Below are 230,686 nucleotides of genomic sequence, written 5' to 3'. Positions count from 1 at the left end.
ACGCGGCTCTTTGGGCCGCTTGGCGATTCGGATCATCGGCCACTTAGGTTAGGCTCACCTTCATGGAACAGGTGCTGCTTTCGACCGACCGGATCGCCTCTGTTCGGCGCCGTGCCGGTGAGTACCCGCAGCGGACGATCGCCGTCGCGAGTGCGGTGGCGCTGACGCACTGGGCGAACCCCGCACTCGAGGTCGACGGGCTCGATCTCACCCCTGCGACGCTGTTCGGGGATCTGCTCGTCTGGGCCGACAAGGGGCAGCGGTGGGACGTCGTCGAAGGAGCTGACGGCTGGCGGATTCCACTGCCTTCCGGCGTCGATCCGGTTGCGGCACAGCGCACTCTCGACGACCTCGCCGAGTTCCCGAACCGCGCCATCGGCACGCTGACGTCCCAGACGGCCGAGGAGCGCCTCGCGGACCTGGCCCGGTGGAACGACAACGAGTTCCCGCGCGAACGGCCGAGCATCGTCGAGCTGTTCCGTGAGCAGGCCCGCCTGCGGCCGGAGGCGGTCGCGATCAACGACGGCGACCGCGCGTTCACCTACGGCGAGGCGCTGGCCCGTTCCAACCAGCTCGCCCGCCACCTGCTCGAACGCGGTCTGGGGAGCGAGCAGGTCGTCGGCATCTCGCTGGACCGCTCGGCCGAGATGGTGATCAGCCTGCTCGCCGTGCTGCAGGCCGGGGCCGCGTTCGTGCCACTGGACCCGCAGTGGCCGGCCTCCCGCCGCGAGTCCGTGATCACCGACGCCCAGGTCGTCCTGCTCCTCGGCACCGGCGGGGAGGGCGAGCCCGAAGCGGTCGCGGTCGACCTCGACGCGTGGGGTTTCTCCGACTACTCCGTCGAACCCACCGACGTCACGATCCTCGGTCCACAGCTCGCGTACGTGATGTTCACGTCCGGTTCGACCGGCCGCCCCAAGGGCGCGATGATCCGGCACGAGGCGATCAGCGAACGCCTGCTGTGGCAGGTCAACCAGATCCTCCACTTCGGACACAGCGACGCTTCCCTGTTCAAGGCGCCGCTGTCGTTCGACATCTCGATCAACGAGATCTTCCTGCCGCTGGTTTGCGGCGGCAGGACCGTGGTCGTGCGGTCGGGCGGCGAACGCGACCCGCACCACCTGCTGCACACGATCGCCCGTCACCGCGTGACGTTCGTGTACCTGGTGTCGTCGATGCTGGACGTGCTGCTGAACATCTCGGGCGAGGGTGAGCTGGACAGCCTGCGGCACGTGTGGTGCGGCGGCGAGGTGCTCACTCCCGAGCTGTACGACAGGTTCCGCACGCAGCTCGACATCCCGATGTACCACGGGTACGGCCCGGCCGAGGCCACGATCGGCGTCTCGCACGTGATCTACCGCGGCGAGGCGGAGCGGCTGTCGACGTCGATCGGCAAGGCCAACCCGAACACCGACCTCTACGTGCTCGACGACCAGCTGCGCCCCTGTCCTCCCGGCGTCGGCGGTGAGCTGTACATCGGTGGTTTCCTGCTGGGCCGCGGCTACGTGAACGCGCCTGGCCTGACGGCGTCGCGGTTCGTCGCGAACCCGTTCGCCGCGGACGGCTCGCGCCTCTACCGGACCGGTGACCTGGCGCGGTTCGCGCCGGACGGGTCGCTCGACTTCCTCGGGCGCGTCGACAACCAGGTCAAGATCCGCGGCATGCGGCTGGAGCTGGAGGACGTCGAGGTCGCGCTCGCCGAGCACCCGCGGGTCCGCCACACCTGTGTCGTGGTCAGGAAGAACTCGGCGGGCGGCAACTACCTCGTCGGGTACGTCGTGCCGGCCGGCTCCTTGACCGCGGACGAGGTGAAGCAGTGGGCGACTGAGCACCTGGTCGAGTACATGGTGCCCGCGCACATCGTGGTGATGAGCGAGTTCCCGTTGACCCCCAACGGAAAGCTCGACCGCCGCGCCCTGCCGGAACCGACCGTCGAGACCGGGCCGGTCACCGCGGCCGCCAACGACGTCGAGGCCGCTGTCTGCGCCGCCGTCGCGTCGGTGCTGCGGGTCGAGCAGGTCGGCGCCGACCAGGACTTCTTCGAGCTGGGCGGCGACAGCATTCTCGCGATCTCGCTGCTGTCGGCGTTGCGGGCCGAGGGCATCTTCGTCACCGCCACCCAGATCTTCGTCAACCGCACTCCGCGCGCGCTGGCCGCCGTCGCGTCGCTCGACGGCGCCTCGACCGTCGACCACGACGACGTTCCCACGGGTCCGGTGGCGGGTCTGCCGATCGTGCAGTGGCTCGGGGAGACCACGGACGCCGTCGACGGGTTCGTGCAGTCGGTCGTGCTCAACACCCCTGCCGCTTTGACCGCGGATGCGCTCACCCGGATCCTCGACGCCGTGGTGGCGCGGCACGACATGTTGCGCGCCAGGCTGGTGCGGGGCGAGCGCTGGTCGTTCGACATCCCCGCGGACGGTCGTGCGTTGTGGGAGGAGAGCAACACGCCGTTGGAGGAGTGCGTCGCGGCGGCGACCGAGGGGCTGAACCCCGACGCGGGGATCATGCTGCGCGCGGTGTGGCGTTCCGAGGTTCGTCAGCTCGTGATCGTGATTCACCACGTGGTGATCGACGGTGTGTCGTGGCGCATCCTGTTCGACGACCTCGCATTGGCGTGGCAGCAGGTCTCTTCCGGTGCGGCCGTTGAGCTCCAGCCGGTCGGGACGTCGTTCCGCCGCTGGACACAGCTGCTGGAGCAGACGGACTACTCGGCGGACCGCTCGTACTACCAACGCGCGCTGCCGGGTGTGGACCAGCTGATCGGGCGGCGGGAGCTTTCCGAGTCCGATGTCGTGGCGGGCGAACAGGTTCGCACGGTCACCGTCGGTGCCGCCGCGACCGCCGCGCTGCTCGGTGACGTGCCCGCGTTGTTCCACGCCAAGGTCAACGACGTGCTGCTGACCGGTCTCGCGGTCGCGCTGGCCCGGTGGCGGCGGGACAACGGGCAGGACCAGACGTTCGCGCACGTCGAGCTGGAGGGTCACGGCCGGGAGGGCCGGTTCGTGCCGCTCGACCCGGACCTGTCGCGCACGGTCGGCTGGTTCACCACGTTGTTCCCGGTGACGGTGGATCCGGGGTCCGGCGACGATCTCGCGGTGGCGTTGAAGCGCGTCAAGGAAGACCTCGCACGGGTGCCGAGCAACGGTGTCTCGTACGGCGCGCTGAAGTACTTGGGGAACAACGCTTTCTCCTCGCCACTGCCTCAGGTGCTGTTCAACTACCTCGGCCGGTTCGGTGGTGGCACGACCGGCGACTGGCAGCTCGCGGAGAACGCGGGCCAGCTCGGCGAGAAGCGTGATCCCGCGATGAGGCTGCCACGGGCGCTGGAGTTCAACGCCTCCGCCGAACCGGGTGCGGACGGCGAGCTGGAGCTGGTCACCGTCATCTCGTGGCCGTCGGGCGTGTTCCTGGACGCCGACATCGCGAAGATCGGCTCGTACTTCGTCGAGGCGATGGAGGGCCTGGCCGCGTTGACCCGCGGTGGCCACTCCCCCAGCGACTTCGACCTGGTGTCGTTGACCCAGGCCGACGTCGACTCCCTCGACAGCCCTGCGCTGCGCGACGTCCTGCCGCTGACGCCGTTGCAGGAGGGCATGTACTTCCACTCGGTCTTCGACGACGAGTCCGCGCACCGGTACGTCGAGCAGCAGCTGCTGACGCTGTCCGGATCGGTGGACGCGCGCAGGCTCGAAACGGCCGCGACCCGGGTGCTGGAGTTGTTCCCGAATCTCGCCGCGCGGTTCGTCGCGCTGCCCGACGGCCGGGTCGTCTCGGTGCTGGAGTCGGGGGTCTGCCCCGAGTTCTCCACTGTGGACGGTCAGGGCATGACCGACGAGGAGGTCCAGGCGTTCGCCGAGCAGGACCGCGTCGCCGGGTTCGACCTCGCCCGCGGTCCGTTGATGCGCTACACGCTGATCCGCACGGCTCCGCAGCGGTACGTCCTGGTGCAGACCGTGCACCACATCATCGCGGACGGCTGGTCGGTGCCGCCGATGCTGCGCGCGTTGCTGGCCGAGTACGACGCGCCGGGTTCTGTGCACACACGCGGCAGTTACGCCGACTACGTGCGCTGGCTCGTCCGGGCCGACGCGGCGGAGAGCGACCGCGTCTGGGCGTCGGAGCTCGCCGGTTTGCCGGGTCCGTCACTGGTCGCCGAAGGTCACGAGCCTTCGGAACGCTTCGCTGACACCGCAATCGAGGCACCTTCGGGCTTCGACAAGATGTTGAAGGCGGCCGGAGTTCCCCTGAGCGTGGCCGTGCACAGCGCGTGGGGCGTGACGCTCGGCGGGATTCTGGAGAGCCAGGACGTCGTGTTCGGGTCGACGGTGTCGGGCCGTGACGCGGACGTGCCCGGGATCGACTCGATGGTCGGCCTGTTCATCAACACGATTCCGGTGCGTGCCAAGTGGTCCGGCGGTACGAGCGCGGGCGAGCTGCTGGCTTCCGTGCAGCGGCACCAGACCGCCGTCCTGCCGCACCAGCACGTCTCGCTCTCCCGGATCGGCCGGCAGGCGGCGTTCGACACCCTGGTCGTGTTCGACATCGCGCTGGACGTGTCCGAGTTCGGCTGCGACGGCTTCGAGATCACCGGTGTGGTGAACGAGGGCGCGCCGCACTACCCGTTGACCATCGAGGTCCAGCGCGACCACGACGGTTCGCTGCGGTTCAACCTGATCTACGACACGCTCGTGGTGCGGGAGTCGGGCGCGCAACGGATCGTGCGCGCGTTCGTCGACACGCTCACCGGGCTGTTGACGGGTGATTCCATTCCGGTTCCTGTCCTCGCGGACACGCGTGTCGGCGCGGACATCACGCCGGTGACTCTGGCGCAGCTCTTCGACCGGGCCGCTCTGCGCGACCCGGCCGCGACCGCCGTGACCTTCTGCCGCCTCGACGGCACGTCCGAGTCGATGACCTACGACGAGCTCGCGGAGGCCAAGACCCGGCTGGCGGCGACGTTGCAGGCGTGCGGCGTCGGCCCGCACACGAGGGTGGCCGTCGCTCTGCCGCGGTCGCTGGAGCAGGTCACCGCGCTGATCGCGATCGTGTCGGCCGGTGCCGCGTACGTGCCGCTCGACCTCGCCTACCCGGACGACCGCCTGGAGTTCGTGCTCGCGGACGCCGCTCCCCAGGTGGCGCTGGTGGAACCGGGTCAGCAGGACCGTTTCTCCGCGATGCTCGCGCGTGCGGGCGTCTCGGCTCGTGTGCTCTCGACCGACGACGTGGTGCCCGGCTCGTTCGTGGAACCTGTCTCGGACTGGCGCCACCCGGCGTACCTGATCTACACGTCCGGCTCGACCGGGCGCCCCAAGGGCGTCGTGGTGTCGCACGAGAACGTGGTCTCGCTGCTCGTGAACACCGCGCCGGAGATGGAGTTCGGCCCGTCCGACGTGTGGACGCAGTTCCACACCTACTCGTTCGACGTGGCGGTGTGGGAGCTGTGGGGCGCGCTGACCCACGGCGGTCAGCTGATCGTGCCCGAACACAGCCTCACCCGGTCGCCGGTGGACTTCCGGGCGCTGGTGCTCGACCGCGGAGTCACAGTCCTGTGCCAGACGCCGTCGGCGTTCTACCAGTTCATCGACGCGGATCTGCATGCTGCTTCTCCGCTTTCCGCGCTGCGACGGGTGATCTTCGCCGGCGAGGCCCTGGACCTGGGACGTCTGCGCGGCTGGGTCGAGCGCTACGGCGCCGACCGCCCCGAGCTGGTCAACATGTACGGCATCACCGAGACCACCGTCCACACCACGTACCGGCTGCTGGAAGACCGCGACTTCGGCCTCGAGGTCAGCCCGATCGGCGGCCCGATCGCGGGCCTGTGGTGCTACCTGCTCGACGAGTTCCTCCGCCCGGTGCCGCCGGGCGTGGTCGGCACGATCTACGTCGCAGGCCCGCAGGTCACGTTGGGCTACATCGGCCGACCGGGTCTGACGGCGTCGCGGTTCGTCGCGGACCCGTTCGCGGGCGACGGCTCCCGGATGTACCACTCGGGAGACCTGGCTCGCCGCAACCTGGACGGTGAGCTGGAGTTCCTCGGCCGCGCCGATCTCCAGGTGCAGCTCAAGGGTTTCCGCATCGAGCTGGGCGAGGTGGAGTCGGCGATCCTCTCAGTGCCTGGGGTCGTGGACGTCGCCGTGACGGTGGCGGACACCGCCGACCACCTGGTCGCGCACGTGGTGGGCAAGCCTTCTGTGGATGTTCTTGCCGCTGCGGGGAGCAAGCTGCCGGTGCACATGGTGCCGCAGCGGGTTCTTTTCCTGGATGCGCTGCCGCTGACCGTGAACGGCAAGCTCGACCGTCGGGCGCTGGTTGAAGGATCTCGGCTGTCGGACTACTCCCCGCCTGTTGCCGTTTCGGAAGCTCCGGCGCTTTCCTCGCTGGTGGAGATCTTCGCGGCGGCGCTGCCGGGGTCTTTGGTGAACGCGGACACCGACTTCTTCGCGGCCGGTGGGGACAGCATCATCGCGATCGGGGTGGTGAACCGTGCCCGCGCACACGGTCTGCGGTTCACTCCCCGCGACCTCTTCCTGCACAAGTCCCCCCGCGCTCTCGCCGCGCACGTGGGGGCCCTTCGTACTCTCGGTGAGTACGAAAGCTCCCCGCGTACTCTCGAAACAGCGGCGGACGGGCCGGTGGTGCCGACGCCGATCGTCTTGCGGCAGCGGGAGCTGGGGGGCGAGCTCCGGCTGTTCGCGCAGGCTCGGCAGCTGCCGTGTTCGAGTCTGGAGGAGGCGCAGCGGGCCGCGGAGGCCGTGGTCGCGGCCCATGCGGCGCTGCGGATGCGGTTGACGGTCGAGCACGGGGTCTGGTCGCTCGGAATCGATCCCGACTGGCAGGCCCCCTGGGGGGATCGGGTCCCCACTCCTATCGTCTCAAACGGGTCTGACAGTTCTGACGATCCGCAGGTGGCCGCCGCGGTCGGCGCTGGCTCGGCGACCGCAGGCACGGCGAGCACCGGCACGAGGGCCAACGCCCTGCCGGCCAGCCGGATTCCCGTCGTCCTCGCCACCACCGACGACCCCGAGGTCGCCGCCGACGAAGCCGCCGCCCGCCTCGCCCCCGAGTCCGGCGTCATGGCGGCCTTCACCTGGCTCGAACGCACCAAAACGCTCGTCGTCGCAGTCCACCACCTCGCCGTCGACTCGGTCTCCTGGCTGATCCTCCTAGACGACCTGACCACCGCCATGCGCGGCGAAGACCTCGCCCCGACCACCACCCCGTTCCAGGCCTACGCCGAGGCCCTCACGGTGGACGCCCAGTCCCGCGGCGCCGACCTGCACCGCTGGATCGAGGTCCTGGACACGCCGGCTCTCACTCCGCAGATCGGTGACCTGCGCGAGGTCACTGTCACCCTCGCCGCTGCCATCACCGAACGCGTCGTCCACACCGCGCCGGCCGCGCTCGGCATCGGCCTCACCGAGCTCCTGTGCGGCGCACTCCGCACGGCGTTGACCGAGATCCAAGGCACCCCGACCGATCTGGTCGTCGAGCTCGAACGGCACGGGCGCGTCCCCGTGCGCGAACACCACGACTACACCCGCACTGTCGGCTGGTTCACCTCCATCGCGCCGGTGAAGCTGAGCCCGCACACCGACCCCGTCGAGGCCGCCCGCGAACTCTCCGACAGGCAGCCGGACGAACTCGCCCACGTCGGCTACGGCCAGCTGCGGTACCTGAACCCGCAGACCGCACCCGTGCTGGCAGCGCTCCCGTGGCCGCAGGTGCTGTTCAACTACCTCGGCCGGGGCAGCGAGTCCCAGGCGCTCCACGTCGACGCCGGGAATCAGCCCAGCCCGTACGCGGTCGAGGTCAACTCCTGGCTCGACGCCGAGACCGGGAGCCTGCGGGCCACGTTCGCGTTGAGCGAGGACGTGTCCGACGAGATCGCGGCCAGGTGGTTGCTGGCGCTGGAACGGATCGCGGACGCGTCCACCACCGCTCGGCGGACCGCGCCCGTCTCGCCGTTGCAGCGTGGGCTGTACTTCCAGGCCCAGCTCGCCGGGGACGCCGGGCACTACGTGGCGCAGACCTGCTTCACGTTCGACCGGCGGCTCGACGCCGAAAAACTCGAGCGGGCGATGGCGCACGTCATCGCGAAGCACCCGGTCGTCGGCGCGGGGTTCGAGGACGAGGACGGGTCGCCCGTCCAGGTGCTCACGCCGAACGCCGCGGTGCCGGTCAGGGTCGTCGACGTGCTCAACCGCGAGGCCGTGGACGCGTTGCGGGACGAGGACCGGGCGACCGGGTTCGACCTGAGCGCGCCGCCGTTGGTGCGGCTGGCCGTGCTGCGGCTGCCGGACGGGCGGGACGCCTTGTTGTTCAGCCACCACCTGCTGCTGTGGGACGGCTGGTCGCGCGAGATCGTGCTGCGCGACTTCTTCGACGCCTACCGGGCGATCCTCAACGGCCAGCCGCTTGACGACGCACCTGCCACGCCGAGCTTCGAGGACTACACCCGAACACTGGCCGCGAAGGACGCTCAAACAGCCGAACGGTTCTGGGCCCGGTACCTGGCGGACCTGCCGGGACCGACGTTGCTGGCCGGGCAGTCCACTTCGGACTCGCTGCCCACCAAGATCGTGCGGTCGCTGTCGGAAGCGCAGTCGGACCGCGTGCGGAACGCGGCACGCCAGAACGGCGTCACGCTCAACTCGGTGGTCACCGGCGCGTTGGGACTCCTGCTGGGCAGCGAGACCGGGCGCGGTGACGCGGTGTTCGGCGTGACGGTTTCCGGCCGTGAGGAGGAAGGCACCGAGGGCATCGTCGGCGTGCTGCTCAACACCGTGCCGATGAGGGTGTCCGCGAAGCCGCACGACAGCGTGGCGACATTCCTCAACGGAGTGCAGGCCTCACGGGTCGACGCGATGGAGCACGAGCACATCGGGCTCGGCGAGATCCAGCGCGCGAGCGGCCAGGACCAGTTGTTCGACAGCCTGTTCGTGCTGCAGAACTTCCTCGACGACGACACCTTCACCGAGTTCAACGCGGTCAACGGCATCACGGCCCACGAGTTCGAGGACTCGACGCACTACCCGTTCACCTGGGTCGTGACGCCGGGCAGGCAGCTCACGGTCAAGCTCGAGTACCGGCCCGCGATCACCGAACCCGCCACGGCGCAACGGTTGTTCGACGAGTACCTGCGGATTCTCGACGACCTGGCCACGTCGGAAAGCCCCGTCGGCGCGATCGAGGCCACCGGTCCGCAGCCGGAGCTCAACGCGCCCAACGACTTCGGTGACCAGACCGTCGTCGACCTGTTCGACATCGCGGCCGACCGCGACCCGGACCGGATCGCCCTGGTCTCGCACGGCGACACGATGACCTTCGCGGAACTCAGGGACCGCAGCCGGCACCTCGCGGGAGTGTTGCACGACAAGGGCATCGGCGTGGAGACGTCGGTCGCCATCGCGGTGCCGCGGTCGTTGGACTGGGTGGTCGCGCTGTTCGGCATCCTCAGGTGTGGAGCGGCGTACGTGCCGTTGGAGCTGGACCACCCGGACGAGCGGATCGCCGCGATCGTCGAGGACGCGCGACCAGAGCTGATCATCACGACCAGCGCGGTGGCGCCGAGGATCCAGGGCACCACGTTCGAGCTCGACCTGCCGTGGCCGGACGCCGAACCGGTGATCACGTTCGAACCCGGCAACCCGAACAGGCTCAAGCACGCCGCCTACACCATCTACACGTCCGGTTCGACCGGCAAGCCCAAGGGCGTCGTGACCGAGTACGCGGGTCTGACCAACATGCTGGTCAACCACCAGCGGCGGATCTTCGAACCGGTCCTGGCCGAGCACGGGCACCGGACGTTCCGGATCGCGCACACCGTGTCGTTCGCGTTCGACATGTCGTGGGAGGAGCTTCTCTGGCTCGCCGACGGGCACGAGGTGCACATCTGCGACGAGGAGCTGCGGCGCGACGCGACCGGGCTCGTCGAGTACTGCCTCGAGCACGAGATCGACGTCATCAACGTGACGCCGACCTACGCGCAGCAGTTGGTGGCCGAGGGACTTCTCGACGCGGACCACAAGCCGGCGCTGGTGCTGCTGGGCGGCGAGGCCGTGACGCCGACGCTGTGGCAGCTGCTCTCCGACACCCCCGGCACGATCGGCTACAACCTCTACGGGCCAACGGAATACACGATCAACACGCTGGGCGTCGGCACGTTCGACTGCGTCGACCCGGTGGTCGGCGTGGCGATCGACAACACCGACGTGTACGTGCTCGACCCGTGGCTGCGGCCCGTTCCGGACGGTGTCGCGGGCGAGCTCTACGTGTCCGGTGTGGGCATCGCGCGGGGTTACCTCGGGCAACCGGGGCAGTCCGCCGAACGGTTCGTGGCGTGCCCGTGGGTGCCGGGTGAGCGCATGTACCGGACGGGCGACCTGGTGATCCGGCGCCCTGACGGCAACCTGCTCTACCTGGGCCGCACGGACAAGCAGGTCAAGATCCGCGGTCACCGCGTGGAGCTGGGCGAGGTCGAGGCGCGGTTCGCCGCGCACGAGGGCGTGCGGTTCGTCGCCGCCGTGGCGCAGGCCGACCCGCAGGTCGACGGCGCGTACCGGCTCGCGGCCTACCTCGTTCTCGCCGAGGGGGCGGACCTCGGGGCGATCGCGGCGGAGGTCGGTGCCGGGATGCCGGACTACCTGCGGCCCACGCACTACGCCGCGGTGGACGCGATCCCGTTGACGGTCAACGGAAAGGCCGACACGAGCGCCTTGCCCGAGGCCCGCCCGCTCGGCACCCTGGTCCAGCAGGAGGATCGGGAGCTGACCGAGACGGAGATCGTGGTCCGCGAGCTGTTCGCCGAGGCGCTCGACCTCGACGAGGACGAGGTGGGCGTGGCGAGCGGCTTCACCGACCTGGGCGGGCACTCGATGCTCGCGGTGCGGCTCGTCGGCCTGCTCCGCCGCGAGTTCGGCCCGGTCGTCACGATCCGCGACCTGCTGGCCCTGTCCACCCCCGAAGCGATTGCGCGCCACGTTGACGAACACTGAAGTCCGCACCGGCAAGGAGATCCTGCGGGTCGCCCTGTGCCGCAACGTCGGCGCGATGGCCTCCGGCACCCTGCTGATGGGGTCGTACCAGGCCGCGGAGACCGCCGTGCCGATCCTGCTCGGCGTGATCGTCGAGTACGCGCTGCGCGGCGGCCGGCTCAGCTCGCTGGGGCTCGCGCTGCTGGCGCTCGGGCTCGTCATGGCGACGGTGTCGTACTCGTGGCGGTTCGGCATGCGGATCCTGCAGAAGGCGAACACGACGGAGGCGCACCGGTGGCGGGTCGCGGTCGCGGACCACGGCCTGCGACCGGTGGCGCGCGGCGTCGACCTGAAGTCCGGCGAGGTGCTGACCATCGCCACGGAGGACGCCGACCAGACCGCGGACATCATCGAGGTGGTGCCGCTGCTGGTCAGCTCCCTGGTGTCGGTGGTGATCACCGGTGTCGTGCTGGCGGTGATCAGCGTGCCGCTCGGCGTGCTGGTGTTCGCCGGCACGGCCGCGATCCTGACCGTGCTGAGCGTGATGTCGCGCCGGATCGGCGCGAACACCCAGGTGCAACAGGCGAAAGTCGCGCGAGCCGGTGCGAAGGTGTCGGACCTGATCGCGGGGCTGCGGCCGCTGCACGGTTTCGGTGGCAGCTACGCGGCTTTCCAGGCCTACCGCAGGGTGAGCACCGAGGCGAAGAAGCAGTCGATCGTCGTGGCACGCGTCAACGGCGTCTACGCGGGCACGGCGCTGGCGCTGAACTCGTTGCTGGCGGCCGCAGTCACGTTGTGGGCGGGATATCTGACGTTCCAGGGCACGATCACGATCGGTCAGCTGGTGATGGCCGTCGGCCTGGCGCAGTTCCTGATCGAGCCGCTGAAGATGTTCTCGGAGATGCCCAAGTACGTGATGATGGCGCGCGCCTCCGCCGAACGGATGGCGCTCGTTCTGGCCGCACCGCCGGTGATGACGCCCGGTGTCGAGGAACCCGGCCCGGAAAGCGGCCTGGAGGTCTCCGGTGTCACGCACGGAACGTTGCGGGACCTGAGCTTCGCGGTGCGGCCCGGTGAGCTCGTGGCGATCGCGGCCTACCAGCCCCAGGCGGCGGCCGAGCTCGCGGCGCTGCTGTCCGTCGACGTGCCACCGGCTTCGTACGGGGGCGTCGTGAAGGTGGGCAAGCGCGAGATCGCGTCGCTGACGATCGAGAGCGTGCGTGAACACCTCCTGGTCAACCCGTCGCACCACGAGGTGTTCGCGGGAACGTTGCGGGAGAACGTCGACCCGTCAGGTTCCAGTGCGCTGGTGGAGGAAGCGGTGGCCGCCGCGATGCTGACCGACGTGGTCGCACTGCACTCCGAAGGCCTCGACTACGCCGTGCGCGACCGCGGCGCGAACCTCTCCGGCGGTCAGCGCCAGCGGTTGTCCCTGGCGCGCGCGTTGGCCGCGGACCCGGAGATCCTGGTGCTGCACGACCCGACCACGGCCGTGGACGCGGTGACCGAACAGCTCATCGCCCGCAACGTCACGGCGTTGCGCCGCGGCCGCACGACGATCGTGATCACCAGCAGCCCGGCGCTGCTCGACGTGGCCGACCGCGTGATCGTCCTGTCCGACGGCACCGTGGCGGGCGAGGGCACGCACCGCGACCTGCTCGGCCGCGACTCCTCCTACCAGCTGGCGGTGGCCCGATGACGGTGTTCGAGTGGCGCGGCGGCCCGGCGACCCTGCGGTTCGAGAGCGTGCTGGCACCGGTCGAGCTGCAGCAGCGCGGCGACGTCTGGTGCGCCGAGGTCGACCTGCCCGCACGACTCCGCGTCACGTACTACTTCCTGTGCGACGGCGAGGAGTTCGCCGATCCGCTCAACCCCTCGGGGGCCGGCCCGAACAGGTCGATCTTCTCGACCCCGGACCTGGAGCCGCAGCCGCACTGGCCGGTCGTCGGGCCGGACGAGGTGCTGGACGTGCCGTCGTTGCGCATCCGGTGGAACGGTGCGTTGGGGCGCAAGACAGTGCGCGTGCACAAGGGCGGTGACGCCGTAGTGCTGCTGCTCGATGGCGACGACTGGATGTACACGCATCCGGCCGTGGCCGCGTTCGAGTCGGCGATGGGCGATGCGATGCCCACCCTGGTTTTCCTGCCCACGCCACGGGACCGCGACGCCGAATACACGAATCCTGGGTTGTGGCAAGCGATCCAGGACGAGCTGCTGCCGCTGCTGGCGTCGAACGGCGTGACCGTCGACCCGGCGAAGTTCGTGGTCGCCGGGCAGAGTCTCGGCGGGCTGAGCGCGTTCCAGGCGGCACTGGACTTCCCGCGGCTGGTGTCGCGGGTGGCCTGCCAGTCCGGGTCGTTCTGGTGGGCGCGCGACCTGCCGGGCCACGGGATCTCGCTCGACGGACCTGCCGGCGGTGACACCGCGGAACGCCTGCGCGGCCGTGACCTGTCGGGCCTGCGCGTGGCGTTCGACGTCGGCGAGCACGAGCCGAAGATGCACCGGCACTGCGAGGCGGTGGAGGATCTGACGTCCCAGGCGGGCGCGACCGTGCGCGTGAACCGGTCCCCCGCCGGGCACGACCGTGTCGGCTGGCGGCACGCGCTGGTCAGGGACGTCGCCTGGTTGCTCAGCGAGCTGTGAGCTGATCCGGCAAGCTGTCCGGCATGTCCGTACCTCCGGTCATCTCCGTGATGCTGATCGTTCCCGACGCCGACGCCGCGGTCTCCTGGTACAGGACCGCGCTCGGCGCCGAGGAGCTGTGGAACCTGGGCGGCGTCGCCGGTCTCCAGATCGGCGGCGCGCCTTTCTTCCTCCACCAGGACAACCCCGCGAACCCGGCGGAGTCGAGCCCTGCCGGGGTCACGAGCGTCCGCGTCGAGGTGTTCACCGACGACCCCGACGGGTTCATCGCCCGCGCGGTGGGCGCCGGCGCCGTCGCGGGGTCCCCGGTCGTGGACCACCAGCTGCCGTGGGGAACGCACCGGCAGGGCGGCTTCACCGATCCGTTCGGGCACAAGTGGTCCGTGGGCGACAGGTCACCCCTGCGCTGACTGCCACGGCCACACCTCCACCACGCCGTAGCCGACCGCGCACGGCGTCTTCGACACCAGCTCGACGGCCTTCTCCAACGACTCCGCTTCGATGATCGCGAAACCCGCAACGGGCAGTGCCGAGGTCTGGTAGGCCCCGTTCTCCACGCTCACCCCGGCGTCGAGGTGGTTGCGCACCTGCACGGGGGTGCCCGCGACGCCCATCTCCGCACCTGCCGCACGCAGGCGGTCGTCGTGGGCGTGCGCCTCGGCGCGCACGGCTTCCGGGGTCCTGTCGTAGCCCGCGCGGTCTCCGTATCCGATCGTCATGAACTTCATGCCGGTACAGACTCGGGCCGAGCCCCGAACTCATCGGCTCGTTCACCGAGAGTTCATCTCACGATTGCGACCACTTGCCCCGCGAAGCCGTCGAAGTGACGAAGGATCCGTTCTCCGACAAGTGGTCCAGCAAGAGGTGGACAGTGAAAAGAACGCTCGGCATCGGTCTGGCGGTCGCGCTCCTGGTCGGCGTGGCGGCCGCGATCTACTTCGGCCAGGGCGGCGGTGAGGAACCGGCCCGGCTCCAGACGGTGCGCGGCGTCATCGGCTCGGAGAAGCTCGCCTTCTTCGCCGACCAGCGCGTCCAGGACGTGTTCGCGAAGCACGGGCTCAAGGTCGAGGTGGATCCCGCCGGGTCGCGGCAGATCGCGACGGCGACCGACCTCACCTCGTACGACTTCGCTTTTCCGTCGAGTGCGCCCGCGGCGGAGAAGATCCAGCGGGACCGCAAGGCGGCGCGCACGTACGCGCCGTTCTCCTCGCCGATGGTCATCGCCACGTTCGACCCGATCGTCGACCTGCTGACGAAGGCGGGCGTGGTCAATTCCGGGCCCGGCTACCAGACGTTCGACGTGCAGGCGTACCTGGACCTCGCGGCCAAGGGCACGCGGTGGGACCAGCTGCCGGGCAACAGCTCCTACGCCGCTCGCAAGAATCTCCTCGTCACCACGACCGACCCGCGTGACTCGAACTCGGCGGCGATGTACCTCGCGATCACGTCGTTCGTCGCGAACGGCGGGGTGGTGTCGTCGCAGGAGGCAGAGGCGAAGGTGTTGCCCGCTGTGTCCAAGTTGTTCCTGGACCAGGGTTACACGCAGAGCAGCACGGAAGGGCCGTTCGAGGACTACCTGTCCGCGGGGATGGGCAAGACCCCGCTGGTGCTGGCCTACGAGGCCCAGTTCGTCGACCGGGTGGTGCGGGGCGACTCCACGATCCGGCCGGACATGAAGCTGCTCTACCCGGCGCCGACGGTGCTGTCCAAGCACACGCTGGTGCCGTTGCGCGAGCCGGGTGATCGCGTCGGACAGCTGCTCACGAGCGACGCCGAGCTCGGCAGGCTGGCGGCGACGTTCGGGTTCCGCACCGCGGATCCCAGGCACTTCACCGACGTCGTCAAGGAGAAGAACCTGACCGTGCCGCAGACGATCGTGGACGTGGTCGAACCGCCGGCGCACGAGACGCTTGAACGGATGCTCGAAGCGATCGCGAAGCAGTACTGACATGTCCGACTTCGTGCTGACGCCACCGGATCCCGTCGAGCCCGTGCCGGTCGACCGGGCGGCAGGGCTCATCCCCGTCTCCGCCGAGGCCAGGGCCGAGCTGTCAGGGAAGGCCGAGGCGTTCGTCTCCGCACTGGCCGCCGTCGACCCGCGGTCGCCGGAGTTCGGCGGAATCGTCGACGAGGCACTGGTCCTCGGCGAGGCGGAGATGCGCGTGGCCGCCCAGATCGCCGGCCGGTTGCTCGACCGCACGCTCGCGTCCGTGTCCTCGCCGAGCACCGCCGCGGTGGCGACGAGCCTGACCGAACTGCGGCGTTCCGTGCGGGAGCTGGACCCGCAGGACCTCACCAAGCTCACCGGGCGCAAGATCCTCGGGTTCCTCCCCGGCGGCAACGCGGCCAAGGGGCTGCTCGCCCGGCTGCGGGCGGCCGACGAGCCCGTGAACCGGATCGTGCTGAAGCTGCGGTTCGGTCAGGACGCCCTGAAGCGCGACAACGCGGCGATCAAAGGTGAGCGGCAACGGTTGTGGGACCTCATGACCACGTTGTCGCGGCACGCCGCACTCGCCGGCGAGATGGACGAGGCCGTGCAGCGCCAGGTCGCGATCCTCGACCTGTCCGATCCGGGACGTGCGCAGGCGTTGCGCGCCGACGTGCTGTTCGGGCTGCGGCAACGGCACCAGGACCTGCTGACCCAGCTCGCGGTGTGCGCGCAGGGGTACCTGGCGCTGGACGTGGTGCGCCGCAACAACGACGAGCTGATCAAGGGTGTCGAACGGGCGGTCAGCACGACCGTCACGGCGTTGCGGATCGGCGTGGTGGTCGCGGCGGCGCTGGCCGGACAGCGCGAGGTGATCGACCAGATCGACGCCGTGCGCGGGCTCACCGACTCGGTCCTGCGCTCGAACGCGGCGCTGATGTCGTTGCAGGGGCAGGACGTCGAGCGCATCGCGTCGACTCCGGCCGTCGGCATCGACGCGGTGCGGACCTCGTTCGACCAGATCTACGCGGCGATCGACGCCGTCGACACGTTCAAGGCCCGCGCGGCCGACTCGATGGCCGGCACGGTGACCGCGCTGGACGCCGAGATCCGGCGCGCCCACGACCACCTGAGCCGCGTCCGCGGCGCCGAGGAGCAAGCATGATCCGCCGTCTCGTCCCCGCGCTCGCCGTCGTGGCGCTGCTCGCGGGATGTTCCGACGACCCCGACCCGTCCAGACCCGTCGGCGATGCCGCACCGGGCGTCCTGCGGGTTCTCGCCGGCAGTGAGCTCGCCGACCTCCAGCCCGTTCTCGACGAGGCCGCGCGCGCCACCGGTGTGTCCGTGAAGTTCAGCTTCACCGGCACGATCGAAGGCGCCGAGAAGGTGGCGAGCGGTAGTGCCGAGCAGGGCTTCGACGCGGTGTGGTTCTCCTCCAACCGCTATCTCGAGCTCGTGCCGGAGGCCCAGAAACGGCTCGGCACCCCGGCCAGGGTGATGTCCTCCCCCGTCGTCCTCGGCCTGCCCGCCGCGAAGGTGAAGGAGCTCGGCTGGGACGGCAGGCGCGTCGGCTGGGCCGAGATCGCCGAGGCGGCCGGAGCACGGAAGTTCACCTACGGCATGACCGACCCGTCCGTCTCCAACTCCGGGTTCTCCGCGCTGGTCGGCGTCGCGGCGGCGTTGTCCGGTTCGGGCGCTGCACTCGACACCGCACGGATCAACGCCGTGGCACCGCAGCTCAAGCAGTTCTTCTCGGCCCAGGCCCTCTCCGCGGGATCGTCCGGGTGGCTGTCCGAGGCCTACGCCAAACGCTCCAGGGGCGAGGGCGTCGCAGTGGACGGTCTGATCAACTACGAGTCCGTGTTGTTGTCCCTCAACGCGACCCTGCCCGAACCGTTGACGCTGATCTACCCGAACGACGGCGTGGTGACCGCCGACTACCCGCTCACCCTGCTCACCTCGGCCACCTCGGAAGCCCGCGAAGCACACCGCAAGCTGTCGGACCACCTGCGCAGCCCCGACGTCCAGCGCAGGATCATGGACATCACGCACCGCCGCCCCGCGGTGCCGCAGGTGCAGCCGGACGCGAAGTTCGCCGTGAAGGACCTCGTCGAACTGCCGTTCCCCGGCAGCCAGTCCGCTGTGGACGGTCTGATCACGACGTACTTCGACCAGCTGCGCCGCCCGTCGCGCACGCTCTACGTGCTCGACACGTCCGGCTCGATGCAGGGCGACCGCATCGAAGGGCTCCGGCAGGCACTGGTCGGGCTGACCGGCGCCGACCAGTCGCTCGCCGGCAAGTTCAACAGGTTCCACGGCCGCGAACAGGTGACCCTGCTGCCGTTCAACAACTCCGCGCTCCCGCCGTTGAAGTACGAGGTGCCCGCCGACGACCCGCGCCCGGTCCTCGACCAGATCCGCACCACGGCGACCTCGCTGGACGCGGGAGGCGGCACGGCGATCTACAGCAGCCTGCGCGGTGGTTACGACGTGCTGCGCGCGCAGATCGACGCCGACCCCGACCGGTTCACCTCGGTCGTGCTGATGACCGACGGCGAGAACACCGGCAGCGAGGACTTCGACGACTTCCAGCGCTTCCACGCCGGTCTGCCGCAGCACCTCAAGGACATCCCGATCTTCCCGGTGCTGTTCGGCGAGAGCGCCACGGCGGAGATGGACCAGGTGGCGAAGATGAGCGGTGGCAAGGTCTTCGACGCCCGCAGCCGCTCGCTCTCCGACGCCTTCAAGGAGATCCGTGGCTACCAGTAGTCCGGTGCTGCTGCGGTACCTCGCGTCCTGGAAGAACCTCGCGGGCTGCACCGGCGGGCTGATCGGCCTCGGCCTGCACCTCGCCGGTCTCGCGGGCTCCTACTGGGTCCTGGTCGTGATCGGCCTCTACGGCGTGGGCGCGCTCGCCGCACCGCCCGAGCGGATCATCCTGGTCACCGACCCGGAAGAAGAGGCGAGCGCGCTGCGAACAGAGCTGGACGCGCTGGTGGGACGGGTGCGGGGCCTGAACGTGCCCACCGAGGTCCCGCCGAAGCTGGCCGAGATCGCCGAGGTCCTGCGCGGCATGCTCGACCGCCCGCGCGAGCTGCGGGCCGACCCGGACGCGCTGCACGCCGTGACCCGGCTCGTCGGCACCGACCTGCCGTTGTCCGTGCAGACCTACCTGAACCTGCCGTGGTGGTACTCCACGGCGCGTGGCTCCGGAGCGGAACTGGTGCGGCAGCTCGACTTGCTGCACGCCGACGCCGTCAGGGTCGCGGAACGGTTCCACGCCGCCGATGCGCAACGGCAGGCCGACCACACCCGCTACCTGGAGGACCGCGAGTAGCCTCGCGATCATGCGTTACGTGCGGATCTTCGCCGACGGCAACGGCAAATCGGCCTTCGAGGACGTCGAGGTCGAAGGCACCCCAACGGTCACCGTCGAAGGCGTGCCTCCGCTGCTGGTCTCCGGCCCCTTCACCGCGACCTCCATGCTCGTCGTCGAGCAGCCGCCCGGCGGCACGCCCGAGTGGGAGCCGCACGTCGCGCCGCGCAGGCAGTGGCTGGTCGTGCTGAGCGGGCGGGCAGCCGTCACGGTGTCGGGTGGTGAGCGGCGGGAGTTCGGGCCCGGATCGCTGTTGTCGTTCGAGGACACCGAAGGCGAGGGGCACGTGTCCACGCCGTTGACGGACGACCTGTCGTTCGCGATGTTCCCGCACGAGCCTCACGTCACCGCCAGATAACCGAACGGTCACAGGCAGGTATACCGACCGACCACTCGGTCGGCCGTTCTGGTGTGCTCGCGGACATGGACATCGAGAAGGCGATCACCAGCCTGGACCTGCGCAGGAAGGTGCGGCTGCTGACGGGTTCCGCGCTCTTCGCCCTGTGGCCGGAGCCGGAGATCGGGCTGGCGTCGCTGAAGCTGTCCGACGGACCGACCGGGGTGCGCGGCGCGGAGCTGCGGGGCGGTGTGATCGCCTGCGTGCTGCCGAACGCCACGCTGCTCGCCCAGCACTGGGACGTCGCACTGGCCCACGAGGTCGGCGAGGTGCTCGCGGACGAGGCTGCCGCGCAACAGGTGCACGTCGTGCTCGGTCCGACGATCAACCTGCACCGCACGCCGCTCGGTGGCCGGTTGTTCGAGGCCTACAGCGAGGACCCGTTGCTCACCGGGGCGCTGGCCGCCGCGTACGTGCGGGGCTTGCAGGACAACGGCATCGCGGCGACGCCCAAGCACTACGTGGCCAACGAGTCCGAGACCGAACGGCGCACGGTGAGCTCGGTGCTGGACGAGAAGACGTTGCGCGAGGTGTACCTGCTGCCGTTCGAGATCGTCGTCGAGGACTCCTCACCGTGGGCGATCATGGCTGCCTACAACAAGGTCAACGGCATTCCGGCCACCGAGCACACCGAGCTGGTCGAGGGCGTGCTGAAGGGCGAGTGGGGTTTCGACGGCGTGGTCGTGTCCGACTGGTTCGCCACGTCGTCCACCGCCGAGAGCGCGAACGGCGGCCTGGACCTCGTCATGCCCGGCCCCGGCGGCCCCTGGGAGGACCAGCTGGTCGCGGCCGTCGAGGCGGGCGAGGTCGCCGAGTCGACGATCGACGACCACGTGCGGCGCCTGCTGCTCCTGGCGTCACGCACCGGCGCGTTCGGCGAGCGCACCTGGCCGGCGGACGTGCCGGCGCCGGACAGCGCGGTTCGCCGTGAGCAGCTGCGCAGGTTCGCCGCGGGCGGGATGACCGTGCTGAAGAACGACGAGGTGTTGCCGCTCAACGCCTCCCGGGTCGCGCTGATCGGCCGGCACGCGGTCGACACCGTCGCTCAGGGCGGTGGTTCGGCCGGGTTGCGGCCGCCGCACGTCGTCAGCATCGCCGACGGGCTGACGTCGTTGCTCGGCGCTGCCGTGTCCGTTGTGGACGGTGTGGAGGTGCGGCAACGGCACGCGGCTCCTGGCGCCGGGGTGCTGCGCGACATCCGTGCCACGACGTTCGACGCGTCCGGTGAGGTGCTGGCTTCACGCGAGATGGAGGTCGCCGAGCTCGCCGCGTTCGGCGGGTGGGCGCAGGGTGCCGCCTCGATCGAGGTGTCCGGCGAGGTCGTGCTGTCCGAGCCGGCGCGGATGCTCGTCGGGGTGCGCGGGTTCGGCCGCTGGACGCTGGAGGTGTCCGGCGAGCAGCACGACACCCATCTGGCCTGGGCCGACGGCATCGTGGAGGAGGCGCTGCTGAAGCCGCCGTCCTGGACGACCGAGGTCCTGGTGTCGCCGGGAGACCGCATCACGGCCCGCGTGCGCGAGGCCGCCGCACTGGTCGGCCTGATCACCCAGCCGGTCCCCCGCCCTCCCGCCGACGCGATCGGCGCGGCGGTGCGGGCCGCGCGCGAGGCGGACGTGGCGGTCGTGGTCGTCGGCCTCACCGACGAGCAGGAGACCGAGGGCTTCGACAAGACGACGCTCGCGTTGCCCGGCGAGCAGGACGCGCTGGTCGCGGCGGTGGCGGCGGCCGCTCAGCGCACCGTCGTCGTCGTGAACGCCGCGACACCGGTGCTGATGCCGTGGCTCGCGCAGGTCGACGCCGTGCTGTGGGCGGGCCTGCCCGGTCAGGAGGCCGGTGACGCCGTCGCGGCCGCGTTGACCGGCGCGATCGAACCGGCCGGGCGGCTGGTCACCACGTTCCCGCGCACTGACGCCGATGCGCTGACCCCGGTGCCGACCGACGGCTCGTTGCCCTACACCGAGGGCACGGCGATCGGCTACCGCGGCGCCTCCGACCCGTTGTTCTGGTTCGGCCACGGACTCGGCTACACGACGTGGGAGTACGGCACGGCTTCCACGTCCACTGTGGACGATGTGATCGACACGGTCTCGGTGCGGCTCACCAACACCGGCGAACGACCAGGACGCGAGGTCGTGCAGGTCTACCTGCGGCCGGAGGACGAACCGGTGCGGCTGATCGGGTGGACGGTCGCGGACGTCGGTGCCGGGGAGACCGTCGAGGTCGAGGTGCCGTGTTCTGCGCGCGTACAACGGGTGTGGGCAGAAGGCTGGCAGCCGTTGTCCGGCGGCGAGGTCCTGATCGCCCGCGGGCTCGGCGACGTCCGGGTCACCCTGCGCGCCGACCGGGGGTGAGCCGTGTCCTTCCCTCCCCGGTACCGGGCCAGGTCACGGGTGGACGTCTCCGGCGAGGAGTCCAGGGCGAAGGCCGTCGCCGCCGCCACCGAACTGTTCGCGCTGGCGGGCTTCAAGGGCACGTCGGTCGCCGCCGTCGCCGCGAAGACCGGCCTGTCGCAGTCCGGTCTGCTGCACCACTTCCCGAGCAAGGCGGCGTTGCTGGCGGCCGTGCTCGAGGAACGGGACCGCCAGGACGGCGACTTCCTGACCGGCACCACGTCGCCACCGCTGGGCTGGGCGGCGTTCGACGCCCTGACCGCGCTGGTGGCGCGCAACTCGACGCGGCCGCACCTGGTGGGACTGTTCGTGCGGCTCGCGGCGGAGGCCGTCGAACCGGCGCATCCCGCACACGCGTGGGTGCAGGAGCACTACGCGAGCATCCGGACGTGGCTGGCCGAGGCCGTGGAGGCGGGCAAGGAGCGCGGTGAGTTCGCTCCGGACGCGCCGGTCGGCACGATCGTGCGGACGACGGTCGCGGTGATCGACGGGTTGCAGCAGCAGTGGTTGCTGCAACCGGACGAGGTGTCGATGGCTGCGGAATTCGAGGCGTTCACCGGAATTCTGAGGGCTCGGTGGAGTACCGTCGGTTCCGGGTGAAGTCATGTGACAGTGGTGGTTCCGAACTTCCACGGCAAACAGGCGCTCGACGCGTGGCTCGTGGGCCACGACGCGGGTCTGCTCCTGCAAGGTCCTGATCCGGACGGTCCCCATCCCCTGATGAACGGCGTCGTCGTGGCGCAGCGTCCTGCTGCGGGCACGCGCGTCGGACGGTGGGACGTCGTGACCGTCTGGGTCGAGGGCGGTGGTGACGGCAGCGGGGTGCGCGAGCCTCGTCGCCCGCTGCCACAACGCCGTGAAGCGTTCAAGTACCTCGACGAGTGTGGTTGAACAGCAGGTTGAGCACGAAGGCGGTCAGCGCCGCGCTGGTGATGGCGCTGCCGCCGATCACCTGTGCCCAGGCGGGAAACGACTGGTAGATCTTCGGCGCGACGACGGGCAGCAGCCCGACCCCGATGGTGACCGCGACGATCAGCAGGTTCCCGGTGTTCTCGAAGTCGACCCCGCGCAGGATCGCGATGCCCAGCGCCGCGACGGTCGCGAACATGACCAGCCCCGCCGCACCGACCACGGGGCCGGGCAGGGCCGCGACGACCGCGCCGAGCTTCGGGATCAGGCCCAGCAGCACCAGAATCACGCCGGCGACCGCGGCGACGTACCGGCTGCGCGCCTTCGTGATGCCGACCAGGCCGACGTTCTGGCCGAAGACGGTGTCGAGGAACCCGTTCATCACGCCACCCAGCACGCCCGACACGCCCTCGGCGGCAAGTCCGCGGGCCAGGTCGCGGGACGTGACGGGACGACCGGTCATCTCGCCGACCGCGAGCATGGAGGCGGTCGACTCGGTGAACGTCACCAGCATCACCACGCACATCGACACGACCGCGGCGAGCGGGAACTGCGGCGGGCCGAAGTGGAACGGCTGCGCGATCCCCAGCCACGCGGCGCCACCGACGCCGGAGAAGTCCGTCAGGCCCAGCAAGATCGCCGCGATCGTGCCGCCGATCAGACCGATCAGCACGCCCAGCTGGCCGAGCAGGCCGCGGGCGAACCGGCCGACGAGCACGATCACCAGCACGATGCCGAACGCCAGCCCGAGCTCCCTGCCCGAACCGGTCCCGTCCTGGCCCGTGATCAACCCGGCCCCCACACCGATCAGCGACAGGCCGATCACCGTGATCACCGAACCTGTCACCACGGGCGGGAAGAACCGGACGGCGCGGGCGAACGGCACCGCGATCAGGATTCCGAACACACCCGCGGCGAGCATCGACCCGTAGACCGCCTGCACGCCGTACTGGCCCGCGATCAGGATCATCGGCGTCACGGCGGTGAACGTCGCGCCCGCCACGACCGGCAGGCGGATGCCCAGGACGGTGCCGATGCCGAGCGCCTGCAGCACCGTGATCAGGCCGGCGACCAGGAGGTCGGCGTTGACGAGCAGGCCGATCGTGCGGGTGTCGAGGCCCGCCGCGGCGCCGAAGACGAGCGGCACCGTGACGCAGCCGGTGTACATCGCGAGGACGTGCTGCAAACCGAGCAACCCCAGGCGCGCGGGTGGCAGCACCTGGTCGACCGGATGCTTCAGAGCGGTCTCCATGGACCCTTCGTAGCGCCTGATCGTTGCGGCGTCGTCACACCGGCGAGAAGTCCGCCCGCTCAGCGGCACTTTCGCACGTGTGAGCGGCACAAGGTGGTGGCCCGTTCCAGTCTGGGGGACCCGTCCGGGCCACCGGTCTTGTGAAGGTGGCCGACGCGCGCGGTGACTTTCACACGTCAGCCGGGTTCTTGGGGGAACCGGACCTGGCAACTGCGCCGACCCCCTGTCCCGGGTCTTCTCGGGCCCGGCGGCGCAACTCCCGGATCTGGGTACAAAGGTGCCAGGGGGCGCGCACAGATTTCGCCCAGGCCGTGCACAGACGGCCGGTGCGTGCGCGAGGATGGCCCGACCAGGACGTTCAAGATCGTTGAGGAGAGACACGCCTGTGGAGTTCCTGCTGCTCGGTTCGCTGGCGGTACGGCGGGAGGGCGCACTGCTCGAGCTGGGCGGACCCCGGCAGCGCGCGGTGCTCACGATGCTGTTGCTGCACGCGGGCGAGGCCGTCAGCGTCGCCCAGCTGACCGACGCGGTCTGGGACTCACCGCCCGTCTCGCCCGAGTCGAACCTGCGCACGTACGTGGCCGGGTTGCGCAAGGTGCTGGGAGACCGGCTGATCACCAGACCCGGTCACGGCTACCAGCTCCTCGTCGAGCCCGGCGAGCTCGACCTGGACGCGTTCGACGAGCTCGTGCGCGCCGGTGAGGAGGCGTTGGCGGACAACGACACCGAGGCCGCGGCGGAGGCGTTCGCCCAGGCGCTGGCCAAGTGGCACGGCATCCCGACCGGGGAGCTCAGCGGCGGACCGTTGCTGCGCGCCGAGCTCACCCGGATCCAGGAACGCAGGCTCACCGCCATCGAGCGGTACGCGAAGGCCGCGCTGGAGCTCGGCCGGTTCGACGACGTGATCGACCGGCTGCGGCGGGAGTCGGCGCTGCACCCGTTGCGGGAGGAGCTGTGGGCGTTGCTGATGCTCGCGCTCGACCGGTCCGGCCGTCGCGGCGAAGCGCTGGAGGCCTACGCGACCGCGCGCAAGCACGTGGTCGCGCAGGTCGGCGTCGAGCCCGGCGCGCGGTTGCGCCAGTTGCAGCAGGTGATCCTCGAGAGCCGGGTGCCCTCGCCCGCCGCGTTGAACGCGCACCGCCAGCTGCCGATGGACATCGCCGAGTTCACCGGCCGCGAGTCGGAGCTGCGGCGGCTGTGCGAGCCGGGGCCGCACTCCACGGTCGTGATCTCCGCGATCGAGGGCATGGCGGGCGTCGGCAAGACGAAGCTCGCCGTGCGGGCGGCACACCGGCTCGTGGAGCACTACCCGGACGTGCAGCTGTGGGCGGACCTGCACGGCTTCGACCCCGACGAGCTGCCCGCGGACCCGGCCGCCGTGCTGGAGAGCTTTCTGCGTCTGCTGGGAGTTCCCGGCGGGCAGATCCCCGGGCCGCTGGAGGAACGGGCCGCGCTCTACCGCGACCGGCTGGCGGGCAAACGCGCCTTGGTGCTGCTGGACAACGCCGCGGGCGAGGACCAGGTCCTGCCGTTGCTGCCGGGCAGCGCGACCTGCGTGGTGCTGATCACCAGCCGCCGCACGCTGCTGCGGCTCGACGGTGTGAAGTCGGTGCTGCTGGACGTCTTCACGTCCGGTGAGGCACTCGCGTTGCTCTCCCGGATCGCCGGGGAGGACCGGGTGCAGGCCGATCGCGAGGCAGCCGTTCGGGTCGCGGAGCTGTGCGGTCACCTGCCGATCGCCGTGGCGCTGGCCGCGAAACGACTCGCTCGCCGTCCACAGTGGACGATGCTGGATCTCGTGGCCCAGCTGGAAAGAGGGGGCGGTCTCGGCACACGGGGCGTGTTCGACCTCTCGTACCAGGCGTTGCCGGAGAACCAGAGGCGCCTGTTTCGCCTCCTCGGACTCCACCCCGGAGAGGACGTCACGGCCGAGTCCGCCGCCGCACTGGCCGGTCTGACCGCACACGAAGCCGCCGACCTGCTGGAAACGTTGCTCGACGAACACCTGCTCCAGCAGCACACACCCGGCCGTTACAGCCTGCACGACCTGTTGCGCGCCTACGCCGTGGAGCAGGTCACCGCCGCCGAACCACCGCCTGCGCGCGCGATGGCACGTCGCCGCGTGCTGGACTGGTACGTGCACACGTCGTGGCACAACGTGCAGCAGCTCAACCCCCAACGCAAGCTGGAGATCCCACCCGCGGACCCGGCCGTGCACCCGCGCACGTTCGCCGACCGCGACGCCGCGTTGCTGTGGTGCGACACCGAACGCGCCAACCTGGTCGCCGCGGTCCGCGACGCCGCCGAGCACGGTCTGCCGGAACACTCCTGGACCCTCGCCCAGTGCCTGTGGGACTTCTTCAACCTGCGCAAGCACTGGGCCGACTGGCTCGACACGCACGAGGTCGCGCTCGCGGCCGCCCGTTCCGCCGGCGACCGCAGCGCGGAGGGCCGGATGCTGATCACGCTCGGCATCGGCCTGCGCGAGGTCCGGCGCCACGACGAGTCGATCGAGTGCTATCAGCAGGCGTTGACGATCTTCCGGGCGACCGGCGACAAGGCGCGGCAGGAACCGACGCTGAACAACCTCGGCATCGCCTACATGGTGAAGGGCCGGGTCGACGAGGCGTTGTCGTGCTACGAGCAGGCCGCCGAAATCGCACGTGAACTCGGCAACCTGCACACGGAAGCCGTGACCCTGAACAACATCGGCCTGCTGCACGCCGACGCGGGCCGGTTCGACGTCGCACTGTCGCGGTACCTGCGGGCGCTGGAGATCCGGCGCGAGGTCAAGGACCCGTACAGCGAAGCCATCCTGCTCAACAACATCGGCGAGGTGTACCGCGGGCTGCTCGACCACCACCAGGCCGTGTCGTACGTCGAGCGGGCGCTGGAGACGTTCCGCGCGATCGGCGACCTGTACGGGCAGGCGGAGTCGCTCGACAACCTCGGGCTGGCGCTGGACGGCATCGGTGACCGCCGCGGCGCCGAGAAGTGCTGGCTGGAGTCGGTGACGCTGTTCGAGGAACTGGGTGAGCCGAGGGCCGACGAGGTCAGGGCTCGACTCTAGAACTCAGCACCTGTTCGCGCAGGATGTCGGCGTGCCCGCAGTGGTGGGCCAGCTCCCGCAGCACCTGGAGGTACACCCAGCGCAGCGTCCGCGGCCCCATGCGGTGGCCTGTCACGACCGTGTCCAGCGGCAGGTCCGCGACCAGCCTCCTGGCCGTGGCGCAGGCTTCCCGGCGGGCTCGCGTGACGGTGGCGATCGTGTCGTCGTCGGAGAGCTGGAAGGACTCGTCGGGAGTCTGCCCGAGCCCGAGTTCGCGGCGGGGTGTGCCGCCGACGCACTCCTCGAACCACACCCGCTGCATCCACGTGACGTGCTTGAGCAGCCCGAGCAACGTCGTCGCCGACGGGACGAGCCTTCGGCGGGCCTCTTCCTCGGTGAGGCCGTCGAGGGTGGCCTCGACGGCACGGCGGTAGTCCTCGACGAAGGCTTCGAGCTGGGTGCGTTCACCGTCGAGGGGTACGTCGAACGCTCCGGAGGCCATGATCGCGACCCTAGCCAACCTGATCGTCAGATCTCCAGTGCATCCAGCAACGCGTCCACGGTCGGCTCGATCGCCGCCGCCGCCCGCGCGTCCCGGAACCGGCGCTCGATGCCCAGGTCACGGCGGAAAGCCGCGTCCCCGCACACCTTCATCGCGAGGTCGGTGACCGCGACGGCGGCCTCGGTCGCGGTGACCGCGAGCAGCCGGACGCGGTCCTGCGACCGTTCCGGATGCCACGTCACGGCGGACAGCGTGTCGTTGTAGAGCACGCGGACCGAGTCGGTCCGCAGCCGCATCCTGGCGAGGTCGGCCCGTGTGCGCGGATCTCCGCCGCCGAGGTGTCCCAGCGCCGCCGCCAGCGCGCCTTCCATCAGCCCCAGCGACACCGCGGCCCCGAGCACCAGGAACCACGGGTACGCGAGCTCTTCCGACCACAACCTGTTCGACGCGGGCACGCGCACGGGATCCGCCTCCACGCACGTGGCGACGGTTCCGCGCAGTCCCATCCCGGCGTGCTCGGCCGGCACGAGCAATCCCGGTGCCTGAGCGGGGACCAGCCACAGCGCCGGGCCGCAGGACCAGACGTAGCTGTCCGCTTCGCCCGCCGCGATCACCCAGCTCTTGCGCGCCCGGACCTGCACCACGTCGCCGTGCGTCGAGGCCTCGCCGCCCGTGCCGAACGCCGCGAGCGTCGCCAGGTGCCGGCCCGCCGCGATCTCCGCTCGCAGCCAGTGCGGTCCCGAGCGGTCCAGCACGGCCGCTGCGGAGTAGTGCGAGCGCAGCACGGAAGCCGTTGCGCCACAGGCTTGTGCGACGTGTTCGACCACACGCCCGGCCGCACGGAGGTCCTGTCCCCCGCCGCCGACCGTGCGCGAGATCGTCATGCCCAGCAGTCCGCACGCGCCCAGTGCGTTCACGGCGGCGCGCGGGAATCTGGCGTGTTGGTCGATGTCGGCGGCGGACGGTGCCACCACGGTTTGCACGATGCGGAGCAGGTCCGCCCGGTACGTCACGTGGGTGGGTAGAGCGAGTAGGAGGGGAAGTTGCCGTACGGCCGTTCACCCGAAGGCCCTTCCGTGACGGCGTGGACGAGCAACTCCCCGCCCACGAAGGCACCGCGCCACGAAGCGCCGCGACCGCCGAACACCTCGTCCCGGTCGCCTCGCGAACGCGGCTTGTTGATGCCGACCTTGAACGCCTGGACGTCCTCGCTCAAGCGTCGCGCGGTCGCCTCGTCGTCACAGGCCAGCGACGCGACCAGAGCGCCGTTGGACGCGTTCATCGCGGCCAGCAGCTCCGCTTCGGTGTCCACCAGCACGATCGTGTCGACCGGGCCGAACGGCTCGGCGTGGTGCAGCACCGACGACCGCGGCGGGTCGAGGATCGCGACCGGTGCCAGGTAGGCGGCGGTCTGCTGGCCCGGCAGGAACCGGCCACCGTCCAGCGATCCCCGGTACAGCGGCACACCGCCCGCGCGCACCGCCTCGTCGACGACGTCACCCAGTTCCTTGGCCTTGGCGTCGTTGATCAGCGGCCCGAAGTCCAGTTCCGGCAGCTCGTCGCCGGGCGAAGCGACGGCGAGCGGGTGCCCGAACCGCACGTCCCGCACCGCGGGCAGGTAGACGTTGAGGAACTTGTCGAACAACGACCGTTGGACGACGTACCGCGGGTAGGCCGTGCAGCGCTGCTTGCCGTAGTCGAACGTCTTGCGGATCTGCGTGCCGAGCATCTCCCAGGAGTCGGTTTCCCAGACACCCCAGCAGTTCAGGCCCTCCTGCTCCAGCACGTGCCTGCGCTGCGAGTCGACCAGCCGCGCCGCGATGGCGCTGCCGGCGTCCCGACCGCCCACAAAGGACACGCAGCCCAGGAACGACGACCCGACCAGCACCGGTGCGAGCTCGGCACCGCTGCCGCTCACGAGCGTCAAAGGCAGCCCCGACCGCACGGCCAGTGCCGTCGCCAGGGTCAGGCAGCTGACGCCGCCGTCGGTCGGCGCCTTGGCGATGACCGCGTTGCCCGCCAACGCCTGCACGAGCATCGCGTGCATCAGCACGCTCATCGGGTAGTTCCACGACGCGATGTTGCTCACCGGCCCGGACAGCGGGGTCCGACCGGCCAGCATCCCGTCGATCTCCTCGACGTACCACCGCACACCCTCGATGCAGCGGTCGACGTCGGCCGTCGCGAGCCGCCACGGCTTGCCGATCTCCCACACCAGCAGCAACGACAGCAGGTCGCGGTGTTCGGTGAGGAAGTCCAGGGCCTCCGACACGCGCGCTTTGCGTTCCGCGAGCGGCACTTCACGCCACCGCACGTGCTGCTCGACGGCGGAGACCACCGCGCGGCCCGCGACGTCGAAGTCGAGGAACGGCGGCCCCGCGGTGGTGGAGCCGTCGACCGGGGTGGTCGCGGGCACCGGTTCGCCGGAACGACTCCACGCGCCGCCGAGGTGGTTGAGCAGCCGATCGTCGTGGAACGCTTCGGGTGCGACCCGGACGCACCGCGAGTACACGTCGTTCCAGGAAGTTCCAGGCTTGAGGATCAACGACATCTCCAGCGCCCTCCCGGTGCCTAGCGGTTCTGCACGTGCTGCCAGCCGAATCGGCCCTTGATGCACAGGTTTCCGTGCGTGACGGTGCTTTCGTGCGGTGACGTGACCTTGACGATCTCGTTGTCCTGCACGTGCAGGGTGAGGTTGCAGCCCACACCGCAGAACGTGCAGATCGTCGTCGTCTGGGACTGCTTCGACTCGTCCCACGTGCCGTCCTGACGCTTGTCGTGCTCGCGCTTGAAGCTCAACGCACCGGTCGGGCAGACCTCGATGCAGTTGCCGCAGTAGACGCAAGCGCTTTCGGGCAACGGTGTCGCGAACTCCGTGGAGATCCGCGCGTCGAACCCGCGCCCCGCCACGGAGATGGCGAAGCTGTTCTGCCACTGGTCGCCGCACGCGTCGACGCACTTGTAGCACATGATGCACTTGCCGTAGTCGCGGACGTACAGCGGATTGTCCACTGTGGTCGGTTGGAGTTTCGTTTCGGCGTCGGGACCGAAGCGGGACGGGTCGGCGCCGCACGCCGACATCCACTCGTCAACGTGCGGCGTGGTGGACAGGTCCGTGGCGGACCCCAGCAGCTCCAGCACCAGCTTGCGGCTGTGTCGCGTGCGCTCGGACTCGGTGCGCACCACCATGCCGGGCTCGACCTTGCGCGAGCACGACGGCACCAGCGTGCGCGAGCCCTCGACCTCGACCATGCAGACGCGGCAAGCGTTTGCGGGCTTGAGCGTGTCGCCGTAGCACAGCGTCGGGATCGACTTCCCGACCGCAGTGCACGCGTCGAGGATCGTCGCGCCCTCGGGCACGCGAACGCTTTCGCCGTCCAAGGTCAGCTCGACCAGCCGCTTCGGAAGCCCGATCTCGACGATCGTCATGACGTCGCCTCCTCCGCATAGCCGAGCCTGTCGAGCGCTGATTCGATGGCGTTCCAAGCAGTTTGACCCAGTCCGCAGATGGACGAGTCGCGCATGACCTGCCCTACCTCGCGCAGCAGCTGGAGGTCTTGAGCGCTCGTGCTCAACGGGCGCTTTCCGACGAGCCGGTGCATCGCTTCTTCCTGCCGCACCGTCCCGATCCGGCACGGCACGCACTGCCCGCACGACTCGTCGCGGAAGAAAGCTGCGATGCGCACCAGGAAGCTGCCGAGGTCGGCGGTGTCGTCCAGCACCAGCACGACCCCGGAGCCGAGCGTGGTGCCGGCGGCGCGGGCGTCCTCGAGGGTGAGCGGCAGGTCGAGCTCGTCCGGCCGGACGAACCCGCCTGCCGCTCCGCCGAGCAGTACCGCTCGCAGCTCCCGGCCTGGCGGCACGCCACCCGCCAGCTCGAGGAGTGCCCCGAGCGTGGTGCCGAACGGCACCTCGTACACGCCCGGACGACTCACGTTCCCCGACAGGCAGAAGAGCTTCGGACCCGTGGAACCGGAAGTGCCGATGCGCGTGTACGCCTCGCACCCCTCCGTGAGGATCACCGGCACGTTGACCAGCGTCTCCACGTTGTTGACCACTGTCGGTTTGCCGAAAAGCCCCTGCTCCACCGGGAAAGGAGGCTTCGACCGCGGCTCACCGCGGAAGCCCTCGATGGAGTTGAAGATCGCCGTTTCCTCGCCGCAGATGTAGGCGCCGGCGCCGCGCCGGATCTCGATGTCGAACGAGAAACCCTCGTGGCCCATGATGTTCTCGCCGAGGAAGTTCCGCTCGCGCGCCTTGGCGATCGCGTTGCGCAGCAGGTGCAGGGCACGCGGGTACTCGCCGCGCAAATACAGATAGCCTTTCGAACACCCTGCGGCGAACCCGGCGATCGTCATCGACTCGATCACCGCGAACGGGTCGCCCTCCATGAGCAGCCGGTCCTTGAACGTGCCGGGTTCGCTCTCATCGGCGTTACAGACCAGGTAGTGCGGCCGGACGGGCTGGCGGGCGGTCGCGTCCCACTTGCGTCCTGTCGGGAACGCCGCACCGCCGCGGCCCATCAGCTTCGCGTCGGTGACCTCGCGGATCACCCCGGACGGCCCGAGGAGCAGAGCCGTGCGCAACGCCGTGTAGCCGCCCGTCGCCCGGTAGTCGTCGAGCGACTCCGGATCGACGACACCGACCCGTTTGAGCAGCCGCAGGCCGGGAGAACCGGCCTGCGGCATCTCCGCGCGCCCGTCGTCAGAGCGGGAGGAACCGGCGGCCGCCACCGCGATCACCTCACCGGCGTGGGTGGGCGCGAGGAGCTGCTCCTTCGCGACCTCCCCCGCCTCGAACGCCAGCGCCGCCGGAGCCTTCTCGCACACCCCGAGACACGGGCTGCGCAACCAACCGCTCTTCGCCCCAGCGGGCCCGAGCTCGTCGGTCAGCCTGTCGCACAACGCTTTCGCGCCGTTGACCTGGCACGCAAGGTCGACGCAGACGTGCACGACCTTCGCCGGCCGTTCGGTCAGCGAGAACAACGAGTAGAAGCTCGCCACCCCGTACGCCTCGGCCGGCGGGATGTGCAGCACGCGGCAGATGTGGTTCAGCGCGCCCTGGCTGATCCAGCCCACCCTGTCGTTGACCGCGTGCAGAGCCGGCAGCAGTTGGTCCCGTCCCATGCCGGTGAACAGGTCGACGACCACGCGTTCGGCCTCGGTGGGCTCGACGTCGAGCAGCTTGAGGTCCACTCAGCCCACCTTCACGGGGAGTTTGTCGATGCGGATGGCGGCGGCTTTGTACTCGGCCGTGCCCGCGATCGGGCACGTCGCCTCGATCGTGATGACGTTGACGTCGATCTCGTCCGGGAAGTGGAACGTCATGAAGACCAGACCTGGCGTGAGACCGTCGTCGATCCGCACGGGTGCCTGGATCTGCCCGCGCCGGGACGTGATCTTGACTTCCTCGCCGTCGACGACCCCGAGCACCGCCGCGTCCTGCGGGCACAGGTCGAGCGTCTCTCCCTTGCGCAGTGGCGACTCGAACCCCGCCGACTGCACGCCGGTGTTGTAGGAGTCGAGCCGGCGTCCGGTGGTGAGCCGGAACGGGAACTCCTCGGTCAGCTCGTCGACAGGAGGACTGTGCGGCACCGGCGAGAACGTGGCGGGCATGCCGCGCTTGACCGGGTCGTTCTCCCACAACCGCGCGTGCAGGAAGCTGGGTTCGAGGGAGTCCTCGCGCGGGCACGGCCACTGGATGCCGCCGAGCTCCTCCAGCCGCCGGTAGGACATGCCGGTGTGCAACGGGGACAGGCTGCGCAGCTCGTCCCACACGTCCTCGCCGGTCTTGTGCTCCCAGCCGGCGCCGAGCCGTACGGCGATCTCGCTCATGATCTCGATGTCGTCGCGCGCACCCTCCGGTGGGGTGAGCGCCTTGCGCACCCGCTGGACGCGCCGCTCGCTGTTCGTGAACGTGCCGTCGGTCTCGCACCAGGCCGCCGCGGCGGGCAACACGACGTGCGCGAGCTGCGCGGTCTTGGTGAGGAAGATGTCCTGCACCACCACGTGGTCCAAGTTGGACAGTCGTTTGACCGTGTGTTCGCAGTCGGCCTCGGACTGCACGGGGTTCTCGCCGATGATGTAGACGGTGGTCAGGTCACCGCGTTCCATCGCCTCGAGCATCTGGGTGAGGTTCCAGCCCTTCTGCGCCCTGATGTTCGAGCCCCACGCGGCGTTGAACTTGGCCGTGACGGCGGGGTCCGTGACGTCCTGGAAGCCGGGCAGCCGGTCGGGGATGGCGCCCATGTCGCCGCCGCCCTGCACGTTGTTCTGCCCGCGCAACGGGTTCAGCCCCGCGCCGTAGCGGCCGACCTGGCCGGTGAGCAGCGACAGGTTGATGAGACTCAGCACGTTGTCCGTGCCGTTGTGGTGCTCGGTGATGCCGAGCGTCCAGCTGAGCTGCCCGCGGTCGGCCTTGGCGTAGGCGTGCGCGAGCTCGCGGATCAGCTCGGCGGGCACCCCGGTCTCCAGCTCGGCGACCGGCAGCGTCCACGGCTCGACGGCCTTGACGAACTCCTCGAACCCTTCGGTCGCCCGCTCGACGAACGACGTGTTGGTGAGACCGGACGCGATGATCTCGCGCGCGATGGCGTGGGCCAGCGGGATGTCCGTACCCACGTTGAGCCGCAACCACCGGTGCGCCCACTTGCCGGTGCTGGTGAGCCGCGGGTCGACCACGTACAGCTTCGCGCCCTTGTTGACCGCCTTGAGCACGTGCTGGAAGAAGATCGGGTGGGCCTCGCGCGCGTTCGAGCCCCACAGGATGATCAGGTCGGCGTCCTCGATCTCCTGGTAGGACGAGGTGCCACCACCACTGCCGAACACCTTGGCGAGACCGGCCACGCTCGGCGCGTGACACGTCCGGTTGCAGCTGTCGACGTTGTTCGTGCCGATCACGGCCCTGGTGAACTTCTGGGCCATGTAGTTCATCTCGTTGGTGGCCCGCGCACAGGAGAACATGCCGAACGCGTCCGGCCCGTGCTGCGCCACGTTGCGCCGGAACCCCTCGGCCGCGCGGTCCAGAGCCTCGTCCCAGGTGGCGGGGCGCAGGACGCCCGCGTCGCGCACCAGCGGCTGGGTGAGTCGCACGTAGGGCTCGGTCTTCTTCCGCCTGCTCATCACAGTACTCATTTCTGGCCTCCTCCCTCCATACTGTATGCAATCTGCGGTATGCGCTAGCCCTCGCCGAGAATCGGAGCCGAATTCCTCACCCGCGTCCGCGTGGCCATCTGGGAACCGCAGGGCACGTGGCCCGGCTCGCCACGCCGCAGTCACCTCGGAACACTCCTGTGCCGAGGTGCGCGGACGGCGGCCTCGGTCACGGCGTTGCGCTGCCCCGCGGCCCGCCTCAGCGCACGGCACGCGCATCGGCCGCGCGCCTCACTGGGGCGGCCCCCACCACGGCAACGGTGGCCTGCCCCAGTGATCATCGGTGTCGGTACCGGTTCACTGCGGGCATGACATCACCGATGCCCCGGCGTGCCGCCCTGCGAGGAGCCGTGTTCGCGGTCACCGCGGGCGCAGTCGTCACCCCGACGGCGACCGCGGCCCCCGAATCGCGAGGCGGCGAGGCTCGCCCGTCCTTCACCGTGCGGGACAACAGGGGACGCCAGCGCGTCCTCGCCGACACGCGCCGTCCGCCGGTGATCATCGGCGGCACCGTGATCCCGGCCGAGCAGCGTCAGGGACCCGAGCACGGCACCTATCTGATCTTCAACGACGAGAACGGTTCCGAGCGCGGCGGCATCGTCGCGGGAGCGTCGGAAGCGAGCTTCTCCCTCGACTACGTCAACGCCCAGGCCATCACCCTGGGCACCAGGTGGCAGGGCGAGCACGGCGCGACCGCGTTGTTCTTCAAGCAGATGCCCGACCCGCGCCTGCCCGTCGGGCAGACACCTCCGATGCCCACCAGGGTCGAGCTGGTGTGGTCGACGGCGGACGGCGCGGTGCTCGCGCTCAACGACTCGAAGGGCAGGCCCCGGATCGTGCTCTCGGTGGACGCCCAGGACGTGCCGAGCATCCGCGTGCTGGACGAGAACGGTGCCGTCGTCAAGAGCTTGGCCTAGGACACCACCGACGTGCGCGACAGCAGGTCGATCGCCGCGTAGACGTGCCGCAGCGTCGGGGCAGGCACGCGGGTCAGCTCGGCGATCTCCACCACCGCGCCGATGATCGCGTCGATCTCCAGCCGTTTGCCGGCTTCGAGGTCCTGCAGCATCGACGTCTTGTGGTGCCCGACGCGGCGGGCGCCGTCGATGCGCTGGTCGATGGAGATCCGCGGGTCACAGCCCGCGGCCCGCGCGATGGTCAGGGTCTCGGCCATCATCTGCGCCACCAGGTCGCGGCTGTCCGAGTGGTCGCAGATCTCCACCATCGTCGCGCGGGTCAGGGCGCTCAACGGGTTGAACGCCACGTTGCCCATGAGCTTGATCCAGATGTCCTCGCGGACGTCCTTCTCGACAGGACACTTCAGCCCACCGGCGACCATGGCCTCGCTCAACGCGGCACAGCGCGGGGAAATGCTGCGATCCGGCTCGCCGATCGAGAACCGCGTGCCCTCCAGGTGCCGGATCACGCCCGGCGCCTCGATCTCGGTCGAGCAGTAGACGACACAGCCGATCGCCCGTTCCATCGGCAGCACGGCCGTGACCGAGCCGCCGGGGTCCACGGCCTCGATCCGTTGCCCTTCGAGGGGATGGCCCGTCAGGCCGTGGAAGTACCACCACGGGATCCCGTTCTGCGCCGCGATCACGGCCGTGTCCGGACCCAGCAGCGGGGCCAGCAGGTCGCCCGACGACGCGTACGAGTACGCCTTCAGGCCGAGGAACACGTAGTCGGCCTCGCCCACCTCGCGCGGATCGTCGGTCGCGTGTGGACGTGCGGTGAAGTCACCGCGCGGACTCAGCACCCGCACGCCGTGCTGCCGCATGGCGGCGAGGTGGGCTCCGCGCGCGATCAGGTCGACTTCCACGCCCGCACGATGCAAGGCCGCACCGACGTAGGCACCGATCGCTCCAGCTCCGAGAACAGCGATCTTCATGTCACGCCCCGCTCGCTCAAGGGTTGCACCTAGCAGGATTGCATACAGTATACGGACAACACGACCAGATCCCTACAAGTGCTTTTTGCATACCAAAAGCTGTATTCTGTCGCGCATGACCTCTTTGCCCAGTGGCCGCCGAGCCGCCAAGGGTTCGCTCAGCGCCGCGGCGAGCCGCCGGGTCGAACGGCCGGCACCGCTGCGACAGGCCGTCTACGACGCCCTGCTCGAGCTCATCGTCAACCGGACGCTCGCCCCCGGCCAGCACCTGGTCGAGGCCGAGCTCGCCGAGTACCTGGGCGTGAGCAGGCAGCCGGTGCGCGAGGCCCTCCAGCGGCTGCAGACCGACGGCTGGGTCGACCTCCGTCCCGCCCAGGGCGCGTTCGTGCACACACCGACCGAAGAGGAGGCCGACCAGCTGCTCGCCGTGCGCAGCGTGCTGGAGACCTACTCCGCCAAGCTCGCCGCCGAGCACGCCACCGCGTCCGACGTGAAGATGCTCAAGAGGCTGCAGAAGTCGGGCGAGGAGGCTCTCGTCACCGCCAACGTCGAACGCCTGGTCAAGGCGAACGCCGACTTGCACGCGGCCATCGCGGCGATCGGCCGCAACAAGGTCCTGTCCGAGATGATCGGACTGGTCGACCGCCGAGTCCGCTGGTACTACACCCCGATCGCCCGTCCACGCAGCGGTGACTCGTGGAAGGAGCACGCCGAGCTCGTCGCCGCGATCGCCGACGGTGACGTCGAGCGAGCGGGCGAGGTCATGCACCGTCACGCGGAGCAGACCCGGCAGACCTACCACGAGCACAGGACCCCGGAGACTTCAACCGAGAGTAATTGAGGCGTTACGCGCGGATCACCCTAAAACGGTCATTTGGTGCCACACGGGTGATCCGCGACACGATGGCCGAGGATTGCATACAAAACGCAGTATGCTGAATGGTGTCAGGGACGGGATCAAGAGGTACCCGAACCGGGTACCCACTGACTGAGACCCCGGCCGCAGCCCTGCACCTCCCGTACGACAGTGCCTGTTGAACTCTGGCCTGTTGGGCTCTTGCGCGCCTCGGGAGCGACCATCGACAGGAGGAACACCATGTCCCGCTTGAAGAACTTCGCGCGCTCGCTCACCCAGCCGCGTGGGGGCGCCTCCGCCGACGGCCGCGCGATCGGTCTCGGCCTGTCCACCGCGCTGAACGAGCAGCGCAAGGACTCCGAGGCCGTCGCGGCCGTGGCGAAGACGCTGCGCCCAGGCTTTGAGGGTAAGGACACGGACTCCGAGGGCCACACGATTCACGGCTGAGCGCCCTCGACACGCTGGGAACGCTGCGCTTCAGCCTCCTCCACGGCGGCACGGGCGGCCCGCCGGGAGGTGCGCAGGCTCCACACCGTGGTGATCGCCAGGGTCGCGACGATCACGCCGAGAGACACCACGATCGGAATCTCCGGAGCCCACGACACACCGTGGTGGTGCATCGCCTCGAAGATCAGCTTGAGCCCGATGAACGCGAGCACCACCGCGAGGCCCTTGCTGAGGTGCACCAGGCGATCCAGCAGACCGCCCACCAGGAAGAAGAGCTGGCGCAGGCCCATCAACGCGAACGCGTTCGCGGTCAGCACGAGGTACGGCTCCTTGGTGAGCCCGAAGATCGCCGGGATCGAGTCGACCGCGAAGAGCAGGTCCGTGGTGCCGACCGCGACCATGACGATCAGCAGTGGGCCGGCGCGCGGAAACACCTTCCGCACTGCGCGCAACGCGGCGTTCTCGGAGAACTCGGCTTCTTCGCTCTCGTTGTGCGCCAACAGTTTCCACGCGGTGTAGATGAGGAACGCACCGAAGACGTAGAAGAGCCAGTCGAACCGGGAGATCGCCTCGGCACCGACGGCGATGAAGATCGCGCGCAGCACCAGCGCCAGGAGGATGCCGACGATCAGCACCTTCTGCCGTTGTTCCCGCGGCACCGCGAACCGGGCCATGATCAGCACGAACACGAACAGGTTGTCGACGCTGAGGGAGTACTCGGTGATCCAGCCGGCGAAGAACTCGCCACCGTGCTGCCCACCGGCGAACAGCGCCACCCCGAGTCCGAAGAGGACGGCCAGACCGACGTAGAACAGGACCCAGCAGACCGACTCGCGAAACGTCGGTTCGCGGGGCTTGCGCACCACCAGGAAGAGGTCGAACGCGATCACGACGGCGAGTCCGCCCAAGGTCGCGATCCACACCCAGACAGGAAGATCCAGCATTCTCGCTCCTTCGGCGGAAGGTCAGCGGGCAGCGGCGGCACCCGAACGCGATTGACGCAGGCGAAGCGCGACGCGTTCGTGCAGCCACAGGAAGCCGATGGCCCAACCGAGGCTCACGATCCCCTGGTAGGCGAGGAAACCCGCCAGATCCGAGGGCAGCCGAGCCTGACCGGTGAGCACCAGGCCCACGGTGACCTCGTGCACCAGGCGCGCCAACGGGAACGCGACCAGCCAGTAGAGCGCCACGGGAGCGAAACGTCCGGCTGGGAGCCGGCCTGCCGCCACCAGCAGGCCGAACGCACCGCCGAACGCCCCGAGTGTCAGGCCGAGCGCCACCGTCGTGACCAGAGCCCACCCGAGCGGCTGGCCGACGAGCGCGGCCAGCCCTCCCGCGATGAGCCCGGCGGCGAGACCGACGAACGCGCCGGGGATTCCTTCACGGAACTGCGTCATCAGCCCACCACCACACCGAACTTGAAGAGGCTGAAGAACAGCATGCCCAGGTAGAACACCGCGCCGAAGCCGATGATGACGTTCGTGATCAGCTTGGGCCTGATGGGTTTGGGCAGCATCCGGTTGTTCACCAGCAGCAGCACCACGCAGTACGCGCCCATCGCGAACGTCGACAGGAACGCGAGCACGTCGAGGATCGCCCCGGGCCCGTCGGCCGGTCCGAACAGCAGGATCAGGATGCCGAAGGTGATGACACCCCAGAGGAATCCCGCGTAGAGGTGCGACATCCGGAACTTCTTGGCGCCGGGCACGAAGTGGTACGTCATGTCCGCCTGGCCGCGCGAGAACGAGTCGAAGAGACCCAGCGTGGCGTTGAGGCCGATCAACGCGATGAACCCGAGGAAGACCGCTCCCAGCACCGGTCCACCGGCTGACGCGAAGGCGTCCGACATGGCGTTGAGCGCAGCTTCGCGTTCACCGGACTCGATGAGCGCCTTGACGTCCGGCGAGGTGCGCGAGGCCGACTGCGCGAGGACCGTGAAAGAAACCGTGACGAGCATGGTGATGCCCCAGAAGAGCAGCAGGGCGTCGAACGTGACCCAGCGCCGCCAGCCCTTCCACTTCGCGAGCTCGGCGGAGTCCTCGGTGTCGAACATGAAGCCCCGGCTGGGCATCTTCTCCTCGTCGCCCGCGTGCCGCAGCCCGCGGACCTTCGGGATGTGCGCGCCCATGCCGGCACCGCTGTCGCGCAGGTGCAGCGTGTACCACATCTGCTGCATGCCGGACGGTCCGGCGAACGCGATCGAGCCGACGATGATCGGGAACCACTCCGGCGACATGGCCTGCGCCGGGAAGTACCCGAACTGGAACATGCCGGTCACGGTGCTGGTCAGGTCGCTCCACGTGCCGACCATCGCCGCCACCACCGCCGTGCTGACGACGAGCAGTCCGATGAGGATGGACAGCAGGTTCTCGAGCAGGTTGTAGATGACCTTGGCGAGGCTGAACAGGATCCCGACCAGGACGAGGCCGACGCACGCCGACACCGTCCAGGGTATACCGGTGATCTTCTCCAAGGCCGCCGCTCCCGCGGAGAGGTGGCCTGGCCAGATGTAGACGAGTACCGCGACCACGAAGAAGAACCACATGATCGGTTTGAACACGCGCGCGGCGCCGAAGAAGATGCTCTCCCCCGTCGCCATCGCGTACCTCGCCATCTCGAGCATGACGACGGCCTGCAGCGTCACGCCGATCAGGAAGAGCCACCTGATGTCCGGCCCGAAGACCAGCACCAGGCGGGGCCACATGTAGGACTCGCCCATGCCCACGCCCAGAGCCACCAGGAAGACGGTGGGGCCCAGCAGGTGAATCGACGGTGGTGCGTCGGGCAGTTTCCTGATGGGCATCGCTTCCAGCCTACCCGCGGGCCAGACACGTTCCCGAGAGAATTCAACACTGTCGGGTGGTGCTGACACTTCCGTGCGGGCGACCAGATTTGGATCATCCACGGTTAACAACCTCCAGAGGACCGGCTGTCTTCGTTGACCTCCCTGGCGGGTTCGCGACCGTGGGCGTGTCACGGTCGCGGACGGGCCATCTGTTCCTTGCTACAGAAGAACCCTGTTGCTACCCAAGCAGACCAGCGGCACGTGCCCACCGGTACTTCGCACCCAGCACTGCGACAGGTTTCTCCGTTGTGTACGGATACGCAACCACTCCGTTCCGGTACAGGTACTCGCTGGCCTCCTCCACCTGCACGTCGCCGGCGAGCGAGGCGACGACCGGCTTGTGGATGCCGTTCGCCCGGTACTCCTCCACGACGTCGACCACGAGCTTCGCGAACACCATCGGTGGCGTGACGATGGTGTGCCAGTAGCCCAGGATCAACGAGTGGATGCGGTCGTCCGCGAGTCCGAGCGCGATCGTGTTCCGGTACGTCGACGGCGGTTCCCCGCCGGTGATGTCGACCGGGTTGCCCGCCGCGCCGAACGGCGGGATGAACTTCCGGAACGCCGCGTCGAGGTCGTCCGGAATCGTCATGAGCGACAACCCGTTGTCCACACAGGCGTCCGAGAGCAGCACACCCGAGCCGCCCGCGCCGGTGATGATGACGACGTTCTCGCCCTTCGGCGTGGCCAGCAGCGGGATGCCGCGCGCGTACTCCAGCAGGTCGTTCAGGCCGGGTGCGCGGATGACACCGCTCTGCCTGAGGATGTCGTCGTAGACGCGGTCGTTGCCGGCCAACGCGCCGGTGTGCGAGCTCGCGGCCTTGGCACCTTGGTCGGTTCGCCCCGCCTTCAGGACGACGACCGGTTTCTTCGTCGACACCCGCTTGGCGGTTTCCGCGAACGACCGGCCGTCCTTGAGGTCTTCCAGGTGCATCGCGACGAGCTGGGTGTTCGGGTCCTGCTCGAAGAACGTCAGCAGGTCGTCCTCGTCGATGTCGGCCTTGTTGCCCACGCCGACGATCGCGGAGACGCCCATGCCCGCGGAACGGCTGAACCCGAGGATCGCCATGCCGATTCCGCCGCTCTGCGACGACAGCGCGACGCCGCCCTTGACGTCGTACGGCGTGCAGAACGTCGCCGAGAGGTTCTCCGGGGTGTAGTAGTAGCCGTAGATGTTCGGGCCGAGAATGCGCACGCCGTGCTTGCGCGCGATCGTGACGATCTCTTCCTGCAGCTCGACGTTGCCCGTCTCGCCGAAGCCGGACGGGATCATGATCGCGCCGGCGACACCCTTCCTGCCCACTTCCTCCAGGGCGGCGGGCACGAACTTCGCCGGGATCGCGAACACCGCGACGTCGACGTCTCCCGGGACGTCGGCGATGCTCGCGAACGCTTTCCGGTCCAGGATCTCGTCGGCTTTGGGGTTGATCGGGTGGATCTCGCCCTGGAACCCGCCGTTGACGAGGTTCTTCATCACCGAGTTGCCGATCTTGCCCTCTTCGTTCGAGGCACCGATCACGGCGACGGCGGCGGGCTTCATGATCCGGTTCATCGAGGCGAGGATCTCGTCCTGCGTGAACCGGTGCGGCTGCACGGCGGCGTTCTCGTCGACCAGGATCCGCACGTCGACCGCGGTGGCGCCACCGGGAGTGGCGAGCACCGGGTTGAGGTCGACCTCCGCGAACTGCGGGAAGTCCGTGACCAGGTCCGACACGCGGTGGATCAGGTCGGCGAGCTTCACGGTGTCGACGCCCTGCGCACCTCGCACACCGCGCAGGATCTCGGCGGCCGCGATGCCGTCGACCATCGACAACGCCTCGGACGTGCTGGTGGGCGCCAGCCGGAACGTGACGTCCTTGAGCACCTCGACCAGGACACCGCCGAGGCCGAACGCGGCGATCTTGCCGAACGTCTCGTCCGTCACCGCGCCCACGATGACCTCGTGGACGTCGTGGCCGGTCGGCAGTTGCTGCTGGACCTGGACACCGGTGATCTCGGCGTCCGCCTTGTGGTTGCGGGCGTTGTCGATGATCGTGCGGTAGCCCTCCGCCACTTCGGCGGAGTTGCGCAGCCCCACGAGGACGCCGCCGGCCTCGGTCTTGTGCAGGATGTCCGGTGAGACGATCTTGAGCACGACCGGGTAGCCGATCTCCTCGGCGAACGCGACGGCGCCCTCCGACGACTTCGCCAGCGCCTCGGCCGGGGTCGCGATCCCGTAGGCGTCGCAGACCCGCTTGCCCTCCGGCGCGGTGAGCGACGACCGTCCCTCCGCCCGCACCTTCGCGAGCACGTTCTCGACCGCGGCGCGGTCGTAGCCGTTGTCCGGCATGAGATCTCGTCTCCCTAGAGGTGTCAGATGACGCCGGCGGTGCGGAGTTCGGCCAGTCGTTCGGTGCTGTAGCCCAGCGCGCCGAGGACCTCGTCGTTGTGCTCACCGAGCAGCGGCGGGCGCTGTACCGGAACTTCCGAGTCGGAGAGCTTGAGCGGGTTGCCGACCGTCTTGAACGTGCCGCGCTCGGGGTGGTCGACCTCGACGACGATGCCGAGCTCGGCCAGGGTCTCGTCCTCGATGATCTCCTTTGTGGACAGAATGGGTCCGCACGGGATGTTGTGGGCGTTGAGCTTGTCCATCACCTCCCACTTGGTGTGCTTCTCCGTCCACTCCTCGATCAGCGCGAACGCCTTGTCCAGCTTGGAGAGCCGCACCTCCGGCGTCGCCCAAGCGGGGTCGTCGGCGAGCTCCGGTTTGCCGATCAGCTCGGTCAGCGGCTTCCACCCGACCGGCTGGATGATCACGTAGATGTAGTCGTTGGGGCCGCCGGGGGCGCAGCGCACCGCCCAGCCGGGCTGGCCACCACCGGAGGCGTTGCCGGAGCGGGGGACCTCGTCGGAGAACTGCTCGTTCGGGTACTCCCCCAGCGGCCCGTGGGCGAGCCGCTGCTGGTCGCGCAGCTTCACCCGGCACAGGTTGAGCACGGCGTCCTGCATCGCCACCTGGACGCGTTGCCCACGGCCCGTGTTCGTGCGTTGGTACAACGCGGCGAGGATGCCCGCCACGAGGTGGATTCCGGTACCGGAGTCGCCGATCTGCGCGCCGGTGGCGAGCGGCGGGCCTTCCTCGAACCCGGTGGTGCTCATCGAGCCGCCCATGGCCTGCGCGATCACCTCGTACGCCTTGAAGTCGGCGTAGCGGCCGGGCCCGAAGCCCTTGATGGAGGCGTAGATCAGCTCGGGGTTGAGCTCCTGGAGCTTCTCCCACGGGTAGCCGAACCGTTCGACGACACCAGGTCCGAAGTTCTCGACCAGGACGTCGACGTCGGCGATCAGCTTCTCGAAGACCTCCTTGCCCTCAGGAGCCTTCATGTTGAGGGTGATGCTCCGCTTGTTGCAGTTGAGCATCGTGAAGTAGAGACTGTCCACATCGGGCAGATCGCGCAGCTGGCCGCGCGTGATGTCGCCGCGTCCCGGCGTCTCCAGCTTGATGACGTCCGCACCCAGCCAGGCGAGCAGCTGGGTCGACGACGGTCCGGACTGCACGTGCGTCATGTCGAGGACTTTGACGCCTTCCAGGGCCTTGGCCATCTCGCTCACCTACTTGTACATCGTCTGGTTCATGGTTCCGGGCGCGTACACGTCGGGGTCGATCCACACGTTGATCAGCGACGGCTTGCCGGACTCGCGGGCGCGTTGCAGCGCTGGACCGATGTCCTTGGGGTCGCGCACTTCCTCGCCGTAGCCGCCGAGCATCTTGGCGAACTGGTCGTAGCGGACGTCGCCGAGCGTGTTGCCGACGCGCTCGCGTTCCAGGCCGTACTTCGCTGCCTGGCCGTAGCGGATCTGGTTCATCGACGAGTTGTTGCCGACGATGCCGACGAACGGCAGGTTGTAGCGGACCAGCGTCTCGAAGTCCCAGCCGGTGAGGCTGAATGCGCCGTCGCCGAACAGGGCCACGACCTCCTTGTCCGGCCTGGCCAGTTTCGCGGCCAGCACGAACGGGACGCCGACGCCGAGCGTCCCGAGTGGACCGGGGTCCATCCAGTGGCCTGGCGACTTCGGCTGCACGACCTGACCGGAGAACGTGACGACGTCGCCGCCGTCGCCGATGTAGACGGAGTCCTCGGTGAGGAAGTCGTTGATCTCGCTCACCAACCGGTACGGGTGGATCGGCATGTCGTCGGAACGCAGGTGTTCCAGGCGCTTCTGCCGGGCCTTCTCCTCGACGGCCTGCAGCTCCTCCAGCCACACCTTGCGGCCCATCGCGCCGTTGTCCTCGCGGCCGGAGGCGGCCTGCGTGACGGTGGACAGGACCAGGTCCGCGTCGCCGACGATGCCGAGGTCGACGTCGCGGTTCTTGCCGACCGTGCGGTAGTCGAGGTCGATCTGCACGACCGTCGCGTTCTGCGAGAGCCTGCGGCCGTAGCCCATCCGGAAGTCGAAGGGGGTGCCGACGATGACGATGACGTCGGCGTTGTCGAAGGCGTAGCGGCGGGAGAGCTGGAAGTGGTGCGGGTCGCCGGGAGGCAGGGTGCCGCGGCCCGCGCCGTTCATGTAGGCGGGGATGTTCAACGTCCGCACGAGCTCGATCGCCGAGTCCGTGGCGCGCGTCGTCCACACCTGGCTGCCCAGCAGGATCGCGGGTTTCTTCGCGTGCACCAACAGGTCCGCGAGCTTCTCGACGTCCCTAGGGTCACCAGCGCTGCGCGTGGACGCGCGGTAGTGGCCTGCCTGCGGGATGCGGGCCGTGCTCAGCGGCACCTTCGCGTCGAGGACGTCGCGCGGGATCTCCAGGAACGACGGGCCGGGCGCACCGGCGTTGGCCTCGCGGAACGCCATCGACACCATGTCCGCGATCCGCGCGGTGTGCGGGACGTTGGCCGCGAACTTGGTGATCGGCGTCATCATGTCGACGTGCGGGAGGTCCTGCAGTGAGCCCATCTTGTGCTGGCTCAGCGCACCCTGGCCGCCGATCAGCAGCATCGGGCTCTCCGCGCGGAACGCGTTGGCGACGCCCGTGACGGCGTCGGTGGTACCGGGACCCGCCGTGACGACGGCGCAACCGGGCTTGCCGGTGATGCGGGCGTAGCCGTCGGCCGCGTGTGCCGCGACCTGTTCGTGTCGTACGTCGACGACGGCGATGCCCTCGTCCACGCAGCCGTCGTAGATGTCGATGATGTGGCCGCCGCACAGCGTGAAGATGGTGTCGACACCCTCGGCTTTGAGCGCCTTGGCGACCAGATGCCCACCCGAGATCTGTTCCGGCTCCGCGGAAGTCGTCATCAGTGACCAGCTCCTCCCCAGCGCCGGCTGCAGCGCTCGACTGTAGATTGCATACCGTATGAGGTAGGCATATCGTTACTCCGCTATCAACCGGATGTCCAGAGATGGCCGCAAGTTTTCGGCGGAAGGACGCACACGGTGGATCTTTTCGAACATGAAGCGCGGGACCTCTTCGAGCGCCACGGAGTGCCCGTTCCGCGTGGTTTTGTGGCGGACACTCCTGAATCCGCGCGCGAGGCAGCCGCGAAGCTGGGCGGCACGGTCGTCGTCAAGGCTCAGGTGAAGACCGGCGGACGCGGCAAGGCGGGCGGCATCAAGCTCGCTTCGTCGCCCGACGAAGCTTTCGCCGCGGCCGAGGCCGTTCTGGGCATGGACATCAAGGGCCACACCGTGCACAAGGTGCTGGTGACCGAGGCGAGCGAGATCGCCGAGGAGTACTACCTGTCGTTCCTGCTCGATCGTGCCAACAGGACGTTCATCGGCATGGCGTCGGCCACCGGCGGCGTGGAGATCGAGGAGATGGCGGACTCCATCACTCGAATGCCCGCTTCGTCCTTCGACGCAGCTGCGGTGTTTCCACCGGAAATCGCGACGGAAGTGAACGCAGTCGCTTCCGCGTTGTGGAAGGTCTTCGTTTCCGAGGACGCGACACTCGTCGAAGTGAACCCGTTGGCGCGCACGAAGGACGGCCGGATCGTGGCGCTCGACGGCAAGGTGACGCTGGACGACAACGCGTCCTTCCGGCACTCCCGCACCGATTCGGGCGCGGAGGGTGACCCGTTGGAGGTGCGGGCGGCCGAGAAGGGCCTGAACTACGTCAAGCTCGACGGCACGGTCGGCGTCATCGGAAACGGCGCCGGTCTCGTCATGTCCACTTTGGACGTCGTGGCGCTGGCCGGGTGCCGCGCCCGCGAACTTCCTCGACATCGGTGGCGGCGCCTCGGCCCAGGTGATGGCCGACGGCCTCGACGTCATCCTCTCCGACCCGTCGGTGCGCAGCGTGTTCGTGAACGTCTTCGGCGGCATCACCGCGTGCGACGCGGTGGCCAACGGAATCGTGCAGGCACTGGGTCTCCTCGGCGACCGCGCCGACAAGCCGCTGGTCGTGCGGCTGGACGGCAACAACGCCGAGGCCGGCCACCGCATCCTCGACGAGGCACGACACCCGCTGATCACCGTGGCGCACACGATGGACGACGCGGCGGGCTGGGCCGCCGCGCTCGCCGGCGCCGGACAGGAGTCCTGATGGCGATCTTCCTCGACGAGCACAGCCGCGTGGTCGTGCAGGGCATGACCGGCTCGGAGGGCTCCAAGCACACCCGCCGCATGCTCGCGGCGGGCACGCAGGTCGTCGGCGGCGTGAACGCGCGCAAGGCAGGCACCTCAATGGGGTTCGACGACGTCACGCTCCCTGTGTTCGGCACGGTGGCCGAGGCGATGCGGGAGACCGGCGCGAACGTGTCGGTGCTGTTCGTGCCGCCCGCGTTCACGAAGGACGCCGTCATCGAGGCGATCGACGCCGGGATCGGGCTCGCGGTGGTGATCACCGAGGGCGTCCCGGTGCACGACACGGCACAGTTCTGGGCCCACGCCGAAGACTCGGGCACGCGGATCATCGGGCCGAACTGCCCCGGCATCATCAGCCCCGGCAAGTCGAACGCGGGCATCATCCCTGCGGACATCACCAAGCCCGGTTCGATCGGCCTGGTGTCGAAGTCCGGCACGCTGACCTACCAGCTGATGCACGAGCTGAAGGACTTCGGCTTCTCCACGTGCGTCGGCATCGGCGGCGACCCGATCGTCGGCACGACGCACATCGACGCGATCGCGGCGTTCGAGGCCGATCCGGAGACCGAGCTGATCGTGATGATCGGCGAGATCGGCGGTGACGCGGAGGAACGGGCGGCGGAGTTCGTGCGGGACAACGTCTCGAAGCCGGTGGTCGGCTACGTCGCCGGCTTCACCGCGCCCGAGGGCAAGACGATGGGCCACGCGGGCGCCATCGTCTCGGGGTCCTCGGGCACGGCGCAAGCCAAGAAGCAGGCCATGGAGGCGGTGGGGATCGAGGTCGGCAGGACGCCGTCCGAAACCGCCGCCCTGGCACGTGCCGTCCTGACTAGCTAGTGCACAAAGCCTTGTCCGCCACCGCGATGGCGGACGGCTGTGAGCCGGGCTGGTTCGTGTTGGTCACGACCGACACGGACCGGCCGTCGTCGGTGGCCAGCGTCAGCGAGTAGTGGCCGGTGGGCAACGATCCGTTGTGACCCCACGCCACTCCCCCGCACGTCAGCGGCACCTCGGCCAGCGCGAGGCCGTAGGAGCTGACCGTGCGGCGCATTTCCGCCAGCGCCGCCGGTGAGACGACCTGGCCGCCCAGCAGTGCCCGGTAGAACCGCCGGATGTCGTCCAAAGTGGATGACATCGCGCCGGCGGTGCTCCAGAACGACAGCTCCTGGCTGGTGGTCGCCTCGGTCCAGAAGAAGAACGGGCCCAGGCGGCCACCGATGTACCCGTTGAGGAACGGGGTGCTCAGCGCGCGATCCCCTGGCGCGGGGAAGGCGGTCTGCGTGAGGCCGAGCGGGCTGATGATCCGCTCGGTGATCACGGTGCCCGCCGGCTTCGCGGTGATCTTCTCGATCAGCAGGCCCAGCACCAGGTAGCCGACGTTGGAGTAGTTCAGCGCGGCACCGGGCGCGGACTGCGCGGGCTCGTCCATCGCGGAGCGGACCAGCTCGGCGAGGGAGAACGTGCCGTCCGGGTTCGCCCGTGCGTCACGCACGTCGCGAACGAGGCCGCTGGTGTGCTGCAGGAGCTGGCGGACGGTGATCACGTCGCCGTTGTAGTTGCCGCTGACGACACCGGGCAGGTACCGCGAGATCGGTGCGTCCAGCTCGACGCGGTGCTCGTCGACGAGCTGGAGGACCACCGCCGCGGTGAACGTCTTGGTCTGGCTGCCGATCCGGAAGTGGTCGGACGCGGTGATCGCGCGTTGTTCGTTGATCTTCCCGGTGCCCGCGGAGAGCGTGTACCGCGCGGTGTGCACGGCGACGCCCGGTCCTGCCTGGGCTGCGTACTGGTCGAGCACGGTCCGCACGGCGTCGTCGGCCTTCGCGGGCGCGACGCCGAGGAGCACGAACGCGCAGACCACGGCGGTGAGTCGCTTCACGAGGCCGCCTCCGCCGAGGTGCTCTTGTCGCCGATCACCGAGAGCGCCTGCTTCACGATCTTCAGCACGGCCTGCGCGCCCTCGACCAGTTTGATCAGGTTCTCGCCGCTCGCGAGCAGCTCACCGAGCTTGACCGCGATCTGCGCCCCGCACTCGACGGCGATCTGCACGCACTGCGGGATCGCCACGGCGATGCTCTGCCCGAACGTCGCCGGTGCCGCCGCGATCGCCTCGGTCATGATCGGCACGATCTTGCCGATCGCCTCGGTGATCAGCCGGGTCACCTCGGCGACGACCTGGGCGACCACCTCGCCCGCCTTGATCAGCGCGGTGGCGTTGGTCAGCGCGGTCTCGGCGACGGACAACACGCCGTCGGCGATCTCCTTGCCGGTCTTGGCGTAGTCGGTCGCGCTCTGACCGGACCAGCCGCTCGTCTCGCTGCTCGCCTTGGAGCTGTACTCCTCGGCCAGTGAGGTGGCGGACCTGGCCGCGTTCTGGAACTCGCTCGCACCCTGCCCGACGCCGTCCGGGTTGCCGCGCAACTGGTTCAGCGGCTCTTCGAGGAACGAGATCATCGGCGTGAGGAAGCCGACGCCCGCGCTGTCCAGTGCCTGCAACGGTTTGTCGTTCGAGCCGAGCCGGCTGATGTCGGCCTTGGGGGTGCCCGCGAGGCCCGAGGAGAGCCACTGGTCACCGGCGATGGCGTTCGTGGTGGTGCGGAGTTCGTTCAGCAGCGCGGCGATCGTGCCCGCGTCCGTCGTGGTGGCGGTCATCGGGCGGCCCCGGTGAGGTTCACGACGTTGTCGTCGTCGGTGCGCTGGTAGGTGTCGGCGGTCTGCCGCAGACCGGCGCCCACCTTGTCCATTGTGGATGCGACATGGGCGCAGGCCGCGAGCGTCTCCCCCATCGCCGCGCCCAGGCCCGAGGTCAGGAACTGCGCGAACGAGCCCAGCGAGTCCTGGCCGAGCTGGTCGGGGAGCTGCTTTCCGGTGGCGGACAACCGGTCCGCGCACCCGGCGAGCGTCGCGGCGTGACCGCGCAGCTGCTCGTGGTCGACGGTGAAGCTCATCGCACGGCCTCCGGGAGGTGTTTCGTGACCTGGTGCAGCGCGTCGCTCTCACCGAGGTAGTCCGCCATGATCTCGGTCATGCGGGCGCTCGCCAGCCGTTGCGCCTCCCGCGCGGTGCTGACGATCAGCACCGCGAGCGTGTCGACGTCGAGCTTGCGCGCCGCCGGCGTCAACGCGACGTCGCCGAGCACGCCACCGGCGTTCACCGTCACGGTGACCTCACCGCGTGGCGAGGTCGCGCTCGCCCCGACCTCCGCGAGACTCGCGCTCGCCGACCGCGCGCTGTACGCGACGCGTTCCAGGCGTTCCTGGTAGTCCGCCAGCCACTGTGCTGGATCCACTTTCTCCCCCTCTTCTAGGCTCGCGCCACTGCGGCGAGCTCACCGATCGCTCGAACCAGGTCGTTGTGCCGCACGGGATTCACGCTGACCCAGCCGTCCTCGCCCACGTCGACCCTGACCCGGCCACCGGCACCGTCCAACCAGGACACTTCTGCGCGCTGACCGCCGCGGACCACTCCGGCCTGTCCCTGCGCGACGACCTCGAAGTCGAGCCCGGCGCCGGGCGGCAGGGTGATCGGCATCAGTTGTGCGGGTTTCGCGTGCGGCACCAGCGCCACGAGCTCGTCGCCCAGCGTCTCGGCCTCGACGTGCGTCACCCGGACCGTGCTGCCGGACTGCGTGCACACGAGCGCGTCGTCGCCGTAGACCATCGCGACCGCGCCCGTGCCCGGCACGACGAGGTCCACCACGGCGGTGTGCTCGTGCAGCGCCGTCACCAGTTCCGCGGCCACGCCGACCGGTCCGTGCGCCTCGGCCAGCCCACGCGCCTGCAACGCGTGGCCCGCCTCGGACAGCAGCGCGGCCCGTTCGTCCGCGAGCCTGCCGAACGACGGCACGCGCAACGGGAACGGCCACCGCACCCCGGCGTGGGTGGCGAGCAGGTCCATCTCCACGAGGTCGAAGGCGATCATCGCGCCACCTGCCCGGCGTCGGCCTCGAGGTACGAGGTCCTGATCTGGGCGAGCATGTCCTGGAACTCCCGCACCTCGCGCTCGGCGGCCTTCACCTCGCCGGCGAGCCCGGAGCCCGCCTCCTTGAGCCGGTGCGACAGGTCACGGGCGGGCGGAGCGGTGCCGAGCAACGGCTGCCGCTCGGCGAGCCTGCTCGCGGTCGCCACCAGGTCACCGGTCAGCGCCGCGAGCCTGGTCAGGGTCTTGATCCGGTCCTGCAGCCGGTCCGGTGCGACCTCGAAGCCGGTCACGACTCCTCCCCGATGACCGCCGGAGACACCCGCTCGTTCACCGCGAACAGGTCGTGGTCGAGCGTCGGCATCTGGTTCTCGTGCGTCTGGTCGTCGTCCTTGCGCGCGGCACCGGGCGGTGGTGACGCCATCGCGTTGTTCTGGGCGGTCGCGCGGGTGTCCGCGGTGAACGGACCGGTCGCGGTCAGGCCGGCGTGCGGGCCGGTGACACCGGTGCGCAGGCCGGGGCTGAGCGGCTGACCGACCTGCTGGCTGACCGGGGTGGCGGCGCCGATCACCGGGCCTCTGGTGCCGCTCACGAGGCGTTGCCACGGGACGCCGCCGGAGCTCGGGGTTTTCACGGCCGGTGCGGCAGGGCGCGGTGACGGAGCGGCCTGCGGGACGTTGGCGCGGGCGTCGTCGATGAGGCGGCCGCTGCCGTTCAGACTCGACTCGTAGGTCTGCATCGTGCGGACGGCCTGCTGTTTCTGCTGGTCGGCCGCGGCGGCGCCGAAGTAGAAGTAGAAGCCCGAGGTGCCGGCGGGCACGGTGGGGGCGCTCGGCAGGGACATCGGAGCCGGTGCGCTCGGCAGCGTGAACGGAGCGAACGTGGTGGGCGTGAACGCTGCGGGCGCGGTCGGCAAGGCGAACGGCGCGGCCGCGGGTGCCGTCGGCAAGGCGAACGGCGCAGGCGCGGTCGGCGAGCCCAACGGCGTCGGCGCAGTCGGCAAGGCCAACGCTGTCGGCGTCGTCGTCCCGTCCGGCGGCGGTGGCATCGCGGCCCGCGCCGCCGCCAGCGCGTCGGCGGAGTCCTGCGCGGCCCGCTGTCCCGCCGCGCACAGTGCGCTGATCTTCTCGATCCGCTCGGCCAGCGCGGCCAGCCGGGCTCCTGCCTCCTCCGCGGCCGCGCCGGTCCACCCGTCGAGCAACGCGGTCCGTTGCTCGCGCAGCACCTCGGCGTGCGTGTCCAGCGCGGCGCGGTGGCGCGTCCACTCGTCGGCGACCGTGCTCACGTCGGCGACGTCGGCGTCCTGCCACAGCATCCGGTGCAGCTCTTCGTGGCTGTACGCCTCCCAGTTGATCTGGCTCGGCGGTGACTCGTTGCCTGACACCCCTGTGTTCCCTCCCTCGTCCGGCCCGGCAAACGATCACAGCCGAACCGAACGAGGGACCAGGCCACCCGACCGGCCACCTGTGGCCGGTACCGGTGATCAGCGCAAACGTGCGAAGTGCTCCTGCAGCCGCGCGTGCCGGAACTGGTAGACCGCACCCGCGCGCCGCAGCACGCCACGCCGGTAGGCGTCGTCGAGGAACGCCGGCAACCGCCACGGCAGGCGCCCGGTCAGCGGTAACCAGAGGCGCGCGAACAGCACCCACTGGCCCCACGCGGTCAGGCTCAGCCCGTAGGCCAGGCCACCCCCGGCACCTCCGACGACCCCGATCAGCAACGCCGTCGCGGGACTCCAGGCGACCTCGAACCGCAGGACGACCAACCCGCTGATGACGACTCCGGTCGCAGCCACGACGAACAGCGCGAACAGGGGAACCGTCACCGCGCCCAGCACGAGCACGGCACGCCGGTTGACCGCCAGCAGTTCGTCCGGACCGCCCGCCGAACGCACGTCCAGCGGTGCCTCCAACGCGGCGATGACGGCGAAGACCAGTCCGGCTCCGAGCCCGAACACCAGGGCGAACACACCGACGTCGACCAGCACCCCTGCCGTCATCACGGAACCGGGGGTGGCCAGCCAGAACGCCATCGCCCGCACCAGGCCGTAGCCGGCACCGACCGTTGCGCCGAACGCCAGCCCGAGCAGGCCTCGCGACCACACCCGCGTGGTGGCACGGCCGCGCAGCCGCAGTCGTGTGCGCACGGGTTCCAGCGGCGCCGTCCGGGCCGCGTGCCAGTGCGCCACACCGAAGATCAGGCCGGTGACCAGTCCGATCATCGCCGCGAACAGCACTCCCCTGGTGGTCAGGGCACCGACCACGGGGGTTTCGAGCAGCAGGTCCGCCAGGCCGACGGCGAGCCCGACGCCCACTCCGGTGACCTTCGACGACGTGCCGAACCGCCACCACTCGACGTCGTGCGTCCCCAGCTCGGTCAGATGATCGGCGAGATGGCCGAGCCACGGCCGCACGCGTTCGGCGTCGGTCCCGTAGACCGCGGGCACGAAGCTGCTGAGCAGGTGCCGTTCGATCTCGTCGGCGTCGTGGAACCGCAGCAGCTCAGCCGGGTCGTGGTCAGGGGTGTCGCTGTAGATGCGCCGCGCGAGCGCCACCATCAACGGTGTGACCAGCACCTTCGCCAACGGCCCACCGTCGCGCACCTCGTCGAGCACCGGCTTCCACACCTTCTTGCGCGTGGTTCGTGGCAGGTAGTCAGCTAAATCGTCGGACGTCAGGTCGGCCACCACCACCGCGGCCGCCGAGGTCAGCACGTCCGTGCCCTCAACCGCGTCGCGGTACTCGTCCACACGACTGGTGAGCAGCAACGGCAGAGTGGTGGTGTTCAGCGCGTTGAGCGCCGGTCGGTGCAATCCGGCGGCGATCTCGTCGAACCCGTCCAGCACGGGCAGCACCCGTTGCGCGTCGACGAGCGCCGCGGCGACCGTCCCGCCGCTGGGCCCCGGCGCCTCGAGGAACGGGTGGTCGCGGATGAGCTGCTCGGCCATCCAGTCGCGCAGCCCGATCCGTTCCGGGTGCCACGACCCGAGGCTGAAGATCACCGGTACCGGGTCGGTCGTGTCCCGCGCCTTGAGCAGGTCGAGAACGAACCGCGTGGTCAGCACGGTCTTCCCGGCTCCCGCGCGTCCCAGGACCACGAGCCGCCGCGACCCGACCTTCCGGTAGACCTCGACGACCTGGTCCAACCGCCCGCCGAGGTCGGCCTCTCCGCCGATGTTGAGCCAGCTGTCCTGCAGCTCCGCAGGTGCCCCGTCCCACCGCACGGGCAGTGGCACCGGGTCGTGGATCTGCCGCTGCTCCTCTTCCCTCCGCCAGCGCGCCTCGACCGCGACCTTCAACGTCTCCGCGGCCTCGGCCAGCGGGTCGAACCGCACCGGCTCGGCCTGGACCGGCTCGTCACGTCCGGCGGCGGCGAAGAACTCGGCCCGCTCGGCCCCGGTCAGCCCGAGCGCGCCAGCCAGCGCCCGCATGGTCTCGACGTTCGGATTGGTCCGCTCGCCGGTCTCCAACCCGCGCACCGTTCGGATTCCTACGCGGGCACGATGGGCCAACGCTTCCTGGCTCAACCCCGCCTGCCGCCGCAACTGACGCAACAGCACGCCGAACTGGCTGGTCACGCCGCCCCCTTGGTCCCGAATGATCAACACCTTATCGACGGACCTGAGACCGCTGCACGGATTCCGCCGCAGGAGGAAGATCGATCACGTGCTGACCCAGTGGCTCCACACCATCCCACCGGTGCTGGTCTACGTCGTCGTAGGGCTGGTGGTCGGCATCGAGAGCATCGGCATCCCGCTGCCGGGCGAGATCGTCCTCGTCACGGCGGCGTTGATGGCCTCGCACCACGACGGCATCTCACCGGTCGTCGTCGGCGCGGTCGCGTCCGCGGGGGCGATCATCGGCGACAGCACCGGTTACGCGCTGGGCAAACGGTTCGGGCCGCGCGTGTTCGGATGGGCGGGCGAGAGGTTCCCCCGTCACTTCGACGCCGAGAAGGTCGATCGCGCCCAGGCGCTGTTCGAACGGCACGGCGCCTGGGCGGTCTTCTTCGGCCGGTTCGTGGCGTTGCTGCGGATCCTGTCCGGTCCGCTCGCCGCCACGATGGGCATGCACTACGGGAAGTTCCTGCTGGCCAACGCGGCTGGCGGCATCGCGTGGGCCGGCGGCACGACCGCTGTCGTCTACTTCGTCGGCGAGGCGGCCGAGCACTACCTCGCCGAGTTCTCGTGGATCGCGTTGCTGGTCGTGCTGCTCGCGGTGATCGCGTTCAGCGTCCGAGCCCGGCTCCGCCGTTCACCCCGATGACCTGCGCGGTGATGTGCCCGGCCTCCGGTGAGGTCACGAACGCCACCGCCGCGGCGATGTCCGCGGGCGTGCCCGCGCGGCCGTTCGCCGGGTTGCCGACGAGCTTCTTGCGCCGCTCCTCGCTGAGCGTTCCACCGAAGAACTCGGTGTCCTGGGTGACGCCGGGTGACACCACGTTGACCGTGATCCCCCGCGCTCCCACCGCGAACGCGAGGTCGGCCGTCCACGCCTCGACCGCCGCCTTCGCCGCGCCGTAGGCACCCGAACCGCGCCGGCCCGCGATCGAGCCGATGGTCACCACGCGCGCGTTGTCGGCGAGCCGCGGCTCCAGCGCGGTGGTCACGAGGACGGCGCTGACCACGTTGGACTCGTAGTTGGCGAGCCACAGGTTCCGCACGTCCGCCAGGTTCTCCGGCGCGGGCAGCCGCCGGGTCATGTTGCCGCCCGCGTTGTTCACCAGGACGTCCACCTGCGCCGGCAGATCGCTCAACGCCGCCTGGACCGCGTCCGGATCGGCCGCGTCGAACACCACCGCCCGCGCGCCGATCTCCTCGGCCGCCGCCTTCAGGACGTCCTCCCGCCTGCCCGTGATCACCACGTCCAGACCCTGCTCCACGAGCCGGGCCGCCACCGCTTTGCCGATGCCCGTGCCGCCGCCGGTCACCACTGCTGTTCGCGTCATGCGATCTTTGATAACAGCCGAATACACGCAGGTCGATCGGCCTGTTGGCCGACCGCGGTTCACGTCTGTGACTAGGCTGTTCAGACCCGATCCGACTGGGGAGAAAACATGGCTACACACGTTCTCGAAACAGACAAAGCGGCCATCACCTACGACGTGCACGGCGAGGGCGGCCGCCCGTTGATGATGATCGGCCAGCCCATGGACGCCAGCGGCTTCACCGCCCTGCGCGCTCAGTTCCCCGACCGCACCGTGATCACCTACGACCCGCGCGGCCTCGGCCGCAGCACGAGATCCGACGGCCGCACGGACAACACGCCCGAGACGCAAGCCGCGGACGTGCACGCGGTGATCGAGGCCGTCGGCGGTCCGGTCGACCTCTTCGCGTCCAGCGGTGGCGCGGTCACGGCGCTGGAGCTCGTGGCGTCCTACCCGAACGACGTCGTCACGCTCGTCGCGCACGAGCCGCCGATCATCGACGTGCTGCCGGACGCGCCGGCCGCCCGCCGTGCCCGCGACGGTTTCATCGAGGCCTACCAGGCCAAGGGATCGGGCTCGGGCATGGCCGCGTTCATGCAGATGAGCTCTTGGCAGGGCGAGTACACCGACGAGTACTTCGCCCTGCCCGCACCGGATCCCGCGCAGTTCGGCATGCCGGCCGAGGACGACGGCAAGCGCGACGACCCGTTGCTGAGCACCCGGTCGCTCGCGATCACCGACTACTACCCGCGGGTCGACGCGCTGAAGGCCGCGCCCACGCGCATCGTGATCGCGGTCGGCGAGGAGACGGGCAACGCGTTCACCGCGCGCACCGCCTTGTACACCGCGAAGCTGCTCGGCCAGGAGGCGGTCGTCTTCCCCAGCCACCACGGCGGGTTCATGGGCGGCGAGTTCGGCTGGGCGGGCAAGCCGGAGGAGTTCGGCGCGAAGCTGCGCGAAGTCCTCGGCTGAGTCACCGCAGGAACGCCTCGATCACCTCGGCCACGCGCAGACCGCTTTCGAAGTTCGCCAGGTCGTGCGGGTGCTCACCCCGCACGGCCTGGGCGAACAGCGTGAGCCGCGAGTAGTCCGAACCGGTCTGCTCCAACGGCACCGGCTCCCACGGTCCACCGTCCGAAGTGGACAGCAAAGCCCACTGGTCGAGCCGCAGCGACCGTTCCGTGCCCCACACCGTCCACTCGTAGATCTCGGGACCCGCCAGCCCGGAGAACGCGGACACGTGCACCGGCACCCCGTTGCCCCGCAGCACTCCGCGTGCCGCGACCTCCGCGGCACCCGGCTCGGGGAAGTCCGCCGACACCGACTCGACCGTCAGCGGTCCGAGCAGCCGGTCGGTCAGGTACACGAAGTGCGACAACACCTCGCGGACGAACCCGCCCTGCTCGTTGCGCGCGAGCCAGGCCGCCTCCGCCTGGAACGCTCGGGGCCAGCGCGGGAACTGCAGCCGGATCTCCACGCCCCGCAGCGTTCCCAGCTCCGGCAGCCGTCGTTCGATCTCCAGCGTCGCGACCATGTCCGACAACGCGAAGTTCACCGCGTTGGGGCGTCCCCGGGCGGCGGCGGCCAGCGCGCGGGCCTCGCCGAGGTCCACGGCGAGCGGCTTCTCGCAGAACACTGCCTTGTCCGCCTCGAACGCCTTGAGCACCAGGGAGGCGTGCGAGGCCGGTGGCGTCGAGACGTACACGGTGTCCACATCGGACAGGACCTCGTCCAGCGAGGTCACCACGGGGACGTCGAGCGATCGGGGTGCCACGTCGACGCCAGCCACCACCGTGTAGCCCGGATGTGCCTGCGCCGCCGCCAGCATCCGGGTGCCCATGGCACCCAGGCCGACGACGGCGAGGCGAATCGGATCAGCGATCATGGCCCTATTCTGCCGGTGCCCACGCCTTCGCGAGCTTCACCCGTGCACCGGTCTGCAGCAGCGAGCCGGTGTAGAGGCGCGAGGCGATCAGCAGGATCGCGACCACCGTGGCCGCGAGGAGGACGAGAGAGAGGATGGCCTCCCACGGCTGTGCCTGCTGGCCGAACAACCTCACCGGCATCGCGACGCCGGCGGTGAAGGGCACGAAGGACATCACCTTGAGCACAGTGGCGTTCTCGTAGAAGAACTGCACGCCGAAGTACGGTCCCATCACCGCGAGCATGACCAGGCCCATCGTCGAGCCGAGGTCCTCCTGACGGCTGACCAGCGCACCGGCGACCGCCCACATCGACGAGATCAGCACGAACCCGAGCATCAGGAACGGCACGAACCAGCCCAACGCGGGCGCCACCACTCCCAGCAGTTCGCCGAGACCGGCGACCCGCAGCGCGATCGGTGCCGCGAGCGCGAGCACCACGACCTGGGCGAGCGTCAGGATGGTGTGGCCGAGGATCTTGCCCGCGAGCAGTGCCCGCACCGGCACCGTCGACACCAGGATCTCCACGATCCGGGTCTGCTTCTCGGTCACGGTGCTCTGCGCGATCGCCGCGCCGCCCATGCCGAACATCAGGAACACCAGCCCGAACACGATCACGGTGACGGCCCGTTGCCCGGAGCTCACCGCCGACGCGTCCAGCAGCTCCACCGGCGGTGACTCGACGAGCTGCCGGATCACGTCGTTGGGCGGGTCGTTCAGCGCGAGGACCTTGATCCCGCCACCGTCCGGCACGATCGCCGCCTCGACCTCGTCCTCGCGCACGAGGTCGGCGGCTTCCTCGACGGTGGCCACCTCTCGGACGTCGAGTTGCTTGCCCTGCACGACCCGCACGGCGGATCCGACCGCGGCGACCTTGGGATCGTCACCGCCGAACACCGTCGGCAGCACGGTGAGCGCGAACAACCCGACGATCGTGAACAGGAAGCCGATCCAGAAACCCTTGCTGCCGACCAGGGTCTTGATCTCGCGTTCGGCGACGAGCCAGGTGGACTGGCTGAAGGAGGCCCTGGCCATGTCAGATCACTTCCTTGAAGATCTCGTCGAGCGTCGGCACGACCGGGGTGAACGAGCGGACCTCGCCGCGGTCCAGGGCGGCCCTGAGCACCTGCTGGGGTTCGGACTCGAACACCGCGCGCGGCCCGTCGAGCTCCAGGATGGTCGTGCCCGGCACGTCGCGGATCCAGCCCGCGTCCTCCTCCACGACGATCTCGTAGCGTTCACCGGCGTGCCGGCGGCGCAGCTCCTCGCGTGACCCGTTCGCGGCGATCCGCCCCTTGGAGATGATCACCACGTCGTCGCAGAGCCGTTCCACGATCGCGAGCTGGTGGCTGGAGAACAGCACGGGCACACCGTTCGCGGCTCGCTTGCGCAGCACGTCCAGCACGGTCTCGACGGCGATCGGGTCGAGGCCGGAGAACGGCTCGTCGAGGATCAGCACGTCCGGGTCGTGCACGAGCGCCGCGGCGATCTGCACGCGCTGCTGGTTGCCGAGCGACAGCGCCTCCAGCCGGTCGTCGGCGCGGTCGGTCAGCTCCAGGTCGGCGAGCAGCTCGTCGGTGTTGCGCTGCGCGGTCGCCCGGTCGACGCCGTGCAGGCGGCCGAGCCACGTGATCTGCTCGCGCACCTTCATCTTCGGGTAGAGCCCGCGTTCCTCCGGCATGTAGCCGAAGTCGGGCCGGTGCGCAGGAGTGACCGGCTTCCCGAGCCAGCTCACCGAACCCCCGTGCGCGGCGAGCACCCCCAGCACGATCCGCATCGTCGTCGTCTTGCCGGATCCGTTGGCCCCCAGGAAGCCGGTCATCCTGCCGGGCTTCACGTCGAAACTCACCTCGTCGAGGACGCGGTGGTCGCCGAAGCTCCGGCTGATCCCCCTCACAGTCAACATGGGAAGAACGTTATGCGGTTCGTACCAAGATCGCGTCCGCCGTGAGGCATCCTCCTCACGGAGGACGCCATGCGGACTAACGAACACTGGCCGTCACGCCGAGGCGGTGCCCTCCTGTGTAGACGTTCATCGACGTGCCGCGGAGGAACCCGACGAGCGTCACGCCCATCTCCCCGGCCAAGTCGGCGGCGAGCGATGAGGGCGCGGACACCGCCGTGAGCACCGGAATCCCCGCCATGACGGCCTTCTGCACCAGTTCGAACGACGCCCTGCCGCTCACCATCAGCACGGTGCTCGTCAGCGGCAGCCTGCCGTTGCGAATGGCCCAGCCGACGACCTTGTCGACCGCGTTGTGCCGGCCGACGTCCTCGCGCAGGCACAGCAGGGTGCCGCCGGCGTCGAACAGGCCGGCCGCGTGCAGACCGCCCGTCCGGTCGAAAACCCGTTGCGCGGCACGGAGTTTCGCCGGGAACTCGGTGATCACCCGCGAGTCGAGCCGGATCGGGTCGGACGCCACCTGCCAGGTCGCGGTGGTGCGCACGGCGTCCAGGCTCGCCTTGCCGCACAGGCCGCAGCTCGACGTCGTGTAGAAGTTGCGCTCGATCGACGGATCCGGTGGCGCGACGCCTTCTCCGAGGCCGACGTCGAGCACGTTGTAGGTGTTGCCGCCGTCGGCCGTCGCGCCCGCGCAGTAGCGGATGGAGGTGATGTCGGACGGGCTGCGCACCACGCCTTCGCTGACCAGGAAGCCCGCCGCGAGGTCGAAGTCGTCACCCGGCGTGCGCATGGTGACGGCGAGGGACTTGCCCCGCACGCGGATCTCCAGCGGTTCCTCGACCGCCAGGGTGTCCGGACGCGCGGTGACCGCGTCGTCCACCAGCCGGATCACGCGCCGCCTGCTCGTCACTCGCCCCACCGGTTGCCTCCCCGCAGATCGCGACGCACTCGTCGAGCAGACGCCGCAACACCTCGTCCCCGTTCATCGCCCGCACGGCCCTGGTGACCACCCAGCTGCGCGGCCACCACGTCGGCGCGGCAATGCCCGCCCTGCGCACGCAATGCGCGACCAGGCGTTGCGCGGACGCCTTCCGTGTGCCGATCACCTTGGTGGCGAAGGGCAACAGCTTCCTCCGACCGTCTTCTGTGGACTGGTCGTTGACGCACCGCGCCACGCACGCCAGCACCGGGTGCACGCAGGCGGGCCGGTCCGACCACACCTCGCCCGCGAGCACCGACGTCAGCTCCATCAGGCAACACCCGTCCGCGGGTGCCGGGTGCCGGCCTCTCGCGAGCCTCGGCACCCGGCTCACAGGCGGGGCCTTCCCGGCTGCGACAGGTGCCGCGTGAACAGCGCACCCGCCAGCCCCAGCACCCCCGCCGCGGTGAACGCGAACGCCGGCCCCTGCGAGGCGAGGACGATCGCGGCGATCAGCGCTCCCCCGGCCTTGGCGGTGTAGAGCACGCCGAAGTTCCGCGCGCCGTTCGTCTCGCCGAAGTACTCCCTGGTGACGCCCACGAGCAACGAGTAACAGCACCCCGTGCCGAGTCCGGCCAGCGTCGCACCGATGAGCAGGCCCACGACGTTGGACGAGTACAGCAGCACGAACTGCGCACAGCCGCCGGTCGCCAACGTCCACACGAGTGCCTTGCGGCGTCCGACGCGGTCCGAGATCCAGCCGACCAGCACGCGTCCTGTGCCCGTCGCCGCGGCGAGCGTCGCCAGAGCAACCGCGCCGAGTGTCTTGTCTCCCACGAACAACGGCAGGTACGCCAGGTCGTAGAGCGACACCGCCGCCGCGAACGCCACACCGCCGTAGAGCCACCAGAACGTGCCGCACCGCATGGCCTGCTCCGGCCGGAACTCCTTGAGCGCCGCCCGGTTCGGCACCCGCGCCCGGTCCAGCGCCCACTCGCGCGGCGACACGTGCGGCGGCCACCAGTGCTCGGGCGGGTCCTTCATCACCACGCCCGCGACGGCGACGACCACGGTGACCGCGATGGACGCCTGCAGGAGAAATCCGCCACCGAAGAACGCCCCGGCGGTCAGCACGAACGGCACCGACCCGTACGCGAACGCCCCGCTGACGAACGCGACCTTCCTGGTCACACGCTCGGGATACCAGCGAACGACCGTGCCCAGGCACGTCGCGTAGACCAGGCCCGCGCCGACACCGCCGAGCACGGCGTACCCGACGAGCTGGCCCTGGCCGAGCGTCAGCAGACCGGTGCCGCACAGGAGCGCGCCGATCCACATGGCACCGGTCGGCGTGAGTCTGTTCCGCTCCTTCAACCAGGCCGCGGGGAACGCCGTGCCCGCCTGGCCCACCGTCCACAACGCCAAGGCCCAGAACAGCTCCGGCACGCTCCACCGTTCCTGCAGCTGAGGGATCAACGCACCGAACCCGTACTGCCCGGTGCCGGCCGCGAGCATCGCCGCCCACGCCGCCCACAGCACCGCGCGGCGCGAGCGTCCCGACACCTCGACGTCGGTCTCCCCCACCCGGTAGAGCCTGCCGACGTGATCACGTACGTAAGTCGCGACTGGCATGCCCTTCACCCCGTCCCGAGGATTGCATACAGTATGAGGTAGGCTATACCACGGGAGCCCTCATGAACATGCCCCAGACATGCCCCAGAACATGCCCCAGAACATGCCGTGGCCTTCGGCCCGCCGGACGGCGCGGGAAGCCGCGAAGCCGCTGGAAGCCGTCGAGCTCGTCTTGTCCGACGCCGCCGGGTTCGCGCTCGCGTCGGGTGTGCGGGCGCTGGCCAGCCAGCCGACCTGCGACACCTCGGCGATGGACGGCTACGCGGTGGCCGGGCCGGGACCGTGGACGGTCGTGGGGCGGATCGCGGCTGGCGATCCCATGTCGGACACGGTGTTGAGGCCCGGTGAGGCGTTCGGGGTGGCGACGGGGGCTCCGGTGCCGGTCGGCTCAGACCTGGTGATCCCGGTGGAGCGCTGCACGGTCGACGGCGCACGGCTGGTCGAACAAGCACAATGTCAACATTCAGGTTGTAGACATGTGGGTGGTCAAACCGCAGGTTGTCAACATCCCGGATGTCAACATCAAGGATGTGAACATTCGGGATGTCAACATCCGGTACCTGCGCAGGTCGGCAAACACATCCGCCGCCGCGGCGAGGACTGGTCAGCCGGCGACGAGCTCGTCCCGGCCGGTTCCGCGGTCTCCCCCGCGGTCCTGGGCCTCGCCGCGGGCGCGGGTCACGACACCCTGCTGGTCCACCGCCGCCCGCGCGTGACCGTGATCGTGACGGGCGACGAGCTGCTCCGGTCCGGCTCACCACGCCCAGGCAGGGTCCGCGACGCCATCGGCCCGATGCTCCCCGGTCTGCTCGTCGGAGCCGACCTGGTCGGCACCACCCACGTGCGAGACGACCCGTCCGCCCTGGCCGACGCCCTCACCAACGCCCTCACATCCGACCAGGCCGACGTCCTCGTCACCTGTGGCGCCACCTCGGCCGGCCCAGCCGATCACCTGCGCCGAGTGCTCCACGACCTCGGCGCCGAGATCCTCGTCAGCGGAGTCGCCTGCCGCCCGGGCCACCCCATGCTGCTCGCCGTGCTGCCCGACGGCCGTTGCGTCGTCGGCCTGCCGGGCAACCCTTTCGCCGCGTTCGCCGCGGTCCTGACGCTGCTCCAGCCGTTGCTCGGCACCCTCGGCGGGCACGCGCCACGCCCACCGATCACCGCGCGCCTCACGCGAGTAGAAGCGCACCCCCGCGACACACGCCTGGTCCCGGTGACCAGGCGGGGCGACAACGCGATCCCCGCAGGCCACGACCGCCCCGGTTCGCTGTGGGGTGCCGCGCTCGCCGACGCCCTCGCCGTCGTCCCTCCTGGGCACCAGGGCGGCGAGGTCGAGCTGATCAGCGCTCAGGCGGGCCAGGTCCCGGTGTAGCCCTCGGCGAGGAACCTCGACCCCGCCTCCGACCCGACCACGGACCTCAGCTCACCGAGCTGACGCCGCACGTCGAAGTCCGTCGCGGCGGGCAGGGCGTGCAGCATGGTCGTCATCCAGTACGAGAAGTGCTGGGCCTTCCAGACCCGGTCCAACGCGCGCGGCCCGTACTCGTCGAGAGCGTCGCGGTCGTTCTTGAGCAGCGCGCGTTCGATCACCTCGGCGAGCACCCGGACGTCCGCCAGGGCGAGGTTGAGGCCCTTCGCGCCGGTCGGGGGCACGGTGTGGGCGGCGTCGCCCGCGAGGAGCAGGTTGCCGTGGCGCATGGGTTCCGCGACGAACGACCGGAAGCGCAGCACCGTCTTCTCGGTGATCGGGCCTTCCTTCAACGTGAAGCCGTCCGGTCCGGCCACGCGGGCCTGGAGCTCCTCCCAGATCCGGTCGTCCGACCACGCGGCGGGATCGGCCTCCGGGTCGCACTGGAAGTACATGCGCTGGTGGGTCTCGGTGCGCTGGCTGATCAACGCGAACCCGCGCGGCGAGTGCGTGTAGACGAGCTCCGGGGCGCTGCGCGGGGCCTGGGTGATGATGCCGAACCAGGCGAACGGGTACTCGCGGAAGCTGTGCGTGCGCACGGATTCCGGCACCTGCGCCCGGCAGATCGAGCGGGAGCCGTCCGCTCCCACGAGCAGGTCGCAGCGGATTTCCTGCCGCACGCCGTCGCTGTCGGTGAAACGGATGGCGGGCTCGGTGATGTCGACGGACGTGTCGCTCACGCCGAACCGCACGTCGCCGCCGTCGCGTTCGCGGGCGTTCGCCAGGTCGATGAACACGTCGGTCTGCGGGTAGAGCCAGACCGACTCGCCCACCAGGGCGCGGAAGTCGATGCGGTGGCTCTCGCCGCCGAACCTCAGGTCGATGCCCTCGTGGGGGTGTCCGTCGCGCAGCACGCGGTCGGACACGCCGGTGTCGACGAGCAGCCGGGCGCTGTCGGCCTCGAGGATGCCGGCGCGGATCGTGTTCTCGATCTCCAGCCGGGATCTGTTGTCGACGACGACGCTGTCGATCCCGTTGAGGGACAACAGGTGCGAGAGCATCAGCCCGGCCGGTCCCCCACCGACGATGCCGACCTGGGTGCGCGTGGTCACGCTTCCTCCTTCAGAACCTGGCGCGCGACCGCGAACGCGTGGTTCGCCGCGGGCACACCGCAGTAGATGGCGCTTTGCAAGATCACTTCACCGATCTCGTTCTCGCTCAACCCGTTGCGCCGCGCCGCCGCGACGTGGAGCTTCAGCTCTTCCCAGTGCCCGAGAGCGATCAACGCCGTGAGCGTCATCGCGCTGCGCATCCGCCGGTCGAGCCCCGGCCGCGTCCAGATCTCGCCCCACGCGTACCGGGTGATGAAGTCCTGGAAGTCCCGAGTGAAGTCGTCGGGGACCGCCCGGTCCACGTGGGCGTCCCCGAGCACCTCACGCCGAACCTTCATGCCGTCGTCGTAGGACACCGCAACTCCTCCACCAGCACCGATGCGACCGCCGCCGGGTTTTCTGCGGGCGGCAGATGCCCGCACCCGTCGAGCACCCGGCCGGAGTTCGAAGGCGGCACCACGACGTCGTGCTCTCCCACCAGCACCCGCGGGGGACGCACGGGTTCACCGGCCTCGAACAGCGCCAACGCCTCGCACGCCAGCGCGTAGGACTCCTTGTCGGTGTCCGCCAGCGCCCGCAGCAGCGCCCCGGCGATCCGCGGCGCGCGTTCGATGAAGCCCGGCGCGAACCACCGCTGCGCCGAACCCTCGACCATGACCGGTGTTCCCGCTCGCCGCACCAGTGCGGCCCGCTCGTGCCACGCCTCTGGCGACCCGATCCGCGGCGCCGCGCCGATGCACACCACGGTCTCGAACGGTCCGTCGTTCCGGCTCGCCAGCTCGAAACCGACCGCGCCGCCGAACGACACCCCGGCGTAGGCGGCGTGCCGTTCACCGGCCAATGCCGTGACGCGTTCGGTCAGCTCGTCCGCGATGTCCTGCACGGTGAACGGCGCGGTCGCCGGAGCGCCGTTGCCGTGGCCGGGCAGGTCCCAGCCGATCACCTCGAACTCGCTGGGCAGCACCATCGCGCAGTCCCGCCACAGCAGCGCGACGGACGTGCCGAGCGACGGCCCGACCACCAGCAGCCGCGACGAGAACTCCGATCCGGCGAGCCGGGTGAGGCTCAGCTCAACGGTCATCGCGCCACCTCTTCAGCACCTCGTCCACGAACAGCTCGGCCGCGCCGAGGTACGAGCCCGGATCGGAGCCGCCACCCCGTTCGGCCAGCAACTCCCCAGCGGCCTCGCCGGCCCGGCGTGCCATCACGTCCGCGTGCACCTCAAGTCCCTCAACGAGTTCAGCCGACTGGGACGCGGCCACGACCACGAGCTCCATCAAGGCCCTCAACGCGGGCCACTCCGCGTGCCACGCCCCGTCCGGCCGCTCGTCCACCGCTCGTGCCGCGCACAGGTGCAGCTGCGCCCCGAGCTGCGGTGCCTGCAGAGCCGCGCTGTGCACCAGCACCGACAGCACCGGGTTCCGCTTGTGCGGCATGGTCGACGACCCGCCGCGTCCCGCCACGGCGCCCTCGGAGACCTCACCGATCTCCGGCCGTCCCAGCGTCAGCAGGTCGGCCGCCATCACCCCGAGCGCGTCGCACGCGCGCACCAGCGCGTCGCTGAGACGCGTCACCGGAGCGCGGTAGGTGTGCCAGGGCATCCCCGGCCAGACCAGTCCCAGGTGACGAGCGAACTCCGCGGCGGCCGCGACCGGATCCACGACGGAAGACGCGCGGGACAGCGTTCCCGCCGCGCCCCCGCACTGCACCGGCAGAGCCCGCGCCACGGCGTCCAGCTCCGCCACCGCGTCCAGCACGCCCACGAGCCACCGCGCGGCCTTGAGCCCGAACGTGATCGGCACGGCGTACTGCGTCAACGTCCGTCCCGCCATCACGCTGGACCGGTGCTCGTCCGCCAGCCCGGCGAGCGCACGGGCGACCCGTTCGAGATCAGCCGACACGCGCTGCGAGACGTCGCGTGCCAGCAGCATCAACGCCGAGTCGAGCACGTCCTGGCTCGTCAGTCCGGTGTGGACGGTGCTGGAGACGTGCGCCCGCAACGCGGACACCAGCGGCAGCACCGGGTTGCCCGCGGCCTCCACCTCGGCCGGGTCCAGCACGGGCACCCACGAGCCGAGCGAGATCGGTGTGCCGAGCACACGTGCCCACGCGACCTCGACCTCCAGCATCGCCCGCACCAGCGCGGTGTCGTCGACCAGGCCGGAGGCGCGATGTGAACCAGGCAGCACGTCAGGTCCGCGGGAACTTGAAGAAGACCGTCTCGGACGGCCCTTGCAGGTGGATGTCGAACCGGAGACGACCGTCGTCCTCCCGCGCCGCCACCAGCCCGTCCACGGCACCGGACGCTCCCGGCAGGTAGATGCGCGTGAACAGCCGGTCGAGCAGCCCGCGCGCGAACACCGTCACCGCGAAGAACGGCAGCCCCGGCTCGACGGTGCTGAACCAGTAGTGCCCGGCGCCGTCGGTGCAGCACCGCCCCCAGCCTGTGAACCTCGCACCCCGCCGCCGCAACGAACCGCCGGTGCTCGGCACCACGCCCGCGGCGTCGGCCTGCCTGATCTCGATCAGCGCGTCCGGCACCGGGTCACCGGCGCCGTCGTAGACGTACCCGTGCAGCACCACGGATCCGGCCGAGCCGAACGGCACCAGCTCGGAGTCGCCGGGAAACGCCAGCGCGTGGTGGAAGAACGGGCCGACGGTCTGGCCGGGAGTCGCTTCAGTCATCGGACGGCTCCAGGTAGGTCGCGTGGCTTCCGGTCAGCACGATGTCCCAGCGGTAGCCGAGCAGCCACTCGTGCTCGGACCGCGAGTGGTCGTACGTGGCGATGAGCCGGGACAGCGCGGCGGGGTCGGTGATCGACTGGGCGATCGGGTCCAGCGCCAGCAGCTGGTCGCCGGGGAAGTACATCTGGGTGATCAGCCGCTGGGTGAAGTCGGTGCCGAACAACGAGAAGTGGATGTGCGCGGGCCGCCAGGCGTTGTGGTGGTTGCGCCACGGGTAGGGGCCGGGCTTGATCGACGTGAACGAGTACCAGCCGTCGTCGTCGGTCAGGCAGCGGCCGACGCCGGTGAAGTGCGGGTCCAGCGGTGCCGGGTGCTGGTCGCCCTGGTGCGAGTAACGCCCGGCCGCGTTGGCCTGCCAGATCTCGACGAGCTGGCGCCGCACCGGGCGGCCGTCGCCGTCGAGCACTCTGCCGTGCACGCGGATGCGCTCGCCGATGGGCTCGCCACCGCGCCCGATCGTGAGGTCGGACTCGGCGGCGGCGACGTCGGAGTGCCCGAAGACCGGCGCCAGCAGCTCGGCGCCCTCGGGGTCGACCTGCTGGAACTCCTTGGTCGGGTGGCGCAGCCGGGTGCTGCGGTACGGGGCGAAGTCCAGCAGCGGCGCACCGGTCGGTGTGTCCGCCTGGATCTTCGCGATCTCGTCGCTGATCTCGTGCTGGCTGGTCGTCACGGGATCAGACGCTAGGTAGCCGGACCCGCCGCCGTCGACCGAAGGCTTCCACTGAGTGGAAACCCTCGCACCTATCCCGCCGTGCAGGTCGTGCCGTTCAGCGTGAACGAGCCCGGCACGGAGTTCGGCCCGGTCACCGACCCGTTGAACCCGATCTCCACCGATCCGCCCGCCAGGATCAACGCGTTGTACCCGGCGTTCTTCACCGTCACGTCGCCACCGGCCTGGGACACCGTGCCGTTCCACATCTGCGCCACGGTCTGGCCGTCGGCGAACCGCCAGCGCAACGTCCACCCGTCGACCAGCGCACCGCTGACGTTGCGCACGGTCACCTGGGCCTGGAACGCACCGGTCCACTCGTTGGTGACCCGGTACACGACGACGCACGGCGGTGGAGGCGGAGGTGGCGGTGTGGTGGTGGTCGACGTCGACGTCGGGGCCGGTGACTGTGGTGCGGTCGACGTGGGGCAGTCCTGCGCCCACAGGCCGAGTTTCGCCTGTGCCGCCTTGGTTTCCGCCTCGATCAGCGGGCCGCCGTCCACGCCGGTGGTGCGCAGGACGCCGTTCTTCACCGCCAGCAGCGCGTAGTCGGCGCCGTCCTGGAGCACCAGGGAGACCTCGCCCGGCGTGATGCTGCTGACGCGAACCTCCTTGTCCAGCAACGTCTTCGTCGCGAACTCGAGCGCGGCGGGGGCGGCGCAGGAGGACGGTTCGGCGAGCAGCGAGATGCGGGCTCGGGTGCCGTCCGCCAGTTCGACGGTGCGGCCGTCCACGACGGCACGCACCTTTGTGGACGGTCCAAGGTCTGCGGAGGGAGGAGACGAGATCCTCGGGGCGGCGAAAGGCGTGCCGCCCTGCTCGGCCGTGCAGGCTGCGGTGAGCAGGGTCAACAGCACCAACAAGTGCTTCCGTGCTGTCATAGGGCAAATCTATCCTCCGAGGCAGCTCGATCAATCGGCTGTTCGGAGTTGATCAACTCGGGCGTTCAGAGGCTGCCACCGCGGTTGGTCCGGAAGGAGGCGCCGGACCCTCGTTCGTGGGAACGTGAACATGCCACCGCCGTTACACGGCGCTTCGCCCGCCGTTCACCGGCTCGTGGTGATCAACAGAAATGATCACGACATCCACGAAACCCTGCCGATGGAGGTCTGAAGTGCTCACCCTGCAGTCACACCGGGCACGCCGCCTGTTCGCCGCTCTCGCCGTCGTCGCGTCCGTTCTCGGCGTGACGACCGTCGTCACGCCCGCGGCCAACGCCGACGTCTACGACTCCTGCACCCAGTCGCGCTGTTCCGCGGCCCGCTCGGCCAACTCGACCTGGTCGTCGAAGGGCTACCCCAGCTCACGCGGCTGGTACAGCTGGCCGACCGGGCAGTGCAACTTCGCTGGCGGCACCTTCCAGAACCGCGAGGGCCAGCTGCCGTCGGACCACCGCTACCAGGAGTTCGACGTCTATCCGCGCACCTGCAACGCTTCCCGGGACGCGTACCGGATCGTCGTCGACCGCACCGACGGCGCCGTCTACTTCTCGCCGGACCACTACGCGAACTTCTACCGCCTCTGATCCACGCCGCGAACCGGTCGGGGCGCAACCGCGCCCCGACCCTAAACGTCGATGTGGGCTCCCATGATCACTGTTCGCTCCCGGGGCAGTCCGAAGTGCTCCGCGGCGTCGGCAGTGATGTAGGAGGTCGCGACGAACAGGCGTTTGCGCCAGGCCGCCATCGTCGGGGCCTTGCCGCGTCGCAGCTCGATCTTCGACAGGAAGTACCGCGCCTGGTCGAGGTTCAGCTCACCCTCGGTTTGCGAGGGCTCCAGCAACGCGAGCGCCGCCGGCACGTCCGGCGTCTCCATGTACCCGAAGCGCGCGCTCACGTGGATGATCCCGTCGTCGGCGTACCCGAGCTCGTCGACCTCGATCCGGCGGTCGGGCGGCACGCGCGGCACCGGTTCGGTCTCGATGGACACCACGACCACGCGTTCGTGCAGCACCTGGTTGTGCTCGACGTTCGCGCGCATGGCCAGCGGCGCGGTCTCCTTGCCGCGGTTGAGGAACACGGCCGTGCCCGGCACCCGCGTCGGCGACAGCTCGTGCAGTTCCTCGATGAACGCCTGCAAGGAGCCCTCGGCGTCCCCGCGGGCCTTCGTGACGATCGCCCGGCCGCGCTGCCACGTCGTCATGACCGTGAACGCCGTCAGCCCGATGAGCAGCGGCAGCCACGCGCCGTGCAGGAGCTTGGTCAGGTTCGCCGCGAGGAACAGCAGGTCCACGCCGAGCAGCACGACGCAGCCGAGGCCGATCGCCCACACCGGGGCCCGGAACTTCAGGCGTGAGATGAACAGGAACAGCGTCGTCGTGATGGTGATCGTGCCGGTGACCGCCATGCCGAACGCGAACGCGAGCGCCGCCGACGTGCGGAACGCGAACACCAGCGTGAGCACCGAGACCATCAGCACCCAGTTGATCCACGGCACGTAGATCTGCCCGATCGTCGACTCCGACGTGTGCGCGATGCGCAACCGCGGCAGGTACCCGAGCTGCGCGGCCTGCGACGCCACGGAGTACGCGCCGGTGATCACGGCCTGCGACGCGATCACGGTCGCCGCCGTCGCGAGCACGACCATCGGCCAGCGCCCCCACTCCGGCACGAGCAGGAAGAACGGCCCGCTGACGTTCGCCTCGTCGTCGAGGATCAGCGCGCCCTGCCCCAGGTAGCTGAGCACACACGCCGGGAACACCAGGAACAGCCACCCGCGCGCGATCGCGGGCCGCCCGAAGTGCCCCATGTCCGCGTACAGCGCCTCGGCGCCCGTCACCGCCAGCACGACCGCGGCCAGGGCGAAGAACGCGATGTCGAAGTGTCCGAAGAAGAACCCGAGCGCGTAGGTCGGCGACAACGCCTTGAGGATCTCCGGATGCCTCGTGATGCCTGCGATCCCGGCCGCGCCGATCGCACCGAACCACAGGATCATCACCGGCCCGAAGAACCGCCCGACCGCCGCGCTTCCCCTGCGCTGCACCAGGAACAGCCCGACGATGATCACCGCGGTGACCGGCACGACGAACTCCCCGAGCTCGGGTTCGACGACCTTCAGGCCCTCCACGGCGGACAGCACCGAGATCGCGGGCGTGATCATGCTGTCGCCGAAGAACAGGGCCGCGCCGAAGATCCCGAGCGCCGCGAGCGTCGCGGCCGCCTTGCGCCCCTGCTCGGCCTTCCACCGGCGCAGCAACGTGATGAGGGCCATGATGCCGCCCTCGCCGTCGTTGTTCACGCGCATCGCCAGCAGCACGTAGGTGACCGTCACGATGATCATGACCGACCAGAAGATCAGCGACACGACCCCGTAGACGTTGTCGACACTCACCGGGACCGGGTGCGGGTCGGCGGGGTTGAACACCGTCTGGATCGTGTAGATGGGACTCGTGCCGATGTCGCCGAACACGACGCCGAGCGCGCCGACGACCACCGCCAGTCGGACGGTGCCGTGCGCGAGTTCCTGCCGATCAGCCACGCCCGCAAGATAACCGCGGACCAGACGTGCCGCTGGGCAGCCGGCGCCGCTGACACGACCCTCACGGGCGGTTTCGTAGCCTCGGCACATCGGTTCCCGATCAAAAGGAGCAGGTGTGCCGAGGTTCGTCCTGGTCGTGGCCTTGCTGTCGGCGCTGGCCGCGTGCACCTCGACCTCGCCAGAGTCCAGGCCGGCGGTCCCCACCCCCAGCAGCGCGCCGCCGCCCGCCCAGCAGGTCTACGTGTCGATCGGCGACTCGTACGCCACGGGCTTCGGGCCGAGCGGCACCGGTGAGAGCTTCGCGCAGATCGTGGCGAAGCAGTCGGGTCTGAAGCTCGTCAACCTCGCGTGCAACGGCGCCACGTCCGCCGACCTCGCCACCAAGCCCGCGTGCGGGTCCGACGCCGGGGGCAGGACGCAGCTCGACGCCGCCGTCGAGGCGGTGCGCGGCAAGAAGGACGGCCTGGTCACCGTGGTGATCGGCGGCAACGACCTGGCACCGTGCGCGATCGCCCAGGACCCGTTGCAGTGCGCCACCAGGACCGTCGCCGGCATCAGGACCAACGTCGCCGCCACGCTCACGAAGCTGCGCGAGGCCGCGCCGGACGTGAAGATCGTCGGACTGACGTACCCGGACGTGTTCCTCGGCGCGTGGGTGAACCCGTCGTTCCCCAACGGCAAGAACATCGCCCAGCTGTCGGTCACGATGTTCCAGGACTTCAACGGCACGATCGCGGCCGAGTACGCGAAGTTCGGCGCGAAGTTCGCCGACGTCACCAACACGACCGGCGGCTACAGCGCGTTGACCGAGCTGACCCAGGACCCGAAGTACGGCCAGATCCCGGCCTCGGTCGCCAAGGTGTGCACGCTCACGTACTTCTGCGACCGCACCGACGTCCACCCCACGCCGGCGGGCCACCAGGCGATCGCCGACGCTGTCGCCGCCGCGGCCCGCTGACGCGGCCCTCACGGACAGTTGCGTAACCTCGGACCATCGGTTGCCGATACGAAGGAGCGCGTGTGCCGAGGTTCGCCCTGGTCGTGGCGTTGCTGACGGCGCTCACCGCGTGTTCGGCACCTCTGCCCGAGCCCGCCGTCGCCGCGCAGCCCGGGCTGCGGACGTACGTGTCGCTCGGCGACTCCTACGCGACGGGCCTGAGTCCTGAAGGGACCGGCGAGAGCTTCGCGCAGATCGTGGCCAGGCAGGAGGGCCTGAACCTGGTCAACTTCGCCTGCAACGGCGCCACCTCCGCCGACCTGCTCTCCCAGCCCGCGTGCGGGCCGGAGACCGAGGGCAGGACCCAGGTCGACGCGACCGTCGAGGCGTTGCGCACCGGTGACGTCGGCCTGATCACGATGGTCATCGGCAGCAACGACCTGCTGGAACCGTGTGCGGTGGCGGAGAACCCGGCCGAGTGCGCTGCCGGGGTCGCCGCGGACACCCGGACCAACATCGCGACCGCGCTCACCAGGTTCCGGGAGGCGGCGCCGGACGTGAAGATCGTCGGACTGTCCTATCCGGACGTGTTCCTCGGCGCGTGGGTGAATCCCGAGTTCCCGAACGGCGAGGACCTGGCCCGCACGTCGGTGACGTTGTACGAGGACTTCAACAACCAGGTCGCCGCCGAGTACGCGAAGTTCGGTGCGAAGTACGTCGACATCACCGGCAAGACCGGCGGTTACGGAGCGCTGACCGAGCTCACGCAGGACCCGAAGTACGGGCAGATCCCGTCCTCGGTCGCGGAGGTGTGCACGATCACGTACTTCTGCGACCACACCGACGTGCACCCCACTCCGGCCGGGCACCAGGCGATCGCGGACGCGGTCAGCGCCGCGAGTCGCTGAACTCACGCGAACGGCAGCGGGAACAGCAGCCGGATGTACCAGCTGCCCAGGGCCCGCGAGGCGAGCTCGTTGGGCCACTCCGTCATCGTCGAACTCCTTTCGAGTGACGTCCGGAGTTCGCTTTCTCACGCGGTGCGACCACGAGGCCCACCCCCGAACCGCGGCAGGGTTTTCCCCGTATTACCCGAAAGCCTCTGTCGGGCGGCGGCGTCGACTGACAGGCTCTGGAACCGTTGCCGCAGCGAGGGAAGTGCCCGATGACCGTGCTCCCGCAAAGCACCGACGCCCTGCACCGGCTCAGCGACGCCGTGGACGGCTTCCTGCGCGGTGAGAAGGAGTTCAACCTCGCCGACCCCTCGGCGCACATGCTGGTCGGCGGCCGCTTCCGCACCCTCGGCGCGCAGATCGGGTCCAGCGTGCTCGCGGGCGTGCCGGACGAGGACATCGCCGCGATCGTCCAGCCCGCGCGGTCGGCGTGCGCGCGGTCGCCCTTCATGCGCGACGAGCAGGAGTGGGCCCGCGGCTACCCCAGCGACTTCCGGCTCGTCGAGCACGTCCTGGCCCAGGCGGTGAACGCCCAGCCGGGCACGCTCGGCTGGCACGTCGAGACGAACCTGCAGCACTCGGCGATCACCCAGCAGCTGCGCAACCGGGTGATGCACCAGGCCCGGCTGATCAGCGACGCCCTCACGGCGCCGCGCTCCGGCCCGCGGTCGGTGCTGGTGATCGCCTCCGGTGCCGCCCCGGACCTGCGGCACATCCCGCCCGGCACGGTCCGGCCCGGCGACAGGTTCGTGCTCACCGACGTCGACCCGGACGCGCTCGAGCTGGCGCAGAAGCGGCTCGGCCTGCTCAACGACTTCACGACCGCGGTCCCCGGCAACGTCTTCCGCGCCCTCCCCCGCCTCGCCGAGCTCGGGCCGTTCGACCTGGTGCTCGCCAACGGCCTGTACGACTACTTGAACGACCGCGCGGCCGTCCGGCTGACGGAGGCCGTGCTGACCAGGCTGTGCCGTCCTGGCGGGACGTTCTACTTCTCCAGCACCAAGACCGGCAACCCGTTCCGGTGGTCGCTCGAGTACCTGATGGACTGGCAGGTGATCGAACGCGACGAACCCGCCGTGCGCGCGCTCCTGCCGGGGCGTCCCGTGTCGGTCGGCTACGACCCGACCGGACTGGCGCTGCTCACGCACGTCCGGGCTTGAAACCCCTCACCTCGGCGAGCTGTCAGCCCGACACGCGCAGCCGCGCCAGGTGGTGTTCCAGCAGCCGCCGGACGAGGGTGGGCGGCATCTGGTCCGGCACGGTCACCGCGTGCAGGGCGATGCCGTCGAACAACGCCTGCAACAGGCGGGTTTCGAGGTCGAGGTCGGCACTCGGGGCGATCTGCCCGGCGGCGGCCATCGCTTCGAGCAGCTCGCGGCACAGGTGGGTCAGCCGCGTGTGGGCCTCCGTGTTGAGCTCACCGGCCTGGGAGTCGATGCGCACCAGGGACAGGAACGCCACCCAGATCTCGGTCGCGACGTACGAGTCCGGTTCGGTCGGGAGCAGCAGTTCCAGCTGGGCCAGAGCGCGGTCGCGGGGATCGGACGGCAGATCCGGGGCGGCGAGGCGGAGATCGGCGGCTTCCGAGATCGCCTTTAGGGCGAACAACAGCAGCTCCGCCTGGGTGGAGAAGTAGTACTGGACCGAGCTCGGTGACCAGCCGGCCTGACGGGCGACGGCGCGGACGGACGCGCCCTGGACGCCTCGCTCGCGGATGACCGTCCACACCGCGCGGACCAGCTCCCAGCGGCGTTGCTCGTGGTCGACGATCTTCGGCACACGACCTTTCTACACTCCTGCCTCGTTTCTGTACAGTTGACCGAAATAAGGCTCCAGGGGGAAACGTGAACCAGTCCAGACTTCTGGCCGTCGGGCGAGCGGTGGCGGGTGGTGGCGCGATGGCCGTGGCGCTCGGCACCGCCGGAGCCGCAGCGCAGGCCGTGCACAGCCGCACCGGGTTGAGCGGTCTCGGGCGGCAGGCGTTGGCCGCCGCGATCTGTCTCGTGCTCGCGGTGTCGTTGATCGTGCTGCTGCGCCGGCGGGTCGACCGGCTGCCGCTGGCCGATCTCGGTTTCAGCGGGGGCGCACGGGCTTTCGGGCTCGGAGTGCTGGTCACCGGCGGCTCGGCGGTGGTCGTCCTCGGCGCCGGCACGTGGGCGGGCTGGCTGAGCTGGGGGCAGCTGGACCCGGCGAGACTCGTGCGGTTCCTCGTCGTCAACGCGCTGATCGCGGTCGCGCTGGAGGCGTTCCCGGAGGAGCTGGTCTTCCGCGGGTACGTGTACACCTCGCTCACCCGGGCGTTGCGCCGATGGACGGCGTTCCTCACCACGGTTGTGCTGTTCACCTTCGCCGGCGCCGCCTCGTCCGTCGTGCAGGCGGGGGTGGGCACGCTGCTGGGCGAGAACGTGCCGCCGCCCGGCTTCGCACCCGCGGGCGAGGACCCGATCGCCTACGCGGTGCTGTACCCGATCTTCGGCGCGGTCCTGCTGACCGCGAGGATCACCACTGGTTCGCTGTGGACGTCCATCGCCACGCACCTGACGTACCTGAGCGTTCTGCGGGTCACGATCGACGGCGCTGCGCGAGACAGCGGCTGGTCGGCCACCCCGGTCACTCCCGACGCGTTGCTGCTCGTGCCCGCGTTCCTGCTGCTCGCCGCTTCCGGGTTCCTCGTGATCGGCCGGCTGCGCGGGGGCGGGGCAGGCCGGCGCGACCGCATGGCGTTGCACAGCCGGGCAACCAGCCGATCAGCTGGGTGAGCCCCGCCATCAGGCTGCGCGACTCTACGACCAAAGAATGATTCACGATCACCTTGAGGATGAGGCGGCGTGGACCGGAATTGGTCAGAGTTGACGTGTGCATCGCTGTCGGCGTGAGGCCGGGTTGTGACCGTTCCTTCTGCCGAGGTCGTGACGGGCAGACGCTGGGTGGTGCTCGCGATCCTGTGCGCCAGTCTGCTGCTGGTCTCCGTGGACGCGACCGTGCTGCACATGGCCCTGCCCGCGCTGTCGCAGGACCTGCGGCCCACCGCCACCAGCCAGCTGTGGATCATCGCGGTCTACTCGCTCGTCGCGGCACCTCTGCTGCTCGCCTTCGGCACGCTCGGCGACCGGTACGGCCGCCGCCGGATCCTGGTGCTCGGCTACGTGGTGTTCGGCCTGGCCTCGCTCGCCTGCGCGTGGGCCCCGAGTGTCGCGGTGATGATCGCCGCGCGGGCGGGGCTCGGCGCGGGCGGCGCGATGATCATGCCGGCCACGCTGTCGTTGTTGCGTCAGGCGTTTCCTGACCGAGCCGAACGTCAGGTCGCGATCGGCATCTGGAGCGGGGTCGCCGGTTCCGGGGCGGTGCTCGGGCCGCTGCTCGGCGGTTTTCTGGTGGAGACGTTCTCCTGGCACGCCGCGTTCCTGATCAACGTGCCGGTGATGGTCGTGGCGATTCCGCTGACGTACTGGCTGATTCGAGAGTCCGCAGACCCTCCGGACGGGCCGTGGGACGTGCTCAGCGCGGTGCTGGCCGCACTGGGGGTCGTCGCGGTGGCCTTCGCGATCAAGCAGACCCCGCACGGCGGGACGATGTTCGTGCTCGGGCCGGTGGCGGGGCTGCTCGGGTGCCTGTTGCTCATCGCGTTCGTCCGGCGGCAACGAGAACTGCCCGTGCCGCTCCTCGACGTGACGCTGTTCCGCAACCGCGCGTTCAGCGTCGCGGTCGGCAGTGTCCTGCTCGTCATGACCTCGCTGGTCGGCCTCGGCCTGCTGTTCGCCCAGTACCTCCAGCTCGTGCTCGCACTGCAGCCGATGCAGGCGGCGCTGCGGCTGCTGTTCGTCATGGTCGCCGCGGTCATCGGCAGCGTCGTCGCCGGTCCGCTGTTGCAGCGGTGGGGGAACCGGCGGGCAACGGTCGCCGGATTCGTCGTCGGTGCGGCAGCTCTGGCCTCGGCCGCCGCGGGTCTGACGGTGACGGAGAACCTGTGGCTGCTCGGGCCCGTGCTGGCCGCGACCGGGTTCGGGGTCTCGGTTTCGCTCACCGCGGCCTCCGACGCCCTGCTCTCCGCGGCACCCGCCGAGCAGGCAGGTGCCGCGGCCGCTGTCGAGGAGACCGCCTACGAGCTCGGCGCCGGGCTCGGCGTCACGGTTCTGGGCAGCGTGGCCACCCTGATCTACACGGCCAGTCTTCCGGGCACGGCATCGCAAGCACGCGACGGCCTCACCGAAGCCACGGCCGCCGCTGCCGGACTGCCACCCGAAGCGAGCGCTCAGCTGCTCGAACTCGCCCGCGCCGCGTTCGTGACCGGCACGCGGGCCGCGCTGGTGGCCGGCGCCGTCCTGTTCGTCCTGGCCACGATCGCCGCCGCGCGTGCGCTACCGAAATCCGAGGAACCACGATGACCGATCTCGACGTCCACACCGGCACAACACCTCCCGCGCAGCCCGGTGTCGGCGGCGGCTGGCGCACACCCGCAGGCCTGTACCGGATGATCAGCAGCCCGGTGCTGCGCATGATCCTCGGCTGGGACCTGCCCCGGCACGACGTGCGCGTGATCAGCCGCCGCCCCGGGACGGTCTGCGTGGAAGTCGGCAGCGGAGGAGGTTTCTACACCACAGCGCTCAAGAACCACCTGGGCACCGGCAGCACCCTGGTCGCCCTCGATCCCTCGCCGTCGGCCATGAGGTCGCTGCAGCGCCGGCTGGACGGCTCCCCCGGCGCCCGGATGTCCTACGTGGCCGGTGACGGTTGCTTACTTCCGTTGGCCGACAACCACGCCGACACCCTGTTCTACGGCTACAGCCTCGAGGAGATGCCAGACCCCCTGGCAGCGATCCGCGAGGCGCACCGGGTGCTTCGACCAGGCGGCGAGCTCGTCCTGTTCCTCTGGCGGCCGGTGTTCACCCGGACTCGGCGTCGCCCTGTCGTGGCCGTGCTGGACGAGCTGTTCGAACGCCGTCACACCGCCGCCGGACCGCAGAACATCCGCCTGATCTACCGGAAGGCACGCTGAGCGCTCAGCGCAGGCCGTGCGCGATCCGGGTCACGAAGGCCACCAGACGGTCGGGCGTGAACTTCTCCGGGTCAGTGAGCACCAGGCGCCCGGACATCTCGGCCAGAGCGAGCATCGCGTGGCCCAGCAGGCCGGAGTCGAGGTCGTCCAGGCCACCCAGTTCCTTCAGGCCGAGTGCGGCCAGGTCCTCGATCTGGGCCAGCACGCCCGCGCGGACCAGTTCGACCTGGGCCCGGAACTCGCGGGGCGTGCCCTCGGGCGGGAGGAGCACCAGGCGCCACCGGGCGGGGGCCTCCACGACGGCGTTGACGAAGACGCGGACGGCGTCGGCGAACGCGTCGTCCGGGGAGCGGGTGGCGAAGTCGGTGGGCAGGGCGGCGATCACCTGCTCGGTGGCGCGGGCGGCTTCCCGTTCGAGCAGGGCGCTGATCAACTCGGCGCGGTTCGCGAAGAGGTCGTAGAGCACGGGCTTGGTGACCTGGGCTTCTTTGGCGACCGCCTCCATCGTCACGGTGTCGAAGCCCGCCGGGATCAAGGTCAGCGCGGCGTCCAGCAGCTGCTCGCGGCGCTGCTCCGGGGGCAGGCGGCGGGCGTACTTCCGGCGCGTTGTGTTCACGGGACCATATTGCTACGGTGGCGTAGCTTTCACAAAGCTACGGTGCCGTAGTAATTGGCGCCAAGGGTCGGCGGAGGTACGCGATGGAGCCGGACAACCTCGTTCTGCAGCCGCGTGACGTGCAGTTCGACTGGTCGACCCTGCCGATGCACTGGGTGCCGGACGAGCCGGTGACCACGCACGTCATGAACGTCCTGCACCTGCTGCTGCCGGAGGGCGAACGCTGGTTCGTGCGGACGTTCCAGCAGGCCGTGCCGCTGATCTCCGACGACACGTTGCGCGAGGACGTGCTCGGGTTCATCGGCCAGGAGGCGATGCACGCCGAGGCGCACAGCGAGGTGCTCGACCACCTGCTCGCCAACGGACTGGACCCGCGCCCGTTCACCCGGCAGATGGAGCACGTCTTCCAGCGGATCCTCGGACCCAACGCCGGCCTCACCGAAGCGCGGCAACGCGAGCAGCTGATCGAACGGGTCGCGATCGTCGCCGCCGTCGAGCACTTCACGGCGTACCTGGGCGACTGGATGCTGAACGCCGACGCGCTCGACCGGGCGGGCATCCACCCGGTGATGCTGGACCTGCTGCGCTGGCACGCGGCCGAGGAGGTCGAGCACCGCAGCGTCGCGTACGACCTGATGTGCCACCTCGACCGCCGGTACGTGCGTCGCGCGCGCACGATGTTGCTGGTGGCGCCGGTGCTCTTCTGGCTGTGGGTGCGTGGCGCGCGGTTCATGGTGCACGCGGACAAGAGCACGAAAGTCCGCTTGACCTGGCGTGAGGTCATGCGGGCCGGGCGACGCGGGTTGCTGCCCCGGTTGTCGGAGATCTTCCGGGCGTTCCTGCGGTACTTCCACCCGGCGTACCACCCGAAACAGGAAGGGTCGACGTCGCAGGCCGTCGCGTACCTGGCGTCCTCCCCCGCAGCCCGCGAGGCCCACTGATGCTGGGCGGCCTGACGAGGTTCGGCGACCTCTACGACGCCGCCGTCACGCGGTTCGGCGGCCGGGCGCGTCCCGGTGTGGCACGGGACGCTTTGCGGCTCGACGTCGTCGAACGCACGCAGGTCGCGGACGGCGTGGTGAGCCTCCGGTTCGGCGGAACGGCACTGCCCGCGTGGCAGCCTGGTTGTCACGTCGACCTGCACCTGCCGTCCGGGCTGCGACGGCAGTACTCGTTGTGCGGCGACCCCGCCGACGACACGTACCGGATCGCCGTGCGCGAGGTCGGCGCCGGCTCGCGCGAGGTGCAGGCGTTGCGGGTCGGCGACCGGATTCAGGTTCGCGGGCCGCGCAACGCTTTCCCGTTCGCCGGGATCGGGCCCGTGGTGTTCGTGGCGGGCGGCATCGGGATCACGCCGATCCTGCCGATGGTGCACGCGGCCGCGCGGCGAGGCCTCGACTGGCGGCTCGTGTACTGCGGGCGCTCGACGAAAGCCATGCCGTTCCTCGACGAGCTGCCGATCGGCCGGGTCGACATCAGGATCGGACGCGGCGGGCCGCTGCTCGACGACGCGCAGCCCCGGGGCGCGGTCTACTGCTGCGGTCCGGCGTCGATGCTGGACCAGGTGCGGGCGGAGTTCTCGTCGCGCTGGCTGCACTTCGAACGGTTCAGCCCGCCGCCGATCGTCGGCGGGCGTCCGTTCACGGTCGAACTGCGCCGCAGCGGGGTATCCCTCGACGTGCCCGCCGACCGTTCCGCGCTGGACGTGATCAGGGACTTCCGGCCGTCGGTCGCCTACTCGTGCCGGCAGGGGTTCTGCGGCACGTGCGACGTGGGCGGCGTGCGGATCTGCGTGGACAGGCCGACCGGTGACCGACTCGTGCTGGAGGAGCTGTGAAGGTGCGTTCCGGGGAAGTCGAACTCGCCGTGCAGGTGCGCGGCACGTCCGGGCCGACCGTGGTGCTCGTGCACGGGTATCCCGACACGCACGCGGTGTGGGATCGCGTGGCCGCGTTGCTGGAGAAGAACTTCCGCGTCGTCACGTACGACGTGCGCGGCGCGGGCGAGTCGACGCCACCGTCCACTGAGGACGGATATCGGCTCGAACACCTGGCGCGGGACCTGTTCGCGGTGATCGACGAGGTCAGCCCGGACGAGCCGGTGCACGTCGTCGGCCACGACTGGGGCTCGATCCAGTCGTGGGAGGCCGTGACGACGCCGGGTGCGCGGATCGCGACGTTCACGTCGATCTCCGGGCCGTGTCTCGACCACATGGGGCACTGGTCGCGGCGGGGTCTGTCGCTCGCTCACCTCAAGCAGTTCGTGAGGTCCTGGTACATTGGCGCGTTTCACCTGCCCGTGGTCGCGCCGCTGTTCTGGCGGCTCTACCTCGGCCCGCGCTGGGGAGGCGTGCTGAAGCGGCTCGAAGGTGTCCACGCGCGGCCGGCGAGCACGATCACCAGGGACGCCGTGCGCGGGATCTCGTTGTACCGGGCCAACATCCGCCAGGTCATGCGCTCGCCCCGGCAGCGTCTGGCGCCCGTGCCGGTGCAGGTGATCCAGCCGACGCGCGACCGCTACATCGACACGGGGCCGCTCGACCTCGAACGCTGGGTGCCCGCGCTCACCCGCCGCCGGATCGCCGCGGGACACTGGGCGCCGCTGAGCCACCCGGAACCGCTCGCCCGCATGATCAGCGAGTTCGTCCGGGACTCCACTCCCCCGCGTGAGCTCGTCGTGGTCACCGGCGGTGGCAGCGGGATCGGCAGGGCGACCGCGCTCGCGTTCGCCGAAACAGGCGCACGGGTCGTGGTGTCCGATGTGGACTTCGCTGCGGCCGAGGAGACCGCCGGCCTGGTCGACGGTCACGCCTACGAGGTCGACGTGCGGTCGGAGGAGGCGGTCAGGGCCTGGGCGCGGCAGGTCGCCGACGAGCACGGCGTGCCGGACGTCGTGGTGAACAACGCCGGCATCGGCCACTCGGGGTCGTTCCTGTCGACGTCGGCCGAGCAGTGGCAGCGGGTGCTGGACGTCAACCTGTGGGGCGTGGTGCACGGCTGCCGGGCGTTCGGCGAGCTGATGGTCGAACGCGGAGAGGGCGGCCACATCGTGAACCTGTCCTCGGCGGCGGCCTACCTGCCGTCGAAGATCCTCTCCGCGTACGCGACCAGCAAGGCCGCGGTGTTCATGCTGTCGGACTGCCTGCGCGCGGAGCTCGCGCCGCACGCCATCGGCGTCAGCGCGATCTGCCCCGGCGTGGTGAACACGAACATCACGGCGACCTCGACGTTCTCCGGCGTCAGCGCCGACGAACAGCGCCGCAAGCAGGACCGCGCGTCCCGCCTGTACGCCCGGCGCGGCTTCGGCCCCGAGGGCGTGGCCGCCGAGATCGTGCGCGCCGTCCGCCGCAACCGCCCGGTGGTGCCGGTGACGGTCGAGGCGAAGGCGGCACGGCTGGCGAGCCGGGTCGCGCCGGGCCTGCTGCGCCAGTTCGCCAAGCTGGACGTCGGCTAAACCTCTGCGAGTTCGCCGCCGAACGCCGCCGCGAGCCGAAGCCACGGCGCGGCCTCATCAGGCCTGCCCTGCCGCTCCAGCGTGCGGCCGAGCAGCAGGTGGGCGTAGTGCTCGACCGGGTCGCGCTCCACGATCACGCGGAGCTGCGCCTCGGCCTTGCCCAGCTGGGCTGAGTGGTAGTAGGCGCGTGCCAGCAGCAGCCGGAGGTCCGTCTGGAACGGCACTTCCTCCGCGACCTCAGCCAGCAGCTGCGCGGCCTTGGCGTAGTCCCTGACCTCGAACAGCAGCTGTGCGCGTTCCCACTTGTCGGCTGCGCTCTCCACGCGAACCGTCTCGAACAGGCGTGTCGCGGTGACCCAGCGGTCCGCCGCCACCTCCCCGTTCGGCTGGTAGTCGTTGAAGTTGTCGCTCATCGAACCTCCCTTCCGCAGGCGTACAACGTCACCCGGCGGCAGGTATTCCTCCGATCAGCGGCAGCGGCTCGAAGCGGTGCCCCGCCCAGATCCGCCGTGACGTCTCCTCCGGGTACGCGACGACGGCCGGCGGCACGTCGAAGACTCGGGTGAGTCGCGAATCGGTGTCGTAGGCGGGCCATCCGGGGTCGCCACCGCGCGCGAACCCGGTCCACGCGCTGCGCATCAGCGCGGAAACCTCCTCGGTGTCGGCGGTCACCTCGCCGAGCACCGCCGCCGCCTGGCCCCGGTCGAGGTTGCCGAACACCAGCGGCACGTCGAGCCCGTGGCACGCGCGGAACACGGGAGTCGGTTCCCACGCGACGACGTAGACGAACGCACGGCCGCCCGCCGCCACCTGGGCTTCCGCGAGGTGCAGGGACGGCATCCGGAACAGCCAGTCGGAGCAGACCAGCTCGAACAGCTCTTCGGGTTCCGCGGACGGGTACGTGAGACCGGGCGCGAACACCTCCAGCGCCGCCGACGCCTGCTCCGGCGTCACGCTGCCCACCAGGCCCTCCAGCACGGACAACAGCCGTTGCTCGTGACGCGTGTGGCCGACGATCAGCTCGACGTCCCGCGCCGCTCCGTCGGCCAACGCCTGCCAGGGCGTCACCGGGAGCACGTCCCCGTCGACGACCGGGGCGAACGGGATCTGCTTGTGCGCGGCCTGACCCCAGCGCCCGGCGAACTGGCCGATCTTGGCCATCACCTCGTCGCCGGCGATCGGCAGCACCGTTGGATCCACAGTGGACAGATCGGCGACCGTGGGGCGCAGGCCGAGTTCGGCGGCGCACACCCCGGCGATGTCGGCGGCCAGCTCCGGCGTGAAGAACGGGCCGGGCACGCTGCTCGCGATCGCGCGGTGGAACAACCCGAAAGCGCGCGGCATGGCCAGCAACGCGGCCACGGAGCCGCCACCCGCGGACTGGCCGAACATCGTCACGCGCGCCGGGTCGCCGCCGAACGCGCGGATGTTGTCGCGCACCCATTCCAGTGCCGCCACCTGGTCGAGCAGGCCGCGGTTGGCGGGCGCGCCCTCGATCGCGGCGAACCCCTCGATGCCGACGCGGTAGTTGAACGTCACCACGACGACGCCGTCGCGCGCCAGCCGTGTGCCGTCGTACTCGAGCAGGCCGGACATGCCGACCGTGTAGCCGCCGCCCTGGATCCACACCATGACCGGCAGGTCGCCGGACACGTCGGACGACCAGACGTTCACAGTCAGCCAGTCGTCACCGGCGACGCCCATGCCGTCCATGCCGAAGAACCCGGCCTGCGGTGGCGGCGGGCCGAACGCCACCGCCTCCCGCACGCCTTCCCACGCCGCAACGGGTTGAGGCGCCCCGAACCTCAGCGTGCCGACCGGTGGTGCGGCGAACGGGATGCCGCGGAAGACCGCCACGCCCGCTTCCACAGTGCCCCGAACAGTTCCAGCGGTGACCCGCACTTCGACCATGGGCGGGATCGTTGCCGCACCCGGCGGCGAAAAGCCAGGGATTTTCCACTCACGCCGTGACGACGACCTTCGCCCGCGCGGGCTCGGACTCGACGTGCCGGACCGTCACAGGGGCAGCTGCTCGCCCGTCTGCTCCTTCACGAGGTACTCGGCGTACCAGTCGGGCCAGTTCTCGTCGTACTCGCCGCCGTTGCGCTTCTCGTGCTCGCCGTGGGCCAGCGCGGCCCTGCGCAACGCCGAGGCCAGGTCGGAGATCGACGCGTAGGACGTGTCGTCGGCGTCGACGCGGCCGGGCAGGCGGGTCGTGACCTCCTGCAGGATCCACGTGTTGCCGTCCGGGTCGGCGAACTCGGCGCGGGTGAAGTAGCTGCGGCGTTCGGGGTCGGGGCCTTCGACCGGACCGTCGGGGCCGCCGTGGTAGAGCGGTCCGACCTCGATGCCGGCGGCCAGGAGCACCTCGTGCGTCTCGACGACGTCGGAGACGATCAGGAAGTGCCGTGCTGAACCGGGTTCCGCGGTCGTGACGCCCTCACCGAAGTGGATGGACGTGCTGGAACCGTGCGGGGTGAACTGCACGACCCACGGCGGGGTGACGTCCAGGCGCCAGCCGAGGCGGCGGTAGAACTCCTTGGCGCGCTCCACGTCCGTGACGGGAATGACGGTGACTTCGAGCTTCATGTCGATCTCCGCGAGGTTCATCACACACGCCCCGGGAGGCGCGTCGTGACCTCCTGGAGGACCCAGCCGTTGCCGTCGGGGTCGCTGAACGAGGCGTACGAGCCGTAGCTGGTGCGTTGGGGGTCGGTGCCCGAGACCCGCGCGGTGGTGCCCGCGTGGTGGAAGACGCCGGTCTTGTCGTGGAACACCTCGCTGACCTCGACGCCGCGGCTGACCAGGTCCTCGCGAGCGGCCACGACGTCGGAGACGATCAGGTGCAGACCCTCCGTGCTGCCCGGCTCCGCGTCCGTCACGCCGCTGCCGAAGATGATCGACGCGGGCGAGCCCGGCGGGGTGAACTGCACGAGGCGGTAGCCCTCGTCGTCGGCGAACTCGGCGTCGAAGCGCCAGCCCAGCGCCTGGTAGAAGTGGATCGCCCGGTCGATGTCGCTCACCGGGATGACGGCCACCTCGAACCTGTAGTCCATCGGGGTTCAACTCCTTCGGTTCGTGTACCGCAACAGTGGTCCTGCCAGGGGGTCCTTCGAACCCGTGGAACACCCTGGTCACCCACTGGCCACGTAGGCTCGGGCCCGTGTCGGACGACGGTCTGCTCGGCAGACGCACTGAGGGCGAGACGCTCGACAAGCTGCTCACGCAGGCGAAGGCGGGCAACGGCCAGGTGCTGGTCCTGCGCGGTGAGGCAGGCATCGGCAAGACCGCGCTGCTCGACCACGTGTCGTCGCGAGCCTCGGGGTTCCGGGTCGCGCGCGCCGCGGGCGTGGAGTCCGAGAGCGCGTTCCCGTACGCGGGCCTGCACCAGCTGTGCGTGCCGTTCCTCGACCGGCTGGACCGGTTGCCCGCACCCCAGCGCGAGGCCCTCGGCACCGCGTTCGGGATGGCGTCCGGGCCTCGGCCGACGCGGTTCATGGTGGGTCTGGCGGTGCTGACGCTGCTCGCCGAGGTCGCCGACGAGCAGCCGCTGGTGTGTCTGGTCGACGACGCGCAGTGGCTCGACTCGATGTCGTCCGCCGTGCTCGGGTTCGTCGCCCGCAGGTTGCTCGCCGAACGGATCGCGCTGGTCTTCGTCCTGCGCGAGGGCAACGACTACCTCGACGGGCTGCCCGAGCTGTTCGTCCGGGGTCTCGACGACGCCGACGCCCACGCGTTGCTCGAGTCGGTGATCAAGGGGCCGGTGGACGGGCGGGTGCGCGACCGGATCGTCGCCGAGGCCCGCGGCAACCCGCTGGCGTTGCTGGAACTGCCGCGCGAGGTGGCCGACGGGCTGGACGCGGGCCCGCTGACCAGCAGGATCGAGCAGAGCTTCGTCCGCCAGATCGAACCGCTGCCCGCCGACACCCGGCTGCTGATGCTGACCGCCGCCGCCGAACCGCTCGGTGACGCCACCCTGCTGTGGCGCGCGGCCGGGCTACTCGGGCTGGGTGCTGATCCCGCCGCCGCGGCACTGGGCACCGGGCTGATCGAGTTCGGGGCGCGGGTCCAGTTCCGGCACCCGCTGGTGCGCTCGGCCGTGTACCGCTCGGCGTCCGCTGTGGACCGGCTGCGCGTGCACCGGGCGCTGGCGGACGTGACGGACCCGGAGATCGACCCGGACCGCCGGGCCTGGCACCGCGCCCAGGGCACCGCCTCGCCGGACGAGGAGGTCGCCGCCGACCTGGAGAACACGGCGTCACGCGCGCAGGCCAGGGGTGGTCTGCTCGCCGCGGCCGCGTTCCTCGAACAGGCGGCGGTGCTGACGCCGGAACCGGGACGCCGTGCGTCGCGTGAGCTGGCGGCGGCACGGGCCAAGCGCGAGGCGGGAGCGTTGGACGCGTCGTTGCGGCTGTTGAGCGCCGTCGAGGCCGGTCCGCCCGACGAGCGCCGCAGCGCCGAGGTCGAGCACCTGCGCGGGCACATCGCGTTCGACCAGCGCCGGGTCGCCGACGCCGCACCGCTGCTGTTCAGCGCGGCTCGCCGGCTGGCCCCGTTCGACGCCGACCTGGCCCGCGAGACGCACCTCGAAGCCCTCTCCGCCGCGATCTGGGCCGGTGCGCCGCTGGCCGACGCCGCCCGCACCGCTCCCCCGCCGCGCACCCCGCCGTGCGCGATCGACCTGGTCCTGGCGGCGCTGACCACGCGCATCACAGCGGGCTACGCGGCCGCCGTGCCGCACATGGCGCGCGCGTTGGACGAGGTGCGCGCGTTGAAGGTGGGTGCGGAAGACGTGAGCCGTCTGCCGTGGCTCTTCGGCAACAGGGCGGGCGGCATCATCGCGAGCGAGCTGTGGGACTTCGCCACGCGGCGCGAGTTCGCCCAGCTCCAGGTCCGCCTGTCCCGGGACGCCGGCGCGCTCGTGCAGCTCCAGTTCGCGCTGAACTTCCTGGCGGACAACGAACTCCTCGCCGGGGAGCCCGCGGCCGCGCAGGCCCTGATCGAGGAGGACCGGCGGATCTCCGAGGTCACCGGCACGCCGGCGATCGGGTACGCCGTGCTGCTCCAGGCCGCCTACCGCGGTGAGGATCTCGCGTCACAAGCCGCCCGTGAGGCGCAGGAGGCCGGTCAGGGACGGCTGGCCGTGATCGCCGACTGGACCGCCGCGATCCTCCACAACGGACTGGGCCGCCACGACCTCGCCCGTGACGCCGCGCTGAGGGTGCTCGAGTCCGGCTCCCTGGTCTACAGCGGCATGATCGTCACGGAACTGGCGGAGGCCGCGTCCCGCACCGGCGACACCGCCCTGGTGGCCGAGGCTGGTGAACGTGCGGCGAGTTGGGTCGACACCGACTGGTCGTCGGGACTCAAGGCCCGCCTGCGCGCGTTGAACGGCGACTCGGCGGGCTTCGGCGAGTCGATCTCGTTCCTGTCCCGCACGGCGTTGAAAGGCGAACTGGCCCGCACGCACCTGCTGTTCGGCGAGTGGCTGCGCCGCGAAGGCCAGCGCGTCGAGGCCCGCGAGCACCTCCGCACGGCGCACGAAATGCTTGCGGCCGCAGGAATGACGGCGTTCGCGGACCGCGCGTGGCGTGAGTTGCAGGCCACCGGTGAGACGGCCCGCAAACGCACGGCCGAGCCCACCGACGAGCTGACCGCGCAGGAGTACCAGATCGCGCGGCTCGCCCGTGAGGGGTACTCGAACCCGGAGATCGGCACGCGGCTGTTCATCAGTCCACGGACCGTGGAATGGCATCTGCGCAAGGTGTTCGGCAAGCTCGGCGTGACTTCGCGCAGGCAGCTGAGGGACGCCACGTTCTGATCGCCATTCGGTAGTCCTATGCACCCGCACGATCTATCGACCGGATTGACGACGGTGTTCCTGCTGCTGAAGCAGGCCCGCGACGACGGCTACCGGATGATGCAGGTCCTCCGTGCGCCCAAGATTCCGGAGGACCTGCGACGAGAGCCGTGTGCGGTGTACCTGCGCCCGCACCCGGACGATCCCTGCCCGCCCGCCGCGGTGAAACTGGTGCTGCTGAACGGCGAAGATGCCGACGCGGACTACGCGCGCTTCCGCTCCGCCACCGCGGAGGTGTTCGCGGAGCGCGACGTCACGCTGCCCGACCTGCCACCGGCGGGCGAGGATACGTTGGTGCGCGGCCTGATCCTCTTCGGCGACGACTGGTCACCGCGCCTGTGCACCGGCGTGGACCTCGTGACGACCTAGAACGTCGTCCACTTCACCGCGACCGACCCCGCGGTGCCCACGATCACGCCGTCGCTGTTGACGTCCCGCGCGACGCCCTCGCTGACGCCGTCCGGCAGGCCGAGGTCGAGCTCGTCACCGGTGTAGGTCCAGCGGTACGGGCGATTCTTGCCATCGAGGTACTTGAAGCCGACGATCACGCCGCTGTCGTTGACGCTCTTCGGATAGACGTCGCGGGCCAGCATGATCACCGATCCGTCGGCCGTCCACCGCGCGCCGTAGGTGCCCTCGTTGTTGCTGCCGTTGGCGTTGCCGACCACCTCGCCGCGGTTGTTCACGGCCTGGGCGCTGGTCGCACCGTCCGTGACCCTGGCGAGCGTGGTCACCGTGCCGTCGGGGTTCCACCGCACCGCCAGGAACGCGACACCAGGACCGGAGACGTAGCCCGCGACGTACCCGTTCGCCGAGGCGCTCGACACGTACGCCCAGGTGGCGCCCTGCGGCAGCTTCATCGCGGTGAGCACGCCGTTCGGCCGCCAGCGCACCGGGATCTGCTGGTTGTTCTCGCGCATGGCGATGCCGTAGACCGTGCCGGAGTCGTCGATCGCCAACCCGAGAGAGGAGTAGTAACCGGCGGGCGTGATCAGCAGCTGGTACGTCCCGTCCGGGTTGAACCGGATGGCCCTGGTGCCGATGCCGTCGCCGCTGGTGGTGCCCGCCGCGGCGCCGCGGTTGTTGACCGCGTTCACCGTGGTGCTGGCGCCGGCCGGTCCGACGAGTTCGGACGACCCGCCCTTGCCGTCGTACTTGACCGCGCGGTCGTGGCTGCGGTCGGTGTAGGAGGTTCCCACCGCGATGTCGGAGTTGTTGATCGACCCGACCCAGTTGGACGTCGAGGACGGCAGTCCGCCGAGGTCGAGCAGCGTCAGTTCGGCGTGGGCCGGAGCCGCGCCGACGACCGTCGCCAGAAGTGCCGTGGCCAACGCAAAAGAGAGTCTTCGACTCATGTTCTTCCCCCAGGAGCTGTGAGTCAGCAAGCGCTGACCCTAACAGCGCGACGATCGTCGATGCAGGCGGATCCGGACATCACGCCGAAAGTTGCTCAGCGACGTCGCGTCAGCATTCGACGACGTTGACGGCCAGCCCTCCCCGCGCGGTCTCCTTGTACTTGTCGCTCATGTCGGCCCCGGTCTCGCGCAACGTGGCGATCGCGTCGTCCAGGTGCACGAAGTGGGCGCCGTCGCCGCGCAACGCCAGTCGTGCGGCGGTGATCGCGGTGACGGCGGCCACCGCGTTGCGTTCGATGCACGGGATCTGGACCAGGCCGCCGATCGGGTCGCAGGTCAGGCCCAGGTGGTGTTCGAGGCCGATCTCGGCGGCGTTCTCCACCTGCCGGACCGTCCCTCCCAGCACGGCGCACAGGCCTGCCGCCGCCATCGCGCACGCCGAACCCACCTCGCCCTGGCAGCCGACCTCGGCGCCCGAGATCGAGCCGGTCTCCTTCAGCACCACCCCGATCGCGCCCGCGGTCAGCAGGAACTCTTCGACACCACCGGAGCCGACGAACCGCGTGTAGTAGTGCAGCACGGCGGGCACGATCCCGGCGGCGCCGTTCGTCGGTGCCGTCACCACGCGGCCGCCGGAGGCGTTCTCCTCGTTGACCGCCAACGCGAACAGGCTCACCCAGTCCTGCGGCTCGGCGTCACCGCTCGACAGGGTCTCCAGCAACGCCTTGGCCCGGCGCGGCACGTTCAACCCGCCCGGCAGCACGCCCTCACGGGCGCAGCCCCAGCGCACGCACTCCTGCATCACCCGCCAGATCTCAGCCAGGCCGGAGTCCACTTCGGACTCAGGTCGCCACGCGCACTCGTTGCGGCGCATCAGCTCGGCGATCGACAGTCCGGCCGACTCGCAGGCCGCGACCAGATCCGCACCCGAGCGGAACGGGTGCGGAACCGGCGGCGGGTCGACGAACGAGTCCAAAGAGGACACGACGAAGCCGCCGCCGATCGAGTAGTACACCTGCGCACGGCCGCAGGCCTCGAACACCATGGCGTTCGGGTGCTCCGGCAACGGACGCGAGTCGAGCACCACGCAGGCGTTCACGAACCGGTCACCCAGCAGCCGCACCTCTCCGGTGGCGCGGATGCGCGCGATCCGCGCCGGGATCGAGGCGATGTCGACGTCCTCCGGCCTGCTGCCCTCCAGCCCGAGCAGCACGGCGGTGTCCGAGCCGTGCCCGAGCCCCGTCGCGCCGAGCGACCCGTGCAGCCGCACCGTCACCGACGACACGTCCGGGCCCAGGGTGAGCGCGAACGTCCTGGCGGCGCGCATCGGACCGACGGTGTGCGAGCTCGACGGGCCGATACCGATGCTGAACAGGTCGAACACACTGGTCTTCACAGTTCCCCCAGATCGATGACGTGCCAGGTGAGCGCGGTGTTGTCGCCGGTCGACCACCACACGGCACTCCCCCGCGCGACGACCGTGCCGAACGACGACGCGAGATCGGCGAGTTGCCCGCGGTCGACGTCGTACAGGCAGAGAACGCCGCGGGAGTCGTCCGCCAGCACGGCGAACCGGTCCAGCAGCAGGACGTCCGGCACCGCGGGCCGCAGTCCGGCGCCACCGATCCGGCGCCGTTCGGTGCCGTCCGGGCGCATCAGGTCGAGTCGCGCGCTGCCGCCCTGCCGCAGCACCTGCACGCGGCACCACGACGGCGTGCAGTCGACCAGCTCGAAGCTCTGCCCGTTCACCACCGTGCGAGCGGAGTTGCGCAGGTCCACCAATGTCGACGGACCGCCCTGCTCGATCTCGGCGCTGGTCGCGAACGGCCAGTCGGTCAGCGCCAGTTTTCCCGGCAGCACGAGCTTTTCCACTTCTCCCCCGGTCAGCGCGACCGTCCGGATCTCGGTGGTGCCCTCCGGTCCGGTCGCGGCCCAGCTGACGTGGTCGTCGTGCACGACGAGGTCGTGCTGCGACTCCAGGACCACCGCGTTGCCGATGTCGGCGGTGATCCGTTCCGCGACCGAGTCGGCCATCCTGAACAGACCTGTGCCGGGTTCGAGCCACACCAGCACCGCGTCGTCCACCACGTACCGCGTGGCGCCCGTGCGGATGACCGAACCGTCGACCACGAGCCGCCCACCGGACTCCCCCGCCCGCAGATCAGGCGTCAGCGGTGCGAAAACGGCGCCGTCGGGCAGGTTTCCCGGCGTGGTGGAGATCCGCGCACCTGGCCAGGCGTCGGTGACGACCGGCGCGGCCGCGGGACGACCAGGTGCGCGGACCGGCCCCGGCGCGGCGACGAGAACAGCCGCTGCCAGGGCAGCCACCACCAGCGGGACCCGGTGCGGGTTCACCGGGCCACCGCCGGCGACGCCGCGTCCGCGTGGACGAGTTCGGGGCTCCCGCCACCGGACGCGGGCACCTTCCAGACGGCCTTGTCACGGCCGTAGGCGACGAAGGAGTCGTCGAGCCACTGCGGCTGGTCGTCGACGTGCCGGGTCTCGGCCAACGCGACGTCCGCGCCGGAGTCGAGGTCCAGCACGTGCAACCGCCACAAGTCGCCACTGCGGAACTTGTAGGCGATGCGACGTCCGTCAGGAGACAACGAGGGGCATTCGACGTTCTCCCGCACCGAGGTCAGCACCTTCGTGTCGAGCGAACCCCGCACCAGCCACGTCTTCCCGCCGGACGCGGCGGTGGCGTAGAACGTGCGGTCGTCGCGCGCGAACGTGATCCCCCAGTAGTTGACGTCGTCCGCGTGGTTCTCGACGCCGTCCACCACCAGCGTGAAGTCCTCCAACGAGCCGTGGTGCTCCCCGCTGCGGAGGTTGTACATCCCGGCGGTCGTCGAGAACGTGCCGACGCCGCCCAGGTACGAGTCACCGGCGCGGAACACGGTCCACATCACGAGGTTGCCCGACGGCGACACCCGCGCCCGGCTCGGAGCGCCCCACTCGGACAGCCGGAGCCGTTCCCCGGCCGAGTCGAACACCACGATCTCGGACTGCGCGGGTATCGCCGTGGCCCGCAGGCACACCAGGGTGCCCGCGGCGACGTCGACCCGTTGGCACGCGGGGCCCGTGCGACCCGCCTGGCGCACCCGCCCCGCCGAGTCGACGTACACCAGCTCGCCGCTGTGCAGGTCCAGCGACTCCTCGGCGGGCCGTGCTCCCGTCGCCCTCAGGCCGACGAACACCGCACCCGCCACCAGCACGGCCGTCACCAGCACCGCCCCCAGCACCCTTCGCTTCACCAGCGCGCCCCCACCGTCACCGCGACCGCGAGCAACGCCGCGAACACCCCGAACGCCGGTGCCAGCGACAACCCGGTCGCCGCCACCCCGAACAACACGGCACCGAGAGCACGTGCCAACGCCTGTCCTGTTTGGACGAACGCGAGCCCGGTCGCCCGAACCTGTTCCGGCACCAGTGGTCCGACGTGCGCCATCAGCACGCCGTCCGTGCAGGCGTAGAAGACACCGTGTCCCAGCAACACGAGCGCCGCCGCGAGCCAGCCACCCCACGACACGGCGACCAGCACGTAGGCCGCGAACAGCACGACGTGGCCGGCGAGGAACACCCGCCACCGCCCGACCCGGTCGGCGAGCTTCCCGACAGGGGCCGCTGCCAGCATGAACGTCAGCGCGGTCACCAACGGCAGCAAGGGAAGCACACCGGCGGGCAGCCCCGCCGACTTCTGCACGCCGACGAACAGGAACATGTCGCCGACCGTGCAGACACCCAGCAGCGCGGTCAGCAGGATCGCCCGCCGCACCTGCCGGTCCCGCACCACGTTCCACGACAACCCCGGCCGCCGCACTGCGGTCCCGGCCGGCTGGCGCACGAACAACGCCAGGACCACCACCGCGATCACGGCGAAGCAGAAGCTCACGACGAACACCGACGTGTAGTCCATGACCAGCAGGCTCAGCAGCCCGAACGCCACCAGCGGCCCGAGCAGCGCGCCCGCCGTGTCCAACGCGCGGTGCACGCCGAACGCCCGCCCCAGCGCGTCCTGCGGTGTGGCCAGCGTGATCATCGCGTCGCGCGGGCCGGTGCGGATCCCCTTGCCCGCGCGGTCGACACCGATCACCAGCCCCACGCCCGCCACCGACGAACCGGCGAGCGGGAAGCCGAGCTTGGTCAGGGCGGAGAGGCCGTACCCGAAGAGCGCCACGGCTTTCGGGCGTTGCAACCGGTCGGCCAGGTGCCCGCCGGCGAGCCGCAGCAGTGCCGTGGCACCGGTGTAGAGGCCGTCGATCGCGCCGAGCTGCAGGTAGCCGACGCCCAGCCCGTAGACGAGGTACAGCGGCAGCACCGCGGTGACCATCTCGGCCGACACGTCCGTGATCAGGCTGACCACGCCGAGTCCGATGACCGTCGCGGAGATCTTGTGGTGGGACCGGCCGCCTTCTGGCGTGCCGGACCGAACGGAGGAGAGGTACATCGGGAGGTCCTTCCGAGGAGAACGCGCACACGGCCCCGAGTGCAGGGCGGGAACCGTGCGCGCGTCTTCCCTCAGCCAGTGACGCGAACGTCGTCCACAGCGGACTCCCACAGGGAGGCCGTGCTCGCGTCCGCCGCCTCGACGACGAGCTTCACGTTGTGCCCGGCGAACTGCGCGAGGTCGACGGTGGCGGTCTGCCACGCGCCCGCGACCTTCACTCCGGACGTGCCGAGCTTCTCGAACACCTTCACCTTGGTCGTCCCGTCCAGGACGTGGACCCGCAAGAAGTCCGCGGTGGACGAGTTGTCGCCGTGCGCGAAGGTGTAGGAGAACGTGAGCTTGCCGCCTGCCGGAACGGAGATCTGCGGCGAGGTCGTCGACGTCAGGCCTCCGTCCACGTCGTTGGCGCCGTCACTGGCGCCGGCGAGTCGTCCCGTCACCAAGCAGTTCGTGCCGCTCGTGGTGGTGCCGAGCTGCTTGACCGACCCGTCGGCCTCCCTGGTCTCCTCGGGATCACCGCGTTCCCACCTGCCTGTGGTCGCGGTGTCGGAGCCAGAGGCGTTGACGACCCAGCCCTTGTCGGACTCGAAGTCGTCAGTGAACCCCGCCGCGGTGTCGCCGACGCTCACGCTGAGCTGAGCCGTCTTGCTGACCCCGCCCGAGGTTCCGGTGATCGTCGCCGTCGCCGTGCCCGTGGCCGACGAGGACGCCGTGAGCGTCAGCGTCGAACTGCCGGGCGCGCTCACCGAAGACGGCGAGAACGAGCCGGTCACGCCGGAGGGCAGACCGGACACCGACAGCGCGACGCTGCCCGTGAAGCCACCGGTCGCGCCGACGTCGACGCTCACGGTCCTGGACGTGCCGGCGGGCACGGCGACCGAGGACGGCGAGGCGGCGACGGTGAACGCGGGCGATCCGGTGCCGGCCTTCTTGCACTTGCCCGACGTCGTGTCGGTGTAGGTGCGCCCGGCGACCGGCACGAAGTCGGCCCGGTAGTCGGTCGCGGTGAGCGTCAGCTTGCCGACGCCGAACGTGTTCGCGTTGCCGGCCTCCTGCACCGCGGCGGAGCTCTTGTCGTAGCTGTAGAACCCGCGCCCGCCGGTGCCGATCAGCAGCTCCCGCACGCCGTTGGCGTCGTCGCGCGTGCCGTCCGGCCGTGACGGCGCGAACCGCTGGTAGTTGTGGTCGTGCCCGGCGATGATCAGGTCCGCCTTCGCCGTGTACAGCGCGTTCCAGAACGGCGTCACCGACGTGTTGTCGCCGTGGTCGCCCTTGCTGAACCGCGGGTGGTGCCAGTAGGCCGCGGTGCACGGCTTCGTGTTCGCAGCCAGGTCGTTCTTCAGCCACGTCACCTGCGCCGAGCTCGCGTCGCGCGTGATGTTGGAGTTCAGCGCGACGAAGTGCCAGTCGCCGACGTCGTAGCTGTAGTAGCCCTTGCCACGTTCGCCGGCGCGCGCACCGAAGTAGTCGAAGTAGCCCGACGCGCCCGAGGTGTTGTACTCGTGGTTTCCCGGCGTCGGGTACGTGATCGACTTGAACTGGCCGTACTGCGGGTCGTAGTTGTTCCGGTAGTCCGAGGACGAACCGCTGTCGTAGGCGTTGTCCCCGGCCAGGGCCAGCGCCTGCGGGGCCATGTTCTTGACCACCGCGGCGGTCTGGTTGCACGACGAGCCGCACACGTCGCCGACCGCCGCCACGATCGACGTCGCCGCGGCGAGCGCCTGCGTGCCGAACTGGTAGGAGTCCACCGCGTAGTGGCTGCCGCTGTCCGCCAGGTTCGGCTGGATCCGCACGCAGTCGCCTTCGAAAGCCCTGGTGTGGAAGGCTTTCCCCGGCCAGTGCTGAGCAGTGAAGGTGTAGGAACCTGACTTCGTCCCGCTGACCGTCACGGAGTCGTTGCCGCGCAAGGTCAGATCGGTGAAGCGCACCCGCAGCCACTGCGCCCCGGACTGACAGACCTGGCCGCCGTCGCCCGAGTTCGCGAACACCACACCGGCCGACTGCGTGCCGGGCTCGGCGAGCTGCGGCACCTGGGGCACGTCGGGCACCGCGGCGGCGAGCGGCGTGACGTCGCCGCCGGACGGCAGCACGGCGACGGCCACAGCGCCCGCCACGACGGCTGCCGCCGCGTAAATCGTCGTTGCGCGCCTTCGTCGGCGCAGGGGAGATTTCATGGTGGTTCCTCTTGAATGCAGGGGGAATTCAGGAACTTCACTCGTGCGCCGGCCCGCCGAGGAGCGCCGGGCCGACGCACGATTATTCGGTTTGAGCTGACCCTAACGAGCGATCAACCCCAGTCAACGAAACGACTTCCGCGTTGCTGGATAACTCTGAACGCCAATTGGAACGATCTTTCAGACGCCGATCGCGACGTCGTCGACCGCCGCTTCCCACAGCGACGCACCGCTCGCGTCCGCGGTCTCGACGAGCAGCCTGACCTGCTTTCCCGCGTACTGCGCGAGATCGACAGACGCGGTCTGCCACGAACCCGCGCGTTCCGAGGCGGCACCGAGCCGTTCGAAGACGGTGGTGGACGCGCTCCCGTCGATCACCTTGATCCGCAGGTAGTCGGCGCTCGACGAGTTCGAGCCGTGGGCGTAGGTGTAGGCGAAGGTCAGCTTGCCGCCGGAGGGCACGGTGATCACCGGCGAGGCGGCCGACGTGACACCGCCGTCGACGTCGTTCGCACCGTCACCGCTGCCCGCGAGGCGACCCGTGACGAGGCAGTTGGTGCCGCTGGTGGTGGTGCCGAGCTGCTTCACCTGGCCGTTGCTCGCGGTCGTCTGCTCGGGGTCGCCGCGCTCGAACCGGCCGGTGGTCGCGGTGTCCGTGCCCGACGGGTTCATCGTCCAGCCCTGGTCGGACTCGAAGTCGTCGGCCCAGACCGGAGGTGTTGCGGGAGCACAAGGTGCGTAGAGCAGGCGGTTCGGCGAGTTCGAGCCGGGACTGCCGACGACACCGGTCGTGGCGCACGCGACGAGCGCGTCACGCACCTGCTTCGGCGTCGCGGCCGGGTTCTGCTGCAGGTACAGCGCGGCAGCGGAAGCGACGAGCGGTGCAGCCATGGACGTGCCGCTCTTCGTGGTGGTGGCGGTGTCGCTGGTGTAGGTCGCCGACACCACGTCCGTCCCCGGCGCGAAGATGTCCACACAGGACCCGTAGTCGGAGTTGCCGTTGCGCGCGTCGGTGCGGGTCGTGTTGCCGACGGTGATCGCCTCCGCCACGCGCGCGGGCGTGTAGTTGCACGCGTTGGCGCCGTAGTTGCCCGCCGCGACCACGTAGGTGATGCCGGTGGCGATCGAGTTGCGGACGGCGTCGTCGAGGACCTGGTCCGCCGGGCCGCTCAGGCTGAGGTTCGCGATCGCGGGCTTCACGGCGTTGCGCGTCACCCAGTCCACACCGGCGACGACGACCGAGTTCGGGCTGGTGCCATCGCATCCGAGGACGCGCACGGCGTGGATGGCCACGCTCTTGGCACCGCCGTACGTCGTGCCGCCGATCGTGCCCGCGACGTGCGTGCCGTGGCTGTTGCAGTCGCTCGCGTCGTTGTCCTTGTCGACCGCGTCCCAGCCGTGCACCGCCCTCCCGCCGAACTCGCGGTGAGTGATGCGCACGCCCGTGTCGACGACGTACGCGTGCACGCCCTGACCGGTCTGCGCGTAGTTGTAGGTGCCGTTCAACGGCAGATTGCGCTGGTCGACGCGGTCGAGGTTCCACGGCGCGTTGGTCTGCGTCTCGGCCGTGTGCACGTAGGTGTCCTGCACGACCTTGACGCCCGGTTCGGCCGCGAGCCTGCGGGCCTGGGCCTCGGACAGCTGGGCAGAGAAGCCCTTCAGCGCGGATGTGTAGACGTTCGTCGCGCCGTAGCGGCGGGCGAGGTCCGGCTGGTCGGTGAGGACGATGTAGCTGCCGGGCACGGCCTGCGCGCCCGGTGGCACGACGACTTCGCCCGCCAGCGCGGGCGTGGGGACCAGCACCGCGGCGACGAGCACCACGGCGAGAGAGAGTGTTCGCACGGAATTCTCCAGGAACTGAGGACGACAAAGGCGCTCCTCGGTACCGGCGATCCGGCTGGGTGCAGAGGATAGGAACTGCCCAGTTGAGCGGTCAATTAAATAAACCGGCAATCTGGAAATACTCTGAACGCGATCAGCGCAGTATTCTCCGCGCGTAGGATTCAGCGCGCCGCCCGAGAAGGGAGCCGCTTGTGACAGCAGATGCGACCGCACGAGCGGGGGCCGAGTTCGGTGCCGCGCTGCGTTGCGCGATCGAGCGCAGCGGCCTCAGCCTCAACGAGATCAGCCAGCGCCTGCGCGACCAGGACACCCCGGTGAGCGTGAGCGCGCTGAGCTACTGGCAGAACGGCGAGAACCGGCCGGAGAGGGCGAGCTCGCTCGCGGCCGTCGCGGCACTGGAGGCGATCCTCGGCCAGGCTCCGGCGACGCTCACGGCGTTGCTCGGCCCGCGCAGACCCAGGGGCCGCTGGACGAACCGGCAGGGCCTGGCGCTCACCTACGACCAGATCTGGCTGCGGCCGGACAGCGTCGCGAAGGCGCTGGCCAAGGTCGACGCGACGCCGGAGGACCTGGACACGCCGCACCGGCTCTCGCAGTACATCTCGTACCGCGTCAACGCGCAGGGCTTCGAGGAGTCGATGCGGGTCCGGCGCGTCATCAGGGCCGACCACGACGACACCACGCGGTTCGTGTTCGTGACGCGGTGCATCACGCTGCCGCAGCCGCCGGTGGTCACGTTCACGGAAGGCTGCCGGGTCGCCCGGTTCCGCGCGGACGTGCCGAGCTCGACGTGCGTGTTCGAGTTCGTGCTCGACCGCCCGTTGAAGGCGGGCGAGCTCGCGGCGGTCGAGTTCGCGCTGCGCTTCCCACCGGGCCAGGCCTCGCGGCACGCCCAGATCGCGATCTACCGGCCGGCCAGGGAGATGGTGCTGCACATCGCGTTCGACCCGGCCATGCTGCCGTCGGGCTGCTTCGGCTTCTTCCAGCCGCGCAGCGCCGCGCCCCGCGAGCACCGGGAACCGGTCACGTTCGACGAGCAGACGACGTCGTACCAGTTCATCACCCTGGACCCGATGCCCGGCCAGTACGGCATCCAGTGGACCTACTCGTAGGGTCGTTCGGGCTGGGCGATCCCGACCACGTCCTCCACGTCGATGGACGGGATCTTCTCGCCGTTCACGCCGTCGGTGACCGTGGCGTCCACATAGGACCCCGTGACCTCGACCCAGGTGTCGTCGGGGAACTGCGCGCCGTTGTTCATCACGATCTTCACCGGACGCCCGTCCGCGGCGCAGCAGGTGAGGATCATCCGCACCAGCAGCCGTTCGCCGTGAGGCCCGGTCGAAGTGAAGCCGACGAGCTTGACCCGGCGTCCGGCGAGCGTGCGGCCGCCGTCGAACACCGCGCGGCTCGCGTAGTCGAAGACCTTGACCTCCACCGGATCCCCGTCGGGCAGCGGCGGGTACTCGTCGGACTGCCTGAGCACCGTGCCGGCGTTGTTCGCCGCGTAGCTGCCGAGCGACTGCGGTGAGATCAGCAGCAACGCCAGTGCCGGAAGCACGAGCAGCCAGGCGACCTTCGGCTGGTGGCCTTTCGCCGCGGCGAACAGCGCCAGCAGCACCACCGAGACGACCAGCAACGGCCACAGCCCGGCCTTGACGTAGCTGACGTACTGCCCTGTCACCAGGGTCTTGGCGGTCGCGCCCGCCAGCAGCAGGAGGATCAGCACGGCCGCGGCCCGGTTCACAGCAGCGCCCCGACCGCCAGCGCCGACACGACCGCGACGACGAACGTGGCCGGCGCGAACCGGACCGCGAAGCGGCGGCCGAACATCCCCGCCTGCATGGCGAAGAGCTTCAGGTCGACCATCGGCCCCACGACCAGGAACGCGAGCTTCGCCGTCGTCGAGAACTGCGTGAAGCTCGCCGCCACGAACGCGTCGGCCTCCGAACAGATCGACAGCACCACCGCCAGCCCGGCCAGCGCGAGGACCGCGAGCCACGGCTCGTCGGCGACGAACTGCAGCCACCTGCCGGGCACCAGCACGTTGAGCGTCGCCGCCACGAGCGCACCGACGACGAGGAACCCGCCCGCGTGCAGGAAGTCGTGCCGCGCCTGGCTGAGGAACCCGTGGTCGTGCGAGTGCTCGGGCATCCTGATCCAGTCGGTCCTGCCCCGGCGCAGCCACAACCAGCCCATGACCGTCGCTGCCAGCAGACTCGCCGCCGCACGCCCGAGCACCATCCCCGGCTGTCCGGGAAACGCCACCGCCGTCGCCACCAGCACGATCGGGTTGACGGCGGGCGCGGCCAGCAGGAACGTCAACGCCACCGACGGCGCGATCCCCTTGCGCAGCAACGCTCCCGCCACCGGCACCGACCCGCACTCGCAGCCGGGCAGCACCACCCCGGCGGCCGCGGCGGCGGGAACGGCGAGCACGGGTCTGCGCGGCAGGACCTTCGTGAGGACGTCACGCGACACGTACACCGCGATGACGGCCGACAGCGCGACCCCCAGCGTGAGGAAAGGCAGCGCCTGCAACACGATAGAGACGAACACCGCCGCCCAGGTCTGGACGATCGGAGCCTGGAAGATCTCGTGGCCGCGCAGCAGGACTCCCGCGACCAGGAGTGCGGCCAGCACCTCCACCGGTCCGATCCGACGCTCGCCCATGACGAGCGACGGTAGGGCGGTTCCGGGGTGATGGCCGCAAATCCGTTCAGCGCACTGGAAACTCTCTGAACGTCAGTTGCCCGCGGCGAGCCAGTCCTGAAGGCTCGTCGGCTGCAACTGCGCCCCGGCGTTCGGCACGAGCTGCTTGCCGGTCAGCAACGTCCCGAAGTACTTGGCCCGCGGGTCGCTCACGACCTTCCGCTCGTCACCCCGCTGCTCCAGGACCGTGCGGATCCACCCGTCCATCGTGAGCTCCTCCGGCCCGCCGATCTCCAGCACGCCGCCGACCGGCTCGGTCGCGGCGGTGCGGGCGACCACCGCGGCCACGTCCGAGGCCGCGATCGGCTGCACGCCGCCGTGCGGGAGGTGCACCTCGCCGTCGACGGTCGCCGAGTTCGCGATGGCGCCCGCGAACTCGAAGAACTGGGTGGCGCGGATGATCGAGTACGTGAGGCCGGACTCCCTGATCAGCCTCTCCTGAGCCACCTTCGCCCGCAGGTAGCCGGAGTCGGGCAGCTCGTCCGTGCCGACGATCGACAGCGCGACGTAGTGGCCGACGCCCGCCTCCCTGGCGGCCTCGGTCAGGTTGGTCGTGGCGGCGGTGAAGAAGTTCATCACGTCGTCGTCCGCGAACGACGGCGAGTTCGACACGTCGACGAGCACGTCGGCGCCCTGCAGGACCTCCTTCACGCCCTCGCCCGTGACCGTGTTGACGCCGCTGTTCGGAGACGCGGGCACGGCGTCGTGGCCGTGCTCACCGAGCCGCTTCACGACCTGGCTGCCGATCAACCCGGTGCCGCCGATGACAACGATCCTCATGGGTCCCGTCCCTCTCGTGAGCCCGCCTCCTGCGGGTGTTCACGAGCTAGGACAGGACAGCCTTCCCGGTTGTGACAGACCTACCGGAACGCGGCGAGTTTTTCCGGGTTGACCAGCCACATCACCTGGTCGATGCCCTCTTCCGAAGCCGTCACGGTGATCACCGCGTACGTGTCGTCCTTGCGCAGCCGCACGGCGGACAGCCCGTTCGCCTCCACGTAGTCGGCCTGGGCACCGGCCCAGAAGCCGGGCGCCCACGCCGCGAAGATCTTCGCCAGCGACGCCGCACCGAACAGCGGGCGGCCCGCCGCGCGCACCGCGCCGTTGCTGTCGGAGTAGCTCACGACGTCCTGCGCGAACAGCTCCTCCAGGCCCGCGAGGTCGCCGGCCTGCGCGGCCGCCACGAACGCCTCCAGCAGTTTGCGCTGCTCAGCGGGCTCGACGGGGGCGCGCCGCTCGTCCGCGAGGTGCTTGCGCGCCCTGCTGACCAGCTGACGCGCCGCGACCTCGCTGGTCTGCACGATCTCGGCGATCTCCCGGTACGGGTAGTCGAACGCCTCGCGCAGCACGTACGCGGCGCGTTCCGTCGGCGTGAGCTTCTCCAGCAGCATCAGCACCGCGAGCTCCAGCACCGCGCCCCGCTCGGCCCCGACCTGCGGGTCGGCGGACGTGTCCACGGGCTCGGGCAGCCACGGCCCGACGTAGGTCTCGCGGCGCGCCCGCGCGGTCTGCGACTCGTTGATCGCGAGCCGCGTGATGGCCTTGGCCAGGTACGCCTCGGGGTGGAGCACGGCCTCGCGGTCCGCGTTCTGCCAGCGCAGCCAGACCTCCTGCACGAGGTCCTCGGCGTCGGCCACGCTGCCGGTCATGCGGTAGGCGATGCCGAACAGCCTCGGCCGGGCCGCTGCGAACACCGACTCGGCCTGGTCGAGTTCCGTCACACCGCCACGGTAGCGTTCACGACCCCCGTCGACGTTGTGGCGACCGGCACGTCCGGCAGACTCCGCGCATGACCACCGAACGACCCAGCCCGCCGTTGCAGGGCGACGAGCGCGAGACCCTGCGCGCGTTCCTCGACTTCCAGCGCGCCACCCTCGCGATGAAGTGCGAAGGCCTCTCCGACGACGACCTGCGCCGGCGCTCGATGCCGCCGTCCACGCTGACGTTGCTCGGACTCGTGCGGCACATGGCCGAGGTGGAACGCACCTGGTTCCGCAAGGTCATCAACGGCGAGGACATCCCGCTGGTGTGGTCGGAGGACAACGACTACCAGGTGGCCTACGACGCCTCGGGGTCGAGCAGGTCCGAGGCGTTCGCCGCGTGGGAGAACGAGGTCGAGCACGCGCGCAAGATCGAGCGCGAGGCCGAGTCGCTGGACGTGACGGGCTACCAGCCGCGCTGGCAGGAGCAGGTGTCACTGCGGCTCGTCATGCACCACCTGTGCCACGAGTACGCGCGGCACAACGGTCACGCGGACTTCCTGCGCGAGGGCATCGACGGCGTCACGGGGGCCTGAGGCTCACGGCTCGTGGTCCCACGGAGGGGTACCGCGCGACCGCAGGACGTCACCGCTTCGATCACGGCCGCGCCGGGTATTCCTGGTCACCGCATCTACCAGGAGGTGACCGTGCTCTTCCACGTGCGGATGGACGTTTCCCTTCCCCACGACCTCGACCCGAACCGCCGCGCCGAACTGGTCCAGGCCGAACGGGACAGGACGCTCAAGCTGCAGAAGATGGGCGTGTGGCAACACCTGTGGCGAGTCGTCGGGCTGCACAGCAACATCAGCATCTTCGACGTGCCGTCCAACGACGAGCTGCACGCGTTCCTCTCGTCGTTGCCGCTGTGGGACTTCATGCGGGTCCAGGTGACGCCGCTGGCCACGCACCCCTCGGACCTGGCGGCCCAGCCCTGAGGCCTCGCCGCGCCGTGGGAAACCGGACGTGCTCGAATGTCGAGTTCCAGAGGCCTCGTTCGTCCTCGGAACGACGACTGGAGGGCATCCATGCACTACATGTTCCTGATCTACAACTGCGGGGACCGGCCGAAGCCGGGTGATCCGGGGTTCGACGAGCTGCTGACGCGGGTCAACGCGTTCGCCGACGAGTGCCGGCGCCGCGGTGCCTTCGTGTCCGGCCACCCGCTCAAGCCCGTCACCACCGCCACGACCGTGCGGGTGCGGGAGGGCAAGGCGATGCTCACCGACGGGCCGTTCGCGGAGACCCACGAGCACCTCGGCGGGTACTACCTGCTCGACTGCCGCGACCTCGACGAGGCGCTGGAGCTGGCCGAGATGTGCCCGCAGGCGCAGTACGGCAGCACGGTCGAGGTGCGCCCGGTCGAACGCATCCCCGGCCTGAACCACGGGCTGGAATGAGCGACCTCGCGTCGGCCGCGGTCGAGCAGGTGTACCGCGAGCACCGGACCCGGATGCTCGCGGCGCTCGTGCGCGCTCTCGGCGACTTCGAGCTGGCCGAGGACGCGTTGCAGGAGGCGTGCTCGCAGGCGTTGCGGAAATGGCCGCGGTCGCGCGTGCCGGACGACCCGTTCGCGTGGCTGCTCGCGGTGGCGCGCAACCACGCGTTCGACCGGCTCCGGCACGCCAAGATGGCCCGCACCAAGCTCCCCGCGCCGCCGGAGCCGGTCACGATGAGCGAGAAGCAGCTCGCCGACCTCGGCGACGAACGGCTGAGCCTGATCTTCACCTGCTGCCACCCCGCGCTCGCCGAGGACGCGCGGGTGGCGCTCACCCTGCAGGCCGTCGCCGGGTTCACCGCGGCGCAGATCGCCCGGACGTTCCTCGTCGCCGAGCCCGCGCTGGCCCAGCGGCTGGTGCGGGCCAAGCGCAAGATCCGCGACGCCGGCATCACGTTCGAGGTGCCGGCCGACCACCTGCTGCCGGAACGCCTGCAGGGCGTGCTCGCGGTGATCTACCTGATCTTCACCCGCGGCTACACGACCGCCGACGCGTCGCTGCGGCTGGAGGCGTTGCGGCTCGGCAAGCTCGTCGCGGCGTTGATGCCCGACGAACCCGAGGCGCACGGCCTGGTCGCGTTGATGCTGCTGCACAACTCGCGCAGCGCCGCCCGGCTCTCCGCGGACGGTGACGTCGTGCTGTTCGAGGACCAGGACCGCACGCTGTGGAACGCCGACGAGATCTCCGAGGGCGTGGCGCTGCTCGCCCGCGCGCTGCGGTTCGGCTCGCCCGGCCCGTACGTGCTGCACGCCGCGATCGCCGCGCTGCACGTGCAGGACCCGGTCGACTGGCACCGCGTCGCCGCTCTCTACACCGAACTCCTCAGCGTGGCACCGACTCCGGTCGTCGAGCTGAACCACGCGGTCGCGGTCGCGATGGCCGACGGACCCGCGGCGGGCCTCGAGCTGATCGACGGGATCTCCGGCCTCGACTCGTACCACCTGCTGCACTCCGCCCGCGCCGACCTGCTGCGCCGCCTCGACCGGCGCGACGAAGCCGTTGCGGCGTACCGGGTCGCGCACGACCTGGCGACGAGTCCCGCGGATCGCCGGTTCCTGGCCGGGCGGCTGCGTTCCCTGGAGGTTCCCTGATGCGACTCACCGTGCTCGACCGCGGTCACCGGCTGCCGGCCCGGATGTTCTTCGGCTTCACCGAGCTGGTGTCGCGGGTACCGATGTCGGACGTGCCCAAGGCCCTGTTGTACCGCCCGGACTTCTTCGGCGCGGTGTTCCTCGACCTGACGGCGAAGGCGATGCGCGGGCCGTCGTTCTGGACGGCGGGCGAACGCGAGTACCTGGCGAGGGCCACCTCCGAACGGCTGCGGTGCCCGTTCTGCGCCGTCACGCACACCGAGCTGATCGAACTGGCCGGTGATCCCTCACCGCTGCGTCCCGAACTCGTGGCCGCGCTGGCGTTTCTCGACGACCTGACGCCCACGGACCTGCCCCGTGACGCGGCGGTGGGCGCGCTCGACGTCAGCTTCGTCTTCCAGGTGGTGAACCGGCTCGCCAACACGTTCGGCTTTCAGCTCCGGCCGGGTCAGCTGAAGTCGGGAACCCGCTCGTTGCACCGGTTCGGCTACCGCTTCCCGCGCTTCCTGACAGGTCCGGGCGAAGGCGCAGTCGCCGAAATCCGCCGCGCCGTCCTGGACGCTCCCGCGCACACACCGTCAGAGCTCCGGCGGGCCGCTGCGGCAGGGGACGCCTGGGGCACCTTCGCGGCGACGGTGCGCGAGGCCTCCCACCACATCACCGACGACGACATCGCCCGTCTCGGGCAGGACCACACCGAGGACGAGATCTTCGAGGTGACCGTCGCCGCCGCCGTTGGCGCTGCTCTGGACCACTACGACACCGGCCGGAAAATTCTCGGAGGTTGATGTCGAGTTCCGGGATGTTCGCTCGTCCTCCGGTCACAGCACCGACAACCGAAGGAGCGATCGAGATGTCCGGACAGGTCAACTGGTTCGAGCTGCCCGCCGAGGACACCGCGCGGGCACGGGCGTTCTACGCGGGTGTGTTCGGCTGGGAAACCAGCCCGATGGGCGAGGATTACCACGTGATCACCAACGGTGCGGCCGGCGCGATCGCCGCGAAGGACGGCCAGCTCACCCAGCCGCGCATCTACTTCCACACCACGGACATCGACGCGTCCGTGCGCAAGGTCGCCGAGCTCGGCGGCAAGAGCGACGACGTGCAGACCGTGCCCGACGTCGGCCGCATCGCCCACTGCTCGGACGACCAGGGCACGCCGTTCAGCCTCTACGAGCCGAAGGCCTGAGTTGCGCGAGTGGCCCGTCGCACGGCGGGCCACTCAACAAATCCGCGCCTGCCCGCGTCTTGCGGGCATGGAGCACTTCAGACCGGTGCGAGGCCTCGGTCTCGCCGCGTCCGTCCTCATCGGGCTGACCGCCCTCGGCAACGTCGCCGAGGCGGCGGTGGGCTGGTTCACCTGGTCGACCGCCGGCGACCTGTGGGCCGGCACCGCGACACCCGCCGACCTCAGGAACGCCGACACGGCCAACGTCCTCGTCGACTGGCCGCTGACGCTGCTCACACTCGTCACCATCGGCGTGTTCCTCGTGTGGGTGTACAACGCGCGCATCAACGCCGAGCGCCTCAGCCCCGAGACCGGACACCGCCACAGCCGCGTCTGGGTGTGGCTGGGCTGGTTGGTGCCGGTCGTGAACCTCTGGTACCCCAAGCAGGTCGTCGAGGACATCTGGCGCACCGTCGGTCCGCCGTCCAGGACGATCTCGAAGTGGTGGACGGCGTACCTGCTGATGTGGATCTTCGACTTCGCGTACGTCCGGTTCTACGTCAACGGCCGGCTGACGATGGACTCGTTCCTGATCGCCGCGACCTTCAGCACCATCTCGGCGGTCGTGGGCATCCTCGCCGCCGTCCTCGCCGTTCGAATCGTGCGCGAGATATCAGAACTCCAAAGCACTCCCGTTCACAGGTAGATGGCCAGGCCGACGGTGACCACCCAGGCGAGACCAAGGGACTGCAGGACGCGATCGGACCGGGCCAGATCATCCGGGGCACCGGCTTTGCCGCTGTCGACGTCGACGGCGTAACGGAGCACGGCGATCACGAACGGGACCATCGAGAGGGCGGCCCACGGGCTACCGGTGCGCTGCCCCAGCTCGAACGCCCACAGGCCGTAGGTCATGTTCATGACCGCGGCCGAGGTGGCCCAGACGAACCGCAGGTAGGTCTCGGAGTACTTGGTCAGCGAGTGGCGGATCGCCGCACCGGTGGCGTGGAAGAGCTTGATCTCGGCATACCGCTTGCCCGCCACGATGAACAGCGACCCGAACGCCGTCACGAGCAGAAACCACTGGCTGGGCACGATGCCGGCGCCCAGACCGCCCGCGATGCCGCGCAGCAGGAAACCTGAGGCGACCACGCACAGTTCGAGCACGGGCTGGTGCTTCAGACCGAAGCAGTAGCCCAGCTGCACCGCCAGGTAGACGACCATGAGCACGAGCAGCTTCCAGCCGGCTACCTCACCGATCGCCAGCGACGCGGCCATCAGCACACCAGCCGTGCCGAACGCGAGTGGCACGGGCACGATGCCCGCCGCGATCGGCCGGTCGCGCTTCTTCGGGTGGGCGCGGTCGGCCTCCGCGTCCTTCGCGTCGTTGATCAGGTACACCGCCGAGGCCGCGCAGCAGAACGCCGCGAACGCCAGCGCGGCCGAGCGCAACACGGCCGCTTCCGTGATCCTGCTCGACGCGAACGGGGCGGCCAGCACGAGGACGTTCTTCGCCCACTGGTGTGGCCGGGCGGTCCTGATCAGTCCGCGCACCACCGACTGCCGGGTCTCGATCGCCACGGTCATCGACGCCCCCACACGATGCGGCGCACACCACGTGCCACCACGGCACCCAGCACGGCGCCGGCCACCACGTCCGTCGGGTAGTGCACGCCCAGCACCAGCCTGCTGATCGCCATGGGAGGCACCAGAATCGGCACCAGCGGCTGGTTGGTGAGCGCGCCGTAGGCGATCGCGGCGGCCGTGGTGGAGGTCGCGTGTGACGACGGGAAGCTCAGCTTGCTCGGCGTTCCCGCCAGCACCTGGACGTCCGCGTGGTGCGGACGCCGGCGGCGAACCACGCGCTTCACCGCGATGGACGCCGCGTGCGCGGCCACCACGGAAGCAGCCGCGACCGTCCACTCCGGACGGCGCCGGCGGTCGAGGACGGCGCCCGCGACGCCCAGCGCCAGCCACCCTCCGCTGTGCTCACCGAAGAACGACAGCACGCGGGCCGCGCGCACCACAGGTCCTCTCGCGAGCGCCGTCTGCACGGCGACCAGTGCCACCGCTTCGCGATCGCTCATCTGATGCCCTCCCAACCCGTGCGGTTCTGGCTGTGGTGGGTGACGGTGTACTGACCGGCCTGGTAGAGCGGCTTCGTCTGGTACACCTGGATCGGGTAGTTGCCGGGGAAGTCCCGCAGTCGCGCCGGCAACGCGGTGACCTCCTGCGAGGACAGGACGTCACCGAACAGCGCGCCGCGCACGGGTTGCCAGGTCGGGTCGCTGAGGCCGAGCGCCGGCGTGTCACCCCACTGCACGGCGTAGGAGATCGGCTCGATCACGCCGTCCTGGATGCGAGGCTGGCGCTGGCAGGGGAACAGGAACGCGATCTGCCACGCCACGCCGACGGCCGACTCGCGCGGCAGGAACTCGCGCAGCGGCTGGTACTTCTGCGCGGCGGGCGGGGTGAACACTCCCTCGCCGGTGAGCCGCACCTGCGTCGCGCCGGCCGGTGCCGGTGGCAGCACGAGGGTGCGGCGCAGCGTGCTGTCCACGTTGTCGGTGAGCTGACCGGTGCTGAGCACCTGCGCGTTCGACGTCGCGTACTCGTAGGTGACCGGCGTGGGCTTGCCGGTGACGACGGTCGCGATCTCGTCGTTCTGGATCGCGAACCAGCGGTCCCGCAACGGGGTCAGCGGCCGCGGTGTCGCCACGTCGATCGCGTCCGCCGCGACGCAGCGCCGCGCGAGCGGGTCCTGGACGCTCGCGGCCCACGGCGACCAGGTGTCCAGCGTGCTGACGGTCGCAGCCGCGAAACCGCCCACCAGATAGGTGATGTTGGCCGCGAAGAACATCACGACCACGATCGGGATCGCGATGACCGGGGCGTAGGAACCCTTGCCCCGTCGGTACAGGACGAACGCCACGACCGCGAGCAGCAGGAGCCACCAGTACGGCTTGTCGAACTTGAGCACCGACAGGTGTGGTGGCACGCCCGCGGAGGGCAGCCCGAGGTGCCACGAGTACGGCCACTTGTTGGCGCCGTGCCCGGCCAGCCCGAGCATGGCGACGACGCTGACGATGCCGCCGAGCAGCACCGGCATCGGCACGCGGCGGTCCGCGGTCAGTTCACGGATCAACGGCACGGAACAGAGCAACATCAACGCGATGAACACCGAGCCGATGCCGGCGAGACTGCCGAAGTGGTGTGTCCACTTGCTGGGCGTGAACCACAGCAGGAAGAACGCGAACATCGTCGACCAGCCCGCCAGTGCGAGCCGCGGTGGCACTTCGATGCGGCGCGCCCGCGCGGCCGTGAGCAGCACGACGAACCAGACCAGCGCGACGACGCACACGAGCACCGGCGCCCGCTTGGCGTAGTTCGCCATCGCGTCGCCCTGGTTCAGCAGGAACATCCAGCGGGCGAACTCGGTGTACCAGGACTCCGAACCCGCCATCTTCCTGAAGATCTCCTGCGCGTACAGGAAGTCGCGCAGGGTGCCGTCGCTGAACGCCATGATCATCGCGACCGCGCCGGGTGAGAGCACCGCGAGCGTCCTCGCGGTGATGGTGCGCCAGCCCGCGTCCTTCGTCAGCAGCTTCCACGCGAACGGCAGGCCCGCCAGCAGTGGCGCCAGCGTCGTGAAACCGGTGGGGTGCGCGAAGAACCCGATGCCCGCGACACCCACGGCCGCGCCGAGCAACGCGAGTCGCTGCCGCTCGACCGCGATCGTCACGGCCAGCAGCGTGAGCATGCCGCACATGGTGACGACGCCCTCGGGCCGCACCCCCATGTCCAGCGGCAGCCACCACGCGAGGAACGCCGCGCCCAGCACGACTCCGCTGAACCTGCCGCTGAACTTGCCTGACACGTAACGACGTGCGGCGAACCACGTCACGAGTCCGAACAGCAGTGCCGGGATGCGCAGAACCACCGGGGCGAAGCCGAAGACCTGCCACTTGGCCAGGAAGTAGTAGAACCAGGAGAACGGCGTGAAGCCCTGGTTGAGGATCTGGTAGTAGTTGCCGACATACCCCTCGAACGGCACGTTCTTCGCCATCGCGCTGTAGTAGCCGTCGTCGTCGGACATCGGCGCCAGGAACACCCAGAGCACCATGATCGCGGGCACGACCAGGTCGACGAGGCTCAGGCGCAACCGGAACCGCCCCGGCTCGCGGTGCACTCGCCGATCCAGCAGCACGAGACAGGTGAACGCGGTCGCCGCGGCCAGTGCGAGCAGCACCATCAGCACGATCTTCAGCGGTGCCGGACTCGTGCTGAACTGGTCGTCCACCCGGATCCGCGCGGACAGGTCGGGAACGCTCAGGCTGGTGATCGAGGTCGCCAGCACGTGCACGTCCGGCATGGTCGCGGACCGGCCGATCTCCGTGCCGTTGCGCAGAATGCTCAGCCCGTCGCGATCGCCGCGGATCTGGTACCTGCAGTCGCCGGGAGGCACCGGCTCGTCCAGCGCGGCGATCCCGCTCACCCGAAGATGATCGTTCTCCGCCTTCACGACGAGGCCGCGTGCCGAGTCGGCAGGGTTGACCGTCGCGAACACCACGCCACCAGCGGCCTGCGCGGCACGCACCGTTCCGCAGCCGAAGCTCACGTCCATCTCGAATGGACGGTAGGCGCTGAGCGCGAGCATCGTGGAACGCGGCGCGGACGCGTCCGCCGGCCAGTTGACGGTCGGATCGTTGATCGTCACGGGCGCGAGCGGCATCAGCGCCGACAACAGCACGGTGAGCGCGCCGGACACGACGGCGACGGCCAGCAACCGTCTCCTCCTCGGCCCGGGCCGAATGGTCGTGGCAGGTGCTTCAGGGGCTAACGGAATCGTTTGGGTCGTCACGCGCCGTTGTCCTATGGTTTCGGAGGGCGAGGGGTCAGAAGCTAGCCACCGTCCGTTACACGGGAAGCCCACGCGAACCACGCTTTGCAACGTCTGCGTTGCCATAACCCGGATTTGTGTTTCCGATGGGAAAATCGCCAAGTCGTGGCCGATATCGTGCCGCCCATGGTCCGTGCGCTCAGCTTCGTCGGGGTGTGCGTCGTCCTGTCCGGACTTCTGGTCAACGCCTACCTCGCGGTTGTCGCGCGCAACGTCTCACCCGCGGAGTACAGCGACTTCGGCGCGTTCTGGTCGATCGCGCTGCTCGTCGGGTTCGGTGCTTTCCTTCCGGTGGAACAGGAACTGGCGCGCCTCGGTCCTCGCGCGCTGCGTTCGGCCGCCGTGGTCGCGCTCGCCATGGCGGTCGTCGAGTGCGCGCTGGCCGTGTTCGTGTCCCCGGCCGTGGTGGTGCTGTGTTTCCTGTCCGCGGGGCAGTTCCTGGTGCGGGGCGTGCTGATCGGCAGCGGGAAGCTGGCGTGGCACGGCGGCCTGCTGGTGGTCGACACCGCCTTGCGCGTGGTGTTCGCACTGCTCGCCGGCTGGCTCGGAGCCACCACGAGCGCACAGTTCGAGTGGACGCTCGTGGCAGCGGTCGCGGTCGCCCACCTGCCCGTGCTGGCCGGCCTCTGGTGGCAGGGAGAGAGTGAGGTGCCCGTGCGCGACGTCGCGCGCGCGGTAGCACCGCTGCTCGTCGGATCTGTGTGTGCGCAGCTGCTGCTCAACGGCATTCCGGTGCTGGTGACCGCGGTCGCCGCTCCGGACGAACGTGCCAGGGCCGGCGTGTTCCTCGCCGCCTTCCTCCTCGCCAGGGTTCCGCTCTTCGTCGCGGTCCCGCTGCAGACGGCGCTGTTGCCGGTGATCACCGGCAAGTCGGAGCGCGCTGTCGTGACACGTCTGGCCGCCGCGCTCGCGCTCATCGGTGCTGCCGGCGTCGCGCTGGCGTTCACGATCGGCCCGTGGCTGGTGCGACTCGTGTTCGGCCCTCTCTACGCCGTGTCCTCTGTGGACCTGGCGCTGGTCGCGCTCGGCGTCGTCGCCCACCTCGGGTTGATCGTCACCACGCAGGCGCTCGTGGCGGGCGCTCGGCACAGCCGGGTCGCGTGGAGCTGGCTCGCGGGCGTCGCGACGGCGGCGGTGACGTTCGCTCTCATCCCGGACCTGCTGCTGCGCGCGGAGATCGCGTTCCTCACCGGATCACTCGTCGGCTGGCTCGCCGGCGTCCTGCTGCTCACTTCCCCACGACAGGAGAGCGAACGGTGCTCGACGACCTCGTCATCGCCCTGACCTACTACACGCCCTACGTGTCGGGCCTGACCAACTTCGCGCGGGACGTCGCGGAGGGGCTCGCCGAGCGCGGGAAACGCGTCCGAATCGTCACCACCCGGCACGACCCGCTGCTGCCGCACGAGGAGACGATCAACGGCGTGCGAGTGAGCCGTGCGCCGGTGCTCGCCCGGTTCGGCAAGGGCGTGATCAGCCCGGCGTTCACCGCGATGGTGCGGGAGGCATCGGCGAACGCCCGCGTGCTCAACCTCCACCTGCCGATGCTCGAGGCCGGTCCCGTCGCGGCACTCGCGAAGTGCCCGGTCGTCGTGACCTACCACTGCGACGTCAGCCTCCCGCCCGGTCTGGTGAACTCGGTTCAGGGCAGGGCGATCGACGCGTCCAGCCGCCTCGCGATGCGGCGCGCGGCGGCTGTCGCGGTGACGAGCGAGGACTACGCGCGGGAGAGCAGGCTGTGGCCGTCGATCCAGCCGCACATGGCCGCCGTGCCGCCGCCCTGCCGCCCGGTTCCGGAAGGCGCACCGCGGTTCCGCGACGGCGACGGCCTGCACGTCGGGTTCCTCGGCCGGATCGTGGAGGAGAAGGGCGTCGAGCACCTGGTCGACGGCTTCCGCGCGTTGAACGACCCGTCCGCGCGGTTGCTGATCGGCGGCGACTTCGGCAACGTCGCGGGAGGCAGTGTCATCGCCCGCGTGCGGGAACACATCGACGGCGACCCGCGGATCAAGCTGCTCGGGTTCGTGCCCGACGAGGACCTGGGCGACTTCTACGCCTCGCTGGACGTGTTCGCGCTTCCGTCGGTGAACGCGTTCGAGGCGTTCGGCATCGTGCAGGTCGTCGCCATGCTCGCGGGGGTGCCGGTGCTGGCGAGCGACCTGCCCGGCGTGCGCATCCCTGTGCGGGAAACGGGTTTCGGGCTCATCGTGCCTCCTGGTGACGCGGCCGCCATCACCGCGGGGTTGCGGTCACTGCGCGACCAGCCACCGGTCTCCGACGGGACGGCGGCGGCGAAGTTCAGCGTTCCGGCCGTGCTCGACGCCTTCGAAGCGCTCTTCGAGAAACACAGCGTCCGCTGATCGGCCTAGCCCTCGAAGCGGCTGCGCGCCTCCTCGATCTCCCCCAAATACCGCTGCGTCCAGTCACACATCGCATCCACCGTCGCCCGCAACGCCTGCCCGGGCTCGGTCAACGTGTAGTCGACCCGCGGCGGCACGGTCGGATGCACCACCCGCACGACCAACCCGTTGCGCTCCAGCAGCCGCAGGTTCTGCGTCAGCATCTTGTGGCTGATCCCGTCGACCTCCACCTTCAGCTCGGTGAAGCGCTTGGTGGAGTCGCCGATCGTCTCGATGATCAGCAGCGCCCACTTGTTCGCGATGTCCGAGAAGATCTCGCGCGCCAACGAATCCGCCCGCGCCAGATCCCCGCTGAGCTGCTTGCTCACCTTTTGGTTCCCCACTCACGAAAAAGTGCGTTCTTCCAGGTCAGCGTTCACTCTCCTACGGTTTGCCAGTAACCACAAGAGAGCGAAGGACAGAGCAGTGATCACCTTCATCGACCCCGACGAGCTGCCGAAGATCGACGTCTACCACCAGGTGGCCGTCGCCAGCGGGTCCAGGACGGTCTACGTCGCAGGCCAGGTCGCTTGGGACGCCGCGCCGGACCTAGCCACCCAGACCGCGCAGGCCTACGAGAACGTCCACATCGCACTCAAGGCGGCCGGGGCGACACTTCACGACCTCGTCAAGGTGACCGTGTACGTCGTGGACTGGACGCCCGACAAGATGCCGCAGCTGCTCGACGGCATCGCCCGAGTGACGCAGGGGCAGGCGCCTCCTGCCACGTTGATCGGTGTGGCCGCGCTCGACGTGCCGGAGCACCTGGTCGAGATCGAAGCGGTCGCCGTGATCGACTGATTCACCGGCGGTTCAGCGGAACTCCGCCAGCCCGTCCACGACCTCGACGGTGACGGTGGTGCGCCCGTCCGGACTGTGCCGGGCGGGCCCGTACTCCGGCAGCAGGGTCTTGGTCGCGCTCAGGCTCGTGTCGTAGGCCCGGACGTGCTGGGCGCACTGGCACTCGTGGTTCAGCGGGGACGTGCAGGCGAACCCCGAACGCAGCCGGCCGACGTCTTCCGAGGCGAGGACCGCCGACCACACCATGACGTCGTCTTCCTCGCCGAACACCACGAAGTCGTCGTAGCTGAACGCCCGGAGCTCGCCGACGTCGCACGCCGCGCAGAACAGCACGCGCGTGTAGTCGTGCATCCGCTCGTACGGCCCGCGCTCCCGGATGCCGACGACGACCTCCTGCCGGCCGCGGCAGATCAGGCAGTTGTCGGACGGCTCGTGCCACTTGCTCATCGACGCAGGCCGATCAGCAGCGCGAGCCCGGCGGACAGCGCGATCACAGCCGCGACCACGAGCTGGTTGAGCCAAACGGCCCACACCCCGTCGTCTCCCAGCAGTGCCATGACGACGAGCCACAGCGCCAGCGCGATCGTAACCTGCTGGGCGAACGGCACGTCCAGCGGCGCCATCGCCCGCACCATGCCGAGGAGCATGAGCACGACGGCCAGACCCATCGACCACCAGTACGGCCGGAAGGCGTGCGCGGACGCGCTGAAGTGCAGGATCGGTGGCGCCGCGATCAGCCACACGCCGGCCAGAAACGCGGTGACACCGGCCCTGCTCTCGACCGTGCGTCGGTGTAGGTCCCCCACGCGAACAATTCTCACCTCTGGACGGTCGCCTGGGAACACCTCATTCGTTCCGGTAGGCCTTCATGTTCCGCAGCAGCAGGTAGGTGTCCTGGAGCTGGGCGGAGTCGCCGAGAGACCGGTAGATGCCCCACTTCGGATGCGCCTGGTCACCGCCGAGCCACGTGTCGAAACCGGAGCGCGACGCGTTGACGATCGTGGTGCCGCCGTCCCTCAGGGCGAACCGCAGGCTGCCGGAGTCGGCCACCTTGATCTCGATCTCGACGTCGATCCACCTGTTGCGCAGCGGTGCCAGCGGCGTGCTGCCGAGTTTCGCCTGGCCGGCACCGAAGAGCCGCATCTCGACCGACTCCGCCGAGCCGGAGCGGAACAGCGACACGGTGACCACGGGCGAGGCGACGCCGGTGTGCTTGACCTGGAAGATGTGCGTGAAGCTGGTGGTCCCCTTCAACGAGCTGGGGATGTACATCTGGTAGGTGTAGCGCCAGGTCTCGCCCTTCTTCATGTCGTGGCGGGTGCCGTTGGTCTGGATCGCGCGGACCTCCTGGCGCTGCCGGTCCGATCCGTCGCGGTCGGACCTGTGCATCACGAACCGGTACTGGTCGCTCTCGGCGAAGATGTGCGTGGCGGACGGGTGCGAGTTCGCGCGGTCGTCCTCGATGCCGACGAACGCCTTCAGTCCGGCCGAACCGGGGTTCGGCGCCCATTTCTGCACGAACGCCAGTGATCCCACGTCTGCGCTCGCTCCTGGGGACGCGGCACCGGCCGCGAACGGCGTCGCGGCGATGGCGAGCGCTCCTCGCATTGCCATGCGGCGGTTGAACAACTCCATCGATTCCTCCTCGAACCAGGGCGGCGGTCCGAGGCGGCGGTACGCTCCACGATCAGCGAAAGACCTCCGATGTGTCAAGGTTCTGACTGTGACCGAACTCGACACCAGGGCCGCCTACGACGCCGTCGCACCCCTCTACGCCGAACTGTTCAGCGACGTGTTGAGGACGTTGCCGCTGGAACGCGCGATGCTCGCCGCGTTCGCGGATCTCGTGCGCGACCAGGGCCCCGTCGCCGACATCGGGTGCGGGCCGGGCCACGTGACCGCCCACCTCACCGGGCTGGGCCTGAGCGCGTTCGGCATCGACCTGTCCCCCGAGATGATCGCCATCGCCCGCCGCGCGCATCCGGACCTGCGCTTCGAGATCGGGTCGATGACCGCGCTGGACCTCGCCGACGGGGTTCTCGGCGGCGTTCTCTCGTCGTTCTCCATCATTCACACGCCACCGGACGAGCTGCCGGTCGCGTTCGCCGAGTTCGAACGCGTGCTGGCACCGGGCGGTCATCTGATGCTCGGCTTCTTCGCCGGTGACGATCCGCGACCGGAGGCGTTCGACCACAAGGTCGCGCTCGCCTACCGGTGGTCGCCGGACAGTCTCGTGAACCTGTTGCGCCAGAACGGTTTCACCGAGGTCGGGAGGATGCGGCGCGAGCCCCACGAGGGCGAGCGACCGTTCCACCAGGTGTACCTGTTGGTGCGCAAGGGTTGTGGAGATGCTGTGCAGATCTCGTGAAGGTGCGGCCGGAGCACCGCGGGCCGGTTCTACCGTCGGGCATGGACACCGTGGACGTGCTCGTCGTCGGCGCCGGCCTGGCCGGTCTCAACACCGCGCGCCTGCTCGCGGAAGCAGGTCTCGACGTGGCCGTGTGCGAGCGCAGGACGAGCCTCGAGACAGGCATCCGCACGACCGGCATCTTCGTCCGGCGCACTCTCGACGACTACGCGCTGCCGCACCTCGGCCCCGCGGTCCGGCGCGTGCTGCTCTACCCGCCGTCGCACCGGGACCCGGTCGAGCTCACCAGCGCCCGCGACGAGTTCCGCGTCGGCGACATGGCCGGCATCTACGCCCAGGCCGTCGAGGACGCACGACGAGCAGGCGCGCAGGTCACGTTGAACGCGAGCTATCCCGCGAAGTCGACGAAGGCGCGCTTCACCATCGGCGCGGACGGCGCCCGCTCCACGGTCGCGAAGAAGCTCGGCCTCGACGTCAACCGGCAGCTGATCACCGGCATCGAGGAGGTCTACCCGGTCAGGACCGGCTCGACGCCCACGTTCCACTGCGTCGTTGACCCGCGCCTCGCCCCCGGCTACCTCGCGTGGGTGATCGACGACGGCGAACACGCCCACGTGGGCCTGGCCGGCCGCGCGGACAGGTTCCGCGCACCGCTCCCCCAGCTGCTGCAACGGTTCCGCGACAGCTTCCCCACCCCGGAACCGGCCGGTCCGGTCCAGCGCCGCGGCGGACCCATCCCGGTCGGCGGGCTGCTGCGCAGAATCGTGTCGCCGCAGGGGTTGCTGGTCGGTGACGCGGCGGGCGCGGTCTCCCCGCTCACCGCGGGCGGGCTCGATCCGTGCCTGCGGATGTCCGAGCTCGCGGCCTCGGTCACGTTCGACTACCTGCGCAGTGGCAACAGGTTCGTGCTGGAGCACTACGACGGCGCGGCGCTGCGGAGGCGCTACCGGGTTCGGTCGTTGATGCGGCGTGGGCTGTCGCTGGTGCGCGAGCCGGGCCTTGCCGAGCTGGCGTTCGCGGGGTTGCGGACGCCGGTGGGCAAGGCCTTGGCCAAACGGATCTTGTTCACCTAGAGGACCCTGAGACCATTCCTACGAACACCTTCCAGCCGACAGCACCAACCCACAGCATTGACTCGACGTGCTTGCTGTCACGAACGTGAACGCCGGTCGTCGACGGACGCACCTCGACACAGCTGCAGCTCGCGTTGCTGGTGCGCGACTTTCTCCATCGGGCCCCTCCTGTCGTCACAGCTCACCTTCCCGGCTTTCCAACGCGGTGGAGAGATGACGCGTCGCCGCATCCACTCCGGCGACATTCCCAGTGGACCGATGAAGCTCCACAGCCTGGCGGTGAAAGTGCATTGCGTCCGTCTGGCGGCCGAGCTTCCGATAGGCGGTCCCGGTGACGTCCAACGCCTCTGCTTCCACAGTCGCGGCGCCGAACTGCCGGGCGATGACAATCGCGCGTTGAGCAGAGACGAGTGCGTCCGCTGGCGACCCTTCGGCGATCTCGAGCCGCGCGAGCTCGAGGAAGACTTCACACTCCGCGACGAGGTTGCCCGCGCGGCGGACTGCCTCGACTGCCCTCTGGAGAGAGATCCGCGACTCCTCAAGCATCCCCAGTTCACGCTGGGCGGCACCCTGTAGCCGGGTCGCGACGCACTCCATGATCACGTCGTCGAGCTTCCTCAGCGTCGGCAACGCGTCGGCGGCGCAACGCAACGCGTTCTCCGGAGAACCGAGTCTCAGATGCGTGTCACCGAGGTTGACGGTGGAAAGGGCCCGCAACGACGTTTCACCCTCGTTCAACCAAGCGGCCTCGATCGCCCGCTCGAACGCGGTCCGGGCCTCCTGAAGCTGCCCTGCCTCCATGTAGACCACCCCCATACCGTTGATGACCCGCGCCTTGCCGATACCGATTCCCAGGGAATCGAACACCTCCGAAGCGTCGCGGAAGCAGTCGATCGCTTCGTCCACCCGCCGCAGCCTCCGGAACTTGATCCCCAGCCTGTCCAGAACAACACCCTGCCCGTACCGGTCGCCGACCCGCCGAGCCGCCTCCAACGCGAGCTGTTCGGTGGCCAGCCACACGTCTGCGGCATCGTGGTTGTCGTAGATGACCGCCAGCGCTCCCGGTATCTGCCAGGCGATGCGATCGAATCCCCACGCGGCAGCGGTTCGAGTCGCCATCATGAGATTGGCTCTCTCCCTCGAGTACCAGGTCAGCGCCTGCGCGCGATTCGCGAACGGCCCAGGTGCCGAGGGCAGCTCACAGGCCTCCACGTCGATCTTCAGATGGCGGCCACCACGCGCGACAACCAGGTAAGCCTCCTGCGCAGTGCTCAGGTACCAGCTCAGCATTCGGTGGACCGCAGCCCTTTGCCCCTCCGGTGGCTCGTCGTGGCGCACCTGGTCGATCGCGTAGGCACGCAACAGGTCGTGCAGCTGATACCGGTCAGGACCGACTTGTTCGAGCAGATGACCGGCGAGCAGCACGTCCAGCACGTGACGGGCAGCGCCCGTGGTCACTCCTGCCAACGCGGCGGCCACGCCCAAGCCGAACTCGGCGCCGGGGTGCAGTCCGAGCCGGCGGAAGAGTTGCGCCGCGGCATCCGGGAGCGCCCTGTACGACCAAGCGAACACGGTCCGGACGGCGTCGACCTCGTCGTCATCGGCACTCGACAGCGCTTCCCACAACGCGGACTCGTCCCGCAAATCGTGGATCAGTTCCGACAGCGCCATCCAGGGACGGGCTGCCGCTCTCTCCGCCGCGATCCTCAGTGCGAGCGGTAGGCGTGCACAGAGCTGGGATAGTTCGTTCAACTCTGCCAGGTCGTCCGCACCTCGGTGATCCTCGACGAGGTTTCGAAGCAACGTGACCGCCTCGTCATCGTCCAGCACGTCGACGGTGACGCGGACGGCACCGTCCCTCGACACGAGGCCTGGCATGCGGTTCCGGCTGGTCACGAGCACGAGGCAGCTCGCCGTGCCGGGAAGCAGCGGACGGACCTGGCTCACCGTCGCAGCGTTGTCCAGCACCACGAGTACACGTCGATCAGCCACAAGCGACCGGTACAACATCGCCTTGGCCTGCGGGTCCGCGGGAATGGCACTCGCTCGGACACCCAGTGCCTGCAGGAAGAGATTCAACGCCGACTCGGGTGTCACCGGCGCGCCGGGGTCGTAACCACGCAGGTTGATGTAGAGCTGACCGTCCGGGAACCGGTTCCGCACGCGCTGAGCCCAGTGCACTGCCAGCGACGTCTTGCCCACACCAGCCGTGCCCGCGATGAGCACGACAGCAGGAGCCGCGAGCCCGGGCGTGCCGTCGCGCAACAGGTGATCCAGACGGCCCAGCTCAGCGACCCGGTTCACGAAGCCCCTGACGTCGGCGGGCAACTGCCGGGGCGTACCGGCGTCAGCGGACTTGGCTTCATGCACGTGCAGCCCACCGTGCACATCTCCTGCTTGGACCACACTGCCCGCGACACCGGACATCTCCGAACGGAAGGTCGGTTGCGGGTCGTTCATCGGTCCAGGATCACCGCGAGCCGATCGCCTGACCACTCATGTGGGTCAGATGACCAGCTTCTGTCCATGACTCACGCGGCTACGACGATTCGGCGACACGCTTCAGGGCCGCGTTCTCCGCCTGCATGCCATCCCGCATCGCCTTGCCCATGAAGTGGTCCGCCCCACCGGACAGCACGCCGTCGATCAGCAGCTCGTTGGACACCAGCACGGTCCCGTCGGGCTGCGCGGTGAGCGTGCGGCAGCGCTGGCCGTAGACGAACCACGAGTTCCAGCCCGCGTCCTTCCAGCAGAAGCGCCGGCCTGGCACGCCGTTGAGCACGGTGTGCTTCGCGGCCATGGTCAGCGAGCCGAGGACGACGTCGACCTTCACCTCGTCGCCGGGCGAGGTGCCGCCCACGGCCCTGGTCACCCACGGGTTCCAGCTCGCGTAGCCCGGGAAGTCGGTGAGCAGGCCGTAGATGCGCTCGGCAGGTGCCGAGACGACTGTGTCGACCCGGTAGACCACCGAGTGCTCGCCGGGCTCTCTCGGATCCAGCGGAGAACCGCTCGCCAGCACTGCGAGCACCAGACCGGCTGCCAACACGTGACCACCTCGGATCCACCGGGACGCAGACGTGAAGAAAATACGCGTCTACGTCCCGGTGGGCATCGGCCGATCAGGCGGTCAGCAACGGAGTCACGGTGCCCAGGGTGAGCTCACTGCCCAGCTCACGTCCTGGTTGTACGAGGCAGGGTTGTCGTACGTGTGCGCGCCGCCGTTCGAGGCGACCCAGACCTCCTCCGCGTAGTGACGGATGTTGGTGCCGAGCTCGTTGACCGACTCCAGCCGCACGCCACCGGTGCCCGGCTGGGCGCAGAACGTGGCGTCACGACGGAACAGGTCGGTGTTGTCGTTGGCGTTCAGGCGGACGCGGAAGTCCGCGTGCCGCAGGAAGTCGCCGGGGAAGTTGCGCGACTCGAGCGAGTAGCAGGTCTGGTCGGCAAGACCGCGTCTGATCACGAACGTCGCGTCGGACTTCAGCAGGTCGTCACTCGTGCCGGAAACGACGTCCGTGCGCGCCAGGCCGTCGCGGTGCCGCAGGTAGCGGTCCGTGAAGCCCGGTGTGGTCACGCGGAACGACCTGGCCTGGTCCAGCGGCAGGTCGGCGCCGCTGCGCCACAGCGCGACGCCGACCGCCCACGTGGTGTCCGCGGCGAACGAGTTCGGTGTGTCCCAAGGGTTCGGGCCGCCGCTGCGCGCCAGGTAGACGCCCTCGACGTAGTGCCTGATGAACGAACCGCGCTGGTTGAACGACTCCAGCGCGGTGCCGCCGCTGCCCTCGCGCGCGCAGAACGTCGCATCGGCCGCGATCGTGCCGTCGTTGACGTCCTTGCGGATGCGGCCGTTGCTGTGCCTGAGGAACTGGCCGGGGAAGTTGCGCGACTCGAACGAGAGGCAGGCGGTGTCGGCAAGTCCGGGACGCACGTGGAACGTCGCGTCCAGTCTGCCGAGATCGGTGCTGATCTCGTCCGTGCGGACCAGCCCGTCCTGGTGGCGCAGGTACCGGTTGGTGAAGCCGCTCGTGGTGACGCGCAACGAGACCACGTCGTCCGGGCCGACCGCGGTGCCGCGCGCGATCGCGAGCACCTTCTGGTTGATGTCGCGCACCCGTGCTTCGGTCATCTTCAGCACGCGGCGGTCGTAGGTGTAGAAGCCGTTGATCTCGTTCTCCACGTCGTACGGCTCGGTGTAGACCGACGCGGAGAGCCCGCGCGTGTGCACCATCCGCGCGACCTGCTTGGTGATCTCCTCGTACCGCTTGGTCAGCGACTGCTCGTCCGGGTACAGCGCGCCGTAGGCGAACCCGTTGCCCGGCTCGTACTCGTGGCCGGCGACTCGACGCCCCAGGCCTCCGAACTCGCCCAGCACCGCGACGCGGTTGCCGTCGGGCTGCCGGGTGGCGGTCGTGATCTGGTAGGCGTGGTCGTCGATCACGTCGCCGTTGCCGGGATCGGGATCGGAGACGCAGCAGTTGGAACCCGAGTTGTGGTTGACCAGGCGGGTGTTGTCGATGCCGCGGACCAGGTCGACGATCCTGGCCGCGTCGTACTCGCCCCAGCCCTCGTTGAACGGCACCCACTGCACGATCGACGTGATGCCCTTGAGCTGGTCGATCATCCGGCGCAGCTCGGCCTCGTAGTCGGCGTGGGAGTTCGGCACCTCGTCCACCGCGTCGACGGCCGGCATGTCCTGCCACACCATCAGACCGAGCCGGTCGGCGTGGTAGAACCAGCGCGCGGGTTCGACCTTGATGTGCTTGCGGATCATGTTGAGCCCCAGTGCTTTCTGGCGTTCGAGGTCCCAGCGCAACGCCTCGTCGGTCGGCGCGGTGTAGATGCCGTCCGGCCAGTAGCCCTGGTCGAGCGTGCCGATCTGGAAGACGAACTTCCCGTTCAGCAACGGCCTCATCACGCCGCCGACCATCGCCTTGCCGAGCGAGCGCATGCCGAAGTAACCGGTCACGACGTCCCCGCCCGCCAGTGTCACGCGCAGGTCGTAGAGGAACGGGTCGTCCGGCGACCACAACCTGGCGTTCGGCACCGGAATCCGCAGAGAAGAACCGGTTGTGCCGGTCTGCCTGCCGACCACCTGGCCACCGCTGAGCACCTCGGCGGTGACGGACTGCCCGGCGGTGCTCCGCACGACCAGGTCGAGCGCGCTCGCGCCGACGTTCGGGGTCGTGTCCAGGCGCGTGATGTGCTCGGCTCGCACCGGTTCCAGCCACACGGTCTGCCAGATGCCGGACGCGGCGGTGTAGAAGATCCCGCCCGGCGTCTTCCGTTGCTTGCCGATCGGGTAGCGGCTGCCGTCGACCGGTGAGTGCACACCGACGACGATCTCGTTCACACCGAGCGTCAGCGCCGCCGAGATGTTGAACGAGAACGCGTCGAAGCCACCGGTGTGCGCGCCCACCTCCCTGCCGTTGATCCACACCCTGGTCTGCCAGGTGACGGCGCCGAAGTTGAGCTTCACGTGCCGTCCGTTCCAAGTGGACGGCACGGTGAACGTGCGACGGTAGAACATGTTGTCCTCGTGCCGTTTGATGCCCGACAGCGCGGACTCGATCGGGTACGGCACGAGAACGCCCTCAGCCAGCGGCCTGCCGATCGGCGGGTCGTTCAAGTTCGGTGCTCCGGTGAACTCCCAGACACCGTTGAGGTTCTGCCACTCGGTGCGCACGAGCTGCGGGCGCGGGTACTCGGGCAGGGCGTTGGAGGGCGACACCTGGGACGTCCAGGGTGTCGTGAGCGGAGGGGTTTTCGGCACCCACTCCGCCGCGTGCGCTGCCGGTACGACTGTTGTGGTTGCGATCAGGATTCCGACCAACACGCCCAGGACGCGTCTGGCCATGGGTTCCCCCTTTTCATCTCCGAAGAACTCGTTGCAGGACAACGACGACGAGCAGGAAGACGCCGCTGACCACCGACTGGTAGTTGCTGTCGAGGGTGCCGATCTGGTTGATCACGTTCTGGATGACCTTGATCAGGCCGACGCCGATGACGGTGCCGAGGACCATGCCCGTGCCGCCGGTCAGCAGGGTGCCGCCGATGACCACGACCGCGATGGCGTCGAGCTCGGTGCCGACGCCGATGACCGTGACGCCCGACTGCAGGTAGGCGGCGGTCAGAGCACCGGCGAGCCCGGCCAGCGTGCCGCTCGCGGTGTAGACGCCGATCTTGGTCCTGGCCACGGGAACGCCCATCAGGATCGCGGACTGCTCCGCGCCGCCGGTCGCGAACACGTTCTGGCCGGAGCTCGTGCGGTTGAGGACCACTCCGCCCAGGAGGCAGAGCGCGGCCGCGACGAAGATCGGGTAGCCGAAGCCGAACACGGTGCCGCGGCCGAGCTCGACGAACGCGCTGTCGGGCGGGATCTGGTACGTGGTGGCGCCCTCGTCGGTGATGGCGAGGAGGAGCCCGCGCGCGAACAGCAGCGACGCCAGCGTCACGATGAACGGCGCCATGTTCGTGCGGGCGATCAGCAGCCCGTTGACCAGGCCGATTCCCGCGCACACCACCAACGGCAGTGCGAGCGCCACCAGGAACCCGTACTGCGAGCCCCAGGCGGCGAGCACGCCTCCCAGCGCGTAGACCGAGCCGACGGACAGGTCGATCCCTCCGGTGATGATCACGAACGTCATGCCGAGCGCGATCACCGCGAGGAACGAGCCCTGCAGGGCGAGGTCGCGGAGGTTGTCGAGGCTGCCGAAGCGCGGGAAGACCAGCCAGGACACTGCGACCACCAGCACGAGCGCGACCGCGGAGCCCTGGCGTTGCAGGACCTTGGTTCTCGTTGCCGCCGTCAACGTCGTCATCGGCGCTCCCGTGCCACGTACACGGCGGCGACGATGATCGCGGCCTGGATCATCTGGGCGATCGAGTCCGGCAGATCGTGCTTGATCAGCGTGGCCCTGACCAGCTGCATCAGCACCACTCCCGTCACCGTGCCGAGAACGCGCACCTTGCCGCCGGTGAGCGGAGTTCCGCCCACGACGACAGCGGTGATCGCGGACAGCTCCATCAGCAGGCCCATGTCCGCGGGGTCGCCGGCGCCGAGCCTGGACGTGGCGAGGACGCCGGAGACGGCCGCGAGCACGCCGCAGATCGTGTAGACGCCGATCAGCACCCGGTTGACCGGCAGACCCGCCAGCGCGGCCGCCCTGCGGTTGCCGCCGACCGCGACGAGCTGCCGGCCGAACGTCGTGCGGTTCGTGAGCGCTGCGACCGCCACCGCCAGCACGACCGCGATCAGCACGCTGATCGGGATGCCGAGGACGTCGCCGGTGCCGAGCGCGAGGAACGCCGGGTCGTGGAGCTGGACCAGCTGGCCGTTCGCGATGACCAGTGCGAGGCCGCGGCCACCCACGAGCAGCGCGAGGGTGGCGACGATCGGCTGGATGCCCACCTTCGCGACGAGGAACCCGTTGAAGAGTCCCGCGACCAGGCCGGCCACGAGCGCCATCAGGACTGCGGGGACCGGGCCTGCGCCGAGGTAGAGCGGGATGATCGCGGCGGCCAGCGCCATGACCGCTCCCACGCTCAGATCGACGCCCTCGGTGCCGATCACCAGCGCCATGCCGAGCGCCACGATCAGCACCGGCGCCGCCTGGACGAGCTGGGTGCGGAAGTTGCCCAGCGTCAGGAAGTTGGCCGTGAACACGGCGTTGAACAGCAGCAGGGCCACCACGGCGACGTAGACACCGTTGTCCTGCAGCCAGCGCGTTCTAGTGGCTGTCAGCGTCATCCATCACCTCCGCCGCGATCGCCGCGAGCACGTGCTCGCGGGTGAGCCGGGCTCCCTCCAGCTCACCCGCGACCGCCCCGTCCCGCAGGACCACGAGCCGGTCCGCGCCGTCGAGCAGCTCGTCCAGCTCGGAGCTGATCAGCAGCACCGCCAGGCCTTCCCGCGCGAGCTCGTCGATCAACGCCTGGACCTCGGCCTTGGCACCGACGTCGATGCCGCGGGTCGGTTCGTCGAGCAGGAGGATCTTGGGCTCGGTGCACAACCACCTGGCCAGCAGCACCTTCTGCTGGTTGCCGCCGGACAGCTCGGAGACCTTCTGCTCCGGGCTGGACACCTTGATGCGCAAGCGTTTGACGAACGTGTCGACGATGCGGTCCTGCTTCGCCCTGCTGGTCACGCCGAACCGGCTCAGCTTGGGCAGCGCGGCCAGCACGATGTTCTCGCGCACGGACAGGTTCGGGATGATCCCCTCCGTCTTGCGGTCCTCCGCGAGCATGCTGATGCCCGCTCTGGTGGCTGCTTTCACGTTGCGCGGCACGGGTTTTCCCGCGACGAGCACCGTGCCGCGGTCGAGCGGGAGCGCCCCGATGATCGCTTTCGCGGTCTCGGTGCGGCCGGAGCCGAGCAGTCCGGCGAGGCCCACGACCTCGCCGGGCCGGATCGAGACGGTGACCCCGTTGATGCGCGGTGTGCTGGTCAGGTCGCGTGCTTCGAGCACGGGTTCGGTGTCGGCGTGGTGGTCCTCGCCGAACGCCGTGGTGCCGTGCTTGCGGATCTCGGTGACCGAGCGGCCCAGCATCAGCGAGACCAGCTCGATGCGCGGAAGTTCCGCCAGGGAGCCGGTGTGCACGCGTTTCCCGTCCCGCAGCACGGTGACGCGGTCGCAGATCCGGTACAGCTCGTCCATGCGGTGACTGACGTAGATGACCGCGATCCCCGCCTCGTGCAGCTTCGCGACGACGCCGAGCAACGTCTCGACCTCGCGTGGTTCCAGTGACGACGTCGGTTCGTCCATGATCACGACGTCCGCCTCCGCCTGGACCGCCCTGGCCAGCGCCACCATCTGCTGCTCGCCGACCGCGAGTGTCCCGAGTGGACTGCGCACGTCCGCCGTGATGCCGTAGCCACCGAGCAGCGCGGCGGCGTCGGCGTCGCGGCGGGCACGGTCGATCAGGCCGAGCCGGGTGCGCGGCTCGCGGCCGAGGAACAGGTTCGCGGCCACGCTCATCAGCGGGACGAGGTTGACCTCCTGGTAGATCGTGGAGATCCGGCCGTGCCGCTCGACGCGTCCGGCGTCCGGGGTGTGGATGCCGGTCAGCACCTTGATCAGCGTGGACTTGCCGGCGCCGTTCTCCCCGACCAGCGCGTGGATCTCGCCCTTCTCCAGGGTGAAGTCCACGTCGTCGAGCGCCCGCACGCCGGCGAAGGTCTTCGTGACGCCGGCGACCTCGATCACCGGATCAGTAGGCATTGTCGAGCTTCTGGGCGGCGTTGGACGTGTCGTACTCGTCGTCGGAGATCACGATGTTCTGCGCGATCTCGTCGCCCTTGCCGAACTTCTCCAGCGTGTCGAACGCGAGTGGCCCGAAGCGCGGGTTGGACTCGATCACCGCGGTGTAACTGCCGTCCGCGATCAGCTGCACGGCGTTGCGCGTGCCGTCGACGGACACGAGCTTGATGTCCTTGCCCGGTGTCTTGCCTGCGGCCTTGAGGGCGGTGACGGCGCCGACGCCCATTTCGTCGTTCTCCGCGTAGACAGCGGTGATGTCGGGGTTGCTCTGGATCAGCTGCTCCATCACGGCCTGCCCCTTGGACCTGTCGAACTCGCCCGTCTGCTCGGCCACCACCTGCAGGCCGGTGCCGGCGATGCCGTCCTTGAAGCCCTTGGTCCGGTCGACCGTCACGTTGTTGCCCGACGCGCCGAGCAGGATCGCGACATTGCCGCTGCCGCCGGTCGCCTTGACCATCTGCTTCGCGGCACGTTTGCCCTGCTCCACGAAGTCGGAGCCGATGAACGTGAGGTAGTCCGTGCAGGGCTGCGAGGTCACCTTGCGGTCGATCGTCACGACCGGCACCTGCTTGGCCTTCGCGGCGTCGAACGCGGGCTGCAGGCCGTCGGAGTTGAGCGGTGCCACGATCAGCAGCTTCGCGCCGCGGTCCAGCAACGACTTGATGTCGCTGATCTGCTTGTTGAGGTCGCTCTGCGCGTTCGTGACCAGCAGGTTCACCCCGCGCTTCGCCGCCTCGTCCCTGACCGACTGCGTCTCGGCGGTGCGGAACGGGTTCGCTTCCTTCTCCGACTGCGAGAACCCGACCGTCGCGCCCTTGAGGTCGACCTGCGGGTATCCGGTCCTGGCGCGCGCACAGCTGGGACCGGAGGCCTGTTGCTGCGCGGCGCTGGCGGCGGGCCCGCCACTGGCCGCGGTCCCCCCGCCTTCTCTGGCGGTGCACCCTGTCACGAGGAGGGCGGTGACGGCGATGAGCAGCATGCGAGACATCGTTGGCTCCTACCCGGACTGTTGTGGTCGCGCTCTCACCAGTTAGATTTCCATCGTTGTTCCAACGATGTAAAGACGAAACACTTCCCGGTACTTTTCCCGGTACCACTCTGGAGGCTGGCGTTGGCCACGCTCAAGGACGTCGCCCGTTTGGCGGGCGTCTCAGTGAAGACCGTGTCGAACGTGGTCAACGGCTACTCGTTCGTGAAACCGGACAACCGCCGCCGCGTCGAGGAGGCACTGGAGGCCACCGGCTACCGCCCGAACCTCGGCGCCCGCAACCTGCGCCGCGGCCGCACCGGCTCCATCGCCCTGGTCCTGCCGGAGCTCTCGATCCCCTACTTCGCGGAGCTCACGGGCCTGGTCATCGCCGCGGCCCAGGAACACGAGTGGAACGTGCTCATCGAGCAGACCTTCGGCACCCTCTCCGGCGAACGATCAGCGCTGGCCTCCCTGGGCCCGCACCTGGTCGACGCCGCGATCCTGAGCCCGGAAGCCCTGCACGTGGACGACTTCCAGCTCTCCGTCCCGTCCGTGCTGCTCGGCGAGCACGCGGTGGACGTCCCGATCTCCCGCGTGGGCATCGACAACGTGGCCGCGGCGCGGGTTGCGGTCCGCCACCTGATCTCGTTGGGCCGCAAGCGAATCGCCGCGATCGGCGCCCACCCGCACCGCGGCACCGCTGCCCTGCGCCTGGAGGGATACCGTTCGGCGTTGGAAGAGGCCGGTCTGCCGTTCCTGGACGAACTGGTGGTGCCGGCGTTGAACTACCACCGCGCCGACGGTGCCGCCGCCATGAAGTCGTTGCTGGACCTGCGAAACCCGCCGGACGCCGTGTTCTGCTTCAACGACCTCCTGGCCATCGGCGCGATGCGGGCAGCCGCCGAACGTTTCGTGCGGGTGCCCGCCGACCTCGCCGTCGTGGGCTTCGACAACAACGAGGAGAGCGTCTACAGCTCCCCGTCCCTGACCTCCGTCGCACCTGACAAGGGCTCCATCGCCCGCGCCGCCGTCGACCTGCTGCACCGCCAGACCGAGTCGCCGGCCCTGGAGCACGTGGAAACGCCGTTCTCGTTGCTGGTGCGGGAAAGCACTGTGGCTCGATGACCGCAGGTGCCCACGTGGTTGATTGGATCACGACAGCGGACAGGTCGCCACGTCCGCCGGCCGCCCCAACGTCGCCGACGCCGGCGGCTCCACCCCGTCCAACCACCTCTCCAGCGCCACGAACGCCGCACGGTGGCAAGGCGCCAACGGCCGCAACCGATCCGGGTACGCGTCCACGAGCCCGTCCACGTGCGTCCCTTGCTCCACCCGGTAGTACCGGTGCAACCGATCAGGTGTCATGGCCGCGTACACGTCCGAGTCCTGACTGATCGGCAGCAGCACGTCGTACGTCCCGTGCACCGTCAGCAACGGCCGCTTGACCACACCGGTCAGGTCGATCCGCGACACCAACGGCCCGGCGACGCGGCGCCGCTCGGCGTACGAGTAGTCCGCGTCGCACAACGGCGTTCCGGAAGCGCAGAACGGCACCCCGGCCTCCAATGCGCCGTCAAAAGACGGGTCGAACTCCTCGCGGTAGATCCGCTGCGTCAGATCCCAGTAGTAGCGGTAGTGGTAGTCCCACAGGAATTCCGTGCCGTCCGGAAAACCCGCCGCCACCATCGCCTCGTGCGCGCCTGGCGCACCGGCGACGTAGGAAGGGTAGGCGCGGAGCACCGGTGGCAGGAACGTCAGCGGGTTCGGGCCGTCGACCGTCCACAGTGTCCCCTCCCAGTCGACGCCGCCGTCGTAGAGGTGCGGGCGGTTCTCCAGCTGCCAGCGCACGAGGTAGCCGCCGTTCGAGATGCCGGTGGCGATCGTCCGGCGCGGCCCACGGCCGTAGCGTTGCGCCACAACGGAACGAGCCGCCACGGTCAGCTGGGTGAAGCGTTGGTTCCACTCCTCCACCGCGCGGCCGTCGCGGTAGAACTGCGCGCCGGTGTTGCCCTTGTCGGTCGAGGCGAAGGCGTAGCCGCGGGACAGGACCCAGTCGGAGATCGCGCGGTCGTTCGCGTACTGCTCGCGCACGCCAGGTGCGCCGGTGACCACCAGACCGCCGTTCCAGTGGTCGGGCAGGCGCACCACGAACTGGGAGTCATGGTTCCAGCCGTGGTTGGTGTTCGTGGACGACTTGTCCGGGAAGTAGCCGTCGATCTGGAGGCCGGGGACGGCGGCGGGCACCGGCAGCGCGGCGCTCGTCAGGCCCGCCCAGTCGGCCGGGTCGGTGTGGCCGGTGGCGGTGGTGCCGGTCGTGGTGAGGTCGGCCAAATGGGCGAGCTGCTGATGTTCGGCGCCCGGGACCTTCACCACCGCGGCCGGCGGGGTCAACGCGAGTACGAGTACCAGCGGAAGCAACATAGCTGGTCAAGCTAGTGACGGCGGACCTTCGGCGACATGGTCGCGTCCCACACAAGGCCCGCTTTGAAGGTGGTGAAGCCGAACAGGTCCAGCACTCGGCGCACCTGGGGCTGGGTTCGGTGCAGGTCGAACGACTTGCCGTTGTAGTGCGCGGCGCACAGCAGGAGCAGGAGGCTGCGCAGGCCGCTCGCGGACAGGAACGTCACCTCGGCCAGGTCGACCGACACGCGGTCGGTGGCCGGGTCCGTGATGCCGGGCAGCACCGCGACGAAGAACAGGTCGCAGGTCGTCACGTCCATCTCGCCCTGGCAGGTGGCCACGAAGCGGGTTCCCGAGCGCTGCGTCCGCACGGCGAACGGAGTCGTCTCACAGGCGGTCATAACCCCTCACATCGCCAGAAAGTGGACATCACTTCACCGCACTCCCGGAGCGCGGCGATAGCAGCGGAAGCGAACCCACCCACGGGAAAGCGAAGCGCGTCAGCGTGACCGGAGGATTTGCGACGGAGAAGCGCCGTAAGCGGCGCGGTAGTGGGCCGCGAAGACACTCGGACGGGCGTAACCCCAACGTGCAGCGATCGCGGTCACGGAACCGTTTCCCGCCTTCAGGTCGTCGTGTGCGCACGAGAGACGCACGCTTCGGAGGTAGGCCATCGGCGTCATGTCGAGGTGACGGCGGAACGCGAGCTGCATCGCACGAATGGACACACGGGCGGCGCACGCGATGTCGGCGGCGGTGATGTCCGACGCGGCGTTGTCCTCGATGAACGCCATGGCGCGCCGCAAAGCCTGGGGACGCGCGTCGCGCCGATCAGCGGCCGTGGGATCCACCAGCCCGGTGTTCGGGAAAGTGGCCAGTGTCGTGGCCACCAGCAGACGTGTCGCGTTCGCCACGACCAGGCGGTTGCTTCCGAACACCGGCAGCAGTTCGTTGTGCAGGAGGACGCAGGTGGACCGCCACGCCGCAGCGGCGCGAGCGGAGAGAGGGCGGCAGCCCACGAACCGGACGTCCTCGGCGACCTCGTCCACGACGGCCTGGCTGAGCACGACCATCGACGCCTGCGGGTCTTGGGCGGTCGCCGTGTAGGGGCTGCCCGGAGGAACCGCGAGGAACACGTCACCGGCGACGAGGCGGCGTTCCTCGCCGTCCGACTGGTAGCAGATCCGGCCGCCCGCCAGGTGCCCGAACAGGTACGCACCGGGCGGCTCGCTGTCGACCTCGAGACCGATGTGACCGTCGACCTCGTCGAACCGGACGTGCCCGAGTGCTCTCGAGGCCATTCGCAGCCTCGCACGCCGTACACCGCCGTTGAGCCGCATCCGGCCGTATGCCGCGCTCAGCAACTCATGCGCCGCGTCCAAGCCCGTCGCTTCGACGACTTGCTCCACCTGCTGCACGATCCTCGCCCGTCCTGACGATGTCCATCGCCAGGACGGGCGCATCCGCTGACACCTCCCGAAATTGTCCGATGTGGAATCAACAAACCCGTGCCACCCGGCGTTGGACGGATGACACGATCCACGGAACGTTTCGTCATAGGGGGAACATGAGAAGCTCAGGCAGACCCTGGCGCGGCGCCGGGGCACTCGTCGCCGCGCTCGTCGCAGGACTCGTCGTGGTGGTGCCCGGCACCGCGCACGCCGCCCAGCAACCCAACTGGGCCACGCTCTCACCGGCCAGGTGGGTCACCACGGACTCCAAGCAGCCGCACAAGTCGATCACCACGGGCGATGCGAGGGTGGGCGCCTGGCGTGACGACAGGCACCACATCGGCAAGTCCTACTTCACGTTCGACCTGTCGCGTTTCAAGGGGACGCAGCTGTTCACGGCATCGCTCAGGACGCCCGAGAAGGCCGCGAACGACTGCACCAAACCGCGTTCCACCCAGCTGTGGGTCGTGAAGCCGCAGGAACGGATCACCTGGGCGAACCAGCCCTGGGAGATCACGAACATCGCGCCGACCGCCAACCAGGACTGCGTCTCGCCGTGGGTCACCTGGAACGTCGCCGAGCCGATCAAGAAGGCGCTCGAGCGCGGCCGGACCGAGATCACGTTCGCGCTGAGGATCGCCGAGCCGGTGCAGGGCCAGGTCTCCTACGGCCGCACCTACGACCCCGCGGCGGTGCTCAGCACGACCTTCAACACGCCGCCCGGTGTCCCGACGGACCTCCAGGTCGGCAACGGAACATGTGACCCTGCAACGAACTTCTACTCCGACGCTCAGCCGGCCGTGTCGGCGATCGCGCACGACGCCGACGGCACCTACGGGCTGGAGGGCCGGCTGGCGTTCTGGCCGGTGGCCGCGCCCGAGCAACGGGTCGAGTCAGGCCTGGTGTGGGCGGGCAGCGGTTACCTGAACGGCTGGTTCCCGGCGGGCATGGTCAAGGACGGCGGCGTGTACGCGTTCGCCGCCCGCACCGAGGACGGGTTCGCGACCTCCGAGTGGTCCGCGCCGTGCCAGTTCACCGCCGACTTCACGCCGCCCGCCACCGCGCCGGCGATCTCGTCGACGACCTACCGCGAGAACGGTGGGCCGCCCGGTGACGGCGGCGAGGGCGTTCCCGGCGACTTCACCTTCGACGCCAAGGGCGACAAGGACGTCGTCGCGTTCGAGTACAGCGGCGTCGGGGTCGGCGGGGGCCGGGTGAACGCCGACGCTCCCGGCGGCAAGGCCACGGTCAGCATCACGCCGACGTCGGACGGTCCGTTGTCCGTCTCCGTCACGGGCATCGACAGGGCGGGTCACCGCTCGCCGACCACCAGCTACCGGTTCTGGGTGCGCACGACAGCACCGTTCGTCCAGGTCCCGCTGTTCGAGATCGGTGTGCCGCGCGACTTCGTGTTCACCGCCAACCAGGACGGCGCGACCCAGTTCGTCTACCAGCTCGACGGCGGCGCCGAGCAGACCGTGCCCGTCGCCGAGGACCGGACGGGCCGCAAGACCGTCACCTTCACCGAACCGGGTGCGGAGCGGCGCGAGATCAAGGTCTGGACCGTCAACGCCGCCGGCACCAGGTCCGGTGTCTCGGAACGGTCGTTCTCGGTGAACCAGCTCCGGCCGGAGGTCGACGTCGACCCGTGGGACGGCACGGTCGGCCAGACGCGCACGGTCACCGTGACGACGCGCCGCACCGGCGTGGTGTCGTACGTGTACAAGGTCGGTGACGAACCGGAGAAGCAGTTGCCCGCCAACGCGAACGGGTCGCTGACGTTCGAGTACACGCCCACCGCGAAGGGCGACTTCGCCATGCTGGTGGCGAGCCTCAACGCCGCGGGTGTGCGCTCGGGCTGGGGCACCGGTGAGTTCCTCGCCGAAGCTCCGGCACCGGACGTGACGAGCAACGACTACAGGTACGAGCCGGGTGGCGCGCCGGGCCAGACGGGCACGTTCACGTTCTCGTCGCCGCGGCTGCCTGTCGTGTCGTACAAGTACAAGTTCGACGACGAGCCGTGGCAGAGCACCACGGGCACGCAGGTCCAGTGGGCACCGAAGAAGCCCGGTTACCACTACCTGACCGTGATCGGTGTGACGGCGGGCGGCGTGGAGTCGGACGAGCGGTCCTACGCGTTCCAGGTGAAGGCGGCGCTGCCGGTCGTCACGAGCCCGCAGTACCCGGACGGCGGACCGGTGACGGCACGGCCGGGTGAGCCGATCGAGTTCGTGGTGACACCGGCGCTGGCCGGGTCGCGCGAGGTCCTGTGGAACATCGCGTTCAACCAGCCGCAGGTCGTTCCGGTCGGTGAGGACGGCAAGGCGCGGTTCACCGTGACGCTGTCGTCCAGCGGAACGTTCTCCCTGACCGTGTCGAGCCGGACGTCCGACGGTGTCGTCTCGGGCAACCTCGAACGGTCGTACTTCGTGCCACAGCAGTGAGTTCACGGTGACCCGCCGGTGTTTTCGCCGGCGGGTCACCGCCGGGTCAGGCCGCGGCGAGCACGTCCGCGTGCCCATGGCCCTCCAGCGGAATCCCCTTCACGGCAAGGTGTTCGAGCAGCACGGGATCTTCGGCGCAGCTCGTGCCGAATCCCAAGGCAGCAGCAAATCCGCGTGCGCCAAGTCCACCCGGATCACTACCGTGCCGAGGCGTGACCGGTGAGGACGTGCTCGAGATCCTGGCGGCGCTGGACGGCACCGACGTCCGGGTCGCCGGCGGCTGGGGCGTCGACGCGTTGGCGGGCAGGCAGACCCGCCCGCACGAGGACCTCGACCTCCTGCACCGCGAGGAGCAGGAACCCCAGGTCCTCGCGGCGCTGGCGAGGCTCGGGTTCGCGGAAACCCTGTCGTGGCGGCCGGTGCGGTTCGTGGTCACCGACCCGTCCGGCCGGGAGATCGACCTGCACCCGCTGCGGTTCGCCGCCGACGGCAGCGCCGAGCAGTCGTCGCTCACGCCGGGCGAACCGTTCCGCTATCCGGCGAGGTGCTTCGTCACCGGCACGATCCTCGGCGTCACCGTGCCGTGCCTGTCGGCCGAGCAGCAGCTCCACTTCCACCAGGGCTACGAGCCGCGCGAACGGGACCTGCACGACCTCGCACTGCTGCGGCACCTGACCTGATCAGGAGTTGTACGCCTCCATCGCCTCGGCCTTGATCTGCTCGAACTGCGCCGCCATCGCCTCCGACAGTGCCTGCGCGCCGGACAGCGGCCGCACCATCACGGTGAACTCGTCGATCAGCCCGTCGGCGTCGAGGTGCAGGAAGTCGCAGCCCTGGATCTCCTTGCCGCCGATCTCGGCGCGGAAGACGAGCGCGTGGTTGACGCCGTCGGCGATCTCGCGCTCGTAGCGGAAGTTCTCGAACACCCGCAGCACACCGCGCAGGATCGCCGCGGTGATCGGCTTGCCGGGGTACGGGGCGAACGCGACAGGGCTGGTGAACACCACGTTCTCGGCCAGGCAGGCCGCCATGGCGTCGGTGTCGCGTGCCTCGACTGCCTTGCGGAATGCGTTCACAGCAGACCCTCACATACTCAACTTGTTGACTAGGTCGAAGCACCGTAACCTGCTGATATGTCGCTGCGCAACGCCGTGATGGCCACCCTGCTCGACGGGGAGGCGTCCGGCTACGACCTGGCCAAGGCGTTCGACGCGTCCGTGGCGAACTTCTGGATGTGCACGCCGCAGCAGCTCTACCGCGAGCTGGACCGGATGGAGGCCGACGGGCTGGTCGCGGCGCGCACGGTCGAGCAGGAGCGCAGGCCGAACAAACGGCTGTTCTCCCTCACACCCAAGGGTCGCGAGGAGCTGACGAGGTTCACCGGCGAACCGCACAAGCCCACCGCGATCCGCGACGAGCTGCTGGTGGCGGTGCTGGCCGCGGACTCCGGTGACACCGAGGCGGTGAAGGCCTCGATCCGCGAGCGCAAGCAGTGGGCCGAGGCGAAGATCACGCGGTACGAACGCCTCAGGGCCAAACTGCTCGACGGCCGCACCGAGGAGGAGTTCCTGACCACCGCCGAACGGGTCGGGCCGTACCTGACGTTGTTGCGAGGCTTGTCGTTCGAGCGGGACAACGTGCGGTGGTGCGCGCGCTGCCTCGCGGTGCTGGAGCGGCGTGGTGCGCGGCTCGACGCGTCCCCGTGAGGTTGAATCGGGTCCATGAACGGCATTTCGGTGTTGCAGGAGGCACTCAGCGCGCCCGCGGAGGAGGCGCGCAACCGGTTCGCGGGACGGCTCAACGGATATCTCGACGGATCCGACGTCGTGCACGCCGTGCGGCTGCAGGGCTGGCTCGGGCTGGAGGTGCCCGGCCCCGGCTGTCACGTCGGCACGGGCAGCTGGGACTTCACCCGGTTCAAGCCGACGACCTCACCCGTGTCGTGCGGGCGGTGCCGGTCCGCCGGGCTGCTCACGAGCTCGTTCACCGGCGGCCCGCACCAGCAGACGCTGGACCTCGAAGGGATCTAGCCTTCACACGCGGCGCGGTTGCGCACGATCATCCCGGTCAGCGCGACCATGCCGAGGCGCTCGTAATACGGCCGCAGCTCCTCGTCGCACACGAGGTCCACGGAGTAGAGGTGCTCCGCCTCGCCGAGGACCCGGCGCATCAACTCGGTGCCGATGCCCTGTCCCTGGAACTCCGGCCGCACCTCCAGCCACGGGATGAACGCGGTGAGCACCCCGTCGCTGATCATGTTCACGAAGCCGACGACCTCGTCCTGCGAGCGCGCGACCACCACGCGGTAGCTCCCGCGCAGCACGGCGAGGTGCTGGGCGGGTGACGGCGGTGCAGGCCAGCCCACGAAGAACCCGGCGAGATCATCCTCACTGAGTTCGCTGACATCGGTGTTGTACGAGATCACCACCGCATTGAACCGTTTCTCCCGAACATTCGTACAGCTGGTTTCCGGCGATTTGCCAGCTAGGCTGCGGTGCATGACCCTGCCGACAGCTCCGCTGCGCCGTGCGCGCTGTGCTGCTGTCGGCGTCGTCACCGGGGCGCTCGCCGTGCTCGCGCACACGGACGCGGACGGTCACCTGCCGGACGCCGGTCTGGTCGTCTCGCTCGTGGCCTTGCTGACGTGGGCGACGACCGGGTTCGCTCGGCACGAGCTCACTCCGTCTCGGCTGCTCGTCGTGGTCGGCGGCGGACAGCTCGCGATGCACCTCATGCTGTCGCTCGCCGCGTCCCGGCACGTGCACGAACCCGACCCGTCGCGCATGGTCGCCTCGCACGTCGTGGCCACCGCGCTGACCGTCGCCGTGCTCGCTGTGGCCGAACGCACGGTGCTCGCGCTCGCTCGCGCCGTCGCGTCGGTGCTCCCCCGCAGGCACGTGCCGCTGCCCGCCTCGGCACCTCTCGTCGTCGCCACGCCCGCGCGTGTGCCGACCGCGATCGTCTTCCTGGACGTGCTGTCGTGGCGCGGTCCTCCGGCTGAACAGGTCTGAATCCCCTTCACAGGGCCGCCGACCAGCGGTCCTGCACCTGTTCACGCCCATTTGGAGTGTCCCGAGATGTCCGACACAGCCACCACAGCCACTCCGTCACGCACGTCTTTCGCGTGGCGGGGACTCTTCCTGCGCCTGCACTTCTACGCCGGAGTGCTCGTCGGCCCGTTCGTGCTCATCGCCGCGTTGACCGGCGTCCTCTACGCCCTCACTCCGCAGCTGGAGTCGTGGGTCTACTCCGACCAGCTCCGCGTTCCCGTTTCCTCCCAGCAACTCCCGCTCTCCGCCCAGATCGACGCCGCGCTCGCGACGTCGCCGCAGGGTTCACTCGTCGCGGTCCGGCCCGCACCCGAACCCGGTGCCACGACCCGTGTCCTGTTCTCCGAGAAGGGTCTCGGCGAGTCCGAACGCCGGGCGGTCTTCGTCGATCCCGGCACCGGCAGGGTCACCGGTGACCTCGTCGTCTACGGGTCGAGCGGCAGCCTGCCGTTGCGCATGACGCTGAGCCAGCTGCACCGCAACCTGCTGCTCGGCGAACCCGGCCGCCTCTACAGCGAGCTCGCCGCCTCCTGGCTGTGGATCGTCGCGCTGGGCGGCCTGGTGCTGTGGATCACCAGGCCGCGCAAGAGCAAGCGCGCCCGCACGCACGGACTGATCGGCGTGTGGGTGCTGGCCGGCGCGTTGTTCCTGTCCGCCACGGGCCTCACGTGGTCCGCGTACGCCGGGGAGAACGTCGCCTCGCTGCGCGAAACCCTCGGCTGGACCACGCCGTCGTTGAAGATGCCCGGCAGCGGCGGCGGTGATCACGGCGAACACGGCGAGCACACCTCGTCCGGGTCCGGGCACCGTGACATCGACACCGTGCTGTGGGCCGCACGCACCTCGGGCATCGACGCCAAGCCCGTCGAGATCAGCCTTCCCACCACCCCGGACGGCGCCTGGAAGGTCGCCGAGATCGACCGCAGCTGGCCCACACAGGTCGACGCGGTGGCGATCCAGGACGGCGCCGTGGTCAGCTCGGTGAGTTTCGCCGACTACCCGATCGCCGCGAAGCTGAGCAGGTGGGGCATCGACGCGCACATGGGCGTGCTGTTCGGGTGGCCCAACCAGTTGCTGTTGCTGCTCATCGGCGGCGGGCTCGTCACGCTGGTCCTGCTCGGCTACCGGATGTGGTGGAAGCGCAGGCCGACCAGCGGCTTCGGCCGTCCGACACCGCGCGGCCAGTGGCGCAAGGTCCCGCCGGCCGCGCTGGTGGGTCTCGGCCTCGGCACGCTGGTCGTCGGGTGGTTCGTACCGTTGCTGGGGATCAGCCTGGTGGCGTTCCTGGTGATCGACCTGCTGCTCGGACGACGGGCGAAAACGGCCTGACACAACGGACCGGTGGTGGCGACCTGACCATCGCCGCCACCGTCCACTGTGGACAAGGCTTGCTTGATCAGGACATTTACGGCATATTTGCGCCCAGGTGCGCCGGGAAGCCTGGTCGGCCCGCACGTCACATCGCGTGACGGCGGTGAGCTGACGAGGGGCGCGCCGATGACACTCATACCCCACGCCATCCCTCTGATCAACGATCCCGAGGTCGTGCGGGCTCTCGCCACTCGATGGCGGCGCACCAGGACGTTGCTCCTGCTGTCGACCGGCGTGCTGCCGGTCGCGATCGGCCTGGTCTGCGTCGTGCTCGCCGGCATGACCTCGGCCGGGCAGCGGATCATGCCGTGGTGGTCGGCGATTCCGGCCGTGGCGGCGGCAGCGTGCGCGTGGGCGTTGCTGTCCTGGTTGCGCCGCAACGGGTTGAGCGACCCGCACTCGTGGTTGCCCGCCACCACCCTGATGACCGGCACGCAGCTCGTGCTCGGCGTGCTGCCGGGCGCGGGCATAGCGTTGCGACTCAGCCCCGGCGCGGCCATCGCGGTGAAGGCGTTGTGCGCGGCCGGAGTTCTCGGCGCGGGCTCGGCCTGCTCACTGGCCCGGCTGGCCCACCGCTCACTGCTCTCGGCGCCCGTCCTCGAACTCGGCTCGACCGCGTTCCCGCTCGTCCTGGACGGGCACGGCTCGCGCGTGGTGATCGGCAGCGACCGCGTCGACTGGACCACGCGGCAGGGCGGACGCATCGACGCCGGAGTCACGTTCGCCAGGATCCAGCGCGTGACGGCGCAGGCGAACGCGATCGTGCTGCACACCACGTCCGGCGCGTGGACTGTCCCGGTGTCCGACCCGGCCACCGCCCAGGCGTTGCTGCGCCGCCGACTCGCTTGGTGGGAAGAGGGTCGCGACGCCACCGAGGAGCGCTACCACGAGCTCGTACGACTGCTCGCGGCCGTCAACGGCGAGGCGTCGCGCGGCGGCGTCACCGTCACCGTCGACTCGAACGGTGTCACGACAGGGGTTTCGTTCAGCCCGGCGGTGCGCGATCTCGAACCGGAGGTGCTCTCCACGCACCTGATGGCGTGCGTCGAGAAGGCCCGTTCGGACGCGCGCAGGCAGGTCGAGGACCTCGTGCTGGAACACGCCGCCGTGAACGCCGGCCACTGAGTTGGTTGCCAGGGCAGCACTTTCACTCGATCGTGAGGCCCTGAGCCCCCTTTGCGGTTTTTGATCACGAATAAGATTGGGGGCATGGAAGCGGTCGAGGTCCTCGATGCTCTCGATTATCACCACAAACAGATCGCCTATCACCAGGCGCAGTCGTTGCGTGTGCTCGCGGAGTACGCGATCGCGTGTGAGGGCGAGGAGTTCTTCGACGCCGAGATCGCGGCGGCGATGCGGTGGACGTCGCGCTGGACCACCGACCAGATCGCGCTGGCGCTGGACCTGGCGTCCAGGCTGCCGCAGACGCTCGATGCCCTGGAGAAGGGGGAGATCGACTTCTACAAGGCCCGCGTGCTGCACGACCAGACGATGCCGCTCTCAGCCGACCTCGCCGCGGAAGTGGAGGCCCGCGTGCTGGCCAAGGCCGCGGGCCAGACCGGCGCCCAGATGCGGCAGCTCACGCGCCGCGTGGTGATGAAGGTCGACCCCGCGGGCCACGAGGAACGGGCGCGGGAGCGCCGCAAGCAGCGTTGCACGGGCCTGGACTCGGTCGAGGACGACATGGCGCGGATCTGGGCGTTCCTGCCCGCGCAGCTGGCGGCGGCGTGCTCGGCGCGGGTCGACGCGATCGCGCGTCAGGCGCACACGCCGTCCGATCCGCGCACGCTGGACCAGGTCCGCGCGGACGTGTTCGCCGACCTGCTGCTCGCCACGCCGGACAAGACCAGCGCCGTGAAGGTGGAGCTGTACGTGACCGTCTCAGCCGCGACCCTGCTGGGCCTTTCTTCGCAGCCGGGCGAGTTGGCGGGCTACGGCCCGATCACCGCCGAGCTGGCGCGTGACCTGGCCGGGGACGCGACGTGGCGGCGGCTGCTGACTGACCCGGCTACCGGTGAGGCCCTGGAGTTCGGCACGAGCACGTATCGCCCGCCCGCGGCGTTGCGTCGCTTCGTGTGGACGCGGGATCGGACCTGCCGCTTCCCGGGGTGCATGCGCCCGTCACACGAGTCGGATCTGGATCACACGGTCCCGTTCCCACGTGGCTCCACCTCGGCGGCGAACCTGGGGGCGTTCTGCCGCAGACACCACCGCGTCAAACACCGCACGGCCTGGCAGGTGAGCCAACCGAAACCCGGCAGGTTCTGCTTCCGCAGCCCCGCAGGAAAAACCTACGAACGCCAACCCGAACCGGTACTGGGCGACCCACCACCATTCTGAAAATTCACAACCCACACCAAAGAACCACCACGCAACCTGCGGCCATCGCACGGCACTCGACCACGCCCCGCAACCCGCACCCAAGGACCACCACCGCAACCGGCAGCCACTGCACGGCACTGGACCACGCCCCGCAACCACCCCCGCAAGGCGACCACAGAAATTCGGTCCGGCACACGCCCGACGAAGGAGGGCATGTGCCGGGTCGGCGAAGCCGTGCCGTCAACCCCAGGGCCCGGAACCAACCACTAGTCGGTTGTCCCGCCCCACCAAGCCTGCCTACGTTCGAACGAGATCCGGAGATGGGGGACGAAATGCGCAGACGTCACTTCCTCGCCGCAGCGGCCGGAGTAGCCGCCGTGGTCGCCAACCCCGCGAGCGCACGAGCGGCCACCGGGCAGAAGCCGGGTGCCTCGCACGTGCCCGACCTGGGCCTCGGCGACTTCCCAGTCGTGGCACGGGTCCGCGCCCGCAAGGCGCTGGAACACCTCAAGGTGCTGAGCGACAGGATCGGCCCGCGGATCGGCGGCACCGAGTCCGAGCACCGGGCACGCGACTACCTCGTGCGCGAGCTCAAGGCGTTGCGGTACCAGGTGACGACCCAGCCGTTCACCGTGCCGGACAAGTACCTCGCCGAGATCAACGGCCAGTGGCAGGCAGGCGCCTCGCGGTTCGGGGCGCTCGGCGTCACGGTCAAGGCACCGTTCGTCGAGGTCACCGACGGTCAGCTGCCTGACCTCACCGGCAAGATCGCGTTCTACGTCAACGCTCCGGCCGGCCCCGCGCCGACGCACGCGGCGATCGAGCGCGGCGCCGTGGCCGTGATCCTCGGCCGCGTCTCCGCGACGGCTAGCAAGTCCAGCGCGTTCTCCCCCACCCTCGACCGGAACGTCGCCGTGCCGGTCATCGGACTCGCCCAGGTGCACACCGAAAAGCTGCGCGCGCAGGGGTCCGGCGAGCTGACGATCAGCACCACGCACCACCCGAACCTCACGTCCTACAACGTGATCGCGGAACGACCGGCGACCTTTCCGTGGCGGGACAACGGGGTTGTCATGGTGACCGCGCACTACGACAGCGTGCCCGGATCACCTGGCGCCAACGACGACGGCAGCGGCACGGTGCTGTGCCTGGAACTCGCGCGGGTGTTGCGCTACCTGCCGACGCACAAGGCGATCCGGTTCGCGTTGTGGGGATCGGAGGAGCAGGGTCTGCTCGGGTCGCGGCACTACGTCTCGCAGCTCGCGGCCGAGGAGATCGCCCGGATCAAGGGCGTCTTCCAGAACGACATGGTCGCCACGAGCCACGACCCGGCGACGGCGTACTGGCTGCTGTCGGTGGACGGCGCCGACAACGCCACGACCGCCGCCGTGCGCGCCGCGGCGCAACGGCTCGGGTACGACCCGCGGGTGCACGGACCGGTGGCGCGCGGGTCCAGCGATCACGTGCCGTTCCACGAGAAGGGTATGGCGTCGGCCAACTTCAGCTGGCGTGGTGAGGGCGGGCCGGCGCAGCTGGAACCGATCTACCACACGCCGGAGGACACGATCCGGGACAACATCAGTCCGGAACGCCTCCAGGTGTCGCTGGAGCTGATCGGCTCGGCCGCGTACCGGCTCGCCTGCCAGAGGTAGCCGAACCTCGTCTGCCAGAAGTAGCGGAACGTGGGAGGCGGGCCTGGGGTTTGGCCCGCCTCCCACGCCGGTGATCAGCTCGCGCTCAGCGGAACCGACCACCGTTGCTGCGGGGTGCCGACGCAGTCCCACAGCTGGATCTTCGTGCCGTCAGCCGTGTTCCCCGCCTCCACGTCCATGCATCGGCCGGACTCGACGTTGACGATGGTGGCATCCGAGCGGACCGACCACTGCTGGCTCAGGCCGCCGTGGCAGTTGGCGACGCCGACCGCGGTGCCGTTGGTGAGAGCACCGACGTCGGTGCACACACCCATGGTGCGGAGGTCGCCGTCGGGCATGCCCCCGTAGGTCTCGCCGGGCGGGCCGAAACACGTCCACAGCCAGATGATTCCGTTGGCCGGGTTCTCACCCTTGACGTCGGCGCACTTGCCGCCGATCCCTTCCAGGACTCCGATCCACAGGGCCGTGGCACTGAACCTCCAGAGTTGCAACGGGGTGCGCGTGCAGTCCTGCACGGTGTAGGCGGCGCCGTTGGTGGCGGACGCGGCCGTGAGGCAGCGGTTCGAAGCCTCGTTCAGCACGGTTCCGTCAGGCCGGGCGGTCCACTTCTGGTTGCGGGAGCCGTTGCAGTCCTGAAGCGACACCGCGCCGTTCGTCTGGTCCAGGCAGCGGCCCGACGACGCGATCCGGCCGTCGCCGACGATGCTCCACCACTGGGCAGCCCCGGCGTTGCAGTCCCACGGCTGGACCTTCTTGTTGTTCGCGTCGTTGTTGTGGATGTCCAGGCACTTGCCGGCGAGGCCGTAGAACGCGCCCCACTGACCGTGCTGGTCCGGAATCCGCCACACCTGGGTCGCGGCGCCCGTGCAGTCCTGGATCTTCAACGACGCGCCGGCGTTGGTGTTGGCGGGCGTGAGGCACTTGCCCGAGCGGACGCTGACGATCGCGCCGTCCGGGCGGGCCACCCACAGCATCAGGTTCTCCGCGCTGCAGCCCTGGAACGTCACCGCCGTGCCCGCCGCCGTGCCACCGTTCTCGAGCGCCAGGCAGCGGCCGAGGTTGGTGATGCGGCCGTCGCCGAGCATCGTCCAGCGCTGGTTCGGGAAGTCGTTGCAGTCCCACATCTGCAGCTGCACGGCGGACGTGCTGTACCCGGGAACGTCCAGGCACCGGTTGTTGACGCCGACGATCTCACCGTTGCGCGTGGCGGTGTTGCGCTTGACCCTGACGTTGCGGAACTTGACGGCCGGGGTGCTGCCCGAGTTCTGCAGGCCGATGAAGCCGTCGTTGTGCACGCGGTTCAGGTCGGTGACCGTGTGGCGGTTGACCTGCTGGCCGTTGAGCACCACGGTCACCGTGTTGAACGCGACGGTGATCTCGAAGGTGTTCCACTGTCCCACCGGCTTGGCGGCGTCGAAGTCCTGCTTCTTGCCGGGTTCGATCGCGCCCGTCGACAGCGACGAGATCGGCACCCGCACACCCCGGTCCACGGGCGCCGTGGCCACCGATCCCGGATCGTTGAACAGCACCACCACACCGGACTCCGCGGTCGAGCTGGTGACCATCCAGTCCAGTTTCACCGTGTAGTCCATGCCCATCGTGCGGGCGGCGTACCAGGTGACGTCACGGGACGAGTTCGTCATGAGCTCGCACCCGTTCGCCTGCACCGGGTTGGTGCCCGCCGTCCGCCACCCCGCCAGGTTCGACTCGAGCCTGCCGTCGAACGCGCTGGTGTAGCCGGGTTCGTTGACCGGCGCGGCGCAGTCGCCGCCACCGACCTGTGCCCCGCCGACGAAGTAGCCCTGGGCGTCGAGCGAGACGAACGAGCTGCCGCGTTCGTTGCGCACGGCCACCTTGCCGCTCGCGCCCAGCGGCGTGAACGCGGTGGTGGACAGGCGTTCCCGCTGCCTGGTCGTGATCGCGGAGGCCGGCGAGGTGCCGATCTCCGCCGGTGCCACCGACAGTTCGGTGCCGAGCAGGTCGTCCTGCACCGACGGCATGAGCACGGCCGAGGTGGCGTTCGCCGGGATGCCCGCGGCGCCGGTCACCTGGAACGTGGTGGTCTCGCCCTGGCCCAGCGGGGTGGTGCGGCCGCCGGTTCCCGTGGCGGTGTCGGCGATCCGGGTCGCCTCGGTCAGCGGCACGTACCGCGCTCCCCCTCCACCGGCGACGAACCAGCCGAGGATGTCGACCATCGCGTGCACCTGGCCGATGCCGTTGCGCAGCCGGAAGTTGCCGTCCGCGCCGATCGTGACGATGGCGGTGTTGGAACGGCGTTCGTTGCGGCCGACGTTGAGCGAGGTGCCCGAGTTGTCCTGGGCGTAGAGGCCGAACCCGGTGCCGGTCGTCGACTCGCTGCCGGTCAGGTTCACCACGACCGCGGTGGCGTTGTCCGGAATGCCGTTGGCACCACGGGCCTTGATGAGCTGCACCTCGCCGGAACCGAGCTTGGTCGCGCGCGGGCTGCCGTTGTAGCCGCGGGTGTCGAGCACGCGGACGGGCTGCGGGCTCGCCACGTACGTCGAGCCCGCCGTGGGGCTGAAGTAGCCGAGCATGTCGAGCTGGACGTTCACCGGACCCGCCCCCGCCCGCAACCGGATGGCGCGGTCAGGGCCGATCTTCGCGACGACCAGGGTCGACACGTACCCACCGCCCGGCCGCACGCGCACCGTCGCGGCCTTGGACGTGGACGACGCCGGGTCCGTGGGGAAGACGTCCATGCCGCTCTCCACCTCGGACGACCCGTCGGTCTTCGCCGCCAGGTTGAACACCACGGCGGTGGCGTCGTTGGTGATGTTCGGGACCGGCAACGTGAAAACCTCGTTGGCCGCGTACGTCCTGCCCTGGATCTGCACCGACGTCTGCAACGGGTTGTAGGCGGAGCCGGTGGTGGCCGGAGGGTTGCTCGGCGATCCCATGGCCAGCACGCCGCTGCCCCACGTGTTGTCGTTCTTGTGCGGGTTGGTCCGCGCCTGCAGCTCGGTCTGGATCTGCGAGGCGTCGAGCGCCGGGAACGCGCCCTTGAACAACGCCGCCGCGCCCGCCACGTGCGCCGCCGCCGCGGAGGTGCCGTAGAAGCCCTCCTGGCCGTACATCGTGGTGGTGACCTTGTCGAACCCGATGATGTCCGGCTTCGTCCTGCCGTCGATCGTCGGACCGCGGCCGGAGTAGGTCGGCACGACGCCGGTGCCGGGGTTGGTGGAGCCGGCCGCGATCACGTACGGCGAGGTCGCGGGTTCGGTGATGCTGCCGGCCGGGGTGTTGAACCCGAGCGGGTGATCGTTGTCAGGGACCGCGGCGAAGAGGTCGAGACGGGTGGTGAACTTCGCCGTGTTGTTCTTGAGGTAGATCCAGTACGGCTGCGAGCTGGTGGTCGGGTTGGTGAACGTCACCTCCTCGGTCGGCAGGGCGCCGCCCACGACGTCGCGCTGGTTGTTCAGCGACGACGCGATGATCTGCGGATCGGACGGCCCGGTCGGCGCCTGGGCGCTCTTCATGACGTAGAGGTCCAGGTCCTCCGTGGACTTCGGCCACGCGTCCCAGCGCAGGCCGATCGTGGCGGTCTTGCCGGCGCCGAGCGTGAACCCGTTGTTCTGCGCCGAACCGCTGAACTCGACGAACCCGTCACCGTTGGCGTCGGTGGCGTTGCCGCTGAAGTGGTTCTGGCCGAGGTTGCCGGCCGCGACCGACCACAGCACGCCGGCCTGACGCGCCTGCCGCACGACGTCGGCGGGGCTGCCGGGCTCACCGGTGCCGTCACCGCGCCCGGAGGTCAGGAACCCGATCGCGGCGGTGATGACCTGAACACCCTGCTGCCGCAACCAGTCCGTGGCAGGTCCGAAGTCCAGCGGCCCGTCGATGCACGCGAGGAAGAGCTTCGCGCCCGGCGCCATGTCGTGCACGACCTCGGCGACCGCCGTGCCGTGCTCCTCGTTCTTGGTGGCGTCGTGACAACCGGTGTTGTTGACCTGCACGTCGGCGGGGATGTCACCCTCGCCCTTCGCCTCGTCCAGACGCGAGAACCCGACGTCGATGACGCCGACCTTCACGTCCTGCCCGGTCTTGCCCGCCGTGACCCACTGCCGGGCACCGGAGGCGTCGAAACCCTCGGACAACGCCATGGGCACAGCGCGTTGCGGCCGGCGAACGTCCACAACGGACTTGTTCTTCACCAGGTCGGCCACGCGGTTCTCCGGCACGGCGATCTGCGCGCGGTCGTCCCGCTGCACGGTCACCTCGCCCCCGAGCACCGCCGCCGCTTCCTTGAGCCGGCTGCCCCGCACCTCCAGCAGGACGCGGCCGCGCTTGTCCTTCGCGACCTTCTCCCCCTGGTGCACGGGCAGCGCGGGTCTCGGCGCCGCGTTCACCGGCGCGACCGCACCGGACACCGCAAGCGCGACCCCAACGGTCAGAATGACCGCACGTCGCAGTGTTCTCATCATCGGGTCCATTTCCTAGATCGGGTTGAACTGCGGAATCAGACGGCCTGAGTACCTGGCGAAGATCTCGTGCGTGACGCGACCGGCCAGCAGGTCGAGCAGGAACGCCGCCGCACCACCGGGGTGCTCACCCCACTGCTGGAAGTCGGCGGTGCAGAACACGACGGGCCACCGGTCCGGGTCCGGGTCGGCCGTGAGCCAGCAGAGCTGGTCGCCCTCGATCGTCTCCGACCACGGCAGCAACCCGCCGGCCGCGGGATGCACCGGATGCGGGAGGTCCTCCCGGCACCGCATGATCTCCAGCGACTGCTCCCCCTGGAGGAGCAGCGCCGAGTGTCCTGACGATCCCGGCACCGGGCCGTACATCGCTACGTACGACGAGAAGTAGCCGTTGGGGAACCTCTCCGCGAGGTCCTTGAAATCGGTGGGCAGGCGCAGCCCGAGCTGGGCCTCGACGGAGGCCCAGTGGGCACCGGCGCTGGTCGCGCCGGTCCACCCGGTCATCTCGACGAGCTCGTCAACACTTGGGTTGGCCATTGGGTTTCCCGTTCGGATAGCCGCCCTTCGGGCGTGGGTTCAGGATCTCGGCGTCGCATCTGAACCCGTTGCTTCCTCGTGCGTGGATCTCGATCGAGGTCGGCACCGCCGGGTTGTCCCCGTCGTAGTGCGCCACCACGCGGTAGTACATGCGGGCGTGGAACGTGTTGATTTGCTTGGCGATTTCCATCTCGACGCCGCGCATGTCCGGTGTGTTGACCTCGGCGTCGATCGGCACGATGTTCTTGCGCTCGTGGGTGCCGTGGAACTGGTGACCGATCAGGTGTCCCTTGTGGTGCCGGGTCGGATCGAGGCCGACCGGAGGCTGCGGGTCCTTGCGAGTCTTCGACGGGACAGTGCTGCTGACGCAGGCGGTGCCACCGGTGGCACGCTGGGCGGGCCAACCCCAGGCCTTGCCGGGATACTCGCCCTTGTAGTTGATCGTCTCCATCTCGTCGTTCTCCGCTGTGTCCCCTGTGGACTCGAAGCAGTCCTCCGACTCGTCCTGGAACTGGTCGACCTCGCCCTTCGCATCCCCCGGATCGGGCAGCAGGTCCGAGAAGTCCTGGATCGTCGAGATGATCTCGTGGGCGATTCCGACGAGCACCCCGGTGACCTGGGTGGCGTTCTCGAGGAACTTGCCGGTGAGGTCGAAGATCCTGGTCAGCGGACCGGTCGGGTCGACGGTCGGAGGTGCCGGCACCAGCCCCACGCCCTGCGGCGGGCGCGGCAGCGGGCGGCCGATGAGGTCGACCCACGGCGGTGGCGGCGGGGGCTTCGGCTTGGCGCGTGGCGGAACCACCTTGTGGCCCTTGCCGCGACCGCCGGGTCCGGTGGTCGGCTTGCCGGGGCTCTTCGGGGCGCTCGTCGTGCAGCCGTGCACGAAGGTCCGGCAGTCACCGACGCGGAGGGGCTCCTCGTTGCCGCCCTTCCAGTAGTACGGGACCATCCACTCCTTGCCGGGGCAGACGCGGTGCATCGAGTCGTAGATGGTGGAGCGGCACTCCCCGGCCACCGACGGGGCGTTGCAGATCATCTGGTCGAGGACGGTGGTGACGACGCCGCCGATCTTCACGACCTTCTTCGCCACCTTCCCGGTGGCCTTCCCCGTCCGCTTCATGCCGAGGTCGCAGACGTTGTTGATCCAGTCGTGCCCGTCCGGGTCGCTGTTGGCGATCGGGTCGCCCGCGCCGTACGAGTAGCGGTTCGCCGCCGCGGACGGCGAAGGATCGACCGTCACGTCGTCGCGGCTGACGAACCCGCCCGTCCCCGGCTGGTACCAGCGCGCGGACATGTTGACCGCGCCCGACTCCGCGTCGGTCCAGTCCCCTTGGTAGCCAACGGAAGACGTGTCGCCGGACGAGGCCGTGACCGTGCCGAACGGGTCGAACGTGCGCGTCCCGTCGACGGTGTTGCTCAGGTACCGGCCCGTCACGTCACCGTGCTGGTCGGTGTAGAGCATCCGCGCGACCCCGGCACCCTTGTCCGAGAACGCACTTCCGTCCGGCAGCCGGCTGATGGAACGGCTGCCGTCGGTCACCACCTCGTTCGACTGGCCCGCGTACTGGAACTTCGTGCCGTTGCGGTCGCTGACCCGGTCGAGGCTGTCGTAGGTGTACGACACCCCGCCCATCGCGGTCATGCGGTCGAACGCGTCGTGCTTCGTCGTGGTGGTGGTGCCACCACGGGTCGTCGTCTGCAGCGTGCCGCGGGCCGAGTAGCCGTAGGTCGCGCCGTCGCCGGACGTCAGGCGGTTGCGCTCGTCGTAGACGAACGTCTTGTCCCCCACCGAAGTGCGGTTGCCCGCGTCGTCCCAGCCGTAGGCCGTGGTGGTGGTTCCGCTGGTCCACGACGCGAGCCGGCCGGCACCGTCGTAGGAGTAGGTGTTGCCGTTCTTCGACGTGATCTTGTTGTCGAGGTCGTAGCCGTAGTCGGTGCCGATCAGCGTGCGCGGCGGCACGCCGACGTCGATGGACTGCACGACCCTGTCTTTCGCCGTGCGGCCCAGTTCGTCGTAGGTGATGACGCGGGACGTCTTGGCCGCCACCACGCGGTCGGCGACGGAGGACAGCCTGCCGCCGAGGTCGTAGCCGTAGTCGGCGGTCCGGCCGGTCAGCGGGTCCTGCACCGTGGCGAGCCGGCCGGCCGCGTCGTAGGCGAACGTCGCGGTGCCGGTGACGTCGACGCGGCCGATCATCATGCCGTCGGCGTCGTAGGTGAAACTCGCCTCGCCGCCCGCGCCGTGGGTCTCCAGCAGGTTGCCGCGGTCGTCGTAGCGGTAGGTGCTGTCGCCGTTCGGGCCGCCGGCGGAGCTCAGCCGTCCCGCCGGGTCGTAGCCGAAGGTGCGGTTGTAGGTCGCCTCCGCGCCCGAACCCGTCTGGAGGGTCAGCCTTCCCTGCGCGTCGAAGGTGTTCGCGGTCGTGACACCGCCGGGTTTGCTGGTCGCGACCGCCTGACCGGCCGCGTCGTAGGACGTCGTGAAGGTCGCGCCGAGCGGGTCGATCACCGACTCCGGCATGCCCCACGGCGTGTAGGTGAACGTGGTGGCGTGGCTGTTGCCGTCGACGAACCGGCTGCGGTTGCCGAGCTTGTCGTAGCCGGTCGAGGTGGTGATCGAGTGGTTCGCGTCGACCTTCTCGATCTGCTGCACCACCCGGCTCAGCTCGTCGTAGCCGTAGGTCACGACCCGGCCCTGCGCGCTGGTGGTCTGCACGACGTTGCCCGCCGGGTCGAACACCGTGCTCGACGCCCGCTTCTCCTGCCCGCCGACGACGGTCGCCGCCCGTACGGGACGTCCGGCGAGGTCGTACGTCGTGGCCGCGGTGATGCCCGCCGGGTCGGTGACCGAGGCCTGGCGCCCGGCGATGTCGTAGCCGAATCTGGTCTCGCGGTTGGTGGCGTCCTTTGTGGACGTCACCTCGCGCGCGGCGTTGAACGTCGAGGACGTGACGTGGTTGAGCGGGCTGGTGACGGTGAGCGGGTTGCTCGCTTCGTCGTACCCGGTCGTCGTGGTGAAGAACGCGGTCCTGCCCGACGAGCGGTCGACCTGCGTGCTGGTCACCTGACGACCGAGGTCGTCGTAGGTGTACCTGCTCTCCACGCCGCCCGGCCGGGTCTGCGAGACGAGCTCGCCGACCTTGTCGTAGTGCATCGTGACGACGCTCGGGCTGTCCCCGACCTGCGGCAGCGTCACGGTCAGCACGCGCCCGTACGGGTCGTACGTCCGCTGCAGGACACGCTGCAACGGGTCGGTCGTCTTCACCGGGTTGCCCGCGCGGTCGTACTCGGTGCGGGTCGCGGCACCCTTGATCGTCGTGCCACCGGGCGGCGTGTAGTCGGGCAGCACACCCGCCGTGGCACGCCCGAGCACGTCGCGTTCGGTGGTGGTGACGTTGCCCGCCGCGTCACGGGAGTGCGTGACCTCGCCGAACACGTTGTAGCCCATGGTTTCCGTGCGCTTGAACCCGGCCGTGCGCACTCCGGCGACCCACGCGTCCGTGCCCGGTGAGGTGGTGCGGTACAGCGCACCTGACTGGTCGTACTCGAAGGTGGACTTGAGTCCGCGCCGGTCGTTGCTCTCGACCAGGAGCCCGCGTTCGTCGTAGGTGGCCGAGGTCGACAGCACGGTGGTGGCGTCGACGTAGGTGTCCACCCGCGTCTGGCGGTTCGAGAGGTCGTAGGTGTAGGCGGTCTTCTCGACGCGGTTCGGGTCGGCGGCACCACGGCGTTCGACCGTCAGCGCGTTGCCGTCGGCGTCGTAGCTCGCCGACACCGACCGCTTCAGCCCGGTCGGGTCGAACGTGGTCGTGACGAGGTTGCCCGCCGGGTCGTGAGCCGACGTCGTCTTCGCGCCACCGGCCGCGACCTGCTCGACGAGGTTGCCCGCCGGGTCGTAGGAACGCTGGTCCACCACCACGTTCGCGACCTGGGTCGTAGCCGGCAGATCGTCGTCGTAGTAGCCGTACTTCGTCAGCCTGCCCATGGCGTCGGTGACGAACGCGAGCCGCCCGGCCGGGTCGTAGGACCGCGACTCCAGCGTCAGCGAGGTGGCGTCCGGGTTCTCCGGGTTCACCCCCGGACCGTCGGCGATGCGGGTGAGCGGCTTGCTGAACTCGTTGAACCGCGTGGTCCACCTGGTGCCGCGGACGTCGGTGACCGACTCGGTGAGCCCGTTGTCGGTGTAGGAACGGGTTTCCACGCCCTGGTCCGCGTACTCGGTGCGCACCAGCCGGTCGCTGGCATCGTAGGCGAACTTCGTGGTGCGGGCGGTCTCACCGGGTGTGGTGTCCGCGTACGTCGTCTCGGTCGTGTTGCCGTTGGCGTCGTACTTGTGCGTGGTGACCAACGTGTGGCTCACGCCGGTGACCGCGTTGACGATCGTCGGCGAGGTGATCTTCGAGACCAGGCCGCGGGGCGTGTACTCGTAGGTCGACGTGCCGAGCGTCGCGCCACCCGAGTTGACCTGGCTGACGGTCTTCTGCCGGCCCAGCAGGTCGTAGGTGTAGCGCTGCGTCAGCCCGGCCGGGTCGACGAGCTCGACGAGGTCGCCCTTGGCGGTGTAGCGCCGGGACGTGACCTGGTTCCGCTTGCCGGTGCTGCGGATCAGCAGACCCGCGGGCACCTTTCCGCCGCCCACGGCGTCTTCCGCGCCGCTGGAGTAGGCCGTGCTCTCGGTCGGCGCCGCGGTGAGCCCGTCCGGGATCGGGTACTTCACGTCGGTCGGGCGGCCGAGTGCGTCGTAGCTGTAGGTGGTGCGGAAACGCGTGTCAGCAGGTCCGGACGAACGAGCGTCCGAAGTGGACTCCAGCCGGTCGGCGCGCGGGTCGAGCGGGCCGGTGGGCTTGAGGTAGGTGGCGTAGCTGGTGTTGCACGATCCGGCGGTGCGGCATCGCTTGGTGCTCAGGACGTTGCCGCGTTCGTCGGTGGTGAACTCGGTGCGGTGGTTGTTCTCGTCGACGGTCGCGGACGCGAAGCCGGAGGTGTTGTACTCGATCTTCGCGGTGGCGTTGTCGTGCGTGCGGCTGACGAGCCGGCCGCCGTTGTCCGCGTCGAACGTGTACGTCCACGCCCCGTAGCCCGCCGGTCCTCGCAACACGGCCGTGCGCACCGCGTCCTGCCGTGCGGGGGTGTCCAGCTGCCAGGTGCGGCCCTCGTGGTCGGTGAGGCTGCGGACTCGGTCGTTGACGTCGTCGTAGGTGAGGGTGACGTACTTGCGGTTGTCCTGCGGCAGCAGGTGTTCGGTCAGCTCGTCGGCCGACTTGGCCGCCTCGAAGTGCTGGCTGACGGCGTGCGCGCCCAGCGTGTGCTGGTAGACCGCGACCTCGTCGATGGCGCCGTTGAAGTAGAAGTCGGCGTTGTTGCCGGCGGGCCAGTCCTTGCCGCTGCCGCCACCGAGCGTCAGCCTGCCCTGCTTGGCGTGGTCGACGTACCCGGCGAGCGTTCCCGCCGCCGACCCGTCGAGGTACAGCGTCTGGGTGTTGATCGCGGCCGAGAGCACGACGTGGTGCCACTGGCCGTCGTCGACCTTCCTGGTGGTGACGATCTGCCTCGGCCCGGAGGCGTTCTGGCGCGCGAACCCGCCGTAGAGCAGGCCGTCCGTGCCGACGTAGAGGATCGGCGTGGACGTGCCCGCCGCCGTGGGGAAGCTCTGGTCGGCGTAGCTCAGCAACGTGCCCTCGGCGGTGGTCTTGAACCACAGCTCGGCCGCCAGCGACATCGTCTGGTTGGTGATGTTGTCCGGCAGCGTCACGTAGCTGCTGACGCCGTCGAACGTGCCGGACTTGTCGGAACTTCCCGCCAGCGCGCCGTCACCGCCGAGCACGACGCCGTGCCGCTGCCCCGCGTCCGTCCCCGGCCTGCGGGCCGCGACGCTCGCGAACGTGTCACCGCTGGTCTCGCCGAGCCGCCAGTAGCCGTACGGGCTGTCGTCGAGCACGGAGCTGCGGTAGTGCGATCCGGCGCGGTACTTCAGCGTCGTGCAGGCCTGGCCGGGAGCGCAGGACTGGGTGAGCTTGTCGCCGTCGTAGGTGTAGGTCCAGGTCAGCGGCTGGCCGCCGGTCTCGGGTGCCGCGGCCGACACCGACGAGACGTGGTTTCCCTGCCAGGTCAGCGCGAGGCTGCGGCCGCTGGTGTCGTTGGTGATCGTGGTGACGTGGTCGTCGGTGTCGTAGGTCAGGGTCTCGGTGAGCCCGGCCGGGTCGGTGATCGTGACGAGCCTGCCGAGGATGTCGAACGTCCACCTGCTCGCGCTGGCGTCACGCAGCACGTACTGCCCGGTCGCGGTGTTGAGGACCAGTTCGGCGTTCTGGCCGGACGGTGGCGCGAAGCTGCCGTCGGGGTTGCGCCCGAACCTGCCCTGCCGCCCGGTCGGGTAGGTGATGACGACGTTCTCGCTGCCGTCCTGGTCCTTGGTGAGCCGCATGTCCACTCTGGACGACCAGCCGACGCCGAACGCGGTGTCGCGGCGCGGGTCCAGGCTGTTGTAGGTGCGGCCGACGGTGAGGTCCGGGCCGACGGTGTCGACGTCGGCGTCGGCGACGACCGCCGAGTAGTTGCCGATCTGCGGGTCGAGGCCGGGCCCGATCGTGGTGCTGGGGCTGCCCGCGAGGTGCGAGGTGATCTCCGGCTGCTGGGTGCGCGGGGTGAACATGAGCCGCGCGTTGTCCTTGGCGCTCACCCAGAACGGCGTGGCGTCGACGGTGTCGTAGACCTTGACACCCCAGAAGTACGTGCGGTTCCAGAACAACCCGGACGGCGCCCACGACTGCCCGCCCCAGCCCGACTCCTGGCAGCCCTGGTTGAGGTCGGCGTTGGTGCAGACGATGAACTTGTAGGTCAGGCCCTTCCCGGGGTACCTGTCGTCGTCCACGCCTTCCGCGTAGAGCGTCGGGGTGGTCGTCGGGACGATCGCGCCACCGCCGGGTTGTTGCAGGTTCGACGTCGGCGGCGTGTTGCGGACGGTGATCTCGAAGCGGCCGTAGGGAACCCCGTAGGCGACGAAGAAGTCGTTGTTCTGCGGGTTGAACATGGTCAGGAAGACCGAGTAGTCACCGGGGTTGATCGGGTCGATCGGCACGTCGAACAGCGCCGTGGCGCCCGGTGCCACGTTCTGCGCCCAGCAGCAGGCGGTGCGGATCCTGGTGCTGCCCTGGTTGATGATGTAGCCGAACTTCCAGCCACCGCCGCTGGTCCACGTGGTGGAGCCGAAGTTCGTGACTTTGACCTTCATGTTCCCGGCGCGGCTGGCCGACGGGAGCGTCACGTCGGTCACCTCGAACGAGACGCCCTCGGGGACGTAGCTGATCTCCAGGTACGGCTTGTTCGGCGAGTTGACCGACCCGAAGCGCATGCCGTTGCGGTCGGTCTCGTCCGAGGCGCGCAACGCAAGACCGTGCTGCAGGGCCTGGCCGTGCGTCCAGCGGGTCATCGTGTCGTAGTCGAGCGGCAGCTTCTCCCACGCCGCGCCGGGGCACGACGGACCGCCGTGCACGAAGGCCTTGGTGGATAACGACTTCCCGACCGGCGCGCCGGGCCACCGCATGCCGCCGGCGTCCCACGGCTGCGTGACCTCGTAGACGGAGACCGACCGGGCCGCACACGTCGTGCTGTAGGCGGCTTCCACGACGAGCGCGGCGCCGAGCACGAACTGGTTGCGTACGCCGTTGAGCGCGTTGCGGTCGAAGTGCAGGTAGGAGCGGGAGAGCTGGCCGTCGACGTAGCCGGTGCGCAGGTCGATCGCCCCGCTGCCGTTGCCGCTCGGCGTGACGTAGGTGCTGTCGTCGGCGGCGAACGAGTTGATGGTCGGGTCGATCACGACCGGGAACGACCGGGCCGGGTCGCGCAACCACTTCGGGTCGAGCACGACCTTCAGCGCCCAGGTGCCGTCGGCGTTCTTGGCGAGCTCGTAGTTCGTGTCGACGCGCTGCTGTTTGGCGTCCAGCGCGAACCCGCGCGCGATCGATGCGATGACCTTGTCGCCGTCGACCAGTTCGATCGTGCCGTTGACCAGGCGCGGGGTCAGATCGCGCGCTCGCACGGTGAAGCCGAAGGAGGACCTGGCCTCGGCCGAGGCGAGGACCAGGTCCTCCTTCACCCCCCGTTCGGTGGCGGTGAGCTTGAGGTCGACGCCGGGGAACACGGCGGGATAGGTGACCGTGTGCTGGTCGGCGGTGCCGCGGGAGTCGGCGGCGTCGTCGAGGCGGTAGGAGATCCCGCCTTTCTCGAACGCGACGGTGGCGAGCTCGGCGTCACGGGAGGTGCGGCCGAAACTGGTGGCGTGCGGGGAGTTCTTCGGCTGCCACCGGTCGTCGCGCTCGCCGAGCGCGAGGTCGATCGGTGCCCACGAACCGTCGGGCCGGCGAACGTTCGACTGTCCTGAGTGGACGCGCAACGTCCGTGAGCCGTCGGGGTTGTCGAACGTCTCGGTGTTCTCGGTGCGGTCCTGCGGGCGTTCCTTCGCCTTCTCGTCGATCGAAGGCTTGTCCGGCTTCTGCACCACGGCGGGCTTCTCGTGCCTTTGCGCGGTGACGTCCGGCTGCGGCCCGGCGGGAGGTCTTTCCGCGGTGTCGGGCACCGCACCGGGCGGACGCGCCTGGTCGTGCGCGGGCGCCTGCAACGCCGTCGCCGTGTTAGCGGACTTGCTCCGCGGCTCGAGCCCGTCCGCCGACCCGCTGTTCTGCCGCGGCGCCGACGCGGTGGCGCCGAGCGGCAGCGGCGGCAGCACGGGCACCGCGGACGAGGCCAGGCCGAGCACCAGCAGCACCGCCACGAAGGCAGCGCAAACCCCACGCGTTCTCATCCTTCATCCCCCAGCCCCAGGTCGCGACACGCGACCCACCGCCCCCGGACGGCGGGTCGGGGAGATCTTGGGCTCAGGAGATTGGCGAAAGATTGGTTCGCAGGTCAGAGCAGTGTGGCGACGCGCTCCGCCTCGGTCGTGCGACCCTGGCTGACCAGCATCTCGTGTGCTTGCACGAGTGCGGCACGGCCGGCTTCGACGTCGCCCGCGGCGATGAGCGCCTCACCGAGGTGCAACGTCACGTCGGCGCCTCGTGCGGTGTCACCGGCTTCCCGGAGGATCCGCACCGCCTCCCGGCCGAGCTCCACCGCTCTGGCGTGGTCACCGGTCTTGTTGGCCACCAGTCCGAGCGTGTCGACCGCACACCCCAGGCTCTGCATCGCGTTGAGCTGGGTGAACATGTCGATCGCCCGTTCGGTGTGCTCACGGGCGTCCTCGTAGCGCTCCGCCAGCGCGCTGTGCCAGCCGACCGCCGCGTGCGCCTGTCCGATCGCCAGCTGGTTGGTGGTCGTCGAGTACAGCCGGAGCGCCTCGGCCGAGTGCTTGACCGCGGACTCGTAGTCCCCGCGTTGTTCGTACGCGGCACTGATGCCGTAGTGGACGTGCCCCTCCACGATCCGGTCGTCGGACGCCTCGGCGGCGGCCAGCGCGCGGTGGAGGTGGTGCATCGCCTCGTCGTGCCGGTCGAGGTGGGCGTAGGCGTCGGCCACCGAACGGTGCGAGAGGGTCAGGGTTCGCACGTCCATGTCGTCCGCGTGCGGGAGGGCGGCCAGCCACAGTTCCAGACGGTCGGTGTACTTGCTGGTGCGCGTGTGGAAGGTCGTGGTGCAGAAGGCGAGCTGCCACACGCGACTGCCCGCCGAAGGGGCGATCGCCAGCAGGTTCTCCTCCTCGGCGTGGAACCACGCCATGATCGCCGGGGTGTCCCGGAGGTCCTCGACGACGGTGCCGGGTGCGGCTTGCGGCATCTCGATGTCCCTGCGTTCCGGGAACAACCCGCGTTCGCCCGCATGGGCCGTGTGCACGTAGTGGTCGACGAGCCGGTCCAAGGCTTGTTCCGCCGCAACGGGCTGTTCGGCGGCGTAGAGTTTGACCAGGTCGTGCATCCGGTAGCGGCCCGGCACGTGCTGCGAGACCAGGTGCGCGTGCTCCAGTTCGTCGAGCAGGTCGCGGACCGGCGCGCCGAACAGCGACTCCGCGGCGGGCACCGCGATGTCGGCCCCCGGCACCTGACCGAGCAGTGCGAAGAGCTTCCGCGCGTTCGCCGACAACGCGCGCACCGACCACGACAGCACCGCGCGCAGGTTCACGTCGGTGTCGCCGGTGTCGACCGCGTCCAGCCTGGCCTGCTCGTCGCGCAGCTCGTCGGCCAGCGCGCCCAACGACAGTTCCGACTGCACCAGCGCCCGTGCCGCCACGACTCCGAGCGCCAGCGGCAGGCCGGCGCAGTAGTCGAGGACAGCGGCGACGGCGTCCGGTTCGGCCGCGACCCGGCGTTCACCGAGGTGCCCGACGAGCACGGCGCGCGCGTCCGCCCGGTCGAGCACGTCCAGCGTCAGCGGGTAGGCGCCGTGTCCGGAGACCAGCGCTGCCAAACGGTTGCGGCTCGTCACCACGACCCGGCTGGGGCCCGCACCGGGCAGCAGCGGCACGATCTGCCCGGCGTCACGGGCGTTGTCGAGCACGATCAGCATCCGGCGGCGCGCGAGCTCGCTGCGGAACAGCGAGGCCTGCGCGTCGGCGTCCACCGGGATCGCGTCCGGCTCCAGGCCGAGCGCCTCGAGGAACGCCCGCAGCACCACCTCCGGCCGCACCGGCTCGGTGCGCGGGTCGAAACCGCGCAGGTTGGCGTAGAGCTGGCCGTCGGGGAACGCGTCGAGCCGCTGGTGGGCCCAGTGCAGCGCGAGCCACGTCTTGCCGACGCCGCCGACGCCGCCGATCGCGGAGATGACCACCGTCGAGCGGCCGTCGAGGTGAGCGGCCAGCGCGTCGAGCTCGCGCAACCGTCCCGCGAACACCTGCGGCCGTGCGGGCAGCTGCCGCGGCACGGACGACACCGCCGTGGGCAACTCGGCCCGCAGGATCCGTTCGTGCAGCCTCGCCAGCTCCGGACCGGGGTCGGTGCCCAGCTCGTCGGCGAGACGCCTGCGGGTCCGGTCGAACTCGTCGAGCGCCTCGGCCTGCCGTCCGCTGTGGTAGAGCGCGAGCATGAGCTGACCGGCGACCCGTTCGTCGTGCGGGTGCTGACGCCCGAGCTCGAGGAGTTCGGGCAGCACCTCGGCGTGCGCGCCCCGCCTCAGCTGGATGTCGATGTGGTCGAGCACGGCCGTGTGCCGCGCGACGACCACCGCGTGCCGCCGTCCGGCGAACCACGGCGTCTCCAGCCCCGCGAACGGCTCACCGCGCCACAGCTGAAGAGCCGCCCGGTACGCCTGCGCCGCCGCGACGTCGTCCGCCGCCTGCCGCGCCTCGGTCAGCAGCGCCGTGAAGCGGTGCGCGTCCAACGCCCGCGGCTCGTAGTCCACCGTGTACGCCCCGGCCCGCCCGACGATGTCCACACCGCGCAGGATCGTCCGGAGCTTGGACACGTAACTGCGCACGCTCGTCAGCACCGTGCCCGGCACGTGGTCGCCCCAGACCCGGTCGACCAGCTGGTCCACCGTCACCGGACGTCCCGGCTCCAGGACCAGCGCCGCCAGCACCGCACGTTGCCGCGCCGCCCCCAGGTCCGCCACCACACCGTCGACGCGCGCCCTGATCTCGCCCAGGACCTCGAACTCAACCCCCACGGACGCATCATGGCATGCCGAGCGAATTCCATTGTGGACCGTCAAAATGAGACGAACGGGACGTAGAGGTCAGCCGACGTCGAGCACGGCGCGCGCGAACGCCTCCGGAGCCTCCTGCGGCACGTTGTGGCCGATGCCGTCGAGAACCCGGTGCTCGTAACGCCCGCTGAACTGCTTGCGGTAGGCGGCACCGCTCTTGTTGGGCCCGTCGAAGTCGCTGGCGATCGTGATCGTCGGCACGCTGATCACGGGCTTCTCGGCGAGCCTGCGCTCCAGCCCGTCGTAGCGGTGTTCGCCCTCCGCGAGCTGGAGGCGCCACCGGTAGTTGTGGACGACGATCGCGACGTGGTCGGGGTTCTGCCAGGCCGTGGCGCTGCGGGCATAGGTGGCGTCGTCGAAGTTCCACTGCGGCGAGGCGAGCTTCCAGATGAGCTTGTTGAACTCGTAGGTGTTCTGCGTGTAGCCCTTCACCCCGCGCTCGGTGGCGAAGTAGTACTGGTACCACCAGCCCAGCTCGGCCTGCGGGCTGAGCGGCTCCTGGTTCTGCTCCAGGTTGACGATCAGGTACCCGCTGACCGACACCAGCGCCCTGACCCGCTCCGGCCACAGCGCCGCAGTGATGCACGCGGTCCGCGCACCCCAGTCGAACCCGGCCACGGTCGCCTCGCGGATCTTGAGGGCGTCCATGAACGCGATGACGTCACTGCCCAACGCGGCCTGCTGCCCGTTGCGCACCGTGCGCGCGTGCAGGAACCGTGTCGGCCCGTAGCCCCGGAGGTACGGGATGAGCACCCGGCGGCCCCGGGCGGCGAGCGCGGGCGCCACGTCCTGGTAGCTGTGGATGTCGTACGGCCAGCCGTGCAGGAGGATCGTGACGGGGCCGTCCGCCGGGCCGAGCTCGGCGTAGCCGATGTTCAGCAGACCGGCCCTGACCTGCTTGATCTCGCCCCAGGAGGGCTTCGCCGTGGCGGTGGGGGTGAGGAGGGGTGCCGTCACGCCCGCGACCGCCAGTGCCCGGGAGAACTGTCGCCTGCTGATCATGAGATCGACGGTAGGAGTGCGGGTTTGAGGGTCGCGAGCGTCAGGTGACGGTGTCGGGGTACGTCATCAACGCTTTCCCCAACTCCGCGCGCACCGCCACCCCCAGCTTGGGGAAGATCCGGTGCAGGTGCGTGCTCACCGTCCGGTGCGACAGGTGCAGCCGCTCCCCGATCTCCTTGTTCGTCAGCCCCTCCGCCGCCATCCGCGCGATCGTCAGCTCGTGCTCGGTCAGCACGCCGGACCCGTTGCGCGACTCCCCCGACGCCCGCAGCTCCTCCCGCGCCCGTTCAGCCCAGTCGCGGAAACCGAAGGCCGCGAACGCCTCCACCGCCGCCTTGAGGTGCGGGCGGGCCTGCGCGGCACGACGTTGCCGGCGCAGCCACGCGCCGAACGCCAGCTGGGTTCGTGCGCGGTCCCACGGCGAGCTGCGGGCGTCCAGCGCGGCCTGGAAGTGCGCCTCGGCGTCGTCGTCGCCGGCCAGCAGGGCGCGGGCGTATCTCACACCGCTGGCGAGTGCGGGTGAACGGGTGGTGGCGTCCAGTTCCTCCACGATCTTGCGGGCCTCGTCGGTGTTGCCGCTGCGCATGGCGGCCTCGACCAGTTCCGGGAGCACGTACCTGCGCAAAGCGAGCTGATGGGCCGGGTCCGCCGGGTCGTGGACTCGGCGGATTGCGGCGTACGCGTCGGCGTAGCGGCCCTCGCCCAGTGCGGCGAGGCTACGGGCCAGCTGCACGGTCGCCAGCACCGGGCGGGCACCGGCGGCCAGGCCGATGCGTTCAGCCGACGCGGCCAGGGAAGCGGACTCCGCGTAGTCGCCGCGCAGGGCGGCGATCTCCGCCCGCACGGCTTCGGCCAGGCCGCGCATGTACGGCTGGTCCGTCTCCTCGGCCAGCCGCAGGGCTTCGCACGCGACCGGCTCGGCCGCGGCGATGTCGCCCAGGCGGGTTCGGCTCCACGCTTCGACGGCGAGGGCGCGGGCCAGCAGTCCGAACTGGCCCTGGGCGCGGAAATCCCGTTGTGGCGCAACGGAGAAGCGCACGGACTCCGCGAACGCGCCGACCTGGAGGGCCGCGCTGCCGAGCAGGCGCGACGTCACGACGTCGAACGAGCCGCGCAGGCCCGCCACCACCACGTCACCCTGCGACGCCGGGCACACGTAGGCCAGCATCGCGAGCATCCGCGGGTCCTGCGGGTCGATCGGCAACCGGCGCGCCACCGCGGCGATCCGTTCGCGGACGGCGGCGCCCGGCTCCACCCAGAAGCACCGCATGGCGACGCTCCAGAAGATCCGCAGGCCCAGCTCGACGTCACCGTCGGCCACCACGGCCTCGGCCAGCCGCACCAGTTCCCCCGGCCCGGCCGCGCCTTCGCCCACGCCGTCGTCGAACGCGCTGGGCAGCCACGTCACCAGAGCACGCTCCCGCGCCGTGAGGTCCAGCCCGCGCACACCGAGCAGGATCCGCTCGACGTCGGGACGCCGCCCCGCCTCCGCCGCGAGCTCTGCGGCCCGCAGCAGCCGCCGGGCCTGCTCAGACCTGTCGCCCAGCAACGCGGCCCGTTCCAGCGCACTCACCGCGGCCGCCGCACCCCCGCGCCGCAGTGCCCGGTCCGCGGTGTTCTCCAGCAGGCGAGCCACGTTCTCGTCCTTGCCGGTCACGGCGGCGGCCAGGTGCCACGCCCGGCGATCCGGCTCGTCGCTCGCGGCGGCCAGCCTCCGGTGAGCCTCCTGACGTTCCGTTTCGGAGGCCGCCCGCACGATCGCGGACCTGACCAACGGGTGGAGGAACTCCCCGTCCCGGTCGACCACTCCGGCAGCCCGCACTCCGACCCGCGGTCCACCCAGGGCCGCCACCAGCAACTCCGCCCGCACGTCGACAGGCAACGCGAGAACACGCGCCCCGAACGTCTCCTCCAGCGAGTCGCCGCCGAACGGGAGTTCGTTGAGCGCCAACGGGTTCCCGGCGGCCTGCGCGAGCACCCACGACCGGCGCTCGGCGTCCAGCTCCGGCGCGACCGCGTCGAGCAACGCCCGTGCGGCGTCAGAATCCAAGGGTTCCAAGGAAAGCACAGGCACACCCGCGAACACAGGCGCCGAAGCGGTCACGACGAGCACGGCGTCCGACAGCCGCCGCGCGACGAACCCGAGGACGTCCCTGCTCTCCCGGTCCAGCCACTGCGCGTCGTCGACCAGCACGACGGACTTGGCCGCGCTCAACAACTCCAGCGCCGCCAGCCCCACGAGGTGCACCGGTGGCACGGCGCCGTCGGACAGTCCGAACACGACCTCCAACGCACCGCGCCGCACGGTGGACAAAGTGGACAGATCGAGAAACGGGTGCAGCACCTGGTGCAGTCCGGCGTAAGGCAGGTCCTGTTCGGCCTCGACCCCGACGACCCGGTGACCGTTGAGGCAGGACAACAGCGCCGACTTGCCGACACCGGGCTCACCGACGATCTGCAGCGCCCCGCCCGACCCGACCAGCGCGGCCAGCCGCTCCCGTTCCCGCTCACGTCCGACCAGCGACATGACCCAACTGTGTCAGAACGTCCAGACGGCGCGCTTGCCCGGCCTCACGACCAGCGTCGGCCGTGTCAGAACGTCCAGACCGCGCGCTTACCCGGCCCCACGACCAGCGTCGACGCGCCGAGCCGTTCCACGTGCGGCGCCGGGGTGCGGTTCAGCTCGAACTCGACCAGCTTGAGCCCGGTCCGGCCCAGCGGCACCTCGTCGAACCGCATCGTCGTGCCGCCCCGCGTCGCCACGACCGCCCCCGGCTCGGTCCAGAGCACGAACCCTCCCGCCCGCAGCAACGGCAAGGCGACCGCCAGATCCCCGGCCGTGACGGCGACACCGATGAACGTGACGTTGCGCATGAGCCGATCCCGGTAGGTGTCCGGCAGGTAGCGCTCACGGCTGACGTCGCCGGGGAACCGCGGAGGCCCGACCTGGCTGCGCGGGTCGTTGAGGTACTCGTCGCGGTATTCCATGGCCCACGCGCCGAACCGGTCGTACTTCTCCGTCAGGAACACGGCGTCGTACCACGGCACCGGCTTGCCGTCACCGAAGTCGCGCGACTGCAGGGACTCCTCCGGCGTCGAGCCCGCGGCACGCAACCGGGCCTTCAGCACGCCGAGGTCGCCGTCGTGCTCGGTCGAGAGCCCGAGACCGGCCGAACCCGGCTGGCCGTCCTGTCCCGGCACGTCACCGCGGCCGAAGATCTCCAGGTAGGTCTCCTGGCCGCGCAGGTAGCGGGCCGTCCACACCTTGCCGTCCGCACCCCTCGTCGTGCGCACCTCGAAGTCCGCGAACTGCTTGAGGTAGGCGGAGTGCTCGACCGCGTCCGCGGTGGCGCGATCGAAGGTTCCCCAAACGTGGTTGTAGAACAACAACTGCCGGTCTCCTGCCCGGGCCGGCCCGGAAGCGACCAGCACCAGCGCGACGGCCAAGATCATGCACAACACCCGACGAGTCCCCATGGGCCGATCGTATGGCCGACGGCTCAAGCCGGACTCAAGTGAAACAGTGGCGGACTCTGCTTACCAAATGCCGGAGCCTGACCGCGCCAACGCGGCCATCCGGTCCCCCGCCGGTGACAGTCCCGGGATCCGCCTCACCTCGCCAGCGCAGCCATCCGATCCCACGCCGGCGACGACCCCCGCCGCCGACAGTGCCAGGACCCGCCTCACCGCGCCAGCACGGCCATCCGATCCCACGCCGGCGACGACACCCCAGCCGCCGACATCGCGAGCGAGGTGATCTCCGGATCCGCCACCGGCAGCGGCGGCCGCGACGCCAGCCACGCCGCCGCGCGCCTGGCCAGTGCGGGCAGCCGCGGGTCGTCGGGCGACCAGCCGAACGCCTCGTCGTAGGCCAGGTAGATCTGCCCGAACTCGGGATCGGCGAGCGCCTCGGCCTTGTCCGCGAGCCACATCGACGCCTCTTGCGGTGCGACGGTCTGCATGAGCACCCAGACGTCGCGTTCCATCCGCACGCCCCGCTCGCTCACCCCGAGCGCCCGCAACCGTTCCAGCATCGCCGCGGCCTCCTCGGTCAGGAACAACCCGTTGCCAGCCTTCAGCCGGACGACCCGTTCGCGCGCGAGCCGGATCTCCTCCTGCCGCAGCCGCAGCGCCTCGTCGATCTCGGTGATCGCCGAGGCGAACTCCTCCTCCCCCGCCGCGAGCAGCTCCTTCACGCGGGCGAGCGGCACACCGGCCTCGGCCAGCGTGCGGATCTTGACCAGGTCGATCGCGTCCTGCGCGCGGTAGCGGCGGTAACCGGAGTGGTCGCGCTCGGGTTCCGGCAGGAGCCCCACCTTGTGGTAGTGCCGCACCGCCTTGATCGTCACGCCCGCGTACCGGGCGAGCTGGCCGATCGTGATCATCCGCGCATCATCGCACCCGGCCGAACATCCGACCGGCGAGATCGACGCCGATCACCACGCCGTCCGAGTCCCGCGTGAAGAACCCGCGCTGGCCGGTGAACGCGCCGTCCGTGATCACGTACTCGTCGCGCGGCAGCAGCCCCATCGGGAACGGCGCGTGGTCGGCAGGCAGCTCCACCTCCGCGGACTCCCTGATCTCCGGCCGGATCAGCACCTCCAGCACCAGCCCCTCGCCGGTGTCGCCGATCGTCATCACCATCGCGTCGTTGTCGTAGTGGCCCGCGACCTCCTGCGCCGCAACGGGGTTGTACGGCAACGGCGCGGGATCGCGGTCCAGCACACCGATCCACTCCTCCAGCGCCCTGCGCACCACCGCCTGGTTGAACGGAATCCCGTCCGGGCCCTGGTTCGCGATCGACACCACGGCGAAGTTCCTCGACGGCACGATCAGCAGCTCCGCGAACTGGCCGTTGGACGAACCACCGTGCCCGATCGCCGGAACACCGTCGATCTCGCGCAGGAACCAGCCGACCCCGATGGCGTCACCGAGGTTGCTGCCGCGCAACGACGCCGTCGGCCGGCGCATCTCGGCGAGGTCGATCCCGTCCCCGTCGCCCAGGTGGAAACGGGCCCACGCGAGCAGATCCGCGACCGACGCCGCGATGCCACCACCGGGGTTGTTGGCGCGCCAGTGCCGCCACGGCCGCGCGACCTCGCCCTTCTCGTGCCCGACGGCGAACCTGCGGGTCATCACCGCGTCCCGGTCGAAGTGCGTGTTGCCCAGGCCGAGCGGTTCCAGCAGCAACGCGGTGATCGCCTGCTCGTAGGTCTGCCCGGTGACGTTCTCGATGATCCGCCCGGCCAGGTTGAAACCGGACTGGCTGTACGACGGCCGCTCGCCGACCGGCGCGACCAGCTTGAGCGTCGCCAGCTCGGCAACGTGCCTGGCCAGCGCGTCGTCGCCCTCACCGGTGTCGGCGAGCGTGCCCCAGTCGAGGCCGGACGTGTGGTTGAGCAGCTGCCGCACGGTGAACTCGCGGTCGTCGGCGAGCTCGAGCTCCGGCACGTACTCGCGCACCGGGGCGTCCAGCGAGATCCGGCCGGCCGCCACCAGGCGCATGATCGCGGTCGCGGTGTAGGTCTTGGTCACCGAGCCGAGCAGGAAGAGCGTGTTCTCGTTGACCGGCAACGGGTTCTCGACGCTGGTCACGCCGTGGCAGAAGAAGTGCTCCTGCCCGTCGTGGAAGACGCCGACGGCGGCGCCGGGGATGTCGAAGTGGCGGGCGGTCTCCGCGACGAAGTCGTTGTTCATGACGGAAATGCTCGAACCCTGCCCCTGGGTCAAGGTCAACCCCGGGGCAGGGCGGAGTGGCTCAGGTCACGGCACCCAGTGGTTGCCGGTCACCGTGATCATCACCTGGAGCTGGATGCTCGCGCCGAAGTACGTGTCCGTGGAGATCGGCGTGGCCACCATCTTGTTCCACAACGCGTCCAGCCAGGCCTGGCTGGACGCGTCCGTCGTCGCCGCGACCGCGAACGGCGCCACGAACGCCGCGTCGGAGCCGGCGTTGATCTGCGTGCCGTTGAGGTCGTACCCGATCGCGATCTTGCTCGGGTCGCCACCGGTCTTGCCCTTGATCCACGTGTTGAGCTTGCGGGCCGCCGCCAGCGACTTGGCGTCGCCGGTCACCGCCGCGTCCGCTCCGATGCGCCACGGGTCCCGGCACGCGTTGTACCAGTACTTGCCGTCGGTGGCGGCCTCCTCCAGCATCTCGCCGACCGCGGGCTTCGGCGTGGAGTTGGTGTCCTGCACGAAGTCCGGCAGCAGGCCGGTGCCCGAGGCGTACTTCGACTGCAGCGAGGCGATCAGGTCCTGGTGCTTGGTGCGGATCGTGTCCCACGCCGAGTCTCCGGTGGCCTTGCGGAACGCCCGGAAGTGGTCGGACATCCAGTCGGAGGACCGGGAGCCGTAGTACTTCCTGCTGTCGTCAGGGCCGGACCAGTCGCCCATCAGCAACAGGTTCGTGTTCGGGTTGACCAGGCTCTTCTTGATCGCGTTGATGTTCTTGAGCGCGATCTGCCTGTAGTTGTACGTGCCGGCGCTGCCCCACTGGCGATCGGCCAGCAGCAGCCCGTACGCCGTGTCCATGTCGCCGTCGGTCGCGCTGTCGCTGCCGTTGACGCTCTTGCAGGCGGTGTCCTGCTCGGCGGCCAGCAGGTCGGGGTTGTTGACCGACGGGTGCGCGAGCTTGTACTTCAGCAGGCCGTCGAAGATCTTCTTCGCGTCCGGGTCGGCGCCGGCCATCGTCGCGGTGATCACCATGCCGTAGCCCTGCGCCTCGGCCACGTACGGGAACTTCGCGTCCGGCGAGATGATCTGGTACCAGCCGTTGCCGCAGTTCTGCTTGACGAACGCGGACTTCCACCCCTGGTAGTAGTCGACGATCTTGGCGTCCAGCGTGGACGTGCTGCCCGACGGCCGCAAAATGCCTGCCGCGTACGGGGTCTGCCTGCTGCCGAACGGGTAGCCGAGGCCAGACGGTGGCGTCGTGGTCGTCGTCGGGGGTGTCGTGGTCGTCGTCGGCGGGGTCGTTCCGCCGTCCACGCCGTAGACCTCGAGCTCCCACAACGAGTAGCCGTAGGACGTGCCGCGCGCCGTGCCGTAGATCCGGACATAGCGACCCGAACCAGACAACGTCAGGTCGTCGACGCCGCCGTCACCTGTGGTGGTGGAGTAGATGTCGGTCCACGCCGACCCGTCCGGTGACGTCTGCACGCGGTAGGCCTTGGCGTACGCGGCCTCCCAGTTCAGCTTGACCCTGCTGATGGTGTGGGCGGTGCCGAGATCGACGCGCAGCCACTCGGGATCGTGCCCCTCCAGCGAGGCCCAGCGGGTCGAGGTGCTGCCGTCGACCGCCTTGCTCGCCTCGAACCCGGCCCCCTCGACCGAGGATGCCGTCACCGCCTTGCCGCGGGAGACCAGTGGATCCGCCGCCGATGCACTGATCGTCCCTGCCGCGAGGAGGCCGAGCACGAGCCCGAGCGCTCCCAACGCCAACCTTCTGCCGCCCACGACCGCCTCCAGCAATTGGTTAACAAAGCTGACAATGCGAGTCCGGCGACGGTAAGCAGGTCATCACCCCTGGACAAGAGATACCGACCAGTTGTTGCACGTTCGAACAGTGATCAGTTCCAGACCTGGCGAACCGCCTCGGCGACCGACGCGGCCTGCGCCAGGCCCGCCTCGGCGGCCGGTCGGCGGCGCGCGGGATCCAGCAGGTTCGGCCCGATCGCCGCCAGCGCGGCCTGGTCCGGGCTCACGACGATCGACGGCACGCCGAGCTTCGCGGCCTGCGCCTGCGGGGTCGCCGCCGGACTGGCCGACCGCGTCAACGGCGCCACGACCACGACCCGCGAGTACCCGGCGGCGAGGTCGACGTTGGCCACCGACCGCATGCCGCCGTCCATGTACCGGTGACCGTCGATCGTGACGGGCGGCCACACCAGTGGCACGGCACAGCTCGACGCCACCGCCTTCACCAGCGGCACCCCGCTGTCCCGGTCGAACGCGACGAACCTCCCGTCGGCGGTGTCGACGGCGGTGACCTTCAGGGCGCGCTCCGGCCAGTCCTGAATGGACAGCCGACTCTCGAAGACCTCCAGCCGCGACGCCTCCGACGGCGTGCGGGCCTTCAACGCCGCACGACCCAGCCGGGCGCGCTTGTCGGCCGCGGTTCCCGGCATCAGGTACGAGAGCACGTACCTGACGATCATCCACGGGGTCAGCCGTGCCGGGATCTCCCCGTCGGGCGGCAGGAGCTGGCTCGCGTAGAGGTCGGCGAGCGGGACACCGCCCGCGAGCTGCGTGGCCACCACGGACCCGGCGGACGTGCCGACGAACAGGTCGGCCCCGGCCAGGTCGACGCCCTCCTCGGCCAGCCCGTGCAGAACCCCTGTCTCCCAGGCGATTCCGGTGACACCACCGCCGCCGAGAACCAACGCCCGCTTCTCCGTCACGGTCGTCATCCTAGGGAGTGGGACGGGTTCCTGGGGAATGGTCGCTCTTGGTAACCTTCAACGGAGGCCGAGAAGCGCTGCAACAGGCCACCACGCCTGCCACGCTCGGTCTCGCACCACCACGAAACAAGGGCGCTTCCGACTTCTCGGGAGCGCACGTGGCTGGTCTCAAGTCCCTGCTGAACCAGCGGATCGCCGTGCTCGACGGCGCCTGGGGCACGATGTTCCAGCAGGTGAAGCTCACCCCAGCCGACTACCACGGCACCGAGTTCGGCGACCACCACACCGACGTCGTCGGCGACCCGGACCTGCTCAACCTCACGCGACCGGACCTGGTGCTCGACGTGCACCGGCAGTACCTCGCGGCGGGCGCGGACATCACGACCACCAACACGTTCACCGCCACGTCCATCGCCCAGGCCGACTACGGGCTGGAAGACCGCGTGCGCGACATGAACATCGCGGGCGCGCGGCTCGCCCGGCAGGCCGCGGACGAGTTCGGCGGCCGGTTCGTCGCCGGGTCCGTCGGCCCGCTCAACGTCACGCTCTCCCTCTCGCCCAAGGTCGAGGACCCCGCGTTCCGGACCGTCACGTTCGAGCAGGTCAAGGCCTCCTACGCCGAGCAGATCGCCGCGCTGCACGAAGGCGGCGTCGACCTCCTGCTGATCGAGACGATCTTCGACACCCTCAACGCCAAGGCCGCCATCGCCGCCGCCCGCGAGGTCGCGCCGGACCTGCCGCTGTGGATCTCGGTGACGATCGTCGACCTGTCCGGCCGCACGCTGTCCGGTCAGACCGTCGAGGCGTTCTGGAACTCGGTCGAGCACGCGAAGCCGCTGGTCGTCGGCGTGAACTGCTCGCTGGGCGCCGAGGAGATGCGCCCGCACGTCACCGATCTCGCTCGCCTCGCGGACACCTACGTCGCCTGCCACCCGAACGCCGGGCTGCCCAACGCGTTCGGCGGCTACGACCAGACCCCGGACGAGACCGCGGCCCTGCTGAAGGACTTCGCCGGCAAGGGCATCGTCAACGTGGTCGGCGGCTGCTGCGGCACCACTCCCCCGCACATCAGGGCGATCGCGGAAGCGGTCAGGACCGAGCAGCCGCGCGAGGTCGCCGAACCGCGCAACACCACCAGGTTCAGCGGGCTGGAGACGTTCGAGATCGGCCCCGACACCGGGTTCGTGATGATCGGTGAGCGCACCAACGTCACGGGTTCGGCGAAGTTCCGCAGGCTGATCGAGGCCGACGACCACCAGGCCGCGCTCGCGGTCGCGCTGGAACAGGTCCGCGGCGGCGCGAACCTGCTGGACGTCAACATGGACGCCGACCTGCTCGACGGCGAGCAGGCGATGACGACGTTCCTGAACCTGATCGCGACCGAGCCGGAGATCGCCCGCATCCCGGTGATGATCGACAGCTCGCGGTGGAGCGTGCTGCAGGCCGGTCTGCGCTGCGTGCAGGGCAAGGGCGTGGTCAACTCGATCAGCCTCAAGGAGGGCGAGCGCCCGTTCCTGGAGCAGGCCCGCACGATCCGCGACTACGGCGCCGGCGTCGTCGTCATGGCGTTCGACGAGCAGGGCCAGGCCGACACGACCGAACGCAAGGTCGAGATCTGCGCCCGCGCGTACGACCTGCTGACGCAGCAGGTCGGCTTCCCCGCCGAGGACATCATCTTCGACCCGAACGTACTCGCGGTCGCCACGGGCATCGAGGAGCACAACGGGTACGCCAAGGCGTTCATCGACGCGTTGCCGCTGATCAAGCAGCGCTGTCCGGGTGTGCGCACCAGCGGCGGCATCTCCAACCTGTCGTTCTCGTTCCGCGGCAACGACGTCGTCCGCGAGGCCATGCACTCCGCGTTCCTGTTCCACGCCGTGAAGGCGGGCCTGGACATGGGCATCGTCAACGCGGGCCAGCTCGTCGTCTACCAGGACATCCAGCCGGAGCTGCTGGAACTGGTCGAGGACGTCATCTTCAACCGCCGCGACGACGCCACGGACCGGCTCGTCGCGCACGCCGAGACCGTCAAGGGTCCCGGCCAGAAGCGGGTCGTGGACCTGTCGTGGCGCGAGGCGCCGGTCGGCAAGCGGCTGGAGCACGCGATCCTGCACGGTGTCGTCGACTTCATCGAAGAGGACACCGAGGAGGCACGCCAGCAGCTGCCGAGGCCGCTGGACGTGATCGAGGGTCCGCTGATGGACGGCATGAAGGTCGTCGGCGACCTGTTCGGCTCGGGCAAGATGTTCCTGCCCCAGGTCGTGAAGAGCGCCCGCGTCATGAAGCGCGCGGTCGCCTACCTCGAACCGTTCATGGACGCGGAACCCAAGTCGACGGCCGGCGGCAACGGCAAGGTCGTGCTCGCCACCGTCAAGGGCGACGTGCACGACATCGGCAAGAACATCGTCGGCGTCGTGCTGGGCTGCAACAACTACGAGGTGATCGACCTCGGCGTGATGGTCCCGGCCGCGAAGATCCTCGACACCGCGATCAAGGAGCACGCCGACGTCATCGGCCTGTCCGGGCTGATCACGCCGTCGCTGGACGAGATGGTCTCGGTCGCCGAGGAGATGCAGCGGCGCGGCATGAAGCTGCCGTTGCTGATCGGCGGCGCCACCACGTCCCGCCAGCACACCGCCGTGAAGATCGCCCCGGTCTACGACGAACCGGTCGTGCACGTGCTCGACGCGTCACGGGTCGTCGGCGTCGTCTCCGATCTGTTGGACGACCGGCGCGCGCACGAGCTGAACATCGCGAACCGCGCCGAGCAGGCCCGGTTGCGCCACCAGCACGAGAACCGCAAGCAGCTGCCGTTGCTCTCGTTGGAAGCGGCCCGCGCGAACGCGGAAAAGGTCGATTTCACCGAACTGCCGACCCCCGCGTTCACCGGCACTCGCACGATGACCCCGTCATTGGCGGAACTGCGCGAGTTCATCGACTGGACGTTCCTGTTCCTCGCCTGGGAGCTGAAAGGCAAGTTCCCGGCGATCCTCGAGCAGCCGGTCGCACGCGAACTCTTCGACGACGCGAACGCGTTGCTGGACGAAATCATCGCCAATGGTTCTTTCACCGCAAAGGGCGTCTACGGGTTCTGGCCCGCGCATTCGGCCGGTGACGACATCCAGCTCGGCAACGGCGTGCTGATCCCGATGCTGCGGCAGCAGACGCAGAAGCAGGTCTCGCGCCCGAACCGTTCGCTGTCGGACTACGTCGCCCCGGAAGGCGACCACGTCGGCGGCTTCGCGGTGACGATTCTCGGCGCGGACGAACTGGCCGCGAAGTACGAGGCGAAGAACGACGACTACCGCGCCATCATGGTGAAAGCGCTGGCAGACCGGCTCGCCGAGGCGTTCGCCGAGTGGATCCACCTGCGGGCCCGCCGCGACTGGTTCGAGCCGGACGCCGAGCCCGAGCTGGCCGACCTGCACGCCGAGAAGTTCCGCGGCATCCGGCCAGCGCTCGGTTACCCGGCCTGCCCCGACCACACCGTGAAGCGCCAGCTCTTCGATCTCCTCGGCGCCGAGGAGATCGGCGTCGGCCTCACCGAGTCGTTCGCGATGACGCCGGCGGCGAGCGTGAGCGGCCTGATCTTCCAGCACCCGGACGCGAAGTACTTCACCGTCGGACGGCTCGGGCGCGACCAGGTCGAGGACTACGCGCGGCGGTGCGGCAAAACGGTCGCGGAAGTCGAGCAGTGGTTGCGGCCGAACCTGGGTTACGACCCTTCCTGACGCATCCGTAACGTGAAAGCGCTTCCCGTTATTGGCAGGCGTTATCCCGATTTGGTGCCACGCGATGTAGCATCGGCCGCTCCGGAGTTCGATCACCGTCTTCCCTAGCGAGCCCGAGGTCACCCCATGCGAGCTGCGGTGCTGGTGCTGGGCCTGCTCCTGGTGGCCGGGTGCGGTGGCGCCGCCAGGTCCGAGGCGCTCCCGCACGTCGGTTTCGTGGTGAAGCGCACAGGCGGATCGTTCGCGCAGGAGATGACGAGCGGGTTTCATGAAGGCGTCGGCCGCATCGGTGGCGTCAGCGCGACCGTGACCGGGCCTCCTGGGCAGGACGGGCACAAGGAAGTCGAGTTGTTCCGCGATTTGACGCTAGCGGCGAAAGGCGGAATCGCCGTCGCCACGTCGGAACCCGCGCTGATGGCGCCGTCGATCGGTGACGCGCTGAGTCAGCACGTCGCCGTGGTCGGCGTGGACATGCGACTCACCGCGAGTTCCGGCGTGAAACTGCACATCGGTAACGACAACTACGAACTCGGCGAAAAGCTGGCTGACGAGTTGATGCGCCGATTGCCCTCGGACGCGACCGGAACAGTGGTGCTGGGAAACACCGCACCGGGGCTCGCCGGGTTCGACGACCGGGCAGAAGGCATTCGAGGGCGGTTCGCGGAAAAGCTACCGGGAGTACTGGTGCTGGGGCCGTTCGACACGCAGCGCGACGACGAAGCGAACCGGGACGCGTGGCGCCGCTTGGTCGCCGCGAACCCTGACGCCCTCGCGTTCGTTGGTACGGGCGACTGCGACGGCGTGAACCTCGCCGCGCTCAGGACCGAGAAGTCGGCGAGGTGGCTGGTGGGCGGTTTCGGGGTCGACCCGAGAACGTTGCAGGCGGTGCGGGACGGCGCGATGGTGGCGACGATCTCGCCGGAGCACTACCTCAAGGGTGCTGTGGCGGGCTGGCTGCTCGCCCGGCACGCGAAGGACGGGGCGGCGTTACCCGAGGGCTGGGTCGAGACACCCGGCCTGACGGTGACCACCGCGAACCTCGAGAGGATCCTGCACCGGCAGGAGTCCGAGAAGGCCCGCAAGGAGTTCTTCCAGCCGCAGATCGACAGCTTCGTCAACGACCCGGCGAGCTGGGTGCGACCGTTGGAGCAGGCACGGTGAGCTTCTGGGAAGGCCGCGCCACCGCACGGGTGGCGACGGCGGGACTGACGGCCGGGCTGCTGGTCCTGGCGGGACTGGCGCTGTGGAGCAGCGTGAGCGCGCAGGCCACGACCGCGCACGTGCGGCAGCTCAACGAGACCAGCGAGCGGTGGAGCCGCGTGCTGGAGCACATCAACGTCGCCGACAACGCGTTGCGCGACCTCCAGGCCAAGCGCACCGAACAGACCGTTCAGCCGTTGCAGAACTCGGTGGGCACCGCACGCGGTGAGCTCGAGTGGCTCAGCGCCAACGGCACACCGTCCGACGCCACGGCCGCCGCCAAGCTGCTGCCGTTCTACGACCAGACCACGGACATCCTGCGCAAGGTGATCGCTTCCGGCGACCCGTTGCAGGCCGACCAGGCGGAGCTGGCGCACTCGTCGTTGCGCCGCCAGATCTCCTCCACGATCGGCACGAAGAGGCTCGACACCACCGAGTACCTGCGGGCGGCCGACGAGCAGAACGCGCGGCTGCGGATCGCCCAGATCGTGGCGTTCGTGCTGGACGCGTTCCTGGTCGCGCTGTTCGGCATGGTCCTGCTCGGCCACCGCCGCAAGATCCTGCGTCAGGCCGCCAAGAACGAGCACGAGGCCCACCACGACGCCCTGACGGGGCTGGCCAACCGGACGCTGCTCGCGCGGCGGATGGACCAGGCGGTGCTGAAGGCGCGCAAGAAGGACGAGCCGCTGGCGTTGCTGATCGTGGACCTGGACAGGTTCAAGGAGGTCAACGACTCGCTCGGGCACCACTGCGGTGACCTGCTGCTGCGCCAGGTCGCGAACCGGCTCTCGTGGGCCGTGCGCGACACCGACCTGGTGGCGCGCCTGGGCGGTGACGAGTTCGCCGTGCTGCTGCCCGGCGTCGGCTCGGCCGAGAACGCCCGCATGGTCGCGGACAAGATCCTGTCCGCGCTCGCCATGCCGGTGACGCTGGAGGGCCTGGAGCTGGAGATCGCCGGCAGCGTCGGTGTGGCGCTGTGCCCGTCCGACTCGGGCGACGGCCACGAGTTGCTGCGGCACGCGGACATCGCGATGTACGCGGCCAAGCGCGAGAAGTCCGGCGTGGCCGTGTACGACGCCCGCCTGCACGAACGCGGCGCCGCCCACCTGACCGCCGTCACCGAGCTGCGGCACGCGATCGACCGCAACGAGCTGTTCCTGCACTACCAGCCCAAGGCACTGGCCGACACGGGCGCGGTGTGCGGTGTCGAGGCGCTGGCCCGCTGGCAGCACCCGACCCGCGGGCTGGTCCGGCCGGACGAGTTCATCCCGATCGCCGAGGAGAACGGCCTCATCGAGCCGCTCACGCGCTACGTCATCGACGCGGCGCTGCGCCAGTGCCGCGTCTGGCAGGACGCGGGCTGGGAGGTCCCGGTGTCGGTGAACGTGGGCGCGGCCTGCCTGCACCACACCGAGTTCCCCGGCGACGTCGCCGACCTGATCAAGCGGCACGGCCTGCCCGCGCGACTGCTGACGCTGGAGATCACCGAGTCCGCGATCATCTCGGACCCGGACCGCGCGGTGGAGGTCCTGCGCGGCCTGACCGAGCTCGGCGTGCGGCTGTCGATAGACGACTTCGGCACCGGGTACTCGTCGATCTCCTACCTGCGCAACATGCGGGTGCACGAGATGAAGCTGGACCGCTCGTTCGTCACGCACATGTGCACCGACGCGGGCGACAGCGCGATCGTGCACGCCCTGGTGGCGCTGGCCCGCAACTTCGGGTTGCAGGCCGTCGCGGAGGGCGTGGAGGACCAGGACACCTGGACCGCGCTGGCCGAGGCCGGGTGCGACGTCGTGCAGGGCTACTTCCTCAGCGAGCCGTTGCCCGCCGAGGAAGTCGTGTCCTGGCTAGGAGATCGGGCGGCGGCTCACGCGTAGGGTTCCGTGTCGCGCCACTGGTTGATGAACGGCTGCATGAACTCGACCATGGCGGGCAGCTGGTCCGCGCACGACAGGTAGGCGATGACCCGGATCGCGCCGACGGCGTTGACGAACCGGAGCACGTCCTTGTCTAGTGCCCGCAGCCCGTTCTTCGCGGCGCCGCGGTCGTAGGCGGCTTCGTGCTCAGGGCCGAGGCCGCCGAGGTCCCACTCGACCGGGCCCCGCGTGACGAGCTCGAAGTCGGAGAACAACGGACCGTTGGTGCTCGCGAAGATGTTGGCGGGCGGCGAGTCGCCGTGGACGGGCTGGAGTTCGACACCGGGGAACGCCTTGCGGAACTCGTTCTCGTCGGTGACGAGCGGTTCCAGCACCTCCCATTCCTGCTCGGCCCGTCGCAGGTCTTCGGGAGCGACGACCGGCGACGGCTTCAGGTGCACGACCACGGAGAACAGCTCGTAGAGGACCTCGCCCTCGGTGATCTCCAGGCCGAGGTCGCGACCTGCTGCCACGGCGGCGTTCCTGGCCGCCGCGGTGCGGTGGGCGATGTCTCCGGGGGTCGCGAAGCCGGTCATCGCACGATCGTGTCACAACCGTCGGAGGCCGCGCAGATCATTTCTCCTCCGGCGCTCGGACCTCCGCGCTATGGTCGGGGGATCGAGCTGATCTTGGGGGATCACGTGCCGCGAAAACATTCCTGGGCTGACGCGCATCCTGGCGACGAACCGTTCCTGGGTGAGATCTTCTCGCTCGCGTTCGTCCGCGACGTCGGTCCACTCGACGCGATGGGGCGCGTCGGTGGCCTGCCGGACACCCTGGCGGAACGCACGCCGAAAGAGATCAGCGCGTTGCACGACTACGACCACGGCTATCCGGAGGTCGTCTGCGCGCTGGCGTCCGGCGAGTGGACGGTGCTCGTCCAGCCGACGGGGTTCTGGCTGCAGCTCCTCGTGGACGCGCTCTCGCGGGGCACGGAGGCGATCGCGTTCGTGCGGCACGACTACGCGACGTCGAGGTTCACCCACGCCGTGGACGGGGAGATCGTCACGACCTTCCACCTGAACTACCCGGACCACCGCGACGGCACGGACCCGGACCGCCACCTGGACCTGATGCGCGACGCCGGGTTCGACCCGGACGACGACGAGGGCCAGTACGGGGAGGCCATCAGCCGGGCACTGCGGCTGGCCGAGCTGATCACCGGGGTCGCGCCGACGTTGGGGCAGCTCACCGGGCCGTTGCCGAGCATGCACTTCGACCACTGGTTCAGCCGGACCCGGCCGTCGGGCGGCGCCGAGTCCGTGGAGGAGATCGTCGCGGAACTGGGCGTCGGCGACACGCCGGGCCTGGCCGCGGCGATCGCGGCGGCCGCGCGGGGCGAGCCCGTCGTGGTCACCCCGGACAGCGAGCTGGGCCGGCACGTGCGCGAGTGGTCGGCGACGGCCCGGCGAGCGAGCTGGTCGCTCAACGACCCGTGGGCGCGGTCCCGGATGAGCGACGAGGAACGCCGGCACGGCTACCGCCTGGGTCACCTGACCCAGGCGCTCGCCACGAAGTTCCGGGCAGATCTCGCTCAGTGATCGCAGCAGACGTGCTCTGACCACTCCGGTTCGTGCCACCAGTGCTCGTTCTTCGCGGACGGCAACGGTTCCAGCGCGTCCACAGTGGACCTGAGCGCGGGCTGGTTCCGGTAGGGCGCGAGCAGGTCCTCGATCTCGTGCAGGCGCCCGCCGACCATGACCTTCCGCACGTCCGCCGCCGCCTTGATTTCCGCGAGCGGGTCGCCGGAGACGAACGAGATGTCCGCCGGCGCTCCCGGCTTGATCGCGCCGATCGGCAGGCCCAGCCAGCGAGCGGGGTTGCGGGTCGCGGTGATGAGCGCTTCCCGTGGTGTGAAGCCGTACTTCACCATCGCGCGCAGGTTCATGTGCGTGGCCGTGGCAGGGGCGTCCAGAGGTGCGTCCGTGCCGCAGATGACCAGGCCGCCGCCGCGGTGCACGGCCAGGGCGAACTCGACCCAGTTGCGCAGCACGTAGGCCGACGAGGTGCCGCCGCCGCTGTTGGCGTCGGCGAGGTAGCGCTCGTATTCCCACGGCGGGAACAGCACGCGGGTGCGTTCGTCCAGGGCCAGCGACTTGTCCTCGGCGAACAACGCCCGGTTGTGGAACAGGGTGGGCGTCATCGACATGCCGGAGCTCGTGAACAGCGACACGACGTCCTGGTACGCCTTGCCCTGACGGGTGACGGTGTGGGAGTAGCCGAGGCGGTTGGTCGCGCCGACGTGCTCCATGCCGTCCATGCCGAGGTTGGCCGCCGGGTAGAGGTAGTGCGACGACAGCGGGACGCGGGACCGTTGCACGGCGGCGCGTTGCAGCTCGACCGGCAGGCGCACGTAGGTCTTGATCATGTCGTAGCCGAGCTCGTGCGCGCGGCGCAGTTCGAGGTCGAGCTGGGCCTTGGAGAGCGTCGGGCGCATGAAGTTGTAGTAGACGCGGGAGCCGTCGACGGCCTCGCCGGTGGCGTAGAACCTCGGCCCTGTCAGGGTTCCGGCGGCGAGGGCCTCGCGGGTCTCGACCATCTGGTAGACCGGGTCGCCGGGTGAGCGGACCGTGGTGATGCCGTAGGCGAGCCAGACGTTGCCCTGCCGCGCGCCCCACTGGCGGCCGCGCAGGTGCCAGTGGTTGTGGGCGTCGATCAGGCCGGGAATGGCGGTCAGTCCGGACGCGTCGACGTCGGCACGGCCGTGCTGCGGCCGGATCTCCTTGACAGAGCCGTTCTCCACGACGATGTCGACGTTGCGCTTGAGCTCGTGCGCCTCGCCGTCCCAGTAAGCACCGACGCGGACGACCTTGCCTTCCGGTGCCTTGGGCTTGGCCCAGTTGAGGTTCACCCGGATCGTGGAGGTCCTCCCGTCCAGAGTGGACTTCCGCAGCCTGCCGTTGTTCAGGTACACCAACGCGTCGTCGCCGTGCCACGCCAGTGAGTCGGTGACCTCGCGGGTGACCTGGCGCGGCTCACCGGTGAAGGTGCCCTTCGCGTCGACGGGCACCACCCACGCGACGCTCTCCACGACGAACGCGATGTGCTTGCCGTCAGGCGACCACACCGGGCCGTCGTCGCCGCGTGTCGCGATCGAGCGGAGCGGCATGGGCTCGGTGTACTTGAGCTCACCCGAGTCCAGGTCGACGGAGAGGATCTGGCTGGTGCCCTCGCGGAAGCGGCGCGAGAACGGCTTGACCGCAGCCAGCGCCACGACCGTGCCGTCCGCCGACCACGTCGGGCGGCCCGGCTGGAACAGCGTCGGGGTGATCTGCCTGCGCCCGGCGGCGTCGGCGACCCAGACCTGGCCGTCCTGGTCCACGTAGGCGACCTTGGTGCCGTCCGGGGAGAACCGCGGCGTGGTCTGCGCACCGGGGGAAGGTGCGAACTGCTTGTCCTCGCCCGTTTTCAGGTCGCGGACCCACAGCTGCGCGACGCCCGTGCGGTCGCTGGCGTAGACGAGCTCGGTGCCGTCCGGCGAGAAGTCCGGGTCGGAGTCGAAGTACCTGCCGTCGGTCAGCTTGGTGACCTTGCCGTTGCTCAGCAGGTGGATCGCGTTGAGTGCCCGGAACGCGATCTTGCCGTCGCTGGAGACGACCGGTCCCGCGATGCCCTTGACCGGGCCACCGCTGAGGTTCCTCGTGCGGTGGCGCTCGACCTTGCGCACCGGAACCGACACCTCGAACGGTATGTCCTTCGTGGACCCGTTGGCGCGCAACCGAATCTTGCCGTCAGCGGTGTAGAGAACGCTGTCGCCGTCCCACACGGGCGCGAACCCGAAGACGTCCTGACCCGTCACCACCGCCGTCGACCCGAGCATCAGATCAGCCTGCCCAGGCCGCATCACCGTGTAGCTGGGCTGGTCGCCTGGCCCGAACGCGGCACCGAACAGCTGCGCCCCCGCGGGTGCCGTGACCAGCTTCTCGCGCTTGCCGTCCAGGGACACGACCTCGACCGCCGCGTTCCCGGTGATGAAGATGATCCGCTTGCCGTCCTTCGACCACTGCGGCGCCGCTGCCTCGTCCGGTGCCCCGGTGAGCTGCGTGATCGCGCCCGTGGCCAGCTCCAGCACGTGCACGCCGTAGCTGCCGCCCCGGTCGCTGACGAACGCGATCTTCGTGCCGTCCGGTGAGAACGCGGGCTCGCGGTGGTCGTACTTCCCCCGCGTGAGCTGCTGGAGGCCACCGCCGTCGAACCCGATCACGTACAGGTGGTAGTTGCCGTCCCGATAGGACTGGAACGCGATCCGGTTGCCCGGCCCGAACGACGGCAGCGTGGCGTCCTGCAACTCGTCGGTGAGCCTGCGCGCCTGCCCACCGGCCGCCGGCAGCACCCAGATCGCCGTGACCAGGTCGATCGCGAGCCACCTGCCGTCGGACGACCGCGACACCGAGATGTTGGTGCCCTGCGTCAGCTTCACGCCCGTGCCGGCTTGCGCGGTGCCGATGGTGAGCGTGGACGCGGCGGTGGCGACGGCAGCGGCCTGGCCGGTGCGGGTCAGCAGTTCACGACGCGACAGTTCCATAGTGGCGCTCCCCCGATGTCGATCCCCGTAGGAGATCCACCCTGCCACCGGCCCCGGCTCACGCTATCGGCCATTCGGCGCAGCGTCCACCCGGTGGAAACCTGTTCCTTTGAACTTGTCAGAGCGCCAGCGCGCTGTCGCGATCAGCTGAAGCACCAGCACACTGTCGCGATCGAGCCGGCGGCGCCTGTCGTTGCGCTGAGGCCGACAGCTACAGCGCGAGCGCACCTTCGATGCGGGCCACCATCGCGCCCTCGGAGTCGACCACCACACCGTCGGCCTCGGCCACCTCGCGGCAGATCGCGAGCACCGCGCGCGGGAAGTCCGCGGCGTCCTCCGGCGAGCGGGCCGTGAGCGTCTTCATCGACGAGCGCAGCGCCTCCAGGACCACCGGCTCGATCTCCTCGTCCGTGCCGGCGGGCACGGACGGGCGGGCCGCGCCGAGCACGCCGCGCAGGTCAGGCGACAGGTTCGTGAGAGCGCGCAGGCCGGCGAACCGCTCCTCCAGCACGGGGCCGGGGTCGGCGTGGGAGACCAGCAGCATCGCGCCGTACACGGCGGTGCGCAGCGTCCGGCTCTCCTCGTCGGTGTAGAAGATCATGTCGCCCACTCTAGGTCGTCGGAGTTCTTGATAGGAGGACTCCCCGCGGCCCCGGCGGTTGCGTCACGGGCGTGTGACGGACCTCAAGCGAACAAACGGGGGCCTCCGTGCGTTGAGAGGGTTTGAGCGACTCAGGAGGACACGCATGACGACCACGGTGACCCGGCCCCGCATCACGGTACGGCGGGTGGTCTTCACGCTCGTCCTGTTCACCGTCACGACGCTGCTGTTCTGGGTGCCGTTCGAGGGGCTGTTCGCGGCGAGCGCCGAGTGGCCCGCGCCGGTCCGGCCGATCGCCGCCGTCGTGTTCGTCGCGGCGGCCGTCACCATGATCGCCCTGTTCACCCAGCGCACCAGCGACCGGGCCGCGCGGATCTCGCAGTTCCTGCTCGGCTTCGTCTGGATCGCGTTCGTCTGGACGCTGATCACCGACGTGCTCAGGCTCGCCCTCGCGCTCGGCGGCGTCGAGAACCCGTTCCGCTCCCGCCTGATCGCGGTCCTGCTGGCCGGAATCATCGTCACCGTGACGGTCTACGGCGTCTACGAGGCCATGCGCGTGCCGCGGATCAAGCGCCAGGACGTCACCCTCCCGCGCCTCGACCCCGCGTTCGACGGTCTGACCGTCGCCGTCATCACCGACACCCACTACGGCGCCATCGACCGCGCGAAGTGGTCGCGGGGCATGGTCGACGCGGTCAACAGCCTGGGCGCCGACGTCGCCGTGCACGTCGGCGACATCGCGGACGGCACCGCCGAGCAGCGCCTGGAGCAGGCGAGCCCGCTCGGTGACGTGAACGCGAAGCACCGCTTCTACATCACCGGCAACCACGAGTACTACTCGAACGCGCAGGGCTGGATCGACCTGATGACCCGGCTGGGTTGGAAGGCGCTGCACAACGAGCACGAGACGCTCGAGCGCGGCGGTGCCCGGCTGGTGTTCGCGGGCATCGACGACATCACCGCCGACCACTCCGGCGAGCCCGGCCACACCGCCGACCTCGCCCTGGCCCTGCGCGGCGCCGACTCCGACGCCCCGGTCGTGCTGCTCGCGCACCAGCCGTCGGAGATCCGCAAGGCCGTCGACGCGGGCGTGGACCTGCAGCTCTCCGGGCACACGCACGGCGGCCAGATCTGGCCGTTCCACTACCTGGTGCGGTTGCAGCAGCCCGTCGTCGCCGGTCTGAGCAGGCACAGCGACCGCACCCAGCTCTACACCAGCCGCGGCGCCGGGTTCTGGGGTCCGCCGATGCGCGTGTTCGCACCGAGCGAGATCACGCTGCTGACGCTCAAATCCCGCTGAGGTGCCCGCTGTCGTTGAACCTGACGAGCCGCGGTGACCTGCCGGTCGTGTAGCGGATCACGGTCAGCGCGGCGTTGTCGTGGTTCAGCGTCAGCCGCAGCGCCGGATTCCGGGACCCGCCGATGCGCGTGTTCGCACCAAGCAAGATCACACTGCCGACGCTCAAATCCCGCTGAGGTGCCCGCTGTCGTTGAACCTGACCAGCCGCGGTGACCTGCCGGTCGTGTAGCGGATCACGGTCAGCGCGGCGTTGTCGTGGTTCAGCGTCAGCCACCGCTCCGGCGGTGCGTCGAGCGCCTCTCGGACCAGCCAGCTGATCAGGAACGAGTGCGTCACGACCAGCACCGGGCCGTCGCCGGGCCGCGCGAACCGCGTCTCCGCCTCGTGCGCCAGTGCCGGGCCGCGCGTGCGTTCCGACTCGGGGAACTGGTCGAAGAACTCGTCGTGGTCGGGCACGAAGTGCGGCACGTAGTCACCGGCGGCGGCCTCGACCCGGCAGGGCACGCGCAGCACGCCGGCGATGATCGTCGCCGTCTCCGCCGCACGGGGCAGCGGACCGTGGTGCACGGCCGCGAAACCCGTGCCCCGCAACCGTTCCGCTACCGCCTCGGCCTGCTTGCGACCGCGCGCGGTCAGCCGTGACTCGTCCTTCGTCGCCTCGCCGTGCCGGACCAGATGCAGATCTCTCGTCACGCCGTGCAGTCTGCCTTGACCGCGCTGGCGGCGTGATGGGCGTAGGTGGGTCCGGAGTTGTTCCAGTCCTGACCTCGGGTGAGCAGCTGCACGGTGAGGTTTCCGCTGGCCTTGAACTTCCCCGCGTTCACCCACTGGCCGCGCTTCTCGACCTGCTTGATCGCGAACGACGCCACCGGGGTGCCGCCGACGCCGTTGCGGTCGAAGACGTAGTACACGGTCGGGTTACCCCCGACCTCCTCCAGGTTGCCGTTCGGGACGAACACCGAGACGTCGCACGTGCCGGAGACCGAGAACGTCCACATGCCGTACGCGGAGCCGTCGTCGCGGCGCGCGTCGCCGGACATCGGGATCGACACGAACGTCGAGCCGCACTTGCCGTCTCCGTGGTCGACCCAGCCCTTCCTGCCGTCGCGGTACAGCCCGACGTTGGTGTAGCCGCCGCAACCGGGGCCGGTCGTGAAGGACTTGGCACCGCTGGGCGCACGGTTGCCGTCGGTGGCGGGCGGCGGTGCGGCCGCCGTCGTCGTCGTGGGGATCAGGCCGAGCGCGGACGAGGCGAGCGTCGGGTTCGCGCTGTTCGACGACGACTCCTCCGGCAGGTCTTCCGGTGGCGTGATCAGGCCCGGAATGTAGCTCTGCGAGGGCTGTGCGACGTCCGCGCCGCCGTCACCCGATCCGCCGCTGAACGTCAGGATGGCGACTCCCGCGAGGACGAGGAGTGCGGCGATGGCCGCGATCGCGGCGATGCGGGGCTTGAGCGGGTGGCCCGGCGGCTTCTCCTCCGGCACCGGCAGGTCACCGGCTGCGGCCCAGCGTTCGCGGCCCCTGGCGCGGGCGGCCTCCATCAACGCCGGGTCGGGCGCCAGGTGGCGCTCGGTCGGTGGTTCGTCGGGGAAGTGGGTGGGCACGGAGCGCAGTGTGCCAGGGACAGAGGGCCACCCGAACGCGTGGTTCTTTCACGAACGGGTCATTTGGATGCAATTAACCGCACGCTGTGTAGGCCGCTACGCCATTTCGTTGACGTTCCGTCACAACGATCAGGCGAACGGTGGCATGAAAACTGACTCGTGAGTCAGGCTAACGACCGTGCCGCACCTGCGCACACCGCTTCTGGGAACGTGAACAACCGGATCTTGGACCGCTCCGGCGGGTCACACTTGTGAAACACCTGCGAAACGCGTTGATCTCGTGGCAATTCGCGAGGTGCTTTGCCCGCTGTGGCAGGAGGTTTAGGGTGCCCGCCATGTCAGGTAGACAGGCAGTCGTGCTGCTCGCCGCCTTCGTGGCCGGCTGCGGCACGACGATCCAGGGTTCCCCGGTCCCCGGTCCGTCCTTACCCACGGCGTCGCCATCGCAGACCGTGTCCGTGGTGACGCCACCGCCGAGCAGCAGCAGCGCCGCTCCCCCGTCGTCCGCCGCTCCCCCACCTCCGCCGCCACCGGTCGCGAAGTTCGGCAACCCGAACGGCACCGCCGCCGTCCCACCGGAAGCCGCCGCGGAGGACACCTCGAAGCCCACCCGCGTGATCGGCACCGGTGCGCCCGCCACCTGTACGTCACAGGCCGTGATCGACGCGGTCGCCGCCGGTGGGGTCGTCACGTTCAACTGCGGGCCGAACCCGCTCACCATCCCGCTCGCCGCGACCGCGAAGGTCCGCGCGAAGACCGTCCTCGACGGCGGTGGCCGGATCACGTTGAGCGGCCAGGGCCAGCGCCGGGTGCTCGACCACAACGCACCGAGGCTGGTGCTCCAGAACATCACGCTCGCCGACGGCAACTCGACCGGTGACAGCTCCGACGGCGGGGGTGGTGGCGCGGTGATGGTGCGCGGCGGTCAGCTCAAGGTCGTGAACTCCCGGTTCGCCGGCAACAAGTGCGACACCAACGGTCCCGATCTCGGTGGTGCCGCGATCCGCGTGACCGACTGGGCCGACAAGGTGCCGATCTACATCACCAGCAGCACGTTCGAGGGTGGTGTGTGCTCCAACGGCGGTGCGTTGAGCAGCATCGGTGCGTCGTGGGTGGTGCTCAACAGCCTGATGAAGGGCAACAAGGCCATCGGCCGTGGCGCCAACCCCGCGCGCGCAGGCACGCCGGGAGGTGGCAGCGGTGGTGCGATCTACAACGACGGCAACACGTTCACGCTGCGGATCGCCGGGTCGTTGATCGAGGACAACCAGGCCAACGAGGGCGGTGGCGCGGTGTTCTTCGTCAGCAACGACCACTCGGGCTCGATGTCGGTCGAGGGCTCCACGCTGCGCCGCAACCCGAGCCTCGGGTTCGAGACCGTCAAGGGGATCTTCTACCTCGGCACCGGGGAGAAACCGAAGGTCACCGCCTCGACGATCCAGTGAGCCCGCCCGCGACGAGCAGCAGCACCAGCCCCAGCACGATCTCCGTGAGGGTGAACCCGTAGACCCAGCGGAAACCGAACTGCTGGGACACGCCGAGCAGCACGCCCGAGAGCATGCCGCCGACGATCTGGGTGTTGCTGAACATCGTCGAGGCGCGGCCGGGACGGAAGGGGTCGAGGCTCTGGAAGTACGTGAGGCCGACACCCATCACCAGTGAGATGACGGTGGCGTGCAGCAGCTGCAGGGCGAGCACCTGCCAGACGGAGTCCGTCAGCAGCATCAGGCCGTGGTAGGCCAACGCGATCACCGCGCCCGCGACGACGAGCTTGTGCTGGGACATCCGGTTCGCCAGCGACCCGAACCAGAGGATCATCGGGATCTCCAGCGCCGCGCACAGTCCCATCGCGAGTCCGGCGTCTCCCGCCGTGCCGTGCAGTTCGGTCGTGACGAACAACGGCAGACCGCTCACCGCGAGCCCGACCGAGCCCTGGAGGAACACGAAAGCCGCCGCGACGACGGACATGCCGGCGCGGGACGGCCCGGCTTCCTCCTCGGTCTTCTCCTCCTCCGGCACGGCAACGGGAACCGGAAGCGTGAAGGCGAGCACCGCGACGCCGAGCTGCAGCAGCGCCGTGGCGGTGAACAGGCCGACCCAGCCGGTCTTGGCGACCATCAGCGCGGCCAGCGGCGGCCCGGCCACCCACGCGACGGACAGCAGCGTGCGCAGGACGCTGACCATCATCGACGGACCCCGCGACACCGCACGGCCGTACGCGAAGATCTGCGGGAGCAGCGACGACGTGATCGCCACGAAGACCACGGACGTGCCGAGCAGGAACCAGTAGTCGCGCAGGACGGCGAACAGGCTGTAGCCGATCGCACCGGCGACACCGCCCGCGACGAGCAGGTAGCGGCGTTGCACCCGGCCGTCCGACAGCTTGCCCATGATCGTGCTGGCCACCACGGACGCGAGCGGGCTCGCCAGCAGGAAGACGCTGAGCTGGACCGGCGTGACCTTGACCTCGGTGGTCAGGAACAGCGAGTTGAACGGCATCGCGAACGCCATGGAGACGCCGGACACGACACTGATGACGGAGAGTTGGAGGAACGTGCGGGAAAGGAGCGGCGAGGATGTTCTCTCGCGAAGAGCCGTCACCGCTCCATCGTGCGTCCTGACTCGTGAATCAGGAAACCGGATATCCCATTATGCGGGCAAGATCTCACACGATGACGATCGACCCGTCCCTGCGGTGATCTGCACCACCCCTGAGCAGGCCGGATCCGGTCATCTCGACGACCTGGCAGCCACCGAAGAACATGCTCGGAGCACGGAATCTCGTCACCGGGAGTTCGCTTTCCGGTCGAATTCCCGGTTCGACGTGGAGGTGGTCTCCGCTCAGGTGCAGGCGTGGCGCGTCGACCGCTTCCTGGGCGGGCATGCCGCGGTCGAGGACGTTCACGAGCACCTGCAGGATCGCGCCGCAGATCCGGCTGGAACCGGCGCTGCCGAGCACGAGCTCGGCGCCGCCGTCGTTGGTCACCACGGTCGGCGCCATCATCGACGGCAGCCGGTCGCCGGGCGCGTGGCTGAAGAACCCGTCGGGTGACAGGTCCTCCTCGCCCATCATGTTGTTCAGGTGCACACCGGCGATGGAGATGCCCGAGCCCGCGCCGTTGGTCGTCGTGACCGAGCACGCCGTGCCGTCGGCGTCGAGGACCGAGATGTGCGTCGTGGAGCCGAGACGGTTCAGGTGGGTCTTCGGCGTGGCCATCGCGCGGATGAGGTCCTGCTGCGAAGGGTTGTCCGGCAACGCTTCCAGCATCTGCGTGAGCAACGCACCGCCGGCGGCCGGCGGTGGGTTCGTGTGGATGTCACGGCCGCGGTGCAGCGCGTGCAACGGTTCCCTGACGGCCACCTCGTAGGCCTCCAGGTCCGCTCGGGTGAGATCCCCGCCGTCCCCGCCGATCGTGCCGGCGATCGCGGCCGCGATGTCACCGGTGTAGAACGGCGCGGCGCCGTCCTTGCCGAGCCGTTCAAGAGCTTCGGCGAGCTCCGGCTGGACGAGCAGCTCGCCTTCCTCGAAGGCGTTGAGTCCCGCGCTGTGGGCGAGCGGCAGCAGCAACGTGGTGACGTAGGCCTGGTAGCGGTTGACCCGATGGCCTTCCCTGGCGTGCTTCACCGCGACGGTGACGAGCTCGTCGAGCGGCGCCCGGCCGTAGGTGGCGGCCTGCGCGGCACCGGCGGGCATGCCGTAGGCCGCGACGGATGACGGTCCCACGTGGAATTGCTGCTGCGCGTCACCGAAGTGGACGGTGATCGGGTCGAGCGGGGCCCTGTCGCCGGTGCGGCCGCGGCCGGGGGCCACGGCGGAGAAGTCCAGCAGCACGGGGGTTTCCCCGGCCGGCGCGATCATCATGTACCCGGCGGCGCCGAGCCCGGTCAGCAGCGGTTCGGTGACGCAGGACGTCAGCATCGCCGCGACGGCCGCGTCCACGGCGTTTCCCCCGGCGCGCAGCATCGCCGCGCCCGCCTGTGCGGTGAGCGGGTGGCCCGCAGCGATCGCGCCTCGCACCGTCTACCTCCAGAAAAGTGAGGCAGACAACGGTAGACCTGGTCGCGATCAGCGGGCCACCCGACCCGGCGTGTCTACTTCTTGGTGGCGGTGTAGTTCCGGAAGTTGATGTACGTGTCGAGGATGTCCGACGAGGCGCTCTCCACCGACCGGTAGATGCCCCACTTCGGCCGCACGTAGTCACCTTCGTCCGGGATCCGCACGCCGGAACGCTTGCCCTGCACCGCGATCGGTGCGTTGGCGCCCGTGCCGTTGCGCAGCACGAAACCGACCGTGCCGCTGGAACCGGGCGTGATCGTCCATTCGACCGTGACCCACTTGTCTCGCAGCGGGGCCAGGTTCGTGGAGGCGATGTCCGGTGCGCCGGACGTGCTGAACGCGCGCGCTCGGATCGTTTCGGTGCTACCGCTGCGGCTCAGCGACAAGGTCGTCCACGGGCCGCCGTTGGTGGAGGGTGTCTTGGTCTGGAAGATGTGCGTGAACTTGCTGGTGCCGTGCAACGACGACGGCATGTACATCTCGTACGAGATGACCCACGTCTCGCCGTTCTTCATCTTCAGCGCGTTGCCGCCGCTCACCATGCCCTTGGACTCGGTGCGCTGACGGTCACCACCGCCGGTGGTGTCGCGGTCGTTCTTCCAGATGTTGAACCGGTAGTGGTCGCCCTCGACGACGATGTAGCGGCCCTTGCGTTCGGGGAACTTGTTGCCGCGGTCGACCTCGATGCCCTCGAACGCCCTGAGGCCGTCGGTCGAGGGGTTGGGATGCCACGCGGGCGCTGCCTGCGCGGGGTTCACGGTGACGAGCATCAGGGCGGCAGCGGTGAGAGCCGCCCTGCGGGTGATGCGCGATTCCATCGTTCGGTGCGTCCTTCCTGGCGGCGTACGACAGGGGGAGCACATCGGGCGGCGGAGCGATGTCCTCCTCGAAGGTAGGAGGACTCGCACTGCATTGTCAACCAAAGTGACAGCGAATGACCGAATTTGACAAGATTCATCGGAGCTTGAGCGCGAGCCGGACGGCGTCGGCGCGTCGACCCAGAACCGCAGGCCGGGTGGAGATCCGTCTCCACCTCCGAGGTTGAGCGGCCGGGCGAAACGGGTAATTCGACAACCATGGAGTGGATCACCGAGCTGATGGAGGCGCTGGGATCACCCGGCGCGGGCCTCGCGGTCGCGCTGGAGAACGTGTTCCCGCCGGTGCCGAGCGAGGTGATCCTCCCGCTGGCCGGGTTCACCGCCGGTCAGGGCAAGATCTCACTGGTCGCCGCGATCCTGTGGACGACGGCGGGTTCCGTCGCGGGCGCGTTGGTGCTGTACGGCCTCGGCGCGTGGCTCGGGCTGGAGCGGCTGCGGCGGGTCGCGGACAAGCTGCCGTTCGTCACCGTGTCCGATGTGGACAAGGCCGACGAGTGGTTCGACCGGCACGGCAACGCGGCCGTGTTCCTCGGCCGGATGGTGCCGGTCGTGCGCAGCCTGATCTCCATCCCCGCCGGGGTGTCCGGGATGCCGATCGCGAAGTTCACGCTCTACACCGCGGCCGGCAGCCTGCTGTGGAACACCGCGCTGATCCTCGCCGGGTACGCGCTCGGCGAGAACTACGAGCTGATCGACCGCTACCTGGGCTGGGTCTCGACGGCGGTGGTCGCCGCGCTGGCCATCGCCATCGTCTGGTTCGTCGTGGCTCGGGCCAGGGCGCGCCGCTCGTAGAGCACCGACGCCACGGCGATCGCGAGACCGGCCAGCGAGAGCCCGACGCCGACCCACGCCGTCGAGGTGTACCCCCAGCCCGCCGCGATCGCGAGGCCACCGAGCCACGCGCCCGCGCCGTTGGCGACGTTGAGCGACGAGTGGTTCGACGAGGACGCGAGCGACGGCGCGTCCGGCGAGGCGTCCATGAGCCTGATCTGCAGGGCCGCCGCCAGGATCTGGATGACGAAGCCCAGCAGGAACAGGAGTCCGAACAGGAAGACCGGGTTGGTCGCGGTCAGCCCGAACAGAACCAGGATCACGCACACCGCGATCAGGCCGCCGAACACCGAACCCATCGCCGAGCGGTCCACGAACCGCCCGCCGAACGTCGCCCCGAGCGTCATGCCGAGCCCGAACACCGCGAGCATCCACGGCACCGCGCTCGCCGGCAGACCCGCGACCTCGGTCGTCAACGGCGCGACGTAGGAGTACACGGCGAACATGCCGCCGAAGCCGATCATGCCGGTGAAGATCGCGAACCACACCGTCGGGCGGCCGAACGCGCGAACCTCACCCTTCATCGACGCGTCCTCGGCCTCGGGCACCACCGGCACCCACGCCGCGATCGCCGCGGCCGTGACCAGGGCGATCACCGCGACCGCGAGGTAGGCGGTGCGCCAGCCGATCTGCTGCCCCGCGGCCGTCGCAAGCGGTACGCCCACAAGGTTCGCCACGGTCAGACCGACCATCACGCGCGCAACCGCCGTGCCGCGCCGTTCAGGAGCAACGAGCGTGGCGGCAACAACGGCGGCGATGCCGAAGAACGCGCCGTGCGGCAACCCGGCGACGAACCGGGCCACCAACAACAACGTCTTGTCCTGGGCGGCGGCCGACAACCCGTTGCCCAGCGCAACCGCGAGCATGAGGCTGATGAGCAGACCCTTGCGCGGCAACTTGGCGCCGAGCACCGCGATCAACGGCGCCCCGACGACAACCCCGGCCGCGTAGAGGCTGATCGCGTGCCCCGCCTCGTAGTCCGGGATCCCGAACGTCTCCGCGATCTGCGGCAGCAGGCCCATCGTGGCGAACTCGGTCGTCCCGATGCCGAACCCGCCGAGCGCGAGAGCGGTCATGGCGCGGGTGGTGTTCAAGGCATCCCCAGGGCTCGGGTTAGTTAGCTACCGGAACGATTTTACGGGCGTTCTGACGCGCTTCAGAAGCCTTCGGCCCGGTGCGCCTGCTCACACGGCACTCCAACAGCACGGACACCACCGCAACGCACCACCGGCGTTGCCCGGGCTGCACCTCTCGAAACGACCTTGCGGGCCGCTGTGCCTCATGTTGTGCTCAACGTGTTCGATGCGCCGTTCCGCAACGGCCGAGTGGCAAGAAGTGGCGGTGCCGTCGTGAATGCGCAATCCAGCCCGGCCCGCAGCGGGTGGGAGTGGCCCACCAACACCTTGACCGCCTTGCGGCTCGGACAGCGACTGGTCACCGAGGTGCCGGCTTCCCGATCAGGTCGTCGCGCGTTCGTCGACATCACGCCCTCGGCCACCCCGGAGGATGCCGAAGCCAGGAGCCAGGGCTGGAAACGAGCCGACCACGCCCGCGATTTCACATTGCAGCACTGGGACTACGAAGCTGACCGCCTCGACGGCTACGACTACGACATCGGAGCAGTCTTGGTCAAAGCCACAGCCGTCACCAGTGAACTGGAACTGACCGCGGCCCTCAGAGAGTGGGGCCTGCATCCGGAACGCTTCGTCTACCCGTGGCACTCCGACGACCCGAGGTGAGCACCTTCGCCGAAGCGGGGTGCAACGAGATCAGCGGCGACGACCGAGCCGACGCCGAAGAACGCGCCGCCGCGACAACCCGGCCGCTCATCAGCCCGCCGCAGGTCTCGGCGAGAGCGGAGACCCGGTCGCCCGATGAACAACCCCTCAGCGCCATGAGCATGTTCTTGCGAGGAAGGCGCCGCCGAGAACGGTGAGCAGCAGCGCGCCGATCACGACGCCGAGCACGAAGCCCATCACGCGCGGAAGGCCGGCCCCAGCACGCGGGACCGGCCTTCCGTCAGTGCGTCGCTCAGATCCGCGGGACCTCCACGAGGGTCCGGCCGTTGAGCGGCTGCGTCTCACGGGCGTTGCCCGCGGTGAACAGCCCCTGGAAGCGCGCGATGGTCGCGGCCGTCACGTGCTGCGGGCTGGTGAGGTACCACTCGACGCCCTCGGTGAACGGCGCCGTGGTGAGCGAGCCGGTGTAGTGCAGCGTGCCGTGGCCGGGCGGCAGCAACCGGTTGAGGTTGATCGGCTCGATCTCCACCGCGGCACCGCACTCGGGCGCGAGCTTCGCCAGCACGTCGTCCACGACCGAGTGCGAGCCGACGACCAGCGGAACGCCGACGACCAGCAGCTTGCCCTCGGCGCTGCGGTGCACCAGGTGCATCTCGAGCGGCGTGTTGCGGCCGCCGAACTTGTGCTCCGACGGCGTGTGGAAGTGGAACTGCACCAGGTCGTACCGGGTGCCGGCGACGGTGACGTGACCGGCGCCGGGCTGGACGTCGGCCTCCTCCGTCTCCTCGTGGTTGCGGACGGTGCACCCGTCGGCGGAGTCCGCGTCCTTGCGGATGTACTTCAACTCCAGCGCAGAAGACCCGTAGTCGACGTCGAGCTTGGGCGCGTGCGGATCGAACCGGATGGCGCCGGGCGTGACGTTGACGGGACTCTGCTTCGGTGTCCCCGACTCAGCCGTGCCGACCGCGAAGAACGTCGCGGTGAGCACGAGCGGAACGAGAGCCGGAAGGGACCGTCTTAGGTTCATTGCGCCACTTTTCACCCGATCGAGTGAAAAGGGAAACAGGAGTGTGGCAACGCTCTCATCGCAACGGGTTCCATTCGTCTCAATTGGCCTCCGAGACGCGATAACCGCAGGTCAAAGCACTTGCAAATGAATTGCAACAATGAATAGCACAACACTGCCGTTCTTGAACTTTTTGTCCGTTTCAGGCTGAATTAGTGGACCAAACGGCTCGCAAAGCGGAGGATTGCCCGATGGTCACCGTCGCCGACGTCCGCGCCGTGGCGTTGTCACTGCCGCGCACCACCGAACACCTCATCCGCGACCGCGTGAAGTTCCGCGTGGGGCAGATCGTCTACGCGGCCCTGTCCCGCGACGAGACGGTGCTGGGCTTCGGCTACCCGCGCGAGGAACGGGAGGCGCTGGTGGCGAGTGACCCGGTGAAGTTCGCGTTCCCGAGCCAGTCGGACATGCGGTTCCAGTGGGTGCACGCGTCGATGGCGGAGCTGGACGTGGAGGAGATGACCGAGCTCGTTATCGGCGCTTGGACGATGTGCGTGCCGAAGAAGGTGATCCGGGCCCACCTCGGAGAGGATTACCTTTAGTCAACACTGAAGCCATCACGACCATCAGCTTCAGCACAGAGGCACCCCACCCCGGGCTCGATCCACTCCTGCCCCGCCCACTCGGGATGCCGCTCCACCAGCACCGCCCGCACCTCCGCCACGAGGTCCTCGACCGCCGTCGCGGAGTCCCGCCGCCGCCACGTCTCGTCCCGCAGCTCGCACAGGTAGTCCCGCACCCCCTCCAGCACCTCAGGACCACCCGTCGTCCCGTGTCCGGGCACGACGACACGAGGCCCAGCAGCGATCAGCCGGTCCATCACCCCGATCCACCCGATCCCGGACACGTCGGTGTCGTGCGGCGGGAACCACGGGAAGATCGCGAACTGTCCCGTCTCGGCCAGGTCGCCGGTGAACAGCACGCCGGCGTCCGGCACCTCGACCACCTGGTCCCCCGCCGTGTGCCCGCGCCCGGTCGGCCGCAGCACCACCACGCGCCCGCCGAGGTCGAGCGTGCGCACGCCGTCGAACACCTCGTCCGGCACGGGCACCTCTGTCCCGTTGAGACGGTCGGCGACCGCGCCGCCGAAGCCGCGGAACATCTCCAGGTAGCCGGATCCCTTGTGCCGCAGGTCATCCGCCTGCGCACGGTTCACGAGGTACGAGGGGAAGGCCGAGGCGCCGAACGCGTGCTCCGGGTGGAAGTGGGTCGTGGTCAGGAGCAGCCGCCGCCCTCGCGCCACCTCCGACGCGAACGCGAGCACCTCGGCGGCGTTGTCCGCGCCGAGTCCGGTGTCCACGACGAGGACGGCCTCGGTGCCGCACACAACGCCGATGTTGGGCACGAGCCCCACGTGGTCGTTCGGGATCACCAGCACATCGGCGGCCACCTCGACGGCGCCGGAGACGCGGACAAGAGGATCTGGGAGGTTCATGCCCCCACTTCACCGCCGCCGCACGCGGTCCGTCCAAGACCGAGTGCGCAAGCCCGATACCGCACGAGTATCGTGCCTGATCATGGAGCTGCGGACGCTGCGCTATTTCGTCGCGGTCGCCGAGGAACTCCACTTCGGCCGGGCCGCTCGACGGCTCCACGTGAGCCAGCCGCCGCTGAGCCGGGCGATCAAGCACCTCGAGAGCGACCTGAAGACCACGCTGCTGCACCGCTCCCCCGCCGGCGTCACGCTCACCGACGCCGGACAGATCCTGCTGCACGAGGCGAAGGCGTTGCTGGACCACGCCGACCGAATCCGCACCAAGCTCGCGCGCAGGACGCTCACCGTCGGAATGCTCGCCGACCACGGCGCGGCGAGGGTGGCGGCCGCGTTCCGGGAACAGCACGCGGGCGTCGAGATCCGCATCCGCGAGACCGACCTGACCGACCCCACGTGCGGCCTGCGCACCGGGCAGGTGGACGTCGCACTGACGCGCGGCCCGTTCGACGAGACCGGGCTGAAGACCCGGATCCTGCGCCGGGACCCGGTCGGCGCGGTCCTGCGCGCGGACGACCCGCTCGCGCACCGCGAGCACCTCACCACCGCGGACCTCGCCGGCCGCGAGTGGTTCCAGTTCCCGGACGGCACCGACGAGATCTGGCGGAACTACTGGAACGGCGGCGAACCACGCCGCGGTCCGACCGTGCGCGGAGTGCAGGAGTGCGTGCAGTCGGTGCTGTGGAACGGATCCGTCGGTCTCGCGCCGCTCGGTCACGACCTGGGCGAACTGAAGGTCGTGCCGCTCACCGACCTGCCGCCGAGCCCCGTCGTCCTCGCGTGGCGCGAGGACGATCCGCTCACCAGGGCGTTCGTCGAGGCGGCGACGAAGGCCTACACCGCGTGGACCGACACGGCGTAGTCGCCGCCGCGGAACTCCTCTCGGTCCCAGGTCGCGAACCGCTCGACCAGCCGCAACCCGGCCCGCGCGCAGTGCTCGTCGTACTCCCGCACCGTGTACCCGCGGTTCAGGCTGAACCCGGCGACCAGCAGCTTCCCCACGTGCCTCGCGACGCCCGCGACCAGCGCGTCCTGCGTGCCGGGCGCGGTGAACAGCGGCACGTTGCCCGCCATGACGACGACGTCGAACGTGCGCCGCAGGTCGAGCTCGGCCAGATCGGACCGCACCCACGTGATGTCCGGCGCGTGCTGCCGCGCGTAGTCGAGCATCGACTCGTCGAGGTCCGCGCCGACGACCTCGATCCCGTGCCTGGCCAGCTCGATCGCCACGCGCCCGGTACCGCAGCCCGCGTCCAGCACGGTCTTCGGCTCGTACGCGCGCACGAACGTCGCCTCACCGTGCACGTCCATCCCGGACTCGGCGAGCGAGTCGAACCTGCGCTGGTACTCGTCTCCATCCCACACGCCGTGCAGCATAGATCCGAAGATCGGCGGATACCGTCCGTGTGAGAGCGCTGCCAAGGTCGAAGACATGAAACGCTTTCTGCTGGCAGTGGCGTTGCTCGTGGCGGCGGCCTCTCCCGCGCACGCCGCACCCGTCCGATGGGTCGGCACCTGGGCCGCGGCCCCCTCCTCGGGCGTGGGCACCGAGACCGGCTATCCGAACTACTCGATCCGCAACACCGTGCACGTCAGCGCCGGCGGCAGAGAGATCCGCGTCCGCCTGTCCAACGCCTTCGGCCGCACTCCCGTGGTGTTCGGCCAGGTCACCGTGGCCCGCGCGGCCGGCCCGGACACACCCCTCGCGCTGCCCGGCACCATGCGCACGCTGACGTTCGGCGGCGCGCAGTCGATCACCGCCCCGCCCGGCGCCGACGTGGTCAGCGACGGCGTGGCGCTGACCGTCCCCGCCGACTCCGACCTGCTGGTCAGCGTCTACACGCCAGAGCCAGGCGGCCCGGTCACCTTCCACAACCTGGCCATGCAGAACTCGTACTTCACCCGCGACGGCAACCACACGACCGAGGAGTCCGCCGCCGCCTTCCGCGAACGCACCACCAACTGGCACTTCGTCTCCGGCGTGGACGTCCGCTCCTCCGCCCTGAGCGGCAGCGTCGTGGCACTCGGCGACTCGATCACCGACGGCGCGAACTCGACGTGGGGCGCCAACCTCCGCTGGCCCGACCAGCTCGCCGACCGCATCAACACCCGCATGGGCGTGCTGAACGCGGGCATCAGCGGCAACCGCCTCCTGCGCGACGGCGAGTGGGCGGGCCCCAACGCCCTGGCCCGCCTGAACCGCGACGTGCTGACCCAGTCCGGCGTCCGCTCCGTCATCGTCTTCGAGGGCATCAACGACATCCAGCAGACCCCGCACGAGACCGACCCGGCGAAGATCATCGCGGCGCTGAAGCAGATCGCGTCCAGAGCACACGACCGCGGGCTGCGGGTGATCGGCGCGACGATCACGCCGTTCAAGGGCTGGAACAGCTACACCGAGGAGCTCGAGTCGGTGCGGCAGACCGTGAACGCGTTCATCCGCACCGGCAAGGACTTCGACGCCGTCGTCGACTTCGACGCGGTGATCCGTGATCCGGCGGATCCGCAGCGGATCCGGCCGGACTACGACCAGGGCGACCACCTGCACCCCGGCGACAAGGGGTTCGAGGCGATGGCGAACGCGGTGAAGATCGCGACCCTCTGACGGCTCAGAGGAAGATCGCGATCGGGTTCAGCTCGTCGTACGGCGTCGGTGAGGCGACCCTGCCCAGCCGCACCGGCACGTCGAACAACCGCCCCGGCGCGAACCGCGCCCAGAACCCGCGCAGCCCCGGCACGATCACCTTCACCACCGGCAACCCGATGTCCGGCCGCGTCTGGTCGAGCACGAACACCTCCAGACCCGCCTTCTCCAGCCGCGCCTGAACCTCCAGCAGGTCGGTCAGCAGGTCGTCGGAGGCCGTGTACGAGTGCTGCACCGGTGAACCCGACGGCAGCAGGTAGGGCTGGTTCGCCACCGTGGCGGTGGAGAGCCAGTGCCGCAGGTCCGGGTCGTCTGCCCAGCCGCCCGCCAGCACGGACGGCATCATCTGGTTCACCTCGGTCAGCGCGCGCCGCAACGCCAGCGCCGGGTCGAGGTGGGCGCCGAAGCCCATCATGATGTCCTCGCGCTCACCGGAGGTCTGCCGGGACAACGCCACCACGACGGGCACGCCGAGGTCGGACGTCAGGTCGAGCGCCCACACCTCGCGGCCGAGATCCGCGTGCACGGACCGGAACGAGTCGATCCACGGATCACCCGCCAGGTCTACCGGCGGCTGGGAAGTCCTGTTGTACCACCACAACGCGGCGGCATCGCGTTCGACGAGCTCCAGCATTCCTTGCAGGACCGCGTCCTCCAGCGACGACCCGGCCGCGTTGCCGTTCGAGTCCGCCATCAGCCGCTCGTCGGGATCGGCGTCGAAGTAGAGCAGACCCGTTGGCAGGAAACGGTGTTCGCCACGGGTCAGCGACCACACGGGCGTCCAGTCGATCTCGGCGCCCTCGTCGAACGGAGCGCAGACGTGCTGGAAGTCCGAGTGCGCGGCGTTCCACGAAGCGCGGTCGTCGAACTGGCGCGGGTCGTACAGCTGGACGTCGTCCGGGTGGATCGCCTGCGCGCCGAGCGAACGGTAGCTGCCGCGCACCCGTTCCTCGTCGCCGTCGGCGTGGGCGCTGTGCCGTTCCAGCGCCTCGCACAACGCGCCGACCTCCGCGTCCAGCGCCGTGACGCCCTTGCCGCCGTTCTGGGAGCGCAGGGCGGACCGCAGGTGCGCGGCGCCGCGGCTGCCGAGTGCGAGGTTCGGGCCGGACAGGAAGGCGTTGAAGAACGCCGGGCCGCGGTCGTCGCGGACGACGTCCCTCACCACTCCCGTCACCGGGCTGATGAGGTGGCGGTAGGCCGCCAGCACCTCTTCCGGCGTCGAGGAACGGTGCCCGCCGCCCGCGGTGTGCACCTTCGGCCGGGAGGTCAACGCCACGGGACGGCGGGCCTGCTCGCTCACCAGGGCCGGGTCACCGCAGGAACGGCACTGCGGACGGGCGGAGACGGCATGCCGCCTGCCCGTCAGGTCACGGCTGTCGAACGTCCACACGGCCCGCTGGCCGTCGTACCGGTGACCGGCGACCCACTTGGCCGCCTCCAGTGCCACCAGGTTGAGCGCGACGGCCTGCAACGGCTCGAAGACCAGGGGCGGGCGGGGTATCGCGCCCGGCAGGCCGAGAGCGGAGCTCACGTGGGCCTCGGCGGCCCGGTTCGCCCACAACCGGTGGGAGAGGCAGTGGTAGCACGGACCTGATCCCGGCGTGAAGAACGGGCCGATGAACACCTTGGCGCCCACGGGTTTGGCCAGCAGCCACGGACGGCCGGCGGCACGGAGCTTGTCGTCCACTTCGGACAGACCGTCGACCAGGTAGTCGGACACCAGCACGACGGTCAACGAGCCGTCGCCCTCGGCGATCGGCGGCAGTTCGGCGTCGATGCCCAGCGTGATCACGTCGACGTCCGGCGTTCCCACGGGTTCGACGCCCACCGCGTCCCAGTAGGCGGAGCCGGACGTGCGCACGCCGACGAGCCCGGCCTGCGCGAGCTGGGTCAGCAGACCCGCTGCGTGTTCGGGTGAGGCGTCGAGCTCGCGACGCACCGCGGCCAGGTCCCTGCTGCCGTCGAGCAGCGGGGCGAGCGCCTCGACGTGGGGGCCGCGCAACGCGGTGGTGTCCTCTTCTGAGAACACGTACACCGCGTCGCCCGGTACCACCTCGGCACGCAGGTGCCGCTTGAACCCGATGTGGTGCGACGTCACGCCACAACAGCGGCGCGAGTGCCGCAGATGGTGGCGCGGGTGGTGCAGAAGCGGGCGAGACAGATGCTCCCGGCGACCTCGGCGCGGGTCTGGGTCCACCGCACGTCTCCGCCGACGCCGGCACCGTCGAACGTGTCGATCAGCAGTCCGGTCTGCCCGCTCGGCGCGGCGCCGAAGACGTGCTCGAGCTCGGCCGTGAAGTCCTTCATGGCAAATCTCCCCTCGTAGACCCGTCTCATCCTGGGGTGGGCGCGATCGCCGCGAACAGGTCACGAACCGGCCACGTGTGAACGGTCGGGCCGCTAGCTTGGAACGGTGGCCGATCAATTCGCCGCCCTCGTCCGCCACCACCGCAGGCGCGCCGGGCTGACCCAGGAGGCCCTCGCCGCCCAGTCGGGGGTGTCGGTCAGCACGATCCGCGGCGTCGAGACCGGCCGGCGCACCAACCCGCAGCTCGCCTCGGTGCGACGGCTCGCGCAGGCACTCCGGCTGCAGGAGAGCGAACAGGAGGAACTGCTCGCCGCGGCGGGTGGCAGACCGTCGGCGGACCGGCCCGTGCCGCGCCAGCTGCCGTCCCCTCCCGCCGGGTTCACCGGCCGCGCCCGCGAGCTGGCCCTCCTCGACACGGCCGCACTCGTGGTGGTGTCGGCGCTCGGGGGCACCGGCAAGACGGCGCTGGCGTTGCACTGGGCCCACGGGCAGGCCGAACGGTTCCCGGACGGCCAGCTCCACGTGGATCTGCGCGGTTTCGGTCCCGGCGCCGACCCGATGCGGCCCGCGGACGTCCAGCGCGCGTTCCTCGCCGCGTTGGGCGTCGACGGTGACTCCGTGCCTGCCGACGACCAGGAACGGACCGCGCTCTACCGCAGCGTCACGGCGGACCGGCGGCTGTTGCTGGTGCTCGACAACGCCGCCGGATCGGACCAGCTGGTGCCACTGCTGCCCGGTGGCGGCTCCTGCACCGTGGTGGTGACCAGCCGGGTGGCGCTGACCGGGCTCGTCGCGACGCACGGCGCGGTGCCGGTCCCGCTCGGCGTGTTGTCCGGCGCCGAGGCCCGCGCCCTGCTCGCGACCCGGCTCGGCGAGACCCGCCTGGCCGCGGAACCGGACGCGGTGACCACGATCGTCGAACGCTGCGCCGGCCTGCCGCTGGCGCTGGCGATCATCGCCGGACGCGCCCGCGTGCGCCCGGACGTGCCGCTGAGGTGGATCGCGGACGAGCTGCGCGACCGGGCGGCGCGGCTGGACGCGCTCGACACCGACGAGGGCGGGATCAGCCTGCGGTCGGTCCTGTCCTGGTCGTACCAGGCGCTCAGTCCCGAGGCGAGCCTGCTGGCGGGCCTGCTCGCGCTCGCGCCCGGCGCCGACCTCAGCGCGGCGGCGGTCGAGTCGCTCAGCGCGGTGCCACCCCGGAAACCGTTGGCAGAGCTGGAAGCCGCGAGCCTCGTGGGCAGGTCCGCCGACGGCCGGTACCGGATGCACGACCTCGTCCGGCTGTACGCGCGGGAACAGGCGCTGGCGCTCGTCCCCGAACGGACGCGCTCCGACGCCCTGCGCCGGTTGGTCGACTTCTACCTGCACACGGCGTTGCCCCTGGCGACCTCACTGGCCCCGCACATCCCGCCGATCGAGCTGGCAACGCCCGCCGCGGGATGCCGTCCGCTGACCGGCGCCGACCCGCTGACCTGGTTCGGCGCGGAGCACGCCGGTCTGCTGGACGCCCAGCAGGCAGCCGAGCGGCACGGCTGGCACACCCGTGTCTGGCAGCTGGCCTGGGTGCTGAACACCTACCACTACCGGACCGACCGGATGGACAGCCAGCGCGAGACGTGGCAGCGCGGGCTGACGGCCGCGCGGCTGCTCGGCGACCCGGTCCTGCTGGGCAGGGCACACCGGCTGCTCGGCGACGCGTGCGCCCGGCTGCACCTGCCGGAGGCGTTCGACCACCTCCACGCGGCGCTCGCGATCGTCGAGCGAGGTGACGACCTCGACGAACGCGCGCACACCCACCGGTCGATCACGGTGGCGTGGGCAGAGCTCGGCGACCACGAACGCGCTCTGGAACACGCGACCACGGCACTGGAGCTCTTCCGGGCCTCCGGCTTCACCGCCCGCGAGGCCGAGGCGTTGAACGCCGTCGGCTGGCACACCGCCAAGCTCGGCCGCTTCACCGAGGCGCTCCCGCTCTGCCGGCGGGCGCTGGAGATGTGCCGCGGCCTGCACCACCAGAGCGCCGCGGAAGCGTCCACTTTGGAGGATCTGGCCTTCATCTACCAGCACACCGGGCGACTGGTCGAGGCCGCCGAGCACTACCGCGCGAGCGCCGCGGTGTGGGGCGGCCTCGGTGATCGCCACCACGAGGCGGAGTCGTTGCGCATGCTCGGCGAGGTCCACCGCGCGCTGGGCGAGGCCGACCAGGCCCGCACGGTCTGGCGGCGCGCGGCCGGCCTGTTGCGCACCACCCGTCACGCCGCGAAACTCGCGGAACTGGAAGACCTGATCACCGGAGTCGTGCGACGTCGCCGGTGAAGCCGCCCGAACGTTGTTCCTGCACTGTCCCCCCAGACACGTTGCTGACCAACAACTCCACGTTACCGCGTGAAGCGGTGCTGCGCCGCCACCTCCCACGGCCGCACAGCCCGGTCGAGGAACATCAAGCTGTCCATGCGGCAGTTGCACGCGTTGCCCTCACGGGTGTTCTGCGGATAGCTGCCACCGATCTTGATCCCGCGCGGGTCGGTGGCCGACGCCAGGTCCGGTTCCGGTTCGCCTTCGAGCTTCCACGGGTCACCGGCGACGACGTACCGGCCGGTCAACGGCTTCCCGTTGCGGTACAACGCCATCGAACCGGTGTCGAAGTCGAACGTCGCCGCGAGGAACACCCATTCACCGTCCGGCAACAGCTTCTTCCAGTCCTCCGCCGCCGCGAACGTCTGCGAGTCGCCGCCGTCGACACGCCGGGCCAGCGCGACGAGCTTCAGCTCGCCGTCGACCTGGATCAGCTCCAGCAACGCCCGCACCGCGTGGCCGTTCGAGTCACCGGACAGCACGCCGGCCAGACCGATCGCGCCGTACAGGTCGTCCGGGTTGGCCGAGTTCGAGTTCGGGGCCGGGTTCTGGCCCGTCATCTTCACCCAGCCCATGATCGACGCCTGGCGCGCGCCGTTGAACGGCCTCAGCGTCGGCACCCCGGTCTCGCTGTACAGGCCCGCCTTCCAGTCGTCGTTGCCCGCGGTCGCCGGGTTGATCTGCTTGAGCTGCAACGACGTGCGGCTGCGCCGGAACGCGCCGTCCCGCACGCGCATGGCGGCACCGCCGTTGATCAGCGACAGCGCGGTGCCGGAGCGGCCGCGGTCCTGTTCCAGGGCCGCGTTCCCGCGCACCGGGTGTTCGAAGTCGTAGTACGCCACCAGGTTGCGGTGCAGGGTCGGCAGCACCGTGCCGAACGTGGCCTGGGCGGGTGCGGCCAGTCCTGCGCAGAAGGCGAGGGCCACCCCGAGAACCAGCGGTCGTCTCATCACGCGACTCCCTTGCCGTGCACGCGCAGATCGCGCAGCCTGCCGATGTTGTCGAACGAGCCGAAACCCACGCGCCCCGAGGAGAAAGTCCTGTCCACGGCGGTCATCAACGGGTGCGGCGACCCGTCGAGGTACACCGCGATCTCGCCCGAGTCGGCGCAGTGCCTGACCCGCACGCGGTGCCACTCGGTGTCCGTCACCGCGGGGGCGGCGCCGACGGAACGTTCGGCGTCCCACTGGTGGTCGAGCCGCAGCCGGTCCGCGTTGTTGACGACGAAGATCCCGTTGTGCGGGTAGATCCTGTTGTCGGACGACAGATGCGCGTAGTAGAACTCCGTGTCCGAGCGGTAGCCGAACACGATGATCACGTCCCTGTTCGACTCCGCCACCGGCGTGTCCAGCCGCACCTGTGCGTCCAACTGCATCGAGCCGAACGCCGGCCCCTTCGAGAGAACGGCGTACTCGAACGGTCGACGAGGACCTGGGCGCGGAACTCCCGGCTGGGCCAGCACGACCTCGCGGCCGGGGAACTGCCAGAGCGCCGGGGTCACCGGTGCCCACGACCGCGCGGATCCGGTGCCGGTGACGAAGTCGTGGCCGGTGCGACAGGAGGCGAAGGTGCGAGCACCCGTCACCTTCCAGATCTTGCCGTTCGCCTTGGCCAGCACGTAGAGCTCACCGGCGGCGTCCCGCCCGAAGCGCAGGTCGACGCGGTTCGGGTCGTTCACGAGTGCCTTGAGCGTGGTCAGCTGGCCGTCGGCGTAGACCATCATCTCGCGCGTGACGGCCATCGGCCTGCCGGTGCGCATCTCGCGTTCTTCCGCGTAGTAGATGAGGCCCTTCACGCCCTCGCCGTAGATGTACTTGCCGCGCAACGACGGGATCTTCGCACCGCGGTAGACGAACCCGCCCATCAACGCGTTGCCGCTGTCGGCGCACGGCCGCGACGAGGCGAGCCGGTTGTGGTCGAACGCCGTGACGGGATAGGTGTAGCCGTACTTCGCGTCGTCGGCGGGCAGCGGGAACACCCCGCACGACGGGTCACCGCGGCGGAACTCCCAGAGCCCTTCCCGTTCGCTCCAACCGAGGTTGGCGCCCTTGCGGACCTCGTAGACCGAGTCGACGGCCTTCTCGCCGATGTGGCCGAGGAACATCCTGCCGTTGTCCCAGCTGAACCGGTACGGGTCGCGCATGCCGTACGCGTAGATCTCGCCGAGCGCGCCTGCCTTGCGCACGAACGGGTTCGAACGCGGGATCCCGTACTGGCCGTTCACGCCGTTGCGACCGGCGGGGTCGATGCGCAGGATCTTTCCCTGCGGCAGCGCGAGGTCCTGCGGCACGGTGGTCGAGACGCCGATGCCGCCGTCGCCCGACGCGAGGTAGAGCAGGCCGTGGTCCTCGTCCCACCACCGGGCGGTGGGGTTGAAGCCGATCTCCTGGAAGCCGTGGATGAACGACGCGTAGCCGACCCGCAGGATCTCGCGGCGGGTGCCGGAGAAGACGTCGGCGGCCGGATCCGACACGGTCCACTCGGTGATCACACCGTGGACCTGCGTGTCGGCCGGTGACGGCAGGTCCGGCTTCTTGGACGTGAGCGCGGAACCGGTCTCGGTGTGCACGGTGTAGAACTTGCCGTTGCGCCTGAAGTCCGGGTGGAACGCCGCGAACCCGAAGCCGCTGCCCAGCCCTCGGTGGGAGTGGAAGTCGGGGCCGACGGCCGCGCCGAGGTCGAGGAACACGTGCTGCACCCCGTGGTCCAGCAGGTACAGCTTGCCGTTCATGTCGGGCACGAACAGCCGTCCGGAGCCGTCGGGCACCTCGCCGAGGTAGTTGATCCGGTTGTAGCGCTTCAACCTGCTGTCGGTCGGCGGCGGCACCGGCTTGGACTCCGGCAGCCGCGCGACCTCGGTGAGCTCCAGGCCGATGCCGGAAGCGCCCGGCGTCGGCAACGGGTCGGCGATCGGCGCGTCCGGCTGGGCGGACGCGATGGGCACGAACAGCGCTGAGAGCACGAATGTTGTGACAGCGAGCCGGAAGAACCGTCTGGACATCCCCACCACCCCGTGGGTCAGGAAAGCGCTTACCAGGCGGCGGCTTGCCAGACTTTACCCACCGGGTGACAGGTGTCACAAGACTTCTGTCACGTCCTGTCATGATCAATCGTGTTCTGTCACCGCGCCCAGCAGATCACGGATGTGCGCGGTCGCCGCGGCGAACTCCTGGCGCGCCATCGTCTCGGAGTAGTCCCTGTTCGCCGGCAGGTCGACGTCGATGACCTCCTTGACCAGCGCGGGCCGCTGCGTCAGCACCACCACCCGGTTCGCCAGGTACACCGACTCCGCGATCGAGTGCGTCACGAGCAGCACCGTCGTGCCGGTCTCCCGCCACACCCGATGCAGCTCCACGTTCATCTGCTCGCGGGTCAACGCGTCGAGCGCGCCGAACGGTTCGTCCATCAGCAGGACGCGCGGCCGGTGCAGCAGCGCGCGGCACAACGCCACTCGCTGCTGCATGCCACCGGACAGCTCGTGCGGCAGGGCGTTCTCGAACCCCGAGAGCCCGGTCATCTCGATGAGCTCGTCGGCCCGCCTGCCCGCCTCCGCGGAGTTCATGCCCCGCATCTCGGCCTGCAGCAGGATGTTGCGCCGCGCCGAACGCCAGTCCAGCAACGCCGCCCGCTGGAACACGAACCCGATGTCGTGCCGCGGCCCGCGCACCGGCTCGCCGAGCAGCGTCACCGACCCGGACGACGGCTTCAGCAGGCCGGACACGAGCTTGAGCAGCGTCGACTTGCCGCAGCCGGACGGGCCCACGATGGACACGAACTCGCCGGGCGCGACGTCGAGCGAGACGTGCCCGATCGCGGTGGTCTCCGCGCGCTTCGACTGGAAGCGCACGGAGACGTCGGTGATCGCGACGGCGCTCATCCCTTCGGAGCCACGCTTTCCTCCCAGTACGCCGAGGGCTCGGACGCCTTGCCGATGATGCCGGTGCGCTGGAACGTGTCGATGGTCTTCTTCCAGTCCTCCGCGGTGTTGACGCCCGGCGCCTTGCCCTTGGTGGCGTCGGTGTGCAGCAGGGTCAACGTGGTCTTGAACTGCTCCAGCACGACCGTCGGCGACGGCAGCTGCTCGGCCGCGCCCTTCATCGACTCGGCCGCCGCCTCCGGCGCCTTCTCCGCCGCCGCCCACGCCTCCTGCGTCGCCGCGACCATCTTCCGCACCAGCTCGGGATCCTTCTGCAGCATCGTCTTGCTGGTGAGCAACCCGTTGCTGAAGTAGTTCAGCCCGAACTCGGAGAACCGCAGGTACCCCACGTCCTTGCCGGACTTCTCCTTGATCGTCGGCCCCTGGTCGGACGCGAAGCCCAGCAGCACGTCGGTGCGCCCGGAGATGACCGCGGCCATCTTGCCCGCGGGATCGATGTTCTGGATCGAGACGTCCGACTCCTGCATCCCGTTCTGCTTGAGGAACGCCGGGAAGGTCTTCGTCAGCGCGTCACCCGCGGTCGTGGCGACGGACTTCCCCTTGAGGTCCTCCGGCTTCTTGATGTTCTTCTCGGCGAAGAACTGCACCGAAGCGGGCGTGGTCTGCAGGAACACCCCGATGCTCCTGGCCGGTACACCCTGCTCGACGGCCGTGGCGAGCGCGGACGTGTCAGCCCACCCGAAGTCCGTCTGGCCGGCACCGGTCGCCGTCACGGTCTTGCCGGAGCCCTGTCCCGCCTGGATCTTGAGCTTGATGCCGTGCTTGTCGAAGATGCCCTGCTTGACCCCGTAGTAGAACGGCGCGTGCTCGCCGTACGGGTACCAGTTGAGAGTGAGCGTGACCTCCTTCGCCTCACCGCCGGACTCCGCCTGGCCACCACCACCGCAGGCGGCGACCACCAGCACCGCGGGAAGAAGGCCTGCGAGCAGTCTTTTCATGTTCCGCCTTTCGCCAGAAGGGTTGTGACGGCGGCGCCCCGCCTGCTGGCGTGCCACGGCAGCAGCAGCTGTTCGGCGAGGTCGAGCAGGAGGAAGAGGAGGATGCCGACGACCGAGATGACGATCAGGCCCGCGAACAGCATCGGCGTGTCCATGTTGCCGTTGGCCTGCAGGATCACGTACCCGAGACCCTCGTTGGACCCGACGAACTCCCCGACGACGGCACCCGTGACGGCCAGCGTGACGGCGACCTTCAGCCCCGCGAACAGGTGCGGCAGCGCGGCCGGGAAGCGGATCTTCACGAACGTCTTGACCGGCCCGCCGCCCATCGTGGCCGCGAGCTCGAGCATCTCGGTGTCGACCGACTTGAGCCCGGTGACCGTCGAGATCACCACGGGGAAGAACGCCATCAGCACGGCCACGACCACCTTGGGCTCGAAGCCGAAGCCGAGCCACACCACGAACAGCGGCGCGATGGCGATCTTCGGGATGACCTGCGCGAACAGCAGGATCGGGTACGCGGTGCTCTCGATCGTCCTGGAGTAGACCATGGCGACCGCGACCAGCACGCCGAGGACACCGGCGACGACGAACCCGAGAATCGTCTCGCAGGTCGTCACCCAGGTGTGGCCCCAGAGGTACGACCACTTGTCGACGAGCAGGTCGAAGGTCTTGGCCGGTGACGGCACGAGGTAGGCCTCGACCAGGCCGGTGACGGTGACGAGGTGCCAGATCACGAGACAGGCGACGAGCAACGCGGCAGGGCGCCACGTTCGCTCCACCAGTCCCCTCCAGCGGTCTCCCGAAACCGGTTCCACCGAGCCCCCCTAGGTCGGAAAGCGCTTTCCGCCTCACGCTATGGCGGGCTGACTGGCCGGTCAAGGTGGAGGATCGATCCAGTGGACTGGACAACTGAGCGGCCGAGGTCTGATCAAGGGTTCAGCGCTTCCAGGCCGGTCAGCCGCTCCCGAACTCCACGTGACACCTGCACTTCGCCCGACACGCGGACCTCGCTCGCCGATCACGGCACCGGCGCGTACGTGTTCCCCGCGTGGTCGCGCCCACGCGCCAGATAGATCCGGTGCGAGCCGCCCTTGAGGAACCGGACCGTCGTCGGCATGTACCTCATGGTGTAGCCGCAGCGCCGCAGGGAGCTCCGGTTCGGCGGGCTGCCGTGCACCAGCATGGCCGAGTGGACGCTGCACGCCCCGCGCTCCAGTTCCACGTCCACGGCGCGCGACTCGTCGACCAGCGTCTCCTGGTTGAAGAACGAGTCCTCGTTGCCCTGGTGCTCGACGGGTGCGAGGTGGCTGCCGGGGATCACGCGCAGGCAGCCGTTCTCGGTCGTCGACGGGTCGATGGCCAGCCAGACCGTGATCGCGTCGCCTGCCGGTGAGATGGTGTCGCGCCAGAAGTGCGCGTCCTGGTGCCACGGCACGGGTTTGCCGTCGCCCGCCGGTTTGCAGATGAAGTGGGACGAGAACAGTGCGATGTCCGGGCCGATCAGCGACTCGACGAGGTCCAGCACGCCGGGGTCGAGCAGCCACTCGAACAGCGCCGGGTCGGTCAGGTGCGGCACGTCCATGTGCTCGGGGCGCTCCCCCGCCGGCAACGCCGCCAGCTTGCGTTCGAAGAAGGACGCCAGCGCCTCGAACTTCGGCGAAGTCAGCAGGCGCTCGTGCGTCTCGTAGCCGTCGGTCTGGAACATCGGGTCACCTCACGAGTAGGCCGGTCTCCTTGTCGTAGCGCAGAACGCGGGCAGCGGGAGCGTCCACCGTCACCGTCGTGCCCACGGCGGGTTCGTCGTCCTCCGGCACGACGTAGCCGATCTGGTCCTCGCCGCAGTCGAGCGTCACCAGCGAGGTCACGCCCAGGTTCTCCACAATGGACACGACGCCGGTGAACAGGCCTTCGGACGCGGGCGACAGGTACTCCGGACGGACACCGACCACGACGTCCCCGCGCGGCACCAGGTTCATCGGGGTCGAGCCGATGAAGTTCGCCACGAACGTGTCGGCGGGCCGCTGGAAGACCTCGCGCGGTGTGCCGATCTGCCGGATGCGGCCCTCGTCCATCACCGCGATCCGGTCGGCCAGCGCCAGTGCCTCGGCCTGGTCGTGCGTGACGAAGACGGTCGTCAGCGCCAGTTCGCGTTGCAGCTTCTTGAGGAAAGTCCGGGCCTCCAGGCGCAACCGAGCGTCCAGATTGGACAGAGGTTCGTCCAGCAGCAGCACCTCGGCCGACGCGGCGACCGCGCGGGCCAGCGCCGCGCGTTGCTGCTGGCCGCCGGAGAGCTGGCCGGGCCGGCGGTCCAGCAAGCCGCCCAGGCTCAGGCCGCCTGCCGTGCGGACGGCGGTCTCCTGCTGCACGGACTTCGCGGCGCCGCGCACCCGCAACGGGTACGCGATGTTCTCGGCCACCGTCATGTGCGGGAACAACGCGTAGTCCTGGAACACCATCGCCACGCGGCGGTCACCGGGCTGGAGCCGGGTGACGTCGCGCGTGCCGATGCGGACAGAACCGTCGGAGGCGCCCTCCAGGCCCGCGATGGTGCGCAACAACGTGGTCTTGCCGCAGCCCGACGGGCCTAGCAGGGCGAACAGTTCGCCGTCGGAGATCTCGAGGTCCAGCGAGTCCACCGCCCGCACCCCGTTGGGGTAGACGGTGGAGAGACCGGCGATCGTGATGCCCGCCATCAGCTCTTGATGCCTCCGTGGAATCGGAACCCGTACCGCTTGCTCACGAACAGGTACAGCACGACGACCGGGATCGAGTACAGCAACGAGAACACCGGGATCACCGTCAGGTTGGCGCTGCCGCCCTCGTCGTACAGGGTGCGCAACAGCACCGCCGCCGGCTGCTGGCCGACGTCGCGCAGCAGCAGGAACGGCAGCAGGAAGTTGCCCCAGGCGTTGACGAACGCCCAGACGAAGATGGTCGCGACACCGGGCCGTGCGACCGGCAGCACGACGTGGCCGAGCACCTGTCGCGGTGAGGCGCCGAACACGCGCGCCGACTCCTCGTACGAGCGCGGCACGGCGTCCACGAAGTCCTTGAGGATGAAGATGGCCGCGGGCAGCATGCCGCCCGCGATCACCAGTGCCGTGCCGAACTGGGAGTTGATCAGGCCGAGCTGGAGCATCATCACGAAGATCGGCACCATCGCGGCCGTGCCGGTGACCACGGACGACAGCAGCAACAGCAGGTACAACAGCAGATCCCGGCCCGGAATGCGCACCCGTGACAACGCGTAGGCCGCCAACGCCGCGAACACCGTCGTCACCACGGTCGCGATCACACACAGCACCAACGAGTTCACCAGCGACGTCAGCGCGTACGGGTGGTCGAAGGTCGCCACGACGTTGGCAAGAGTCCAGTCCGGCCAGCGCAGACCGAGTCCGGGCTTCGAGTCGAACGGTGCCGAGGCCAGCCACAGCATCGGCACCGCGAAGAACGCCAGCACGACCGCGATCAGCACGTAGAAGCCGATCCGGCGCACCATCCACAGAGGACTCATGCCCGCCTCCGCAGCAACCTCAGGTACACCAGTGCGATCACGAGGTTGCCCACCAGCAAGAGCATCGACATCGCGGACGCGTACCCGAGCTGCCCGCTCTCCAGCGCCTGGCGGTAGATCAGCACGGGCAGCACTTCCGACCGGTGGTTCGGCCCGCCCGCGGTCAGCAGGAACGGCGTGAAGTCGTTGGCCGTCCACAGGCTGATCAGCAGGGTGTTGGTCAGCACGTGCCCGCGGATGTGCGGGAACACCACGTCCCGCACGGTCTGCCATCCCGACGCCCCGGCCAGCCGCGCGGTCTCCAGCTGCGACGGCGGCACCGCGGCCAGAGCCGAGGTGTAGAGCAGCATCGAGAAAGCCGTGCCGCGCCAGACGTTGAAGATGATCAGGCTGGTCATCGGGTACTGGACCAGCCAGGCCGTCCGCGGCGAGCCGAGCAGCATCCCCAGCGTGCCGGTGTCGCGGCTCAGCACGGCGAACCACAGGTACGCCACGACCGTGCCCGGCAGGATCCACGACAGCAGCACGAGACCCTCGACGGTCCGCCGCAGCACCGGCCGGACCGTGCGCAGCAACCACGCCAGCCCGAACCCCAGCACGTTCTGCCCGATCACCGCGGACCCCAGCACGAACAAAGCCGTCAGCCACACCGAGTTCGTGAACAACGGGTCGCGCACGGCGTTGACGACGTTGTCCAGTCCCACGACGCGCGGATTCGCCGCCGCGGGCCCGGTGAGCTGGTAGTTCGTGATGCCGATGTACAGCGTCCAGAGCGCCGGGAAGACCAGGAAGACCCCGATCAGCACCAACGCCGGCGCCACGAATCCCACCGCGCGCCGGACGCCCAAACCCGAACTGTCCAGCCCCGAACTATCCACGGCACCGCCTGTGGTCGTCCTCGATGAACGGCGCTTTCGTCGACCACAGGTGGACAAATGCGCCGTTCATCCCGAGCAGCTCGCGTTCGCCACTAGCCGACATTCGTCTCGCCAACGGCCTTCACCAGGGCGTCGCGGTAAGCGCGAGCGGCGTCGTCAGGACTCTTGCCCGCCACCACGTCCGCGGTCGCCTGCTGCAACGCCGCCGACACCTTGGGGTAGTCGGCGAGGCCGGGCCGGTACCGGGTGATCGGCAGAACCTTCTCCGCGATGAACGTGAGCATCGGGTCGCCCTTGAGCACCTGGTCGTTGACGTCCTGCCGCTGCGTGAGCTGCGCAGTGCCCGCCAGCGACTCCTTCACGGCCTCCGCGGAGTTGAGGAACTGCATGAACTCCCAGGCCTGCCTGGGGTACTTGGTGTTCGGGTTGATCACCCGCACCCCGCCACCCGACATGCTCACGAAGTCCTGCCCGCCCACGCCCGCGCCGGCCTGGCGAGCGGGCACCAGGGCCCAGCCCAGCGTGGTGTCGCGGTCGGCCATCTTCGCCACGCCGTTGCGCGGTTCCGTCACCGAGCGCCAGAAGTAGTCGCTCTCCAGCAGGATGCCGATCTTGTTGTCGCTGAACAGCTGGAACGACCGGTCGCGGCCCTTGGCCTCCTGCTGCAGCACGGGATCGCCGAGCCCACCGCCGTAGATCTTCTGGTACAGCCCCAGAACGTCCTTGAGCTGAGCCGAATCCCCTTGCCACTTGCCGTTCTCGTAGACGGGCTTGCCCGTACCGGCCAACGCGGGCAGCACTCCCTGCATGGTCGTGGCCTCGCCCATCGCCGTGCCGGCGTTGAGCTGGATCGGCGTGACGCCGGGCAACGCCTTCAGGCGAGCACCGGCGTCCAGCACGTCCTGCCACGACCGCGGCTGCCAGTCCGCGGGCAACCCGGCCTGCGAGAAGAGCTTCTTGTTGAAGAACAGCACCCGCCCGTCGGTGCCCATCGGCACGCCGTACCGCTTGCCGTCGAACTCGCCGAGCCCTTGCACCGCCTTGGGAATCTGGGTCCAGCCGTCCCAGTCGGTGTTGCCGACGACGTCACCGAGAGGCTTGATCTGGCCAGCCTGCGCGAACTCGCCGAGCCAGATGCCGTCGATCTCGATGATGTCGCCGCCACCGCCGGTCTTGAGGTCGAGCGCCACCTTGGTCTTGAAGTCCTCGTCGCCGGCGCCGTTCTGCTCGAACTTGATCGTCGCCGTGACGCCCTTTGCCTTCTGCTGCTCGGTGAACTTCGGGATCACCCAGTTCTGCAACCAGTTCGCGCCACGCGCGTTCTTCCCGCCCGCCGCCGCGTTGGCGACGATCGTCAGGGTGATCTCCTTGGCGTCGGCGTTTCTCGCCTGGTCGCCCTGCTGCGTCTGTCCCAGACATCCCGCCAGGAGGCCGCACACCGCCAACAGCCCGAACGTCGTCGTTCGCCGCATCCGTGATCTCCCCACCCAGAGGACCAGCCGGTACGTCAACGACCAACATGGCACTGGATCACCACGGCCACAAGCTCTCAGCACCCTCTCAGTGGGCGCCTGCGAGGCTGGCGCCCGAAGGGGGTAGATCAACAATGCAGCTCCTGCTCGCGGCCGCCCTGGCTGCGTCAGCCCTGGTGTCGCCGCAGCTCAGCGGACCATTTCCAGTCGGAACGTTCGACGCTCACCTCGTCGACTCCGCGCGCCCCGACCCGTTCGGGCCGGAGAAGAACCGGGAACTGATGGTCACCGTCAGCTACCCGGCCCAGCGCAGAGGCCGGCCGGCGCCGTGGCTGAGTCCCGGCCTGGCGGCGACCCTCGACCCGATCATTTCCAGCCCCGCGTACCTCGGCATCCCCGCGGGCACGGTCGACTGGTCCGGCACGCGCCGCCAGGCCCGCGTGGACGCCCCGGCCGTGCCTGGCAGGTGGCCCGTCGTGCTCTTCTCGCCAGGGCTCCAGACACCGCGCGAGTTCTACGCGGGCACCGCCGACGATCTGGCGAGCCGCGGGTACGTGGTGGTGACGGTGAGCCACACCCACGAAACGGTGGCCGTCGAGTTCCCCGGCAACCGCGTCGAGCGCGGCCTGATGCGGGACGCCGAGCAGGCGACGATGAAGAAGGCCATCGACGCGCGGGTCGCCGACATGCGGTTCGTGCTCGGCGAGATCCCGAGCCTGCACCGGTGGGCCGACACGAGCCGAGTCGGCATCGCGGGGCACTCCTACGGCGGCTACACCGCGGGCGAGACGATGGCGCACGACCGGCGGTTCGACGCGGGCATCAACATCGACGGCGCCATGGAACACACCGGCGAGGGCGGCACCTACGCGCCCGGTGAGGTCGTCACCAAGGGCCTCGACCGGCCGTTCCTGTTGTTCGGCGGTGATCTCGGCGAACGGGAGCTCTCCCACGTCGACACGAGCCTTACCAGGACGTGGGCCGACTTCTGGCCGAACCAGCGCGGCTGGAAGCGGGACGTGCACCTCGACGACGGCGCGCACCTCGGCTTCAGCGACCTGCAGTGGGCGGTGCCGCAGATCGGCCAGATCGCCCCGGAACGGCGAGCGGGACTCATCGGCACGATCGACCCGCGCGACGCGCTCAAGGCCCAGCACGACCACTTGGCCGCGTTCTTCGACCTCCACCTCAAGCACCGCGGCACCACGCTGTTCGACCGGCCACGCCATCCGGGGATCCGGCTGGTGGAGTGACGCACAGCCCGCTCACAGCTGGTGGCGGTATGGTCCGAACCAATGTCTGTCGAGTTCGGCGTCCTCGGCCCGCTGCGATCCCATAACGTGGAAGAGTGACCGACCGACGCACAGTTCTGAAAACCTTCGCCCTGTTGCCCCTCGCCGGCTGCGCCACGACCCAACCCACCGCTCCGGCACCCACCACCACGACCAGCGCCCCGCCGGTGCGGCACGACGCGTTGTTCGAGCTGGAGAAGAAGTTCGACGCACGCCTGGGCGTCTACGCGTTGAGCAACTCCGGCCGGACGATCGAGCACCGGGCGGACGAGCGGTTCGCGTTCTGTTCGACGTTCAAGGGCCTCGCCGCGGCCGCGATCCTGCACCGCAACCCGATGACGCACCTCGACACCGTCGTCACCTACACCGAGGCCGACCTGATGAAGAGCTCGGCGATCACCAAACAGCACGTCCAGACCGGCATGAAGCTGCGCGACCTGTGCGACGCGGCGGTCTGCTACAGCGACGGCACGGCGGGCAACCTGCTGCTGCGCGACGTCGGCGGCCCGGCCGAGCTCACGAGGTACCTGCGCGAGCTGGGCGACACCGAGACGCGCATGGACCGCGTCGAACCCGCCATCACCGAGGCCACGCCCGGCGACCCGCGCGACACCGCCACCCCGCGCTCGCTCGGCACCGACTACCAGCGGCTCGTGCTCGGCGACGCCCTCCCGCAGGACAAGCGCGACTTCCTCACCGATCTGCTGGAACGCTCGGTCACCGGAGCCAAGCGCGTCCGTGCGGGTGTGCCGCAGGGCAGCAGGGTCGCGAGCAAGACCGGCACGGGCGACTACGGCACGCTCAACGACATCGCCGTCGTCTGGCCACCCGGCCGCGAGCCGATCCTGGTCGCGCTCATGTCCAGCAGGTCCGCCGCGGACGCCAAATACGACGAGGCGCTCCTCGCGGAGGCCGCCGCCTACGTCGTGAAGACCCTCACCTGACCGTGGACACGTCCGCCCACACGGTCTTCAGCTCCGGGAACCGGTTGTGTCCCCAGACCTGAGCCAGACCGTTGACCAGCAACAAACCGCGCTGCCGCCGCCCCAGGAACCCCATCCGCCCCAACTGCGGGAACCGGCCGGGCGTGCCGTCGTCGACCTCGACCCGCACGACCTCACGTTCCGGAAGGCACAAAATGCGCGCACGGCGCGGCGGGGCAGCGTGGTGGTAGGCGTTGCTCACGAGTTCCGTGGCCACAACCATCACGTCGACCACGACGTTCTCGTGCATTCCTCGAAGAAGACGGCGCACCTCCGCTCGCACGTCCGCGAGCGGCATGACCCCCTCCGGTAGGACGAGGTCCAATCGCTCGCTGGACCGTCCTGCAATACCCATCAGCATCTCCCCGTGCCCTGGTGGTTCAAGGCAGCAGGATCCGTACCCACTGGAACGCAGATCGAAACCCACCGAACTGGAATCAGAGCTCCCGGGGAAGATCGGCCCACACCACGGTGCCGCCGTGCGCCCTGTCGACACCCCACCGGTCCGACAGTCGCGCGACCAGGACCAGGCCATATCCCCGCTGCGGGCGCGAGACCTTGCGCAACGGCGGGTGCGCGCGGGCGTCGTGCTCGATCTCGACACGAATTTTCGATCTCTCCACGACGACGCGCAGGAACGACGGTTCGGAGGTGTACCGGTAGGCGTTGCTGACGAGCTCGTTGACCACCAACAGCACGTCTGCGACGCAGTCGGTGTCCTCTCCCGTCAGTTCGAGCCGCACCCAGCGCCGGACGGTCGCCAGACTCGGCCGTTGCCTGCCCAGGGGCAGATGAGCCGGCTCACCCGTCCTCGCTGCCTGGTCGCGCGCCAAACCGCTCCTCGGTCAGTTGATCAGTTCGGGCGCGGGTTACCCAGGTGCATCGGCGGCCAAACCAACCAACGTTCGTACCGGTCACACGCGCCGGGGTTCGACCTGGAACGCACGCCGCAGCTCGCACAACGCGTAGTGCGTCCGCGACTTCACCGTCCCGGTCGGCACGCCCAGACACACAGCAGCCTCGGTGTACGTGCGCCCGTTGTAGTAGAGCTCGGTGAGCACCCGTCGGTGTTCATAGGACAGTGAGGCGAGCACGGCGTCCATGACCAACGCGTCGACCACCCGCTGCGCGTGGTCCGGCACCGGTTCCGGTTCGTGCTCACCGGTCTCGTGCGGCCGGACCGTCCGCGCCCGTGCCCTGTCGATGACGACGTTGCGGGCCACCGTGATGAGCCAGCCGCGGGCGGAGGTTCCGTCGCCGAACGACTCGGGGTGCCGCCACGCGCGCAGGAAGGTCTCCTGCACCACGTCCTCGGCCGCCGCCCGGTCTCCGGTCAGGCCCGTCGCGTAGTTCAGCAGGCTGTGCTGGTGGGTGTCGTAGAGCACGCGGAGGAAGTCGTGCATGCCGGTCAGTGAAGGCGCCGCCGTGCCGACAGGCAACGAACCTGTCTAATCCGACAGGGAACCCCGTACGCTGCGGCCACGTGAGGCGTTTCTTCAGCGCGCTCGTGCTGGCACTGTTCGCCGCGACGGCCATCGCCGTCCCCGCGCAGGCCCACGCCGAGCTCAAGAGCAGCAACCCGGCGTCCGGCGCTACCCTCGACGCACCGCCCAAGCAGGTCGAGCTGACGTTCAGCGACGTCGTCAGCCTGCCCGACGGCGACGCGATCACGATCACAGGACCCGACGGCGCCAAGTGGCCGGTCAGCCAGGCGCAGGCCGTCGACAGGACCATCACCGCGGTCGTCGACGGCGCGACCGTGCACGCCGGGGCGCACACGGTCGCGTGGAGGGCTCAGGCCGACGACGGTGACGTCGTCTCCGGCACCTTCACCTTCACCGTGGCCCTCACCGCGACCTCGTCCGCGACGGCGCCCCCGCCGGCCTCGGTCACGATGAGCGCGCCGGTGACGAACGCTGCACCGTCGACCACGCCGGCCTCATCCGGAGGCGTCCCGGCCTGGGTGTGGATCGTGCTGGTCCTGGTCGTGCTCGCCGGCGCGGTTCTGCTGGTCCGCCGCCGCAAGGCGTAGCCGTCGTCGCAGGAGGTCGCGTTCGGCCGGGTGCTCCGCCCGTTCGAGCGCGGCCTCCAACGCGGCGGTCGGATCTTCGCCGAGCCGGCTCAGCAGATCGGCGCGCACGGCGTGGAACAGGTGGTAGCGGTCGAGGTCGAGCGCGTCGACCTCCCGCAACGCCTGCGCCGGGCCGCGGGTCTCTGCTACGGCGACCGCCCGGTGCAGCGCCACGACCGGGCTCGGCGCGATCGCCATCAGCTGGTCGTAGAGCGCCACGACCTGGTGCCAGTCGGTGGGCGGGTCGCTGTGGACGGCGTTGATCGCCGCCTGGAGCTGGTACGGGCCGGGCCGGTTCCAGCGCAGGCAGCGGCGCACGACATCCTGTCCTTCCGCGACCATCTCCGCGTTCCACCGCGAGCGGTCCTGGTCCGCGAGCAGGACGATCTCGCCGTCGCGCAGACGCGCCTCCCGTCGTGACGCGACGAGCAGCATCAACGCGAGCAGGCCCCACACCTCCGGTTCGTCCGGCATGAGCTGCGCGAGGACCCTGCCGAGCCGGATCGCCTCCGCCTCCAGGGACTGTTTGCCGAGGTAGCCCTCGTTGAAGATCAGGTAGACGACGGCGAGCACCGCCTTCAGGCGGTCGGGCAGGTCGGCGTCGCGCGGCACGCGGTACGGGATGCGGGCGGCGCGGATCTTGCCCTTCGCCCGCACGATCCGTTGTGCCATCGTCGGTTCCGGCACGAGGAACGCCCTGGCGATCTCCGCGGTCGTCAACCCGCCCAGCAGCTTCAGCGTCAGCGCCACCTGGGCCTGCAACGCGAGCGACGGGTGGCAGCAGGTGAAGATCATGCGCAGCCTGTCGTCGGGCACGTCCTGCACCTCCTCCGCGTCCGGTCCGCGCTGGAGCAGCGCCGCCTCCGCGAGCTTCTCCCGGCCCCTGCTCTCCCGGCGCAGCCTGTCGATCGCGCGGTTGCGAGCGGTCGTGATGATCCAGCCGGCCGGCGCCGGTGGCACGCCTCTGACCGGCCACAGCTGCGCGGCCGTGGTGAAGGCGTCCTGCACCGCCTCCTCGGCGAGGTCGATGTCGCCGAGGAGGCGGGTCAGGACGGACACCGCGCGGCCGTACTCGGCGCGGAAGATCTCGTCGATCATCCGAACGCGATCGGCCTGACCTCGACCGACAGCGGATCGAGCACCTTCGCGAGCCGGCGCCCCCACTCCAGTGCCTCGTCGAGGTCGGCGGCCTGGATGATCGTGAAACCGCCGATGTGCTCCTTGCCCTCGGTGAACGGTCCGTCGGTCATCAGCACGTCGTCGTCCTTCGCCTTCAGCACGGTCGCGGTCGACGGCGGGTGCAGGCCGACGGCGAACACCCAGGCGCCCTTGGCCTGCATCTCCTCGTTCAACGCGGCCAGGTTCGCCATGATCGGGTCGAGCACCTCGGGCGGCGGGGCCTCACCGTCGGGCTGGTAGATGCTGAGCAGGTACTTCGGTGAGATCTGCTGGGTCATCGTGGACTCCTTTCGCCCTTTGTACGAACGCGGGTGGCCCGTTTCGACAACTATGGCGACATGGTCCCGTTGATCCTTCCGCTCGACGACTCGCGAGCCGACCTGGCGGCCGCCGGCGGCAAAGGCGCGTCGCTGGCCAGGCTCAAACAGGCCGGTCTGCCGGTGCCGGACGGGTTCCACCTCACGACCCGCGCCTACCGGGAGCGGTCGATGGAGAGCCTGCTGGAGGCGTTCCGGGCGCTGGGCGGACCGGTGGCGGTGCGGTCGTCGGCCACCGCGGAGGACCTGCCCGGCCTGTCGTTCGCCGGGCAGCACGACACGGTGCTCGACGTGACCGAGGACGGGCTGTTCGACGCGGTCCTGCGGTGCTGGGACTCCTTGCGGTCGTCACGAGCCGTGGCCTACCGCGCGCGCAACAACGTCCACGACGCCGAGATGGCTGTTGTAGTGCAACGGATGGTGCCCGCCGACGTGTCCGGCGTGCTGTTCACGGCCGATCCGCTGACCGGGCGCCCGCAACCGGTGATCAACGCGGTGCGTGGGCTGGGTGAGGCGCTGGTCAGCGGGGAGGCGGATGCTGCCGACCTGCTGGGCGAACGGCAGAAGGCCGAACTGATCGCGTTGGGTGAGCGGATCGAGGCTTTGTACGGGACGCCGATGGACGTCGAATGGGCGCTCGCGGGCGGTGAGTTCCACATTCTGCAGGCGAGGCCCATCACGTCGTTGCGGGTCGAGTGGAACGACACGCTCGACGGCGACTACCTGTGGTCCAACGGCAACGTCGGCGAGGCGATCCCCGAGGTGATGACGCCGCTGACGTGGTCGCTGGTGCGCGTGCTGTCGAGCATGAGGATCGGGCCCCACCGGATCTCCGGCAACATCGGCGGCCGGTTCTACCTCAACATCAGCACCTACACCGCGATCGGCACGGCCATCGGCAAGGCCGACGAGATGCTGCGCTCGGGCGAGGAGACGTTCGGCCGCATCCCGGACGGCGTGACCGTGCCGCCGTTGCCGATGTCGCGGTCCGCCATCATCGGCGCGGTGCTGCGGTCGGCGGGCGGACCGCTGAAACAGCAGTTCCTCTACCGGACGCGGCTCCCCCGGCTGGTTCGCGACAACCCCGGACGGTGCGACAGGGCGCACGAGAAGATCGCGGCCTGCACGACTCCTCAGGCGTTGCTCGAACTGTGGCGCTCGGACCTCGACCAACTGCTGCGGTTCGTGTGCCCCATCTTGGACGCCGGTGCGCGCATGATCGCGGGTGGCCCGGCCACGTTCCGGCGCGAGCTCGGGGCGCTGGTCGGTGAGGAGGACGCGGCCACGTTGCTCACCGGGTTCCACGACGGCGCGGGCCTCGCGAGCGTGGGGCCGGTGGTCGGGCTGGCGAAGCTGCGGTCCGGCGAGATCGACCGCGACACGTTCGCGCAGGCCTGGGGACACCGGTGCGCCAGCGAGTTCGAGGTGTCCGCGCCGCGTCCGGCGGAGGACCCGGAGTGGATCTCCCGGCAGCTGGAGACCCTGGCCGATCCGGAGGCGTTGCTGGCGCGGCAGGCTCGGCTGCGGGCCGAGGCCTGGGAACGGTTGGTGGCCCGGCATCCCGGGAAGGTCTCGAAGATCCGCAAGCAACTCGACCGGATTGGAGCGGGCGCGCGCGCACGAGAGCAAGCGCGTTCAGAGATGGTGCGCGCGTTCTGGGTGATGCGCACGTTCGTGCTGAGGGCCGGAGAGCTGACGTCGACGGGTGACGACCTGTTCTTCCTGCCGATCGACGACGTGTTGCGCGTGCTGGGTGGTGAAGCCGTGTTGTTGGATCGCGTGCACGCCCAACGGAAGGCCTACGAGCGTTATCGCGCGCTGCCGCCGTACCCGGCCGTGATCCGCGGACGGTTCGATCCGGAGTCGTGGGCCGCCTCGGCGAATCGCCGTGCCGATCTCTACGACGCGACCACCGACGTGCCGATGCCGTCGGACGTCACCGGCTTCCCGAGCTCCGCGGGCGTGGTCGAAGGCGTCGCGCGGGTGCTCGCACGGGTCGAGGACGGCGATTCGTTGCAGCAGGGGGAAATCCTGGTGACGACGGTGACGAACATCGGCTGGACGCCGCTCTTCACCCGTGCCGCCGCGGTGGTGACCGACGTCGGCGCACCGCTGTCGCACGCGGCGATCGTGGCGCGAGAACTCGGCATCCCGGCCGTGGTGGGCTGCGGGAACGCCACGACCCGCATCGCGTCCGGTGACGTGATCAAGGTCGACGGGGCGCGCGGGACGGTGAAACGGGTGCAGTGAACCCCCACCCGTCCTCCGCAGGTGGTGGGCTCAGTTCACCGAGGTCAGTTGTGCATGGAGACGAGCTGCCGGCGCATGCGTTCGCGCAGCAGATCGATCACCTCGGTCACGGTGCCGGCCTCCGCGTACGCCTGCACCTCGACCCACTTGAGGTCGAGCCGGGCGTGCGCGTGGATCATGGTCTTGTCCGAGGTCAGGTTGACCCAGGCGAAGTCGACGTGCGCGGGGGCGTACCGGTCGAGCGAGCCGATCCGCGCCGACGCGTAGTCCCTGGCCTGCTCGGGAATGGCCTCCGCGAGCGAAACCTGGATGTAGTCCATCGACACCTGCCTCCTCAACGCCGCGCGGCTTCGCCGCGCGGCGGGTCCGACGATACGAACTCGCGCGCGTCGGCGAACCGGGCATTGGTCCCTACAGCGCAGGGACTTTTTCGTGAAAGGGCGTGGTGTCTCAAGCCTTTGGCATCAAAGCTGACACGCGTTGGTCCAGTTGCTCCTCGGTGGGCGCGCCGGTGAGGAGCTCCACCGAACCGTCCTCGCGCACGAACGCGAAGGTGGGCTGCGCGGTCACCCCGAACCGCTTCCAGACGGAACCGTCGAGGTCGGCGAGGTGCGGGAAGCCGTTCATCTGGTGGTCGGCCACGAACTTCTTCATCGCGTCGAGCTGGTCCTCGGCCGCAACACCGACGAACTGGATCTTGTCGTACTTCTTCGCGATCTGGGCGACCTTGGACGCCTCGGCGTTGCAGGACGGGCACCAGGGCGTCCAGAACCACAGCACGGCGGGCTGCCCGACGAGCTTGTCGCCGCGGAACTCCGCGCCCTCCAGGGTCTTCGCGGTGAACTGGAACTTCTCCGGGGGAGGCGCCTTGTCGGCGCATCCCGTGAGCAGCAACACCATTCCCAGCAGCACTCCGAGGAAGCGCATGGGCTCCTCACCTCCTGTCTGGGCGTACGGCCTTGCGCCTCCTCCGGTTCAGCCACCACGCCCCCGCGATCGCCAGCACGACCACGAACGGCCACGGACCCACGGCGGCCACGATCTGGACGAGCGTGCTCTGGAACCGACCGGCAGCGCCCACGACCGGGTCGATCGCGCTGCCGTTGGCGAGGAACAACCGCAGCTCGTAGATGCCGTAGTACGTCACGTACGCACCCACCACCACGAGCACCACACCGCCAATGCGCCCGACGTGTGGCAGCAGCTTCCTGATGCGTGGCGCCAACGCCGAACCCGCCACAGCCAGTGCGGTGACAACGAGCCCCATGCCGAGCGCGTACGCGAAGAACGCGATGCCACCCGTCTGCAGCGATGTGCCGACAACGGCGAGAAACGGCCCGATCGCACACGAGAGAGAGGCGACGGCGAACGCGATGCCGTAGCCGTACATCGACCACAGACTCTTCGGTGCGGCACGCAGCTGCGGCAGCCGCAGGTAGATCGACCTGCCCGCCACGAGAAGCACGCCGAACACGACCATGCCGAGCCCGATCACCACCGTCACGAACGGCAGGTAGCGCTTCAAAGTCGTGGCGATCGGAGTGACCAGAAGACCGAACAGCCCGAAGAACGTGACAAATCCGGCGGTCATCACCAAACCGGACATGAACGCCCGGCTCGTGCTGTCCCGGGAGACCAGTGCCAAATAGGCGGGCAGCATCGCGAATCCGCACGGGTTGACCGTGGCGACCATTCCGGCGACGACCGCGAGTGCGAGCTCGTTCACACCGGCGACGGTAGTGTTGCCGCGTGCCGATCGAACAGTGGCTCGAAGCCATCCCACCCCTGCTCGTGTACGCGATCGTCGGCCTGGTGATCGGCTTCGAATCGCTCGGCATCCCGCTCCCGGGCGAGATCGTGCTGGTCACGGCCTCACTGCTGGCGTCGCAGCACGACAACCTCAGCCCGTTGTGGATCGGCGTGTGGGCGACCGCGGGCGCCATCATCGGCGACAACTTCGGCTACCTCATCGGACGGCGCGGCGGCCCGAGGCTGTTCGCCTGGATGGGCCGCAAATTCCCCAAGCACTTCGGCGAAACGCAGCTGGAACACGCCCGGCGCGTGTTCCAGAAACGTGGTGCGTGGGCCGTGTTCTTCGGCCGGTTCGTGGCACTGCTGCGCATTCTCGCGGGCCCGCTCGCGGGTTCGCTGCACATGAACTACGGCAAGTTCCTCGTGGCCAACGCACTGGGCGGCGTGGCGTGGGCAGGAGGCACGACCGCCGCCGTCTACTACCTCGGCGTGGTGGCCGAGAAGTGGTTGAAGGGCTTCTCCTACGCCGGCCTGGCGATCGCCGTGGTGGCGGGCGTGGTCGGCGTCCTCGTCGTGAAGCGTCGTCTGGCCAAGGCCGCGGAGAAGCTCGAGGGAGAGGAAGTCACGACCGCCTGAGGCGTTGGGCGAGGAAGGGCGCCGCGCCGCCGACCAGGTCCGAACACCACCGCCCTTGTCCGGACAGGGCGCTTCCTTTGTCCCGTCCGCTCGAACTTGTCGCGGCCGGGTCGTGGCGACCTGCGGTCCGCATCCAGTGGAATCGGCGTTGACCTGGACTGAGGGGAGCGCGCTGCCCAAGCGGGCGATTGGCGAGGGAGATGATCTCCTGGCACCCCTGATTGATCACTGGGCAGTATGGGAAACATGCCTGCCATTCCCGAGAGCTCCGCCGTCATCGCCGATGTGGCCCTGGAGAACGACTACGACGGCTTCGCCGAGGCGTACACGGCCGAGAACGAGACCAGCCTCCTCAACGCCTACTACGTCCGGCCCGCGATCGTGAACCTGGCCGGCGACGTGGCCGGTCGACGAATTCTCGACGCCGGCTGCGGTGCTGGTCCTGTGTCCGCGGCGCTACGTGATCGGGGAGCCGTCGTGAGCGGCTTCGACCGCAGCGCCAAGATGGTGGAGCTGGCCCGGCAGCGGCTCGGCGACGACGTGGACCTGCGGGTCGCCGACATGACGGACCCGCTGCCGTACCCCGACGGCGCGTTCGACGACGCCGTCGCCGCTTTGGTGCTGCACTACCTGGAGGACTGGACCGCACCTCTGGCTGAGCTGCGGCGGGTGCTGAAGCCCGGTGGCCGGCTGATCGTGGTCGTCAACCACCCCATCCTCCTCAAGATGGTGCATCGCGAGACTGACTACTTCGCGACCACCAAGTGGTCCGACGAGTACGACTTCAACGGCCAGAAGGCCGTGCTCACCTACTGGCACCGGCCGCTGCACGCGATGACCGATGCCTTCACCGCAGCAGGCTTCCGCACCGCCGTCATCAGCGAGCCGCCTCCGGCGCCGGAAGCCCACGAACTCTTTCCCGACGAGATGGCGAGTTTCCCCTCCGGGGCCTTCCTGAGCTTCATGTTCTTCGTCCTGGAGGCCGCCTGACCACGGCCTGGCACATGGGTGGCCTCGAGGTCGCGGCATGCTCGCCCTGACCTTGAGGCTGCGTACAGGCACTACAGGCCGTTGGCAAGGAACCAACGCGGTTGTTGAGAATGCGCCGACTTCAGGCAGAACGTGTGGCGGCTAGCTCGGACGCCGTAGCGAGCCGCCGCAAACTTGCCCTGGACACCGCAGTGTTCGGCTGGACAGGGCACTTCCTCGTCTGATCTGTCCGACACGTCTTGTGGCGCCCCGATTACGCGCGGTATGGTCTAGACCTTCAATCGCCGCCGCGATGTCCGGGAAGTACGCACATCAAGGCAAAGGAAGTCACATGAAGATTCGACGCAGGACCGCGGCCGCCATGGCCGGCGTGCTCGCTGCACCGTTGCTCGTCGTGGCTCTCCCCACCGGCACGGCGTTCGCGCACGGTTACGTGTCCTCGCCCGCGAGCCGTCAAGCGCAGTGCGCCCGCGGCACCGTCAAGGACTGCGGGGCCATCCAGTACGAACCGCAGTCGGTCGAAGGTCCCAAGGGTCTGCGCAGCTGCAACGCGAACCTTCAGCAGTTCGCCGTGCTCAACAACGACAACAAGGGGTGGAAGGTCGCGGGTGTCGGCCGCACGGTGACGTTCAACTGGACCTTCACCGCGCGCCACCGCACCCGCGACTACGAGTACTTCGTCGACGGGCGGAAGGTCGCGACGTTCAGCGGCAACAACCAGATCCCGCCCGCCACCGTCTCGCACAACGTCAACCTGGGATCGGCAGGGCGGCACAAGGTGCTCGCCATCTGGAACATCGGCGACACCTCGAACGCCTTCTACTCCTGCATCGACGTCAACGCGAGCTGATCACGGGGTGCGTGGGGTCCCCTTCCGCTCACGCACCAACTCGTCGACGTCGAACGGCATCAGGTTCAAAGGCGGGCCGGACAACGGTTTCCGCAACGCGTCGAGGATCTTCGCGTTCATCTCACCGATGATCGCACGCGCCTCGTCGTCGGTCCTGGCCGCCAGGGCACGGGCCTTGGCGGTCTCGGCCTCCTTGCGCAGGACCAGGGAAGGGGGCAACCCTGCAGTGCCCTCTTCCTCCCGCACCTTCCTCTTGATCCACCAGTCCTCTTCGAGCGCCTCGCCCGCGCCGGGCAACGGTTTGCCGGCGCTCGGCAGGTCGTCGAACTCGCCGCGTTCCTGGGCTTCGCGGATCTGCTTGTCGATCCACGACTCGAAGCCCATCCCTGGCGGTTTGCGTTGCGTCACGGGGAAAACCTCCTGACTGCGGCCTGGATCGCCTCGTTGAACGCGGTGCTGCCCTTGTGGCCGCTGTCGTCCACCAGGGTCAGTTCGGCGTCCGGCCACGCCTGAGCCAAGGCGTACGCGGTGTCGGCCGGGCAGCTCATGTCGCGCCGGCCGTGGATCAACGCGGCCGGGATGCCCGCGAGCTTGCCGGCGTCACCCAGCAGGTCGTCGACGAAACCGAGGTTCGCGTAGTAGTGCGCGCAGATCCGCACGAACGCGATGAGCTCGTCCGTCGGGCGGTCGCTGAACATGTGCGGCGTGCCGAAGTCCTCGAACGAGAGAACCGTGTCCTCCCAACGGGTCCACTCGACGGCGGCCTGGTCGCGCGTCGCGGGGTCTTCCATCAGGTCCGCGTAGGCGCGCACCACGTCCGGCGCGTCGGCGACGTGCGCGCTGTACCGGGCCCACGCCTCCGGGAAGAACCGGGAAACGCCTTTGTACAACCAGTCCAGCTCACGCTCGGACGCCGTGGTGACCGCGATCAGGATCATCTCGGTGACACGCTCGGGATGCCGTTGCGCGTAGGCGAGAGCGAGCGTGCTGCCCCACGAACCGCCGTACACCAACCACTTCTCGATGCCGAGGTGCTCGCGCAGCTTCTCGATGTCCGCGATCAGGTGGTCCGTGGTGTTCACGCTCATGTCCGCGGCCGGGTCACTCGCGTGCGGTGTGCTCTTGCCGCAGCCGCGCTGGTGGAACACGACCACCTTGAACTTCTCCAGGTCGAACGACCTGCCCGCGTACTTCGCCGGAGCGCCGGGCCCGCCGTGCAGGTGCACGGCGGGCTTGCCGTCCGGATTCCCGAGGACGTACCAGTGGATCCGGTTCCCGTCGCCGACGTCGAGCATCCCCAGGTCGTAAGGCTCCATGTGGCCCAGGGTATCCAGTGGTGTGGGCCGAACGTTCGAGCAACCACCGCGGCCGCGAGTTCCTCGGGCGAGTCGCCGGTAACTGAGACGTAACTCACAGCGGTGCCGTTGGAAATCAAGCAGTCGACAATCGTCGACTATGACCGCGCGGATAGGACCGGTTCAGGCAGATCCCTACCCCTGGCCCTACGACACGGTGGTTCCGGTCGACAGGGTCGCCCTGCTGTGCATCGACTGGCAGACCGACTTCTGCGGACCCGGTGGCTACGTCGAGCGGATGGGCTACGACCTCGAACTCACCAGGGCGGGCCTGCCCGGCACGCAGAAGCTCCTCGCCCACGCCCGCGACGTGGGCATGCTGGTGATCCACACCAGGGAAGGTCACCTGCCGGACCTGACCGACCTGCCGCCCAACAAGCGTTGGCGTTCGGCCAGGATCGGCGCGGAGATCGGCAGTGCGGGGCCGGCCGGGCGCATCCTGGTACGCGGCGAACCGGGCTGGGAGATCGTCGACGAGGTCTCGCCGGCGCCCGGCGAGGTCGTGATCGACAAGCCGGGCAAGGGCGCGTTCTACGCCACGAACCTGGATCTGGTGTTGCGCGCCAACGCGATCAGCCACCTGATCCTGACCGGCATCACGACCGACGTGTGTGTGCACACCACGATGCGCGAGGCCAACGACCGCGGTCTGGAATGCCTGATCCTGTCCGACTGCACCGGCGCGACCGATCCGGGCAACCACGCGGCCGCGCTGAAGATGGTGACCATGCAGGGCGGCGTGTTCGGGGCCGTGTCCACTTCCGATGCCGTGATCGGGGCGACCACAACCGACGACTGACCGAGAACGAAAGGGTCCGACAGCCGATGACCACTCCCCTCACGGTCGACGCCGATCCCACGTCGTTTCTTTTCGAGCCGACCACAACCGCGCTCCTCGTGATCGACATGCAGCGGGATTTCGTCGAACCGGGCGGGTTCGGCGAAACGCTCGGCAACGACGTGAGCCGGTTGCGCGGGGTCATCGCTCCGCTCCAGCGAACCCTCGCCGCGACGCGCGCGGCGGGCGTGATGGTGATCCACACCCGCGAGGGCCACCTGCCGGACCTGTCCGACTGCCCGCCGGCCAAACTCGAGCGCGGTCGTCCGTCGATGCGGATCGGCGACCTCGGTCCCAACGGTCGCATCCTCGTCCGCGGTGAACACGGCCACGGCATCATCGACGAGCTCGCGCCCGTCGACGGCGAACTGGTGATCGACAAGCCGGGCAAGGGCGCGTTCTACAACACCGAACTCGGCACGGTGCTGTCCACTGCAGGCATCACCTCTCTGGTGGTGACCGGCGTGACGACCGAGGTCTGCGTGCACACCACCGTTCGTGAGGCCAACGACCGCGGCTACGAATGCCTGGTGCTGTCGGACTGCGTCGGTTCGTACTTCCCCGAGTTCCAGGACGCCGGTCTGGCCATGATCTCCGCACAGGGCGGCATCTTCGGCTGGGTCGCTCCGTCGTCCGCCTACATCGCCGCGATTTCCGTTCTCGCCACCCCGGCCCGTTGAGACCCGCGGAAGGAACCGGTCATGTCCATCCTCGCGCGCGCCCGCAGTCGCTCCGACTCTGATCTCAAACTGCCGTTGTGGGTCAGCGGTGACCTCAACGCGTTCTTCGGGCTCGGCTTCAACGTTCTGGTGAACGTGCTGGTGCTCACCGGGTTGTGCCTGGGCGTCGCGAAGATCTCGTCGGGCGACGTGTACGGGGTGATCCTGCCGGCCCTGGGCATCCAGCTGCTGATCGGCAACGTCTACTACGCCTGGCTCGGCAGACGCCTGGCCTACAAGGAGAACCGCACCGACGTCACCGCCATGCCATACGGGCCCAGCGTGCCGCACATGTTCATCGTGACGTTCGTGATCATGCTGCCGGTGTACCTGAGCACGAACGACCCGGTCAAGGCGTGGCAGGCAGGCCTCGCGTGGTCGTTCATCATCGGGCTGATCGTGCTGGCCGGCGCGTTCGTCGGCCCCTACATCCGGAGGTTCACGCCGCAGGCGGCGATGCTGGGCACGCTCGCCGGCATCTCCATCGCGTTCATCTCGATGCGTCCGGCCGGCCAGATGTGGGCGGCCGCGTGGATCGCGCTGCCGGTGTTCGCGTTGCTGCTCATCGGTTTCTTCGCCGGTGTGAAGCTGCCGTTCGGCATCCCGATCGGCATGGCCGCGCTGGTGGTGGGCACCGCCATCGGCTGGATCGGCGGCTACATGCACCCCGCGGACGTGTCCGCGGCCGCCAGGGACATCGTGACCGGCCTGCCGTCTTTCCAGTTCGACCTGTTGTGGCGCGGCCTGTCCGAGATCGGCCCGCTGCTGGCCACCGCCATCCCGTTGGGCATCTACAACTTCACCGAGGGCATGACCAACGTGGAGAGTGCCGCTGCTGCGGGCGACAACTTCAACCTGCGCAGTGTGCTGCTGGCCGACGGCATCGGCGCGATCGTCGGTTCGGCGCTCGGCTCGCCGTTCCCACCCGCTGTCTACATCGGACACCCGGGGTGGAAGGAGGTCGGCGGCCGCACGGCGTACTCGATGCTGACCGGCGTCGTCATCGCGCTCCTGTGCTTCGGCGGCCTGTTCGGTCTGCTGAGCGCGCTGCTGCCGGTGCCGGCGATCGTGCCGATCCTGCTGTACATCGGCCTGCTGATCGGCGCGCAGGCGTTCCGGGTCGTACCGCGGCCGCACGCGGTGGCGGTGGTCATGGCCATCATCCCCAACGTCGCGGCGTGGGCGACCGGTCAGATGGACAACGTGCTGTCGGCGGCAGGCACCAGCGCGGCCGAGGTTGGTGAAACCGCCCTGGAAAGCGCGGGCGTGGTCTACCACGGCCTGCACCTGCTCGGCGACGGCGCCATCCTGGCCGGACTGGTACTCGGCGCGATCACCGCGTTCCTCATCGACAAGCAGTTCTGGTGGGCCGCCGGCTACGCGGCGGCCGGCGCGGTGCTGTCGTTCGTCGGGTTGATCCACGCCCCGCAGATCGGCTGGAACGCGGGTGGCGGTCAGGTCGCGTTGGGCTACCTGTTCTTCGCCGTGGTCTGTGCGGTGTTCGCCTTGTTCCACCGCGATTCGACGTCCGACGCCGAGCCGCAACCAGTCGCCACCGACATGATCGACGCGAAGCCCGCGGCATCCGCCTCATGAACACCACCGACAGGGTCGTCGACAACGGGACCACCGCCCCCGTTGTCGACGACCCAGCCGTGCACGCCGAGGTGTCGGCGGCCTTCGCACGCTATGAAGCCGCACTGCTGACGGGCGACCACGCCGTGCTGAACGAGTCGTTCTGGGCCAGCCCGGCCACCGTCCGGTTCGGCATCGCCGACCACCAGCAGGGCATCGACGAGCTCCGCGCCTGGCGTGCCACCCAGGGACCACTCGACGGCCGGGACGTCCAGAACACCCGGATCACCACCTTCGGCACCGACACCGCCGTGGTGACGACCCTGTTCCGCTACCCCGGCCGGCCGGTCGTGGGCCGGCAGAGCCAGACGTGGGTGCGGATGCCCGCCGGCTGGCGAATCGTCAGCGCCCACGTCTCGGAGATCAGCTCGAGCTAGACCTTGAGCGGTTTCCAGCTCAGTCCCGCGTCATCGGTCCGGTACACCTCGGCGAACTCCTGACCAGGCCCGCCGCGCACGAACGTGGCGTGCCGCGCGTCGGAGAACGCCAGGTCCTCGAACGGCGGCCCGCCGAGCGTGAGCGGCGTGCTCCACTTCTCGCCGGAACCGCGGTGCACGAACGACCAGTCGCGTCCGGTCGCGGCCACGAGCGGCGCCTCCGGTGAGACCGCGAAGCCCGTCGTGATCCCTTCGCGCGGCGGCACGCTCACGGTCTTGAACGGGCCACCGTCCGACTTGCGCACAGAAGCGATCACCCAGAGCCGGACTGGGTGTTTTGGATTGACGACAACGAGATTGAAATCATGGCGGGTCGTTGCTGGGCAGAACTGCGGCGCCCTCTTCGTGCCGTGACAACGCTTGACGCTGCATTGGCACGATTCGACGACACCCAAGCACGTGACAAAGCGCTCTACATGACGTCGCTGGCGCACGCGCTGATCGACGGCAAAGAGATCGAGCGCGCGGCACTGGTCACTCAGGAGTCGATACGGCTTGCACAGGGAGTCGGCTCGGTTCGCCCGCTTGAGCGCATCAACGGCGTTGTTGATCGGCTCCAAGAGTTCAAGGCGTCGGCCGGTGTCGCCCAGGTGCTAAGCACCTGGCCATAAGTCTTGTCCGAAACCTTCGGGTAGCCAGGGGCTGGTCCAGGGTGCGGCGGTGGTCAGGTTCTGTTCGGTGGTGCGGCCGCGGAAGTAGGCGTGTGCTTGGCGGACGCGGCCGGCCATCGTGGCGGGTGCGGTGTTGGCGATGTGGTGTTTGAGGCCGGCCCAGATGCGTTCGACGGGGTTGTCCTGCGGGCTGTATTTCGCGCCTTCGATCAGCATCAGGCGTGGGTGTTCGGTCAGCCAGCGGCGGGTGATTCCACTGTGGTGGGTGCCACCGTTGTCGCAGATGACGGCGACTACGGGTGCGTCGGGGTAGGCGTCGAGCAGGGTCTGCAGGAAGTAGCAGAACACGACCGAGACGTTCTTCACGGAGACGTGGTGGTGCCAGGTTCCGGTGGCGAGGTTGATCGCGCCGTGCAGGGTGCGGCGGATGTTGCTGCCGGGAGTGAGGATCTGGTGGCGCAGGCCGGTGGGCATCCAGCAGGACCGGACTCGTGGCAGCAGGTCGAGGTGGGTCTCGTCCTCGGCCAGCACGACCGATCCTGCCGGGAGTGCGGCGATACGGGCGGCGATGGCGGCGCAGGTGGTGTCGTGGTCGGGGTCGCCT

At 69.6% G+C, this 230,686-nt stretch carries 202 protein-coding genes, 2 pseudogenes and 1 riboswitch (1 of these 205 cut by a window edge); of the genes and pseudogenes, 82 read left to right on the top strand and 122 right to left on the bottom strand.

Annotation, left to right across the window (positions count from 1 at the left end; all coding sequences use genetic code 11):
* The 5 genes in view from AOM45_RS33010 to AOM45_RS32990 are tightly spaced (at most 23 nt apart) and all read left to right on the top strand, a layout consistent with a single transcriptional unit that may run on beyond the window.
* Window positions 1-47, top strand: partial view of an ABC transporter ATP-binding protein gene (locus AOM45_RS33010; protein WP_030469277.1) — the final stretch only. 1,750 nt of this gene lie to the left of the window's left edge; only the last 47 of its 1,797 coding nucleotides appear in the window; the start codon falls outside the window, past its left edge; it ends in the stop codon at window positions 45-47.
* Window positions 48-62: 15 nt separating this feature from the next.
* Window positions 63-10,997 (top strand): non-ribosomal peptide synthetase, encoded by a 10,935-nt coding sequence (locus tag AOM45_RS33005; RefSeq protein ID WP_035911279.1) that lies wholly within the window; start codon window positions 63-65, stop codon window positions 10,995-10,997.
* Complete coding sequence (locus AOM45_RS33000; protein WP_030469279.1) at window positions 10,984-12,675, top strand: ABC transporter ATP-binding protein; 1,692 nt, start codon at window positions 10,984-10,986, stop codon at window positions 12,673-12,675. The genes AOM45_RS33005 and AOM45_RS33000 overlap by 14 nt, the downstream gene beginning before the upstream one ends.
* Window positions 12,672-13,619 (top strand): alpha/beta hydrolase-fold protein, encoded by a 948-nt coding sequence (locus AOM45_RS32995; RefSeq protein ID WP_051783947.1) that lies wholly within the window; start codon window positions 12,672-12,674, stop codon window positions 13,617-13,619. Before AOM45_RS33000 ends, AOM45_RS32995 begins: the two co-directional genes overlap by 4 nt.
* A 23-nt stretch (window positions 13,620-13,642) precedes the next feature.
* A complete protein-coding gene (locus AOM45_RS32990) occupies window positions 13,643-14,029 on the top strand; it encodes a VOC family protein (RefSeq protein ID WP_051783948.1) in 387 nt (128 codons plus the stop codon).
* Here AOM45_RS32990 and AOM45_RS32985 read toward each other — a convergent pair.
* Window positions 14,015-14,347, bottom strand: coding sequence for a YciI family protein (locus tag AOM45_RS32985; protein WP_030469282.1), 333 nt, complete (start codon window positions 14,345-14,347; stop codon window positions 14,015-14,017). The two genes, AOM45_RS32990 and AOM45_RS32985, sit on opposite strands and share 15 nt — an antisense overlap.
* 143 nt (window positions 14,348-14,490) lie before the next feature.
* On the opposite strand from AOM45_RS32985, the gene AOM45_RS32980 reads away from it, so the two are divergent.
* From AOM45_RS32980 to AOM45_RS32945, 8 genes are all read left to right on the top strand, one after another.
* Window positions 14,491-15,567: a hypothetical protein gene (locus AOM45_RS32980; RefSeq protein WP_030469283.1), complete on the top strand. Its 1,077-nt coding sequence runs from the start codon at window positions 14,491-14,493 to the stop codon at window positions 15,565-15,567.
* 1 nt (window position 15,568) lies between these two features.
* Window positions 15,569-16,711 (top strand): toxic anion resistance protein, encoded by a 1,143-nt coding sequence (locus AOM45_RS32975; RefSeq protein ID WP_030469284.1) that lies wholly within the window; start codon window positions 15,569-15,571, stop codon window positions 16,709-16,711.
* On the top strand, window positions 16,708-18,315 hold the full coding sequence (locus tag AOM45_RS32970) for a substrate-binding domain-containing protein (protein WP_030469285.1): 1,608 nt from the start codon (window positions 16,708-16,710) through the stop codon (window positions 18,313-18,315). Before AOM45_RS32975 ends, AOM45_RS32970 begins: the two co-directional genes overlap by 4 nt.
* On the top strand, window positions 18,302-18,883 hold the full coding sequence (locus AOM45_RS32965) for a hypothetical protein (RefSeq protein WP_236703912.1): 582 nt from the start codon (window positions 18,302-18,304) through the stop codon (window positions 18,881-18,883). Before AOM45_RS32970 ends, AOM45_RS32965 begins: the two co-directional genes overlap by 14 nt.
* Before the next feature lie 10 nt (window positions 18,884-18,893).
* Window positions 18,894-19,280 carry a cupin domain-containing protein gene (locus tag AOM45_RS32960; protein ID WP_051783949.1) on the top strand — a complete coding sequence of 129 codons (387 nt, stop codon included), beginning with the start codon at window positions 18,894-18,896 and terminating at the stop codon, window positions 19,278-19,280.
* 65 nt (window positions 19,281-19,345) lie between these two features.
* Window positions 19,346-21,670: a glycoside hydrolase family 3 protein gene (locus AOM45_RS32955; RefSeq protein ID WP_035911316.1), complete on the top strand. Its 2,325-nt coding sequence runs from the start codon at window positions 19,346-19,348 to the stop codon at window positions 21,668-21,670.
* A 3-nt stretch (window positions 21,671-21,673) separates the two neighbouring features.
* On the top strand, window positions 21,674-22,309 hold the full coding sequence (locus AOM45_RS32950; RefSeq protein ID WP_030469289.1) for a TetR/AcrR family transcriptional regulator: 636 nt from the start codon (window positions 21,674-21,676) through the stop codon (window positions 22,307-22,309).
* Window positions 22,310-22,315: 6 nt separating this feature from the next.
* The gene (locus AOM45_RS32945; protein ID WP_156093994.1) at window positions 22,316-22,600 is read left to right on the top strand and encodes a PASTA domain-containing protein; all 285 of its coding nucleotides are present in this window, start codon (window positions 22,316-22,318) and stop codon (window positions 22,598-22,600) included.
* Here the strand turns inward: AOM45_RS32945 and AOM45_RS32940 are convergent.
* Window positions 22,575-23,870: a nucleobase:cation symporter-2 family protein gene (locus AOM45_RS32940; RefSeq protein WP_030469291.1), complete on the bottom strand. Its 1,296-nt coding sequence runs from the start codon at window positions 23,868-23,870 to the stop codon at window positions 22,575-22,577. The genes AOM45_RS32945 and AOM45_RS32940 overlap by 26 nt on opposite strands.
* Window positions 23,871-24,255: 385 nt before the next feature.
* On the opposite strand from AOM45_RS32940, the gene AOM45_RS32935 reads away from it, so the two are divergent.
* Complete coding sequence (locus AOM45_RS32935; RefSeq protein ID WP_051783951.1) at window positions 24,256-26,940, top strand: AfsR/SARP family transcriptional regulator; 2,685 nt, start codon at window positions 24,256-24,258, stop codon at window positions 26,938-26,940.
* Here AOM45_RS32935 and AOM45_RS32930 read toward each other — a convergent pair.
* From AOM45_RS32930 to AOM45_RS32905, 6 genes are read right to left on the bottom strand one after another with little or no spacing between them, the layout of a single operon-like run.
* Window positions 26,924-27,421 (bottom strand): DinB family protein, encoded by a 498-nt coding sequence (locus tag AOM45_RS32930; protein ID WP_030469293.1) that lies wholly within the window; start codon window positions 27,419-27,421, stop codon window positions 26,924-26,926. The two genes, AOM45_RS32935 and AOM45_RS32930, sit on opposite strands and share 17 nt — an antisense overlap.
* A gap of 26 nt (window positions 27,422-27,447) precedes the next feature.
* Window positions 27,448-28,434, bottom strand: a complete 987-nt coding sequence (locus tag AOM45_RS32925) for an acyl-CoA dehydrogenase family protein (protein ID WP_030469294.1) — start codon at window positions 28,432-28,434, stop codon at window positions 27,448-27,450.
* Window positions 28,431-29,972 carry an aldehyde dehydrogenase family protein gene (locus AOM45_RS32920; RefSeq protein ID WP_030469295.1) on the bottom strand — a complete coding sequence of 514 codons (1,542 nt, stop codon included), beginning with the start codon at window positions 29,970-29,972 and terminating at the stop codon, window positions 28,431-28,433. Before AOM45_RS32920 ends, AOM45_RS32925 begins: the two co-directional genes overlap by 4 nt.
* A 20-nt stretch (window positions 29,973-29,992) precedes the next feature.
* Window positions 29,993-30,850: a 2Fe-2S iron-sulfur cluster-binding protein gene (locus tag AOM45_RS32915; protein ID WP_030469296.1), complete on the bottom strand. Its 858-nt coding sequence runs from the start codon at window positions 30,848-30,850 to the stop codon at window positions 29,993-29,995.
* Window positions 30,847-32,616: an NAD(P)H-dependent oxidoreductase subunit E gene (locus AOM45_RS32910; protein ID WP_030469297.1), complete on the bottom strand. Its 1,770-nt coding sequence runs from the start codon at window positions 32,614-32,616 to the stop codon at window positions 30,847-30,849. The genes AOM45_RS32915 and AOM45_RS32910 overlap by 4 nt, the downstream gene beginning before the upstream one ends.
* Window positions 32,617-34,542, bottom strand: a complete 1,926-nt coding sequence (locus AOM45_RS32905; protein WP_030469298.1) for a molybdopterin oxidoreductase family protein — start codon at window positions 34,540-34,542, stop codon at window positions 32,617-32,619. It lies immediately after the preceding gene.
* A 338-nt stretch (window positions 34,543-34,880) separates the two neighbouring features.
* Between AOM45_RS32905 and AOM45_RS32900 the strand changes: the two genes are divergently transcribed.
* Complete coding sequence (locus AOM45_RS32900) at window positions 34,881-35,489, top strand: hypothetical protein (RefSeq protein ID WP_156093995.1); 609 nt, start codon at window positions 34,881-34,883, stop codon at window positions 35,487-35,489.
* Here AOM45_RS32900 and AOM45_RS32895 read toward each other — a convergent pair.
* Window positions 35,486-36,463: a 2-dehydropantoate 2-reductase gene (locus AOM45_RS32895; RefSeq protein ID WP_030469300.1), complete on the bottom strand. Its 978-nt coding sequence runs from the start codon at window positions 36,461-36,463 to the stop codon at window positions 35,486-35,488. The two genes, AOM45_RS32900 and AOM45_RS32895, sit on opposite strands and share 4 nt — an antisense overlap.
* Window positions 36,464-36,578: 115 nt before the next feature.
* Here AOM45_RS32895 and AOM45_RS32890 point away from each other — a divergent pair, with 115 nt between their 5' ends.
* Together AOM45_RS32890 and AOM45_RS32885 are read left to right on the top strand one after the other, a co-directional pair.
* Window positions 36,579-37,304 carry a GntR family transcriptional regulator gene (locus tag AOM45_RS32890; protein WP_030469301.1) on the top strand — a complete coding sequence of 242 codons (726 nt, stop codon included), beginning with the start codon at window positions 36,579-36,581 and terminating at the stop codon, window positions 37,302-37,304.
* 255 nt (window positions 37,305-37,559) lie between these two features.
* Window positions 37,560-37,766: a hypothetical protein gene (locus AOM45_RS32885; protein WP_030469302.1), complete on the top strand. Its 207-nt coding sequence runs from the start codon at window positions 37,560-37,562 to the stop codon at window positions 37,764-37,766.
* Here AOM45_RS32885 and AOM45_RS32880 read toward each other — a convergent pair.
* From AOM45_RS32880 to AOM45_RS32855, 6 genes are all read right to left on the bottom strand, one after another.
* Complete coding sequence (locus AOM45_RS32880; RefSeq protein ID WP_051783964.1) at window positions 37,757-38,707, bottom strand: TerC/Alx family metal homeostasis membrane protein; 951 nt, start codon at window positions 38,705-38,707, stop codon at window positions 37,757-37,759. The two genes, AOM45_RS32885 and AOM45_RS32880, sit on opposite strands and share 10 nt — an antisense overlap.
* A 24-nt stretch (window positions 38,708-38,731) precedes the next feature.
* Window positions 38,732-39,163, bottom strand: coding sequence for a hypothetical protein (locus AOM45_RS32875; RefSeq protein WP_051783952.1), 432 nt, complete (start codon window positions 39,161-39,163; stop codon window positions 38,732-38,734).
* A complete protein-coding gene (locus AOM45_RS32870; RefSeq protein ID WP_081902304.1) occupies window positions 39,163-40,569 on the bottom strand; it encodes an Nramp family divalent metal transporter in 1,407 nt (468 codons plus the stop codon). The genes AOM45_RS32875 and AOM45_RS32870 overlap by 1 nt, the downstream gene beginning before the upstream one ends.
* A gap of 220 nt (window positions 40,570-40,789) precedes the next feature.
* Window positions 40,790-42,940 carry an acetate--CoA ligase family protein gene (locus AOM45_RS32865; protein ID WP_030469306.1) on the bottom strand — a complete coding sequence of 717 codons (2,151 nt, stop codon included), beginning with the start codon at window positions 42,938-42,940 and terminating at the stop codon, window positions 40,790-40,792.
* Between the two features lie 23 nt (window positions 42,941-42,963).
* Window positions 42,964-44,193 (bottom strand): formyl-CoA transferase, encoded by a 1,230-nt coding sequence (gene frc / locus AOM45_RS32860; RefSeq protein ID WP_030469307.1) that lies wholly within the window; start codon window positions 44,191-44,193, stop codon window positions 42,964-42,966.
* A 9-nt stretch (window positions 44,194-44,202) separates the two neighbouring features.
* Window positions 44,203-45,888, bottom strand: coding sequence for a thiamine pyrophosphate-binding protein (locus tag AOM45_RS32855; protein WP_030469308.1), 1,686 nt, complete (start codon window positions 45,886-45,888; stop codon window positions 44,203-44,205).
* A gap of 138 nt (window positions 45,889-46,026) precedes the next feature.
* Here AOM45_RS32855 and sucC point away from each other — a divergent pair.
* Window positions 46,027-47,134, top strand: a pseudogene (gene sucC / locus AOM45_RS32850) (ADP-forming succinate--CoA ligase subunit beta).
* The gene (gene sucD / locus AOM45_RS32845; protein ID WP_030469309.1) at window positions 47,134-48,012 is read left to right on the top strand and encodes a succinate--CoA ligase subunit alpha; all 879 of its coding nucleotides are present in this window, start codon (window positions 47,134-47,136) and stop codon (window positions 48,010-48,012) included. Before sucC ends, sucD begins: the two are co-directional and overlap by 1 nt.
* Here the strand turns inward: sucD and AOM45_RS32840 are convergent.
* The 8 genes from AOM45_RS32840 to AOM45_RS32805 form a co-directional block, all read right to left on the bottom strand.
* Window positions 48,005-49,054 (bottom strand): serine hydrolase domain-containing protein, encoded by a 1,050-nt coding sequence (locus tag AOM45_RS32840; protein ID WP_035911286.1) that lies wholly within the window; start codon window positions 49,052-49,054, stop codon window positions 48,005-48,007. The genes sucD and AOM45_RS32840 overlap by 8 nt on opposite strands.
* Window positions 49,051-49,827, bottom strand: coding sequence for a hypothetical protein (locus AOM45_RS32835; RefSeq protein WP_030469311.1), 777 nt, complete (start codon window positions 49,825-49,827; stop codon window positions 49,051-49,053). The genes AOM45_RS32840 and AOM45_RS32835 overlap by 4 nt, the downstream gene beginning before the upstream one ends.
* The gene (locus AOM45_RS32830; RefSeq protein WP_030469312.1) at window positions 49,824-50,123 is read right to left on the bottom strand and encodes a type VII secretion target; all 300 of its coding nucleotides are present in this window, start codon (window positions 50,121-50,123) and stop codon (window positions 49,824-49,826) included. The genes AOM45_RS32835 and AOM45_RS32830 overlap by 4 nt, the downstream gene beginning before the upstream one ends.
* On the bottom strand, window positions 50,120-50,464 hold the full coding sequence (locus AOM45_RS32825; protein WP_030469313.1) for a YbaB/EbfC family nucleoid-associated protein: 345 nt from the start codon (window positions 50,462-50,464) through the stop codon (window positions 50,120-50,122). Before AOM45_RS32825 ends, AOM45_RS32830 begins: the two co-directional genes overlap by 4 nt.
* Before the next feature lie 14 nt (window positions 50,465-50,478).
* Window positions 50,479-51,096, bottom strand: a complete 618-nt coding sequence (locus AOM45_RS32820) for an ESX secretion-associated protein EspG (protein WP_030469314.1) — start codon at window positions 51,094-51,096, stop codon at window positions 50,479-50,481.
* On the bottom strand, window positions 51,093-51,386 hold the full coding sequence (locus AOM45_RS32815; RefSeq protein WP_051783953.1) for a hypothetical protein: 294 nt from the start codon (window positions 51,384-51,386) through the stop codon (window positions 51,093-51,095). Before AOM45_RS32815 ends, AOM45_RS32820 begins: the two co-directional genes overlap by 4 nt.
* Window positions 51,383-52,477, bottom strand: a complete 1,095-nt coding sequence (locus tag AOM45_RS32810; RefSeq protein WP_035911289.1) for a hypothetical protein — start codon at window positions 52,475-52,477, stop codon at window positions 51,383-51,385. The genes AOM45_RS32815 and AOM45_RS32810 overlap by 4 nt, the downstream gene beginning before the upstream one ends.
* Before the next feature lie 99 nt (window positions 52,478-52,576).
* Window positions 52,577-54,670: a helix-turn-helix domain-containing protein gene (locus AOM45_RS32805; RefSeq protein WP_030469317.1), complete on the bottom strand. Its 2,094-nt coding sequence runs from the start codon at window positions 54,668-54,670 to the stop codon at window positions 52,577-52,579.
* An 88-nt stretch (window positions 54,671-54,758) separates the two neighbouring features.
* Between AOM45_RS32805 and AOM45_RS32800 the strand changes: the two genes are divergently transcribed.
* On the top strand, window positions 54,759-55,358 hold the full coding sequence (locus AOM45_RS32800; protein ID WP_030469318.1) for a DedA family protein: 600 nt from the start codon (window positions 54,759-54,761) through the stop codon (window positions 55,356-55,358).
* On the opposite strand, the gene AOM45_RS32795 is transcribed toward AOM45_RS32800, so the two are convergent.
* Window positions 55,321-56,040: an SDR family NAD(P)-dependent oxidoreductase gene (locus AOM45_RS32795; protein WP_030469319.1), complete on the bottom strand. Its 720-nt coding sequence runs from the start codon at window positions 56,038-56,040 to the stop codon at window positions 55,321-55,323. The genes AOM45_RS32800 and AOM45_RS32795 overlap by 38 nt on opposite strands.
* Before the next feature lie 108 nt (window positions 56,041-56,148).
* Here AOM45_RS32795 and AOM45_RS32790 point away from each other — a divergent pair, with 108 nt between their 5' ends.
* Window positions 56,149-56,991: an alpha/beta fold hydrolase gene (locus AOM45_RS32790; RefSeq protein ID WP_030469320.1), complete on the top strand. Its 843-nt coding sequence runs from the start codon at window positions 56,149-56,151 to the stop codon at window positions 56,989-56,991.
* 1 nt (window position 56,992) lies between these two features.
* On the opposite strand, the gene AOM45_RS32785 is transcribed toward AOM45_RS32790, so the two are convergent.
* The 4 genes from AOM45_RS32785 to fdhD all read right to left on the bottom strand — a co-directional run bounded on the left by AOM45_RS32785 (window position 56,993) and on the right by fdhD (window position 60,763).
* On the bottom strand, window positions 56,993-57,904 hold the full coding sequence (locus AOM45_RS32785; RefSeq protein WP_030469321.1) for a Gfo/Idh/MocA family protein: 912 nt from the start codon (window positions 57,902-57,904) through the stop codon (window positions 56,993-56,995).
* Window positions 57,905-57,908: 4 nt separating this feature from the next.
* A complete protein-coding gene (locus AOM45_RS32780; RefSeq protein WP_030469322.1) occupies window positions 57,909-58,976 on the bottom strand; it encodes an ABC transporter permease in 1,068 nt (355 codons plus the stop codon).
* Between the two features lies 1 nt (window position 58,977).
* Window positions 58,978-59,847, bottom strand: coding sequence for an ABC transporter ATP-binding protein (locus AOM45_RS32775; protein WP_030469323.1), 870 nt, complete (start codon window positions 59,845-59,847; stop codon window positions 58,978-58,980).
* A 76-nt stretch (window positions 59,848-59,923) separates the two neighbouring features.
* Entirely contained in the window at window positions 59,924-60,763 is an 840-nt protein-coding gene (gene fdhD, locus AOM45_RS32770) for a formate dehydrogenase accessory sulfurtransferase FdhD (RefSeq protein WP_030469324.1), read from the bottom strand.
* 83 nt (window positions 60,764-60,846) lie between these two features.
* Here fdhD and AOM45_RS32765 point away from each other — a divergent pair, with 83 nt between their 5' ends.
* Window positions 60,847-61,194 carry a hypothetical protein gene (locus AOM45_RS32765; protein ID WP_030469325.1) on the top strand — a complete coding sequence of 116 codons (348 nt, stop codon included), beginning with the start codon at window positions 60,847-60,849 and terminating at the stop codon, window positions 61,192-61,194.
* Here AOM45_RS32765 and AOM45_RS32760 read toward each other — a convergent pair.
* Window positions 61,154-62,395, bottom strand: coding sequence for an MFS transporter (locus tag AOM45_RS32760; protein ID WP_030469326.1), 1,242 nt, complete (start codon window positions 62,393-62,395; stop codon window positions 61,154-61,156). The two genes, AOM45_RS32765 and AOM45_RS32760, sit on opposite strands and share 41 nt — an antisense overlap.
* Window positions 62,396-62,474: 79 nt before the next feature.
* Between AOM45_RS32760 and AOM45_RS32755 the strand changes: the two genes are divergently transcribed.
* The gene (locus AOM45_RS32755; protein ID WP_030469327.1) at window positions 62,475-63,770 is read left to right on the top strand and encodes a molybdopterin molybdotransferase MoeA; all 1,296 of its coding nucleotides are present in this window, start codon (window positions 62,475-62,477) and stop codon (window positions 63,768-63,770) included.
* Here the strand turns inward: AOM45_RS32755 and AOM45_RS32750 are convergent.
* The 7 genes from AOM45_RS32750 to AOM45_RS32720 form a co-directional block, all read right to left on the bottom strand.
* The gene (locus tag AOM45_RS32750) at window positions 63,746-64,918 is read right to left on the bottom strand and encodes a 4-hydroxybenzoate 3-monooxygenase (RefSeq protein ID WP_030469328.1); all 1,173 of its coding nucleotides are present in this window, start codon (window positions 64,916-64,918) and stop codon (window positions 63,746-63,748) included. The genes AOM45_RS32755 and AOM45_RS32750 overlap by 25 nt on opposite strands.
* Window positions 64,915-65,256, bottom strand: coding sequence for a 4-carboxymuconolactone decarboxylase (pcaC, locus tag AOM45_RS32745; protein ID WP_030469329.1), 342 nt, complete (start codon window positions 65,254-65,256; stop codon window positions 64,915-64,917). The genes AOM45_RS32750 and pcaC overlap by 4 nt, the downstream gene beginning before the upstream one ends.
* A complete protein-coding gene (locus tag AOM45_RS32740; RefSeq protein ID WP_030469330.1) occupies window positions 65,253-65,999 on the bottom strand; it encodes an alpha/beta fold hydrolase in 747 nt (248 codons plus the stop codon). Before AOM45_RS32740 ends, pcaC begins: the two co-directional genes overlap by 4 nt.
* Window positions 65,989-67,107: a lyase family protein gene (locus AOM45_RS32735; RefSeq protein ID WP_030469331.1), complete on the bottom strand. Its 1,119-nt coding sequence runs from the start codon at window positions 67,105-67,107 to the stop codon at window positions 65,989-65,991. The genes AOM45_RS32740 and AOM45_RS32735 overlap by 11 nt, the downstream gene beginning before the upstream one ends.
* 1 nt (window position 67,108) lies before the next feature.
* Window positions 67,109-67,603, bottom strand: coding sequence for a protocatechuate 3,4-dioxygenase subunit alpha (gene pcaG, locus AOM45_RS32730; RefSeq protein ID WP_030469332.1), 495 nt, complete (start codon window positions 67,601-67,603; stop codon window positions 67,109-67,111).
* Window positions 67,596-68,333 carry a protocatechuate 3,4-dioxygenase subunit beta gene (gene pcaH / locus AOM45_RS32725; RefSeq protein WP_030469333.1) on the bottom strand — a complete coding sequence of 246 codons (738 nt, stop codon included), beginning with the start codon at window positions 68,331-68,333 and terminating at the stop codon, window positions 67,596-67,598. Before pcaH ends, pcaG begins: the two co-directional genes overlap by 8 nt.
* Window positions 68,334-68,404: 71 nt before the next feature.
* Complete coding sequence (locus AOM45_RS32720; protein ID WP_030469334.1) at window positions 68,405-69,253, bottom strand: cellulose binding domain-containing protein; 849 nt, start codon at window positions 69,251-69,253, stop codon at window positions 68,405-68,407.
* A 233-nt stretch (window positions 69,254-69,486) separates the two neighbouring features.
* Between AOM45_RS32720 and AOM45_RS32715 the strand changes: the two genes are divergently transcribed.
* The gene (locus AOM45_RS32715; RefSeq protein ID WP_030469335.1) at window positions 69,487-69,897 is read left to right on the top strand and encodes a ribonuclease domain-containing protein; all 411 of its coding nucleotides are present in this window, start codon (window positions 69,487-69,489) and stop codon (window positions 69,895-69,897) included.
* A gap of 41 nt (window positions 69,898-69,938) precedes the next feature.
* On the opposite strand, the gene AOM45_RS32710 is transcribed toward AOM45_RS32715, so the two are convergent.
* Window positions 69,939-71,849, bottom strand: coding sequence for a potassium transporter Kup (locus tag AOM45_RS32710; RefSeq protein ID WP_030469336.1), 1,911 nt, complete (start codon window positions 71,847-71,849; stop codon window positions 69,939-69,941).
* Window positions 71,850-71,964: 115 nt separating this feature from the next.
* On the opposite strand from AOM45_RS32710, the gene AOM45_RS32705 reads away from it, so the two are divergent.
* From AOM45_RS32705 to AOM45_RS32695, 3 genes are all read left to right on the top strand, one after another.
* Window positions 71,965-72,807 carry an SGNH/GDSL hydrolase family protein gene (locus AOM45_RS32705; RefSeq protein ID WP_030469337.1) on the top strand — a complete coding sequence of 281 codons (843 nt, stop codon included), beginning with the start codon at window positions 71,965-71,967 and terminating at the stop codon, window positions 72,805-72,807.
* Between the two features lie 62 nt (window positions 72,808-72,869).
* A complete protein-coding gene (locus AOM45_RS32700) occupies window positions 72,870-73,694 on the top strand; it encodes an SGNH/GDSL hydrolase family protein (RefSeq protein WP_030469338.1) in 825 nt (274 codons plus the stop codon).
* A gap of 257 nt (window positions 73,695-73,951) precedes the next feature.
* Window positions 73,952-74,899: a class I SAM-dependent methyltransferase gene (locus AOM45_RS32695; RefSeq protein ID WP_030469339.1), complete on the top strand. Its 948-nt coding sequence runs from the start codon at window positions 73,952-73,954 to the stop codon at window positions 74,897-74,899.
* A gap of 22 nt (window positions 74,900-74,921) precedes the next feature.
* On the opposite strand, the gene AOM45_RS32690 is transcribed toward AOM45_RS32695, so the two are convergent.
* Window positions 74,922-75,518 carry a TetR/AcrR family transcriptional regulator gene (locus AOM45_RS32690; RefSeq protein WP_030469340.1) on the bottom strand — a complete coding sequence of 199 codons (597 nt, stop codon included), beginning with the start codon at window positions 75,516-75,518 and terminating at the stop codon, window positions 74,922-74,924.
* Between the two features lie 65 nt (window positions 75,519-75,583).
* Here AOM45_RS32690 and AOM45_RS32685 point away from each other — a divergent pair, with 65 nt between their 5' ends.
* The 3 genes from AOM45_RS32685 (at window position 75,584) to AOM45_RS32675 (ending at window position 78,735) form a co-directional block, all read left to right on the top strand.
* Complete coding sequence (locus tag AOM45_RS32685) at window positions 75,584-76,498, top strand: CPBP family intramembrane glutamic endopeptidase (protein WP_156093997.1); 915 nt, start codon at window positions 75,584-75,586, stop codon at window positions 76,496-76,498.
* 126 nt (window positions 76,499-76,624) lie between these two features.
* Complete coding sequence (locus AOM45_RS32680; RefSeq protein ID WP_035911295.1) at window positions 76,625-78,124, top strand: MFS transporter; 1,500 nt, start codon at window positions 76,625-76,627, stop codon at window positions 78,122-78,124.
* Entirely contained in the window at window positions 78,121-78,735 is a 615-nt protein-coding gene (locus AOM45_RS32675) for a class I SAM-dependent methyltransferase (protein ID WP_051783955.1), read from the top strand. The genes AOM45_RS32680 and AOM45_RS32675 overlap by 4 nt, the downstream gene beginning before the upstream one ends.
* Before the next feature lie 4 nt (window positions 78,736-78,739).
* Here the strand turns inward: AOM45_RS32675 and AOM45_RS32670 are convergent, their stop codons facing one another.
* Complete coding sequence (locus tag AOM45_RS32670; RefSeq protein WP_030469344.1) at window positions 78,740-79,351, bottom strand: TetR/AcrR family transcriptional regulator; 612 nt, start codon at window positions 79,349-79,351, stop codon at window positions 78,740-78,742.
* A gap of 83 nt (window positions 79,352-79,434) precedes the next feature.
* On the opposite strand from AOM45_RS32670, the gene AOM45_RS32665 reads away from it, so the two are divergent.
* From AOM45_RS32665 to AOM45_RS32655, 3 genes are read left to right on the top strand one after another with little or no spacing between them, the layout of a single operon-like run.
* A complete protein-coding gene (locus AOM45_RS32665) occupies window positions 79,435-80,292 on the top strand; it encodes a metal-dependent hydrolase (protein WP_030469345.1) in 858 nt (285 codons plus the stop codon).
* Window positions 80,292-81,188 carry a PDR/VanB family oxidoreductase gene (locus tag AOM45_RS32660; protein ID WP_051783956.1) on the top strand — a complete coding sequence of 299 codons (897 nt, stop codon included), beginning with the start codon at window positions 80,292-80,294 and terminating at the stop codon, window positions 81,186-81,188. The genes AOM45_RS32665 and AOM45_RS32660 overlap by 1 nt, the downstream gene beginning before the upstream one ends.
* A 2-nt stretch (window positions 81,189-81,190) precedes the next feature.
* Window positions 81,191-82,804, top strand: coding sequence for an SDR family oxidoreductase (locus AOM45_RS32655; protein ID WP_236703910.1), 1,614 nt, complete (start codon window positions 81,191-81,193; stop codon window positions 82,802-82,804).
* On the opposite strand, the gene AOM45_RS32650 is transcribed toward AOM45_RS32655, so the two are convergent.
* The 4 genes from AOM45_RS32650 to AOM45_RS32635 all read right to left on the bottom strand — a co-directional run bounded on the left by AOM45_RS32650 (window position 82,801) and on the right by AOM45_RS32635 (window position 85,860).
* Window positions 82,801-83,217, bottom strand: coding sequence for a tetratricopeptide repeat protein (locus AOM45_RS32650; RefSeq protein ID WP_030469348.1), 417 nt, complete (start codon window positions 83,215-83,217; stop codon window positions 82,801-82,803). The two genes, AOM45_RS32655 and AOM45_RS32650, sit on opposite strands and share 4 nt — an antisense overlap.
* Window positions 83,218-83,245: 28 nt before the next feature.
* Complete coding sequence (locus tag AOM45_RS32645) at window positions 83,246-84,715, bottom strand: carboxylesterase/lipase family protein (protein WP_035911298.1); 1,470 nt, start codon at window positions 84,713-84,715, stop codon at window positions 83,246-83,248.
* Window positions 84,716-84,820: 105 nt separating this feature from the next.
* Window positions 84,821-85,393, bottom strand: coding sequence for a VOC family protein (locus AOM45_RS32640; RefSeq protein WP_236703909.1), 573 nt, complete (start codon window positions 85,391-85,393; stop codon window positions 84,821-84,823).
* A gap of 20 nt (window positions 85,394-85,413) precedes the next feature.
* On the bottom strand, window positions 85,414-85,860 hold the full coding sequence (locus AOM45_RS32635) for a VOC family protein (RefSeq protein WP_030469351.1): 447 nt from the start codon (window positions 85,858-85,860) through the stop codon (window positions 85,414-85,416).
* A 107-nt stretch (window positions 85,861-85,967) separates the two neighbouring features.
* On the opposite strand from AOM45_RS32635, the gene AOM45_RS32630 reads away from it, so the two are divergent.
* A complete protein-coding gene (locus AOM45_RS32630) occupies window positions 85,968-88,625 on the top strand; it encodes a helix-turn-helix transcriptional regulator (protein WP_030469352.1) in 2,658 nt (885 codons plus the stop codon).
* A gap of 54 nt (window positions 88,626-88,679) precedes the next feature.
* Window positions 88,680-89,033, top strand: a complete 354-nt coding sequence (locus AOM45_RS32625; RefSeq protein ID WP_156093998.1) for a hypothetical protein — start codon at window positions 88,680-88,682, stop codon at window positions 89,031-89,033.
* Here the strand turns inward: AOM45_RS32625 and AOM45_RS32620 are convergent.
* The 7 genes from AOM45_RS32620 to AOM45_RS51235 form a co-directional block, all read right to left on the bottom strand.
* On the bottom strand, window positions 89,030-89,995 hold the full coding sequence (locus AOM45_RS32620) for a hypothetical protein (RefSeq protein ID WP_030469354.1): 966 nt from the start codon (window positions 89,993-89,995) through the stop codon (window positions 89,030-89,032). The two genes, AOM45_RS32625 and AOM45_RS32620, sit on opposite strands and share 4 nt — an antisense overlap.
* A gap of 133 nt (window positions 89,996-90,128) precedes the next feature.
* Window positions 90,129-91,415 (bottom strand): L-serine ammonia-lyase, encoded by a 1,287-nt coding sequence (locus tag AOM45_RS32615; RefSeq protein WP_030469355.1) that lies wholly within the window; start codon window positions 91,413-91,415, stop codon window positions 90,129-90,131.
* Window positions 91,412-92,374, bottom strand: a complete 963-nt coding sequence (locus AOM45_RS32610) for a hypothetical protein (RefSeq protein ID WP_030469356.1) — start codon at window positions 92,372-92,374, stop codon at window positions 91,412-91,414. Before AOM45_RS32610 ends, AOM45_RS32615 begins: the two co-directional genes overlap by 4 nt.
* Window positions 92,371-93,273, bottom strand: a complete 903-nt coding sequence (locus AOM45_RS32605) for a TolB family protein (RefSeq protein ID WP_051783957.1) — start codon at window positions 93,271-93,273, stop codon at window positions 92,371-92,373. Before AOM45_RS32605 ends, AOM45_RS32610 begins: the two co-directional genes overlap by 4 nt.
* Window positions 93,270-94,466 (bottom strand): MFS transporter, encoded by a 1,197-nt coding sequence (locus tag AOM45_RS32600; protein WP_030469358.1) that lies wholly within the window; start codon window positions 94,464-94,466, stop codon window positions 93,270-93,272. The genes AOM45_RS32605 and AOM45_RS32600 overlap by 4 nt, the downstream gene beginning before the upstream one ends.
* Window positions 94,467-94,537: 71 nt before the next feature.
* Window positions 94,538-96,640 carry a metallophosphoesterase gene (locus AOM45_RS32595; RefSeq protein WP_030469359.1) on the bottom strand — a complete coding sequence of 701 codons (2,103 nt, stop codon included), beginning with the start codon at window positions 96,638-96,640 and terminating at the stop codon, window positions 94,538-94,540.
* Between the two features lie 180 nt (window positions 96,641-96,820).
* Entirely contained in the window at window positions 96,821-98,482 is a 1,662-nt protein-coding gene (locus AOM45_RS51235) for a S8 family peptidase (protein ID WP_236703908.1), read from the bottom strand.
* Between the two features lie 191 nt (window positions 98,483-98,673).
* On the opposite strand from AOM45_RS51235, the gene AOM45_RS32585 reads away from it, so the two are divergent.
* Window positions 98,674-99,594 (top strand): transcriptional regulator, encoded by a 921-nt coding sequence (locus tag AOM45_RS32585; RefSeq protein ID WP_030469361.1) that lies wholly within the window; start codon window positions 98,674-98,676, stop codon window positions 99,592-99,594.
* Here AOM45_RS32585 and AOM45_RS32580 read toward each other — a convergent pair.
* From AOM45_RS32580 to AOM45_RS32565, 4 genes are all read right to left on the bottom strand, one after another.
* On the bottom strand, window positions 99,585-100,229 hold the full coding sequence (locus AOM45_RS32580) for a TIGR03943 family putative permease subunit (protein WP_030469362.1): 645 nt from the start codon (window positions 100,227-100,229) through the stop codon (window positions 99,585-99,587). The genes AOM45_RS32585 and AOM45_RS32580 overlap by 10 nt on opposite strands.
* Window positions 100,226-101,155 (bottom strand): permease, encoded by a 930-nt coding sequence (locus tag AOM45_RS32575; RefSeq protein WP_030469363.1) that lies wholly within the window; start codon window positions 101,153-101,155, stop codon window positions 100,226-100,228. The genes AOM45_RS32580 and AOM45_RS32575 overlap by 4 nt, the downstream gene beginning before the upstream one ends.
* Before the next feature lie 72 nt (window positions 101,156-101,227).
* Entirely contained in the window at window positions 101,228-101,974 is a 747-nt protein-coding gene (locus AOM45_RS32570) for an SDR family oxidoreductase (protein ID WP_030469364.1), read from the bottom strand.
* A gap of 80 nt (window positions 101,975-102,054) precedes the next feature.
* Entirely contained in the window at window positions 102,055-102,915 is an 861-nt protein-coding gene (locus AOM45_RS32565) for an RNA polymerase sigma-70 factor (RefSeq protein ID WP_030469365.1), read from the bottom strand.
* 68 nt (window positions 102,916-102,983) lie between these two features.
* On the opposite strand from AOM45_RS32565, the gene AOM45_RS32560 reads away from it, so the two are divergent.
* The 7 genes from AOM45_RS32560 (at window position 102,984) to AOM45_RS32530 (ending at window position 107,415) form a co-directional block, all read left to right on the top strand.
* Entirely contained in the window at window positions 102,984-103,490 is a 507-nt protein-coding gene (locus tag AOM45_RS32560; RefSeq protein WP_030469366.1) for a DinB family protein, read from the top strand.
* 111 nt (window positions 103,491-103,601) lie between these two features.
* Complete coding sequence (locus AOM45_RS32555; RefSeq protein ID WP_030469367.1) at window positions 103,602-103,889, top strand: muconolactone Delta-isomerase; 288 nt, start codon at window positions 103,602-103,604, stop codon at window positions 103,887-103,889.
* Window positions 103,890-103,979: 90 nt separating this feature from the next.
* On the top strand, window positions 103,980-104,351 hold the full coding sequence (locus AOM45_RS32550) for a YciI family protein (protein ID WP_030469368.1): 372 nt from the start codon (window positions 103,980-103,982) through the stop codon (window positions 104,349-104,351).
* Window positions 104,348-105,541 carry an RNA polymerase sigma factor gene (locus AOM45_RS32545; protein ID WP_030469369.1) on the top strand — a complete coding sequence of 398 codons (1,194 nt, stop codon included), beginning with the start codon at window positions 104,348-104,350 and terminating at the stop codon, window positions 105,539-105,541. Before AOM45_RS32550 ends, AOM45_RS32545 begins: the two co-directional genes overlap by 4 nt.
* Window positions 105,541-106,329: a carboxymuconolactone decarboxylase family protein gene (locus tag AOM45_RS32540; RefSeq protein ID WP_030469370.1), complete on the top strand. Its 789-nt coding sequence runs from the start codon at window positions 105,541-105,543 to the stop codon at window positions 106,327-106,329. Before AOM45_RS32545 ends, AOM45_RS32540 begins: the two co-directional genes overlap by 1 nt.
* A 65-nt stretch (window positions 106,330-106,394) precedes the next feature.
* Window positions 106,395-106,730, top strand: coding sequence for a VOC family protein (locus tag AOM45_RS32535; protein WP_030469371.1), 336 nt, complete (start codon window positions 106,395-106,397; stop codon window positions 106,728-106,730).
* A gap of 67 nt (window positions 106,731-106,797) precedes the next feature.
* Window positions 106,798-107,415: a DUF4328 domain-containing protein gene (locus AOM45_RS32530; RefSeq protein WP_081902310.1), complete on the top strand. Its 618-nt coding sequence runs from the start codon at window positions 106,798-106,800 to the stop codon at window positions 107,413-107,415.
* Here the strand turns inward: AOM45_RS32530 and AOM45_RS32525 are convergent.
* Genes AOM45_RS32525 through AOM45_RS32515 form a run of 3 tightly spaced genes read right to left on the bottom strand, consistent with a single transcriptional unit; the run spans window position 107,406 to window position 111,495 of the window.
* The gene (locus AOM45_RS32525) at window positions 107,406-108,296 is read right to left on the bottom strand and encodes a decaprenyl-phosphate phosphoribosyltransferase (protein WP_081902321.1); all 891 of its coding nucleotides are present in this window, start codon (window positions 108,294-108,296) and stop codon (window positions 107,406-107,408) included. The two genes, AOM45_RS32530 and AOM45_RS32525, sit on opposite strands and share 10 nt — an antisense overlap.
* Entirely contained in the window at window positions 108,293-108,796 is a 504-nt protein-coding gene (locus AOM45_RS32520) for a phosphatase PAP2 family protein (RefSeq protein ID WP_030469374.1), read from the bottom strand. The genes AOM45_RS32525 and AOM45_RS32520 overlap by 4 nt, the downstream gene beginning before the upstream one ends.
* Window positions 108,793-111,495 (bottom strand): arabinosyltransferase domain-containing protein, encoded by a 2,703-nt coding sequence (locus AOM45_RS32515; RefSeq protein WP_030469375.1) that lies wholly within the window; start codon window positions 111,493-111,495, stop codon window positions 108,793-108,795. The genes AOM45_RS32520 and AOM45_RS32515 overlap by 4 nt, the downstream gene beginning before the upstream one ends.
* 240 nt (window positions 111,496-111,735) lie before the next feature.
* Between AOM45_RS32515 and AOM45_RS32510 the strand changes: the two genes are divergently transcribed.
* Complete coding sequence (locus AOM45_RS32510) at window positions 111,736-112,893, top strand: lipopolysaccharide biosynthesis protein (protein WP_030469376.1); 1,158 nt, start codon at window positions 111,736-111,738, stop codon at window positions 112,891-112,893.
* A complete protein-coding gene (locus AOM45_RS32505; protein WP_030469377.1) occupies window positions 112,866-113,969 on the top strand; it encodes a glycosyltransferase family 4 protein in 1,104 nt (367 codons plus the stop codon). The genes AOM45_RS32510 and AOM45_RS32505 overlap by 28 nt, the downstream gene beginning before the upstream one ends.
* A 5-nt stretch (window positions 113,970-113,974) precedes the next feature.
* On the opposite strand, the gene AOM45_RS32500 is transcribed toward AOM45_RS32505, so the two are convergent.
* The gene (locus AOM45_RS32500; RefSeq protein ID WP_030469378.1) at window positions 113,975-114,337 is read right to left on the bottom strand and encodes a winged helix-turn-helix transcriptional regulator; all 363 of its coding nucleotides are present in this window, start codon (window positions 114,335-114,337) and stop codon (window positions 113,975-113,977) included.
* Window positions 114,338-114,434: 97 nt separating this feature from the next.
* On the opposite strand from AOM45_RS32500, the gene AOM45_RS32495 reads away from it, so the two are divergent.
* Window positions 114,435-114,809, top strand: coding sequence for a RidA family protein (locus AOM45_RS32495; RefSeq protein ID WP_030469379.1), 375 nt, complete (start codon window positions 114,435-114,437; stop codon window positions 114,807-114,809).
* Window positions 114,810-114,821: 12 nt separating this feature from the next.
* On the opposite strand, the gene AOM45_RS32490 is transcribed toward AOM45_RS32495, so the two are convergent.
* The 3 genes from AOM45_RS32490 to AOM45_RS32480 are packed head-to-tail and all read right to left on the bottom strand — an operon-like array spanning window position 114,822 to window position 116,444.
* On the bottom strand, window positions 114,822-115,256 hold the full coding sequence (locus AOM45_RS32490; RefSeq protein WP_030469380.1) for a hypothetical protein: 435 nt from the start codon (window positions 115,254-115,256) through the stop codon (window positions 114,822-114,824).
* Window positions 115,253-115,615 (bottom strand): SPW repeat domain-containing protein, encoded by a 363-nt coding sequence (locus AOM45_RS32485; RefSeq protein ID WP_030469381.1) that lies wholly within the window; start codon window positions 115,613-115,615, stop codon window positions 115,253-115,255. The genes AOM45_RS32490 and AOM45_RS32485 overlap by 4 nt, the downstream gene beginning before the upstream one ends.
* A 40-nt stretch (window positions 115,616-115,655) precedes the next feature.
* A complete protein-coding gene (locus tag AOM45_RS32480) occupies window positions 115,656-116,444 on the bottom strand; it encodes a heparin lyase I family protein (protein WP_051783959.1) in 789 nt (262 codons plus the stop codon).
* Window positions 116,445-116,532: 88 nt separating this feature from the next.
* Here AOM45_RS32480 and AOM45_RS32475 point away from each other — a divergent pair, with 88 nt between their 5' ends.
* Together AOM45_RS32475 and AOM45_RS32470 are read left to right on the top strand one after the other, a co-directional pair.
* A complete protein-coding gene (locus tag AOM45_RS32475) occupies window positions 116,533-117,177 on the top strand; it encodes a class I SAM-dependent methyltransferase (RefSeq protein WP_030469383.1) in 645 nt (214 codons plus the stop codon).
* A 41-nt stretch (window positions 117,178-117,218) separates the two neighbouring features.
* Window positions 117,219-118,250, top strand: a complete 1,032-nt coding sequence (locus tag AOM45_RS32470; RefSeq protein ID WP_030469384.1) for an FAD-dependent oxidoreductase — start codon at window positions 117,219-117,221, stop codon at window positions 118,248-118,250.
* Here AOM45_RS32470 and AOM45_RS53870 read toward each other — a convergent pair.
* The 8 genes from AOM45_RS53870 to AOM45_RS32435 form a co-directional block, all read right to left on the bottom strand.
* Window positions 118,243-118,428, bottom strand: coding sequence for a DUF397 domain-containing protein (locus AOM45_RS53870; RefSeq protein WP_081902313.1), 186 nt, complete (start codon window positions 118,426-118,428; stop codon window positions 118,243-118,245). The two genes, AOM45_RS32470 and AOM45_RS53870, sit on opposite strands and share 8 nt — an antisense overlap.
* Window positions 118,425-120,677: a tetratricopeptide repeat protein gene (locus AOM45_RS32465; protein ID WP_236703913.1), complete on the bottom strand. Its 2,253-nt coding sequence runs from the start codon at window positions 120,675-120,677 to the stop codon at window positions 118,425-118,427. The genes AOM45_RS53870 and AOM45_RS32465 overlap by 4 nt, the downstream gene beginning before the upstream one ends.
* A 112-nt stretch (window positions 120,678-120,789) precedes the next feature.
* Entirely contained in the window at window positions 120,790-121,296 is a 507-nt protein-coding gene (locus AOM45_RS32460; protein ID WP_030469386.1) for an SRPBCC domain-containing protein, read from the bottom strand.
* Between the two features lie 93 nt (window positions 121,297-121,389).
* Window positions 121,390-124,104: an AbfB domain-containing protein gene (locus AOM45_RS32455; RefSeq protein ID WP_030469387.1), complete on the bottom strand. Its 2,715-nt coding sequence runs from the start codon at window positions 124,102-124,104 to the stop codon at window positions 121,390-121,392.
* Between the two features lie 13 nt (window positions 124,105-124,117).
* Entirely contained in the window at window positions 124,118-125,068 is a 951-nt protein-coding gene (locus AOM45_RS32450; protein WP_030469388.1) for an ABC transporter permease, read from the bottom strand.
* Entirely contained in the window at window positions 125,065-125,997 is a 933-nt protein-coding gene (locus tag AOM45_RS32445; RefSeq protein ID WP_030469389.1) for an ABC transporter permease, read from the bottom strand. Before AOM45_RS32445 ends, AOM45_RS32450 begins: the two co-directional genes overlap by 4 nt.
* Window positions 125,978-127,468, bottom strand: a complete 1,491-nt coding sequence (locus AOM45_RS32440) for a sugar ABC transporter ATP-binding protein (protein ID WP_030469390.1) — start codon at window positions 127,466-127,468, stop codon at window positions 125,978-125,980. The genes AOM45_RS32445 and AOM45_RS32440 overlap by 20 nt, the downstream gene beginning before the upstream one ends.
* Window positions 127,458-128,495: an ABC transporter substrate-binding protein gene (locus tag AOM45_RS32435; RefSeq protein WP_030469391.1), complete on the bottom strand. Its 1,038-nt coding sequence runs from the start codon at window positions 128,493-128,495 to the stop codon at window positions 127,458-127,460. Before AOM45_RS32435 ends, AOM45_RS32440 begins: the two co-directional genes overlap by 11 nt.
* Before the next feature lie 123 nt (window positions 128,496-128,618).
* Between AOM45_RS32435 and AOM45_RS32430 the strand changes: the two genes are divergently transcribed.
* Window positions 128,619-129,602, top strand: coding sequence for a LacI family DNA-binding transcriptional regulator (locus AOM45_RS32430; protein WP_030469392.1), 984 nt, complete (start codon window positions 128,619-128,621; stop codon window positions 129,600-129,602).
* 27 nt (window positions 129,603-129,629) lie between these two features.
* On the opposite strand, the gene AOM45_RS32425 is transcribed toward AOM45_RS32430, so the two are convergent.
* The 3 genes from AOM45_RS32425 to AOM45_RS32415 all read right to left on the bottom strand — a co-directional run bounded on the left by AOM45_RS32425 (window position 129,630) and on the right by AOM45_RS32415 (window position 132,286).
* Complete coding sequence (locus AOM45_RS32425) at window positions 129,630-130,898, bottom strand: prolyl oligopeptidase family serine peptidase (RefSeq protein WP_030469393.1); 1,269 nt, start codon at window positions 130,896-130,898, stop codon at window positions 129,630-129,632.
* 11 nt (window positions 130,899-130,909) lie between these two features.
* Window positions 130,910-131,278 carry an STAS domain-containing protein gene (locus AOM45_RS32420; protein WP_030469394.1) on the bottom strand — a complete coding sequence of 123 codons (369 nt, stop codon included), beginning with the start codon at window positions 131,276-131,278 and terminating at the stop codon, window positions 130,910-130,912.
* A 99-nt stretch (window positions 131,279-131,377) separates the two neighbouring features.
* Window positions 131,378-132,286, bottom strand: a complete 909-nt coding sequence (locus AOM45_RS32415; RefSeq protein WP_030469395.1) for an AraC family transcriptional regulator — start codon at window positions 132,284-132,286, stop codon at window positions 131,378-131,380.
* Between the two features lie 158 nt (window positions 132,287-132,444).
* Here AOM45_RS32415 and AOM45_RS32410 point away from each other — a divergent pair, with 158 nt between their 5' ends.
* Together AOM45_RS32410 and AOM45_RS32405 are read left to right on the top strand one after the other, a co-directional pair.
* A complete protein-coding gene (locus tag AOM45_RS32410; RefSeq protein ID WP_059362814.1) occupies window positions 132,445-134,772 on the top strand; it encodes a CBM96 family carbohydrate-binding protein in 2,328 nt (775 codons plus the stop codon).
* A gap of 212 nt (window positions 134,773-134,984) precedes the next feature.
* Entirely contained in the window at window positions 134,985-135,452 is a 468-nt protein-coding gene (locus AOM45_RS32405) for a nucleotidyltransferase domain-containing protein (protein ID WP_030469397.1), read from the top strand.
* Here the strand turns inward: AOM45_RS32405 and AOM45_RS32400 are convergent, their stop codons facing one another.
* Window positions 135,453-135,848, bottom strand: coding sequence for a nuclear transport factor 2 family protein (locus tag AOM45_RS32400; protein ID WP_030469398.1), 396 nt, complete (start codon window positions 135,846-135,848; stop codon window positions 135,453-135,455). It abuts the gene before it with no gap.
* Window positions 135,849-135,905: 57 nt separating this feature from the next.
* Here AOM45_RS32400 and AOM45_RS32395 point away from each other — a divergent pair, with 57 nt between their 5' ends.
* Together AOM45_RS32395 and AOM45_RS32390 are read left to right on the top strand one after the other, a co-directional pair.
* A complete protein-coding gene (locus AOM45_RS32395) occupies window positions 135,906-136,478 on the top strand; it encodes a PadR family transcriptional regulator (RefSeq protein WP_030469399.1) in 573 nt (190 codons plus the stop codon).
* A 15-nt stretch (window positions 136,479-136,493) separates the two neighbouring features.
* Window positions 136,494-136,802, top strand: a complete 309-nt coding sequence (locus AOM45_RS32390) for a hypothetical protein (protein WP_051783962.1) — start codon at window positions 136,494-136,496, stop codon at window positions 136,800-136,802.
* Here the strand turns inward: AOM45_RS32390 and AOM45_RS32385 are convergent.
* Complete coding sequence (locus AOM45_RS32385; RefSeq protein ID WP_035911342.1) at window positions 136,799-137,197, bottom strand: GNAT family N-acetyltransferase; 399 nt, start codon at window positions 137,195-137,197, stop codon at window positions 136,799-136,801. The two genes, AOM45_RS32390 and AOM45_RS32385, sit on opposite strands and share 4 nt — an antisense overlap.
* A 73-nt stretch (window positions 137,198-137,270) precedes the next feature.
* On the opposite strand from AOM45_RS32385, the gene AOM45_RS32380 reads away from it, so the two are divergent.
* The 5 genes from AOM45_RS32380 to AOM45_RS32360 all read left to right on the top strand — a co-directional run bounded on the left by AOM45_RS32380 (window position 137,271) and on the right by AOM45_RS32360 (window position 143,167).
* A complete protein-coding gene (locus AOM45_RS32380) occupies window positions 137,271-137,783 on the top strand; it encodes a hypothetical protein (protein ID WP_051783963.1) in 513 nt (170 codons plus the stop codon).
* Between the two features lie 66 nt (window positions 137,784-137,849).
* Entirely contained in the window at window positions 137,850-139,151 is a 1,302-nt protein-coding gene (locus AOM45_RS32375; RefSeq protein ID WP_030469403.1) for a PepSY-associated TM helix domain-containing protein, read from the top strand.
* 168 nt (window positions 139,152-139,319) lie between these two features.
* A complete protein-coding gene (locus tag AOM45_RS32370; protein WP_030469404.1) occupies window positions 139,320-140,318 on the top strand; it encodes a YbaB/EbfC family nucleoid-associated protein in 999 nt (332 codons plus the stop codon).
* Window positions 140,319-140,402: 84 nt separating this feature from the next.
* Complete coding sequence (locus AOM45_RS32365) at window positions 140,403-141,533, top strand: HNH endonuclease signature motif containing protein (protein WP_059362812.1); 1,131 nt, start codon at window positions 140,403-140,405, stop codon at window positions 141,531-141,533.
* Between the two features lie 314 nt (window positions 141,534-141,847).
* Window positions 141,848-143,167, top strand: coding sequence for a M28 family peptidase (locus tag AOM45_RS32360; protein ID WP_030472322.1), 1,320 nt, complete (start codon window positions 141,848-141,850; stop codon window positions 143,165-143,167).
* A 74-nt stretch (window positions 143,168-143,241) separates the two neighbouring features.
* On the opposite strand, the gene AOM45_RS32355 is transcribed toward AOM45_RS32360, so the two are convergent.
* The 11 genes from AOM45_RS32355 to AOM45_RS32305 all read right to left on the bottom strand — a co-directional run bounded on the left by AOM45_RS32355 (window position 143,242) and on the right by AOM45_RS32305 (window position 169,172).
* Window positions 143,242-147,606, bottom strand: coding sequence for a ricin-type beta-trefoil lectin domain protein (locus AOM45_RS32355; protein WP_156094289.1), 4,365 nt, complete (start codon window positions 147,604-147,606; stop codon window positions 143,242-143,244).
* A 15-nt stretch (window positions 147,607-147,621) separates the two neighbouring features.
* A complete protein-coding gene (locus AOM45_RS32350; RefSeq protein ID WP_156094288.1) occupies window positions 147,622-148,143 on the bottom strand; it encodes an SMI1/KNR4 family protein in 522 nt (173 codons plus the stop codon).
* Window positions 148,124-156,910, bottom strand: a complete 8,787-nt coding sequence (locus tag AOM45_RS32345) for a LamG-like jellyroll fold domain-containing protein (protein ID WP_030472319.1) — start codon at window positions 156,908-156,910, stop codon at window positions 148,124-148,126. The genes AOM45_RS32350 and AOM45_RS32345 overlap by 20 nt, the downstream gene beginning before the upstream one ends.
* Window positions 156,911-157,044: 134 nt before the next feature.
* The gene (locus AOM45_RS32340) at window positions 157,045-159,729 is read right to left on the bottom strand and encodes an AfsR/SARP family transcriptional regulator (RefSeq protein WP_030472318.1); all 2,685 of its coding nucleotides are present in this window, start codon (window positions 159,727-159,729) and stop codon (window positions 157,045-157,047) included.
* 69 nt (window positions 159,730-159,798) lie between these two features.
* Window positions 159,799-160,770: an alpha/beta fold hydrolase gene (locus tag AOM45_RS32335; protein ID WP_030472317.1), complete on the bottom strand. Its 972-nt coding sequence runs from the start codon at window positions 160,768-160,770 to the stop codon at window positions 159,799-159,801.
* Between the two features lie 40 nt (window positions 160,771-160,810).
* Entirely contained in the window at window positions 160,811-163,297 is a 2,487-nt protein-coding gene (locus tag AOM45_RS32330; protein ID WP_030472316.1) for a helix-turn-helix transcriptional regulator, read from the bottom strand.
* Window positions 163,298-163,362: 65 nt separating this feature from the next.
* Window positions 163,363-164,247, bottom strand: coding sequence for a DUF5829 family protein (locus AOM45_RS32325; RefSeq protein WP_201780107.1), 885 nt, complete (start codon window positions 164,245-164,247; stop codon window positions 163,363-163,365).
* 206 nt (window positions 164,248-164,453) lie between these two features.
* Window positions 164,454-165,155: a MerR family transcriptional regulator gene (locus tag AOM45_RS32320; protein ID WP_030472314.1), complete on the bottom strand. Its 702-nt coding sequence runs from the start codon at window positions 165,153-165,155 to the stop codon at window positions 164,454-164,456.
* 7 nt (window positions 165,156-165,162) lie between these two features.
* Window positions 165,163-166,467 carry a serine hydrolase domain-containing protein gene (locus AOM45_RS32315; RefSeq protein ID WP_035913116.1) on the bottom strand — a complete coding sequence of 435 codons (1,305 nt, stop codon included), beginning with the start codon at window positions 166,465-166,467 and terminating at the stop codon, window positions 165,163-165,165.
* A 66-nt stretch (window positions 166,468-166,533) separates the two neighbouring features.
* A complete protein-coding gene (locus tag AOM45_RS32310; RefSeq protein WP_030472312.1) occupies window positions 166,534-168,228 on the bottom strand; it encodes a glycosyl hydrolase family 8 in 1,695 nt (564 codons plus the stop codon).
* A 113-nt stretch (window positions 168,229-168,341) separates the two neighbouring features.
* Window positions 168,342-169,172, bottom strand: coding sequence for a patatin-like phospholipase family protein (locus AOM45_RS32305; protein ID WP_236703907.1), 831 nt, complete (start codon window positions 169,170-169,172; stop codon window positions 168,342-168,344).
* A gap of 63 nt (window positions 169,173-169,235) precedes the next feature.
* Window positions 169,236-169,317, top strand: a riboswitch (S-adenosyl-L-homocysteine riboswitch).
* A 13-nt stretch (window positions 169,318-169,330) separates the two neighbouring features.
* On the opposite strand from AOM45_RS32305, the gene metH reads away from it, so the two are divergent.
* The 3 genes from metH to AOM45_RS32290 all read left to right on the top strand — a co-directional run bounded on the left by metH (window position 169,331) and on the right by AOM45_RS32290 (window position 175,983).
* Window positions 169,331-172,903: a methionine synthase gene (gene metH / locus AOM45_RS32300; protein WP_030472310.1), complete on the top strand. Its 3,573-nt coding sequence runs from the start codon at window positions 169,331-169,333 to the stop codon at window positions 172,901-172,903.
* Between the two features lie 126 nt (window positions 172,904-173,029).
* Window positions 173,030-174,064 (top strand): sugar ABC transporter substrate-binding protein, encoded by a 1,035-nt coding sequence (locus AOM45_RS32295; RefSeq protein ID WP_059362811.1) that lies wholly within the window; start codon window positions 173,030-173,032, stop codon window positions 174,062-174,064.
* Window positions 174,061-175,983: a putative bifunctional diguanylate cyclase/phosphodiesterase gene (locus AOM45_RS32290; protein WP_051784513.1), complete on the top strand. Its 1,923-nt coding sequence runs from the start codon at window positions 174,061-174,063 to the stop codon at window positions 175,981-175,983. The genes AOM45_RS32295 and AOM45_RS32290 overlap by 4 nt, the downstream gene beginning before the upstream one ends.
* Here the strand turns inward: AOM45_RS32290 and AOM45_RS32285 are convergent.
* Window positions 175,974-176,558: a phosphotransferase gene (locus AOM45_RS32285; protein WP_030472307.1), complete on the bottom strand. Its 585-nt coding sequence runs from the start codon at window positions 176,556-176,558 to the stop codon at window positions 175,974-175,976. The genes AOM45_RS32290 and AOM45_RS32285 overlap by 10 nt on opposite strands.
* Window positions 176,559-176,663: 105 nt before the next feature.
* Between AOM45_RS32285 and AOM45_RS32280 the strand changes: the two genes are divergently transcribed.
* A complete protein-coding gene (locus tag AOM45_RS32280) occupies window positions 176,664-177,563 on the top strand; it encodes a DUF6461 domain-containing protein (RefSeq protein ID WP_030472306.1) in 900 nt (299 codons plus the stop codon).
* On the opposite strand, the gene AOM45_RS32275 is transcribed toward AOM45_RS32280, so the two are convergent.
* Window positions 177,557-180,547, bottom strand: a complete 2,991-nt coding sequence (locus tag AOM45_RS32275; RefSeq protein WP_030472305.1) for a DPP IV N-terminal domain-containing protein — start codon at window positions 180,545-180,547, stop codon at window positions 177,557-177,559. The genes AOM45_RS32280 and AOM45_RS32275 overlap by 7 nt on opposite strands.
* 211 nt (window positions 180,548-180,758) lie before the next feature.
* A complete protein-coding gene (locus AOM45_RS32270; RefSeq protein WP_030472304.1) occupies window positions 180,759-181,148 on the bottom strand; it encodes a hypothetical protein in 390 nt (129 codons plus the stop codon).
* Between the two features lie 145 nt (window positions 181,149-181,293).
* Between AOM45_RS32270 and AOM45_RS32265 the strand changes: the two genes are divergently transcribed.
* Entirely contained in the window at window positions 181,294-182,448 is a 1,155-nt protein-coding gene (locus AOM45_RS32265) for a metallophosphoesterase (RefSeq protein ID WP_030472303.1), read from the top strand.
* Here the strand turns inward: AOM45_RS32265 and AOM45_RS32260 are convergent.
* Genes AOM45_RS32260 through AOM45_RS51230 form a run of 3 tightly spaced genes read right to left on the bottom strand, consistent with a single transcriptional unit; the run spans window position 182,435 to window position 184,052 of the window.
* The gene (locus tag AOM45_RS32260) at window positions 182,435-182,599 is read right to left on the bottom strand and encodes a hypothetical protein (RefSeq protein ID WP_156094287.1); all 165 of its coding nucleotides are present in this window, start codon (window positions 182,597-182,599) and stop codon (window positions 182,435-182,437) included. The two genes, AOM45_RS32265 and AOM45_RS32260, sit on opposite strands and share 14 nt — an antisense overlap.
* An 11-nt stretch (window positions 182,600-182,610) precedes the next feature.
* Window positions 182,611-183,141 (bottom strand): histidine phosphatase family protein, encoded by a 531-nt coding sequence (locus AOM45_RS32255; protein WP_201780106.1) that lies wholly within the window; start codon window positions 183,139-183,141, stop codon window positions 182,611-182,613.
* Window positions 183,138-184,052 carry a hypothetical protein gene (locus AOM45_RS51230; protein WP_156094286.1) on the bottom strand — a complete coding sequence of 305 codons (915 nt, stop codon included), beginning with the start codon at window positions 184,050-184,052 and terminating at the stop codon, window positions 183,138-183,140. Before AOM45_RS51230 ends, AOM45_RS32255 begins: the two co-directional genes overlap by 4 nt.
* Window positions 184,053-184,387: 335 nt before the next feature.
* On the opposite strand from AOM45_RS51230, the gene AOM45_RS32245 reads away from it, so the two are divergent.
* Window positions 184,388-185,497 carry a hypothetical protein gene (locus AOM45_RS32245; RefSeq protein WP_030472299.1) on the top strand — a complete coding sequence of 370 codons (1,110 nt, stop codon included), beginning with the start codon at window positions 184,388-184,390 and terminating at the stop codon, window positions 185,495-185,497.
* Here the strand turns inward: AOM45_RS32245 and AOM45_RS32240 are convergent.
* The 3 genes from AOM45_RS32240 to AOM45_RS32230 form a co-directional block, all read right to left on the bottom strand.
* Complete coding sequence (locus AOM45_RS32240; protein WP_030472298.1) at window positions 185,475-186,653, bottom strand: MFS transporter; 1,179 nt, start codon at window positions 186,651-186,653, stop codon at window positions 185,475-185,477. The genes AOM45_RS32245 and AOM45_RS32240 overlap by 23 nt on opposite strands.
* Before the next feature lie 64 nt (window positions 186,654-186,717).
* Window positions 186,718-188,070 (bottom strand): gamma-glutamyltransferase, encoded by a 1,353-nt coding sequence (locus tag AOM45_RS32235; protein ID WP_030472297.1) that lies wholly within the window; start codon window positions 188,068-188,070, stop codon window positions 186,718-186,720.
* Window positions 188,071-188,144: 74 nt separating this feature from the next.
* Complete coding sequence (locus tag AOM45_RS32230; RefSeq protein WP_051784512.1) at window positions 188,145-188,927, bottom strand: hypothetical protein; 783 nt, start codon at window positions 188,925-188,927, stop codon at window positions 188,145-188,147.
* Between the two features lie 258 nt (window positions 188,928-189,185).
* Here AOM45_RS32230 and AOM45_RS32225 point away from each other — a divergent pair, with 258 nt between their 5' ends.
* The gene (locus AOM45_RS32225) at window positions 189,186-189,779 is read left to right on the top strand and encodes a DedA family protein (protein WP_030472295.1); all 594 of its coding nucleotides are present in this window, start codon (window positions 189,186-189,188) and stop codon (window positions 189,777-189,779) included.
* On the opposite strand, the gene AOM45_RS32220 is transcribed toward AOM45_RS32225, so the two are convergent.
* Window positions 189,686-190,894, bottom strand: a complete 1,209-nt coding sequence (locus tag AOM45_RS32220) for an MFS transporter (protein ID WP_081902634.1) — start codon at window positions 190,892-190,894, stop codon at window positions 189,686-189,688. The genes AOM45_RS32225 and AOM45_RS32220 overlap by 94 nt on opposite strands.
* 210 nt (window positions 190,895-191,104) lie before the next feature.
* Between AOM45_RS32220 and AOM45_RS32215 the strand changes: the two genes are divergently transcribed.
* Window positions 191,105-191,557 (top strand): hypothetical protein, encoded by a 453-nt coding sequence (locus AOM45_RS32215; RefSeq protein ID WP_051784511.1) that lies wholly within the window; start codon window positions 191,105-191,107, stop codon window positions 191,555-191,557.
* 292 nt (window positions 191,558-191,849) lie between these two features.
* On the opposite strand, the gene AOM45_RS32205 is transcribed toward AOM45_RS32215, so the two are convergent.
* Window positions 191,850-192,584 (bottom strand): carbonic anhydrase family protein, encoded by a 735-nt coding sequence (locus AOM45_RS32205; RefSeq protein ID WP_081902633.1) that lies wholly within the window; start codon window positions 192,582-192,584, stop codon window positions 191,850-191,852.
* A gap of 230 nt (window positions 192,585-192,814) precedes the next feature.
* Between AOM45_RS32205 and AOM45_RS32200 the strand changes: the two genes are divergently transcribed.
* Complete coding sequence (locus AOM45_RS32200; RefSeq protein WP_030472290.1) at window positions 192,815-193,165, top strand: MmcQ/YjbR family DNA-binding protein; 351 nt, start codon at window positions 192,815-192,817, stop codon at window positions 193,163-193,165.
* Here AOM45_RS32200 and AOM45_RS32195 read toward each other — a convergent pair.
* Window positions 193,162-194,058 (bottom strand): MBL fold metallo-hydrolase, encoded by an 897-nt coding sequence (locus tag AOM45_RS32195; RefSeq protein ID WP_030472289.1) that lies wholly within the window; start codon window positions 194,056-194,058, stop codon window positions 193,162-193,164. The genes AOM45_RS32200 and AOM45_RS32195 overlap by 4 nt on opposite strands.
* An 82-nt stretch (window positions 194,059-194,140) precedes the next feature.
* Between AOM45_RS32195 and AOM45_RS32190 the strand changes: the two genes are divergently transcribed.
* Window positions 194,141-194,977: a LysR family transcriptional regulator gene (locus AOM45_RS32190; RefSeq protein WP_030472288.1), complete on the top strand. Its 837-nt coding sequence runs from the start codon at window positions 194,141-194,143 to the stop codon at window positions 194,975-194,977.
* On the opposite strand, the gene AOM45_RS32185 is transcribed toward AOM45_RS32190, so the two are convergent.
* A complete protein-coding gene (locus AOM45_RS32185; RefSeq protein ID WP_236703906.1) occupies window positions 194,950-195,480 on the bottom strand; it encodes a class I SAM-dependent methyltransferase in 531 nt (176 codons plus the stop codon). The genes AOM45_RS32190 and AOM45_RS32185 overlap by 28 nt on opposite strands.
* A 67-nt stretch (window positions 195,481-195,547) precedes the next feature.
* Between AOM45_RS32185 and AOM45_RS32180 the strand changes: the two genes are divergently transcribed.
* Window positions 195,548-196,720, top strand: coding sequence for an SGNH/GDSL hydrolase family protein (locus tag AOM45_RS32180; protein ID WP_030472286.1), 1,173 nt, complete (start codon window positions 195,548-195,550; stop codon window positions 196,718-196,720).
* A 4-nt stretch (window positions 196,721-196,724) separates the two neighbouring features.
* Here AOM45_RS32180 and AOM45_RS32175 read toward each other — a convergent pair whose 3' ends face one another.
* Both AOM45_RS32175 and AOM45_RS50000 read right to left on the bottom strand, forming a co-directional pair.
* Window positions 196,725-198,857 carry a TOMM precursor leader peptide-binding protein gene (locus AOM45_RS32175; protein ID WP_030472285.1) on the bottom strand — a complete coding sequence of 711 codons (2,133 nt, stop codon included), beginning with the start codon at window positions 198,855-198,857 and terminating at the stop codon, window positions 196,725-196,727.
* On the bottom strand, window positions 198,854-199,066 hold the full coding sequence (locus AOM45_RS50000) for a hypothetical protein (protein ID WP_030472284.1): 213 nt from the start codon (window positions 199,064-199,066) through the stop codon (window positions 198,854-198,856). Before AOM45_RS50000 ends, AOM45_RS32175 begins: the two co-directional genes overlap by 4 nt.
* A 106-nt stretch (window positions 199,067-199,172) precedes the next feature.
* Here AOM45_RS50000 and AOM45_RS32170 point away from each other — a divergent pair, with 106 nt between their 5' ends.
* Complete coding sequence (locus tag AOM45_RS32170) at window positions 199,173-201,386, top strand: ATP-binding protein (protein ID WP_051784509.1); 2,214 nt, start codon at window positions 199,173-199,175, stop codon at window positions 201,384-201,386.
* 62 nt (window positions 201,387-201,448) lie between these two features.
* Here the strand turns inward: AOM45_RS32170 and AOM45_RS32165 are convergent, their stop codons facing one another.
* The 10 genes from AOM45_RS32165 to AOM45_RS32120 form a co-directional block, all read right to left on the bottom strand.
* Window positions 201,449-202,375: a LamG-like jellyroll fold domain-containing protein gene (locus AOM45_RS32165; protein WP_030472282.1), complete on the bottom strand. Its 927-nt coding sequence runs from the start codon at window positions 202,373-202,375 to the stop codon at window positions 201,449-201,451.
* Entirely contained in the window at window positions 202,375-204,426 is a 2,052-nt protein-coding gene (locus AOM45_RS32160) for a PQQ-dependent sugar dehydrogenase (RefSeq protein ID WP_035913112.1), read from the bottom strand. Before AOM45_RS32160 ends, AOM45_RS32165 begins: the two co-directional genes overlap by 1 nt.
* A gap of 105 nt (window positions 204,427-204,531) precedes the next feature.
* Window positions 204,532-205,302 (bottom strand): ABC transporter ATP-binding protein, encoded by a 771-nt coding sequence (locus AOM45_RS32155; RefSeq protein ID WP_051784508.1) that lies wholly within the window; start codon window positions 205,300-205,302, stop codon window positions 204,532-204,534.
* A complete protein-coding gene (locus tag AOM45_RS32150) occupies window positions 205,299-206,300 on the bottom strand; it encodes an ABC transporter substrate-binding protein (protein ID WP_030472279.1) in 1,002 nt (333 codons plus the stop codon). The genes AOM45_RS32155 and AOM45_RS32150 overlap by 4 nt, the downstream gene beginning before the upstream one ends.
* Window positions 206,297-207,082: an ABC transporter permease gene (locus tag AOM45_RS32145; protein WP_236703905.1), complete on the bottom strand. Its 786-nt coding sequence runs from the start codon at window positions 207,080-207,082 to the stop codon at window positions 206,297-206,299. The genes AOM45_RS32150 and AOM45_RS32145 overlap by 4 nt, the downstream gene beginning before the upstream one ends.
* A 239-nt stretch (window positions 207,083-207,321) precedes the next feature.
* Window positions 207,322-208,008, bottom strand: a complete 687-nt coding sequence (locus AOM45_RS32140; RefSeq protein ID WP_030472277.1) for a phytanoyl-CoA dioxygenase family protein — start codon at window positions 208,006-208,008, stop codon at window positions 207,322-207,324.
* 4 nt (window positions 208,009-208,012) lie between these two features.
* Window positions 208,013-208,996 carry an ABC transporter ATP-binding protein gene (locus AOM45_RS32135; protein ID WP_030472276.1) on the bottom strand — a complete coding sequence of 328 codons (984 nt, stop codon included), beginning with the start codon at window positions 208,994-208,996 and terminating at the stop codon, window positions 208,013-208,015.
* Window positions 208,996-209,817: a carbohydrate ABC transporter permease gene (locus AOM45_RS32130; protein WP_030472275.1), complete on the bottom strand. Its 822-nt coding sequence runs from the start codon at window positions 209,815-209,817 to the stop codon at window positions 208,996-208,998. The genes AOM45_RS32135 and AOM45_RS32130 overlap by 1 nt, the downstream gene beginning before the upstream one ends.
* On the bottom strand, window positions 209,814-210,638 hold the full coding sequence (locus AOM45_RS32125) for a carbohydrate ABC transporter permease (RefSeq protein WP_201780105.1): 825 nt from the start codon (window positions 210,636-210,638) through the stop codon (window positions 209,814-209,816). The genes AOM45_RS32130 and AOM45_RS32125 overlap by 4 nt, the downstream gene beginning before the upstream one ends.
* A gap of 149 nt (window positions 210,639-210,787) precedes the next feature.
* Window positions 210,788-212,167, bottom strand: coding sequence for an extracellular solute-binding protein (locus AOM45_RS32120; RefSeq protein ID WP_030472273.1), 1,380 nt, complete (start codon window positions 212,165-212,167; stop codon window positions 210,788-210,790).
* Between the two features lie 134 nt (window positions 212,168-212,301).
* Here AOM45_RS32120 and AOM45_RS32115 point away from each other — a divergent pair, with 134 nt between their 5' ends.
* Both AOM45_RS32115 and bla read left to right on the top strand, forming a co-directional pair.
* Window positions 212,302-213,420 (top strand): alpha/beta hydrolase family protein, encoded by a 1,119-nt coding sequence (locus tag AOM45_RS32115; RefSeq protein WP_162185745.1) that lies wholly within the window; start codon window positions 212,302-212,304, stop codon window positions 213,418-213,420.
* 95 nt (window positions 213,421-213,515) lie between these two features.
* Complete coding sequence (gene bla / locus AOM45_RS32110) at window positions 213,516-214,403, top strand: class A beta-lactamase (RefSeq protein ID WP_030472271.1); 888 nt, start codon at window positions 213,516-213,518, stop codon at window positions 214,401-214,403.
* Here bla and AOM45_RS32105 read toward each other — a convergent pair.
* The 3 genes from AOM45_RS32105 to AOM45_RS32095 all read right to left on the bottom strand — a co-directional run bounded on the left by AOM45_RS32105 (window position 214,396) and on the right by AOM45_RS32095 (window position 215,845).
* Entirely contained in the window at window positions 214,396-214,740 is a 345-nt protein-coding gene (locus AOM45_RS32105) for an ATP-binding protein (RefSeq protein WP_156249751.1), read from the bottom strand. The genes bla and AOM45_RS32105 overlap by 8 nt on opposite strands.
* A gap of 139 nt (window positions 214,741-214,879) precedes the next feature.
* Entirely contained in the window at window positions 214,880-215,275 is a 396-nt protein-coding gene (locus tag AOM45_RS32100) for an ATP-binding protein (RefSeq protein ID WP_051784505.1), read from the bottom strand.
* 81 nt (window positions 215,276-215,356) lie between these two features.
* Window positions 215,357-215,845, bottom strand: a complete 489-nt coding sequence (locus AOM45_RS32095; RefSeq protein ID WP_051784504.1) for a sigma-70 family RNA polymerase sigma factor — start codon at window positions 215,843-215,845, stop codon at window positions 215,357-215,359.
* Between the two features lie 80 nt (window positions 215,846-215,925).
* On the opposite strand from AOM45_RS32095, the gene AOM45_RS32090 reads away from it, so the two are divergent.
* Window positions 215,926-216,474 carry a copper resistance CopC family protein gene (locus AOM45_RS32090; protein ID WP_030472267.1) on the top strand — a complete coding sequence of 183 codons (549 nt, stop codon included), beginning with the start codon at window positions 215,926-215,928 and terminating at the stop codon, window positions 216,472-216,474.
* On the opposite strand, the gene AOM45_RS32085 is transcribed toward AOM45_RS32090, so the two are convergent.
* Window positions 216,382-217,611: an RNA polymerase sigma factor gene (locus tag AOM45_RS32085; RefSeq protein WP_081902631.1), complete on the bottom strand. Its 1,230-nt coding sequence runs from the start codon at window positions 217,609-217,611 to the stop codon at window positions 216,382-216,384. The genes AOM45_RS32090 and AOM45_RS32085 overlap by 93 nt on opposite strands.
* Window positions 217,608-217,970: a YciI family protein gene (locus AOM45_RS32080; protein ID WP_030472265.1), complete on the bottom strand. Its 363-nt coding sequence runs from the start codon at window positions 217,968-217,970 to the stop codon at window positions 217,608-217,610. The genes AOM45_RS32085 and AOM45_RS32080 overlap by 4 nt, the downstream gene beginning before the upstream one ends.
* A gap of 60 nt (window positions 217,971-218,030) precedes the next feature.
* Between AOM45_RS32080 and AOM45_RS32075 the strand changes: the two genes are divergently transcribed.
* Entirely contained in the window at window positions 218,031-220,259 is a 2,229-nt protein-coding gene (locus tag AOM45_RS32075; protein ID WP_030472264.1) for a PEP/pyruvate-binding domain-containing protein, read from the top strand.
* A gap of 44 nt (window positions 220,260-220,303) precedes the next feature.
* On the opposite strand, the gene AOM45_RS32070 is transcribed toward AOM45_RS32075, so the two are convergent.
* The 3 genes from AOM45_RS32070 to AOM45_RS32060 all read right to left on the bottom strand — a co-directional run bounded on the left by AOM45_RS32070 (window position 220,304) and on the right by AOM45_RS32060 (window position 221,985).
* The gene (locus AOM45_RS32070; RefSeq protein WP_156094284.1) at window positions 220,304-220,579 is read right to left on the bottom strand and encodes an HPF/RaiA family ribosome-associated protein; all 276 of its coding nucleotides are present in this window, start codon (window positions 220,577-220,579) and stop codon (window positions 220,304-220,306) included.
* A gap of 130 nt (window positions 220,580-220,709) precedes the next feature.
* Window positions 220,710-221,186 (bottom strand): redoxin domain-containing protein, encoded by a 477-nt coding sequence (locus AOM45_RS32065; RefSeq protein ID WP_030472262.1) that lies wholly within the window; start codon window positions 221,184-221,186, stop codon window positions 220,710-220,712.
* A 7-nt stretch (window positions 221,187-221,193) separates the two neighbouring features.
* The gene (locus tag AOM45_RS32060; protein WP_030472261.1) at window positions 221,194-221,985 is read right to left on the bottom strand and encodes a cytochrome c biogenesis CcdA family protein; all 792 of its coding nucleotides are present in this window, start codon (window positions 221,983-221,985) and stop codon (window positions 221,194-221,196) included.
* A 23-nt stretch (window positions 221,986-222,008) separates the two neighbouring features.
* On the opposite strand from AOM45_RS32060, the gene AOM45_RS32055 reads away from it, so the two are divergent.
* From AOM45_RS32055 to AOM45_RS32045, 3 genes are all read left to right on the top strand, one after another.
* A complete protein-coding gene (locus tag AOM45_RS32055) occupies window positions 222,009-222,647 on the top strand; it encodes a DedA family protein (RefSeq protein ID WP_030472260.1) in 639 nt (212 codons plus the stop codon).
* A 246-nt stretch (window positions 222,648-222,893) separates the two neighbouring features.
* Window positions 222,894-223,637 (top strand): class I SAM-dependent methyltransferase, encoded by a 744-nt coding sequence (locus tag AOM45_RS32050; protein ID WP_030472259.1) that lies wholly within the window; start codon window positions 222,894-222,896, stop codon window positions 223,635-223,637.
* Between the two features lie 331 nt (window positions 223,638-223,968).
* A complete protein-coding gene (locus tag AOM45_RS32045) occupies window positions 223,969-224,487 on the top strand; it encodes a lytic polysaccharide monooxygenase auxiliary activity family 9 protein (protein ID WP_030472258.1) in 519 nt (172 codons plus the stop codon).
* Here the strand turns inward: AOM45_RS32045 and AOM45_RS32040 are convergent, their stop codons facing one another.
* Both AOM45_RS32040 and pip read right to left on the bottom strand, forming a co-directional pair.
* Complete coding sequence (locus AOM45_RS32040) at window positions 224,488-224,895, bottom strand: DnaJ family domain-containing protein (protein ID WP_030472257.1); 408 nt, start codon at window positions 224,893-224,895, stop codon at window positions 224,488-224,490.
* On the bottom strand, window positions 224,892-225,803 hold the full coding sequence (gene pip / locus AOM45_RS32035) for a prolyl aminopeptidase (protein WP_030472256.1): 912 nt from the start codon (window positions 225,801-225,803) through the stop codon (window positions 224,892-224,894). Before pip ends, AOM45_RS32040 begins: the two co-directional genes overlap by 4 nt.
* A 139-nt stretch (window positions 225,804-225,942) precedes the next feature.
* On the opposite strand from pip, the gene biuH reads away from it, so the two are divergent.
* Genes biuH through hpxZ form a run of 4 tightly spaced genes read left to right on the top strand, consistent with a single transcriptional unit; the run spans window position 225,943 to window position 229,411 of the window.
* Entirely contained in the window at window positions 225,943-226,641 is a 699-nt protein-coding gene (gene biuH / locus AOM45_RS32030) for a biuret amidohydrolase (protein ID WP_030472255.1), read from the top strand.
* Window positions 226,642-226,667: 26 nt separating this feature from the next.
* Window positions 226,668-227,360, top strand: coding sequence for a cysteine hydrolase family protein (locus AOM45_RS32025; RefSeq protein ID WP_030472254.1), 693 nt, complete (start codon window positions 226,668-226,670; stop codon window positions 227,358-227,360).
* Between the two features lie 21 nt (window positions 227,361-227,381).
* The gene (locus AOM45_RS32020; protein ID WP_030472253.1) at window positions 227,382-228,995 is read left to right on the top strand and encodes a hypothetical protein; all 1,614 of its coding nucleotides are present in this window, start codon (window positions 227,382-227,384) and stop codon (window positions 228,993-228,995) included.
* Window positions 228,992-229,411 carry an oxalurate catabolism protein HpxZ gene (gene hpxZ / locus AOM45_RS32015; protein WP_051784503.1) on the top strand — a complete coding sequence of 140 codons (420 nt, stop codon included), beginning with the start codon at window positions 228,992-228,994 and terminating at the stop codon, window positions 229,409-229,411. Before AOM45_RS32020 ends, hpxZ begins: the two co-directional genes overlap by 4 nt.
* Here the strand turns inward: hpxZ and AOM45_RS32010 are convergent.
* Window positions 229,408-229,716, bottom strand: coding sequence for a beta propeller repeat protein (locus AOM45_RS32010; protein ID WP_030472251.1), 309 nt, complete (start codon window positions 229,714-229,716; stop codon window positions 229,408-229,410). The two genes, hpxZ and AOM45_RS32010, sit on opposite strands and share 4 nt — an antisense overlap.
* A 21-nt stretch (window positions 229,717-229,737) precedes the next feature.
* On the opposite strand from AOM45_RS32010, the pseudogene AOM45_RS51225 reads away from it, so the two are divergent.
* Window positions 229,738-230,082, top strand: a pseudogene (locus AOM45_RS51225) (hypothetical protein); the annotation flags it as partial.
* On the opposite strand, the gene AOM45_RS32000 reads toward AOM45_RS51225, so the two are convergent.
* The coding region (locus AOM45_RS32000; RefSeq protein WP_174517941.1) for a transposase at window positions 230,065-230,686 on the bottom strand (622 nt) is incomplete at its 5' end. The pseudogene AOM45_RS51225 and the gene AOM45_RS32000 overlap by 18 nt on opposite strands.

It is taken from the genome of Lentzea aerocolonigenes (assembly GCF_000974445.1).
In the GTDB taxonomy this organism is placed as follows: domain Bacteria; phylum Actinomycetota; class Actinomycetes; order Mycobacteriales; family Pseudonocardiaceae; genus Lentzea; species Lentzea aerocolonigenes.
Note: the sequence above shows the minus strand (reverse complement) of the source record. Positions and strands in the feature narration are given on the sequence as shown.

Excerpts from the sequence above, each read along its gene's own strand:
- AOM45_RS33005 (WP_035911279.1), top strand. The coding sequence starts at position 63 with ATGGAACAGGTGCTGCTTTCGACCGACCGGATCGCCTCTGTTCGGCGC.
- AOM45_RS32995 (WP_051783947.1), top strand. The coding sequence starts at position 12,672 with ATGACGGTGTTCGAGTGGCGCGGCGGCCCGGCGACCCTGCGGTTCGAG.
- AOM45_RS32990 (WP_051783948.1), top strand. The coding sequence starts at position 13,643 with ATGTCCGTACCTCCGGTCATCTCCGTGATGCTGATCGTTCCCGACGCC.
- AOM45_RS32985 (WP_030469282.1), bottom strand. The coding sequence starts at position 14,347 with ATGAAGTTCATGACGATCGGATACGGAGACCGCGCGGGCTACGACAGG.
- AOM45_RS32975 (WP_030469284.1), top strand. The coding sequence starts at position 15,569 with ATGTCCGACTTCGTGCTGACGCCACCGGATCCCGTCGAGCCCGTGCCG.
- AOM45_RS32970 (WP_030469285.1), top strand. The coding sequence starts at position 16,708 with ATGATCCGCCGTCTCGTCCCCGCGCTCGCCGTCGTGGCGCTGCTCGCG.
- AOM45_RS32960 (WP_051783949.1), top strand. The coding sequence starts at position 18,894 with ATGCGTTACGTGCGGATCTTCGCCGACGGCAACGGCAAATCGGCCTTC.
- AOM45_RS32955 (WP_035911316.1), top strand. The coding sequence starts at position 19,346 with ATGGACATCGAGAAGGCGATCACCAGCCTGGACCTGCGCAGGAAGGTG.
- AOM45_RS32940 (WP_030469291.1), bottom strand. The coding sequence starts at position 23,870 with ATGGAGACCGCTCTGAAGCATCCGGTCGACCAGGTGCTGCCACCCGCG.
- AOM45_RS32930 (WP_030469293.1), bottom strand. The coding sequence starts at position 27,421 with ATGGCCTCCGGAGCGTTCGACGTACCCCTCGACGGTGAACGCACCCAG.
- AOM45_RS32920 (WP_030469295.1), bottom strand. The coding sequence starts at position 29,972 with ATGTCGTTGATCCTCAAGCCTGGAACTTCCTGGAACGACGTGTACTCG.
- AOM45_RS32915 (WP_030469296.1), bottom strand. The coding sequence starts at position 30,850 with ATGACGATCGTCGAGATCGGGCTTCCGAAGCGGCTGGTCGAGCTGACC.
- AOM45_RS32905 (WP_030469298.1), bottom strand. The coding sequence starts at position 34,542 with ATGAGCAGGCGGAAGAAGACCGAGCCCTACGTGCGACTCACCCAGCCG.
- AOM45_RS32900 (WP_156093995.1), top strand. The coding sequence starts at position 34,881 with ATGACATCACCGATGCCCCGGCGTGCCGCCCTGCGAGGAGCCGTGTTC.
- AOM45_RS32895 (WP_030469300.1), bottom strand. The coding sequence starts at position 36,463 with ATGAAGATCGCTGTTCTCGGAGCTGGAGCGATCGGTGCCTACGTCGGT.
- AOM45_RS32890 (WP_030469301.1), top strand. The coding sequence starts at position 36,579 with ATGACCTCTTTGCCCAGTGGCCGCCGAGCCGCCAAGGGTTCGCTCAGC.
- AOM45_RS32885 (WP_030469302.1), top strand. The coding sequence starts at position 37,560 with ATGTCCCGCTTGAAGAACTTCGCGCGCTCGCTCACCCAGCCGCGTGGG.
- AOM45_RS32875 (WP_051783952.1), bottom strand. The coding sequence starts at position 39,163 with ATGACGCAGTTCCGTGAAGGAATCCCCGGCGCGTTCGTCGGTCTCGCC.
- AOM45_RS32870 (WP_081902304.1), bottom strand. The coding sequence starts at position 40,569 with ATGCCCATCAGGAAACTGCCCGACGCACCACCGTCGATTCACCTGCTG.
- AOM45_RS32865 (WP_030469306.1), bottom strand. The coding sequence starts at position 42,940 with ATGCCGGACAACGGCTACGACCGCGCCGCGGTCGAGAACGTGCTCGCG.
- frc (WP_030469307.1), bottom strand. The coding sequence starts at position 44,193 with ATGGCCAAGGCCCTGGAAGGCGTCAAAGTCCTCGACATGACGCACGTG.
- AOM45_RS32855 (WP_030469308.1), bottom strand. The coding sequence starts at position 45,888 with ATGACGACTTCCGCGGAGCCGGAACAGATCTCGGGTGGGCATCTGGTC.
- sucD (WP_030469309.1), top strand. The coding sequence starts at position 47,134 with ATGGCGATCTTCCTCGACGAGCACAGCCGCGTGGTCGTGCAGGGCATG.
- AOM45_RS32835 (WP_030469311.1), bottom strand. The coding sequence starts at position 49,827 with ATGACCGCCACCACGACGGACGCGGGCACGATCGCCGCGCTGCTGAAC.
- AOM45_RS32830 (WP_030469312.1), bottom strand. The coding sequence starts at position 50,123 with ATGAGCTTCACCGTCGACCACGAGCAGCTGCGCGGTCACGCCGCGACG.
- AOM45_RS32820 (WP_030469314.1), bottom strand. The coding sequence starts at position 51,096 with ATGATCGCCTTCGACCTCGTGGAGATGGACCTGCTCGCCACCCACGCC.
- AOM45_RS32795 (WP_030469319.1), bottom strand. The coding sequence starts at position 56,040 with ATGACGCGAACAGCAGTGGTGACCGGCGGCGGCACGGGCATCGGCAAA.
- AOM45_RS32790 (WP_030469320.1), top strand. The coding sequence starts at position 56,149 with ATGGCTACACACGTTCTCGAAACAGACAAAGCGGCCATCACCTACGAC.
- AOM45_RS32785 (WP_030469321.1), bottom strand. The coding sequence starts at position 57,904 with ATGATCGCTGATCCGATTCGCCTCGCCGTCGTCGGCCTGGGTGCCATG.
- AOM45_RS32780 (WP_030469322.1), bottom strand. The coding sequence starts at position 58,976 with ATGGCCAGGGCCTCCTTCAGCCAGTCCACCTGGCTCGTCGCCGAACGC.
- AOM45_RS32775 (WP_030469323.1), bottom strand. The coding sequence starts at position 59,847 with ATGTTGACTGTGAGGGGGATCAGCCGGAGCTTCGGCGACCACCGCGTC.
- AOM45_RS32760 (WP_030469326.1), bottom strand. The coding sequence starts at position 62,395 with ATGCCAGTCGCGACTTACGTACGTGATCACGTCGGCAGGCTCTACCGG.
- AOM45_RS32755 (WP_030469327.1), top strand. The coding sequence starts at position 62,475 with ATGCCCCAGAACATGCCCCAGAACATGCCGTGGCCTTCGGCCCGCCGG.
- pcaC (WP_030469329.1), bottom strand. The coding sequence starts at position 65,256 with ATGAAGGTTCGGCGTGAGGTGCTCGGGGACGCCCACGTGGACCGGGCG.
- AOM45_RS32740 (WP_030469330.1), bottom strand. The coding sequence starts at position 65,999 with ATGACCGTTGAGCTGAGCCTCACCCGGCTCGCCGGATCGGAGTTCTCG.
- pcaG (WP_030469332.1), bottom strand. The coding sequence starts at position 67,603 with ATGACTGAAGCGACTCCCGGCCAGACCGTCGGCCCGTTCTTCCACCAC.
- AOM45_RS32720 (WP_030469334.1), bottom strand. The coding sequence starts at position 69,253 with ATGACAGCACGGAAGCACTTGTTGGTGCTGTTGACCCTGCTCACCGCA.
- AOM45_RS32695 (WP_030469339.1), top strand. The coding sequence starts at position 73,952 with ATGACCGTGCTCCCGCAAAGCACCGACGCCCTGCACCGGCTCAGCGAC.
- AOM45_RS32675 (WP_051783955.1), top strand. The coding sequence starts at position 78,121 with ATGACCGATCTCGACGTCCACACCGGCACAACACCTCCCGCGCAGCCC.
- AOM45_RS32665 (WP_030469345.1), top strand. The coding sequence starts at position 79,435 with ATGGAGCCGGACAACCTCGTTCTGCAGCCGCGTGACGTGCAGTTCGAC.
- AOM45_RS32660 (WP_051783956.1), top strand. The coding sequence starts at position 80,292 with ATGCTGGGCGGCCTGACGAGGTTCGGCGACCTCTACGACGCCGCCGTC.
- AOM45_RS32650 (WP_030469348.1), bottom strand. The coding sequence starts at position 83,217 with ATGAGCGACAACTTCAACGACTACCAGCCGAACGGGGAGGTGGCGGCG.
- AOM45_RS32645 (WP_035911298.1), bottom strand. The coding sequence starts at position 84,715 with ATGGTCGAAGTGCGGGTCACCGCTGGAACTGTTCGGGGCACTGTGGAA.
- AOM45_RS32640 (WP_236703909.1), bottom strand. The coding sequence starts at position 85,393 with ATGAAGCTCGAAGTCACCGTCATTCCCGTCACGGACGTGGAGCGCGCC.
- AOM45_RS32635 (WP_030469351.1), bottom strand. The coding sequence starts at position 85,860 with ATGGACTACAGGTTCGAGGTGGCCGTCATCCCGGTGAGCGACATCGAC.
- AOM45_RS32600 (WP_030469358.1), bottom strand. The coding sequence starts at position 94,466 with ATGTACCTCTCCTCCGTTCGGTCCGGCACGCCAGAAGGCGGCCGGTCC.
- AOM45_RS32595 (WP_030469359.1), bottom strand. The coding sequence starts at position 96,640 with ATGAAATCTCCCCTGCGCCGACGAAGGCGCGCAACGACGATTTACGCG.
- AOM45_RS32575 (WP_030469363.1), bottom strand. The coding sequence starts at position 101,155 with ATGGGCGAGCGTCGGATCGGACCGGTGGAGGTGCTGGCCGCACTCCTG.
- AOM45_RS32570 (WP_030469364.1), bottom strand. The coding sequence starts at position 101,974 with ATGAGGATCGTTGTCATCGGCGGCACCGGGTTGATCGGCAGCCAGGTC.
- AOM45_RS32560 (WP_030469366.1), top strand. The coding sequence starts at position 102,984 with ATGACCACCGAACGACCCAGCCCGCCGTTGCAGGGCGACGAGCGCGAG.
- AOM45_RS32550 (WP_030469368.1), top strand. The coding sequence starts at position 103,980 with ATGCACTACATGTTCCTGATCTACAACTGCGGGGACCGGCCGAAGCCG.
- AOM45_RS32545 (WP_030469369.1), top strand. The coding sequence starts at position 104,348 with ATGAGCGACCTCGCGTCGGCCGCGGTCGAGCAGGTGTACCGCGAGCAC.
- AOM45_RS32540 (WP_030469370.1), top strand. The coding sequence starts at position 105,541 with ATGCGACTCACCGTGCTCGACCGCGGTCACCGGCTGCCGGCCCGGATG.
- AOM45_RS32535 (WP_030469371.1), top strand. The coding sequence starts at position 106,395 with ATGTCCGGACAGGTCAACTGGTTCGAGCTGCCCGCCGAGGACACCGCG.
- AOM45_RS32530 (WP_081902310.1), top strand. The coding sequence starts at position 106,798 with ATGGAGCACTTCAGACCGGTGCGAGGCCTCGGTCTCGCCGCGTCCGTC.
- AOM45_RS32525 (WP_081902321.1), bottom strand. The coding sequence starts at position 108,296 with ATGACCGTGGCGATCGAGACCCGGCAGTCGGTGGTGCGCGGACTGATC.
- AOM45_RS32520 (WP_030469374.1), bottom strand. The coding sequence starts at position 108,796 with ATGAGCGATCGCGAAGCGGTGGCACTGGTCGCCGTGCAGACGGCGCTC.
- AOM45_RS32510 (WP_030469376.1), top strand. The coding sequence starts at position 111,736 with ATGGTCCGTGCGCTCAGCTTCGTCGGGGTGTGCGTCGTCCTGTCCGGA.
- AOM45_RS32490 (WP_030469380.1), bottom strand. The coding sequence starts at position 115,256 with ATGAGCAAGTGGCACGAGCCGTCCGACAACTGCCTGATCTGCCGCGGC.
- AOM45_RS32480 (WP_051783959.1), bottom strand. The coding sequence starts at position 116,444 with ATGGAGTTGTTCAACCGCCGCATGGCAATGCGAGGAGCGCTCGCCATC.
- AOM45_RS32470 (WP_030469384.1), top strand. The coding sequence starts at position 117,219 with ATGGACACCGTGGACGTGCTCGTCGTCGGCGCCGGCCTGGCCGGTCTC.
- AOM45_RS32465 (WP_236703913.1), bottom strand. The coding sequence starts at position 120,677 with ATGTCCGGTGTCGCGGGCAGTGTGGTCCAAGCAGGAGATGTGCACGGT.
- AOM45_RS32455 (WP_030469387.1), bottom strand. The coding sequence starts at position 124,104 with ATGGCCAGACGCGTCCTGGGCGTGTTGGTCGGAATCCTGATCGCAACC.
- AOM45_RS32450 (WP_030469388.1), bottom strand. The coding sequence starts at position 125,068 with ATGACGACGTTGACGGCGGCAACGAGAACCAAGGTCCTGCAACGCCAG.
- AOM45_RS32445 (WP_030469389.1), bottom strand. The coding sequence starts at position 125,997 with ATGACGCTGACAGCCACTAGAACGCGCTGGCTGCAGGACAACGGTGTC.
- AOM45_RS32440 (WP_030469390.1), bottom strand. The coding sequence starts at position 127,468 with ATGCCTACTGATCCGGTGATCGAGGTCGCCGGCGTCACGAAGACCTTC.
- AOM45_RS32435 (WP_030469391.1), bottom strand. The coding sequence starts at position 128,495 with ATGTCTCGCATGCTGCTCATCGCCGTCACCGCCCTCCTCGTGACAGGG.
- AOM45_RS32425 (WP_030469393.1), bottom strand. The coding sequence starts at position 130,898 with ATGTTGCTTCCGCTGGTACTCGTACTCGCGTTGACCCCGCCGGCCGCG.
- AOM45_RS32420 (WP_030469394.1), bottom strand. The coding sequence starts at position 131,278 with ATGACCGCCTGTGAGACGACTCCGTTCGCCGTGCGGACGCAGCGCTCG.
- AOM45_RS32410 (WP_059362814.1), top strand. The coding sequence starts at position 132,445 with ATGAGAAGCTCAGGCAGACCCTGGCGCGGCGCCGGGGCACTCGTCGCC.
- AOM45_RS32395 (WP_030469399.1), top strand. The coding sequence starts at position 135,906 with ATGTCGCTGCGCAACGCCGTGATGGCCACCCTGCTCGACGGGGAGGCG.
- AOM45_RS32390 (WP_051783962.1), top strand. The coding sequence starts at position 136,494 with ATGAACGGCATTTCGGTGTTGCAGGAGGCACTCAGCGCGCCCGCGGAG.
- AOM45_RS32380 (WP_051783963.1), top strand. The coding sequence starts at position 137,271 with ATGACCCTGCCGACAGCTCCGCTGCGCCGTGCGCGCTGTGCTGCTGTC.
- AOM45_RS32375 (WP_030469403.1), top strand. The coding sequence starts at position 137,850 with ATGTCCGACACAGCCACCACAGCCACTCCGTCACGCACGTCTTTCGCG.
- AOM45_RS32370 (WP_030469404.1), top strand. The coding sequence starts at position 139,320 with ATGACACTCATACCCCACGCCATCCCTCTGATCAACGATCCCGAGGTC.
- AOM45_RS32365 (WP_059362812.1), top strand. The coding sequence starts at position 140,403 with ATGGAAGCGGTCGAGGTCCTCGATGCTCTCGATTATCACCACAAACAG.
- AOM45_RS32360 (WP_030472322.1), top strand. The coding sequence starts at position 141,848 with ATGCGCAGACGTCACTTCCTCGCCGCAGCGGCCGGAGTAGCCGCCGTG.
- AOM45_RS32355 (WP_156094289.1), bottom strand. The coding sequence starts at position 147,606 with ATGAGAACACTGCGACGTGCGGTCATTCTGACCGTTGGGGTCGCGCTT.
- AOM45_RS32350 (WP_156094288.1), bottom strand. The coding sequence starts at position 148,143 with ATGGCCAACCCAAGTGTTGACGAGCTCGTCGAGATGACCGGGTGGACC.
- AOM45_RS32335 (WP_030472317.1), bottom strand. The coding sequence starts at position 160,770 with ATGATCAGCAGGCGACAGTTCTCCCGGGCACTGGCGGTCGCGGGCGTG.
- AOM45_RS32330 (WP_030472316.1), bottom strand. The coding sequence starts at position 163,297 with ATGTCGCTGGTCGGACGTGAGCGGGAACGGGAGCGGCTGGCCGCGCTG.
- AOM45_RS32325 (WP_201780107.1), bottom strand. The coding sequence starts at position 164,247 with ATGGGGACTCGTCGGGTGTTGTGCATGATCTTGGCCGTCGCGCTGGTG.
- AOM45_RS32320 (WP_030472314.1), bottom strand. The coding sequence starts at position 165,155 with ATGATCACGATCGGCCAGCTCGCCCGGTACGCGGGCGTGACGATCAAG.
- AOM45_RS32315 (WP_035913116.1), bottom strand. The coding sequence starts at position 166,467 with ATGAACAACGACTTCGTCGCGGAGACCGCCCGCCACTTCGACATCCCC.
- AOM45_RS32295 (WP_059362811.1), top strand. The coding sequence starts at position 173,030 with ATGCGAGCTGCGGTGCTGGTGCTGGGCCTGCTCCTGGTGGCCGGGTGC.
- AOM45_RS32285 (WP_030472307.1), bottom strand. The coding sequence starts at position 176,558 with ATGACCGGCTTCGCGACCCCCGGAGACATCGCCCACCGCACCGCGGCG.
- AOM45_RS32275 (WP_030472305.1), bottom strand. The coding sequence starts at position 180,547 with ATGGAACTGTCGCGTCGTGAACTGCTGACCCGCACCGGCCAGGCCGCT.
- AOM45_RS32270 (WP_030472304.1), bottom strand. The coding sequence starts at position 181,148 with ATGATCTTCTACACCGACGAGGAGAGCCGGACGCTGCGCACCGCCGTG.
- AOM45_RS32265 (WP_030472303.1), top strand. The coding sequence starts at position 181,294 with ATGACGACCACGGTGACCCGGCCCCGCATCACGGTACGGCGGGTGGTC.
- AOM45_RS32245 (WP_030472299.1), top strand. The coding sequence starts at position 184,388 with ATGTCAGGTAGACAGGCAGTCGTGCTGCTCGCCGCCTTCGTGGCCGGC.
- AOM45_RS32230 (WP_051784512.1), bottom strand. The coding sequence starts at position 188,927 with ATGGAATCGCGCATCACCCGCAGGGCGGCTCTCACCGCTGCCGCCCTG.
- AOM45_RS32225 (WP_030472295.1), top strand. The coding sequence starts at position 189,186 with ATGGAGTGGATCACCGAGCTGATGGAGGCGCTGGGATCACCCGGCGCG.
- AOM45_RS32220 (WP_081902634.1), bottom strand. The coding sequence starts at position 190,894 with ATGACCGCTCTCGCGCTCGGCGGGTTCGGCATCGGGACGACCGAGTTC.
- AOM45_RS32205 (WP_081902633.1), bottom strand. The coding sequence starts at position 192,584 with ATGAACCTAAGACGGTCCCTTCCGGCTCTCGTTCCGCTCGTGCTCACC.
- AOM45_RS32200 (WP_030472290.1), top strand. The coding sequence starts at position 192,815 with ATGGTCACCGTCGCCGACGTCCGCGCCGTGGCGTTGTCACTGCCGCGC.
- AOM45_RS32195 (WP_030472289.1), bottom strand. The coding sequence starts at position 194,058 with ATGAACCTCCCAGATCCTCTTGTCCGCGTCTCCGGCGCCGTCGAGGTG.
- AOM45_RS32190 (WP_030472288.1), top strand. The coding sequence starts at position 194,141 with ATGGAGCTGCGGACGCTGCGCTATTTCGTCGCGGTCGCCGAGGAACTC.
- AOM45_RS32180 (WP_030472286.1), top strand. The coding sequence starts at position 195,548 with ATGAAACGCTTTCTGCTGGCAGTGGCGTTGCTCGTGGCGGCGGCCTCT.
- AOM45_RS50000 (WP_030472284.1), bottom strand. The coding sequence starts at position 199,066 with ATGAAGGACTTCACGGCCGAGCTCGAGCACGTCTTCGGCGCCGCGCCG.
- AOM45_RS32165 (WP_030472282.1), bottom strand. The coding sequence starts at position 202,375 with ATGAGACGACCGCTGGTTCTCGGGGTGGCCCTCGCCTTCTGCGCAGGA.
- AOM45_RS32160 (WP_035913112.1), bottom strand. The coding sequence starts at position 204,426 with ATGTCCAGACGGTTCTTCCGGCTCGCTGTCACAACATTCGTGCTCTCA.
- AOM45_RS32155 (WP_051784508.1), bottom strand. The coding sequence starts at position 205,302 with ATGAGCGCCGTCGCGATCACCGACGTCTCCGTGCGCTTCCAGTCGAAG.
- AOM45_RS32150 (WP_030472279.1), bottom strand. The coding sequence starts at position 206,300 with ATGAAAAGACTGCTCGCAGGCCTTCTTCCCGCGGTGCTGGTGGTCGCC.
- AOM45_RS32140 (WP_030472277.1), bottom strand. The coding sequence starts at position 208,008 with ATGTTCCAGACCGACGGCTACGAGACGCACGAGCGCCTGCTGACTTCG.
- AOM45_RS32135 (WP_030472276.1), bottom strand. The coding sequence starts at position 208,996 with ATGGCGGGCATCACGATCGCCGGTCTCTCCACCGTCTACCCCAACGGG.
- AOM45_RS32130 (WP_030472275.1), bottom strand. The coding sequence starts at position 209,817 with ATGAGTCCTCTGTGGATGGTGCGCCGGATCGGCTTCTACGTGCTGATC.
- AOM45_RS32120 (WP_030472273.1), bottom strand. The coding sequence starts at position 212,167 with ATGCGGCGAACGACGACGTTCGGGCTGTTGGCGGTGTGCGGCCTCCTG.
- AOM45_RS32115 (WP_162185745.1), top strand. The coding sequence starts at position 212,302 with ATGCAGCTCCTGCTCGCGGCCGCCCTGGCTGCGTCAGCCCTGGTGTCG.
- AOM45_RS32105 (WP_156249751.1), bottom strand. The coding sequence starts at position 214,740 with ATGCCGCTCGCGGACGTGCGAGCGGAGGTGCGCCGTCTTCTTCGAGGA.
- AOM45_RS32095 (WP_051784504.1), bottom strand. The coding sequence starts at position 215,845 with ATGCACGACTTCCTCCGCGTGCTCTACGACACCCACCAGCACAGCCTG.
- AOM45_RS32085 (WP_081902631.1), bottom strand. The coding sequence starts at position 217,611 with ATGATCGACGAGATCTTCCGCGCCGAGTACGGCCGCGCGGTGTCCGTC.
- AOM45_RS32080 (WP_030472265.1), bottom strand. The coding sequence starts at position 217,970 with ATGACCCAGCAGATCTCACCGAAGTACCTGCTCAGCATCTACCAGCCC.
- AOM45_RS32075 (WP_030472264.1), top strand. The coding sequence starts at position 218,031 with ATGGTCCCGTTGATCCTTCCGCTCGACGACTCGCGAGCCGACCTGGCG.
- AOM45_RS32070 (WP_156094284.1), bottom strand. The coding sequence starts at position 220,579 with ATGGACTACATCCAGGTTTCGCTCGCGGAGGCCATTCCCGAGCAGGCC.
- AOM45_RS32065 (WP_030472262.1), bottom strand. The coding sequence starts at position 221,186 with ATGCGCTTCCTCGGAGTGCTGCTGGGAATGGTGTTGCTGCTCACGGGA.
- AOM45_RS32050 (WP_030472259.1), top strand. The coding sequence starts at position 222,894 with ATGCCTGCCATTCCCGAGAGCTCCGCCGTCATCGCCGATGTGGCCCTG.
- AOM45_RS32045 (WP_030472258.1), top strand. The coding sequence starts at position 223,969 with ATGAAGATTCGACGCAGGACCGCGGCCGCCATGGCCGGCGTGCTCGCT.
- pip (WP_030472256.1), bottom strand. The coding sequence starts at position 225,803 with ATGGAGCCTTACGACCTGGGGATGCTCGACGTCGGCGACGGGAACCGG.
- biuH (WP_030472255.1), top strand. The coding sequence starts at position 225,943 with ATGACCGCGCGGATAGGACCGGTTCAGGCAGATCCCTACCCCTGGCCC.
- AOM45_RS32025 (WP_030472254.1), top strand. The coding sequence starts at position 226,668 with ATGACCACTCCCCTCACGGTCGACGCCGATCCCACGTCGTTTCTTTTC.
- AOM45_RS32020 (WP_030472253.1), top strand. The coding sequence starts at position 227,382 with ATGTCCATCCTCGCGCGCGCCCGCAGTCGCTCCGACTCTGATCTCAAA.
- hpxZ (WP_051784503.1), top strand. The coding sequence starts at position 228,992 with ATGAACACCACCGACAGGGTCGTCGACAACGGGACCACCGCCCCCGTT.